Raw genomic sequence first — 171,859 nt, forward strand, 5'->3', positions numbered from 1 at the left:
TGCTCTCCCCGGGGAGCGTTGCACTATTGCCCCCGTCGCCTTGCGGATGGCTGACGGATGCGTCCGGTTGGACGACACCCATCACCGCAAGACTTGGCGCACAGACCCCGGGCGCCAGGACGACACGATTTTGCCGTACGCCGATCACACCGGTCGTGTGCGCGATACTTTCGCTCACGGCTCTCCGCCCTGCGAAAGCTCTTCGCGCCGATGTCACCTGCGTCCACCGCCGCCCGGCCCGCGTTCGTGACGATCGCGATACGCCCCTCTTCCTTGGGCCGGGTTGCCGCGACACATACGTCATTTCCGAATTTCGATAAAGTGGAATATTTTCGCCGCGGTGCGTTGACCCATTGCTGGCGTGTTTTGCCTGACGGGCAACGCAAGGGATTGTGGCCTTGTAGCCCGGATGAAGCGCAGCGTAATCTGGGGCCTTCGTGCTTCGTGACAGGACACCCGGATTACGCTGCGCTCCATCCGGGCTACGGGCCTATGTTGATTTGCGCAATCAGCCACCGCGTTGGTATGGTTCCTGCAAGCACTTCGGCTTCCCTACTCCCTGACAGAACGAGACAATGCCAAGCTCAAGACCCGACCGTATCCGCAAACTCCTCGCCGACCTCGTCGGCTTCGACACCGTCAGTGACCGCACCAACCTGCCCCTGATTGCCCATATCGAGAGCTACCTCGCCGCGTTCAGCGTCAAGGGCGAGCGCATCACCGACGCGACCGGGCAGAAGGCCTCGCTGTGGGTCACGATCGGCCCTGAAGATCGCCCCGGTTTCGTGCTGTCAGGCCATACCGACGTCGTGCCTGTCGTGGGCCAGGACTGGAGCCACGATCCCTTCAGCCTGATCGAGCGCGACGGCAAGCTCTACGGCCGCGGCACCACCGACATGAAGGGTTTTGTCGCAGTGTGCCTTGCCATGGTGCCGGAGATGCTGGAGGCCAAGCTCACAACACCGATTCATCTGGCGATCTCCTATGACGAGGAGATCGGCTGCGTCGGCGTGCGGCCGATGCTCGGCGAGGTCGCGAAAAAACGGATCACACCGCTCGGCGCCTTCATCGGCGAGCCGACCGAGATGAAGGTCATCATCGGGCACAAGGGCAAGCACGGCGTGAGCGCGACGTTTCGCGGGCTCGCCCGCCATTCCTCGATTGCACCCGACGGCGTCAACGCGATCGAATACGCCGCCGAGCTGATCGTCGAGATCCGCCGCCGCGCCGTGGCGCTCGCAGCCGTGCGAGCGACCGACAGCCTCTACGACGTTCCGCATTCGACGCTGCTCACCAGCATCGTGCACGGCGGCGCCGCGCTGAACATCGTGCCCGATACCTGCACGGTGGATTTCGAATGCCGCGGCATCGGCATCACCGAGTCCAGGGAGGTGACGGATGCGATCATCGCATGGGCAAAGGCCGAGCTCGAGCCCGCGATGAAGAAGCAGCATCCGGAGTGCGGCATCGATTTCGAGGAGATCCTCGACTACCCCGCGCTCGACACCGCCGCCGACGCCGCCATCGTCACGCTGGCCAAGAGCCTTGCAGGGCGCAACGACCACGCCAAGGTCGCCTTCGGCACCGAAGCGAGTTTGTTTGCCAGCATGGCCGATATCCCCTCGGTGGTGATCGGCCCCGGCTCGATCGCGCAGGCGCACACGCCTGATGAGTTCGTGGAGATGGCGGAGTTGGAGAAATGCGCGGGGTTTGTGGAGAGACTGATCGCGCATTGTGCGAAGAATTGAAAGCGTAGGGCGCGAATTGCGGGTCTCGTTTCCCGCCTCCTCGTCATTGCGAGGAGCCCTTGCGACGAAGCAATCGAGAATCCCACCGCGGAAACAGTCTGGATTGCTTCGCTGCGCTCGCAATGACGGCGCGCGCGGCGGCCTCCCATGGCCCGCATGAGCCAAACCACATGCGGGGCCGCTATCCGGGGATATCGCTTCGCTCACCCGGGCTATGGTGCCTCCGCTAGCTCAGCGATCCTGCAATGCCAGTCGCACGCCGACGGCGCAGTAGATAATTCCAACCACCTTGCCCTGCCATCTCAAGACGGCCGGATGGCGACGCAAGACATTGCCGAGACGGCCCGCACCAACCGCGAACACGATGGTGCTGAGCAGGCCGAGCAGCACGAAGACGACACCGAGAGTGGCAAGCTGAAGTGCCGCCGCGCCGTGCTCCGGCTTCACGAATTGGGGCAGGAATGCCAGGAAGAACAGCGCGGTCTTGGGATTCAGCACTTCGGTGAGCACGGCCTGCCGGAAGGCACGGCCCGCGCCAATCGCGGGCGCGGCGCCGTTCAACTCGATCGGCGCCTTGTCGAGCATGGCGCGAATGCCGAGATAGATCAGGAACGCCGCGCCGGCATATTTGACGATGCTGAACATCAGCGCAGATGTCGCGATGATCGCCGACAACCCAACGATCGCCATCGCGGTGTGGATCAAGTCACCGGCCGCGATCCCCGCTCCTGTCGCAATGCCGACCTTCGTTCCCGAGCTTGCCGCCCGAGCCATCGTGAGCAACGTCGCCGGACCTGGAATGAACACGAAGCCGAGCACGATGAGGATGTAGGTGATCAGGGTGGTGTGGTCGATCATGCACGGATCTCCCCGGGCGGATTAACGCGGCTTCTCGGTTCAAACACTAGCGTCTCTGGAATACTGGATTGCCCGCCTCGCGGGCAATGACACCGCGCGTTTGGAGACGGCGACGCGCCACAAACAAAAAAGCGCGGCCACAGCGGCCGCGCCTTCGTCATTCCTACACCGCGCCCGCCTTCTGCGCGTATTCCCATGAGGCCTGCGACAGCGGCACGGTGCGTTTGGCGGATTCGAGCGCCTTGGCGTTGGCGGCGGTGCCGTCGCGGACGCGGCCGGCGATGCCTTGCGTGATGCCGGCGAGACGGAACAGATTGTAGGCGAAGTACCAGTTGAGATCAGGCACCGTCATCTTGGTGACGTTGCAATAGATCTGCGCGGCCTCTTCCACGCTCGGAATGTTGAGCGCCTTGAGGTCGGCGCCCTGCAGGCCCGGCATGATCCACTGCATCAACAGGTAGGTGAAGTCGGCCATGGGATCGCCGAGAGTCGACAACTCCCAGTCCAGCACGGCCTGCACGCGCGGTTCCGTCGCGTGGAAAATCATGTTGTCGAGGCGATAGTCGCCATGGACGATCGAGACGCGCGCCTGCTCCGGCACGGTCTTGGGCAGCCATTCGGCGACCTTCTCGAACTCGGGAATGTGCTGCGTTTCCGACGCGCGATATTGCTTGGTCCAGCGGTCGATCTGACGCGCGAAATAATTGCCGGGCTTGCCGAACTCGCCGAGCCCGATCGCAACAGGATCATACATGTGGAGCTTCGCCAGCGTCTCGATCTTGCTGGTGAAGATCTTGCGCCGCGCATCGCCATCCTGGCTCGGCAGCGTCGGATCCCAGAACACCCGGCCCTCCTCCATCGACATGATGTAGAAGGCCGCGCCGATGACGCTGTCGTCCTGGCACAGCGCATAGGCGTGCGCGACCGGGAAACCCTGCTTGCCGAGCGCCGCGATCACGCGATATTCGCGATCGACCGCATGCGCCGACGGCAGCAATTTGCCGAACGGTTTTCGGCGCATCACGTAGGAACGGTTCGGCGTGTTCAGCCGATAGGTCGGATTGGACTGGCCGCCCTTGAACTGGAGCACGACCAGCGGCCCCTGATAGCCTTCGACGTTGTCGCGCATCCAGGCCTCGAGCCGCATCTCGTCGAAGCGATGACGCTCCTCGACCGGCTTGGTGCCCGAGAACTCTTCGTCTTTCCTGACGCCGTCAGCCACGATGACGCTCCCCTCTTCAGTCCTGACCATTTCAGGTCGAGCATGATCCTAATCGGTAACCGCTGACGCACTTGCGTCAAGCGGTCACCGCATCATGCCCTGTCGTTTCTTCAGATCGAGAGCGCCTCCCGGCCCTCCCTCTCAATGATTTGGAGAATTTGCATACTTCCGAACCTCGAGCCTGGCAATGGCGCGATTATGCACCTCGTCCGGACCGTCGGCGAGACGGAGCGTGCGGATGTGAGCGTAGTCCTTGGCAAGGCCCGCCTCGTCCGAGACACCGGCGCCGCCGAAAGCTTGGATCGCCTCGTCGATGATCTTCAGCGCCATGTTGGGCGCTGCGACCTTGATCATGGCGATCTCGGCCTGCGCGGTCTTGTTGCCGACCTTGTCCATCATGTCGGCAGCCTTGAGGCAGAGCAGGCGCGTCATCTCGATGTTGGTGCGGGCATCGCCGATGCGCTGCTCCCACACAGAGTGCTCGACGATCTTCTTGCCGAAGGCGCTGCGCGAGGACAGGCGCTTCACCATCTTCTCCAGCGCCTCCTCGGCCTTGCCGATGGTGCGCATGCAGTGATGGATGCGGCCCGGGCCGAGCCGGCCCTGCGCGATCTCGAAGCCACGGCCTTCGCCGAGCAGGATGTTCTCCTTCGGCACCCTGACGTTCTCCAGCAACACCTGGGCGTGGCCGTGCGGCGCGTCGTCGAAGCCGAACACCGGCAGCATCTTCTCGACCTTGATGCCAGGGGTGTCGAGCGGAACCAGGATCTGCGACTGCTGCTGATGCTTGGCCGCCTTGAAATCGGTCTTGCCCATCAGGATCGCGATCTTGCAGCGGGGATCGCCGACGCCGGACGACCACCATTTGCGGCCATTGATGACGTAATGATCACCATCCTTCTCGATGCGGGTCTCGATGTTGGTCGCATCCGACGAGGCCACCGCAGGTTCCGTCATCAGGAAGGCGGAGCGGATCTCGCCGTCCATCAGCGGACGCAGCCATTTGCGCTTCTGCTCCTTGGAGCCGTAGCGGATGAACACTTCCATGTTGCCGGTATCGGGCGCGGAACAGTTGAACACTTCCGAGGCCCAGGTGATGCGGCCCATCTCTTCCGAGAGCAGTGCGTATTCCAGATTGGTCAGTCCCGCGCCGCGGAATTCGTCGTCCTCATGCTCGGACGGCGGCATGAACATGTTCCAGAGGCCTTCGGCCTTCGCCTTCTTCTTGAGGTCCTCCAGGATCGGGATCACCTTCCAGCGCTCGCCGGCATGATCCTGCTGATCATAGATCGGCACCGCCGGGCGCACGTGCTTGGCCATGAAGGACCGCACGCGGTCGAGCCATTCCTTCTGCTTGGGCGACAGATCGAAATCCATGGGACGCTCCTCGTCTCTCTTCTGCGAAGCTGTTTGCTTCGCGAGCCTGTTTTGCGCCGGACTGTCCTCCCGCTGCGCGCAGCCCGCAAGCGCGCAGCTTGCGGACGCTTCGGAACCGGCTCCGCAAGTTGCGAACGAGTCCCGATTGCGATTGACATCTCCGGCCTTCAAACGATAGTTTCATACAACTGTTTGAATTGCAACTCCCTCGCTCACGACGTCATTCCGGGGCGGCCTGCAGGGCTGAACCCGGAATCTCGAAATGTGGGGCGAGATTCCGGGTTCTCGCTTCGCGAGCCCCGGAATGACGGGATGAAGGTCATGGCCAGCGATCATACGAGATCTGCCATTCTCGCCGCCGCCGAACGGCTCTACGCCGATCGCGGCTTCGGCGACGTGACGCTGCGCGACATCGTCGCGGAGGCGGGTGTCAACCTCGCCGCGGTGAACTATCATTTCGGCTCGAAGGACGAGCTGATCGCGGAATTATTCGTCACCCGCTCGATCGCCACCAACCGCGAGCGCCTGCGCGAATTGAAGGCGGCGGAAGAGCAAGGCGGCGGCCGTGCGCCGATCGAGGTGATCTTGCACGCGCTGGTCGGGCCGACGCTGCGCGGCTGCCTCGGGCCTGAGAACCAGCGCTCGACCGCAGCGCGCTTCATGATCCGCGCCTCGATCGAATCCGTGCCGCCGATCCGCCGCATCAAGAACCGCGAGATCGACCATTTGCGCAAATTCGCAGGCGCGATGCGCCGCGCCCTGCCCGACCGCAGCGACGTCGATATCTACTGGGGCCTCAACTTCGCGCTCGCCATGGCGCACCACACCATCCGCGAGAGCGAAAGGCTGACAAAACTGTCGGAAGGCAAATGCGACCTCGACGACGTCGGGGACGTCGTCGCGCGCGTCGTCAGCGTGGCGACGATGGCGCTGACGGCGGGAAAGGCCGAGACGAAGGCGCCGGCGAGGGTGGCGGCGCGGTAGTCCCTCACATCATCGCGATGCAGTCGATCTCGACGTCGAAGGGGCCGAACCATTCCGGCGTGCAGACGAAGATCCGCGCCGGCGGATCATCAGGGAAATAGCGCGCATAGATGGCGTTGAACGCGGCGAAATGTTTCGTCGAGGTGCAGTAGACGTTGCACTTCATGACGTTGTCGAGCGAGGCGCCGGCCACCTGGAGGCACAGCTTCATCTGCGCCATGATGATCTCGCTCTGCCGCTCGATCGGCATTTGCGCGATCTCGCCCGTCTCCGGGTCGAACGGCGGCAGGCCGGCGACGAAGATCATGTTGCCGGCGCGCGTCACCGGCGAGACCGGCGCGTTGCGGCGGTCGAGAAAGGTCGAGATCGGTTCGACGCGGAGCGCTTCGCGTTTCATGCAGCCACCTTCAGTTCAAGCGAGACCGACGGCTGACTACATTATCCTGCAGCCGGCATGCTTCGCTTCTAATCGAAGTGTGGTTGTCGCGACGGGTTCAGGCCCGCTGCGGCATCTCCTCGGCCTCTTCCTTGGCGAGCAGCAGCAGCATCTCGATGCCCATCTCGCCTTCCTGCGGCGAGCGGATGAACTTGATCTCCTCGGCACTCTGCCGCAGTGCGGCAACGATGGCGACGGCCTGATTGGCGGTGGCCGCCTCGGTCGCCAGAATTGCCTTCTGGTCCTTGGCCTGGAACCCGATCGTGTAGGACATCCATTTCCCTCCCGACATTAGTGGAGAGATCGAAACAGAGTCTGGCACGGAACGGAAGCCTGTGAGACTACGGACCGGAACTATCTGGGGATGGCGCGCAAGCTTCAGGCAAGCCCGAGCATCGCGCGCGCGTCCTCTGCGGCCGCCGCTTTGCTGCGAACCACCCTCTCCCACGAGGGAAGAGGGTAAGAACGCGCGCCGCTCCGCTAGCTTAGATGATCCCCTGCTGCTTCAGCGTCTCGATTTTGCCCGCATCATAGCCGAGCTTGCCGCCGAGGACCTCCTGCGTGTGCTCCCCTAACAGCGGCGGCGCGCGATATTCGGTGATGGGGGTGCCCGAAAGAGTCAGCGCGTTGCGGATCAGCGAGAGCTCCGGTTCGAACTTGTGCTCGGTCTTCACCCGCATGCCGCGCGACTGGACGTGCGGATCGGAAAACACCTGCTCGAAATTGTTGATCGGACCCGAGGGCACGCCGGCCTCCTCCAGCTTCTCCAGCCAGTGGGCCACCGGCTGCTTCAGGAACAGGCCGGCGAAGATCGCCATGATCTCCTTGCCGTGCACGACGCGGTCGTTGTTCTTAAGGAAGCGCGGGTCGCTCGCAAGCTCCGGCTCGCCGAGCACGGCGCAGGTTTTCCGGAACTGGCCGTCATTGCCGACCACCAGCATCAGTTCGCCATCGGTGCAGCGGAACACGCCGGCCGGCATGCCGCCATTGCCCCAAGTGCCGCGGCGCGGCGGCGTCTTGCCGTTGACGAGGTAGATCTGCAGCCAGTGCGACAGCGACGCAATGACGGTGTCGAACAGGCAGACGTCGATATGCTGGCCCTGCCCGTTATTGACGTCACGATGGTAGAGCGCCGAGAGAATCCCGATCGAGGTGTTCATGCCGGTCATGTAGTCGACGATCGACGGGCCGACCTTCATCGGGCCCTCGCCGGGCTCGCCGTCGATATGACCGGTGACGCTCATCAGGCCGCCCATCGCCTGCAGGATGGCGTCATAGCCGGCGCGCGGCGCATACGGTCCGGTCTGGCCGAAGCCGGTCACCGAGCAATAGATGATGCCGGGGTTGATCGCCTTGATCGTCTCGTAGTCGAGGCCGTAGCGCTTGAGATCGCCGACCTTGTAGTTCTCCATGAAGACGTCGACGTCCTTGGCGAGCTCGCGGATGATCGCCTGCCCCTCAGGCTTGGCGATGTTGACGGTGACCGACTTCTTGTTGCGGTTGGCGCAGAGATAGAAGGAATTGTTGTTGTTGGCCTTCCCTTCGGGGTCGCTGAGATAGGGCGGGCCGAAGGCGCGCGCGTCGTCGCCGGTGCCCGGCCGCTCGATCTTGATCACCTCGGCGCCGAGATCGCCCAGCATCTGGGCCGACAAAGGCCCGGCAAGCACGCGCGTGAGGTCAAGGATCTTGATGCCTGAAAGCGGCAGGGCCGACATGTCGATTTCCTCCGGGGAACTGAATCTTAGAGCTGATTTTGGCGCGGCGGCTCCAAGCGGGCCGCGCTCCCCAGCGGATACACTATTTTGGCGCCTTGAGCACTGCACTGGCGGCATGCGGCTATCCGCAGCTCCGGTAGCACGCCAATTCCTGTCCGCAACTTTCCGCGCCGCGAATATTGCCTGATCGGCTCAGGTCGCGGCCGCCGCCACCACCCGCGGCCGCCGCCGGCCGAGCAGGACCAGGATCAACACCGTCGCGCAGGAGCAGACGAAGGTGAGACCGAGCGCGCCGCGGCTGCCGAATTCGGTGAGCAGGCCAACGAGGAGCGGCGGCGAGATCGCGGACGCCAGATTGAGCGGCAGCGCGATCATCGACATCGCCTTGGCGAACTCGGCCTGGTCGTAGAACACGAGCGGGATGGTGGCCCGCGCCACCGCCATCGCGCCGCTGCCGGCGCCATAGAGCAGGATGAAGACCGCGACCGCCCAGGTCGCGCCTTCGCTCAGCATCAGCAGCAGCATCGCGACGGGCAGCGCGGTGCCCGCGACGAGCCCGGTCGTGATCCCGTCCCATCGCCCGCCGCCGAGGAGATCGAGTCCGCGGGCGCTGACCTGGATCACGCCCAGCATCGAGCCGAAGAGGAGCGCCTGCGCCGGCGCCAGCCCCTCCGCCCGCAACAGCTCGATCATGATGGCGCTGATGCCGAAATTGACGAAGGCGTTGAGCGTGATCGCGGCGACGACGAGGCCGAACGTGCTCCTCGGAATCGCAGGCACATCGGCAGACTTGGCCGGCGTGCCGCCATCGTCCTTCACAAGTCTCCGGCGCGGCGCCACGAACGCATAGAGCGGAAGTGACACGAGGATCAGCATGGCCGCGTAAACCAGGCACGTCCCGCGCCAGCCGAGGTGCCCGCTGAGAAACGAGGTCGTCGGCCAGAAGATGCTGCTGGACAGGCCCGTCACCAGCATCAAGGCCCCGATGGCGTTCTTGGCCTGCCGCCCCGCGATCTCGTTCAGCATAATATAGGCGCCGGTCGACAGCGTGGCGCTGCCGGCGATGCCGAGGACGATCCAGGCGGCGAAATAGAGCATCGGCTCATGCGCGAGAGACAGCAGCACGAAGCCCGGCGCGGTGACGACCGTGCCGACCATCATGACGGTCCGCGCGCCATGCCGCGCAAACGATTTGGCGAGCCACGGCGCGCACAGCCCCATCGAGACGTAGAGAACGGATGTCCCCGCGAACACCGCCGGCAGGCTCATGCCGAGATCGGCAGCGAGATCGCGCCCGACGATGGCGGGAAGGCCTATTGTACCCCAGCCAACAAGCTGGGTGATCGCGAGCACCAGCAGGACCCCGATGAGCCTGCTGTCAGATTTCAAGAACCGCATTCCAACCGTTGCCTGCCCGGCAGGCGCCGATCACGCCTGTGACACCTCTCTTAGCCGGAGACTCAGCGTGCGGGAACGCCGGCCGCCGAATGGCAGAAGGCAGCCCGGAGCATGTCAGGAGGAGGCAGTATCCCCTACCGCGCGATCCCAAGCAGGGATCGCGCCTCGGCGGCGGTCGCAACGCGGCGACCGTGGCGCGTGACAGCCTGGCAGGCGATGGTCACGAGCTCCGCATTGCTGGCGGCGAGGCGCGTCTTGTCGATCCTGATATTGTCCTCGAGCCCGGTCCGAACCGCGTCGGCGCCCCGCGCCAGCGCCCAGCCCATGACCTCGGCCTGGTGACGTCCGATCCCGGCCGCGGTCCAGGTCGCATGCGGGATCAGCCGCCTGAGCTCTGCCAGCAGGATGTCGAGGACATGCTCGTCGGCGGGCATCGCGTTCTTGACACCCATGACGAATTGCACGTGCGGGCGTGTGTCCATCAGCCCCGCCTCGATCAGGCGGCGGGCACCATGGATATGAGAAAGATCGAAGATCTCGATCTCCGGCCGGACGCCATTCGTCTGCATGCCGGTGGCGAGGGTCTCGACCAGGGCGGCGCTGTTCTCATAAACGATCGTCGGGAAGTTCACCGATCCCGTGGACAGCGAGGCCATGTCCGGCTTCAGATAGAGCGACGATCCACGCGCCGAGGGATCGCGGCCCCGCCCGCCGGTCGAGAACTGGACGATCATGCCAGGACAATGCTTCCTGATCCCCTCCGCTACCTTCGCGAAACGTTCGGGATCGGACGACGGCGTCTCGTCATCGTTGCGAACGTGGATGTGGGCAAGCGTGGCGCCGGCCTCGAAGGCCTCCTGCGTCGACTCGATCTGTTCGGACGGCAGAATCGGCACCGCCGGATTGTCCTTCTTGCGCGGAACGGAGCCGGTGATAGCGACAGCAACGACGACGGGGTTCATCCTGCAACCTCATGATGATCGCGCTCACGCGCACCAAGTTCGATCAGGCCTGACATAGCGCACGGAGCCCTGCCGCCGCAAACATCAATTGTCGCAGCGGCAAGGCTTCCTCGCGTCCGCGTCAGGTCTGAACTGCGGCCACACCGCTCGCCGCTTCCGCCCGCTGCCGCTCATAGTCGGCTCGGGCGATCGGAACGGCCTTGGGATTGCCGAGATCATCGATGCTGATCCGATAGGTCTCCCGGGCCGAGACGGCCGCCAGCGCCGCGATCACCGTGATGCCGAAGGCGATCGCGCCCACCGTCAAGGGAATGTTGGCCGAGCCGGGAGGCGCTACGATGGCGAACAGGGCTGGAAGCAACGCGGTGATGGTCGTTCCGATGTTCTGCGAGATCGCCATCGCCGACACCCGTGTGCGGGTCGGAAACAGCTCCGGGTAAAAGCTCGGGAAGATCGCGTTATAGCCCTGATAGACGACGCCCCACATCAGGAGCGACAGCAGGATCGCCAGCGGCACGTTCCTAATGCTGATGGCATAGAGATAGCCGAAGGCGAGCAAGCCGGAGAGCAGCGCGCCCACGACGATCGGAGGCTTGCGCCCGACCTTGTCGGAGAGATTGCCGACGAAGGGAATGACGAACACGGCCAGCATGTTTCCGAGGACCGGGATCCACAGATAGACGTCCTTGGCAAAGCCGATGCCGTAGGCCGGCTGCACCGCGTAGGCCGCACCGAAGATGGTCGCAACAACCGGAATGACATTCATCAGCGCCATGCAGATGACCCTGAGCATGTCGGGCCAGTTCAGCTTGATGGCCTGAACGATGGGCGCCCGCGGCGTTTCTCCCCGCTCGCCCTCTCGCGCAAAGGCGGGGGTCTCGTCGACTTCGCGGCGAATGATGTAGCCCGCGACGATGACGAAGAAGCTGAGCAGGAAGGGAATCCGCCAGCCCCAGCTGTTGAAGGCGTCGGTCGGCATATAGGCCGCCAGCGGCAGGAAGACCGCGGCTGCGAGAATTTGTCCAGCCTGTACGCCCTGAAGGGCGAAGCTTGCATAGAAGCCGCGTCGACCGAACGGCGCATGCTCCAGAATCATCGAGCTTGCGCCGGAGATTTCGCCGGCAACGGCAAATCCCTGCACGAGGCGCAGCATGACGAGCAGGATCGGCGCCAGGATGCCGACCTGCTGATAGGTCGGCAGGATCCCCACGGCCATGGTCGAGATGCCCATCAGGAACATGCAGACGATGAGGACGGTCTTGCGGCCATGGGTGTCGCCCCAATGTCCGAGCACGAAGGCGCCGATCGGCCGGGCCACATACCCAACGCCATAGGTCGCCAACGATGCGACGATCGCGACCGTGGGATTGTCCGACGGGAAGAAGATTTGCGGGAAGATCAGCGACGCAGCGGTCGCGTAGATGAAGAAGTCATAATATTCGAGAGCCGACCCGATCCAGCCGCTGGCAGCAGCCTTCCTGGACTGACTCATGTCGTGGATCGCGCGCGTGGTACCCATCACAAAAGTTCCTCCCGATCTGTTCGTTTGTTGGCGTCCCGTTGGCGGGCTTCGCTGGACAATTGGACAGCAATCCCCGGGCGCTCTGCGGAGCTCCGCGAGCGCTTGGCACTGCCGGTCGGTGTCTTGAGTGAGGACGACAGTAGGCTTTCGCCGGGCTAACACAATTACCCAGTTATGCGATAAACCTAACATGATGTTATCAGGGCTAAAGGGCCGGAGCCGGCCGTCCTGCACGCTGACCGACGGCTCGGCATGCCGCCGCGGAATTCATTCCGGCGGATTGAAAGTGCGCACGAAATACACGGGATCCCGGCCCTTCCTGAGGCGATAAAGCTGAGCTGGACGGTTCGGGCCGCGCCGCATCTTTGCGACCGGCTCGATCATGTCAGCCGACAGGATCCGGGTGCGGAAGGCGCTTTTCTCGAGCGGGCGGTCGAGCACGATCTCATAGACGCGCTGCAGATCCGGCAGGGTGAATTCCGGCGGCATCAGATAGGCCGGCAGTGAGGTGTACTCCACCTTGTTGCGCAGGCGCTGGATTGCGGTTGCCAGGATGTCGCCGTGATCGAAGGCGAGCTTGTCCTTGAGCCTTCCGCCTCGAATCGGAAACCACCGCGCATCGTTCGCCAGCACGCCTGCTTCCGCCGGGATCAGCGCGAAATAGGCGTGCGTCGCCGACCAGCCGCGCGGATCGCGCGTCGCGCTTCCCCAGCTTCCGAGTTGCTCCAGATAAGGGCTGGTGACCCCGGTCTTCTCCCTCAGCTTGCGGGCTGCGCAAGCCGCGAGGTCGCGGTCCTTCGTGACGTCCACGAAGCCGCCCGGCAGCGCCAAGCTGAGCGGAAACGGCTCGCCCTCGCCGGCCGGGCGCTGCATCAGCAGCACCTGAAGGCTGTCGTCGAGGATCGTAAAGATCACGACATCGACCGTGGTCAGGGGGCGCGGAAAGTCCAATTCTCCTGACTTTCCAAGGCCCTTGCCAAGGTCCTTGCTCCGCCCCTCACCTGCCATCGCCAATCTCCCCTGTTCGGTCTTGACAGTAGCATAGTTAGTTGTACAGTCCAACTTACTTAGTTGCTCAGACACACTTATTGCAGCCGTTGGAGAAATACATGTTCGGCGTCAGGTTCATCAAGGCCCAGCCCACCACCTATCTGATGAAGTATCGCGCCGGCGCGATCGTCGCCGAGGGTGCTGGTCTTTCCGCGCTCTATTACGCGCCGGTGACCATGCTGGTCGCGGTGCCGATCGGCAGCCGCGACGCCTCGTTCATCTTCGAGCAAACCGCGCGCGACTTTCAGACGCTGACCGTGCAGGGTCAGGTGACTTATCGCGTCAGCGACCCGAAGAAGGCGGCATCGATGCTCGACTTCACCCTGAAGGCTGACGGCAAGACCTATGCGAGCGATGATCCGGAGAAGCTGCCGGAGCGCATTCTCGGCACGGTCGAGGTCCTCGCCCAGCAAGCGGTGAAGGAGCTGACGCTGAGGGACGCATTGCAGGCGTCCGATCGCATCGCCGACATCATCGCGGGCGGATTGAGGGCGCGCGCCGACATCGCCGCTCTCGGTCTCGAAATCCTCGGCGTGTCGATCCGCGGCATCAAGCCGACGCCGGACACCGCAAAGGCGCTGGAGGCACAAGCGCGCGAGGCGATCCTGAAGAACGCAGACGAAGCCATCTTCGCCCGGCGCAACTTCGCCGTCGAGCAGGAGCGCGCCATTCGCGAGAGCGAACTCGACACCGAGATCGCGGTCGAGCAGAAGAAGCGGTCAATTCGCGAGACCCAGATGGATGCCGAGGCGAGCGTTGCAGCAAAGCGCAATGAGCTGCGCGAGGCCGGCATGGCCGCGGACATCGTGCTGGAAGGCAAGCGCAAGGATTTCGTCGGCCTCAACGCCGAGAACACCAGGACGCTGGCCGACGCCGAGGCCTACCGCGTCGGTGCGCTGATGAAGATCTTCGAGGGCGTCGACACCCGCGTGATCCAGGCGCTTGCCGCCGCCGGCATGCAGCCGGGTCAGCTGATCGCGCAAGCCTTCTCCGGCATTGCCGAGAAGGCCGAGAAGATCGGCCAGCTCAACGTCTCGCCGGATCTGCTCAGCCAATTGATGGAGAAGCCGAAGGAGGCCGCCAATGCCCGCCGCCAATGACCGCAAGGTGGTGCTGGTGACGCGCAAGACCAGGCTGGAGGACCTGATCGCGCGCCACCTGACGGCGGCGCAGGCGCGCTTTTATGTCGAGCATCCCGGCGCCGACTTCTCCGACTATGAGTGCGAGCACGAGATCTACCGGGCGCAGCGTCACACGACGCTGCAAGTGCTGGAGCAATGGGGCCGCTATCAGGTCATCGACCGCGGCTTCCTGCCGAACTTCCTCTTCGGGCCTGATGACATCGTGGTCGCGCTCGGCCAGGACGGCGTCGTCGCCAACACGATGAAATATCTCGACGACCATCCGCTGATCGGGCTCAATCCGGATCCCGCGCGCCACGACGGCATCCTCCTGCCGTTTGCGCCGTGCGACCTCGCAAAACTCCTGCCGGAGGTCGCCACTGAGAAGCGCAGCAGCCAGGCGGTGACGATGGCGGAAGCACGGCTCAACGACGGCCAGGTGCTCTACGCCGTCAACGATTTGTTCATCGGCGCCCGCACGCATGTCTCCGCGATCTACGAGCTTGCGACCGGCGGGGCGACGGAACGGCAATCTTCGAGCGGACTGATCGTCTCGACCGGGCTCGGATCGACCGCCTGGTTCAAGAGCATCGTCACCGGCTCGCTGGCCATCGCCGGAAGCCTTGTTGGGCAGCCTCCCCCGCTGACCGGTTACGAGGCCCTGCCCTGGGACGCGCCGGAGCTGCGCTTCGCGGTGCGCGAACCCTTCCCGAGCCGCCATTCGCAGACCAATCTCATCTGCGGCCGGCTCGCTTCCGCGGATCAATTGCGCATCCGCTCGCTGATGGCGGAAAACGGCGTCATCTTCAGCGACGGCGTCGAAGCCGACCGCCTCGACTTCAACGCGGGTGCCGAGGTCACGATCGGGATTGCCGCGCGGCGCGGACGGTTGATCGTCTGATCATGTTAGGCCGCCAAGCCGCCTCACGCGGTGTGGCCGGGATCGACGTGCTTCGGCGTCTTCTTCTCGCGCTGCGGCGTCATCTTGGCCGGATCAGGCGCACCGGGCACGCCGCGGGGACCCAGCTGTTCGCGCTGGATGTCGTCCTCGGAACGGGAAGGCTCGACGCCGTTCGGCTCACGCGGCTTTGTCATCGCGGCCTCCTTCTCGAATGCTGCTTCGTGTTCGGCTCTAGACGCCGAGCGCGTTGCCACCGGCTTCGCGTCCGGGCACGCTGACCTGGACTTCATGTCCCTCACGAAGCGCGAGGGATGCGGCGGCGACCGCCGATTCGAATGCAGCCTCCTTGGTGGCGTATGTATTCTTGACGTCGCCGTCGTGCAGCACGCCCCATTCGTCCTGCACCGGCACGATGGCATATTGAGCAAGGCCCATTGTCCAACTCCTGGCTAGAGTTTCAGAATTTGGCTTTCACCGTCTGTCCGATAACGCGCCGGCGGGCCTATCGTTGCGTCAGCTGCGGATGCGCGGCGGTGACGCGCCACACCGTGTTGCCGCTGTCGTCTGCGACCAGCAAGGCGCCTGATTTGTCGATGGCGACGCCGACGGGCCGGCCGCGCGCCTTGTTGTCGCTGTTGAGGAAGCCGGTCACGACGTCCTGCGCCGGTCCGCTCGGCTTGCCATCCTTGAACGGCACGAACACGACCTTGTAGCCGTTGAGCACCTGCCTGTTCCAGCTGCCATGCTCGCCGACGAAGGCGCCACCACGATAGGCGGCCGGCAGGCTGGAGCCGGTGTTGAAGACCATTCCGAGCGGAGCGACATGCGAGCTCAAGGCATAATCCGGCACGATCGCCTTGGCGACCAGATCCGGCCGCTGCGGCTTAACGCGGGGATCGACATGCTGGCCGTAATAGCTGTAGGGCCAGCCGTAGAAGCCGCCGTCCTTCACCGAGGTCATGTAGTCAGGAACGAGATCGGGACCGAGTTCGTCGCGCTCGTTCACCACCGTCCACAACGCGCCGGTCTGCGGCTCGAAGCTGAGCCCGTTCGGATTGCGCAGGCCGCTTGCGAACACGCGCCACCGGCCGGTGGCACGATCCACCTCGAGGATCGCCGCGCGGTTGTGCTCGGCCTCCATGCCGTTCTCGGTGATGTTGCTGTTGGAGCCGACACCGGCATAGAGTTTCGAGCCGTCGGGGCTCGCGACCAGGCTCTTGGTCCAGTGATGATTGATCGGCCCGCCCGGCAGCGGCGTCAGCACCGTGCCCGGCGCGGTGATCTTCGTGTCGCCTTCCGTGTAGGGATATCTGACGATGGCATCGGCGTTGGCGACGTAGAGGTCATTGCCGACCAGAGCGATGCCAAACGGCGAGTTGAGATGATCGAGAAAGACGCTTTGGGTATCCGGCACGCCGTCGCCATTGCTGTCGCGCAGCAGCGTGATGCGGTTGCCCGGCCCGGTGTCATTGCCGCCCGAGGTCGCCCAGGACTCGATATAGCCCATGACGATCTCCTTGGGCCGCTTGATCCCGGCCCCCTTCGGCGCCTTGGATTCCGCCACCAGCACGTCACCGTTGGGCAGCACGTAGATGAAACGCGGATGCTGCAGGCCGGTCGCGAAAGCCTTGACCTGCAGGCCCTCAGCCACAGTCGGCGTCTCGTCCTTCTTCCAGCCGACGATGCGCGCGATGTGGACCGGCGGCAGCAGATATTGCTTGATGTCGGGCAGTTCAGGGTTGGCGCCGATTTGCGCCTTGGGGTCGCCGCTGCCGTCGTCGCAAGCAGCCAAGAGCAGCAGTGAGGCGCACAGCAGCGCGCGGCCGATCGAGAACGTCATCGCGCAACTCCTACGCCGTGGCGATAGACCATGGCCCAACCAAGCCAGCCGGTGACGGGCAGGATCAGCACGGTGATCACCGAAAGTACGAGCCCCGTCGGCCACACCGAGGTCCAGGCATCGCGGGTGTGGATCAGCAAGTTGACGATGGCCAGGATCAGCGCCACGGCATTGCCGATCAGATGCGGCCAGGCCGGCGTCTGCGCCCGCACCAGGCGGTTGCCGAGGAAATCAATCAGGCCCGCGATCGCCGCTAGCACGCCAAAGACAACGCCGACGAGCAGAAGCCAGGCGGAAAAATCCGCCCACATGATCTCGGCGCTGGCGACATAGGCGATGTCGGTCAAGAGCGCCCCGACAAAGGATGCGATCGGTATCGGCACCAGCATCGGATGAATGGGATGACCCGCGATCTGCGCGGTGGTGCGCACGCGCATGTCGTCTTGCACGGTGGACCTCGTGACTTTCGGCCTGCCCGACCGGCCAACTCACGCGCGGAGTGATGGTTCCTGCAACCGCTCGATGGCACGGACGGATCCGCGGGTCGGCCTGCCGCACCAACTGAACGTCTGCGGCCCAGCCCGAATCGTCGGGGCATGCCCGAGGCCGACTTGCCCGAAGAAGTCGATTTGCCCGGAATCAACGCCGCTCGGGCTCAGATCAGCGGAGGTCCCTGCCGCAAATTCATGTGCCGGTTGACGTCCTTGTAAAGGAGATAGCGAAACCGACCCGGGCCTCCTGCGTAGCACGCTTGCGGACAGAAGGCGCGCAGCCACATATAGTCCCCGGCCTCGACCTCGACCCAGTCCCGATTGAGACGGTAGACGGCCTTGCCCTCGAGCACATATAATCCGTGCTCCATGACGTGCGTCTCTGCAAAGGGGATCGTCGCACCCGGTTCGAACGTGACGATATTGATGTGCATGTCGTGTCGCATATCGGCCGGATCGATGAAGCGCGTGGTAGCCCACCTCCCCTCAGTGCCCGGCATCGATACTGATTCCAAGGAGTCTGCATTGGTCACGATCACCTCGGGCTGGGCCAAACCCGGCACGCGCTGATACAGCTTGCGGATCCAGTGAAGCTGCGCCGGGCTCTGGCCGCGGTTACGAACGCTCCAGGCGCAGCCAGGTGGCAGATAGGCGAAGCCGCCGGGCCTGAGCTCGTGTTCCCTGTCCGCCAATTTGACGACCAATCTGCCACCCACAACGAACAACGCCCCTTCGGCGTCCTTGTCCGGCTCGGGAATTTCACTTCCTCCACCCGGCGCCATGTCCATGAGATAATGCGAAAACGTCTCGGCGAATCCGGAGAGCGGTCGCGCCAGCACCCAGAGCCGCGTGTCGTCCCAGTGCGGCAGGTGGCTGACGACGATATCGCGCTGCACGCCGTTGGGAATAACGGCGTAGGCGTTCGTAAAGACCGCCCGGCCACTCAGAATATCCGTCTGGGGCGGAAGGCCGCCCTGCGGGACGTGATAGGTTTGCGATGACATCACCAAGCCTCGTGGACGTTATCGGGGGTCAACTTGCGGCTCTGCCGAGATCGAGTTGCATGTTCTCGTCCAGCCGATATTCTTCGAGATTGTCACCACCACCCTTTCGATCGACGACGAGGAACGAGCTTGCGTCCTCGAGAACCAGAAGCGGGTGGTGCCAGCAGTTTCGGGCATAATTCACGCCTTGCTTGCCATTGGCCGCAAACGCCCGATAGCTCGATGGCGTGCGCGGATCCGTGCAAACGACGACCAGCCAGTTTCCTCCGCTCAAGGGCATGAACAGCTGGCTTCCAAGCGGATGGCGCTCCATCAGGCGGATGGCGATCGGCGTGGGCCGCGCGGAGGCGACAAACCAGCTGATGTTGATCTGTCCGCCTTCCGCGCCGACATCGATATTGGCGAGTCCGTTGTAGCGCGCCGCATATCCCTGATTGATCGACAGGGGCGTCAACCCTTCCGTTTCGACGACTTCGCCAAACGGAGCGAATGCCTGCCGCGTCAAGGGCTCAATCGGGAGTGTCGTCATCTCAACCAAACGCCTCTGCCTTCAACTCGTCTGCAGGCCCGCGACGGGAGCGGTCGCGCCGGCCGGATCGATCTGCAGAGACTCGCTGGAAGGAACGATCTCGCCATCGAGGATGCGCTGCGCCTTCGCGCGATCGAGGTCGCCCTCCCACGAGGCGACGACGACCGTGGCAACGCAGTTGCCGACATAATTGCCGAGCGCGCGGGCGATGCCGATGAACCAGTCCACCGACAAGATGAGCACCAGCCCTATCGCCGGGATGGCCGGAATGGCAGCCAGCGTCGCCGCGAGGACGACAATGGCCGATCCCGGGACGCCATGAGCCCCCTTGGAGGTGAGCAGCGCGACGCCGAGGATCGCCAGGAGATCGCCCGTGGCGAGCGGCGTGTTCGTCGCTTGTGCAATGAAGACCGCCGCCAAGGTTAGGTAGATCGAGAAGGCATCCAGATTGAACGAGTACCCTGTCGGAATGACCAGACCGACCGTCGAGCGCTTGATCCCGAGCTGTTCGAGCTTGCGCATGGTCTGCGGGAGCACGCTGTCGCCTGCGGCCGTGCCAAGAACGATCATCAGCTCTTCACGCAAATAGACGAGCAGCTTGAACAGGCTGAATCCCGAGAGCCGCATGATCGCTCCGAGCACGACGATCACGAAGAAGAACACCGCCAGATAGAACAGGGCAACGAGCCCCCCAAGCTGCTTGAGCGAACCGATGCCGTACTTGCCGACGGTGAACGCGATCGCACCGAAGACTCCGAGCGGGGCGAGTCGGACGACGAAATTCATCATCTTGAAGATGATCTCGTTCACCCGCTCGACGAATTCGATGACCGGCTTGGCGCGCTCGCCGCACAACGACATGGCGCAACCGAACATGATCGAGACGATCAGGACCTGCAAGACGTCGCCAGTGCTGAAGGCTCCGACGATCGTCGACGGGATGAGCTTCATGAGGAATTCGGAGACGCCCCCGCCGGCGACCTGAGCCGCGGTCTGGCTGAACCCGCTGAGCGCCTTGGCGTCCAGAGTCCTTGGGTCGATGTTCATTCCGGCGCCGGGCTGGAAATAGTAAGCAAGCGCAATGCCGAACACCAAGGCGATGGTGGTGACGATCTCGAAATAGAGAAGCGAGCGAATGCCGACCCTTCCAACCTTCGAGAGGTCGCCGGCCGCCGATATTCCCTGCACCACGACGCAGAACACGATGACGGGCACCAGCATCTTGATGAGCTTAATGAAGCCGTCACCCAGGGGCTTCATCTGCAACGCGGTGTCCGGATAGGCCATGCCGAGAGCAATGCCCGCCGCCAGGGCAACGACCACTTGGAAGAAGAGTGACTTGAAAATCCTGGGCATGGCTTTCCTCGCTCGCTGGGCTTCCTTTGGTCTGGCTTGGTCGGCCTGAGCCTTCGCCATTCTTGTCGTTGGCGGTGACGTGAAATCGCCGCGGATGGAGCCGTTCGGTCGCCGCATTGCGCGAGAAGTCTCCATCGGTCATTCGTTGACCAGCCCCGCGACCAAGTCCAATATATAGAACGACACGATTGATAGGGTTTCGCTATGGATCTGCGCCAGCTCAGGTACTTCATCGCGGTTGCCGAAGAGCGCAGCTTCACCCTCGCCGCCCGGCGGCTGAACCTCTCGCAGCCGCCGCTCAGCCAACATATCCAGGCGCTCGAGGCCGAGCTCGGGACCCAGCTCCTCTACAGGACCAGCCGCAGGGTCGAGCTGACGCAGGCCGGTGAATCCATGCTGGTGCGGGGGCGCGCGATCCTGCAACAGGTCAAAGTCGCCGAAGACGAGGTTCGGTCGATAGGCGCTGGCCTGATCGGAACGCTGGATGTCGGAGCGACCGGCTCCATCCTGCGCGGTCGCCTCGCAGAGCTGCTCGCGGCCTACCGGAAGGTTGCACCGCTGGTGAAGATGACGGTGCATGAGCAGGCGCCGGCGTTCCAGATCGCGGCGCTCCTCAGCCGTACCACCAACATCTGTCTCATTCGCGGTGTCCCCGCCGAACGCGATTTGACCAGCAAGCTGGCATGGCGCGAAGAGGTCGTTCTCGCAGTGCCCCGCACCCATCGGCTGGCGCAACGCAAGCGCATCGCCCTCGGTGACCTGGCCTCCGAGGATCACGTCGTCCTGGATCCGAACAGCTCCGAGTTCGCGCGGTACGTTCAGAAGTGCTGTGTCGACGCCGGCTTTCTCCCGAAGGTATCCCAGCAAGTCGTCGACGCCCAGTCGATCCCAAGCCTGATCGCCGCAGGTTTCGGCGTGGCACTCGTGCCGCAGTCGATTGGGCGGTTCACGACGACCGACATCGTGTTCCGCCCGATCAGGCCCTCACCGCCCACGGCCGATGTGTTTCTGGTGTTCAGGGAGGACGAGACGTCGATGGTGGTGCACAATTTCATCAGGCTCGCTCTTCGATACCTCAACCAGCGAAGAGCCTGAGCCAGGTCCATGTCATCGATTATGTCTGCGATGGTCGTCGACGCAAGCGGTTGCGGCCTATCTGCAAGACGACGACGAGGCGAAGTAAGACGCGCACATTGGCGAAGCGCGAGGTGTCGCGATGAAAAGTCTTCGACACGCTAAGCCGTTGAAAATGTTGGAGCGGGTGAAGGGAATCGAACCCTCGTATTCAGCTTGGAAGGCTGCTGCTCTACCATTGAGCTACACCCGCGTTACGGGCTCCCTAACACGGCCGGGCGGCGGTCTCAACTGTTCAGGAGGTCGCTTTTCGGCGCGTCCTGAGCCCTCGCGAATCGCGCCCGGTTCCTCCGGAGCCGCCGCCCCTTAACAGCGGCAGCAATGCCCCCTATATTGAAATCTTCCGAAACCAACGAAAGGAGGTGATCCAGTGTCTTTTACCAAGCGCTGTCACCTCGCTGGGATCGCCCGCTAAGTTCTAGATAAGGGCTTGGCATCGGGGCGCTCTCAGCCCTGGACCAGCGAGCAAGAAATCGGGCGCGACGGGGCTTCCCCGCCGCGCCTTTTCGTCGGGGAGCGCCGCTCAGGCCGGCGGCTCGCCCGCAAGCACCTCGCGAATCTTCTGCGACAGCTCCGACTTCCGGTAGGGCTTCCTGAGCAGCGCCACGCCGGGATCGAGATGGCCTTCGTGGACGATAGCGTCGTCGGTGTAGCCGGAGGTATAGAGCACCCTTGCTCCCGGCCGCCGGAGCCGGACCGCGCCGGCCAATTCCCGTCCGTTCATGCCGCCGGGCATGATGATATCCGTGAACAGCAGGTCGAATTTGGCGCCCTGGTCGACCAGCGCCAGTGCGGACGCGCCGTCGCCGGCCACCAGCGTGCGATAGCCGAGGCTGCCGAGCCGGGCGATGACATAGCCCTGCACCAGCGGATCGTCCTCGACCACGAGGATCGTTTCGTGTCCGCGTGCCGTGTCGAGCGCCTGGACCGGCGCGGTCCTGGCCGGCGCCTCGCCCTTCGACCGCGGCAGGAACAGCCGCATCACCGTGCCGCGCCCCTCCTCGCTCTCGACGACGACGGTGCCGCCGGTCTGCTTGGCAAAGCCGTAGACCATGCTGAGCCCGAGGCCGGTGCCGCGGCCGACGCCCTTGGTGGTGAAGAACGGCTCGAACACGTGCTCGCGGATGTCGGCGGGGATGCCGTGGCCGGTGTCGGTGACCGCGACCATCACGAAGGCGCCGCGCATCGCATCGCCGTCGCCAGCAGCGTCAGTGTCATCGAGCTCGCAGTTCGCGGTCTCGATCGTGAGCTTGCCGCCGCCCGGCATCGCGTCGCGCGCGTTGACGGCGAGGTTGACGATCGCGGAGGAGAGCTGCGATGGATCGGCCATCGCGGACCAGGCGTCGTCGGCGAGCCGGGTCACGATCTCGATATGGGCGCCGAGGATCGGCCTCAGCAGCTTCGCGGTCTCGATCACGAGGGCGTTGACGTCGATCTCGCGCGGCTCCAGCGGCTGGCGGCGCGCGAAGGTCAGGAGCTGCGAGGTGATCTCCGCGCCGCGCGCGGCCGCATCGTCGATCAGCTGCGCGATCGCGGCGAATTCAGGCTTGTCCGCAAGCCCCTCCTGGATGATCTCGATGGTGCCGGTGATGACCGTGAGCACGTTGTTGAAGTCGTGCGCGACGCCGCCGGTGAGCTGGCCGATCGCATCCATCTTCTGCGACTGGCGCAGCCGCTCCTCGGTCTCGTGCTGCTCGGTGAGGTCGGTCGCGGAGCCGCGATAACCCATGAAGCTTCCGTCGGCGGCGAAGATCGGCTGGCCGTTGACGCTGAAATGATGCATCCGCCCGGTGATGTCGCGGCCGCGATATACGAACTTCCGGAACGGCTCGTGGCGGTCCAGCATCGCCATGTGCGCGCGCCATTTCTCGGGCTCGGCGTCGCTGCCGGACGCGGCATCGGTGCGGCGCTTGCCGATCAGCGCCTTGTTGTCCATGCCAAAGACGCCGGCCCGGTCGGATATGTAGGTGAACCGATGGTCCGGTCCGGTCTCCCAGAACCAGTCGGACGCGGTCTCGGCATAGTCGCGGAAACGCTCTTCACTCGCACGCGCGTCCTCTTCGGCGCGCTGGCGGACCTTGAGGTCGCGCTCGAGATTTGCATTGGCCTCGCGCAGCTCGCCATAGGCCCGCTGGAGGTTCGCGCACATGGCGTTGAAGGCGTCGATCACCTTGTCCAGCTCGTCGGCATCGTAGGGCGGCCGGCGCTCCAGGCGCAAAGGCGGCGGCGGGCGCGCCAGGCTGTATTTGCTGACGAAGTCGGCGATGGCGACCAGATGCCGCGTCACCAGCAGATGGAACATGTAGATGATGAACAGCGAGACGAGGAACGTCTTGGCCGCCTGGCTTGCCAGGATCACCAGCGCGCGGTTCAGCAGATGCTGGTAGACGTCGGTCAGCGTCGCCTCGACGTGGAGCACGCCGATCTTGCGTGCGGTCCCCTGCACGATGGTGTTCAGCGGATAGTCGCGCGTCACGACCGAGCGGGTGCTCGGCTCGCCGATGGCGAGACGGATCGGATTGGGACGGTCGGCAATCTCGCGCACCTCGACGGCGCGGATGTCGGGCAGCCGCAAGATACCGTCGAGCTGGAGCTTGAGCTGGTTCTGGTCGAGATTCCACAGGCTCTCGCCGAGACTGCCGGTGGTGCTGCGGCCGATCTCGTCGAGCCTGGTCTCGATGAGGCCGACCTCGCGATCGTAATCGAGATAGAGCTGGAGCGCGGTCAGCGTCAGCGTCACGACCGAAGAGAACAGCAGCACGGCGGCGAGCAGGCGCGGCCCGACGCCGCTGCGCGACCAGTTGAAGAGCCGGGACAGCAGCGCGGCGAACATCGAAGGCGCGAGCGCGGTGCCGATCAAATCCTGCTTCGCAGCCGCCGGTGCAACTGCGCGGCCGCGATTGGAGTCCTCGTCACCAGCCTTGGCCATGCACCACATCCCCGGAAATGGCGGCACGCTGCGGCCGAGCGGTCGCAGCCTCGAGCATTTCGATCGTCGAGACTTCCCCTTCCCGCGATGCGATCCCGTCGGCCGATTTCCTGTCAACCCCTGGGCGGCTCGAGGTCGGCGGGGTCATATCTTGCGTCCGGCAGCAGGATTGTCGCGCAAGCTATCACTTCGCGTGGTAGAATGACATCGGTGAAAGTCCGGAAGTCGCCTGCACCTCGGGCGGGGAGTGACCGCTATGGCCACGCGCAGGACCGGTCTCCGTAGATCGGGCGGACATCGGAACCCAGCGGTAGCATCGGGCAACGAGGAGGCGCGTCATGTGGCGGATTATCGTCGCCTGCCTGTCACTGCTTGCAAGCAGCCCATCGCCGGCGCAGGAAGTCATCCGCCTGGCGCGCATCGCCGACATCCCCGATCAATATGTCGGCGGCGAGATGCTGCGGGCCGTTTACGCCAGGCTGAACATCAGGCTGGAGTTCGAGGACGTCCCCGGCAAGCGCGCGCTCGCGCTGTCGAGCGCCGGCGCGGTCGACGGCGAGATCCAGCGCATCGGAACGCTCTCGCGCGACTACCCGACGCTGGTCCAGGTCACGCCGGCGATCAACTATATCGAGCCTGCGGTGTTTGCGACGAAACTCCGGTTCGACGTCGCCGGCTGGGATTCGATCAGGGACTACAGCATCGGCATCGTCCGCGGCGTTGGCTCCTCGGAGGCCGGCACGCGCGGCATGGCCCGCGTCACCGCGACCACTGGCCTCGACAACATGGTCAGGATGCTCGATGCTGATCGTTTCGACGTGATGGTCACCGACCTCTTCAGCGGGCTCGCCGCGGTGCGCAAACTCAATCTGCAGGCCAGGATCCACCCGCTCTCGCCGCCGCTCGAGCGCATCCACATCTACCATTATCTGCATGAACGCCATCGCGACCTGGTGCCCGAGGTCGGCAAGGTCATCGCCCAGATGGAGGCGAGCGGCGAATTGGCGGCGCTGCGCGAGGCCCTGGTCAAGCAGGTCTTGAACGCCCTGTAACGGGCCGCCGGCTCAGCCCACGCGAAGCCGCTCGCGCAAGGCGACGGCGGCGATCAGCATGCCGACGCACCAGGCCACGACTGCGCGGTGAGGCTCGCCGCCGAGCAGCACCGTGAAGATGCTCGTCAGCAGGCACGGCACGATGACCTTGCCCGTCCGGCTCGTCAGTGCGAGCAGGAACGGCATTGCCGCGATCGATATTTGCAGGACGTCCATTTGGAAAACGGGCGCGAGGCTTCAGAAGCCGCAAACACCGAGCGCGCGCGGCCGCTTGCCGCGCCGGCTTTCGACGATGCGCTCACCGCCATTCTCGGCCGAGCTGCCGTAATAGCGGTGATGGCCGCTTTGGTCGTGCAGATCGGCCGTCTGAGATTGTCCGGCCCGACGTGCGTCGCAGATGATCTTGATGTGACCCGACATTGCCGCCTCCAGCAGAAATCTTGTTGTTTGTGGTCATCAGTCGCGACCACTTCCGGCGGCGTTCACACGGCAACGCCGCAATCGGGTTTCAGGACGGTTTCGTCGCGGCCTGGCTACGCAATATTTTGTGCTCGAATTCTTGTTTGGGGATTGTCGGCATCGCCTGCGGTGCTACGTCCTTTGGGATCGGTGCAGAAAAACAACGAGGTGACGATGCTGTACGCCATCCTGGCCTACCACGTGGAAGACGAGATCCTGTCCTGGACGCCTGAGCAGGACGCCGCGGTCGTGGCCAAGGTCATCGAGGTTCAGGCCCCCTTGCGCGCCAGCGGGCAGTTCGGGCCGGCCGCCCGTCTGGATGAGACCCGAAAGGCACGCACCTTGCGTGGCCCGGGCGCCGGCATGGTGCTGGACGGTCCGTTTGCCGAGACCAAGGAGCAGCTTCTGGGCTTTCACCTGATGGAATGCGCCACCGAGGAGGAGGCGATCGCAGCGGCAAGGAAACTGCGTGCGGTCAATCCGACCGCGGTCTACGAAATCCGCCCGGTCAAGCTTTACGTGCCGGCCGATGGGTTCGGCGCGACGTCCGGGTGAGGCGCGGCCTCACGCGCCCGGCCCAGTCCGCGCACCGGAGAAGCGCTGGATCGCGAGCCCACCGAAGGCGATGAACCAGACAAAGGGCGCGACGTGCGGGGCGAATGCCGCCACGATCGTGCCCGGAATGAACACCAGGAGCGGAAACAGCGAGGCCATGATCTCGTTGCGCCAGCTGCCAAGGATGGTCCACCACAGCCAGGCATTGAGGCCGGCGATCGCGGTGAGGTGCAGCCCGTAGAGCACCGCAACCGCGCTGCTCATGCCGTAATTGGTGTAGAGGCCATTGGTGACAGGCAGCAGCACGATCGAGAGCAGGAAGAACGGGTTGAGGATCACCGCGCCGCGGCTGCCGACCGGCTGGCGCGCCAGCCGCCGGTGATGGCTGATCCAGAACACCCCGGCGATGATGAAGCTGAGTGCGAAGCCGGCGAGCTTGCCGGAATAGACATGGGCAAGATCGCTCCAGCCGGGCGCGCTGGTGAAGACCGCGGCCTTGGGCAGGTCGTAGGCCAAAAGCGTCATGGCGACACCGAAAATGGTGTTACTGAGCGATTCCAGCCGCCGCATCTCGAACTGGTCGGATTTGAGCTCGGTCATGCCGGGGTGCGCTTTTCGGACTGGAACCTGGGGTCGTCTTTCCCCCTAAATCCTAAACTCGGTCCCGTCCAGCCGCATTGCGATTCGCGACGGGATCGCCGACTCTCGCCCTTTCACCGGGGCGATTCGTGGCGACATATCTGGACACGCTCAATGCGGAGCAGCGCCGCGCCGTCGAGCATGGCGTGGCCGATGGCGCGACCGTGGGCGCTCCCCTGCTGGTGATTGCCGGCGCCGGCTCCGGCAAGACCAACACGCTGGCCCACCGCGTCGCGCATCTGATCGTCGCCGGCGCCGATCCGCGCCGTATCCTCCTGATGACGTTCTCCCGCCGCGCGGCGGCCGAGATGGCCGGCCGGGTCGAGCGCATCGCCCGCAAGGTGCTGGGCGAGAACAACGCCGCGATCATGCGCGATGCGCTGACCTGGGCCGGCACCTTCCACGGCATCGGCGCGCGGCTGCTCCGCGAATATGCCGAGCGGATCGGCGTCGATCCCGCCTTCACCATCCATGACCGCGAGGATTCCGCCGACCTGATGAACCTGGTCCGGCACGAACGCGGCTTGTCGAAGACCGAGAACCGCTTTCCGGCCAAGGGCACGTGCCTGTCGATCTACTCGCGCTGCGTCAATGCCGAGATGGAGATCGAGAAGGTGCTGGGACAGCATTATCCATGGTGCAGCGGCTGGGCCGCCGAGCTGAAGGGCTTGTTCGCAGCTTACGTCGAAGCCAAGCAGGCCCAGCACGTGCTCGATTACGACGATCTCCTGCTCTACTGGTCGCAGATGATGAGCGATGCGCTGATCGCCGAGGAGATCGGCGGCCGCTTCGATCACGTTCTGGTCGACGAATACCAGGACACCAACCGCCTGCAATCCTCGATCCTGTTGGCGCTCAAGCCCGATGGACGCGGCCTCACCGTGGTCGGCGACGACGCCCAGTCGATCTATTCGTTCCGCGCCGCCACCGTGCGCAACATCCTGGACTTTCCGCAGAGCTTCTCGCCCCGCGCCGAGATGATCACGCTCGACCGCAATTACCGCTCGACACAGACCGTGCTGGCGGCGGCCAACGGCGTCATCGGGCTCGCTCGCGAGCGCTTCACCAAGAATTTGTGGACCGACCGCACCGCCTCGCACAAGCCGCAGCTCGTCACCGTGCACGACGAGGCCGACCAGGCGCGCTACATTGTCGAGGAAGTGCTGGCGAACCGCGAGCAAGGCGCGCTGCTCAAGCACCAGGCCGTGCTGTTCCGGACGTCCTCGCATTCCGGCCCACTCGAGATCGAGCTGACCCGTCGCAACATCCCGTTCGTCAAGTTCGGCGGGCTGAAATTCCTCGACGCCGCGCACGTTAAGGACGTGCTGGCACTGCTGCGCTTTGCCGAGAACCCGCGCGACCGCGTCGCCGGTTTCCGCATTTTGCATCTGTTGCCGGGCGTCGGCCCCGCGACCGCGCAGCGCGTGCTCGACCAGATGGCGGAGAGCAGCGATCCGCTGGCCGTACTCGGTCAGCTTCCGGTGCCCGCGCGCACCGGCGCCGACTGGACCGACTTCGTCCGCACCGTCGAGAACCTGCGCTATTCGGAATGGCCGGTCGATCTCGAACGCGTACGGCTCTGGTACGAGCCGCATCTCGATCGGCTCCACGAGGATTCCGAGACCCGCCGCGCCGATCTGATGCAGCTCGAGCAGATCGCAAGCGGCTATGGCTCGCGCGAGAAATTTTTGACCGAGCTCACGCTCGATCCGCCGGATGCGACCAGCGACAAATCCGGCCCGCCGTTGCGCGACGAGGACTATCTGATCCTCTCCACCATCCACTCCGCCAAGGGCCAGGAGTGGAAGTCGGTGTTCGTGCTCAACGTCGTCGACGGCTGCATGCCGTCCGATCTCGGCGCCGGCACCAGCGCCGAGCTCGAAGAGGAGCGACGCCTGCTCTACGTCGCGATGACCCGCGCCAAGGACGATCTGCACCTCGTCGTCCCCCAGCGCTTCTTCGTCCACGGCCAGGCCGCCAAGGGCGACCGCCACGTCTACGCCTCGCGCACCCGCTTCATCCCGGAGCAGCTGGTCTACCTGTTCGAGCGCACCGCCTGGCCGAAGGCCGCAGCAGGTGCGGCCCGCACCGCGGCGCAAGGGCCGAAGATCGACATCGGGGCGCGGATGCGGGGGATGTGGCGGTAGACGCAAGAGGCTCGTGTCGGAACCTGTCAGGATAACTGGAACAACAGAGGTCCGACATGAAAGCCGTCGTCGTCGAGCAATACGCACCGATCGATCAGATCGAACTGAAGGACGTCCCGCCCCCGTCCATGGAACCGGGACAGCTGCGCATCCGCGTGGAAGCTGCCGGGATCGGCTTCGTCGACGGGTTGAAGATCGAGGGACGCTATCAAACCAAAGATCCCCTGCCCTTCATTCCCGGCACGGAGTTCGCGGGCGTGGTGACGGACGCGCCCGGCGCACCCGGCGGCTATCAACCCGGCATGCGCGTGATGGGGATGACGCGCTCGGGCGCGCTTGCCGAGGAGATCGTCATCAGCCCCGAAGCGCTCCATCCCCTGCCAGACGGCGTCGCGGCCGAAGTCGCCGCCTCGTTTCGCGCCAATTATCTGACCGCGCTCTATGCGCTCGGTGCACGCGCCTCGCTCTGCGCAGGCGAACAGCTTCTGGTGCTGGGCGCAGCCGGCGGTACGGGAATTGCGGCCGTCCAGATCGGCAAGCTGCTTGGCGCCCATGTAATCGCAGCAGCATCGACACCGGACAAGCGCGCGTTCGCGCTGGCGTACGGCGCCGACGCTGTGATCGACTACACGCAGACCGGCTGGCGCGACACGCTGAAGGAATTGACGGGAGGACACGGCGCCGACGTGATCTTCGATCCTGTCGGCGGCGAGATTTCAGTTCAGGCATTTCGCTCCATCGCCTGGCGTGGCCGTCATCTCGTGGTCGGTTTTGCCGCCGGTGCGATCCCGGCATTGCCGTTCAATCTGCCGCTGCTGAAGGGCGGCGCCCTGCTCGGTGTCGACCTCGCACAGATCCCGTTGCGCGAGCCCGAGGTGCAGAAGCGCCTGATGTCGCAGTTGACGGGCTGGCTTGCCGACGGCCAGTTGAAGCCCGTGGTCGGTCGCGTCTTCGCGCTGGGCGATTTCCGGGAAGCGTTCAGGACCATGCAGACGCGCGGGGCGCTCGGCAAGATGGTCGTGCGCGTCTCGACATAGGACGCACGAGCGGCGCGAGGGCGTCCGTGACGTGGCGGTAACTATGCGTTCAACCGGTCGAACTGGACTTTGCCCGCCTTCATCACCAGCGGGATGTGCTCGCCCTGGCCGAGCAGGCAAGCGACGTCGCTGAGCGGATTGCCGTCGACCACCAGCAGGTCCGCGATGGACTCGGGGACGATCCGGCCGAGCTTGCCCTCCATGCCGAGCACTTCGGCGCCGATCACCGTGGCGCTGGCGATCACAGCGCGCGGACCGAGGATCTCGGCGCGGATGCGGAATTCGTCGCTCTGGAGGCGCTGCGACGGCCCGAGCAGGTCGCTGCCGAACCCCATCTTCACGCCGGCGTCGCGATAGATCGCGAGCGAACGCAGGCCGGCGTCGCGGACATCGGCGATCTTGGCCACGCTCTCGGGCGGCAGGCCATATTGCGCGCCCTCATTGGCCAGCGCCTCGTAGGTGACGAGCGTCGGCACCACATAGGCGCCCTTCTCGGCCATCAGGCGGGCGGTCGGAGCATCGACCAGATTGCCGTGCTCGATGGTGCGCACGCCGCAGCGAACCGCGCGCTCGATCGCGGCGGCGGTGTAGGCATGGGCGAGCACATAGGTCTGGCGCCCGCGCGCCTCCTCGACGATGGCGCGGATCTCGTCCTCGGAGTAGCCGAAGGCGCCGACCGGATCGGTCGGTGATGCGACGCCGCCGGACGCCATGATCTTGATCTGGTCGGCGCCCATCTGCAGCTCCTCGCGCGCCGCCTTGCGCACGCCGTCGACACCATCGGCGACGCGCGCCAGCGCGCCGACGCGCACGCAACACGGACATGGCGCGTCGCTGGCGAGATAATCCGAGCGCGCCCGCATGTCGCCATGCCCGCCGGTCTGGCTCAGCGCACGGCCGGAGACGAACAGCCGCGGGCCGTCGGTGAGACCGGTGTCGATCGCCTGCTTCAGCGCGTGGCCGGCACCACCGGCGTCGCGGACGGTGGTGAAGCCACGGCGCAGCATGCCGCGCAGCAGCAGCGTCGAGCGCAGCGTCACCAGCACATTCGGCATGTGCACCTGCTGCGCCAGGTTGAGCTCGACCGCGATCGCATGGACATGCAGGTCGATCAGGCCGGGCATCAGCGTCTTGCCCTTCAGGTCGATGGTGCGATCGGCGGTGACCTGAAGCGGCCGGTCCGAGACCTCCTTAATCACATTGTCCGCGACCAGCACGTGATGGCCCTCCAACAAATCCGGCTGAAGCGGATCGAGCAGAGCGGCGTTCTTGAATAGGGTGCTGGGCATGGTCGTTTCCTGTCTGGTCAGGACTGTGTGAGCAGCGCGGGCAACGCGAGCTGGGCGAACGGGAGACACGCGGCGACATCGTCCGCGCCGTACCAGCCCGCTTCATGCAGCAGGTTGAGCGACCCGAGTGTGCGCCCGCGCCAGCGCACGGGCATGTTGAGCACGCTCTCGCAGCCGAGTGAAGCGATCAGCTCGTGATCGGCGAACACATTGCGCAGATCGTCGAGGCTGCGGCCGATATAGGCCTCGCCGCGGTCGAGCACGGCCTCGGTCCATGGTCCCGGCGCGAGGCGCTTACGCCCGCCCGTGGGGTAAGGCCCGGGGAGATTGGAATAGATCCGCGCCGCTTCGCCGGTGTCGTCGTCATAAGTCAGGATCGTAAACAGCTTGTGCCCGATCGCCGATTTCAAGGCGTCGTCCAGCGCGGCGAACAGCGCCTCCGGCTGATCCGCCCTGCCCTGCGCCGCCGCCACGGCGTTGAGCAGCGGATCGGCCCGGCGTGTCGTCTCCCTCATGCGACTTCGCCCGCGGCAATGCCTTCCAGCGAACGACCGCGCGTCGGCACGCCCATCACCACGACGGTGAGCGCTCCGATCAGCAGAACGCTGGTGGTGATCCCGAACACGCCGGCAAAGCCGAAATTGGGATAGAGGTAGCCGACCAGGATCGGCGAGACGATCGCGCCGATGCGGCCGATCGCCGAGGCAAGGCCGGCGCCGGTGGTTCGCACCGGCGTCGGGAACACTTCTGCGGTATAGGCATAGACGCCAGCATAGGTGCCGTTCATGAAGAACGACAGCAGGATTCCCGCGACCATGATGTGCTGGTCGCTCTGCGCGAAGGCGAGTCCGAGCGCGCTGATGCCGCCGAGCACCATGTAAGAGGCAATGGTCGCCTGCCGGCCGATGCGCTCGTTGAACCAGGCGGCGCTGAAATAGCCGGGGATCTGCGCGCAATAGATCGCGATCGAATAGGCGAAGCTCTTGGTGATGCTCATGCCGTTCTGGACCAGCAGGCCGGGGATCCAGACGAAGAAGGAATAATAGCTGAAGGTGATCGCAAGCCACATGATCCAGGTCATGACGGTGATGCGCGCCTGCCGGCCCTCGAGCAGCGCCGCGAAATTGGCGAGCAACGTCCCCCCGGCGACGGGCGGGCTGACTGCATCGACGACCGGCTGCGGCAGCACATGCCCCTGGCGTGCGAAGCCGGCTTCGATCTTGTCCAGCACCGCTTCGGCTTCCTTCGCCCTGCCCCGGCTTTCCAGCCAGCGCGGCGATTCCGGCAGCGCCCTGCGCCACCACAGCAGCATGACGACCGGCACGGCGGTGATCACCAGCACGATGCGCCAGCCGTTCTCATAGGCGGGCACGATGAAGTAGCCGAGCAAGGCGGCCGCGACGAAGCCGAAGGAGAAGAAGCCGGCCAGCGCGCCGGTGAAGCTGCCGCGGAAGCGCCGCGCCACGAACTCGGCGAGATAAGGCGCGATGATCGCGCTCTCGGCGCCGGTGCCCATGCCGGCGACGACGCGGGCGGCGAAGAAGGACGGCCAGCTGTCCACGGCGGCGCTGACGATCGATGCGGCACAATAGAGCGCCAGTGCCGACATCATCACCGCACGGCGACCGATCAGGTCGCCAAGCGTGCCCGCCAGCAACGCGCCGAACAGGAAGCCGATATAGGTGCTGCTACCGAGCACGCCGATCTGCACGCTCGTCAGATTCCAGGCGGTGCGCAGCACCGGCAGGATGAACGCCAGCACGGCCGCGTCCATCGCGTCGAACATGTAGCCGAGCCCGCCCATCAACAGCAGATGGGTGTGGAAGCGTGCGAATGGCAGGCGCTCGATGCGCGCCGAGATCATCGACATGTAAGTCCCCTCTGTCCGGCGGCCCGGCATCCGCAAGTCCCTGGGGGAACCATAGACAAAGAGATATTATCGTCATAATTTATAATCGTGATCCCATACATCACCACGGTGAATGTTCTGTCGTTTCGATCGCTCGACCTCAACCTGCTGAAAGTCTTCGAAGCCCTGATGACCGAGGGCAGCGTCACGCGCGCCGCCAACGCGCTGCTGATGACGCAGCCGGCGGTCAGCAACGCACTGGCGCGGCTGCGCGACGCGCTCGGCGATCCCCTGTTCGTCAGGTCCGGCACCGGCATCCGCCCGACCCAGCGCGCGGTGGTGCTGTGGGAGCCGATCGGCGAGGCGCTCGAAACCGTCCGCGGCGCGCTCGACGAGCAGGTGTTCGATCCGCGCCGCGCGCAGACCGAGTTCAGCTTGTCGATGTCGGATTACGTCGCCTCGCTGGTGATGCCGAATCTCCTCGGCCATTTCGGCAAGGTCGCGCCCAAGGCGCGCGTGCACACCGTCCCCAACACCATTCTGGAGATCGCCGATCAGCTGGAAGACAACAGGGTCGATTGCGTGCTCAGCGTCTACGTCAACGAGGCGCAACAGCCGGCCGCGATCCGCTCGCGCTCGCTGTGGACGGTCGACTACGCCTGCTTCATGCGGCGCGGCCATCCGCTCGCCGCCCAGAAGCGGCTCAGCACGCGCAGCTTCCTCGGCGCAGGCCATGTCGATGTGAGCCTCGCCGGCAAGACCCTGCCGTCCTACGATCTCTTCCTCGCCTCGCGCGGGCTGTCGCGCAATCTGGTCGCGACCGTCAATCACTACAGCGCCGCCTACGAGGTGGTGCGCCAGTCCGACCTGATCGCCGTGCTGCCGAGCGATCTGCGCTCGCAATCCCGGCACGCGCCGTTCCTGCACGCCATGCCGCTGCCGCTCAAGGCGCCGCCGCGCATCGTCAGCCTGTTCTGGCACCAGCGCAATGACACCGTGCCGGCGCAGCGCTGGCTGCGCGAGACCCTGGTCGAGATGTTCACCCGATCCGACTGAGCGTACGGGCGCGGGCCTGGCACGATCCAAAAAGGAAACGGTGGGTTTCTCAAAGCAGCATTGTTGCACCGGCCGCCGCGGCCTAGCTCCACCGCAAACGATCCCCTCCCACAGCGACAAGCGCAAGCTGCGCCCGCAGAGACCTCACCGATGACCGCATCGCTTCAATTCGGACTGGATACCTTTGGCGACGTCACCAGGGACGCCGCAGGCGCAATGCTTCCGCACGCGCAGGTGATCCGCAACGTCGTCGACGAAGCCGTGCTGGCCGACGAGCTCGGTCTCGACTTCATCGGCCTCGGCGAGCACCACCGCGCCGATTTTGCGATCTCCTCGCCGGAGACCGTGCTGGCCGCGATCGCATCGCGCACCAAGCGCATCCATCTCGGCTCGGCCGTGACGGTGTTGTCTTCGGACGATCCCATCCGCGTGTTCCAGCGCTTTGCGACGCTGGACGCGCTCTCCAACGGGCGCGCCGAGGTGATCCTCGGCCGCGGCTCGTTCACCGAATCCTTTCCGCTGTTCGGCTTCGATCTGCGCAAGTACGAAGAGCTGTTCGAGGAGAAGCTGGACCTGTTCGCCGCACTGCTGTCGCAGAAGACGGTGACCTGGGAGGGCAAGCTGCGTCCGCCGCTGCGGGATCAGCTGGTCTATCCCCCGGTCGAGAACGGCACGCTTAAGACCTGGATCGGCGTCGGCGGCAGCCCGCAATCGGTAGTGCGCGCTGCGCATTACGATTTGCCTTTGATGCTCGCGATCATCGGCGGCGATCCCGCGCGCTTTACGCCCTTCGTCGATCTCCATCACCGCGCCGCCAAGGAATTCGGCCGCCCCGCGCAGCCGATCGGCGTGCACTCGCCCGGGTATGTCGCCGAGACGGATGAAGAGGCGCGCGAACAGCTATGGCCCGACTACAAGGCCATGCGCGACCGCATCGGCAAGGAGCGCGGCTGGCCGCCGATGGGCCGCGACGAGTTCGTCAACGAGGTCGAGCACGGCTCGCTCTATGCCGGCTCGCCGGAGACGGTGGCGCGCAAGATCGCCAAGACGGCGAAGACGCTTGGTGTTGAGCGCTTTCAGCTGAAGTATTCGGCGGGGCCCCTGCCGCACGAGAAGCTGATGAAGAGCATCGAGCTTTATGGGCGCAAGGTGGTGCCGATGGTGCGGGAGATGATGGAGTAGCGGCTTGACGCGGCCGCCTACTTCATCAGCCTGAGCCGGCTCGCGCCGACATAGAGCGAGAGCACGGCCGCGTTCGAGACGTTGAGGCTCTTGATCTCGCCCGGCATGTCGAGCCGCGCCACGATGCTGCAGGTCTCGCGGGTCAATTGCCGGAGACCCTTGCCTTCGGCGCCGAGCACCAGCGCGAGCGGCTCGCGCAGCGCGACGTCGCTGAGATCCGCGCTGCCTTCGCTGTCCAGCCCGACGGTCTGGAAGCCGATTTCGTTCAGCGTGGTCAGGGCGCGCGCGAGATTCTGCACGGTCACAACAGGCACCAGCTCCAGCGCGCCGGAGGCGGCCTTGGCCAGCACGCCGGTGGCTTCCGGGCTGTGGCGCGCGGTAGTGACGATCGCCTTCACCGCGAACGCTGCGGCGGAGCGCAGGATCGCGCCGACATTGTGCGGGTCGGTGATCTGGTCGAGCACCAGCACCATGCCTTCTTGCTTCAAGGTCTCGATATCAGGCGAAGGCAGAGGATCGGCTTCCGCAAGCAGGCCCTGATGCACGGCATCGGGCGAGAGCAGACGGTCGATCTCCTGGGGACGGACGATCTCGGGCGTGACGCGTGTCTCGATGTTCTCGTCCGCAAGCCGCTTCGCAGCGTTCTCGGTCAGCGTCAGCTTGCGGATCCGCCGCTCCGGGTTGGCCAGCGCCATGGTGACGGTGTGCCAGCCATAGAGGATGACCGGCCCGTCGGCGTGCGAATCGCGGTCGCGCCAGGCCGGCCGGCCGGCCGATTTCCCGGGTCTGTTGAAGGGCTTAGCCCCGCCGCGGGGGCCCCTGGGGGCGAATTTTTTGTCCTTCATGGGCTCGCTTGTGTCACGGGTCCCTGAATATGGCAATTTGGATGGCTTCGAAGGCGATTTTTAGCTGTTCGCCTCGGTTGACTTTGCCCCACCGGATCGCCCATAACCGCGCCCGGTCGCGCCCCCATCCGGGCTGTCGCGGCCTTCACGTTCCATGGCCGTCTTCGGTCGCCGGCAAGGTCCGGCCCGATTGTGCTGCCGTCGAGCGGGGGAGTGTCCCGAGTGGCAAAGGGAGCTGACTGTAAATCAGCCGCCTCATGGCTTCGCAGGTTCGAGTCCTGCCTCCCCCACCAGCCTTCGCTCGCTTCGCGAGCTTCGGCTCGGCAAGCCAATCCAGAACATCATTTAGCGAAGCGAGCGAAGGCTGCCACGCCGTAGCCGGTAGGCGTAGGCGGGCTGACAAGCCCCGATCGATTCCAATCGCGACCACGCACACATCGCAAAAGCAAAACGCCCGTCCGCATCGTGCGAACGGGCGTCTCGTTAGCTCAACCGATCAGAGATCAGTAATAGCGGCGCAGCACGCGGTGACCGCCGTAGTACGGCGCCGGCGCGTGGCGATGGGCGTAGCCGTAGCGCGGACCATGGCCGTAGTGCACGCGCGGCAGATAGCCGTAGCGCGGGCCGTAGCCGTAGCGATACGGACGGTAGTACGGGCGGTGATAGGGAGCCACGGCGGCGCGATAGCCGTAGCCGTAATTGGCGGGCGCGACGACCGCGTCTTCACGGTAGGTCGGATACGGCGCGAAGGCGCCGGGGCCGGTGTAGGTCGGCCCCTGGTTGACGTAATAATACTGCGTGGTCGGCTCGGCGAGACGCTCGAAGGCGCCATAGCCGTAGCCGGCACCATAGCCGTAGCCGCCGCAACCGGTGTTGCAGCCGGAATAGACCGGCGCGACTGGCTGGCACGGGTTGAAGCCGCACGCCGCGGCGGGTGCCGTGGCGACGAACATCACGGCAGCCGCCGCGACCAGTCCCGAAATCATTTGACGCATTACTCTCTCCTGTTGATTTCTGTTTGTTGGATTTTGACGTTTCTTAACCCGGCGGCTTGCCGGGGACCTGGACATGCGGCCGCGGTCGCGGTGGCCGCGGACGATCGTTGATTTCAGGCGCGAGGATCACCGGCGGCGGATCGACGGGCACGTCCATCTGCGGCGGCAGCGGCGCCGATTGCGCGCCCCAGCTCTGGTAATAGCTCTCGGCGGGCTTGGGCAATTTGCGGTTCGCGGGCGGCTCGACCTCGAGCCGGCCGTAGCCGGGTCGCAGGCCCATCGTCGGATAATAATGGCCGACGTCGGCAGGCTGCCGCTCGGCGATGTAGCGCCCTCCATAGATCGTGGGCTGCACCTGCTGGTTCTTGCCCAGGCCCCAGACACCCTCGACCACGGCATAGGACGCGTCGATGTTGTTGATGATGATCGGCACGCCGGGCCGGCCGGGAACCACGATATCGAAGCCGCTGCCGGCAAACGCCGCCGCGGGCAGACCGATCAGAAAGGCAGCGAGCGCCACAACGCGCATGAGGGGGACCCCGGTTATGCGGCGGCAACCTATCCGATCGCGGCGCAGAGAGGGTTAAGGCCCGCTCACCAAATTCCGGTAAGCCTAATGTGTAAGGATTGCGCGCCACTCAAATGCTGCAAGGCGGACTAGCGAAGCATTAACGGCATGTGGCTTCGCCAAGCGGAACCGCGTCTGCTCACATCGGTTTGACCGCCGCTTGCGAGAAAATCCACCGGTTTCATCGGAACGTCCGGCGCCGCAAGCGTTTAGCCCCCGTCAACAAAATGGGAGCCAACAACCATGACCATCAAACTTCTTGGAGCGACGGCGATTGCGGCGACCATGCTGGCAGGCTCTGCCATGGCGCAGGCTGTCATCAACGAACCCGGCCGCTGCTCGGCGCAATTCCCCAACGCCAATTGCCAGAATCTCGGCCCCGGCAATCCCTACACCGATCGCGGATCGCGCCATCGCCGCGTGGCCTATCGTCAAACCAATTCCTACCGTCAGGCCAATGGCGACTGGAATAATGACTGGAACAGGAGCCGCACCGGCTTCTGGCCGACCGACGTCGCGGCCGGCGTAGCCGGCGCCGCGATCGGCACCGCCGGCGCCATTGCCAGCGCGCCGTTCCGCGCCTGGGACAATTCCTACGCCTACGACAATTCGTGGGACAACCGCGGCTTGGACAATCGTGGCTGGGACACCCGCACCTACGCCCAGCGTAACGGCTTCGTCTGCACGCCCGGCACCTGGTTCAAGGGCGCAGACGGCCGCCGGCACATCTGCCAGTAAGGCGCTCTAAATCGATGCGAGTGATCGGGCGGCCTTCGGGCCGCCTGATTCATGTCTGCGGCGACGACGTTCGGGTTCTGGCACTTTCCGATCAAGTCTGGTATTGCGGCGCGCAACGGGTGGACACCCCGGCCCATGCCGGCCCTGCCCGCGTCGCCGGCTTAGCTCAGCGGTAGAGCAGCGGTTTTGTAAACCGAAGGTCGGGGGTTCAATCCCCTCAGCCGGCACCAGCGTCCGACGCGCAGTTTTCAGCTCGAACGCTTCGGCACGCTGCCGTGCTGGAAATGCTCAGCGCCTGACATCTCCACCCAGCCATGTTTGGACTGCTCGAACACCGATCTGATCGGCGGCGGAAAATCGGGATTTGCGATCGCGCCAACGGCAACGCCGATCATCGCGGGCAGATTCTCGGCTTGCCAATAAACCGTCGAGCCGCAGTCGGGACAAAAATAGCTGCGGACCTTGCCGCCGCTCGCCGCCGTCCGGACGTAGGGCTTTGGCGTCCCTGTAATCGTGACGGTCTCTACTGGATAGAAGGCGCCGACACCGAACGGCGCGCCGGTTCGTCGCTGGCAGTCGAGACAATGACAGGCGACGACGAGCTGCGATGGTCCCGGCAGCGACAGCGAAAGCGCACCGCAGCGGCATCTGGCCTCGATCATCGAATTCTCTCCTCGTTGGTCGGGATGCAAGTTGAAAGGGAGGCCTATGACGAGGTTGACGAAGCAGCCCCGACCTGTGCCCCGGACACAGTGCAGCGCCTCTTCGGCGCTGCGCTGCAGAGCCGGGGCCCGTCGCGCCGCGTTCCTCCGTGCCGCTTTCTGAGTCCCGGCTCAGCGCCGCAACCCTGAAAGCATTGCAGCGCGTCCGGGACACGGCGGCGAAACTCTCACTCCGTCCCCACCTCGAACGCCAGCAGCACGTTGCCGGCGACGCCGCTCCATTGGCCGTAGCCGGAATTGGTGTAGAGCATGCCGCCGGCGATGACCGGCCCGGGGCCGTCGATCGCGCCGCCATGGGCGGGGACGCCGTTCACGGCCGTGAAATCCTGCGCGGTATCGAACTCCCAGAGCAGCTTGCCGTCGGTGGCATAGGCGCGCAGGAAGCCGCTGACGCCGCCGGAGAACACCACGCCCGGGATCAGGCTCACCGCCGCCGAGAGCGCGGGGCTGCATTTGGGGCGGTCGCCGCAGGCGACCGGCGGCACCTCCATCGCGATCTTGCCGCTGGCGAGATCGAGGCCGAACAGGCCGCCGCCTTGCGTGGAATCGAGTTGCCGGGTTCCGTCACGCATGAAACGCACGTCGGAGTTGGCGACATAGATGCGCTCGCCGTCCGCGGCCGAGCCCCACTCGCTGCCGCCGAGCGCTCCGCCCTTTCCTATCCGGGTCTGCCACAGGATCTTGCCGCCGTCGTCGGGATCGAGCGCGTGCACGACGCCGGACTTCTGCGCGATGACGAGCACGCGCCTGCCGTCGCGCAAGGTCACGAGGATCGGCGACTGGCCGAAATCGTGATCGGGTCCGTGATCCTCCGGACAATTGGACTTGTCCGCGGTGAAGCACGCCACGATGAAGGCATCCTTCGGCGTCGCCTGCTGCTTCCAGAGCAGCTTCCCGGTCCCAAGCTCGAACGCGAGGATGGCATCGGCGGTCGCCGCCGGCGGGTTCGAGTATGAATTGCTGGTCGCCACATAGACGGCACCCCGCTTCGCATCGATCGTCGGCGCCGACCAGATCGCGGCGCCGGACGGACCGAACAGCTGCGTGCCCCTGGCATTCTTGCCGGTCGGATGCGGCACTTCCGGAATCGTATAGGCCTGCCAGACCAGCTTGCCGGTCACCGCGTCCAGCGCCACCACGCTGCCGCGGAAGGTGCAGCATTCGTAACTGGCCTGCGAGCCTGCGGCTTCCTCGATCGAGGACACCGGCACGTAGAGCACGCCGGAATGCAGCGTCGGCGCACCGGTGATGCGCGCGGCGGCATGCTCCTCGACCTTCGTCTTCCAGATCAGGGCGCCGGTCAGCGCGTTCACGGCATAGGCGTTGGCGCGCAAATCGCCGAAGAAGATCGCGAACTGGTCGGAGCCCGGAAGCGGCGCAAAGCTGATCGCGGCGCGCACCGCCGCATCGATCGCCAGCGTCCACAGCGTGCAGCCGCTGCGCGCGTCGAGCGCGTGCACCTTGCGATCGGTGCCGCCGATGAACAGCATTCCGCCCACGATGGTCGGCGGCGCAAACGACACCGAGGCGCCGGGGAATGCATAGGCCCATTTCAACCGCAGGCGCGGCACCTGTTCCACCGTCAGCCCCGCCATGTCGGCGGGCTGGAAGCGGCTGTTGTTGGTGTCGACGCCCCATCCGTTCCAGCGCGGACCGTCAAGGGCTTGCGGAAAACCGCTGGCCTGCTGCGTACAACGACCTTCCGCGTCGGGCGCAACGCCGCCGGTCGCGATCTTGCCGGTGACGAAGGACGCGATCGCGCGGCGTTCCGCGTCGCTGCGATCCTTTGCCATCGCCGCCATGCTGCCGGAGGTCAACGCCGCCAGCACATGGTCGAACGACATCGCCTGCATGGCGCCGCGGCCCGGCACGCGGGTCTGCACATCGCCGTCGTGGCATTGCGCGCAATGCGCGGCATAGAGCGCTGCCCCCTCCTGCTGTGCCAGCGCCGGCGCGCTGCACCAGATCAACAACGCGGCCAGGACAGCACATGCTCTCATGGTGGGCTCCGGCAGGTCACCGCGATACGAGATCGCTACACAACCCAAAGTCTATCGCCGGGGCGAGCGCGGACGCAATGGACGTTCTGCTCGCAGCTGTCACACATCCGTGGCCGTGCGGACGCGATCCGGCAACTCATCCAGCCGCCAGAGCCCAAGGCTCTTGTCGCGCCAGCCGCCATCGCCCTCCTCACAGCGCTCGTCGATCAATTCGCGCGGCGCCGGCCAGTCGAACGGCGCCTTCGTCATGTTGAGCGCGCGCCAGTCGCCATCCTCGCAATCGCGGTTTTCCTCCCACTCCGGAAATGTCGTGGCGAGCAGGAATTGCGCGCCGCTCTCGCGAAAGCGGGCGATCACGCGGGCGATGTTCTGAAAACTCAGATGCACCAGGCAGTCCCGGCACAGGATCAGATCGGCGCGCGGCAGTGCATCGCACGTGATATCGGCCACCAGGAATCGGCCGGACAATTCGCCGCGCGCCGCACGCGCGTTGTTGGTCTCGATCAGCGACGGCACAATGTCGATGCCGATATAGTCGAGGTCGAGTTTGACGCGGGCGATCCAGCCGGCATCGCCGCAGGGCGCATCGAGCAGCGAGCGTACGCCGAGCCGCTGCAGCAGCGGAGGAAGCGCCTCCCGGATCGCGGCGGTAGCCGTGTCCTCCGAGCCGAGGCCCGACACCGAGTTCGTGGCACCCCAAAGGTTCGTCCGCTCGATCCGCTCGAACCGCGCGGCGAGATCGAGCCCTGAGAAATTGTCGCGGTCGGCGACGAAGCGTTCGTGGGCGAGCACGGGAGGACGATTGGAGATCATGGGATCGGACTCAAGGTCGAGATTTCGGTGCAAACACGCTATACTCGCGACCGATGCGCTCCACCACCCCGACAGAAAAGGCCAAGATCGCCGCTGGCGCGGTGACGGCCGTCGTCATGACGGCCGTGCTGTTGGTGTTCGTGCTCGCTTGTCTGCTGGCGCTCTAGAACGCGCGACGGGCGGATGCCGGCGGACTTACGCCGTGCGCACCGTCCGCAGGAATTTCCCGACCTCGTCCTTCAGCCGGTTGCTGTCGGTCGCCAGCATCTTGGCGGTCGAGAGCACCTGCGAGGAGGCCGAGCCGGTCTCGGCCGCTCCGCGCTGCACGTCGGTGATGTTCGAGGAGACCTGCTGGGTGCCGTGAGCGGCCTGCTGGACGTTGCGCGAGATCTCCTGGGTCGCGGCGCCCTGCTCCTCGACGGCCGCGGCAATGGTCGAAGACACCTCCGACAGCCGCTCGATGGTCACGGAGATATCGCGGATCGCGTTGACGGATTCCTGGGTCGCGGTCTGGATGCCGGAGATCTGCAGACTGATCTCGCCGGTCGCTTTCGCGGTCTGCTCGGCCAGCGTCTTTACTTCGGACGCGACGACCGCGAAACCGCGGCCGGCCTCGCCGGCACGCGCCGCTTCGATCGTGGCGTTCAGCGCCAAAAGATTGGTCTGGCCGGCAATCGTGTTGATCAGTTCCACGACGTCGCCGATCCGCGTCGCGGCAACCGAGAGCTCGCTGACCCGTTCCGTCGTGGTGCGGGCCTGGGCGACGGCTTCGCCCGCCATCCGCGCGGATTCCTGCACCTGCCGGCTGATCTCGTTGACCGAGGAGGACAGCTCCTCCGTGGCGGTCGCGACCGACTGCACATTGCCGGTAGCTTCGCCGGACGCGACTGCGACGACCGACGTCAGCTCCTGCGCGCGCTGCGCGGTGGTCGCCAGCGTCGAGGACGACGCTTCGAGCTCGGTGGAGGCGGATCCGACCGTCTCGATGATCTCGCCGACGGCGCGTTCAAAGCCGTCCGCGAGGTTGACCATGTCGCGGCGGCGCTGCTCGGCGGCCTGCTTCTCGACTTCGAGCTGCGCGGCCTTGAGGCGCTCGACTTCCAGCGCATTGGTCTTGAACACTTCGACCGTGTTGGCCATGTCGCCGATCTCGTCGCGCCGGTCCTTCTCGGGCACCTCGGTCTTGAGATCGTTGCGGGCAAGCCCCTCCATGGCGAGCTTGAGCCGGGCGATTGGCTGCGACATCGCCTTGAGGCCGATGAACAGCGCGATCGCGATGCCCAGGATCAGGCCGCCGGCGCTGACGCCGATCACGGTCCAGGTCGCGGCGTGAGCGTCGCGGCTGATGGTGTCCTTGCGCTTGGCGACGGCCTGGGCGGTCTCGGTCACGAACTGAGCGATGCGCGCGAGGGCAGCATCCATGACCGGATCACACTCCTTGTGCGCGCGTTCTGCCGCCTTGGCATTCTCTTCCGGGCTGCTCGCCTGCGAGCCGGCCTTCAGCACCGGATCGCAGCTGGCGAACACGGCTTTCAACTGATCGCCGATGCTCTTGACCTGGCTTGCGCGCGATGGATCATCCTGCTCCGCCGCTTCCAGGAACTGACGGATCTCGTCGCGATTTTGGTTCGCGGTCTTGAGGCGGTTGGCGTTGCCCGCCTCGGTCGCCTCGGTGAGGACCGCATACAATGCCGCGTGATAAGTCTCGGCGCGCCGCTGCGCGCGCGTCAGATTGAGGGCAGCAGACTGCGCTGCGGAGAGTTCGGTAAACCCGTCGACGGTTGCGGAAAGCTCTCGCACCCCGAAGCCCGCGACCGCGGCCAGCGCGCAGCCCATCACGGCCACGATCAATGCGACCTTCCACACGATTTTCAGATTGTTCAAAAAGCTCATCGCAGCCGTCCCAATGATTCTTGCTGACGCATAATCTCAGCGTCGTGCATTGGAACCGGCGGGCGTTAAGATTTAATGCAAACTGAAGGCGTCATCTTACGGAAAAATAACCCTTTTGAGCCTCGTCGTAAGCTTCGCGTAAGCTTCGGCCCATTTTCGGTCGCGCGATCCAGCGTGGCCGGCCTGGAACCGAGCCTCGACGTCGGCCGTTGTCGACCTATGCGGATCAGGGAAGAAAACCGAAATATGTTTCTGCTGGCGACCGTGACGCTGTGCTGTGTCGCCGTGGCCGGGACATTGACGTTGTTCGAGCCGATGCTTTCGCCGGCCCCCGAAAAGCGGCTCGCCGAGACAGCCGTGATCGACGTCACCCGGACACCGGTTCAGACACCGGTCCGGGTGGTTGGCGCACCGTTCGAGCCCAACATCAATCCGCGCCAGCGATAGCGCTCACCTCGGCGACGCCTGCGTGCCCTCCTCGGGCCGACCATGCGCACGCGCCAATTCCTCGACGAACGCGATCACCTCCGCCCGCTTGTCGGGCGGCAGCAAAAGGAACGCGCGGATGAGCCTCAGGCCCTCCACTTCGTCCGACCGTTCTTTTCCGGAATCCATCCGACTACTTTCAGGCGACCGGGAAAAATATGCAATCCCTTCTTTACCGCCTTGATTCGGCGCAGCCGCTTTGCTGGAATGGGGCCGGCTGAGGTGGATCATGAAATGGATCGCGGAACGCGACGCGCTGATCGCGCAGACACTGGCCTTCGTCCAATCGGTGACCGGCAGGAAGGATGATGTCCTTCAGCCGGAAGGGACCTCGGTTGCCACGACAGTCGCGGTCGAGAGCGTTGCCGTGGAGGCCGCCGCAGTCGAGATCGAGCTGACGCAAGCTCCGGTACCGCCCCCACCCACTCCTCTGCCGCCACCGCGGGCGATCGGTGATTTCCGCACCGAGATGCAGGCCCGCATCGCCAATTTCCGCAAGCATCAGGAGCGGTTCGAGCGCGAGCGCGAGGAATATTGTGCCGAAACCCTGACCAAATTGCGCGCCGCCATCCACGACGCCTCCGGCCCATCGGCCAAAAAATAAGGCCGCCCTCCGGTCAGAGGGCCTACAGCCAGGACCATACCAGCCAAAGATTGGCCGCGCAGGCGCCGAATAACGCCAGCGTCAGCGGCAGGAGCATGTGCCCGCAGGAGGTCTTCAGGTCGCTGGTCATGCCGGAAAACATCCGCTGATTCCGCCAAACGAGTCCCAAGGATTCTTTTTTTCCCGATTCAGGACTCGTTAAGGACTCAAGTCCCGGCAACCCGGATCACGGCCCCGTGATCGCCAGCCCCCCGGAACCGGCGGCCCATGAGGTCGTTAACGCGGTTTCCGGGAGCGGGAAGAATGCCCTACGCCTTGTTCTGCAACGACGCCCAGATCAGCAAGGCCTATCCGAGCGAAGCTGACGTCTGGAAGCTCGCGTATCGGAGCGGTCTGGTCGTGGATGTCAGCGCCGACGAGGAGCGTCCCGGGCCACGCCGGGTGCTCGACAACGACTACGAGATCAGGCCCTGCCGGGTCGCCCAAGGTGAGGACCCCGCCCAAAACAAGGCCGAGGCCGACCGCCAGTCGACGATGGAGCTCGAGCTGAATCCGTGAGATCTGGCGGGCGGAGGCCGCCAAGCGATCAGGGCGTTGCGGTTGCCAGGGAGGCCTGCTCACCGGCCAGCACCACGCAGGCCTTGCGGCGATGCAGCCCGCGGATCGCGCCGGTGACCTTGAGCACCTTGCCCGACGGGCAGGACGCGTCCTTGACGAAAGCCACCTCGTAAGGTGCCAGCATCAGAGGCTCGGATTTGAGGATTGTCTGTGCAGAGCACGGCAGGCAGACAAAGCACGAGAGCACCACCGCCGACACCAAGATACGCATGTCCGTCGTCCCACCAGCCCGGTAATTCTCATATAACGCTTTCCGGAGCGCGAGTTCCGTAAGCGGCAAAAATTATTTTTGCTTTACCCAAGTCCCATGACGCGCGTGAGAAGGCGCCCGCCGGAATGTTTTCCTGCAAATGACGCGCCAGATGGTTCACGCAAAGCAAACATGGGGCCGGCAGGCAAGAGGCTGACAAACGAAAGGCCGGCGGGAAGCCGGCCTTTGTCAGAGCGATGATCGCGGTGGAGGGTCAGTAGCGCGAGGCTGCCGGACCGCCCCAACCGAAGCGGTAGTTCACACCGACCTTGACGGTATGCTCGTCCTCCCGGCCGCGAACGCCAACGATGTCGGCCGGACCGGAGGTGAAGGTGGTGCTGCCGAAATTGTAGTACTGGTACTCGGCCTTGGCCGACCAGCTCGGCGCGAACATGTATTCGAGGCCGGCGCCGACGGTGTAGCCGTCCTTGCTGTTGCCGGTGGTGGTGAAGCCCTGCGGCACCCCTGCGACATTGACGCCCAGGCCGCCATTGCGCCAGGCGTAACCGCCCTTGGCGTAGAGCAGCGCCGGACCCCAGGTGTAGCCGATACGGCCGGTCACCGACCCGAGCTGGTCGGTGTTGGAGGTCACCTGCGTGCCCAGCGGGAACGTGACGCCGTTGTTGTTGGTCGGCAGCCAGGAATACTGGGCCTCGATACCCACCACCCAATTGGGCGCGAACTGGTAGTCGAAGCCGCCCTGCACGCCGCCGAGGAAGCGGGCGTCGCTGGACTGGAAGCTGCTGTCGCCGGCGAACGCGCCGCCGACATGGCCGCCGATGTAGAAACCGGTCCAGTTATAAATCAGCTGCGGCGGCGTATAGGCCGGGGCCTTGGCGTAGGTGCGCGGCTGCATGTCCGCGGCTGCGGCCGGCGCGGCCAGCGCAAGCAGAGCAGCTGCACCCAGCAAAATCGATTTCATGATCATCCCCGTTCTTTCATTTACGACACTCAGGAAACAACGTGGCGTGAATTGGGTTGCTTCGCGGCGATGCCGGAACGTTGATCGCTCGTGACTGTGACGGAGGGGGCAACAACGCGATTTTGTTCCGTCACGTCGTCCTGCACCGACTATTTTTGTCGTCTGCGCAGGGCCTGCCGTAACAATTTGTCGCGCGGTCAAACCACCCCGTTCAAAGCTCGCCGAAATGTGATCCAGCGGCTCCGGCAGTCATCGTTCTAACACCCGGCGATGAAGGCGGGCTTTGCGCTACCGCGTCATCTTTTCCAGTTCCGGAAAGGGTACGTAAACCGCGCCGGCGCAGAGCTCGCTCGTGCGGTCGACGACGCGGTCCGCCCGTCCGTTGACGAAGATCACAGCGCGCTCCCGCATGGCCTTGTAGCTGCCATCGGTTTCGCGCGGGGTAAAATGCAGACAGCTCACATAGAACTGCCGGCCGCCGACCTCGCGCTGGACCGGCTCGGCCATGCTGGCCTCGCGCACGCCGACCGGGTTGTTCAGATAGGTGCGCATCAGGGCCAGGATGTCGCCGCGGAAATTGTCGGGAAACGGCTGCGGCCCTCCGGCCTGAGTCCCACCGATGATGGTCGGACGATCACCGTCGCTGCCGAAACATGCCGCAAGCGCCAACGGCAATAACAGGACCGATGCCAAGCTCGCCGCACGTTTCGCCAATCGCCCCACAGATCCCGCTCCCGCTCGAACAGACTAAGCGGACGTTCTAGCCGCAAGGTCGTGCAAAGGGAATTCGCGTCACCGGGGCTTTGCGACGCACGCACCGTCCCGCCGCCGGCGTCTTTCGCTTTCGCGCAAGGCGCCGAGACGACGGGCCGGGTCTGAAGTCCTGTCGCGGCGGCGGGGCAATGCTTGGGATGCCGCCGCGAGAGGATCAGTTTAGCTGCGCTTCTCGGTGGCCAGCGGCTTGGTCACGTCAGGCTGCGCCTTCAGCTTCTTCGCCGACAGATGCTTGTGGTGGTGGCGATGGGTGCGCACGGTCTTGTGCTCGTCGGACGTGACCGCGGCGTTGGCATTCAGCGCCTTCGACTTGGTATCCACCTTGGCGTCCGCCTTGACGTCGGCGGGCTTGACGTCGCCGGTCTTGGCATCGGTCTTGGCCTCGACCTTGGCATCGGCCTTGATGCCGGTGTCCGGTTTCGCGGCGGTGGTCGAGGCCTTGGTCTGGCTCTGATCCGCCTTGATTACCGGGGCCGTGGTGGTCTTGCCGGCCTCGGCGGCGAAAGCCGGGGCTGCGATCACGGAAGCGGCGAGCAAGGCTGCGGAAATGGTCTTCAGCATGGTGGTCTCCTCTTGGAAGGATCTTGAGGCGGCGCCCTCTCGCCTACCCTTCGATCGTGGGTGGGAGCCTAGGGGCGGCGCGCTGAACCCTGTCTGAAGCCCCCTGCAGGCTTCCGTTCATCTGGATGACAAGTTTGTCATCCGCGCCCTGGCGATTAGATCGTGCGGAGCGGGAATGTTTTCGCCAGACGGGTGTTCCGGTCTTCGGGCAATCGTGTAGGATCGCCACGTTCCATACGGGAGAATTTAGATGCGCAAACTCTCAATGCTTGTCGTGCCGGGATTGGTCGCCATGTCGCTGGCGGCCGCGCCGGTGCTGTCCAGCGCCTATGCCGCCGGCAGTGACGAGCCCTCGCCGCCGCCAAAGTCGGACTCCTCCTCCAAGAAGGGCAAGAAGAAGAGCTCTTCCGTCAGCGATCCCAAATTCCTCGCCGCCTATCGCACCGCCTATACCGCGATCTACGACAACCACGACTACACCGGCGCGATCGATCAGTTGAAGTCGCTCAAGCGCGACGACGTCGCCGACGTCGCCAACCTGATCGGCTACTCCTATCGCAAGCTCGGCGACTATCAGTCGTCGAAGGTCTATTACGAGCTGGCGCTGAAGGACGATCCGAACCACGTCCGCACCTGGCAGTATTACGGCCTCTGGCAGCTCGAGCAGGGCAACCGCGAACAGGCGCAGTATCATCTGAACAAGATCGCCTCGCTCGCCGGCACCGACAGCTCCGAGTATCGCTCGCTCGCCACGGCGCTCGACAAGCCGACCGGCGCGACGCTCGTCTACTAAGACAATCGCATCTTCAACCTCGCGAACGGGCACAACCTTTCGGTTGTGCCCGTTCGGCTTTCTCGGCTAGCCTCTCGCATCGATTTTCCCAGCAAATTGGTGCGCAATGGACCCGTGGCTGCGATCCGCGATCGACTACATCGGCTCCTGGATCGAATTCCAACTGACGACAATCCAGCAGCCAGGCGTCATCATCGCATTCGCCCATCGCGGCGAGATCGTCGCCGAGCATGCGTTCGGCCTTGCCAATCTCGACACCGGCGAGAAGCTCACCCCGCGCCACCGCTTCCGCATCGCCTCCCATTCCAAGAGCCTCACCTCGGCCGGCATCATGAAGCTGCGCGAGCAGCGCAAGCTCCGGCTCGACGATCCAGTCGGCCAATATGTCGGCGGCCTGCATCCGCGCGTCGCCGAGACGACGATCGCGCAGGTGCTCTCGCACAGCGCGGGGCTGACGCGCGACGGCGCCGATTCCGGACAGTTCATCGACCGCCGTTCCTATCCCAACGCGAAAGAACTGCTCGCGGAATTGAAGCTGCCGACCGCGATCGAGCCCGGCACCCGCTTCAAATATTCCAATCACGGCTTTGGCCTGCTCGGTCTCGTCATCGAAGCGGTGACCAAGCAACCCTACTCAGCCTGGATCAAGCGCGAGATCATCGAGCCTGCGGGCCTGCGCGCGACCGAGCCGGACGCGCCGCTGCCCAAGGACGCATCGTTCGCGCGCGGCCACACGCGAAAGCTGCCGTTCGGCGAGCGATGCGTGATCCCCGGCGACAATCCCGCACAGGCGATGGCGTCCGCCGCAGGCTTCGTCGCAACAGCCGGCGACACCGCCCGTTTCTTCGCGCAGCTCGCGCCCAATGCCAGGAAGAGCGTGCTCTCGGTCGCGAGCCGCCGCGAGATGACGCGGCACCATTGGCGTATCCCGCAGAGCTTCGAGGGCTATTACGGGCTCGGCGTCAACGCCGGCAAGATCGACGGCTGGGACTGGTTCGGCCATGGCGGCGGCTTTCAAGGCTACATCTCCCGGACCTGCGCCATTCCTGCTTGCGAGCTCACGATCAGCATCCTCAGCAACTCCATCGACGGCGGGGCACCGTTCTGGATGGACGGCGCGATGCAGATCTTGCGCGTGTTCAAGACGCGCGGCACGGCCGATCGGCGCCTGCGCGACTGGACCGGCCGCTGGTGGACGATCTGGGGTGCGAGCGACCTCGTGCCGATGGGCAATCGCGTGCTCGTCGCCAATCCGCAATTCATCAATCCGTTCATGGATGCCGCCGAGATCGAGGTCACCGGCCGCGACACCGGCAAGCTCGCCTGGGCTGCCGGCTATTCCAGCCATGGCGAGCCGGTGCGCCGGATCCGCGACAAGCGCGGCAGGATCAGCGAGGTCTGGATCGCCGGCGCCAACCTCAAGCCGGCGAGCGCCGTGGCGAAGGAGATCGCCCGTCGATATAAGCCGCGCAAACGGAGGCCTCTTTAATCGGAGCATGATCCTATCGGAAAACCGCTATACACTTTTCCGGATCATGCTCTACTCCCTGATCAGCGCCTCGACCTCGCTGCGAAACGCCTGCCGCGAGCCGCCTTGCGAATAGAACATGTGGCCGCCGGGATAGACGACGAACTTCACGCGCTGCGTCGCAAAGGCCGGCATCTGATCGAGCACCCGCTTCGTTCCGAAATAGGGCGTGGCAAGGTCGAACAGGCCGTGCGCGACCAGCACGTTCAGTTTCGCGTCGGTGGCGAGGATCTGGCGCAGCTCGGATACCGATTGCGGCGGGTTGATGCCACGGCCGAAATCCCAGTGACCTTCCACACTGCCGTTCAGGACTTCATAGGAGCCGTCGGGCCGCCAGTTGAGCTTGCGCGTGAGCACGTCGACCGCGGCGCTCGTCAGCGGCGCCTGGAGTGCGTCGCCCGAGGGGTCGCCGAACCGCGAGCTGCTCGAATCCGGATAGGGATCGAAGCCGCGCACCGAGGCATCGTAGCGTCCCGTCACCTTGCCGTTCTTGCGGTCGAATTCGCGGCGGAATTCGCCGACGTCGAAACGGCCGGCAAGCCGGCGGCTCACGGCCTGGTCGATGCCGGTGAGCGCGGCGACCTTGTCGGCAAGACGATTGGTGGCCTCCTTGTCCGCCTCGCCCTTGACGAGGTCAGCCAGGAATTCCCCGCGCGCGTAAGCCTCGACGTCGGCGAGATCGGCGCGCTTGACCGGCCCTTTTGCCTCGCGCGCCACCGCCACATAGCTCGGCAGCGTCGCGACATATTGCAGGAGGCTGGTGCCGGTGAACTCGCGGAAATCCAAGAGCGGCGACACCATGATCAGGCCCTTGACGCCGACGCCGTGCTGGAGCTGCAGCTGGCGCACCACCTTCGGCCCGCGAATGCCGCCATAGCTCTCGCCCGCGACGTATTTCGGCGAGGTCAGCCGGTCATGCTTCTCGAGCCAGCGGCGGATCACCAGCGCGATCGCGTTGACGTCGCCGTCGACGGAGTAGAACGATTTTCGTGCGTCCTCGCCGCTCGCAATGAAGCGGCTGTAGCCCGTGCTGACCGGATCGATGAAGACGAGATCGGTGAAATCGAGCCAGGTCTCCGCGTTCGGCTTCACCTCGGGCGAGGCTGACGGCGACAGCGCTTCGCCGTCGAGCGGCAGCCGCCATGGACCGGCCGCGCCGAACTGGAGCCACGCCGAGGACGCGCCGGGCCCGCCATTGAACAGGAACGTGACCGGGCGCGTGGCGCGGTCGGCGCCGTCGAGCTGGTAGGACGTATAGGCGATGTCGGCCAGCGGCTCCCCCTTGCCGTCGAACACCCGGATGGAGCCGGCGGTCGCGGCGAAATTGAGGGTGCGGCCGGGCAGATCCAGAGTCTGCTTCGTGGTCGAATCCGGGGGGAGACGGTGCGGCTCGGCCGCGGACGGCGAGGCCTGCGTCGCGCTTTGCAGATTGGCGGCGCGCCCACCCTTCTGTCCCGCTGGCGATGCCGCCTCGGAGCGCGGCTGCGGCGGATCATCCGCGCGCGCGACACTCGCGAGCACGGCCGCGGACACGGCCAGCGCGAGCCCGGTTCGTCGCAGCGTCGGCAAGATCGTGAACATGATCGTTCTCCCTGCCCGGCTGTCACAGCCGGCGCGCATCGAACTAGCGCGGAATTGCGACGCTTTGCGGGATCAGCGGTCCGATGGGCAAGTAAGGCGCCGGGGCTGGCTCAAATCAACCCGTTTTGTTCTCTGGATCGACAATCGCCCGTTTGCCTTGAGAGGCGGTCATCCTCGACAATGGAGCCCCAGGTCGTATAGACGAGCCCGGCGGAACTTCCTCCAGCCAGCGGCCTGCCCGACAAGCCATGACCAAGCCCCAGCGATACGACCGCATCGCCTTCGTCGCCAGCCCGAGCAGCGAGGCGCAGGCCGCCTTCAGCCAGCTCACCAGGGACTATGGCAATTGCGACCCCAGGGAGGCCGACGTCGTGGTCGCGCTGGGGGGCGACGGGCTGATGCTCCAGACGCTGCACCAGAACATGCGCACGGGAAAGCCGATCTACGGCATGCATCGCGGCACCGTCGGCTTCCTGATGAACGAATATGCGACGCACGATCTGCGCGCGCGGCTCGAGACGGCGCATGAATCCGAGATCAATCCGCTCCTGATGCGTGCAACCGACGTCAACGACCGCGTCCATCTGCACCACGCCATCAACGAGGTCTACCTGTTCCGGCAGACCTCGCAGGCGGCGCGCCTGCGGATCCTGATCGACGAGCGAGAGCGCATGCCCGAGCTGATCGCCGACGGCATCATCGTGGCGACGCCGGCCGGCTCGACGGCCTACAATCTGTCGGCGCAGGGACCGATCCTGCCGATCAACGCCGCCCTTCTGGCACTGACTCCGATCAGCGCCTTCCGCCCGCGCCGCTGGCGCGGCGCCCTGCTACCCAACACCGCCTATGTCGTGATCGAGGTGCTGGAGGACGACAAGCGTCCGGTCGCGGCCGTCGCCGACCATGAGGAGGTCCGCAGGGTCCGGCGCGTCGAGGTCCTGTCCGACAAGAGCATCTCGATGCGCATGCTGTTCGACCCCGGCCACAGCCTGGAAGAACGCATTTTGCGCGAGCAGTTCGGCTACTGAGCCCCTTGCCCCCGCGCGCTGCGGGAGCCCGGTCGCAACCCTTCGTTAACCCTCGCCACGATATGGTTAACGAAGGTTGACCGCTTTGGCCCGGGCGTCATGTTCCGTATCGACTTCAACAAGCTGCGCTTCCTCGTCTGCGACGACAATCCGCACATGCGCCGCATCCTGCGGACGCTGCTGCATTCGTTCGGCGCCCGCGAGGTCTATGAAGCCGAGGACGGCGCCACCGCGCTCGAAATGTACAGCCATTATGTGCCTGACATCGTCATCACCGACTGGGCCATGCCGATCTTCGACGGCCTCGAGCTCGCGCAGATGATCCGGCAGCCGGAGTCCAAGGGCAACCCCTACGCGCCGATCATCATGCTGACCGGCCATTCCGAGAAGCGCCGCGTCACCGTGGCGCGCGATGCCGGCGTCACCGAATTCCTGGCCAAGCCGATCTCGGCCAAGGGGCTCTATCAGCGCATCCTGAACGTGGTCGCCAATCCCCGCCCCTTCATCAAGACCAAGACCTATTTCGGCCCGGACCGGCGCCGCAACACCAATTCCGCCTATATGGGCCCCGAGCGCCGCGTCGGCGAAAAGCACGAGGTGCTCCAGCAGCCCTCGCTGCTCGACAAGGCCCGCTCATCCATCTAGCGCAACGTCTTCAGACGAGGCAGGCATCATGGCGAAGAACAGCGCAAAGGACATCGAGGTCACGGCCTTCGCCACGCATCAGATCATCACGCAGCCCAACCCCCTGCGGAAAGTCTTGCGCCGGGTCGAAGACAAGGACATGGACGATCCGGTCAGCCGCGCAGAGCAGGCGCTCGCGGGCCTGTCCAGCGAGTTCAAGGATTGGATGACGACCGAGGTCAACCGTCTCTCGGCCGCCTATGTCGCCATCCGCAACGACGGATTCACCAAGGAGCGGCGCGACGAGCTGTTCCGCGCCGCGCACGACATCAAGGGCGACGCCGCGACCTTCGGCTATCCGGCCGCGGCCGGAATCGCCGAGAGCCTGTGCCGCGTCATCGAGCACGCGCCTGATCTGGAAAAGGTGCCGGCCGAACTGTTCACGCACCACATCAACGCCATCCTCGCCATCGTGCACGAGAACACCAGGCTCGACAGCATCAGCGTCTCCGCCGAGCTCAGCCGCCGCCTGCGCAAGGTCGCCGACGACTATCTCGCCCACGTCAACCGCGACCGCCCCGAGCATCTCGAGGTGATCCTCGCGCCGAGCATCGCGCCGACGGAGTAAGGGTTCGGCTCTATCACCACGATCAGAATCGTAGGGTGGGTTAGCGTAGCGTAACCCACCACTTCTCTATTTGCGTGGAAAGCAAAGAGGTGGGTTACGCCTGCGAGCTGCGCTTCGCGCAGCCGCAGGGCTAACCCACCCTACGGCATCTCGCTACGCGGCAATCAGATCGCCATACAGCGGATCGATCGCCTCGTCCGCGACCAGCTCGTCGCAAAACAGCCTTGCTTCTTCTCGCGCGGATTCGGTGGCGAAGCGGCGCAGCAGGACCATCAGCGGCTCGGTGACGCCGCGGTCGGTCTCGCAATGGGTGAGCACGCGCTCAACCATGCGCCGGCGCAGCCGCACTGCGCCGTCGTCGCTGTCGACGAATCCTTGCTCGTGGCAGGCATCGAGCGCGACCTGGAACGCCGCGAACGTCGCCTCGGGAAGCCCGGCGCGGCGAAGCAGCGCGTGCAGGCTGTTGCCGCCGCGGTCGTGCAGCAGCGCGGTGACGCGCGCCAGCGGCAGGTCGGCAAGCTCGGCCAGCGCCGCATCGAAGAGGTCGAGATTGCTCGACAACAGCGCGCGCAAGATGAGACCCGCCGTGAGCTGGCCGGTGATGCGCAGGTGTCGCACCAGGCCCTGCATGTCCTCGCCGCGCGAGCGCGATGCGATGTTCATGGTGGAGCGGTCGCGCGCCTCGAGCGCGATGCGTTCGGCGCGATCGGCGCTGAGCCAGTTCCGCGCCACGACGAATTGCGCCAGCGTCTCGGAGAGTTTCGCGACCAGCGCGGCGCGGGTTGCGGACGGCAGATCGTCCAGCACCAGCATCGCCTCGCGGATCGCGGCGAGATGGCCATGACGCTCGACGATGCGGTCCCAGGAGAACGGCGCGAGCTCGGCGTTGGGATTTTCGATCAGCTCCAGCGCGGCCGCCGCGCAGCCGACTTCGGCGATGGCGGCGCAGACCGAGACCGGCAGCGCGATGCGGCGCGCGACCGCGCATTGCACCTCGTCATTACCGGTCGCGACGATGTCGACGAGATCGGCGTCGATCAGCAGCGGGGAATGTTCGAGCACGGGCAGCGCGACGGTCGGCTGGTCTGCCGACAGCGCCCGCACGATCGAGGCCGGCGCATCCGTGCTGCGCGCAAAGGCCTCGGCCATCGCCTGCCGCACCAGGGGCGAGGGATCGTCGAGCTGCATCAGAAGCGCGCCTTCGGCGGCGATGCGGTCGTCGGTCGAAAGGTCTGAGATCAGCCAGGCCCGGGCCAACGCCCGTGTGGCCTCGGCCCGCTCGCCGGCGGGCGCCGTCCTGATCCAATTGATAAACTGCCGAACAATCATGCTGCTTCCGGCTTACACAACAAACGAAAATGGTGACGGCTCGTCACCTGCAACACAAAATAAACCACGACGCTTAACAAAGCGTTCACCATAACTGGCTGGTTTTATTGACGTTTTGTTAAGGGAACAAAGGCGCTCGGCTTGCGTGCCCGGACGCAGCGCAGCGCGAAGTGATGTGCTGCTGAGCCGAGGGCCCACCATGTTCGAGAGCGCTTGCCGCATGGGTCCCGGCTCTGCGCAGCAACGCTACGCGTTGCGGCGCGTCCGGGACGCAGGACGCGACTAGCTCGAGAACGTACCGCTACGATCGCTGAAAAGATCGAGCGGCTGCGGCGGACGCACATCCGGCGTCGCCGATGCAACTGAAGTCGCTGGTGCGACCGAGGTGAACGAGGCGTTGTTGCCCCACAATTTCTGCACCGTGGTCGAGACCGGCTGCGTGGCATCCCCGGGCTGATAGATCGAACGAAACACCGGCGTGGTCGGGGCATTGTCCGCGACCGTCGTCGGCGATGTCGCACTGACCGGCGTCACCGCGCGTGTGTTCGGGAAGGTCTGGAGATAGGCGGCGTTGTCGATAACAGGCGCGGTCGGCTGCACGCCGCTCGCGCTCGCAACCTCGGTGGTCGACGGCGTGCCGCCATAAATTGCCATCGCGCTGCGGGTCGTTTTCGAATTGGCCGCGCTGGCATAGCGCGCGTCCAGCACCGAATAGACTTCGGAGACGCTGCGGGCGCGGCCGTCCCTGGCGTAGAAGATCGAACGATTGGCGGATGCCGCGTTGGGAAACAGCCGCGCACCGACCGCTTGCGGATTGTCCTCGGCATTGGCGATCAGCTTTGCGGCGCCGCCGACGCCCATGAAATGCGCCATGTAGAGTTCGCTGTCGCTCGGCCTGCGCCCGAGCAGGCCCGTCAACTTGAAGCTGTTCGACTGTGTCAGCGCCGCCGCCATGCTGGAGGCGGCCTCGGGATCGTCGCGCAGCTTCATGATTGACCGCTTCATCGCGGGATCGTCGACGGCGTAGCCGCCCGACGTCGTCCTGGAGATCGCGTTGGCAAAATTGCCATAGCCGAGCTGGGGGCCCGCCTCCTTCACCGTGCCGAGCCAGGTCTGGTCGATGAACTGGTAGAGCCCGTGCGCGGATGACGTCGTTGCACCCGCCGTCGGATCGAAATCCGATTCCATCTTGGCGGTGGTCAGCATGTACTGGAAGCTGACGCCGGAGACATTCGAGGCCTGCTTGATCGCGCCGGCGACGCGCGCCCGCGACGGATCGAGAACCGCCGTCTGCGTGGCACTGGAATTGTCGACCGACATGATGAGGTGCCCGCCCCGCGCGGCGTTGAGCAGCGCCGGCAATTCGGCGCCTGTCGTCTCACCGTGGGACAGGTATGGTTAATGCGGGGTTAATTCGGGGATGGCCCCTCTCCGAGTCATTCCGGGGCGCCGCAGCGCGAACTATGGTGCGCCGTTGGCACCTGAGAATCTCGAGATTCCGGGTTCGGCTCTTTGAGCCGCCCCGGAATGACGGAGAGTCATTTCTTGTAGACCGCGTCCGGATCGAACAGCCGCTCCGCATCGGCGAAGACCAGCTTCGCCCCGCCGCCTTCGGCCTCGACCTTGCGGTAGAAGCACGACCTTCGTCCGGTGTGGCAGGCCGCGCCGATCTGCTCCACGCGAATCCAGACTGCGTCCTGGTCGCAATCGGTGCGCATCTCGATCACGCGCTGGGTCTGACCCGAGGTCTCACCTTTTCGCCACAAGGCATTGCGCGAGCGGCTGAAGTACCAGGCCTCGCCGGTCGCGATCGTCTTGCGCAACGCCTCGTCGTTCATGTGCGCGACCATGAGCACGTCACCGGAGGCGACGTCGGTCGCGACGACCGTCACGAGGCCGCTCGCGTCGAAGCGCGGGAGGAAGGACAACCCTTCCTCGATCTCATGGGAGTGAGCAGACATAGCGACCCTCGCCGTTAACTCGCGAGGTCAGCGCTGCAGGCCTCGCACCAGGGACAGGAAACGGGCCTGCTCCGCCGGATTGTCGCGGAACATGCCGGTGAAGCGGCTGGTGAAGGTCGAGGCGCCATGCTTGGCGACGCCGCGCACCGACATGCAGGTATGCTCGGCCTCGATCAGCACCGCGACGCCGCGCGGCTTGAGGACCTCGTCGATCGCAGCCGCGATCTGCGCCGTCAGATGCTCCTGGGTCTGGAGTCTGCGGGCGAAGATGTCGGTGAGGCGGGCGAGCTTGGACAGGCCGACAACACGTTCCACCGGCGTATAGGCGATGTGCGCCTTGCCGTAGAACGGCATCATGTGATGCTCGCATTGCGAGGTGAACTCGATGTCGCGCACCAGGACGAAATCGTCATAGCCGGCGGTCTCGCCGAAGGTGCGGTCGAGCACCTCGGCCGGGCATTGGTGATAGCCCTGATAGAGCTCGTCGAAGGCCTCGACCACGCGGCGCGGCGTGTCGAGCAGGCCCTCGCGCTCGGTGTTCTCGCCGATATAGGCGAGCAGCGTCTTCACCGCCTGTTCGGCCTCGGCACGCGCCGGGCGCGGCTGGTCGGCGCGGACGGCGGCCGCGAGGAATTCGGCAGGGTCAAGCTCGGCCGGGCGGCTCTCGGGCTGCCGGTCGGAGGGCTTATTGGGGCGGATCGATTTGATGGTAGCGTCCATGTCTACTCCGTTCGACGGCCTTGCGGCCGGAGTGTCACCGGCAGACGGGGCGGCATGCCGCCGGACGCCTGAAGAGAACAGTTGAACCCGGCGAAATGGTCCTCACCTCTCCCGTCGGCCGCATGGCTATCGCCACCGCCGCTGGACTGTTTTTCCGCCAGTTCCGACCCTATATAGGACCGTGGACGGCGCCCGCCAAGGCCGATCCGATGCGGAAGTGCTGGACCCCATCACATGCTGAACGACATCTACAACAAGCGGATCATCGAACTGGCCGGGAATATTCCGCGCCTCGGACGGCTGCCGGACCCCGATGCCTCCGCCACCGCCCACTCCAAGCTATGCGGCTCGACCGTGAAGATCGATCTCAAGATGGAGGGCGACAGGGTCACCGACTTCGCTCATGACGTGAAGGCCTGCGCTCTCGGACAAGCCTCCTCATCCATCATGGCAAGTCGCATCGTCGGCTCGACTGCAAGCGAACTCCGTGAGTTACGCGAAACTGTTCGCAAGATGCTGAAGGAGAACGGTGCGCCTCCTGAAGGCAAATGGGAGGAGATCAAGTTCCTCGAGCCGGTCCGCGACTACAAGGCGCGGCACGCCTCGACGCTCCTGACCTTCGATGCGGTGGTCGACGCGATTGGCCAGATCGAAGCCAAGGCCAAGCAGCCAGCTGCGGCGCAGGGCTGAACTGCCCATGTCATTCCGGGGCGTCGCAAAGCGACGAACCCGGAATCACTATCAAGATTTCAGAGCTTACTTCTGCGTCGCCGGAGCCGGCGCGGCCACGCCACCCGTCGGCACCAGGGCTTCCGCCGTCTTGGTCGACTTGGCAGCTTGCGACTGCTCCGGTTCCGCGCCGAACCTCGCCTGCGTCTTCGGCGCAAGCTCCGCCATCGCCGGCGCGGAGATGTCCACATGCGGCAGCACGTCGGCGACGAGGTCGGTCGTCACGAGATTGGTGAGCTTCAGCTCGCCGGCGTCCAGCTCATGCAGGTCTTCCCAGGGCGGCACGCTGAGCGCGAGCGACAGCAAATCGCCGGCTCCGCCCATGTCGAAGGTGTATTTGGCAAGCCGGCCGATGTCGCGTTCCACGATCATCAGGTCCTGCGCGCTGTAGCTCGCCGCCTTCGCATCGTCGGCGCGGTCGCCCATCCAGATCTGATGGACGCGGACATGGGCAGCTTCCGGCACGTAGCGCTTCTTGCCGGCCAGCAGCAGGAACACGCACATGGATTCACAATAGGCCTCCGGCGCAACCGCCGGGCGGGCGGACTGCCCGCCGCGGAGACTTACGCCGACCGTGGTCAGGAGTCCGAGATTGCGGAAGCGTCGGCCGAGGGTGATCGCGTCGTTGACGGAACCGCCGCTGGAATCGAGCACCACGGTGGCGCCGCCGAGCTGCCGTCCGCGGGAAAACTCTTCGAACTCTTTCGGTGTGTCAGCGGTGATGATGCCGACCGCGCTGACCCAGCCGCGGCAGTTCGGCTCGCAGGCAATCCAGTTGAACTTCATCGGGAGCTTGCGCTCTTCGAGAGCAACACCCGCTCGGGCCGATGACCCGAGTGTCGCGACGGCGCCAGCCAGCACGACTCCACAGACGGCGGTTCCCACCAGCAACCAGCCGCGAAGATTAAGGGAGTTCAGAAGTCTCAATCTGGTTCCTTCCCCAAGCCCCTAAGGTCCCCAACAATCCTTGGTAGCGCCCTCTGAGTCCATCATACAGGCGTATGTTTCTACACATGGACGTCACAAAAATGGTATCCGTGGGAATACAGTTCGTCCACAGGTACTTGCTGCACTGCTCCCAAAAAGCACGCAAAATATGGCGTGCAAACAACAGCTTACGGTTCCCTGCGCCGGAACTGTGCAACACCTCGATTAACATCGCAGCAAACCGCACATGAAGCATTCAGCCTGCGAGCATTGTTCCAGTTCGATCGAAGGTGTGCTCCGGCTCCCACGCAGATTCGGCCGTGCGCTGATCTGGCTCTACCGGCACACGCTGTCGCCCCTGGTCGGGTACAATTGCCGGCATCTGCCGACCTGCTCCGTCTATGGCGACGAGGCGATCGAACAGTTCGGGCTCTGGGCCGGCGGCTGGATGACGCTGGCGCGCCTGCTCCGCTGCAATCCGTTCGGCACGTCGGGCATCGACAACGTACCGCTCGCCGCACCGCCAGGCGCACACTGGTATCTGCCATGGCGTTACGGCCGCTGGCGCGGCGTCAATGCATCCTGAGATTGCTGCGATGCTTTGCGCATCGGTGGCCTGAGGGGAACCGCAAGCTTTCTTCCCGCGTTGTTTTGATGCTCCCCCGGGAGGAAATAACAATGCGCTGGAAAATCAGCCCTCATCTTCACTTCAGGCCGTTTCACTTCAGGCTTTCTCACTTCAGGCCTGGGCCCGCCCCCGGCTCCAGGCGGCACCACGACCCCAGAACCTTGGATCTGCTCGCGATCGTCGCCTTGTTGGCGCTCGTGCTTGGCTCCGGCTGGTATCTGGCGACGAGCTTAGCCACCGCGCCGAGCACAACCGCGTTCATCGTGCCGAGCCAGAGCGTGCACTGGTAATTAGCGGAACCAGTAGAAGCGCCCGGGCGGCGGCGGGATCGGCTCGGGCGGCCGCAGCCGTTTCGGACGCGGCGGCTTCGGCGTCGGATCGGCTGACGATGTGGCCTCCCCGCCCGGCGCCGTTTCGGTGCCCGGCACCCTCACCGCCAGCAGCAAATTGGATTCGTGCATCCGCCAGCGGTAGCCGACGCCGAAATCGATCGGCTGGGCCCGCGTGAACAACTCGGAATAGCGCTCCTGGTAGCGGCCGGGGAATTCGTCGATCGGCCCGAGATAGCGGCCGAACGGGAAGAACCGCCATTGCCGCGCGCCGTAGTTCGCAAGCGGAATACCGGAATCGTCCTGAATGATAGTGGCGCTGTTGGCGAGCAGCCAGTCGCGAACGACGGCGAAGTTTCCGGAGTGCATGAGATAGGACGCACTCTTGAGCAGGCTGTTGCCGGGCCCGAGCGTCTCGCAGAATTTCAGGAATCCGGTGTTGCGCGCGCCGGCATTGGAGAGGTCGGTCGAGAAATAATAGAGCGTGCGCGCCTCGCCATCGCTGCCGGCGAAGGTGATGCGAACGCCCCGCGTCGCGTTACGGCCCGGATTGTCGTCGCCGACATGCAAGCCCCCCTTGTCGTCGAGCGCGATCATCTCGACGTTGCGGATGGTCTTGCCGGAGCGCGCCAGGAAAACATAGAGGATCGGCAAGGTGCCGTTGACCTGGTTGGCGTGCAGGTCGACCTTCATCTGCTTGGTGATGAAGAAGGAAAAGCTCAGGATCGAGCCGAGCGAGCGCTCGACATTGTAGAGCGCCGCGCCGACCGCGCCGCGCGGCAGCCGCGTCAAATCGGGCACGGCGCCGACCGGCTCCAGCGCGCCGAGCACGTAGGTGCTGGCCTTGGAATAGAAAGCGTTGGCGTAGAGGAAATCGGGGCCGCTGAACATGTAGAACATGGTCGGCCGGGGCGCGGCGAGATTGACGTCGGCCCAATCGCGGATCTTGGAGAGCTGGCGCTGTTCGAGCTGGGCGAAGGCGCCGTCGAAGAATTTTGCGTGGCGCTGCCAGCCCGGATCCTTCGTGAGCGCCACCAGTGGCGAGTCCGCCGAAGGCTGCATGCCCGCGAGGAAGCGCGCGGTGTCATCGAAGCTCACCTCGGCGGCATGCGCGGACGAGACGGCTGCGGCCAGCAGGGCAAGAGCTGTGGCCACAATTCTGAAGGATCGAAACATGTCTATGCGCGATCGTGTGAATTGCCAACGGCGACCGGCCGCCTGCGGAAAACAGCATAAATCAACAGGCCCGAGAGCATGACGAGCATCCCCGCGAGCGACTGCAGCGGCCGCTCTGTCAACAGGTAGTACATCATGAACGCGGTCACGAGCAGGAAAACCAGCGGCGTGAACGGGTATCCCCAGGCGCGATAGGGCCGCGGCAAATCGGGATCGGTGATGCGCAGCTTGATGACGCCGGCGACCGTGAAGAACGAGCAGAACAACAGTGCGAACTGGATGAAGTCGAGCACCGCCTCGAAGCTGCGCGTGAACAGCAGCAGATTGGCGACGGCGAGCTGAAACAGGATGGCATAGGCCGGCGCGCCGCTGGCCGATCGCTTCGAGAACACGCGCAAGGCGGGAATGTCCTCCCCCATCGTCATCATCACGCGCGGGCCGATCCACATCATCGCGCTGATCGAGGAGATCAGGCCAACGCAGATCATCGCGCCGACGATCCGACCACCGAGGCTGCCGAAGATGGCGCTACCGGCGACGCTGGCGACATCGAGCTGACCGGCAAGCGCACCGACCGGCGTCGAATGGAGAAACACCGCATTCAGCGCGACGTACAGCACGAGCACGATCAGCGTGCCCGCAAGGAGCGCGCGCGGCAGATTTCGCTGCGGCATGTTCATCTCGCCGATGATGTAGGTCGCGGCGTTCCAGCCCGAGAACGAATACATCACGAAGACGAGCCCGATCGCAAACGGCGCGCTGACGATGTGGGCGAGATCGCCCGGCTGCGGCGCGAACGTGATCGGTTGCGGGGCGGCGATGACGAAGCCGGCGACCAGGAAGGCGACGATCAGCGCGACCTTGATGATCGTCGAGATCAGCTGGAAGGTCGAGGAGTGCCTAACGCCGGTCAGTTGCACGAGCGAGACCAGCCATACCACGGCAATGGCGAGCGGGATCGGCGGCAGATCGGGTACGACAGATTTGGCGTATTCGCCGAACGCCATCGCGGCGAGCGCGACCGGCGCTGCGAAGCCCACCGTCGCCGACACCCAGCCGGCGAGAAAGCCGAAGGCGGGATGATAGGCCCGACCGAGGAAATTGTACTCGCCGCTCGAGCGCGGAAACATCGCCCCGAGCTCGCTATAGGCGAACACCCCGCACAGCGCGACGATGCCGCCGACGGTCCACAGCAGCAGGATCGAGAAGCCGGACGGGATGTCCTTGACCTGGAAGCCGAGGCTGGTGAAGACGCCGACCCCGATCATGTCGGCCACGACAATGGCGGTTGCGACCAGAACCGAGACCCCGGTCCCGCTTCCGGTGAGCCGGCCAGTCCAGGGCGCGGTTCCCGCATTTGATGCCGTCATCGGGGTCCTTAGCCTCAGGCGTCGTGCCTCATGGGCGCATCGTGCAGGTTGGCCCAGTCAATTCAAGCAGGGTTAACAAGGGCTAAATGAGGCGACGAAAGCGGGTAATTGAGCACCGCTTATTCCGCCCCCGAGCGATAACGCTGCGCCCACCCCGGGAAATCCCGTTCTTCCCCCCCACAATCAGGACACGATTGCATGGTCCTTTTGAGCGTTCCGGATGTGGGGAAGTTACTCCGGAAGCTTAACGTCACCTAAACGCCGGTCGGCTCAATTGTCTCAATACGCCGATGGACGTGACTTTGGGGTCATGGGTGGATGGTCGGGGCCGTTCCGAAATTGAGAGCTGACATGCGTGCCAACCGGACGACGTCCGGTGCGCGCGGTCGTGCGCTCCGGGCCGGCCTGATCGCAACCTTGGTGCCGCTCTCCCTTACACTGGTTCAATGCGGCAAGGCGCCCAATCCGGCAGCGCTCGCGGCGAACTCGCAGGCCAATGTTCAGGTCGTTGCGAAGACAAATCAGCAAGTCGCGAGCGGCGACACGTTCGAGGATCGCTTCCCCGCCCCGCAATTCGGGGAGCGCTTTCCCTCGGCGAGCGAGAGTTTTCTGCAGCGGCAGATGTCGGACTTCTCGCCGAAGCGCGCCGTGCAGCAACCGCCGCCGGAGCAGGCCCCCTACAAGGTCGCGTCGCTCGAGCCGCAGGTCCCCTACAAGCGTTCGCCCCGCGACGACCTGACGACACTCGTCAGCATGAAATCGTCGGCCTTTCCCTATTTCGGCAACAACCCCGCCTCCGACGCGCCGTTCCTCAACATCGCCAAGGGCGACCGCCGCGGCCATCGCAGCTATTCCGGTCGCGTGTTCTGGCAGGACGAGACCTACAATGACAGCCGCGTGCTGATGCACGTGCCCGAGCATTTCGACGTCCGCAAGCCGGGCGTGATCGTGGTGTTCTTCCACGGCAATGGCGCGACGCTCGAACGCGACGTGCGTGATCGCCAGCTGGTGCCCAAGCAGGTCACCGATTCCGGCGCCAATGCCGTGCTGCTTGCCCCGCAGATGGCGGTCGATGCCGCCGATTCCAGCGCCGGCAAGTTCTGGCAACCGGGCGGCTTCAAGCGCTTCATGGCGGAATCGGCCGACCACCTCGCCCGCGTCACCGGCGATCCCAACAGCGCCCGCGCCTTCGCCAACATGCCGATCGTGATCGTCGGCTACAGCGGCGGCTTCCTGCCGACGGCCTGGAGCCTGGAGGTCGGCGGCATCAGCGACCGCGTCCGCGGCGTCGTGCTGCTCGACGCCGTCTATGGCGAAACGGACAAGTTCGCGTCCTGGATCGAGAGCCATCGTTCCGGCTTCTTCGTCAGCGCCTACACCCGCCACACCGCGCGGCGCGACCGCGAGCTGATGAGCATGCTCCGGCAGAAGGGCATCAGCGTCGCCGAGGACATGGACGGCCCCTTGCGTCCCGGCAGCGTGGTGTTCGTCGAAACCGCCGAAGGCATCACCCATCGCGACTACGTCACCCGCGCCTGGACGCGGGATCCACTCAAGGACGTGCTGGTGAAGATGTCGGCGACGCCGGCGCTGGCGCTGACCCGCGTGGCCGCCACCAGTTCCGGCGCATCGAGCCGATAGGTTTGGATGTTGGTCCAGCCGGTGTCCGGCTGCATTGCCTGCAATTCCCTCAGGCTCTGATCAAAATGTAATGTTGATGGCCGACATCCCCGGGTGCCACCGGATTGCTTCCGCCAGCAAGGCTCATAGTTTGCCGGCCAGTTTGCGATTTGGAATTCGGTGGGGACAGGCAGTGCGTCAGGGATTGTACAAGGTCGACTTCCATACCGTTCATGGAACGGGCTGCGGCGTCGTCTACGTGATGGATGGCAAGATGCGAGGGGGCAATTCCGCTTTCGCCTTCATCGGCACCTATACGGGCGAAGGCGACAGCATCAAGGTCAAGATCTCGACCCAGCGCTACAACGACGACTCCTCCTTCAAAGCGCTGTTCGGCACCGACCGGATCACGCTGGCGCTCGCCGGCCGGGAGGACGGCGACAACGCGGAATTCGAAGGCAACGCGCTGCAGGCGCCGGGCGTTGCCTTCCGGGCCGTGCTGAGCCGGATCAGCGACTGAGCATTAGCTCTTGTCAGTACTAGCTCTTGGGCAGCTTCGGAATGCTCTCGGCAAAGCCGTTGAAGCAGGCCAGCCGCTCGTCCTCTTCCTTGATGAAGCGGCAATCGGCGTAGCCCTTGGCCTTCGCCGGCTTCGGCTTCGGCGCCGGCGCGATCACCGCGTCGTAGCAGTTGAGGCGGTCCTTGGTGCCGTCGTCGAGCTCGAGGCAGGCCTGGAGCCGGGCCGCGATCGACTGCGGCTTGCCCTTCGGCGCTGCGGCCGGCTTGGCCGCCGCCTCTTTGGTCCCTTTGGGCTTGACCTGCACCAAGGGCTTGTCCCCCACCATCGGTGGCTTGTCGGCTTGCGCAAACGCGGAGGCTGAATAGAGCACCGCGGCAACCGCCAGAATCATCCTCATTTCAGTCAACTCTCTTTGGTCCCCATGACCGGCGTTCTAGCGCTCCCGCGCGCGGTTTGCCAAGCACATTGCGTACACGAAGCCGCGGGATTCAGGCCATTGCAGCCGCAGGCCGGGGCCGGGTCAGGACCACCAGGATCAGCGCCAGCACGACGAAACCGACCGCGACGAAGCCGAGCGGATGCAGGAGCTCGCGGGCGAACAGCAGCCCGCCGACGGCGGAGCCGACCGCCTGGCCGATGTAGAGAACGGACGTATTGAGCGCGACGGTCGCCGAGGCCAGCGGCGGCGCGGCCGCGACCAGCCGCACCTGCTGCATCGAATTGGTCGAGGCAAAGCCGAGGCCCCAGATCGCGACTCCGACCGTCATGAAAGCAAGCGTGCCGGCGCCGAGCGCCCAGCCCGTGATGCCCGCAAGCAGCAGGCAGGTGAACAGCAGCGAGGTCCGATAGGGTCCCGAGGTGTCGACGATGCGGGTGGCGATGACGACGCCGAGGAAGCCGCAGACGCCGTAAAGCGCGAACACCATGCCGATCGCATCGGGACCGGCGCCAGTGAGCTTCTTGAGCAGCGGGCCCATGAAGGTGAACACCACGAACTGCCCCGACATTTGCAGCATGGTGATCGCCAGCAGCAGCAGAATCGTCCTGTTGCGGGCGACCTCGCGCCAGGTCTTCAGATCCACCGGCGCGCCCTTCAGGCCTGCCGGCAACCGCAGCATCAACAGGAGGAAACTGATGCAACCGAGCACGCCGATCTCGCCATAGGCCGCGCGCCAGCCGTAGCGGCTGGCAATGAAGGTGATCAGCGGAAGGCCGACGGCGGCAGCCAGCGACCAGCCGAGGAAGATATAGGCGATGGTGCTGCCCCGCCGCTCCACCGGCACGATCAACGCCGCCGTGCCGGCGGCCTGCGGTGTGTAGAGCGCACCGACCGCGAGCATCACGAGACGGATGGCGAGGAGGCTGGTGTAATCGGGTGCAAAGGCCGAGGCGAGATTGCCGAAGGCGAGCACCGCCAGCGTCGTCGTGAGCAGCGTCCGCCGTTCGATGCGGCTCGTCAGCCAGGCCGTCAGCGGCGAGCCGATGCACAGCGTGATCGCGCCGAAGGTGATGAGGAGCCCCGCCGCATGAATGCTGACGTCGAGCCCCGTCGCCAACTCCGGCAGCATGCCCGCCGGGGCCAGCACCGAGCAGCCGGTGACGAGATTGCCGAGCATCAAGGCGGTTGGCGCGAAACGCGGGGCGCGTGCATTTTCCATGCAACTGCATGTAGACCGGCCGCCGGGCCAGTTAAAGGGCCGGTGCGAAATAGTTCGTGCGCGCGCCCGTTTTATGCGCCGATTTTCTTGGAATTGCCGGATTGCGCAGGCCGAATCGCCTGATATATCGCTCGTTCCCGCTTACCTGCGCTCGTTCGCAGGAGTGAGCCTCAGGAGAAAAGCAATGACCGACCAGTCCAAGGACCAGCCGAAGTCCGAATCCGGCTTCCAATATTCCCTCAGCAATCTGAAGCCCGTGACCCCCGCCGCCAAAGTTACCCTCACCTTCCCGGACGGCGCCCAGCGCCAATACGACCAGAGCATCACCGGCCTCGATATCGCCAAGGGCATCTCGCCGTCGCTGGCCAAGCGCACGGTCGCGATGGCGCTCGACGGCGTGGTCGCCGACCTCAACGATCCCATCGAGGCCGACGCCAAGCTCGAGCTGATCAGCCGCGACGATCCGCGCGCGCTCGAATTGATCCGCCACGACTGCGCCCACGTGCTGGCTGAGGCCGTGCAGACGCTGTGGCCGGGCACGCAGGTCACCATCGGTCCCGTGATCGAAAACGGCTTCTATTACGACTTCTTCCGCAACGAGCCGTTCACGCCGGAAGACTTTGCCGCGATCGAGAAGAAGATGCGCGAGATCATCGCGCGCGACAAACCTTTCACCAAGGAAGTCTGGGACCGCGAGAAGACCAAGCAGGTGTTCCGCGACAAGGGCGAGGCCTTCAAGGTCGAGCTGGTCGACGCCATTCCCGGCACCGAGCCGATCAAGATCTACTATCAGGGCGACTGGTTCGATCTGTGCCGCGGCCCCCACATGACCTCGACCGGCAAGGTCGGCAACGCCTTCAAGCTGATGAAGGTGGCCGGCGCCTATTGGCGCGGCGACAGCAACAACCCGATGCTGACCCGCATCTACGGCACCGCCTTCGCCAAGCAGGAGGACCTCGACGCCTACCTGAAGCAGATCGAGGAAGCCGAAAAGCGCGACCATCGCAAGCTCGGACGCGAGCTCGACCTCTTCCACTTCCAGGAGGAAGGTCCGGGCGTCGTGTTCTGGCACGCGAAGGGCTGGACCGTCTTCCAGCAGCTGATCGCCTATATGCGCCGCCGCCTGACCGGCGATTACAGCGAGGTCAACGCGCCGCAGATCCTCGACAAGTCGCTGTGGGAGACCTCGGGCCATTGGGGCTGGTACCGCGAGAACATGTTCGCGGCGCAGTCGGCCGGCGACGAGGCCGAGGACAAGCGCTGGTTTGCGCTCAAGCCGATGAACTGCCCGGGTCACGTGCAGATTTTCAAGCACGGCCTGAAGAGCTACCGCGACCTGCCCTTGCGCCTCGCCGAGTTCGGCGTGGTGCATCGCTATGAGCCCTCCGGCGCCATGCACGGCCTGATGCGCGTGCGCGGTTTCACCCAGGACGACGCGCATATCTTCTGCACCGAGGACCAGCTCGCCGAAGAGTGCCTGAAGATCAACGAGCTCATCCTGTCGACCTATGCCGATTTCGGCTTCACCGGCGATCTCACGGTGAAGCTGTCGACGCGGCCGGACAAGCGCGTCGGCACCGACGAGATGTGGGATCACGCCGAACGCGTGATGGCGACGGTTTTGCGCGAGATCCAGTCGCAGAACAATCACATCAAGACCGAGATCAACCCGGGCGAAGGCGCCTTCTACGGGCCGAAGTTCGAATATGTGCTGCGTGACGCCATCGGCCGCGACTGGCAGTGCGGCACCACGCAGGTCGACTTCAACCTGCCGGAGCGGTTCGGCGCGTTCTACATCGACCATGACGGCGGCAAGAAACCGCCGGTGATGGTGCACCGTGCGATCTGCGGCTCGATGGAGCGCTATATCGGCATCCTGATCGAGCACTATGCCGGCAACTTCCCGCTCTGGCTCTCGCCGGTGCAGGCGGTGGTCACGACCATCACCTCGGAAGGCGACGAGTACGCCAAGGTGGTGATGGAGCAGGCACGCCGCGCCGGGCTTCGGGTCGAGATCGACCTGCGCAACGAAAAAATCAACTACAAGGTCCGCGAGCACTCGCTGGCCAAGATCCCGGCACTGCTCGTGGTCGGCAAGAAGGAGGCCGAAACGCATTCGGTCTCGGTCCGCCGCCTCGGCAGCGACGGCCAGAAGGTGATGACGACCGAGGAGGCGATCGCCGCCCTGGTCGACGAGGCAACCCCGCCGGACGTCAAGCGGGTGCGGGGCGCGGTCTGATCCCTGAAATCGATCTAAACTCGCTTCCGGTTGCGGGCGTGCATGCTTATCTCCGCATGGCACGCCCGACGACCAGTTGAAGAGGATCTCCCAGTGCCCGACGCCATCGAACTTCTGAAGACCCGCCGCTCGGTCAAGCCGCGCGAGATGACCGGGCCTGGCCCCTCCGCGGCCGAGCTCGAGACCATCCTCACCATCGGCGCGCGCGTGCCCGACCATGGCAAGCTCGCGCCCTGGCGCTTCATCGTCTTCGAGGGCGATGCCCGCCAGCGCGCCGGCGAGGTGATCGCGAAGGTGTTTGCCCGGAAGAATCCCGGCGCGCCCGCCGCCGACGTCGAGATTGAGCGCAAGCGCCTCACCGACGCCCCGCTGGTGATCGGCATCGTCAGCTTCACCAGGCCGCATCCGAAGGTGCCGGCGTTCGAGCAGGAATTGTCGGCCGGCGCCAGCGCCATGAACATCGTCACGGCCGCGACCGCGCTCGGCTACGGCGCCTGCTGGCTGACCGGCTGGTTCTCGTTCGATCGCGACGTGCTCGACGGTCTCGGTCTCAAGCCCGACGAAAAGCTCGCCGGCTTCATCCACGTGGGCAAGCCGACCAAGCCGAGCGAAGACCGTCCGCGACCGTTCCTTTCGGAAATCGTGACGCGTTTTTAATCGAAGGCTTGTTGACGCCTCTGGCGTCTTGCGGCTTTGATCCCGGCAAGGGAGGAAGCCCGAATGAGACGCCGTGAATTTCTGGTCGGGGCCGCGCTGCTCGCCGGCACGATGGCGCGAAGCCGGGCCGCCGACATCCCCGCCCCGTCGCCCGACGGGCTCGACCGCATTACGGCGTATTTCAACGACGAGGTGGGAAGCGGCCGGCTGCCGGGCGCGGTGATCCTGGTGCAGCAGCACGGCAAGCCGGTCTATCTGAAGACGTTTGGCGTGCGCGACGTCAGGACCAGTCTTGCGATGACGCCGAACACGATCTTCGCGATCCACTCGATGACCAAGCCGATCACCTGCCTTGGCGCGATGATGCTGATCGACGAGGGCAAGCTCGCGCTCACCGACCCCGTGTCGAAATACGTTCCCCTGTTTGCCGACACCAAGGTCGGCCTCGAAGTCACCCTGCCGGACGGCAAGCTGGAGCTCGATCTCGTGCCGCCGGTCCGCCCCGTCAACATCGAGGATTTGCTGCGGCACACCTCGGGCATCAGCTACGATTATATCGGCGGCAAATGGGTCGAGCAGGCCTACAAGGCCGCCAACATCTTCGAAGGTGCCTTCAACAACCGCGAATTCGCCGACCGCATCGCCAAGCTGCCGCTGGCGCGGCAGCCGGGAACGCTGTGGCGCTACGGCCATTCCACCGACGTGCTCGGCAGCGTCATCGAGATCATCTCGGGCCAGACGCTGTACCAATTCCTGAAACAGCACATCTTCGACCCACTCGGCATGAGCAGCACCAAATTTACGCTGGCGACCGAGGACGAGCTCGCGCGGATGGCGCGGCCGCTGCCGAACGATTTCATCCTGCTCGCCGCCGAGCGTGACCGCCTCGATCATCCCGAATGGCAGTCCGGCGGCGGCGGCCTGCTCTCGACCATCACCGACTATCAGCGCTTCTCGCAGATGCTGCTGAACGGCGGCGAATTCGAGGGCAAGCGCTATCTCAGCCCTGCCGCGTTCAAGGCCATGACGACCGATCACATCGGACCCGGCTCCGGCGTCGGACGCGATTATTTCTATTTCCCGGGCGACGGCTTCGGCTATGGCTATGGCCTTGCGGTGCGGACCGATCCCGGCAACGCCAAACCGCCGCCGCCGGGCTCGCTCGGCGAGTTGAAATGGGACTCAGGGAGCGGCACCTATTTCGGCGTCGATCCCAAGCTCGACATGGTCTACCTCATGATGCAGCAGACCCAGAACGAGCGCAGCCGCATCACACCCGCCTTCAAGGCGCTGGTCTACGACTGCTACCCCGAGGGACTACGCCGCCCGTGAGGCGCGCTGACCGAAATCGGCGAGCAGCTTTGCGATCTCGGCCGCCGGCCGTGCCGCGCTGAACAGAAAGCCCTGCACCTCGTTGCAGCCCTCGGCGCGCAGCCAGTCGAGCTGATCCTCGGTCTCGACGCCCTCCGCGGTCGTGGTGATGTTGAGGCTGCGGCCGAGCCCGGAGATCGCGCGCACGATCGCGCTGCAATCGGGCCGCTGCGCCAGATCCTTGACGAAGGAGCGGTCGATCTTGATCTTGTCGAACGGGAAGCTCCTGAGATAGCTCAGGCTGGAATAGCCGGTGCCGAAATCATCCATGGAGATGCTGACGCCGAGCTCACGGAGCTGGTGCAGGATGGCGAGATTGGCATCGGTCTCGGCCAGGAAGATCGACTCCGTGATTTCGAGCTCGAGCCGCCGCGGCGACAGGCCGGACTGCGCCAGCGCCGAGATCACGATTTGAACCAGGTTGCGGCTGCGGAATTGCGCCGGCGACAGATTGACCGCGACCTTGACGTCGGCAGGCCATTTGACGGCCTCGGCGCAGGCTTCGCGCAAGACCCACTCCCCTAGCTGCGTGATGAGGCCGATATCCTCGGCAACCGGAATGAACTCCGCCGGCGAGATCATGCCCTTGTCCGGATGACGCCAGCGCAGCAGCGACTCGAAGCCGGAGATGCGGTCGGAGGCGATCGACACCAGGGGCTGATAGTGCAGCTCGAACTCGCCATTGGCGAACGCACGGCGCAGATCGAGCTCCATGTCGCGGCGCTTCTGCGCCTGCAGGTCCATCTCGCGCTCGAAGAAATGGTGCACGCCGCCGCCGTCGGACTTCGCCCGGTACAGCGCCATGTCGGCATTGCGCATCAGCTCTTCCGGCGTCGTGCCGTCGCCCGGCGACAGCGCGATGCCGATGCTGGCACCGATCACCATCTCCTGGCCGTCGAGATCATAGGGCGCCTTCAGCATGTCGATCAGCAGGCCAGCGCAGGCGCTGGCCTCGTTCGGCGAGACGTCGGCGGCAAGGATCACCGCGAATTCGTCGCCGCCGAGCCGGGCCGCCAGATTGCCGCCGCGGACAGCAAGGGTCAGGCGTTCGGCGACGTCCTTGAGCAGGCGATCGCCGACGGGATGACCGAAGGAATCGTTGATGTTCTTGAACAGGTCGAGATCGATGTAGAGCACGCCGACTCGTTTTCCCGCCGCCTGCTCGAGCGCCTGCTTCAGGCGCTCCTGGAAATATTCGCGGTTCGGCAGGTCGGTGAGGCCGTCATGGTGGGCCATGTGCGCGATGCGGGCCTCGGCCTTGCGCCGCTCGGTAATGTCGACCACCGCGACCAGATAGCCGTCGCGATCGTCGAAGGCGACGCGGCGGCCGAAGGTGAGCACCTCGATCTCGCTGCCGTCGGCGCGCAAATGCCGCCAGTTGCGCGAGGAGTGGTAGGCCTCGCCGACGCGCTCCAGCGCCTCGGCGTGGCTGTCCCACTCGTCTTCCGGCCAGATCTCGTGCAGCTTCATGCGCAGGAAGGTGGCGCGGCTGTAGCCGTAATGCTGGACCGCGGCGTCGTTGACGCCAAGGAATTCCTTGGTCTGCGCATCGAACACCCACATCGGCATCGGGTTGCTGTCGAACAGCAGGCGGAACGAGGCGTCGCGCCGCTTCAACGCGGTGACATCGGAGATCGTCAGCGATACCACATCGGCGAAGGCCGTTGCGCTGAGCCGGAGGTGACGTCCATCGCTTTCGATCTCGAGCTGCTCGCCGCGGCCGCCCGCGACGGCCTTGAGCAGAAAGTCCATGATCTCGGGCGAGGCCAGCAGCGTGTTGCCCTCGCCGATCCGCCGCCACAACAGGTTTCCGGTCGCGACATTCAGCAGCGCGCTTGCGCTGTTGTTGTGGTGCACGACCTGGAGATCGGACGGCTTGCCGCCGGCATCGCGCAGCGTGGCCAGCGAGATCACCGCATCGTCGGTCGAGGCGAAGATCGCATCCAGCAGATTGTACTGCGTGCCGCGCTCGTTGATATAGGCGCCGACCAGCGTGGCGCCCCAGCGCGAGGCCGTCGGCAGCGCCAGCACATCGTAGGTCCGGACCATGCCGTCGCGCACGCAATGCGCGCTGGCCTGATACGGTCGTCCGTTGGCAAGCGCGCTCGTCGCCGCTTCCGACAGCGCGGTGGCGCAATCCGGCGACAATTCGGCGACGGGGATATCCCAGCGCTCCTCGCCGAGCCATTTCTGCACGTAGCGTCCGCTGCGCGACAGTTCGAGCGTGCCGTCGTTCCTCAATAGCGCGATGTGATCGGCGAGCCGTCCGAGACTGCCGAGCATCACGTCCTCATAGCGCGGCAGCCGATCGCCCGGCTTCAGTGCGGCACGCCATTTGCGCTGAAGCACCGGGATGTCGTCAAACATTTCGGCGGCCGGTTTTCCCGACACTTTCTTCGCGGCATTCATGGCAGTCCCCAACGCACTTTCCCGGCGCATCCAATGCAGCTGCGCTTAACGACATGTAAAAAGGCCGCAGGCGCGGGTTCCATTCGGTCATTATGACAGTTTTAAGTCCGGTGTTGGTTAGTGGGCGTTAGAGACTATGACGGTGATGCGAAGCTCTCGTGTCCCGGACGCGCTGCAGCGTTCTTACGCTGCTGCGCAGAGCCGGGACCCAAAGGCCACGGCACTCGCTGCTACATGGGCCCCGGCTCTGCAGCGCACCGCCGAACCGGACGATGCTTCGCATCGCCGGGAAAGCGCTGCGCTGCGTCCGGGGCACGAGACCGTTGGCGAATGACTGACATGGGATCGCATCCTCGCGGCGCATTCGCCCGAGCTTTGCTTCATCGCCTCACCCTCAATTGAAAGAGGGCGCAGGGAAGGCCGGGTGCCGGCTGGCACCCGCGGTCCACTGTGCGAAACCTGCGTGACAAGAAGTTGCACAGCGGCATACAGGTGTAGCCAGGACATCCGGCCTTCCCTGCGCAGTGGTTTTACGGCTTATGTCGTGCTCTCCCCGGGGAGCGTTGCACTATTGCCCCCGTCGCCTTGCGGATGGCTGACGGATGCGTCCGGTTGGACGACATCCATCACCGCAAGACTTGACGCACAGACCCCGGGCGTCAGGACCACACGATTTTGCCGTACGCGGATCACACCGGTCGTGTGCGCGAGGTCTTCGCTCACGGTTGCCCGCCCTGCGAAGCCCTTCGCGCCGATGCCATCAGCGTCCACCGCCGCCCGGCCCGCGTTCGTGACGATCGCGATACGCCCCTCTTCGTTGGGCCAGGTTGCCGCGACACATACGCGATTTCCGAATTTCGGTAAAGTGGAATATTTTCACCGCCGCGCGTTGACCCAGGGCTCGCGTGTTTTGCCCGCCGGGCAGCGCAAGATCTTGTAGCCCGGATGGAGCGCAGCGCAATCCGGGAGTCCTGCTATGAGGCACAAAGGCCCCGGATTACGCTCTCGCTCCATCCGGGCTACGGAGCCTCAGCCCGCGAGCCGTTCGATCACGATATCGAGCAGCGCGCGCAGACGGGCGAGGCGCCTGAGATCGCGGTGATAACCGACATAGGTGTCGCGGCCGGGCGGCGCCGTTCCGATGTCGAACGCGACCAGACGGCGGTCGCGGTCGCCGAGCGGACGCGGCAGCACGGCAAAGCCGTCACCGCTGGCGCAAAGCTCGGCCTGCACCTGCCTGTTGTTGCTGCGCGAGGCGATTGCCGCATTCGGCAGCGCGCGCTTCAGCCAGACGGCGTCCGGCATGTCGGCGAACTCGGCATTCATCGTCACGACGCGGACAGCGCCGCCGTCGCCGGCGCGCGGCGGCTTACTGCCTTTCTTGCCGTAGAGCGCGTAGGGTATGTGCAGCAGCTTTCTGGAGATCACCTCGGGCTCGCTGAACGGCTTGATGCGGAAGACGAGATCGGCTTCACGCCGCGGCAGGCTGTAGAGCCGCGCATCGGTCAAGAGCTCCACCGTCACCTTGGGGTGACGCTTGCCGAACGCGGCGATCACCGGCGACAGCATCACCGTCCCGAACCAGTCCGACGACGACAGCCGCAACAGGCCGTCGAGCTCCGTCTCCGCGCCGGATACGTGACGCTCCAGTGCGAGTGCCTCGTCCTCGATCCGCTCGGCATGGCGAAGCACGGCAGCGCCCTCGTCGGTCAGCACCAGGCCATCCGCCGTGCGCTGGAACAGGGTCTGACCCAACGAGGTCTCGAGCGCGCGAAGCCGCCGGCCCATCGTCGGCTGGGTCTGGCCGATTTTTCGTGCGGCAGCGCCGAGCGTGCCTTCGCGCGCAATTGCCAGGAAGATGCGCAGATCGCTCCAGTCCATCAGGATTCCCGCCATACAAAAATGTATGACGAGCGTACAGCCTTGTTCCTTCTCATGCAAAATTTCATGGGCATATTGAGCCGATCACGGAGCAAGACGATCATGACGAGACAATCGACAATGCGCGCCGGCGTCCTGGAGACCCACAAGGCTCCCTTGCGCCTCTCAACCATCTCCACGCCCGAGATCGGCCCGCACGACGTGCTGGTGCGGGTGCGCGCGAGCGGGGTCAATCCGCTCGACACCAAGATCCAGGCGGGGGCCGCGGCGCATGCGCGCCATCCGCTGCCGGCGATTCCGGGGATCGATCTCGCCGGCGTGGTCGAACTGGCCGGGCGCGAGGTGACGCGGTTCAGGCCGGGCGACGAGGTCTACGGCATGACCGGTGGTGTCGGCGGGGTACAGGGATCGCTGGCCGAATTCGCCGCGGTCGACGCCGATCTCCTCGCGTTGAAGCCTGTAAATCTCAGCATGCGGGAAGCCGCGGCCCTGCCGCTGATCGTCATCACGGCCTGGGAAGGCCTGATCGACCGGGCGGCGCTGAGGGCGGGCCAGAAGGTATTGATTCATGGCGGTGCGGGCGGCGTCGGTCATGTCGCGGTCCAGATCGCGCGCGCTTTCGGAGCGGAGGTGTTCGCAACCGGCTCGCCGTCGCAGCGCGCCACCATCGAAGGTCGCGCAGCATACCGGCGGCCGCGGCTTCGACATCGTCTACGACACCGTCGGCGGCAAGATGCTCGACGCCTCCTTCGAAGCGGTGCGCCGCTTCGGCCATGTGGTGAGCGCGCTCGGCTGGGGCGCGCATGCGCTTGCGCCGCTGTCATTCCGGGCGGCCACCTATTCCGGTGTGTTCACGTTGCTGCCGCTGCTATCGGGCGAAGGCCGTGTGCATCATGGAGAGATCATGGCGGAAGCCACGCGCCTCGCCGAGGCCGGCAAGCTCGTGCCGCTGCTCGACGCCAGGCGTTTTACGCTGGAAAACGTCGACGACGCCTATGCGCTGATCAGGGATCACGCCGCCAAGGGCAAGCTGGTCGTCGATGTCTGAGGTAAAGCGGTAGCCCGAATAGAGCTGTGCGCGCCGCTAGTCCTCGCTGGACGCGGCGGAGCGGTTGCGCAAGTAGGCCTGCGACAACAGGAAGAACAACGCGCGCTCGCCATGATATTTGGCGGAGGGCCGGGTGCGCTCGAAGCCATCGGCAAAGATCTTGCCGGACTGGTCGCACACCTGCCATCGCCAGCCAAACCGCTTGCGCCTGGTGAGGATCACTTCGAACATGCCGACGAGCTTGGTCCCCTGCTCCTTGCCGGTCTCGCAAAGGCATCAAGCCCCTGCTCCGGCCTCCCCCATTAGACGGATGCCCGACATATAACCCAGCGGAGTGGAAAGAGAATAAAATTGATGATCGGAAATACGTCTCTTGCACCGTTGTGATGAAGACGCGAGGTGTGGGAATAAGCTTTCGCCAGCGGTGTTTTCTTCGGCCCCAGGAGAGCAATCAGCTGGCGCTTGCAGTATTCAAAGCAGAACACAGGGCGCGATGGGGGATGAGCACTTACTCACCAGCCCCCATGACCGACGCGACGGTAACAGGAGATGCACGCTCGTGCGCTCGATGAGAATTTCTACGCCGGCCGTCAGGTCGGTGTCAGGTTGCAGGCGGCACCGCCGCCAGGACCCTAGCGCGCAAAGGCCTTAGCGCGCGACGACTTCGACCTCGCCGTCGACGCCGTTGACGACATTGAATCCGCGCTCGTAGACCTTGCCCTCGTTCTTGGCGATGGCGCGGTATTCTCCTTCGGAGAGCACGACGCGCGGGAAGGCGCCGATCGATTCCTTGATGACGTCGCCGCCCGGGGTCAGCACCGACCAGGCGGTGTTGGCAAGCGCCTCGCCGCCCCTGTCGCTGACCAGCTTGAGGGTGATCACGGCAGCACGGTGGGTGATGGTGACGTCGGTGAGCTTGCTGGCCTGGACGCGGATGTCGGAGCGCACCACCGAATTGGCGTCGCCATAGTTGGAGATGATGTAGTAGGTGCCCTCCGGCAGCAGCACGACGTCGCCGGCGGCGACGTTCGGCACCAAGGAGGCGCGCTCGCCGGATTCGAACTGGCTGCCCTTGTAGATCGCGAACGAGATCTGGTTCTGCGGAATGCGGCTGGTGCCGACCCGGCCCTCGATCCGCAGGCCTCCGGCTGGCAGCACGAAGGACTCGCGGTCGGTCTCGGCCTTCAGGCTGACGGTGCGCACCGCGCTGACGAGGCCGAAGGCGACGTGCACGACGTAATTGCCCGGCGGCAGCACGATGTTGGGCGTGGCGCTGCGGTCCTCGCGGATCAGCTTGAAGGTGCCGTTCTCGTCGGGACGGTCGGCAAACACGCGCCAGACCAGGCCGCTGGTGATCGCCGGAGAATCCTTGCCGTATTTCGCGGTCAGCGACAGCACGCCCTGCCCGGGCACGGCCGCGTTGAGCGGGGCGGCCGGCGGCACGGTCGTGACCGCGGGCGGCGGCATGCTCGGGGTGGTCGGCTGCATCAGGGTCGGCGGCAGGCTCGGGGGGCCTGCGCCCGGCCCGGAGGGCGGCGCCAGGCTGACGGCACCACCGGGGTCTGGTACCGAAGCCGGCGGGACCGGCGGCGGACGATCCGAGAAAAGCTGAGCCTGCGCAGCGTTTTGGCCTGAGGTAACGAGGCACGCGGCAAGGATCAGCGCCGGCAGCAGCCTGCCGCTGCGCCGCCATCCGATGATGCCGTCACCCCCGCGTGTCATGCCCCCTGCTTTTCACCGAAAACGCGGCAAATTCAAGCCTCTGAAACCCCAGGAAATACGGACCCGTGCAGATCGATGGAACCCGATTGACGCCTGCGTGATTACACCAGAGCAACCGTCCCTCGCCATACTCCTGCCCCGTGCCCTTTCCAAAGCGGCATAAACCATGCTTCGCGCCTGATATGGCGAAGCGCAAATGCGGTGCCTAGTCTGACGGTGCAGGCCCCGGCGTAGGAGAGTTTCGGTGCTAGACATCTTGAAGGGGCGTGGCGCGAACGGCTCGAACGGTGAGAAGATTGGCCTTGGCCCCACCCGCCGGCCGGTCATCGGCCTCGCCCTCGGCGGCGGCGCGGCGCGCGGCTTTGCCCATCTCGGAATCCTGAGGACCTTGATCGCCAACGGCATCGTGCCCGACGTCGTGGTCGGCACCTCCATCGGCGCCGTGGTCGGCGGCCTGCATGCGGCCGGCCGGCTCGACACGTTCGAAGAGTGGGGGCGCAGCCTGCAAGGGATGCGCAACATCCTCGGCTATCTCGACATCCGCCTCAACGGCTCCGGCCTGCTCGGCGGTGAGAAGCTGGCGGCCCGCCTCGTGAACGCGGTCGGACAGACCCTGATCGAGGACCTGCCCATCAAGTTCGCAAGCGTCGCGACCGAGGTCCGCACCGGCCACGAGATCTGGCTGACACGCGGCCGCGTCGTCGATGCGATGCGTGCGTCCTACGCCCTGCCCGGCATCTTCTCGCCCGTCCTGATCGGCGACCGCTGGCTGGTCGACGGCGCGCTGGTGAACCCGGTGCCGGTCTCGGCCGCCCGCGCGCTCGGCGCCGAAATCGTCATCGCCGCAAATCTTTCCAGCGACATCTTCACCCATTCCACGACGATCTATTCGCACGGCGCACCGCCCACGCCGGTCGCTCCGGGGGCCGAGGAGCCGACGGCCAAGCGGCGCTTCCCGCGCCTGTTCTCGCCCGAGAGGACGATGAAGCGCGAGTTCTTTGGGGGCAACGGCCGGCCCGGCATCTCCTCGGTGATGGTGGATGCCTTCAACATCATGCAGGACCGCATCACCCGCGCGCGCCTTGCCGGCGATCCTCCGGATCTGCTGATCACGCCGCGGGTCGGCCAGTTCGGCTGGTTCGACTTCCACCGCTCCGAAGACCTGATCGCTCACGGCACCCGCGCCGCGGAGCGTGCGCTGGAGTCGATCCAGGAGGCGATCCATGTGCTGGCGCCGGCGCCCGAAGGCACCGCGCCGAAAGCGGGCGAGCAGACCTGATCAGGCCGTCTTGATGTAGTCGCGCAGGGCTTCCTGCTCGGACTCGTATTCCTGGACCCGGCGCTTGACGATGTCGCCGATCGAGATCAGGCCGACCACCTTGCCGTTGTCGATCACGGGCAGATGGCGGAACTTGCCCGACGTCATCATCTCCATGAGCTCGGCGACCGTGTCGGTCTCCTTGCAGGTCACCACCTTACGGGTCATGACCTGAGCGACCGGCTCCTCCAGCGCGCCGGCGCCGCGCTCGCCGATCACGCGCACGATGTCGCGCTCCGACAGGATGCCTTCCAGCCGGCTCTGGTTCATCACCAGCACCGCGCCGATCTTCTTCTCACCGAGCAGTTTGACCGCGGTAACCAGCTTCGCGTCCGGCTCGACGCTCACGATCTGGTGGCCCTTGGTGTTGAGAATGGAACGTACCGTCATTGTAGCCTCCCTGAATCGGAGCCGCCCGCCTTGTGGCGGTCCGGACTTGTTCGTCGAGTCTTCAACTAACAGTTTAGGCGCCGGTTGCAGGCTCAGGCGCTTTGCGAAGCATCGCCGCTAGCGGCTTGCAGCTTCGGAACATTCTTCCCGCAAATGATGGATGAATTCGGGCCGCGCCGCAAGCGCCGCTTCAAATACGGTCTGAAACGTCCTGTGATGACGCATCCGCAGCATCGTTTCGCACGCGCGGCACGGGATCGAACAGCGCAAACAGCAGCAGGCCGGCGAAGAAGCCGCCGATATGCGCCTGCCAGGCCACGCTCGTGGTTTCGGAATCAATGCCGATCGCACCGACGCCGAAGATGATGTTGACGCCGAACCACACGGCGAGGAAGCCGACCACCCGCCCGTCGCGCAGTGCGCGCGACAGCGGCAGCGCCGGAACCCTTGCGGCGGTATCGGCGTCCGACCGGTTGAATGACAGGAAGCTGCCGCGAACGAAGGCGAAGCGGATTGCGGCTGCCATCGCGCCCGACACCGAGGCCGAGGCGCCGATCATCGGCGCCACCGCATGCTCATGGGTGACGAGATGGGCGAGCGCGCCGGCCGCCGCCGTCACCGCCAGAAACAGGAAGAACCTGACCGCGCCGAACCGCCGCGCCAGCGCGCTGCCGAACGGCAGCAGCCACAGCACGTTGAAGCCGAGATGGGTCAGATTGGCGTGCAGCAGCGAATAGGTGACGAAGGTCCAGACCTTGGCGCCGGCGCCGCCCGGGATCTGCAAGTTCAGCAGCGAGGAATCGTAGCGCTTGGGGATGAAGCCGAAAACATCGATGGTCCAGTTCTCGAGCTCCGGCGGCAGCAGCACCCGCAGATGGATCACCGCCAGCAGGACGATATAGGCGGTCAGCGCCACAGGCAGCGTCAGGACCGGCTCGCGCGGAGCCTCCTCATGGGCGGCCGGCAGGCCGGGCTGAGAATCCTGCGGCGGAGAATCGTGCGGGGAATCCAAGGCAGCTTCGCTTTCAGGCGCGATCGGAACGATCCGTTTGGAGATAGTCGCCTTTGCCGGCCTTGCGCAAGTGCACAAAAGGAAATCGTGCGAGATGGCTCATTTCGATGCCAGACGCGACGCTGGGCCCCGGCTCAGCGGTGCAGCGCTAAGGAGCGCTGCACTGCGTCCGGGGCACGAAGCCAGCCCAGCCCGTGTCCCGGACAAGGTGCGGCACGAAGTGACGCGCCGCAGAGCCGGGACCCAGATTGGCGCAAGCTCGAACCGTGCAATTTTAGGTAGTCCCCATGTTCGGGCTTAGCCTATGCAACCGCCTTCTTCGTCTACATCCTCGCGAGCAAACGAAACGGCACGTTGTATGTCGGCGTCACCAACGACCTCGCCCGCCGGATGACCGCCCACAAGGCCAAGCTCGTGCCCGGGTTTACGAAGCAGTATGAGGTGACCCTGCTCGTCTGGTTCGAAACCTACGAATCGATCCTTGAAGCACGAGCCCGCGAGCATTCGCTGAAACGATGGCGGCGCGCCTGGAAGCTCAAACTGATCGAAGACCTCAATCCGGACTGGCGCGATCTGTCGGACGAACTAAATTCGCTGGCGAACTGACTGGGTCCCGGCTCTGCGCCGCAGCGCTATGCGCTGCAACGCGTCCGGGACACGGAACGCTCGTGTTCCGGACAAGGCGCGCACGAAGTGACGCGACGCAGAGCCGGGACCCAGAAATGCCAGGCACTCGCTGCTGCGTGTACCCCGGCTCTGCAGCGCATCACTGAAGAAGTGCTGCGCTGCGTCCGGGGCACGAAGCCTGATCGCTGAAAAAGGAAAAGGCAGGGCCCTGGGAAGCCCTGCCTGTCCGTGCCGGCCTTCCGGTGCCGGAGGAATGAAGGTGTATCCCCACCCCTCCCCGCGGCCCGTGACCAAACTGTTTGACGCCCTGTGTACAGGCCCCGCCGAGAACCTGGATGAAAGCGGCGAGGCTTGCGACTGCGATCACCATAGCAGCGCCGCACGAGGTGCAAAGGCCATAGTTAATTTAACGTTAACAACGCAAAGACCGCCTTAACGAGGGCGAAAACGCCCTCCCGGCATGGACGCTGCAAATCCCCTCCTGCACAACATCACAAGGGATCGCGGGTGCACTGAAGCGGGACAGCTTTGTCCCTTCGAGGTTGCACCCCGGGATAAGCGTTCAGACATGAAACATCCGTCGAGCCGCGCGTTCTTCGCGTACTGGGACAAGAAGCGCGGCGCCGCACGGGCTCCCGACAGGGCCGACATCGATCCGGCCGCGGTCCGCGGCCTGCTCGGCGACATTTTTGTCCTCTCCTGCGAGCCCAATCTCGGCTTTCCCTTCCGCGTCGCGGGCACGCGCGTCTGCGCACTGGCAGGATGTGACCTCAAGGACCAGAGCTTTGCGGCGCTGTTCACGGCCGCGAGCCGCAGCGAGATCGAGGAGATCACCACCATCGTCGCCGACGAGGCGTTAGGTGCGATCGCCGGCGTCACGGCCGCGCGCGAGGACGGAAGCAAGGCCTATCTCGAGCTGTTGCTGCTGCCCTTCAACGCCCGCCCGCACACGCCCGTGAGCGTAACCGGCGTGCTCGCGCCGTTCGACGACGAATGCGGCGCGCTTTCAACCTTCACCCTCACCTCCTGGCGCTATCTGCACCAGCCAGAGAAGCTGCTGCCGCGCGCGATCCGCAAATTGCAGATCGCACGCGGGCTGATGGTGTATGAGGGGCTGAGATAGTCTCGCGCACGCGAATGGCCGTTTTTGCCGGATCTGCGTCATTCCCGATGTCGGCGCCAAGGGTTAGCTTCCGCCTCGCGTGAAGCAACGAGGTTCGGGTGACATCATCATGACATGGCGCGTTCTGGCGTTGAGCGGCCCCGGCTGCGTGGCGCTGCTGGCGGCAATCGGCGGAACCTGGCTGTTCCTGCTGCCTGGCGCGCCGGCTCAGGGAACCGCGCCTGCAATTTCCAGGGACGAGACCGAAGCGACGCTTGCGGCGCTGAAGCCGCCGAAGCGTAAACGCCCGCTGATCGCCATCGTCGGCATCAACGACATGAGCGAGACGACCGACTACCTGATGCCCTACGGCATTCTCGCGCGCGCCGATGTCGCCGACGTCCTCACATTGGCGACGCAGCCTGGACCCGTCACGCTCTATCCCGCGCTGAAAGTGCAGCCGCATGCGACCATCGCCGAATTCGACGCGGCGCATCCCGATGGCGCCGATTACGTCATCGTGCCCGCAATGAGCCGCGAGGACGATGCCGTGGTGTTGCAATGGATCAGAAGCCAGGCCGGCAAGGGCGCGATCGTCGTCGGCGTCTGCGTCGGCGCCAAGGTCGTTGCCAACACCTGGCTGCTCGACGGCCGGCAGGCCACCACGCACTGGTATTCGGTGCGCGATCTGCAAAAGCATGCCGCAATCCGCTACGTCGCGGACCGCAGGCTGGTGGTCGATCGCGGCGTCGCGACGACGACCGGCATCACCGCGTCCATGCCGATGGCCCTGACCCTGGTCGAGGCCATCGCCGGCCGCGCCAGGGCCGAGGCGGTCGCCCGCGAGATCGGTCTTGCGGAGTGGAATGCGCGCCATCACAGCGCGGCATTCCAGTTCACACGCCCGTTCGCGCTGACGGCAATCGGCAACACGCTCGCATTCTGGAACCGCGAGCAACTCGGACTCGCGCTGACGCCAGGCATCGACGAGGTCTCGCTTGCGCTGGTCGCCGATGCGTGGTCGCGCACCTATCGCTCGCGCGCCCTCACCTTCGCGGCCACGGCAGAGCCGCAGACGAGCCGCGGCGGTCTCCGCATCCTGCCGGACAAGGTCGCGGCCGACTGGCCGGCAAGGCAGACGCCGCCTGATACCGTCGACTTGCCGCCGGCGCGAGCGCTGGACCAGACGCTATCCGCCATCGACGCGCGCTACGGCGCGCGCACGGCCGATTTCGTCGCGATGCAGCTCGAATATCCGAGATAGATGCGCCGTTACGGCGTCGCCAGGTGCCAGGCGCCGTTCAAGAAGCCGTCGCCGGTGACGTCGCCGGGCTTCTGGTCCTTGGCGAAGGTGTAGAGCGGCTTGCCCTTGTAGGCCCACTGCTTCGAGCCGTCGTCGCGGGTGATGATGGTGTAGCCATCGCCCGCTGCATCGCTCGCCTCGGCCTTCAGCACCGGCCAGTTCGTCGCGCATGGACCGTTGCAGGCGGACTTGCCGTCCGCGTCCTTGTCGAAGGTGTAGAGCGTCATGCCCTTGGCATCGGTGAGCACGTTGCCCTTGTCGGACTTGCCGGTCTTGGTCGGCGGTGCGGCGAAGGCAGCGGGAACGATCGCGAGCGAGAGTGCCAGCGTCAGCGCGAGGCGGATCGAGGACGTCATGATATCTCCTGTCATGCAATTGGCTTGCATGGGTAGGACGCCGCGGGAGGCGTCGTATTCCTGAGATGGCGGCAAAGATATTTTTCGCTGCGCGCGCCGATGCTGCGGAATAAACTGGATCGACCGAGACGGAACGACGGAAAGACATGAGCAAGCCGCATTGGCGTCCCGCGCACGCATCCGACCTGCCCGCGATCAGCGCGATCGCGGCGCGGATTCATCCTGCTCTCCCTGAGAGCCCCGAGGTACTCGCGGAGAAGATGCGGCTCTATCCCGAGGGATGCCGCGTGCTGATCACGGGCGACGAGATCGCCGGCTACGGACTTTCGCATCCCTGGAAGCAACACCGGATCCCGCCGCTCGACGGCTTGCTCGCACGACTGCCTGACGATGCGGATTGCCTCTACGTCCACGACGTCGCGGTGCTGCCCGATTTTCGCGGCGGCGTCGTGCGCCCCTATGTTGCCGATGTCGAGCAGCTGGCGCGTGTGTCAGGCATCGCAACGCTCGCACTGGTCTCGGTCTATGCCACGCGGCCGCTGTGGCAACGTCTCGGCTTTCGGCCCGTCACGGCGGACGCGGCACTGCGCGCAAAGCTGGCATCCTATGGCGAAGGCTCGACGTACATGCTGCGCGACCTTACCGCGGCGTAATGTCCGTCGCCGGCCAGCCCGGCTCACGCGGGCGTGAAGCCGCGCCCTCGAACCGGGTCAGGTGGCGCTCCGTCGAAGGTGTGTGCGAGCCGTTCCGGTCTCGCCGAACCGAGGCTGGAGAAGATCCATGAAGCTCACATTGTCGAAGATTGCTTTGATTACATGCGTTGCGGCGAGCGCGTTCGCCGCGACCAGCGCCAACGCGGCGCCACACCGAACCGATGGTTGCCAGTTCGGCTTCTTCGAAAGCTGTGGCATCGTTGCGGAGTCGACGACCCCGGGCCGCGCACGTCGCCCCGTCGCTCGCCTCGCCAACGATACCTCGCCGACCTACATGAAGCAGACTGACCCGCGCTACAGCTCGTCGATGCGCGATGCCGGCGGTGGCGGAGGTGGTGGCGGCGGAGGCGGCGGTGGTGGTGGCGGCGGCCGCTGAACTCACACCCGACTTTTCAGATGATGCCGCCGGTGCAACCCGGCGGCATCATTGTCGTCTGGGCCGAACGGTGCCGGTTCAGCCGCGATGCTTTTTCTTCTTCGGCTTCTTTCCAGGCGCGCCCTTCGCGGGCCACGGCGTGACCGACGGCTCGGCGTGACCCGGCTTGTTCTTGTGCTTCTTCTTGCCGAAGGACGGAGCATCGTCGAATTTCGGCCCACGCTCGCCTTGAGGCTTGCTGCGCGGCTTGAACTCACTCTTGTCGCGCGGACGATCGTCGCGACGCTCACGATGATCGCTGTCGCGGCTCTCGCGCCGGGGCGGGTGTGACCGCTCTTCCGCAGGCGCCTGTTGCTGCGGCGCGCCCGCCATCGGCTCAAGGCGGATATTGTCTTCCTTGTCCGGACGCTTGATCTTGACCGCGAAGGACTCCGCGACCCGCTCCGAAATCTCGAACTCGGTCGTGGTGTCCATGATCTTGATGGCGCCAATATCGCCCTTGTCGATGCCGCCACGACGGCAGATCATCGGCAGCAGCCAGCGCGCTTCCGCATTCTTGCGTCGTCCGATGTTGGCGCGGAACCAGACGCTGGCCTCTCCCATGCCGTGACGCGGCGAGGATTTGCCTGATTTCGATCGCGGCCCCGCAGGGCGATCATCGCCGCGTGAGGTGCGGCTATCGTCGCGCGGCGTGCGAACATTGTTCCGACCGCGATCATCGCGCGGCCGGCCGCTGCGCTCGCCGGGATCGAGGATGTCCTCGGGCGACGGCAGCCGCGCGCGATAAAGCCGCGCCAAGGCTGCTGCGATATCCTCGGCCGACCGCTCGGCCAGCAGCGCCTGGGCCAGCACCAGATCGTCCGCCGTCGTCTCCTCGGTGAACAGCACGTCCTTCATGCGCTCGTGGTCGAGCTTGCGGATTTCGTCCGCCTGCGGCGCCGTGCCCCAGTCCGCGTCGACCCCTGCGAGATTGAGCAGCAGCTCCGCGCGCCGCCGACGGGCGGGCGGCACCAGCAGGACGCTGGTCCCCTTGCGTCCGGCGCGCCCGGTGCGGCCCGAGCGGTGCTGCATCACCTCGGCATCGTTGGGCAGGTCGGCATGAATGACGAGGTCGAGGCTCGGCAGGTCGATGCCGCGGGCGGCAACGTCGGTCGCGACGCAAACGCGCGCGCGGCCGTCACGCAGCGACTGCAACGCCATGGTCCGTTCGTTCTGCGTCAATTCGCCCGACAGAGCGACCACGGAGAAGCCGCGCTCCAGGAGCGCCGCCTGCAAATGCCTGACGTGATCGCGCGTGCTGCAAAACACCAGCGCGCTCGGCGCCTCGTAGAAGCGCAGCACGTTGACGACCGCATGCTCGGCGTCGGCGGGCGCGATCCGGATGGCGCGGTACTCGATATCGGCATGACCGCCTTCGTCGCCGGCGACTTCGATCCGGAACGCCTGCTGCTGGTATTGCTTGGCGAGCGCGACGATGCCGCGCGGAAAGGTCGCCGAGAACAGCAGGGTGCGGCGCGTCTCCGGCGTGGTCTCGAGGATGAACTCCATGTCCTCGCGAAAGCCGAGATTGAGCATCTCGTCCGCCTCGTCGAGGACGACCGCTTTCAATTCCGAGATGTCGAGACGGCCGCGGCGCAAGTGGTCGCACAACCGGCCGGGCGTACCGACGACGATGTGAGCGCCCGCGGCAAGCTCGCGCTGCTCGCGGCGCGGATCCATGCCGCCGACGCAGGAGACGACGCGCGTCTCCGCATGCTGGTAGATCCAGGCGAGCTCACGCTGAACCTGCATCGCGAGCTCGCGGGTCGGCGCCACGATCAAGGCGAGCGGTGCGGCCGCCCGCTCGAACCGCTCGGCATTGCCAAGCAGATCCTTGGCCATGGCAAGGCCATAAGCGAGGGTCTTGCCGGAGCCGGTCTGGGCGGAAACCAGGAGGTCACGGCCGGCGGCTTCGTCCGCGAGCACGGCGAGCTGAACGGGGGTCGGCGAATCGTAGTTCCGCTCGGCCAAAGCGCGGGCGAGCGGCGGGGTCAGGGCCGGAAAAGACACGGGATGGAGAACCTTGGTTAATTCAGGCGCGCAAACGGTGAGCCGAGGGGCCTGAGCTGCATGCGCGGCAAACGGCCCGGCCGCACGCTGATTTGATCTGGGCGCTCTTTACGCCAAGTGCCCGGAAATCACCATGCCTATGATGCATGGCTTCGCGCAGAGAACCGCGCTTAGAGGTTGCGGAGGATTTTTACCGCCACCTCGATCGGTCAATGGATACGGTCTTGCCGCACCGGCCATCCGATACCAAATCGTTTCTCACATGAGAAGCATGGGGGAAACATGGCCGACAAAATATCGCTCGCCGACAAGCTCGCGACCTTTGAGGACCTCTGGTCTCCGCGCACCATCACGACCTTCAATGATTGCGACGTGATGGTGGTGAAGGTGAAGGGTGAGTTCACCTGGCACAAGCACGACGATACCGACGACTTCTTTCTGGTCCTGAAGGGCAATCTGGACATCGAATTGCGGGATCGCACGGTGACGCTCGGTCCCGGCGAGCTCTATGTCGTGCCCAAAGGTGTCGAACATCGCCCGGTGGCGCGCGAGGAGGTTCATCTCCTGCTCATCGAGCCGACCGGCACGCCGAACACCGGCGACAAGGCCACCGCCGCAGCGCGCAAGCTTGCATAGAGGGCAGCGCGCGCGGCCTAATCCCTGGAGGCCGCCAGCCGGCTGAAGCGGCCGGCCAGCCTGGCTCTTGCGTGTGCAGCACTGTCCTTGATTGCGCGGGCCAGCGCTCGGATGGCGCGCCAGGCCTCGGTCGCCTGCAGCCACGCCTTTGCCGCGGCGTATTTTCCGTAAGCCCAGGCAAAGGCGGGAATTCGCATCAGCTTGTCGCGCGTGAGATGAAAGAGGCGCTCGACCAACACCAGCTTGAGCAACTCGCCGACAATGAAGGTCACAACGCTACTGACGAACTGACCGGTCGCGGCGAGATAGGCCGCCACGGGCTTGACCGGCTCCAGAATGATGACGGGCACCGAGAATAAAGCGAGCGAAGGATAAGGCGGTAGCCCCCTGATCCAGGCGCGCAATCGCCTGAATTCGAAATGCCGTCCGATCCAGCGCGCTATTGGCCGCGCCACGGCCATGAAGACCGCGTCCACCACGAAGTAGATGGCAGCCAGCACGTAAGTGACGGGCTTCAGGATTCGCTTCACGATCGCTCTCCTGGGAACTGAAAGCCGCAACCTGGACCTAAGTTTCACCTCGGCGTGAATAACTCGAGGATTTCCGGTGGAACTTTTGAGGCGACGGGCACCGTGACTGGACTAGGACGTGGACTCCGTAGCCTGATCGAGGCGAGCTGAACGAAAGCTGCCTGCCTTGACCTGCTGGCCGACTAGGTCACGCACGATTCAAATTTTGTTCTTTGACCTTGAGGCAGGCAAATCTCCGCCCACTTGGTCGTTGTCACGGTGCGCGGCGATGAACATGGCGACGGCCGACCGGCAATAGGAATCGATTTCGTTGTCGTCCTCTGCTTTCGCCTGATCGAAGCGTGCGATCATCAGGAGATCGGATCCTTTGAAAAGCGCGGCGAACAAGCGGGCGGACCGGAGAGGATCGGGCACGTTCAGAACCGCCTTCGCGTGCAACTGACGCAACAGGGCCTCGATTTCGGCGATGACATGGGCGGGGCCGGCTTCGAAATGGAGCTTGCTTAACGCGTTTTGACTCGTCTTGTCGGCCATGACCATGGCTTCGAGGCTGCGGACGTCCGATCTCAACAGCGTGCGAAGCAGTGATGATCCCACCGCCACGAGCTGATCTTCGACCGAACCGTCGACGCCTTCAAGAAGGGCCTGTGGTGCAAACAACTGATGGCAGCCGGCCGCCATGGCCGCGCCGAACAGCGCCTCCTTGTTCTCGAAGTGCCTGTAGATGCTGAGCTTGGATATCTTCGCTCGCTGGGCGACCTTGTCCAATGTCGTCGCTTGAAAACCCAACTCCACGAAGAGCTCGCGCGCGGCGTCGATGATGGTTTGGCCAAGCGCCTCGTTGACGGGCCGGCCGCGCCGGCCCTGGCTGTTTTCGGTCACGGCAATTCCAGTACTTGACAGTATCCTAATTCTTGAATTAAGATACCATGAAGTATCTGAAATGTGCAAGCCAGAGGCTAGGGTGACTCCTTCGATGCAACGATGAGCCCTGCTGAAGTTGGCTGCGCTTTCCGCCATCGGCCTCGCCCGCGCTCAGGCCACCGCCAAGCCCAACTCGTCTCCCTCCATCCACAACAAGGAGCCCATCACCATGGATGACGTCATCATCATCGGCGGCAGCTTTGCCGGTCTCGCCGGCGCCTTGCAGCTCGGCCGCGCCCGCCGCAAGGTCACCGTTCTCGATACCGGTCTGCCACGCAACCGCTTCGCCGGCCACTCGCATGGACTGCTCGGCCACGATCACAAGCCGCCGCTGGACATCCTGGCGGAGGCGCGGCGGCAGTTGGCGCGTTATCCCGCGATCAAGCTTGTCAGTGCCCGGGCCGACAGCGTCTCCGGCGCCATCGACAATTTCTCTGTCCTTACTGGCGATGGTGAAAGCCTTGCGGCGCGTCGTCTGATCCTGAGCTATGGCGTCGCCGACCAGATGCCTGATGTTCCGGGCTACGCCGAAAGCTGGGGCACGTCCATCGTGCCATGCCCCTATTGCGACGGCTTTGAAGTCGCCGGCCAGCATTGGGGCCTCGTCTGGTCCAGCCCGCAGTCGCACAATCAGGTCAGGCTGTTCCACGATTGGACCGACAAGTTGACGCTCTTCGCCGATGGTCACGACATTCCGCCCGATATCCAGGCCGATCTGGCGCGCCGCAACGTACCTGTCGTCAATGGCCGGATCGTCGAGATCGCCCATCACCAGGGCCATATCGCCACCGTCAATCTCGATACCGGCCGCAATGTCGCGGTCGACATCCTGTTCGCCAATCCGCGCAACAAGCCGTCCGCAAGCCTGCATGAAGCACTGGGCCTTGCCACCGTGGCTACGCCCGCCGGCATCGTCCTCAAGGTCGACGAACGCCGTCAAACCAGCACGCCCGGCATCTACGCCGCCGGCGACCTCACCACGCCCTTCTTGCCCTCGGTCACCCAGGCATCATCGCAGGGCGCGATGGCGGGTATCTTCGCCCAGCAGTCGATGGTGGTTTGAGAGCGCAGATTGGAGATGAGCATGGCGATCGAACCGGACAGCGCGGGTGTGCGCTTCCCTCCGCCCTTCGTCTATCTGGGAGCGCTGCTGTTGGGGCTGGCGGCGGAGCGGTTCGTCACCCAGCGCTCTTTCGGCATCGACGGGCGGTTGCTGGTCGCGACCGGCGCGCTGCTGTTCGTTGCCGGCGCGGCGATGATGCTTGCGGCGGCGGGGCTGTTCCGGCGGTTGGGCACCAACGTTCCGCCGTCGCAGCCAACGACCCTGATCGCAACGACCGGCCCTTATCGGTGGACCCGCAATCCCATGTATCTCGGAATGGCGCTTATCTATGCCGGTCTTGCGATCGGCTTCGACGGGCCGATCGCCTTCGCCTTGCTCCCGTTGGTGCTGATCGCGATCCAGACGCAGGTGATCGCCCGCGAGGAGCGCTATCTCGAAGCGAAGTTCGGCGACGATTACCGCCACTACAAGGCCGAGGTTCGCCGCTGGCTCTGACTATTCCGCCGCTGCCGCCTGCGGGGCCGCCCGTCGGCCAGCTTTCCCAACGGATCGCCGGCGTTACCCGGAGCAGCTTTCAGTATCTGGAAAGTATCCATCCGTCTTGCAGAGCCGTCGGCTATCCAACAACAGGTGGCATCAATGGTCTACAGTCTAATTGTCAAAAAAGAGATCCGCAGGAGCTTCGATCATGTCAACAACCAGCGTTGGGATGATGCTGCAAAGGGCCTAACACCAAACGCGTATCACTGGGTTGCCGGAAATCATGCGTTGGGGGGTGAGCGACATGGAAAGCAATCGGTGAAGCAGTGGTTCGAGCGCATGGGCCGTGTTTCCCGAAGCTTCATATAGATATTGAGCAGGTCGAGGTGACGGGTTGGCCATGGAATACCACAGTGTTCGTCAAGTGGCGGGCCAACGCGAGGCTACTTGACGGCCAAAGCTCGTATGTGAACAGGGGCGTCCACGTCTTCAAGTTGCGATGGGGCAAGGTTTATTCGATTGAGGAATATTTCGACTCGCAGGCTGCAGAACGAAGCCTCGCTATCCAAGCTCGTGCTGGTTTGGATGAAGCTGCGGCTGGCCCAATCGTGAGCTAACGCGGATCACTCGTGTGATGCCGCCATCAGCGCACGGCGCCTTATCACTAGTGGAGGCGGGCTCGCTGGAGACGATGGACTTTGGCATCGGATAGCTTCGTTAAGAACGAACCAGAACAAGGATATGTCATGGCAGAGCACAATGCCGATCAGATCACCAACTGGAAGGGCCAAAGCGGGGAGCGCTGGGTCGTCCACCAGGCCCGGCTCGACGCTAGGCTGGAGGTGTTCGGCCAGGCCGCGATCGAAGCCGCCGCGCCCGCGACGGGCGAGCGCGTGCTGGACGTCGGCTGCGGCGCGGGCGCGTCGAGTCTGGCTCTGGCCGCCCGCGTCGGCGCGGGGGGCCAAGTGCTGGGCGTGGACATATCCGAACCGCTGATCGCCCGAGCGCGCGCGCTCGCGCCACAGGATACGCCGGCCCTGTTCCGGGCGGCCGACGCGAGCAGCGCCGAGCTGCCCGAGGGGGCGTTCGACATCCTGTTCTCGCGTTTCGGGGTGATGTTCTTCGACGATCCGACAGGAGCGTTCGCCCATATGCGCCGCGCGCTCAAGCCGGGCGGGCGGGTCGCATTCGTCTGCTGGCGTGGCATGGCCGAGAACGATTGGGCGCGCCTGCCGATGGGCGCGATCAAAGGCATCGTCCCGCCGACGGCGCTGCCCGATCCCGAAGCGCCCGGCCCATTCTCGTTCGGCGACCGGGGGCGGGTGGCGCGCATCCTGACGGGGGCCGGCTTTAACGATATCGCTATCGCGCCCTTCGATGCTTCCGTCCCGTTTGGCGAGGGCGCGACGCGGGACGCGGCGATCGACGACGCGGTGAAGATGACGTTCGAGGTCGGCCCGCTGTTCGCGCGCGCTTGTTGATCAGCCCGACATCCGCGCCTGCGCCTCGGCCGCGGTTCGTGCCGCCTTCGCGGACTGCCCCGGCGAGCGGTCGGTGATGATCGACGGCGCGACGTGGATCGTCACGGCGCGCAACCCCGCGCAAGCTGATAGCGATTAGCAGGGGGAGACGCCCCTCGCTGGCCTTGATGGCCGCTGCGCTGGCCACCGCCGCGGCCGGTTGTGGTTGCGACCGCGCATTTTGACGCCGAGACCCCGGAGCGGAGCACAGCTGCTTAATGAGTACACGGCCTAGATCTCGGCATAGATCTCCAAGAGATTGCCGTCGGGATCGCGGAAGAACAGCGTGCGATGCCCGAACGACTGGTTGGTCGGCGGCGACACCAGCGCAACGCCCTGCCGAACGAGTTCGTCGGCGCATGCATCGACCTCGGCCGCGGAGACCTTGAATGCCAGTTGCAGCGAGGCACTGCCCGGCGGCGTCGGCGCATCGGCGGCGGTCCGGCTCGGCCGCGCCAGCGCCAGCGTGTTGCCGCCCAAGCCGTACTCGATCCAGTTCAGCGACAGCTCGCGCAGCAGCGGAAAGGCAAGGACGTCCTCATAGAAGCGGCGCATCGCCGCCATGTCGCGCACGAAGATGACGGTGTAGTCGATCCCGCGGATGGCGTTGAAGGCGGAGCGTGGGCGCTGGCGTGGGTCGGGTGTTTGATCGTTTGTCATCGTGGCCATTATTCAAATTCCGGCTCGTAGCCCGCATGAAGCAAAGCGGAATGCGGGGCCGGTGTCCCCGGATTGCGCTGCGCTCCATCCGGGCTACAAGCTCGCAAAACTATCGCAGCAAACCGCCACTGTAGCGCAGCTCATACAACCGCGTGCCATCCTGCCGCGCAATCGTCTCGACGCCGTGGAAACGATCGAGCGCGCCTTCGACCTCGTTGCGGTAGACCATCCCCGCCTGTTCGAACCGGCGCGGTCCGCGGTATGGCTGCTCGACGTTCACCCCCAGCAGCGCGTGACGCAGGAATTTGTAGATCGCGAGGAAAGTCTCCCGATCCCTGATCTCCGCACCGGCGCCACCACCGTAGCTCATCGACCAGATGACGCGGTCGTCCTTCGACACCGTCTCCTGCCCGACGAAAAATCCCATGCCGAAATAGATATCGCGATAGGCATAAGGCGGCGCGCGATGCTCGAGCTGCTTGGAGCCGGCGAGCAGCGGCGCGGCCACCGTCGCGTCGTCGTCGAGGCCGGCATAGGTGCGCCGTTTGGCCTCGACCAGGAACGCCGCGAGATCGTGCGGGATCGATGGCATCTTCTAGTCCACCAGTTCCGGCCACGGCACGATGGTCGACTTCACCGTCTTCATCGCCATGGCGTCCTTCACCGCCTGCGCGACGCCTTCCTCCGTGAACGGATAGATCGTCTGCATCTTCAGCCAGGGATATTTGCCCGCCGTGCGATAGAGCATGTCGACGCCGAGCGGGAGATCATTGGCGGTGAAGCCCCAGGATCCCAGCACGTTGAGGTCCTTGGTGCAGATGCGGTGCCAGGAGGTCTCGATCGAGCCGGCATCGGTGAACTGGCCCATCTCGACATAGGTGCCGCCGTCGCGCAGCATCTCGATGCCTTCGGGGCCTGCGGTGGGGTGTCCCGAGCAGTCCATCACCAGATCAGCACCGAAGCCGCCGACGATCTCGCGCACACGCGCGATGCGCTCCTGCGGCGATTTGATCTCCTCGATGTTCACGGTCGCCTCAGCGCCGAACTCGCGCGCCAGCTTAAGCCGCGGCTCCTCGGGCGCACCGACGCAGATCACGCGCCCTGCCCCCATCTCCTTCGCAGCAGCGACCGCCAAAATGCCGATCGGGCCCGATCCCTGGATCACCACCGTGTCGCCCCAAGAAAAACCACCGGCGCGGCTGGCGCGGTTGAAGGCGCGGATGCAGGAGGTCAGCGGCTCGGACAGCGCCCCTAACCGCAGCGACATGTCGTCGGGCAGCTTGTAGATCTTGGTGCCCGGCAGCATGTCCAGATCGATATAGACATATTCGGCCCAGCCGCCCCACATGTGCGGTGCCTTGTCGAAGCCGAGATAGCGGCCGTAATAGACCGGCGTCAGGCATTTGTTCGCGGTCTGCGGATAATGGATGCAGTAATAGCAATGGCCGCAGGGCATCAGCGGCGGGATCATCACCTTTGATCCGACCTTGAGCGGCTTGCTCATGAAGTCCTCGGTAAACTCCTCGCCGCACTCGACGATGATTCCACCGAGCTCGTGCCCGAGCGTGAACGGCCAGGGCAGCGGCTTCGGCCAATGTCCCTTGAGGATATGCAGATCGGTGCCGCAGACCCCGCATGCGCCCACCTTGATCAGCGCGGCCTTGCGGCCGACCTTCGGCCACGGCACGGTGCGGATGACTGGCTCTGAGCCCGGCCCTGCATGGGTGCAGACGCGAATGGATTCCATGGATATTTCCTCGATGCCCGTCTGTTATGATTGATTGGCGCGGGCTGAGATGAAGCGTATGTGAGATGTGCGCGCGTGCCAAGATGCAGGAATTCGTAGCCCTCATGAGCGAAGCGACATGCGGGATCAGTGGCCCCGGATATCGCTGCGCTCATCCGGGCTACGGCAGCCGCCACACACTCTACCGTCATCCTGAGGTGCGAGACGTGCGGCGCGTAGCGTCGCACGGGGAGCCTCGAAGGATGGGCTACGGGTTGCGGTCCTTGCGGTCCATCCTTCGAGGCCCACCTTGCGATGCGGACGCATCGCAAGGTGAGCACCTCAGGATGACGACGGAGTTCGTGGTGGCGGTGCATGGCAGATGCCCACACATCCAATTGTCTTGAGCCCTCACCCTCGACCGTGTAAGGCCGCAAGCATCCACCCAGGTGCCCCGCTTGAACCCCCTCCCCCAAAATCCCGTGGCTGCGTCCGGCTCGTTCGCGGCGATGAAGTCGGTGCCGTATCGGCTGCAGTTCATCGCCTATGTGCTGGCGATGATGGCCGACAACATCGAGCATGTGATCAGCTATTGGGTGGTGTTCCAGAAATTCCATTCGCCGGCGCTGGCGGGCTTTGCCGTGCTGTCGCACTGGCTGCCGTTCCTGCTGTTCTCGGTCGCCGTCGGCGGGCTTGCCGACCGGTTCGATCCGCGCCGCATCATCCAGTGCGGCATGCTGCTGTTCATCGTGGCATCGAGCGGATGGGGCTTCTTCTTCATCACCGACACGATCCAGATGTGGCACGCGATGCTGCTGCTGGTGATCCATGGCTGCGCCGGCGTGCTGTGGCAGACGCCGAACCAGCTGCTGCTCTACGACCTCGTCGGCCCCGCCGACCTGCCGAGCGCGGTGCGGCTGAACGCGATGGCGCGCTATCTCGGCATCCTGGTCGGGCCTGCCGTCGGCGGAATCATCATGCTGACGCTGGGCACCTCGCACGGCATCATCTTCAACACGCTGTTCTATCTGCCGATGCTGCTCTGGCTGTTCTGGGCGCCGGTGCGCGACAACAGCGTGGCGGTGCGGCGCTTCGCCGTGCGCGGCCTTGCCGACATCGTGCTGACCATCCGCGCCATCGGCACCCAGCCGACCCTGACGGCGATGACCTGGCTCGCCGGCCTCACCTCCTTCATGATCGGCAACGCCTATCACGCCCAGATGCCGGGCTTTGCCGGCGATCTCGGTCATGGCGATCCCGGCGTCTCCTACAGCGTGCTGCTCGCGGCCGATGCGGCCGGCGCGGTGCTCGCCGCTATCGCGCTGGAATCCTGGGGACGGCTCAAGGGCACGCCGCGCACCGCGATCCTGCTGGCCATGCTCTGGAGCGCGGCGCTGCTCGGCTTCGCCACAGTGCGGATCTATCCGGTTGCGATCCTGCTGCTGTTCTGCGCCGGCTTCTTCGAGCTGTCGTTCAACACCATGGCGCAGGCCCTGGTGCAGGTGAATGCCCCGCACGACATTCGCGGCCGCGTCGTCGGCCTTTATAATATGGCGGGGCTCGGGATGCGGGCGTTCAGCGGCATCACCGTCGGGCTGTTTGGCGCGGCGATCGGCATTCACTGGTCGCTCGGGCTGTCCGCCGCGGTGCTGCTGGCGCTGCTGCTCCTGCTGCGGCGGCGGGCGACGAGGCCGGGTTGAGCCCCCGGTGTGGCTTTTCGAACGCATTGTGTCTGTCCGTTACCGCCGCGCCCGATCCTAACGCGGCATTAACCCTATGCACCTTAGGGTCGTCCCGGACTCCGCCCGGGCGGGGGGTCGGGTGTTGAAAATGGCGTTGGCGAACAAAAAATTTCTTCCGGCCGCCGAAGAGCGTCGGCGTTTCCAGCGGGTGAAGGTACACCTGCTCGGCCGCTACATGCTGCCGGACCGCCGCGAATTCCCCTGCCAGGTGATCAACATGTCGCCGGGCGGCCTGGCGCTGCTCGCCCCCGGCATCGGCAATGTCGGCGACCGCGTCGTCGCCTATCTCGACCATATCGGCCGCGTCGAGGGCAAGATCACCCGCATCATCGACAATGGCTTTGCCATGACGATCGGAGCGACGCCCCGAAAGCGCGACAAGCTCGCGGCGCAGCTGACCTGGCTCGCCAACCGCGACATCCTCAATCTGCCGGAGGACCGCCGCCACGACCGTATCGTGCCGCGCAACCCGATCGCGGTGCTGACGCTCGAGGACGGCACCAAGATGACCTGCCGCATCATCGACCTTTCCTTGTCCGGTGCTGCCATTGCCGCGGAGAACCGGCCGCCGCTGAAATCGACCGTCATGCTCGGCCGGGTGCAGGGCCGCGTGGTCCGAAACCTCGAAGACGGCTTCGCGCTGGAGTTCGTCCACGCGCAGCCGATCGAGACACTCGAAGAGAGCGTTACCGCGCGGTAAAGCGCAGGGACGCCAAAACCCCTGTATTTCCAGCCTTGAAGGCGGCCTCCGCAATGCGGACGCCGCCTTTTTCGCGCGTGATCATGGGCCTCGCGCCGGTTAACGCGCGGCCCGTTTGCAGGTTGAAATGGCGGTTCCGCCAGCGTTTCCGCGTTAATCGATAAAACTTGAATCAATTGCAGTTGTTTCAAATTTTATGAGAATTCGATTCAAGTATAGATCGAATTCGCTGCGCCTTTTACTTGTATTCGTCTCGACTTGACTTGGTCGACTTAGCGGCAACTCAAAAGCTCCATGCGAAATGTGGTCCCAACAAGAAACGGGGGCCGCAATGTTTGACTTCAAGGGACAGGGGAAAGGGCTGGCGCTGGCTGCCATGCTCTTCGGGATCAGCGCGGCAGCGCAGGCCGGCGAGAGCCGTCTGCTCTACGCGAGCCTCGGTGACACCACGCGTGCGCCGATCGGCTGGGTCGAGTTCTGCGCGGACAATACCGCTCAGTGCCAGGGCGCGCCGGCACAGCCGCGCGACATCGTGATGTCGCAGGCCGCATGGCGCGACCTCGTCAAGGTCAATCGCTGGGTCAACGAGACCGTCAAGCCTTTGACCGACCAGGAGCACTGGGGCGTGATCGAGAAATGGTCGCTGCCGACCGACGGTTACGGCGACTGCGAAGACTACGTGTTGTTGAAGCGCAAGATGCTGATCGATGCCGGATGGCCGCGCCAGGCCCTGCTGATCACCGTCGTGCGCGACAAGAAGGGCGAAGGACACGCGGTGCTGACGGTGAAGACCGACAAGGGCGAGTTCGTTCTCGACAATCAGAACGAGAACGTCGTTGCCTGGACGGAAACCGGCTACCGCTTCGTCAAGCGCCAGTCGCAGAGTGATCCCAACGTCTGGGTCTCGCTGGGCGATACCAAGCCGGCGGTCTCCACCGCCAGCGCCAGAGATTAAGAACGAGACAAGGAGTTACGCGACCCGGTCACATCCCCACCCCTCCCCGTCCCAGACCGGTTCGCGCGCGCCCAGCCATCCCCCAATGGCTGGGCGCAACTTTTTTGGGTTCGGTGATCAGTCCCGTGAGGACCAAGGCACGCGCGCGGTGGTGAAATCGCGCCAGGTGCCTTGCAAGGCGGGCTTGATACCGATCGATGCACGCGCCTGCCAGCCGGCAATTGCTGCGGCGGCGATGGCGCTGTCGGGCTCGGCTCCGAGCCCGTCGAGCAGCGAAGCCGTGACCGCCATGTCGTTGTAGGCGCCGAGCTCCTCCTGCAAGCCGGCGAGCCTGCGGGCAAATTTCCTCGCGGACTTGCGATCGGCAAACAGCGGCAGCAGGAACTCGCTGAGATAGCGCAGCCGCTTGGTCGCGAGCCGCACCCGGTGCAGCTCTTCCATCGTGAGCGACTTGAACCGGCGGCCGCGCTTGAGCACCTTGCCATACTGCTCGGACAGAATGCGCTGTGCGAAGTTGACGGCGGGCTCGGCGAGCCGGCCGAGATCTTCGGCGGCGACGCCGTTGCGCCAGCCCCGTGTCTCGATCCAGTTGCCGAGGCCGATCAGGAACATGGCGCAGCGGCGATCGTCGAGCGCGTGATGGGCCTTGCGATAGGCGTCGGACTGGCGCCCGGCCGCAGCCCGGCCGAGCGCATCGAAGCCGGCGATTGAAGGGCAAGCCTTCGCGATCGTCGGCAGGGTCTCGCGCTGGAACACATCCCAGTCGCGTGCGGCGGACAGGTCTTGCGCCAGCCAGCGCGCCTCCGAGCGCAGTGCATCGAGATTGCTGAGCGCGCCGACCGAGCGCATCAGGTCGAGCGCCGATCGAATCCGGCGCAGCGAGACACGCAGCTGATGCACGCCTTCCGGATTGCGCCCGTCCTCGGCCGGCGGCAGCGACTGAAGCAGATGCAGGAAGCACGAACGTAGGATCGTCGCGAAGGCTTCGTCGAGTGTCACCGAAGGATCGAGGCGAAGTTTTCGCGGGCGTCGTGCCGATGGCGGCGCGCCCGCGGCAAGATCGAAGCCACGCGCCGACTTGCTGCGGATGGACGGCTTCACCGCGCCATGCTCCGCCAGCCGCAACGCGATCTCGTAGATCGTGCTCGCGCTGCCGCTCTTGAGCTCCAGCTCGATCTCGCTCACCGGCAGCGATCGATCACTCGCGGTGAGCACGCCCTGGTCGAAGGCGATCTCGACCGTGCCGGACGGCAGGTCGATCATCCGCGCGTGGCGATGGACGTCGGCGGTGAAGATAGCTTCGAGCGGCTGCGCTCCGAGATGGCTGCGAAGCTTCTCCGGAATGAACGACATCGCCAGAGCGAGATCGGGCGCAAGCGAGGCTACGCTCGCCTCCCACTCGCCACGGCGCAGCGGATCATCCGCTGTGTCGGTCTTCACGGTCTGCACGAAGCGCGCGCCGCTCTGGCGAACGCGCAGGCTGAGGCCGCTGCGCCGAAGCATCCGATCGGGCGTATCATAGTAGACGGATTTGAGGTGTTTTCGCGTGCCCTTGTTGCGTGCATTCGCCGCGATGACCGGCGCGGCGTTGAAATGCGCCATGCGATCGGCATCGACGAGCAGCTTGAGCTCGATTTCACCGGGGTGCGCGGCAAGGCTCGACCGAGTTGGTTCCGGAGCAGGCGGGGCATCTTGCGATGGCGTCTGATCACTCACAGCGCCCTCGACGATCGCAGGTTCCGCGCCGGGCTCGGCCTGTTCAATCTGCCTGAGGAAGCCGGCGACGACTTGCGTTCTCTTGTTGTCCTTCGGAACAGGATTCCCGTCCGGCGCACTCGGGGTTTTGCGAGCCGGTGTTGGGTCTGATTTCAGCATTTACGATGACATGACAGTTTAATGACAGAGCGACAGCATATAGCCCGTCAGGCCGGCGAGGAATAGTCCCGTTACGTCGCGCTGCGTGATTATCGACACGACGTGCAGACGCAGAAATCCGGCAAGGCTTGTCACAATCCGGCGCGCCATTACGAACTAAATTGCCCGCGAGCGCAGCAAGTGATCGAATTGACGAGCGAATTCGCTGTTCTCGAAACCGAAACGAACGCATCAGCGAGTTTGACTCATGCTAGCCGAGAAATTCTTCCTGGTTCTGGAGACGCTGAGAAGCCATGCCTCCGATGACAGGCCAGGAATTATGACAAGCCCTGGGCGGCCTGCGGCAGTCCCGGAGATCGCGTCCGGGTCGCCGCGCAAAAGGCCGGTTGCGGAGGATCGCCCCTAGGAGCGATCCCGCCACCTCATGTCTGGCAGGCGCGCAGGATGTGATCGACGCGCGCGCTTGTCAGCGTGCGAGGATGTTCTTGTAGACCTTGCCGTCCTTCATGATCACCACAAAATTCTTTGCGGGATTTTCGACGAGCTTGATGTTGTCGAGCGGATTGCCGTCGACCAGCAGGAGATCGGCGAACGCGCCCTCCTCGACCACACCGAGCTTGCCTGGATAGGGATTTCGCGGACCCGACAGGCTCAGCAATTCGGCATTGGCCGACGTCGCCATGGCCAACGCTTCGGCCGATGTGTACCAGCGCGTGAGCGCGGCCAGCATGGCGCCCTGTCGATCCGCCAACGCCTGCGAGAACAGGACGTCGGTGCCGAACGCGGTCTTGATGCCGTACTTCTTCGCGAGCGCATAGACGCGGTCGGTTCCGGCGACCACCTGTCTCATCTTGTCCTGCTCGGCGGGTCCGAGCGCGGCTGCAGCGGAGATATCCAGGAACGGTTGCGTGCTCAACCAGATCCCCTTCTCGGCGATCAGCTTGGCGCTCGCCTCGTCCATGAGATGACCGTGCTCGATGCATCTGACGCCGGCCGCGACCGAGCGCTGGATCGCGACCGATGTATAGGCGTGCGTAGCAACATAGGTGCCCCAATTGTCGGCGGCTTCGACCGCCGCGCGCAGCTCGGGCTCGGTGAAGGTGGAGACGTCGAGTGGGCTGAAGGGCGATGCAACGCCGCCGCCTGCGGTGAGCTTGACCTGCGAGGCCCCTTGCATGAGCTGCTCGCGCGCGCGCACGCGGACCTCGTCCGGACTGTCGGCCACCATGCTGGCGCCGATCCGCTCCATGCGGCTGAGCATGCCGCCGATCGTTCGCGGCAGATCGGAGAGCTGGCGGAAGTCGCCGTGACCGCTGGTGACGGTGATTACGGCGCCGGAGGGATAGATGCGGGGACCTGCGACGAGGTCCTCGTCGATGGCCTGCTTGAGGCCGAAGCTCGGCCCGCCCATGTCGCGCACGGTGGTGAAGCCGCGCATCAGCGTGGCTGTCGCCTCGCTGGCGGCGAGCAGGTTGTTATAGCCGACATCGCCCGCAAGCGCGGCCATCGGCGTCGGGCGCACCAGCATCGCGTGCCAATGCGCGTCGATCAGTCCGGGCATCAGCACGCGGCCGCCGCCGTCGATCACCTGGCCGGCGGCCGCGATGTCCGCGGTCGAAATCTTCTCGATCTTCCGGTTTCTGACCAGGACGTTGGACGCGGCTGAGAGCGCGGCGCTCTTGCCGTCGAATATCCGCACGTTGCGAAGCAGGACGGCGGAGTCCTGCTGGGCCTGTGCAGAGGACGCACTGCCGAGGATCGTTGCAACGGCCGCAAGCAGCGTGGCGATTCCGGACACTCTGGCCGGCATCCTCAAACCCAACATGGCCGGCCTCCGCTGAGGTGCAGGGCAACGCGAGGGGTGATGGCAGGCACGCAACTTCTACGCGCCATTGGACGCCGACGTCTGGCCGCCGTCAACTGGCCACCACAGCGGCAAATATGCAGTCCTGCCATCTGCATTGGCGGGAGGTCGCCGCGGTCGGCTCCAATTTGAATCAAAGAGATATCGCCGTGTGCGAAATCAGGGAACTCGCCCAGCGCGTCCGCGAGGTCCTCACGCCTCACTCGGCGGCTTCAAGATTGGCCGGTTTGTCGATGTCGCCGAGAGGAGACACCGCAGGGCCGTTGAGCGCGGTGCCATCCGGGGCGAATTGCGAACCGTGACACGGGCAATCCCAACATTGCTCGAGCGCATTCCAGTGCACGACGCAGCCGAGATGGGTGCAGCTTGCCGAATGCAGATGCAAATGTCCGTTCCGGTCCCGGCACGCCGCGATCTTCTTCAGGCCGCTGCGAACAAGGCGTCCCTCCCCGGGGCGCAGATGTTCGACGCCCGCGATCTCGCTCGCCGTCAGATACTCCGCGAAATTCTTCAGCGGCGTGATGTTCTCGCTGATGAATTCGCCGAGGTTCTTCTGAATCTTCCGTGCCGGGGCGTAGACCTCCTCCCACGGGCTCGCGCCGGTCATGACGAGATCCGCAATCAGCATGCCCGCTACCAGCCCGTTCGTGATGCCCTGTCCGGAGTCACCGCTGACGATGAAGAGGTGCTCCTCGCCGGGGCTGCGGCCAATGAAGCCGACGAAATCGCTCGGCTCCAGCACCTGACCTGACCATCGGTGAGTGACCTCGCGCAGCGCCGGCAATCGCTCGCGCGCCCAGCGTTCGAGCGCGGCAAGGCGCTGTGCGCCGTCGTCCGCTTCACCGGACTTGTGATCTTCGCCGCCAATGATGACGAGATCCTCGTCCGCGGAGAGCGGTTGGAGCCTGACATAGTGATAGGGATCGAGCGTGTCCCAGTACAGCGCATCCTCCAGCGCGCCGGCCGGGATTTTGGCGGCAAGCGCATAGGTGCGGTAAGGCGCCTGCTTGGTATGGATCGCCACTTGCACATTGACCGGCGAGTTCGTCGCGACGACCACGTCGGCGGCATGGACCTCGTAGCCCGAGGCGGTCGTCACGATCATGTCGCCACGCTCTTGCCGGATGCTTTCGACGCAGGTGTCGGCACAGAGCTCCGCCCCGCGGCGCTGAAGTGCGCCGGCTAGGCCAGCAAGATATCGGGTCGGGTGCAGGCGCGCCTGGCGGGCAAAGCGCAACGAGCGCACCAGACCTCCAGAATGGAATACGGTCGGCTCGGCGCAATCTTCGACGGGGATCCCGAGCTTGCGACAGCAATCCAATTCCTCATCCAGCTCGGACGCGGGCGTTTCGGGCGCCTGCACCCAGTAACCGTCGACACGCCGAAAATCGCAATCGATGTGCTCGTCGCGCTGAATGGCTTGGGCGCGGTCGATTGCGGCTTCGACGCTCTGATAATAGTGCCGCGCACAATCAGGGCCGCGGACCCTGACCAATTCGCCGTAGCCATCGTCGAGCGCCGTCGCCAGATGCGCCGTGGTGCGCGCCGTCATCCCGCTGCCGATACCGCCTCGATCGAGCACGGCGACCGAACGTCCATGGCAGGCCAGTTCATAAGCCACCGACAGCCCCGCTATTCCGGAGCCGATGACAACGACGTCGACGCCCACGGTGCGCGACAGCGCGGGGGCATCCGCGACCGAAACATCCATCCAGAGCGATCGCGTGTACTCGTCCCGTACGTTCATGATGCTGCTCCTTCGAAAAGGACAAACGATGCGGCAGAAAGCGAGTTCCTACCCGCCCCGCGGAGCGCAAACGCCATCGAAAGTCACGGCGTTGATTAGGAACCTTCGTCGCGCTCGCGCTTGAACCGACATGAAAGATCCATCACCCGGGATGCGCAGGGCATTACGTCACGCCCAACTGTACGGCCACTTGCTGGTCCGAAATGACAGGCTGTATTACCCAGGAGGTAACCATCCCATCTGCTCGGTGCAGCTTGCACGGGAGATGGTCAGGTCAGGATGGATGACGAAGCGAGGCGGCGAGTACGAGATCACCCCAGACGGGCAGCTCGCCGCAGAACGCGAACTCAGCCACTGACGCGGGATCGCGGCTCCGGCGCAGATTCCTGGCGCTTTAAGATCGATGCGGATCAGACGCCCAGCACGTCCGCAAGCCGCAGCTCGTCGGCGGCGGGGTCCTTGAGGAACAACTCGTCCTCGATCTCGGTCAGATGCGACAGCATCTGCGCGCGCGCCGCCTGCTTGTCGCGCTTGCGGATCGCGGCGACGATGCCGGCGTGATGATCGGTGCCGCAGGCCGGTGTGTCGTGGCGGCGGTACAGCAGGATGATGAGCGAGGAACGCGCGATCAGCTCCTTGAGGAAGCCGAGATAGATGCTGTGGCCGCTCATCTCGGCGACGAGCTTGTGAAACTCACCGGAAAGCCGAACCGAGGCGCGCGCGTCGCCGCGCAGCTCGGCCTCGCGTTCCTCGGTAAGATGTTGCTGGAGACGATCGAGCCAGGCCGGCGACATCGCGTCGATGGCGTGATCGACGATGGTGGGCTCGATCAGGCGCCGCGCCTCGAACACCTCGCGAGCATCGGCGGGCGTGGGGCGCGCGACGAACGCGCCGCGGTTCTTCTCGATGTTGACGATGCCCTCATGCGCAAGTTGCTGCAGTGCGCTGCGGACCAGCGTGCGGCTCGCGCCGTAGATCTCACCGATCTCGTCCTCGCCGAGCTTCGTGCCCGGCAGCAGGCGATGCTCGAGGATCGCGGCGGTTACGCCCTCCCGGATGCGGCTGACCCGATCGCTCGCATCTGGCGCGTCGGATTTGGGGCGGGACTTGGCGGCCATTGGTTCGAGAGTTGGGCTTGAGGGCTCGGTCGACGACGTTCGCTTCGAATGTTAGTCGACGACCTGTATCCAATCACAGGCGAAACTTTATACAATCTTCGCCTATTTTGTGTGCAAACGACTGCGCAGGCGGCGGGCAGCCCGGATGCACCGGATTCGATCTAACGATCTGACTCCGCTGCACAGTTTTGAGAAATCGGCGGACCGAAGCTGGTTGGCACGGACCTTGCGGAGAGAGGCCGGAAGCACCGCCCCTCCTCGGACACGCCATGGCCACTCCCGCCGCTCTCGAACTGGTCGCCGTCACCAAGCGCTACGACACGACGCTGGCGGTCGACACCGTCAATTTGAAGATCCCGGCCGGCACCTATTGCTGCCTGCTCGGCCCGTCCGGCTGCGGCAAGACCTCGACCCTGCGGATGATCGCGGGCCACGAGGCGGTCAGCGAGGGCGACATCATCCTGGGCAGCCAAAACGTCACCGACCTGCCGCCGGCCGAACGCGGCACCGCGATGATGTTCCAGTCCTACGCGCTGTTTCCGCATCTCAGCGTGATCGACAACGTCGCCTTCGCCCTGAAGATGCGCGGCGTCGACAAGCCGACGCGGCACAAGCGCGCCGGCGAACTGCTCGAGCTGGTCGCGATGAGCCAATATGCGGGCCGTCTCCCGGCCCAGCTCTCCGGCGGCCAGCAGCAGCGCGTTGCGCTCGCCCGCGCGCTGATCACCGAGCCGCAGATCCTCCTGCTCGACGAGCCGCTCTCCGCGCTCGATCCGTTCCTGCGCGTGAAGATGCGCGGTGAATTGAAGCGGCTGCAGCGCGAGCTCGGCATCAGCTTCATCCAAGTCACCCACGGCCAGGAAGAGGCTATGGCGCTCGCCGACCACATCGTGGTGATGAACCACGGCCGGATCGAGCAGCAGGGCACCGCGCGCGACATCTTCCACCATCCCCGCACCGAATTCGTGGCGCGCTTCATCGGCGGCCACAACGTGCTCAGCGACGCCGGCAACCTGATCGCCGTGCGCGCCGATCAGCTCGGCATCGCTCCGTTCACGGACGGTGCGTTCGGCGCGCCGGCGCGGCTGATCCAGACCGAATACCAGGGCTCTTACATCGCCGTCTCGCTCACGCTCGACGACGGCACCGCCCTGTTCTCCCACGTTCCCGAAGCCACCTTCGACGTCCACCCGTTCCGTCCGGGCGATCGCGTGCTGGCCACCTGGGATCCCGCCAAGGCGCAACGCCTGCAATAGCGCCGATCGATCACTGGAATGCGCAACAGAGGAGTGACTGACATGAGCGAGACCATCAGGACAAAGGGCGTCAGCCGCCGCACGCTGCTCAAGGGCACCGCCAGTCTGGCCGGCCTTGCCGCCGGCTCCGGCGCCATCACCGGCTTTCCCTATGTGAAGTCGGCCGAGACCAAGGTGCTGCGCTATCTCGGAACCGCCGTGAACGAGGGCGACGACATCTCCAAGCAGTGCCTGAAGGACACCGGCATCAAGATCGAATACATCACCGCGACCACCGACGATGTCACGAAGCGCGTGATGACCCAGCCGAACTCCTTCGACGTGCTGGACACCGAATATTTCTCGCTGAAGAAGATCGTGCCGTCGGGCAACATCCTTGCGCTCGACGCCAGGAAGATCAAACAGTTCGACAACATCACACCTGTCTTCACCAAGGGCGAGACGCCCGGCGGCAAGAAGATCGGCGGCCAGGGCACCGCGCCCTGGAAGGTGCTCTATCTCGAAGGCAAAGACTCCAAGAAGTTCGCGACCTCGGCGACTGAATTCGTCACGCTGATCCCGACGGTCTACAACGCCGACACGCTGGGCATCCGCCCCGACCTGATCAAGCGCCCGATCGGCTCCTGGTCCGAGCTGCTCAACCCCGAATTCAAGGGCAAGGCCTCGATCCTCAACATCCCCTCGATCGGCATCATGGACGCCGCAATGGTCGTGGAAGCCACCGGCAAGTACAAATATGCCGACAAGGGCAACATGACCAAGGAAGAGATTGATCTCACCATGAAGGTGATGACCGAGGCCAAGAAGGCCGGCCAGTTCCGCGCCTTCTGGAAAGACTTCAACGAGAGCGTCAACCTGATGGCATCAGGGGAAACCGTGATCCAGTCGATGTGGTCGCCGGCAGTCACCAAGGTCCGCTCGATGGGCATTGCCTGCACCTTCCAGCCGCTGAAGGAAGGCTATCGCTCCTGGGCCTCGGGCTTCTGCGTCTCCAAGGGCGTGTCAGGCGCGAAGCTCGAATGGGCTTATGAATTCGTGAACTGGTTCCTGTCCGGCTATGCCGGTGCCTATCTCAATCGTCAGGGCTACTACTCTGCCGTGCTCTCCACCGCGAAGGCACATATGGAGCCCTACGAGTGGGCCTATTGGATGGAAGGCAAGCCGGCCGAGAAGGACATCAAGGCGCCCGACGGCTCGCTGCTCGAGAAGGCCGGCGCCGTGCGTGACGGCGGCTCCTATGAGGACCGCATGGGCGGCGTCGCCTGCTGGAACGCGGTGATGGACGAGAACGACTACATGGTCCGCAAGTGGAATGAGTTCATTGCGGCGTAATGGACATGTCGGAAGAGGTCCTGCAACAGGCGTCCCCGGGCTTGATCCCGGGGTCGGGCACAGCGCGCGCGGCGAAGCCGACGCGCCTGTCGCCCTCCTTCATCTCCTGGCTCCAGGCCGGGCCGATGATGCTGGTGTTTCTGGCCTTCTTCCTCATTCCGCTCGTCTTCGTCGTCATCGTCTCGTTCTGGGACTACAACGAATACCAGTTGCTGCCGGCCTTCTCGGGCCGAGGTTACACCGACACGTTCGAAGGCTGCATCGCGCAGCTGCCCGACCTCTGCACGATCGGCAAGACCTATCTGAAGACGCTGAAATTGTGCTTCCTGGTCTGGGCGATCACGTTGTTCATCGGCTTCTGGGTCGCCTATTTCCTCGCCTTCCATGTCAAGTCCAAGACCTGGCAGATGGGATTGTCGCTGCTCTGCACGATCCCGTTCTGGACCTCCAACGTGATCCGCATGATCGCCTGGATTCCGCTGCTCGGGCGCAACGGCCTCGTCAATTCCGGCCTCGTCAAGACCGGCCTGATCAACCAGCCGCTGGAATGGCTGCTGTTCTCCGAATTCTCGGTGGTGCTGGCGCTGGTGCACCTCTTCACCTTCTTCATGGTGGTGCCGATCTTCAATTCGATGATCCGCATCGATAAGTCGCTGATCGAAGCCGCCTACGATGCCGGCGCGACCGGCTTCCAGACGCTCGTCAACGTCATCATCCCGCTGGCAAAGCCGGGCATCGTGATCGGCTCGATCTTCGTCATCACCATCGTGATGGGCGACTTCATCACCATCGGCGTGATGGGCGGCCAGCAGATCGCAGCTGCCGGCAAGATCATCGAGACGCGGGTGAACGCGCTGCAATTCCCGGCCGCCGCGGCCAACGCCGTGATCCTGCTCGCGATCACCTTCCTGATCATCACCATGATGTCGCGCATCGTCGACATCAAGAAGGAGCTCTAGAGCATGAAGGAAGGACGCCCGCGCTCTTTCTACGTGCTCGCGATCTTCTTCGCGGCCTATGTGCTGTTTCTCTATGGGCCGATGATCGCGATCTACGTGCTGTCGTTCCAGGGGCCGCAGGGCGGCCTCACCTTCCCGATGAATGGCGTGTCGACCTTCTGGATCGCAAAACTGTTCCAGGGCACCGGCATCGTCGATCTCGGCGCGGCCTTCCGCCGCTCGCTGCTGCTCGGCGTGATCGTGATGATCGTCACCGTCGTGCTGTCGGTCGCTGCCGGCATGGCCTTCCGCAGGAAGTTCAGGGCGCAGAGCATTCTGTTCTATTCGGCGATCGCGAGCCTGATCGTGCCTTCGATCATCACCTCGCTCGGCATCTCACTTGAGTTTCGCATCATCGACGATCTGATCAAGGCGCATTGGAACGAGAATTTCGAGACCTCGATGGGCCTGCTCACATCGGGTCTCGGCGCACACCTGACCTGGACGTTGCCGTTCGGTCTTCTGATCATGTTCGCGATCTTCAACCGCTTCGATCCCCGCCTCGAGGAAGCCGCGCGCGATCTCGGGGCGACGCCGTGGCAGACGTTCCGCCATGTCGTGCTGCCGATCATCCTGCCTTCCGTGATCGGCATCGGCCTGTTCGGCTTCACGCTGTCCTGGGACGAGCTCGCCCGCTCCAGCCAGGCGATCGGGGCGGTGAATACGCTGCCGCTCGATCTGCAGGGCCTGACCACCACGGTGACGAATCCCGACATCTACGCGCTCGGCACAGTGATCTCGGCTGTCTCGTTCACGGTGATCACGCTTGCGCTCGGCACCATCCACATGCTCAACAAGCGGCAGGCGGCCAAGGGTTCGGACGCCGGTAAAGGGCTCGTCTGATCCGATGCGGCTGCACGTCGTCAATCCCAACACCACTGTTACCATGACGGCGAAGATCGCCGCTGCAGCGCGCAGCGTCGCCCTGCCCGGCACGGTGATCGACGCGCGGCAGCCGACGATGGGCCCGGTCTCGATCGAGGGATTTTACGACGAAGCCTTCGCCGTGCCCGGCATGCTCGGCTGCATCCGCGAGGCCGACCGCGATGGTGCGGAGGCCCACATCATCGCCTGCTTCGACGACACCGGCTTGGATGCCGCGCGCGCCGTCGCGAAGGCGCCGGTGATCGGCATTGGAGAGGCTGGCTTCCACCTGGCGAGCCTGATTGCCGCGCGCTTTGCCGTGGTGACGACGCTCGGTGTCTCCATCGTGCCGATCGAACATAATCTGCGGAAATACGGCCTCGCTGATCGCTGCGCCCGCGTACGCGCCGCCGAGGTTCCGGTGCTCGCGCTCGAGGAGCGCAACACGGACGCGCTCGCAAAGATCTCCACGGAGATCACGGCCGCGATCCGTGACGACCGGGCGGAAGCCATCGTGCTCGGCTGCGCCGGCATGGCCGATCTCGCCGCTGAGCTCGCCACTACCCACGGCCTGCCCGTGATCGACGGCGTCGCTGCAGGCGTGACGCTGGCGGAATCACTGGTGCGGCTGGGCCTGAAGACCTCCCGGCTCGGACCCTATGCGGCCCCGCGATCCAAGATCTATTCCGGGCCGTTTGCGCCGTTTCAACCTTGATTCTCACAGCAGGGCGGAACCGTGGAGGCCGCAAGGCCCGCTGATTCCTGGTTTTTTGGCCCTTAGCCTCTTTTTGGTCCCATTCCTTGCGGAAACGTAACACTTTCGGGACGCCCCCGGCGACCTCTGGTTGCCGGTCTTCGCCACTCACCAAGTTTCAATTTGGGTTTTGTCAGCGATGATCGATCTCGCCCAGGACACACCGTCGAACCCCCTGTTTCGCCTTGGCGCCCAGCCCATCGCGCTGACCGCCGCTGCGCTCCTGCTCCTGATCGCGGGGGTGACCTCGATCGCGATCTGGCGGGCCTATACCGGCGCCGCTCCTGAAGCCGACCGGGTGGTGGCATCGCGGCAGCTCCAGGCCCGCACGGCCCAGGCCTCCGAGCAGCTGGTCGAGAAGACCAAGGGGCTGGAGGCGACGCAGCAGGAATCGATCGACCAGCTGCAGGTCGTGCAGGACCAGCTCCAGACGATGAAGCGGCTGATGGCGGCGCAGCAGGCCGACACCAAGCGCCTGTCCGAACAGGTCGCATCGCTGAACGAGTCCATCGACGGCCTGCGGCAGTCGTTTGCCAGCGCACGGGCGACCGAGGTTGAAACGCCCTCGGTTACCCGCAGGAAACCAGCGCGGCACCGTGTCCACGCCAGTGCGCGAAAGCGCTCGCGCGGCTGAGCGTCCGCCACGCGGTGGAACTTTTATTTTCGCGACTTGTGAACTGGATCACATTCAGCCGTATGATTCCGCGCGATGGTCGCCCTTACCGGATGGCGTGAGCCGATTTCAATGTCCGGGGCTGGCAAGGTCGTTGACGGTATACTGCGTCAACGGCCTTGTTTTTTTGTGGGACGCTATTCGCAGACGTCCACGCGGCGGATGCGCCAGCCCGCCGGCGTCATGACGCGCTTGCGCGCGACGTAGCAGCCGCCATAACCATCGTTGTAGTCGCCGTAGCCGGTACTATAATAGGTGGGACCGCCGTAATAGGGGTAGCCGTAGCCGTAATAGCCGCCGTAGTAGCCGGCGCCGGCGATGCCTGCCCCGATCGCGACACCTGGCCAGAAGCCGCCGCCATGCCAATGGCCGCCATGGCCCCAGCCACCACCGCCATGACCCCAGCCACCATGGCCGCCGCCATGCCCAAATCCCCCTGCGTGGGCCACCTGCGGCGCCGACAGCCCGACCGCCGCGACGGCCAGCGCCGCCATCATCATCTTGCGTAACATCACTCGATCCTCCGCGTGGACACGCTCCACGCTTCAAAGCGGATCAAGCTAACGTCACTTGGGCATTCGGGACAGCCAGGCTGTCTCACTTCCGCGCGACCATCAGCAGCCGCGGCAGATGCTCTTGAGCTTCTTGTCGAGCATCCGATTCTCGGCATTGACGGTGGCGTCGGCGCTGCCGCCTGTGCCGCTGCCGGTCGTAACTCCGGAGCCCGGGCCGGATGACTGAGCCGTACCCAGGCTGTTGGTGCCGGGCGGTGGAGCCGGTGAGTTGGCGACGCCTCCGCTCGATCCGACGGAGCCTCCAGTCGATCCCGCAGCGCCTCCGGTCGATCCGGCAGAACCGCCGCTCGCCTGCGCGAACGCGACGGCCGGCATCGCCGCAAGGGCGAAGATCACCATCATGGTCTTGATTGAGACGGTTGCAGGCGATGCGGCCATGAGACTTCTCCTTTACCGGTCAACCGCCGCGGCGAAGGCCGGTTCCGGAACAAATGCCGTCACATCAGCTTGAAAGCGAGGAGGCTCAATCACGATGACCGATCGCGATCCTTTTGCAGAAGGCGAACGCGCCGCGCGCGACAACATTCCGGCTGAGGCCAATCCCTACACCGACGGCAGCGACGAGCACGCGCTATGGGCTGCCGGCCACGAGAGGGTTGCAGGCGCGATCGAAGCGCGCGAATCCGAGGGAAGCTGAGCCTCAACCGATCCGCTTCAGGCCCTTTTTGAAGCGCGGACCATTGGCGACATAGAACCTCGCCGCGCTCCCCATTCGCTGCACCTGGGCGTCGTCGAGCGTGCGGATCACGCGCGCCGGTGAGCCGATGACGAGGGAACGTTCGGGAAATTCCTTGCCCTCGGTGATGACGGAACCGGCTCCGACGATGCTGTTGCGACCGATCTTCGCCCCGTTCATCACGATCGAGCCCATGCCGATCAGCGCGCCCTCCTCGATGGTGCAGCCATGAAGGATGACATTGTGGCCGACGGTGCAGTTGTTCCCGATGATCAGCGGAAAGCCGAGATCGGTGTGGCAGGTCGAGCCGTCCTGCACGTTGGCACCCTCGCCGATCTCGATCCATTCATTGTCGCCGCGCAGCACCGCGCCGAACCAGACGCTCGCGCCCGGCTTCAGGCGCACGCGGCCGATCACGGTGGCGGTCTCGGCGATGAAATAATTGCCGTCGGCGGGAAGGTCGGGCGCCTGCCCGTCGAGCTCGTAGATCGCCATGGAGGTCTCCTGTCGCGTTGACCACTGGCATAGCCAAACGGCAGCCGCGACGCAAAGGCCTCGCGCCGGCAGCGCTCAAAGCGCGGGCGTCAGCCCAGAACGCCGGCCGCGCGCAACGTCATCAGGAAGAAGGTGCCGCTCATCATGCTCCAGAAGCCGGCGATGAGGGTCGCCATCATCACGAACTCGGCGCGGCGGCTTTCCACCCGCATGCCGCGCAGCGTGTTGCGCATGATGATGAAGGGCGCGGCGAACACCAGGAACGGCACCGCCGCGAAGGTCTTCGGCGCCACGCCGTCCTGCAACAGGCCGAAGCCGGCGGGCCGCTGCGCGAGCGCCTGGTATCCGTTCACGAGCGCGCCCGCGAGCGCGAAGCCAATGCAGATCGAGAAGAAGGTGTTGAAAGCTTCAGGTGTCATCGGAACGGTCCGCCCTTACGCAACGCCGAGCATTCCTGTGACAAATGGAGCCGGTTAACGCTACATTATCCTTAAGGGAAGGTTAACGCCGCTGTCCCTTGCACGCAGGGCCGCCCCCGCCCCCCGCGGCCGGGAACGCTGCGCGAAATCGCCGCCGCATGGCATATTCGCCGCTGATTCGTCGGCTACCGGCCGATGTCCGGCTCGACCTCGCGCAAGCTCATGACGGTGTTTTCGGCAGTTCCCCATAGGTCCCCCCGCACGCGCACCTGGGCGCATGCCGTCCCGATCGTGCTCGGCGGCATTGCTGCGGTCTGCGCGGTCGCGCTCGTCGCCTATCTGTTGTGGCCGACCTGGGGCACCCGCGGCGCGAACGCCCCCGACAAGCTGCCGGTAAGCGTCGGCGGCACGCTGTTCAACCTGCCGGTGACGGCGATCCGCATGAAGATCCAGCGGCACTCCGGGCCGCAGGAGCGCATCGATCTCGACTTCCTCTATCCCTCTCTCGAGCCGCCCGGCGCGCCGAAGCACGTCACCGCCGACACGGTGGAAGCGGCAGTGCAATCGATCGACCGCATCTTCCTGTCGATCACAGCCCACCACGATGCGCTTTCGCCCGAGCAGCGAACGGCCACGATCTATCCGCGCTATCTCGACCAGGCCGCAGCGACGCCCGCGGACGGCCTGACGATGCGGATGTTCCGGACTGAGACCCCTTACGGCAGCGAAGACTTCTATTCGGCTGCAAGCCCCGCGCTGACCGCGCGCTGCACCCGCGATGCGGCCACCCCGGGCATGTGCCTGTCCGAGCGCCGCGTCGGCGGCGCCGACCTCACCTTCCGCTTTCCGCGCAGCTGGCTGTCCCAGTGGCGCGACGCGGCGGACGCAATGGACAGGCTGACGGCGCAGCTGCGCGGGCCGAAGGGGTGAGCCGCGAGATCGGCTTGCAGTCAACCCCTCACCGAACAAAATCTCGAAAAACAACCCCATGCACAGTAGCCAAGTCACGGCCGCACTTCGTATTTTTAGATATTCGTCTTTTCCGAATTAAAAGCTTGACCCATCGGGCAAAACCCGTGGGGATCTCAAGGCCACATCATCCATACTTGATGCGGGCAGGCTCAATCCTGCCCCTTCCGCGCCCGATAAAGGCTCGGCGTCGTGCCGACCGCCTTGCGGAAGGCGCGGTTGAAATTGGCCTGCGAGGAAAATCCCGCGGCAAAGGCGATATCGACCAGCGGGCGATCGCTGGTCGACAGGAGCCGCTTGGCGAGATCGAGGCGCTGACGGCTGACATATTCGTGCGGTGCAGCTCCGGTCGCCGCCTTGAAGCTGCGGGAGAAATGCGCCGGGCTCATGCAGGCCACCGATGCGAGATCCTTCACGGTGAACTCGCGCTCGACGGATGCGTCGATGAATTCCGTGACACGCGACAGGCGCCTCGCATCGAGCGGTTTCTGCACGGCACAGGATTGCTTCAGCCGGACTGAACTGGCGGCGTAGCTGTGCACCAGATGGGCGGACAAGGCCCGCCCCAGGCTTTCGATCAAAAGGCGGCCTGTGGAGGTCTCCTGCGCGAGCTCCGCGAGAATGCGGTCCGCGACGTGCTCGATGAACATGTCCCGATCGATCGTCTCGTAACGGATGGACATGCCCGAGGGATCGATGTCGAGATCCCTGAGCATGGTGTCGTCGAACGGCTTGCCCGGAAGAAAGAGATGCAGGCATTCCTGCATCTGGTTCTCCACGCGGATGAAGTCTTCGCGGATGCCGGCCGGGCAGAGCCAGACGGTGCCTCTCCTGCCGAAGGTGCGCTGCCGCATGCCGGCGCCTTCGCGGTCGACGACCGAACTGCCGCGCAGCAAGATCGCGATCTCGGTGTCGCGCGGCAATTGCGGAGGGAGATCGCCCGGCTCATGACTCCATCGCTCGGCCAGGAGATGCCCCCACCGCCGGTCGTTGGACGTCTGGAGCATTCTGCCGGTCACATATTTATCGACAGAGTTGCCAAGCATACCCATCGGAAATCTCCGCCAGATCACGCGATGTATGGGTAGAGAGGTATTGCCGGTTCCAGCAATTAGCATGCCAGACAACCGGCAGGGCGTCCACCGGCCGAGAGCAGTCCGGGACAACAACACCGCACGTTTTGAAAAGCCAAGGCGGGCCCGGCCGCCGCATTCTTCGGACCGTCTTGAATCAGGAAGCGGAGAGATCCATGGCGAGGTCCACGGTCATAGGCGCATGCCCCCACGACTGCCCCGATACCTGCTCCATCCTGACCACGGTCGAGGACGGCAAGGCGATTGCCGTCCGCGGCAATCCCGATCACCCGTTCACGCGCGGACGGCTCTGCGTCAAGGTCAACAATTACGAGGAGCGCGTCTACAGCGACAAGCGCATCCTCCATCCGCTGAAACGGGTCGGCCCGAAGGGCTCCCGGCAATTCCAGCGGATCTCCTGGGACGAAGCCATCGACACCATCGCATCGCGCTGGACCTCCGTGATCGCCGAGCACGGCGCGCAGGCGATCCTGCCCTACAGCTATCTGGGCACGCAGGGCATCATCAACGGGCTGAATGTCGGAGATCCCCTCTTCAACAAGCTGGGTGCGACAGTGCTGGAGCGCACGTTCTGCGACTCCGCCTCGTGCACAGCGTACATGATGACGATCGGGCACACGCCCGGCGTCGACCCCGAAAGCTTCGTGCACTCGAAATACATCATCCTGTGGGCCTGCAACACGCTGAGCACGAACTCGCATCACTGGCCGTTCATCGAGCAGGCAAAAAAGGCCGGCGCCAAGCTCGTCGTGATCGATCCCGTCCGCACCCGCACCGCGCGCCTCGCCGACTGGCATATTCCGATCCGGCCCGGCACTGATGCCGCGCTCGCGCTGGCGATGATCCACGTCATCATCAAGGAGAACCTTGTCGATCGCGACTACGTCAACAAATACACCGTTGGCTATGAGGAGCTGGCCGAGCGGGCCGCGACCTACACCCCCGAATTTGCCGCGCAGGAAACTGGCATTCCCGTCGACGACATCCTCAAGCTGGCCAGAGAATTTGCGACCACACCGCCCGCCGTCGTACGCATCGGCGTCGCGGTCGAGCGGCATGCCGGCGGCGGTCAGACCGTGCGTGCGATCACCTGCCTTCCGGGGCTGATCGGCGCCTGGAAGCATGTCGGTGGCGGCCTGCTCCAGCTGCCAATCTGGGCCTTCCCGGTCAGATGGGACGTGCTGATGCGGCCCGATCTGCAGCCAGAGACAATGCGCGTGCTCAATTCCTGGCGGCTTGGAGCTGCGCTGACCGGCGAGCTCGGCTTCGACCCACCGGTCAAGGCGCTGTTCGTCTACAACGCCAACCCGATGGCGATGGTGAGCGAACAGGCCAAGCTCGAAAAAGGGCTCGAACGCGAGGATCTCTTCACCGTCGTCAGCGAGCACTTCCTGACCGACACCGCCAGATATGCCGACATCGTTTTGCCCGCAACCACGCAGCTCGAGCAGAAGGACATCATGTTCTCCTGGGGGCACCTTTACCTCTCCTACAACAACCAGGCGATCGCGCCGCTCGGCGAAGCCGTCTCCAACACCGAGCTGTTCCGCCGCCTGGCGCGCGCAATGGGCATCACCGACCCCACTTTCTTCCGGACCGACGACGAAATCATCGAAGCTTCGCTCGACTGGAGCAGCCCGGTTCTCGAAGGCATCACGCTCGACGGCGTCAAGACCAAGGGCTATGCGCGCCTCAACATGCCGGCGCCCGCCGACTGGGCGCCGCATCGCGAGGGCAATTTCCCGACCGCCTCCGGCAAGTGCGAGTTCAAATCGACGATCGCGGGCGGCGGCAACTTCGTGGTGCCGCTGTTCCGCCAGGGCTACAACGGCGACCAGGATGCCACGCCCGTCGATCCCCTGCCCCACTACATCCCGCCGAACGAGAACCCGCGCACGGCGCCGGTGCTCGCGACGCGCTACCCGCTCAGCCTGATCTCGCCGAAGAGCCACGCCTTCTTGAACTCGAATTACGGCAATCTTCCCGCGCAAACCGCCCAGGCCGGCGAAGAACAGGCGGTGCTTCTCAATCCCGATGATGCCGCACAGCGCGGGATCGTCGCCGGCGCGCCCATTCGCGTGTTCAACGATCGGGGCTCATTCGAAGCCTTTGCGACCGTTTCGTCCGACATCATGCCTGGAGTCGTGGTGGCGCCGTCCGGTTACTGGCAGCGGTCCAATCGCAAGGGCGCGACGGTCCACGTTCTGACGCCGCCGGCCTTCGCCGACCTCGGCCGGGCCCCGACATTCTCCGACATCCTCGTCCAAGTCAGCGGGGCGTGACGATGACTTATGTGGTCACCGACAATTGCCGGGGGTGCCGATACACCGAATGCGTCACGGTGTGTCCCGTCGAGTGTTTTCACCTCGATGAGTCCATGACCTATATCGATCCGGAAAACTGCATCGACTGCGGCGGCTGCGCGCCGGCCTGCCCGGTCGGTGCGATCGAGCCCGACTATCGCCTCGCAGCCGACAAGAAATTCTGGATCGACGTCAACCGCAAGCGCGCCGCCGAAACTCCCGTCATCAGCGCGCGCCTGGTGCCTCTGCCGGGCGCCGACGAACGCCGCCTGGCGCTCGGCCGATGACGGGCGGGACGCGCGTCGCCGTCGTCGGCAGCGGACCGAGCGGCTTCTACACGGCCGAGGCCCTCTTGCGTTCCGGTACATCTGTGACGGTTGACATGTTCGAACGGCTCCCGGTGCCGTACGGGCTGGTGCGGTTCGGCGTGGCGCCCGACCACCCGAAGCTCAAGCAGGTGACGGCAGCGTTCGACCGCATCGCCGCCGTGCCCGGCTTTCGCTTCATCGGCGGTGTCACGGTCGGAGACGATGTCACGGTCGACGAGCTGCGTGAGGCCTATGACGCCGTCGTGTTGGCAACGGGCGCCGAACTGAGCCGGCCGCTGGGCATTCCGGGCGAAGCTCTGCCCGGGAGCCACAGCGCCGGCGATTTCGTCGCGTGGTACAACGGACACCCCGATTTCGCCGATCTCAGCTTCAATCTCGACCATGAGGCGGCAATCATCATCGGTCACGGCAATGTCGCACTCGACGTCGCACGCATTCTCGCCAAGTCCGCCGACGAGCTGCGACAGACCGATATCGCGCGCCACGCGCTCGAGGTGCTGGCGGCGAGCCGGATTCGCGAGATCTCCATCGTCGGCCGCGGCGGACCGGTGCAGGCCAAATTCAGCGCCAAGGAATTGCGCGATTTCCTCGAATTGAGGTCATGCGACACGCTCGTCGACGACCGCGATGTCATGCCGAAGGACTTTGAAGCGCAGCATCCCGCAGATCCGGAGCTGGTCGAGAAGCTATCGCTGCTGCGCGGATTTTCGCAGCAGACCGCGACCAGGCCGCGCCGCTGTGTCTTTCGATTTGGCTTCTCGCCCTTCGCGATCCACGGACGAGACCGGGTGGAGACCCTCTCGGTGACGCACCGGTCCGGCGCCGTCGAGGACATCGCCGGCGGCCTCGTGTTCGGCAGCGTCGGCCGCAGGACGGCGCCCGTCACCGGCGTGCCCTACGACACACATCGCGGCGTTCATGCCAATGCCAATGGACGTGTCACGAACGGGCATTGCGTGATCGAGGGCCTCTATGCCTGCGGATGGAGCAAGCGCGGTCCGAACGGCACGATCGGCACCAATCGCGGCTGCGGCATCGCCACGGCAGAGGCCGTGCTGGCGGATCTTGCGCATCGGCGAGCGCGCCCGGACACGCCGGATGCGCTGCTGGCACGCGTCGTTGGCCGCGTCACCCGCGTCGTGAGCTATCCGGACTGGATGGTGATCGATACTGCCGAGAAATCCAGGGGAGCCCTGCTCGGCAAGCCGCGGGAAAAATTCGTCACAATCCCCGACATGCTCGCAGCGGTGGGCGCGTAACCCCGGAACCGATCGCGTCACCGGACCGCGCTAAAGCGCGATGCGATCAGGGTGAATCGTCATCGCGCTTTAGGTTGTTGTTTAAGCATGATCTTTTCGGAAAACCGCGGCGCACTTTTCCGGACCACGCTCGCATCTATTCCTGATCGACGAGATCGTCCTCGAGGATCGCCATCTGGAACTGGAACGAGCGATCGTCGTCCTCGTCGTCGACGAAGAGCACGCCGATGAATTCCTCGCCGATATAGACTTCGGCGGAATCGTCCTTCTTCGGCCGCGGCACGACGCGGATCTTGGGATTGCCGAATACGCGCTTCAAATACGCATCTAACTTTCTGACTTCTTTGACGTCCACGGCAAGTCTCCGATCGAAAATGGTCGGCGGGTTTTAGGACGAGACGCGACGAACCGCCAGCATGAATTGCCAAAGAATTTGGGGACCGAAAGGGCCGAAAATCCGGCCCTTTTCGCCTTCAAAGCCAGGTCTTAAGCCCCAAGTCTCAAAGCCCCTTCTCAGAGTCCCATGGCGTTGATCATCTGATCCATGGTGCGCGACGGTTCGGCGCACCCGGCCTCGCCGACGACCTTGGCAGGCACGCCCGCGACGGTGACGTTGTGCGGCACGGGCTTGACCACGACCGAGCCGGCGGCGATGCGGGCGCAATGGCCGATCTCGATGTTGCCGAGGATCTTTGCGCCGGCGCCGATCAGCACGCCATGGCGGATCTTCGGATGACGGTCCTCGTTCTCCTTGCCGGTGCCGCCGAGCGTGACGCCGTGCAGGATCGAGACGTCGTCCTCGATCACCGCCGTCTCACCGCAGACGAAGCCGGTGGCGTGGTCGAGGAAGATGCCGCGGCCGATGCGCGCGGCGGGATTGATGTCGGTCTGGAACACCGCGGAGGCGCGGCTCTGCAGGTAATACGCAAAATCCTTGCGGCCCTTCAGCCAGAGCCAGTGCGCCAGGCGATGGGTCTGGATGGCGTGAAAGCCCTTGAAGTAGAGCAAGGGATCGATGAAGCGCGAGGTCGCGGGATCGCGATCGTAGACGGCCACGAGATCGGCGCGGAAGGCGTTGCCGAGATCAGGATCGTCGCGTAGCGCCTCGCCATAGGTCTGGCGCACGAGGTCGCCCGACAGTGCGGAGTGATCGAGCCGGTCGGCGACGCGGTGGATCACCGAATCTTCCAGGCGGCTGTGATGCAGCACCGTCGAATAGATGAAAGTCGCAAGCTCGGGCTCGCGACGGACGATGTCCTCCGCTTCGCCCCGGATCCGGTCCCAGATCGGATCGAGCGATGCGAGCTTTCCTCCCGGATTGACCTGATGCACTGCCATGGATTTGCTCTTTGGAATTTGCTCTTTCGAGTGGGCTCGTTTTGCCGGCTTTATAGCATAGTCTAAGCGACGAAGTCCTGACCGGCTTGCCTGAGAGTGAACAGCGCCTTGCCCCGCGAAGGCATGCCAAGACGTTGAAACACAACAGTTTCTTCGAAGCCCCCAAGCGGCAAGGTCGGCTCAAAGTGGTCAGAGTTTTGCCAAATTCAAGTCGGGCGGCGTCAAACTATTGGTGAATTCTCTCCCGACCGTTATTGCGAGCATGGTTCGGGGCGAGGACGGGGAACAAATTTGAGCATCACCACCGATCAATTGCGCGCGCGCGCCGCGGGCACGCTTTGGCTGCGTCTGGCGGCGGTGGCCCTGCCCCTCCTGATGATCGCGCCGGCATTCTGGAACGGCTACCCGCTGTTGCAATGGGATACCGGCGGCTATCTGGCGCGCTGGTACGAGGGCTATCTCGTCCCCAGCCGCTCCACGGTGTTCGGCCTCTACCTGCACTACGGCGAAAGTTTTGGTTTCTGGATCAACCTCGCGGTCCAGTCGCTGGCGACGCTGTGGCTGCTGCAGCTCACCCTGCGCGTGCTCTCGATGATGCAGACCTTCCGCTTCGTCGCGATCAGCCTTGGCCTGATCCTGTCGACCGCGCTGCCCTGGCTTGCGAGCATGCTGCTCACCGACATCTTTGCAGGACTCTCGATCCTGTCGCTGTTCCTGCTGGTCGTCGGCGCAAGCCGAATCTCGGCGCTCGAGAAAATCTCGCTGTTCGTCTTCACCGCCTTTGCCGCCGCCACCCACAGCGCCACGCTCGGCGTGCTGCTCGGTCTTTGCGTCGCGGGCTGGATGGCACGGCCGTTTCTCAAAGAGCGCCTTCCGCTGGCCGGATTGGCGCAGGCCAGCCTCACCATCGTTGCGGGCGGCCTGATGCTGGTCTCGGCGAATTATGCACTGTCCGGCAAGCTGGCCTGGACGCCCGGCGGTTACGGCGTCGCCTTCGGCCGCATGATGCAGGACGGCATCGTCGCGCGTTACCTCAACGACCATTGCCCCCGCGAACGCTACAAGCTGTGTCCGTATCGCAATGAGCTGCCGGCGACGGCAGATGAGTTCCTGTGGGGCAAGAGCATGTTCAACACGCTCGGCCGCTTCGAAGGCATGAACGAGGAAATGGGCTACATCGTCGTGCAGTCGCTCAAAGATTATCCGGCCTGGCAGGCCGGCGCGGCGCTGCGGGCGATGGGCCAGCAATTGCTGCATGTCGCGACCGGCGAAGGCACCAATGGCTGGATCCCGCACACCCGTGGCATCATCGAGCGCTACGTCCCCGCGCAGGCCGCGCCGATGCGCGCCGCGCGACAGCAGAATTGGCAGCTCGACTTCACCGCCATCAACTGGCTGCACGTGCCGGTGGCGCTGGCCTCGATGCTGGCGCTGGTCGCGCTGCTCGGCCATGCGCTTGCGAACCGCCGGCTCGACGAGCTGACGCTGCTGGCGGCGACCGTGACGCTAGCGCTGCTCGGCAACGCCTTCATCTGCGCCGTCATCTCAGGCCCGCACGACCGCTACGGCGCCCGGATGGCGTGGGTCGCCACCTTCGTGGTGCTGACGGCGCTGGCGCGCCGTTTTGGCGACGACATCAAAGCGCGATGAGATTGGGGTGATGCATCCCCCGTCGGACGCAGGCGGCTTGCGGTCTCACGAATATTTGGCCAATCATGCTTGCCGCTTGGTCCAAGCCGTGAGCTTGGCGGCACTTCACAGAGCCCCGTGGAATAGTCACGCATGGACTTCGAAAAGGCGGCAGCACTTGCAGAAGCCTGGGTGGACATTCTTTGCGAGGGACAGGCACACATTATGCGTGAAGCCACCATTGCGAAACCCTACGGGTGGATATTTTTCTATCAATCCAAGCAGTACCTAGATGCCGACGACGGTTCAGCAGTGCTTGTCGGTAACGCGCCGCTCATCGTGGACAGAAATACGGGTGAGTTACGTGTAACAGGCACAGCAAGGCCGCTGGAGCACTATTTGGCGGAGTACGAGAAAACACTCCCTCCTGCATCGCTTCAACGCACACCACAGCCTCCCACTTGGTAGCCGGCGCCAACGGCTAGAGCATCGGGGCGAATGCCGCCTGTTGGGCCCTTTGCTAACCCCCGGCCCGCTTCGAGCTGAGGTCCGATAAGCACCCCTCCAGGATGCCAAAAGGTCATCGAGCGGCTGGCGCCGGAATTCCCGCCTGTTCCCGAGGAACAAAATTTAATTTATTTAATTTATTTAATATGATTTAATTGCCTACCCTCCGGAGAAACTGCAATGCCAGACCAGGACGACGACCGACGGGAGTTCTTGAAGACCTGCGGGAAGTTCGCCGCCGTGACGCCGCCGACCATCACCCTTTTGCTATCAACGTCCCTCACGTCCAACGCGATTGCACAGTCTGGCGCGAGGGCGGTCCACCGCCATCAGCACCATGGCAACAATGGCTGGGGCAACGGCGGCCGCGATGGCAGCCCCAACGGGAAGGACGATGGAGGCCGCTGAGCCGACGCGCGACCTCCGGAAGGAGACACAATGCAGCCCAGGCGCCGCGACGTAGATTGGCACTTCGCCTCCACGATCGTCTCGTTGATATGGCTAGCGATCTTGGCTGCCGCGCTTATAGCGGTGCTCCTCCGAGCCCAATCCTGAACGCACAGGCCGAAGGTCTCGGGAAAGCGAGGATCGCGGGTGCCGGAACTATAAATGCCCGATCGCGCGGAAGGACCGAGAGTCTGGAGAGGCATCAGCTCGCATCCCATTGCCCGCGGACTGGTGCCTTTCCTATCGCACGTCAGTTTGCAGGTCCGCAGGTATGCACCGCTACCTGGCCAGCGGCGTTGAACTTCAAGACCGCGCTGACCAGGCCTTCGGGCACAACGTAGGAGATCAGCGCTCCCTCTTCGGCCTGCTGTAAGTTGTCGAGCTTCGACGCAGGATATTGGATCATCCGATCGACCCAATACGCGCGATGACCTTCGGGCCCTGTAATGGTCTTCATGCAACCGCAGCCGCAGACGATGACCGCATCTTCAGCGTACATCCGCAAGATGGTGTCGATATCGCCGGCGCGGTAGGCGTCTAACCAATCGACCGCCGCTGCCATCGCGTCAAAGGACATACAAGCACCTCCATGCCAAAATCGAGATTGGCCGGCGTACCAGCGGCGTACCAGCTAAGTCTCGCTTTCGTGAATTTTGGTGTCCTCGCTAGGTTAGGACCATATGCTGAAAGTCATAGCCCAACGGTGGAACGGTTGGGCGGGTATCCCTGGTTCGCGCCGACCTGAAAGGAGCGGACAGCCCTTTGGGATGGAACATTTCAGGATAGTTGGGCAACAACCTCGTCGTCTCAGACGACATGGCCTCAGCCGCGGCGGGACAGAAAATCGAGCACGCCGTTCTTGTAGACCTTGTCCCCGACCGCGCGCATGTGGTCACGGTTCGGAATGTCGAGCACTTCGGAGCCGGGGATGATGGCACCGAGCGCGCTGGCACTTCCTGCGACGTCGTCGGTCGAGCCGACCGCGATCAGCACCGGCAAGTCGATGCGCGCGGCTTCGTCGCGGGTCATGAGGTCGCGCGTACCGCGCAGGCAGGCGGCGAGCGCACGGTGATCGGAGCGAGTCTGGTCGGCGAACGCACGGAAGGTGCGGCCGACGGGATCGGTGACGTCATCCAGCGAGGGCGCCTCCAGCGCCTTGGCGACGTTCTCGCCGGGGCCGGTGCCTTCGATCAGCCCGCCGATGCCGATGCCGCCGAGGATCGCCGAGCGCAAGCGCTGCGGTTCGTTGAGGGAGAGCCACGCCGCCATCCGTCCGCCCATCGAATAACCCATGATGTCGGCCTGCGGGATGGCGAGATGATCCATCAGCGCAAGCACGTCACCGGCCATGGTCGGGATCGAATACTGCGCGGGCTCGTAGAGCTTTGCGCTTTCGCCATGGCCGCGATTGTCGAGCGCAATCACGCGGCGGCCGTTCTTGCGCAGCTCCGAGACCCAGGTCGGATAGACCCAGTTCACGTTCTTGCTCGAGGCAAAGCCGTGCACCAGGATGATCGGATCGCCCTCGCCTTCATCGAGATAGGCAATTTCAACGGCGCCGTTGTGAAAGCTCGGCATCAGCAGTTCCGCGGGTCTGGAGGGGAATGGTTGATCTTAGAGCACGATCCGGCAAAGCGTGCAGCGGTTTTCGGGCAACATCATGCTCAAACAATAGCCTGAAGCGCCGCGCGCCTCAGGCCGTGACGACCGCGTTGGCCAGAGCAGCTTCTGCGGCGATCTGGGCACGGCGAAGCCGCCGCGCCCGTTTGCGATCGCACCAGGCCTGGGTCAGACGCTCGGTGGTCGCCTTGATGGAGGAGAGAAGGCCGAACAGCGTCAGCGCCGCACTGAGCAGCCAGAGCGCCAGATTGAACGCGCCGCCGATCAGCAGCAGCGCGCCCCGACCCAAAAGCTTCATGATCGCGCGCGTCTTGCTGCCTTGCGCTTCGGCAAGCCGCGCCGCGCGCGCGACGTCCTTGGGACCTTCGGCGATGCGCAGCGTGTCCATCGCCCCGCGCGTGCCGGTCTTCTCGGCGACGCGGGTGACGTCCTTGCCGAGCCGGACCAGCGCACCGGCCTTCTCGGCCCGGAACGCGGCCTTGATCGCGCTGACGGTCTCGCCCGGCCGCAGCACCGAGCCTGATACCACCGCATTCCGCAGCGCCGGCGTGTCGACGACCTCGCGCGCGGAACGGCCGGCCCAGACCGCGAGCCCCTCGCCGAGCCGCCCGACTTTGCGCGCGTCCTTCACCAGCGTCAGTCCGGCCCGCACCGGCGCCGCGCCACCGACGGACACGTAGGTCGCCGCCGTCACCGCAAGTCCGGCCGCCGCAAGCCCGAGCACGAACCGGTCGGTGTCCTCGCCCATCGCAAGATGCTTGCCCTCGCGCACCACGTCCCTGATGTCGCCGATCACGAAGAGATCGCCCGCCACCGTCCCGGAGAGGCTCGCGACATCGTCGGCATTGCCGGTGACGAGGCCGGTGGCGAAACGTTTGGCGAAATGCGAGGTGGAACCTTGGGCTTTGACCGCGTCACTGACGCGGCTCAGGAGGTCGTCGGGCAGCGCGATGTTGCGGTCACGCGCCAGCGCGACGAAACTGTCGGCGAGATCGGCATCACCAGCGGCGAGCGCGGCCTCGATATTGTCCTGAACCAGGCGATCGTTCTGCCGCAGCATTTGATCGAGCTTGAGCTCGGAGAGCGCGGCCGGGTCATCCTTGGCGGCGAGGATCGCGCCGGCCTCACGGGCGTGCGGCGCTACCTGCGCGAGCATGAAGCCGCACGCGGCGATACCGATCAACGCTGTGGTGATTCGCAGCCGCTTCATGTGGAAAAGCCCGGAAGTCCCTGGGATCCCTTGCGCCGGTCGATTCGTCTTTCGGCGCAAATTCGCTCGTCCACAGACATAGTATGCCAAAATTGCGACACAACGTCCCCGACGAAAGAAGGGCTTCTCTCAGGCCTTAAGATTGTGTCGAATTTGCATTGAGCAAATGAGCATGGGGCAATTGCGAACCTTTCGGTTCCGCTGGACTAGCAATCATCCACACCCGCCAGTATGGTCCGCGGCGCCTTAAAGATGCCGCGTCAGTTCGTGATTGTGTCTGCCGCCATTGCCACTCCAGGATGAGTTACGATGTCCGACCATGTCGTCCCGCACTTCCATAACGATGCCGGTGTCCCCGTCATCGAGATCGGCTCGCAAGAGTTCATGTGCGTTGGCGCCAATCCTCCGTTCGACCATCCGCACGTCTTCCTCGACCTCGGCAACGACAACGAGATCATCTGCCCGTACTGCTCGACGCTGTACCGCTTCGCGGCCGATCTGAAGGCGGGCGAAGCCCGCCCGCCGGAATGCGTCCTGAAGGACAAGGTGGCCTGACCGCTTCCATCGGTCAGGGGTGGCGCTCTCCCGCACGATTGTCATCGCCGGTGCCGGCATCGGTGGACTGACGGCCGCGCTGGCGCTGGCGGCCCGCGGCTTCCGCATCGTCGTGCTGGAAAAGGCCGAGCGGCTCGAGGAAGTCGGCGCCGGCCTGCAACTCTCCCCCAATGCCAGCCGCGTGCTGGTCGAGCTCGGCCTCACTGAGCGCCTCAAGCTGCGCGCCGTCACCCCGGAAGCGGTCTCGATCATGAGCGCGCGGGCCGGCGGCGAGCTGCTGCGGATGCCGCTCGGCGAGGCAGCGTCCGCGCGGGCCGGCGCCCCCTATTGGGTGGTGCACCGCGCCGACCTGCAATCCGCGCTGGCCGGTGCTGTCGCCGACCATCCCGACATCGACCTCAAGCTGGGCGCGACCTTCGAAGACGTCGCGCCTCATGCCAAGGGGCTGACGGTGGTCCATCGCAGCGGCACGATCCGCCGCAGCGATGTCGCCAGCGCGCTGATCGGCGCCGACGGCATCTGGTCGACGGTCCGCCAGCATCTGTTTCCCGAGGTGCAGCCGCGCTTCTCCGGGCTGATCGCCTGGCGCGGCACGCTGGATGCCACGCAACTGCCAAAGGACTACACCGCGCGCCGGGTGCAGCTGTGGATGGGGCCGAATGCCCATCTCGTCGCCTATCCGATCGCGGGCGGACGCCAGATCAACGTGGTCGCTGTGTTGCCGGGCACCTGGAACAGGCCGGGCTGGAGCACGCCCGGCGATCCGCTGGAAGTGATGGACGCCTTCGCCGCGCCGCGCTGGCCGGCCTCGGCGCGAATGATGCTGGCCACGGTCGACAGCTGGCGGAAATGGGCGCTGTTCGGCGTGCCCGACGGCTGCCCCTGGAGCAAAGGTCCGGTGGCGCTGCTCGGCGATGCCGTGCATGCGATGCTGCCTTTTGCAGCCCAGGGCGCCGGCATGGCGATCGAGGATGCCGCGGTGCTCGCCCGGCATCTGAGCTTTGAAGCCGCCGAGAGCATGGCGGGCATCAGTGCTGCGCTGACGCAATACGGCCGTGCCCGTCAGGCGCGGGTGCGGCGGGTGCAGCGGACCGCGCGGCAGCAGGGCCGCATCTATCATCTCGGCGGGCCGCTTGCGGCCGCACGCGATCTTGCGATCCGCGCGCTCGGCCCGGACCGCATGCTGGCGCGGCAGGACTGGATCTACGGCTGGCGGCCCTGATGCGAAGCGACGCCGGCGCCGCGCCTCAGCGGGACGCTTTCCCGGACTTCGAAGCAGGCTTGCCGGCGGCCGCGGGCGACAATTGCGTGGCAGGCGGAGTCGCCTCCGGCGGCGTTTCCCGGCACTTGTTGCGGCGCCAGGCGTCATCGGCCATTTGCGCCGACCCGCGCACGGCGACATAGTCGTTGCGATAGGCGAGCTCGGACACTACGGCGCCCCCGGTCCCGGTCTCGGCCTTCTCCATCAGCGCCCGCAAATCGTCAGTGCGCTTGGCGAGCGACTTACGCTCCGCCTCCAGCTGCTTGCAGTCGTACAATTCGTATTTGGCGGGATCGGCAAAGGCCGGCGCGACCGTCTCGCTCATGCCCGCGCAGCCGGACAGCGCGGCACCGGCGGCAAGCAGCGCGAGGAGCGCGCCGAAGCCGCGCGGCGAAGTGGAAAACGAAGCAGCCATGCCGGATGAATAGTCCCCTTGGATTGAGAATGCCTAAAGCAACAACAGATGTCCGGATTGAGGCTTTGCCTTGTGCGCCCGGCTCGCTTAAGGAAGAACCGTCCCTCCGGGCTCGCAACGCGCCAATTCCAGACGGCCAGGATGGACTTAAGTGTTTGATCTCGTTGGATCAAGCGGGCATGGCGGAATTGGTAGACGCAAGGGACTTAAAATCCCTCGGTGCGCAAGCGCTGTGCCGGTTCGACCCCGGCTGCCCGCACCACGAGATTTGACGCCACCCGCGTCTGCCATTGACGAAGGCGGTCTGCCCTCCGCTTCAGCTGAGCGATCATCTGGTGAACTCTCGATCTGCCCAACAGCTCTGTTGCGCGGATTCAGCATCGCCCTCGTCCGAGTCCGAGCAGCCTTCACCGAAAGCAGGCGGATCGATGATCGAGGCGAAATTTCAGCGCATCGAGCGCGCGTCGCAGCACATCATGTTCCTGTGGCAAGAGCCGTCAACTTTAAGGCGATTGTGCTGCACATGTCCTTGAGAAATGCGGCGCTCGCTGCTAACCCGGGCGAGAACAAGGCACAGGCTCCATGGCTCAAACCTCCTTTCCCGCCCAGTCCACGACGGAAGGCCTGAAAGTCGGGGCCGATACGTATTCGAGCGCGATCGCCGACGCGCAGAATTACATGAACTGGGTTATCGACCAGTTCCGTCCCTACCTGAAGGGTGCGATCCTCGAGGTCGGGTTCGGCCATGGGCTCTACAGCAGAGTGCTCGGCGAGCTGGGCGATTATTGCGGCGTGGACCACGACCGCGAAAGCGTCGAACGTGCCGCCAAGGCGATGCCCGATCGCAAGTTCGCCATCTGCGACATTCTGGTCCGCGATCAGCTGAGTTCCCTGTTTCCCCAAGGCGTCGATGCGGTCTTCACCATCAACGTTCTCGAGCACATCGAGGATGACGCCACTGCGGTTGCCAATTTGGTCCAGGTGCTCAAGCCCGGCGGCCATCTCCTGATCAGCGTTCCCGCCCTGATGCTGCTCTACAACGATCTCGATCGTCTGGCCGGACACTGCCGCCGCTACACCACGGCACGCCTCGCCAAGCTGCTCGCCGATCAACCGGTCGAGCTGGTCCGGCTGAATTACTTCAATCCGATCGGCGGGCTCGGGTGGCTTGCCAATCGCCTGAAGCGGCATCAGTCGCTGAACGATTCCGCCGTCAACGGGCAGATCGCCCTGTTCGACAAATATGCCGTGCCGCTGTCGCGGGCGCTCGATCCGCTCTCGCGAAGCTTCTTTGGGCAATCCGTCACCTGCATTGCACGCCGCTTATGATTTCAGTCGTCATTCCTGCGCTCAACGAGCGCAACGGCATTGTTGAAACCATTGATCGAGCCAAGGCGGCTCTCGACGGCGCTCAGCTCACTCCCTACGAGATCATCATCGTCGACGATGGCTCGGCCGACGGCACCGGAGAGCTTGCCGAACAGGCCGGTGCAAAGGTGCTCAGGCATCCCCATAACATCGGCTATGGCCGCTCGCTGAAGGATGGAATTCGCGCTGCGTCCTACGACACGATCGTCATCAGCGACGCGGATGGCTCCTACCCGATGGAGACGATCCCGGCGCTGGTCGCGCGCTTCAACCAGGGGTTCGACATGGTCGTCGGCGCCCGGACCGGGCCCAACTACCGCGAGTCGAGGCTGAAATCGCCGCTACGCGCAATCCTCAAGGCGATCGTCGAATTCACCGCCAACCGCGATATCCCCGACATCAATTCCGGCCTGCGCGTGTTCGGCAGGCAGGTCGCGATCTCCTATTTCGAGCATGTCAGCGACCTCTTCAGCTTCACGACGTCGCTGACGCTCGCCTACATGATGAACGCGAAGTTCGTCGACTACATCGACATCGACTACAAGGAGCGCATCGGCCGCTCCAAGGTGAACTTGTTCCGCGACTCCATTCGCACCCTGCAATACGTCCTGGAGGCCTGCACCTACTACAATCCGCTGAAGATCTTCGTGCTGCTGGCGATGATGTGCATGGCGCTCGCGCTGGTCTCGCTGATCGGCGGGATCATCCTGCAGGTCGTCAGCGCCTTCGTGCTGGGCGTCGGCGCGATCCTGCTCAGCATTCTCGTCGTCGCCATGGGACTGCTCGCGGTGCTGCTGAAGCAGATCATGAATCAGCGACCATGACCTCCCGCGGCAAGGGAACGCGATGTGCGGCATAGCGGGCATCTTTCATCGTGACGGTCGGCCCGCCGACGGTCGCGCGGTTGCGGCGATGTCGGCAGCACTGGTCCATCGCGGGCCGGACGGCGAGAGCACCTGGCTGGACGGCCCCGTCGGCCTCGCCCACCGCCGGCTCGCCATCCGCGATCTCTCCGATGCCGGACGCCAGCCGATGCTCGATGCCTCGGAGCGCATCGTCGTCACCTACAACGGAGAGATCTACAACGATCACGAGCTGCGCAGCGAGCTCGAGCAATCGTTCGGCGTCCGCTTTCGCAGCACCTGCGACACCGAGATCCTCCCTTACGCCTATCTCGCCTGGGGTGAGGCGATGTTCGAACGCCTGGAGGGCTTTTTCGCGATCGGCCTGTGGGATCGGCAGGAGCGCCGCCTGATCCTGGCGCGCGACGGCATCGGGATCAAGCCGCTGTATTATTCCGAAAACGGCAGCCGCGTCCTGTTCGCAAGCGAGATCAAGGGACTTACGGCGAGCGGAGACCTCGCCGCGCGGATCGATCCCGTGGCCCTGCATACCTATCTCGCCGCAGGCCATCCAGGGACGCGACAGAGCCTGTACCAGGACATCAAGCAGCTCCCGCCCGGCACGATGATCGGATTCACCCAGCGCGAGCGAACCGAGCGACGCTTCTGGCGGCCGGTGCGTGCGCCCGTGATCCGCGACCTCGACGAAGCCGTTGTCCGGCTGCAATCGACGATCGAGACCGTGGTCAAGAGCCAGATGGTGAGCGACGTGCCGCTCGCCGTGCTGCAGAGCGGCGGCATCGACAGTTCGCTGATCAGCCTGACGCTCGGCCGGCTTGGCTTGAAGCCGCCGCTGTTCACGGCGGGCTTCACCGAGAAGAGCCATGACGAAACCGCGGTGGCGCAGCAGATCGCCACCGCCGCCGGCCTGTCGCTCAACGTCATCGACGGGGAAGCGGGCGAGGATGCCGAGGCGGCGCTGCGGGCGGTGGTCTATCATTTCGACGGCCAATGCGCCGACACGGGCGCGCTCGGCTTCTATCATCTGGCCGGTGCGGTCCGCCGGCATTCCACGGTGGTTCTGTCCGGCGATGGCGGCGACGAGTTCTTCGCCGGATATGAGACCTATGCCGCGACCATGATGGCGGAGCGCGCGCGCCACGTCGTTCCGCGCGGCCTTGCCAGCCTGACCGGACGCCTCGCCTATGCGTCGGTGCGCGGCAACGAGAAGCGGCTTCCGGCGGCGGCGCAACTCGCCCGCTTCGCACTCGGGTTGGGCGAAGCCGGCAACAGCCCGCATCTGCAATGGCGGCGGCTCGTTCCCCGCTTTCTCGCCGAGAGGATCTATGACCGCGCCATGGCCGACCTTGCATCGGCCGATCCGTTCGCGGAATACGCCGAATATTATTCGGAGCCGCATGACAACGTGCTGGATCGGGCGCTGATCGCCGACCAGCGCTTCCATCTGCAAAGCGTCCTCACCAAGGTCGATGCCATGAGCATGGCGCATGGTCTCGAAGTGCGCGTGCCGATCCTCGATCGACGGGTCATGGACCTCGCCGGCAGCCTCGATGTCTCGCTGCTCAATCCCTGGCCCAAGGGCGCACCGAAATATGTGCTGCGCAAACTCGCTGAGCGCCTGGGCATGCCGGGAGAGGCCGCATGGTCGCGCAAGCGCGGCTTCAACGTGCCGATCGCGCAACTGATGCGGCGCGGTGGGCTGCGGCCGATCTGCGACCGGGTGCTCGACAGGGAGGCCGACGTTTTTGCGCCCTTCCTGAAACCGGAGGCGATCAGGCTGCTGTGGACTGCGCATCGCGAGGCCAGGAGCGACAATGCGTTCGCGCTGTGGCCGATCCTGACGCTGGGCATCTGGTTGACGGGGCTTGCGACCCCCTCGCCGCGCCGAGCGTAGGGAGCGGGCGCATGCCGGACCTGAAGGACCAGACGATCAACGATTTCGGCGAGCAATGGACCGCGTTCCGCGAAAACCCCGCCTATTACGGCTCGGCGGACCTGCTTGCCGATCTGTTCGGTCCGTTGCTTTCCCTCGACGAGGTCAAGGGCAAGCGGATCGCCGATATCGGGAGCGGCACGGGACGCATCGTCAATATGCTGCTCGATGCCGAGGCGGATCGTGTCGTCGCGGTCGAACCCTCCGATGCCATGCTGGTCCTGAAGGACAACACGGCGGCCCGCGCGGAGCGCATCGACTATTTGCAGGCGCCCGGTGACCGCTTGCCGCCCGATCTCGGGCTCGACTATGTGGTTTCGATGGGGGTGCTGCATCACATCCCCGAACCGGCGCCGGTGGTTCGCGCGGCCTACGATTCGTTGCGCCCCGGCGGACGCTGTATCGTCTGGCTCTACGGCTACGAAGGCAACGAGACCTATCTGTCGCTCGCAATCCCGCTGCGCAAGCTCACCGTGCTGCTGCCGCACCGGCTGCTGGTGGTGCTGTCGCATGGTCTGGAATGGGCGCTGACGGCCTATATCGGGCTGTGCCGGATATTGCCGCTACCGATGCGGTCCTACATGCGTTCGGTGCTGGCGAAGTTTCCGCGCAGCGTTCGCCGCTTGACCATCTACGACCAGCTCAATCCCGCCTACGCGAAATACTACACGCGCGCCGAGGCGGAGGCGCTGCTGTCGGATGGCGGATTCGGGGATGTCAGGCTCTACCACCGCCACGGCTATAGCTGGACCGTGTCCGGCACCCGGCCCGCTTGACGGACGTCCAGCAGCAGGACCCAGAAGAACATCAGCGCGCTGAAGAGCTGGATAGAATTGTCCTCGGGGGAACTCCCCGTCACGAAGATCAATGAGGGCATCAGGAGCCCGACGGTGAGCGCGGCGGCCAGTGCCCTGGCCGGAAGATCGACCAGCAGGATCGCGGCATAGAGCGCGAGCTCGAAGAAGGCATATTCCTTGAGGCGCGGCGAGCTGAGATAGAGCGCAAACATGGCCAGCACCGTGATGCGCATGGCGGCACGGGGGTGATCCATCAGCCAGCGATCCAGTCGCACAAGAAGCGAATCTCCCTCGTGCGCCGGCCGGCTCCCGATCAAGCGCAGGACGGACAGGGCGAACGGCACGAGCACCAGCGCGGTCACGGCGAGTGCATAGGTTGCGAAGATCGCCGGCTTGCTATCGATCAGGCCCACATGCCCCATCAGATCCCGCGCCAGCAGCAGCAGGGACGGATTGCTCTCGAACAGCTCGACGAGGTGCTGGTCCGGAATCTTTCCGGCCACCGCAAGCTGCCAGCTCGCGAACAGGTCGGGGTATGCCAGCCGCGATATCAGGAACGGCAAGGCGAAGCTGAACACAGCCATCGCGATCAGCATCAGCTTGCGGCCTCGCGGCAGCGGCAGGAAGTACAGCGCGGCCAGCACGGGAAAGAACACCAGCTTGAACGACATCACGAGGCCGAGCAGCGCGGCGCCGGCGAGGCGCGACGGAAAGCTGCGGTCCTCTGCCTCTCCGGATACGGACGGAGAAAGCAGGAGCCTCAGCGCGACCGCGGTCAGCACGCCGCTCAGGATCGCGAAATTGCCCGACGCCTGCACCCATTCGAAACCGACGAATGCGCCGAGCGCGCAGAGCACCCTGAGCCCAACGTCGCGGGCGCTCGGGCGTGCTGGGCCAAGACCGGGCAAGAGGAGGCCGCAGAGCACGGCGAGCACGGGAAAGATAGTTTTGTAGTGAGCGACCAGAATGCCGTCCGCGCAGAAGGGGCGAAAGGCCGCCAGCGTCACCGGTAGATAGGGGTAAGAGAGCTTGGTGCCCTTCAGGTTCTTGACGAAGTAGGGATCGAGTCCGCCGGCATAGGCATCCACCGCCGCGCAATTGACGCGGGTGTCCCAGCCATATTTCACATCAAGCCCGACGTCGCTGGCGAGATTGCCGAACACCAGAAGCGCGGTCAGTGCGATCAGGCAGGCAAGCCAGAGGTTACGCCTCGAAGCCATGTCGGCTGAAGGCTGCAACCATCGTGCTGTACCGGTGACATCAGACACAATCGGATACCTTGTTTGGCCTGGTTCTCTCGGCACCAGCGCGGCGCCTGATCGATCGGCCGCCACAGTGGACAGGAGGCGTTTCCGTTTCATCCCGCCGGACCCGACCTGCCCCGCTCGGCGCCGATCTTTAGGGAGGGATGGTGAATCACTGGTTTCCGGGCCATAGCGGGACCCGCGGTCGGCTCACGCGGGGGGTTCCCCTCACCAATTCTTGTCCGCCCCTCCTCCGCCTGCCAGCCATCCCGAAACATGGGTTGTGCAACGCAGCATGGGCGATGGATAAAGTCGCTCAATTTCAGAGGTGAGCTTCTTGTCTGACGTCAATGCCGACGATTGGGTGTCCGCGGGACACCGCCCGATGGGATTTCCAGAATTTGTCATCGTGATCGCGTCCATCATGGCGCTGAATCCGCTTGCGATGGACATGATGCTGCCCGCACTGCCCAATATCGGGACAGCCTTCAACATTCCCGTCGCCAACCATCTGCAGCTGGTGCTGTCGACCTTCCTGATCGGTTTCGGCGCCGGCCAGTTCGTGATGGGTCCCCTGTCGGACCGCTTCGGCCGCCGGCCGGTGCTGCTCGGCGGCATGGCGGTCTATGCGGTGGCGAGCGTGCTGGCGGTCGCGGCGCCCTCGTTCGAGACGCTGCTGCTGGCGCGCGCGCTGCAGGGGCTCGGCACCTCGGCCACGCGCGTGATCGCGACCTCGATCGTGCGCGACTGCTATGTCGGCCGCCGCATGGCGAGCGTGATGTCGCTTGCCATGATGGTGTTCATCGCGGTGCCCGTGATTGCTCCCTCGTTCGGACAGGCGGTGCTGCTGGTGACGGCGTGGCGCGGCATCTTCGTCGTGCTGATGCTGTACGGCCTGCTCGCGCTGGCCTGGTGCGTGCTGCGGCTGCCTGAAACCCTGCCTGAATCCGGGCGCCGGTCGCTGGCGCCTGCCGACGTGCTCTCTGCGTTCCGGCAGACCGTGACCAATCGCCAGACCATCGGCTATGCCACGGCCGCCGGCAGCGTCATCGGGGCGCTCTTTGCCTTTGTCTTCTGCGCCCAGCAGGTCTTCACCGGCATCTATCACCTCGGCCATTACTTCCCACTCGCCTTCGCCGCGATTGCAGCCGGCACGGCCGTCGCCGGCTTCCTCAATGCAAGGCTGGTCGGGCGGCTCGGCATGCGCGTGATCTCGCATGGCGCGCTGACGCTCTACACAATCGTCGCCGCCGTGATGCTGCTGACAGAAATTCTCGGCATCCTGCCGCTTGCCCTTTTCATGGTGCTCTCGGCTCTGATGATGTTCTCGTTCGGCATGATGGTTGCCAACTTCACTGCGCTCGCGATGGAGCCGCAGGGCCACATCGCCGGCACCGCCTCCTCGCTCTACGGCTCGATCACGACGCTGATCGGAATCGTGGTCGGCATGGCGATCGGACAGAGCTTCGACGGCACGCTGCTGCCGTTCTCGATCGGATTCTTCCTGTCGACGCTCGCTGCGCTCGCGATCGTGCTGATGGTGGAAAAGGGCCGGCTGTTCAAGCCGCATCATCGTCCCGCTTAAGGAACTTCCCGATCGCCTCGATGTTGTCCTGCAGCAATTCGAGAGGTCATATTCAATGGAACCGGAACACCGGGAAGATCGCCGCGACGTCGAACAGCGGAAGACGGAACGTTTGGAGCCGAGCGCAGAGCAGGCCACGTTGACGACGCCTTTGGCGAGCGAGGGCCTCGAGCAGGTCCGCGACAGTCATTGCTGAGCGCAGAGGCTATTCCGAACCGCGCCTGCTGGCGCTGAAATCATCCGCAGCGCTCTTGGGTATCATCCGCATTCCCCGGGGCCGCACGATCAGAGCAACCACCTCCCGCGAGAGACCGGGCCGCCCCCACAGGGTGGCCCGCACGGTGAACTCGCGCCTGACGAAGTGCCCGGTCTGCGAGGACGCCCACGCCATCCACCGGGTGCAAGATTCCTGGTCGCGGAAACACAGCGCGGCCCAGCCGCGGTCGAGCGACATCTTGCGCGGCAAGCCCAATGCCTGTTCGTACTCGAAGGGCGCCGCATGACGTGGATGGTCCGGGCTGTAGAACGCGGTGGCGAAGGCCAGCGAACCATCACCACTCACCGCGCTCAGCGGCACGCCGGTCTGCTCGCGCCACTCGCGCGTCAGTTCACTGGCCGCCTGGGCGTAAAGATTCCGGCCCTCCTCATACCCGTGATCATTGCGATCGACGGCATGGATCGGCGCGGCGATCAGGACGGCCGCGAGCGCGACGCCGGCCACGATCACGGTGAGGTTGACCGTGTAGAATCGCTCGATCGGGTAGCTCGTCCCGCAGACCACGAGAACGGTGAAGAGGAACAGTCCCTGCAACGCCCATAGCGACGGCAGATCGGTGCCCATCGCGAGCGACGTCACCACCGGCAGCGCGATCGTGCCCATCGCGACGTAGAACAAAAGCCGCAGGCCCGGGCCCATTGCCGCGAAGTCCGCCGGAAACCGCTTCAAGCGCGTTCCTGCGACGAGCACCCAGAACACGGCCGACATGCTCATCGCCGCCGCTAGCCCCAGCAGAAAGTTTCTCGCCTCGCCGAGTGAGGTCGCAGCGTTGCCGTTTGCGTGCGCCAGCGCGTAGGTGAAGGTCGACGCGCCCGTTGTCGCAAGCCAATAGATGTGAGGTGACAGCGCCGCGAGCCCGACGACGACCGAGATCCAGGGCGAAGCGGAGGTGAAATAAGCACGCCGCGCCGGGTGCGCGAGCGCGGCAAACGCGAAGCTCGTGATGAGAAAGATCGAATAATATTTGCCGACCATCGCCAGCGCCGTCGTACATCCCATTGCGACCGCCCACAGCGGGGCGCGCGTCTCGAATGCGCGCAGGAAGCACCAGGTCGCCAGCGGCCAGACCGCCAGCAGCACCGAATTGGCATTGAAGCGCTGGGCATGGAATTGATAGACCGGCGTCAGCATCAGCAGCAAAAGCACCAGGATGCGCTTGTGCCCGGTCACGAATTGCCGCGCGATCCGGTCGACGAAGATCAGCGCAAGCCCGGCATTGGCCATCGCCATCAATTGCAACGACCAGTCGCTGAGCGGGAAGACAGAGGTCCAGCTGGCGGCAATCCAGCCGGTCAAGGGCGGATGCTTGTGATAGCCCCAGGCGAAATGCTGCCCCAGCATCCAGGCCTCGAGCGTATCAGGGTGCAGGCCGCCGCCGGCATAGGCGATCGCCAGATAGAGCGTCCAGATCGCGACGAAACAGCCGATGAGGAGCGGAACGGCCCAGCCCGCCTCGACGCCATCGAGCCAATGCAGGAAAGGCCGCCGCCAACGCGCCGGCGCGCGATCGGACCGTTCGGCCATCGCCTGGAATGCAAAATCGATCGGCACGGGAATCAGATTGAGGAGGGAAAATGACGCGTAAGGACGACGCATCTATTTCAAGATTGAAACAAATAGCAATGACCTGAAACTGGAAAGGTTAAAAGCCGCAGCGCTTTTCCACCGGCGCAAGACCGCAAAAAGACGACGGCGCCGCTGATGACAGCGGCGCCGCGTGGTGAAGACGACGAAGGCTACGTGAATTCGCCTCCCCTTACTCCGACTTGTCGACGTTCCAGAACAGCGGCGTCGCCGGGCCGTCGAGCACGCCGGTCAGCGATTTACGCCAGCCGCTCGGCAGCAGGTACTGCCCCAGCGGGATGTAGATCACCTGCTCATAGGCTTCCTTCTGGATGTCGGCGGCGATCTTCTTCTGCTCGTCGATCGACGGCGCGCGGACGAACGCGTCCTTGAGCTGCTCGATCTTGGCGCTTTCCGCCCAGCCGAACCAGCCGCCCTTCTTGCCCTGGCCGCCGATCGAGAGATTGGCGATCGGGTTGGAGACGTCGGCCGCGACCCAGTTGGTGAAGAACATGTTCCAGCCACCCTCCTTCGGCGGCTTCTGACTGGCACGGCGGCTCACCACCGTCTGCCAATCGGTCGCTTGCAGGTCGACCTTGAAGCCGGCTTCGCGCAACAGCTGGGCCGCGACGATGGGCTGGGCCTTGAGCGTGGTGACGTCGCCGGGCGCCATCACCACGACCGGGGTGCCGTCATAGCCTGACTCGGCGAGGGCCTTCTTGGCCTCCGCCATGCCATTGCCTTTCACCAGGGTCTCGGCGCCGACCTCGGTCGCGAACGGCGTATCGCAAACGAAGAACGCGCCGCAGATCTTCTGGTACTTGGCATTGCCGACCAGCGCGTCGAGAACGTCCTTCTGGTTCATCGCCAGAAGAGCGGCACGTCGCACCTTCACGTTGTCGAACGGCGGATAGAGGAAGTTCATCCGGCCGAGCGTCTGAAAGCCGAACTTGTTCGAGACCTCGATCGTGATCTCCTTGTTCGCCTCCAGCACCGGCAGCATGTCGTAGGGCAGGTTTTCCATGAAGTCGATGTCGCCCGACTGCAGCGCGTTCACGGCGGTCTGCGAGTCCGGCATGGTGATCCATTCGACGCGGTCGACCTTCGCCACCTTGCCGCCGGAGGTCCAGCTCGCCGGCTCCTTGCGCGGCACGTAGTCGGTGTTCTTGACGTAGACCGCCTTCACGCCGGGCTGGAATTCCGATGCCACGAACTTGAAGGGGCCCGAGCCGATCTGCTCGGGGATCTGCTTGTCCGGCGGCGTCTCGGCGAGGCGCTTCGGCATCATGAAGGCGACGCGCGAGGACGGCTTGCCGATGGAATCGAGCACGAGGCCGTAGGGCTCCTTCAGCTTCAGCGTGATGGTCTTGGCGTCGGTCGCCTCGATGCTCGCGGTGAAGTCCAGGAGCTTCTGGCCCATGCCGTCGACCGCGGCCCAGCGCTTCAGCGAGGCGACGCAATCTTCCGCCGTCACCGGCGCACCGTCATGCCACTTCAGGCCGTCGCGCAGCGTGAAGGTGTAGGTGAGCTTGTCGTCGGAGATCTTCCAGTCCGCCATCTGCGGCTGGATCTTGAAGCTCGAATCGGGAGCCACCAGCGTGTCGTAGACCATGTAGCCATGGTCACGCGTGATGTAGGCCGTGGTGAAGATCGGATCGATGATGCGCAGATCCGAATGCATCACCGCCGTAATGGTCTTGCCGGCTGCAAGCACTGGCGAGGCAAGCGCCGTCGAAAGCGCAACGACAGACAGCGCAAGTTTGGAGGCAAACGCGCGAGGCCTCCGGCGCATGAAGTGGAACATAAAAAGTTTCTCCTGACGTGAAACTGTTCAAAGGCAGGTTATTGGTTAAGCATGCGGCTCGTTCCCTAGGCGAACTAACCTCATGCAATGCCTTTATCTTTCGAGACTTGCAGACAGTGCCGAGCGCGTCAATCCGGTTTCGCTGCAAGCCGTGGCGGCGCGGGCACGGGCTCCACAAGGATCGGTTTGGCTCTACAACATTCTCCACTCGTCCTGCCCCGCACCAATGCAATGGGCATTCCATCTTTCGAAGCTTGAGAGACATTGAGATGAATCCAGCCAATCTTCCTTTCGATTCCGAGGCGATGCTCCAGGGTCTGCGCGGCTGGGTCGAATGCGAAAGCCCGACCTGGGACGCTGGTGCCGTGAATCGCATGTTCGATATCGCAGCGCGGGATATGGCGATCATGGGTGCGACGATCGAGCGCATCGCCGGCCGGCAAGGTTTCGGCGGCGTGATCCGCGCGCGGTTTCCGCATCCGAAACAGGGCGAGCCCGGCATCCTGATCGCCGGCCATATGGATACCGTCCACCCGGTCGGTACCATCGAGAAGCTGAAATGGCGGCGCGAGGGCAACCGGTGCTACGGCCCCGGCATCTACGACATGAAGGGCGGCAACTACCTCTCGCTGGAAGCGATCCGGCAACTGGCGCGTGCATCGTTCACCACGCCGCTGCCGATCACCGTGCTGTTCACGCCGGACGAGGAAGTCGGCACGCCCTCGACGCGCGACATCATCGAGGCGGAAGCCGCGCGCAACAAATATGTGCTGGTGCCGGAGCCCGGCCGCGCCGACAACGGCGTCACCACCGGACGTTACGCCATCGCGCGCTTCAATCTCGAGGCGACGGGCCGGCCGAGCCACGCCGGCGCGACGCTGTCGGCGGGACGCTCGGCGATCCGCGAGATGGCGCGGCAGATTCTCGCCATCGACGCGATGACGACGGAGGATTGCACCTTCTCGGTCGGCGTCGTGCATGGCGGGCAATGGGTCAATTGCGTTGCCACGACCGCCACCGGCGAGGCGCTCTCCATGGCCAAGCGGCAGGCCGATCTCGATCGCGGCGTCGAGCGGATGCTGGCGCTGTCGGGCACGGCCAACGATGTCGCCTTCAAGGTGACGCGCGGGGTGACGCGTCCGGTGTGGGAGCCGGATGCCGGCACCATGGCGTTGTATGAGAAGGCGCGCGGCATCGCCAAGTCGCTTGGCGCCGAACTGCCGCATGCGAGCTCCGGCGGCGGCTCCGATGGCAACTTCACCGGTGCGATGGGAATCCCGACGCTCGACGGCCTGGGCGTGCGCGGAGCCAATGGCCACACGTTAGAGGAGTATATCGAAGTCGAGAGTCTCGTTGAGCGCGGCCGGCTGATGGCCGGGCTGCTTGCGACGCTGGAGTGACCGGATTGGATTGGCGCCGCGATATTTCGTCTGGCGGGCACGCTCGGCTGGCCCCCTTGAAGAGGGGTCGCCAAAACGGCTGACCGCACTGCAAAAACTGTGGCCCTGATGGCACGGGAATTGCTGAAATGTTAGGCTGGTGGCAGAACAGGCTGTGACCGCTGCCGCCGATTTACTCTAATCTGACGGATCCAACTTGCTCGGATATCTCCTTCGCCGAATCTTCGCCGCCGTGCCCGTGATGGGTGTCGTCGCGCTGTTCGTCTTCCTCCTGCTCCGCCTCACCCCCGGCGATCCCGCCGCGATCCTCGCCGGCGACAATGCAACGCCGGAGCGGCTCGAGCGCATCCGCACCTCGCTCGGCCTCAACGAGCCCTTGATCGTGCAGTTCATCACCTGGGTGAACAAGCTGCTGCACGGCGATCTCGGGACCTCGCTGATCTCCAATCTGCCTGTGATGAAGATGATCGGCCAGCGCGTCGAGCCGTCGATCTCGATCGCGCTGTGCACCATCATCCTCGCCGTGATCGTGGCGGTTCCCCTTGGCGTGATCGCCGCGTGGAAGCACGGCACCTGGATCGACCGTTTCGTGATGGGGCTTTCCGTGCTCGGCTTCTCGGTGCCGGTGTTCGTGGTCGGCTATATTCTGATCCAGGTCTTCGCGATCGAACTGCGGTGGGTGCCGGTGCAGGGCTTCCGCAGCATCTTTAACGGCTTCGGACCGTTCTTCGAGCGCATGATCCTGCCGACCTGCGCGCTCTCCTTCATCTACATCGCGCTGATCGCGCGCATGACGCGCGCGGCGATGCTCGACGTGCTCGGCGAGGACTATGTGCGCACCGCGCGCGCCAAGGGCATCAACGAGGTGGCCGTGATGATGCGCCATGCGCTGCGCAACGCCGCCGTGCCCGTGATCACCGTGATCGGCACCGGCTTTGCGCTGCTGATCTCCGGCGTCGTCGTCACCGAGAGCGTGTTCAACATTCCCGGCATCGGCCGCCTCACCGTGGATGCGGTGCTGGCGCGCGACTATCCGGTGATCCAGGCGATGATCCTGCTGACGTCGCTGATCTATGTCGTCGTCAACCTTCTCATCGACGTCGCCTACACCCTGCTCGATCCCCGGATCCGGTACTGAGGCAAGGACAAGAATTAATGTCGGTCGATACCCTTCCCCAGTCGTCCATTCCGATCACGTCGCCGCTGCGGCCGCGCTTCGGCTTTCTCACCTCGACGCCGATCATCGCCACGGCGACGGTCCTGCTCGCGCTGATCATCCTGGTCTCGATCCTGGCGCCGCTGATCGCGCCGCATGATCCGATCCAGCTCGCGCCATCGCAACGGCTCAAGCCGTCTTCCGCGCAATTTCTGCTCGGCACCGATGCCTATGGCCGTGACCTGTTGTCGCGCGTCGTCTATGGCGGCCGCATCTCGCTGCTGATCGGCATCGGCTCGGCGATCCTGTCGATCGTCATCGGCCTTGCGATCGGCCTCGTCTCCGGCTTCTTCAAGCTGGTCGATGCCGTGCTGATGCGGGTCATGGACGGCCTGATGGCGATGCCGAGCATCCTGCTCGCGATCGCCGTGGTGTCGCTGTCCGGTGCCAGCCTCTGGACCGTGCTGATCGCGATCACGATCCCCGAGATTCCGCGCGTGGCGCGCCTGGTACGCTCCGTCGTGCTGTCGGCGCGCGAGGAGCCTTATGTCGAGGCGGCGATCTCGGTCGGCTCGTCGCTGCCCAAGATCATGTGGCGGCATCTGATGCCGAACACGGTGGCGCCGCTGATCGTCCAGGGCACCTATATCTGCGCGAGCGCCATCCTCACCGAGGCGATCCTCTCCTTCCTCGGCGCCGGCATCTCGCCGGAGACGCCGACCTGGGGCAACATCATGGCCGAGGGCCGCCAGTACTTCCAGATCAAGCCGTCGCTGATCTTCTGGCCGGGCCTTCTGCTCTCGATCGCCATCCTCAGCATCAATCTGATCGGCGACGCCGCCCGCGACGCACTCGATCCGCGCATGAAGCAGCGGGAAGGCAAGTGATGACCAACACCGTCCTCGACATCAACAACCTCGTCGTCTCCGTCGGCAAGAAGCCGGGCGGGCCAAAGATCATCGACGACATCTCGATCCAGGTCCGCGAGCGCGAGACGCTGTGCCTCGTCGGCGAAAGCGGCTCGGGCAAGTCGGTGACCTCGCTCACCACGATGGGCCTGCTGCCGAAGGGCACGCTGGTTCCGACCAGCGGCAGCATCAAGCTGGTCGGCGAAGAGCTGCTCACCGCGACCGACCGCCGCTTGCGCCAGCTGCGGGCCACGCAGATGGCGATGATCTTCCAGGAGCCGATGACCGCGCTCAATCCGGTGGTGCCGGTCGGCCGCCAGATCGACGAGGTGCTGCGCGCGCACACCAAGCTCGACGCCAAGGCGCGCAAGAAGCGCATCCTCGACATGATGGAGCAGGTCCACCTGCCCCAGGTCGAGCGCATCTTCGCCTCCTACCCGCACCGCCTTTCCGGCGGCCAGCGCCAGCGCATCATGATCGCAATGGCACTGGTGCTGGAGCCGAAGCTCTTGATCGCGGACGAGCCGACGACCGCGCTCGACGTCACCACGCAGAAGCAGATTTTGTCCCTGATCCGCGAGCTGCAGCGCGATCACGGCACGGCCGTGCTGTTCATCACCCACGACATGGGCGTGGTCGCCGAGATCGCCGACCGCGTCGCGGTGATGCGGCAGGGCCGGCTGGTCGAGACCGGCCCGCTCGAGACCGTGCTGCGCAATCCGACCATGGAATACACCCGCAATCTGCTCGCCTCGGTGCCGAGCCTGGTGCCGCGGCCGCCGCGCGAGGAGAGCCGCGAGCCGGTGGTGCTGGAGGCCAACGACCTCAGCAAGGTCTACAAGGAGCGCGCCTTCTTCGGCAAAGGCCGCGAAGTCGTCGCCGCCGACAAGGTGACGCTGACCCTGCGCAAGGGCCGCACGCTCGGCATCGTCGGCGAAAGCGGCTCCGGCAAGTCGACGGTGGCGCGCTGCATCGTGCGCCTGATCGATCCGACCTCCGGCGGCGTGCGCCTCGCCGGCCGCGAGATCGCCGGCATCTCGCGTCGCCTGCTGCAGCCGCACCGGCAGAAGATCCAGATCGTGTTCCAGGATCCCTATCGCTCGCTGAACCCGCGCGTCACCGTCGGCGAGAGCATCGCCGAGGGCCCGATCAATTACGGCGTCGCGCATCCCGATGCGATGAAACGCGCCCGCGAACTGCTCGAGCTCGTCGACCTGCCCCCTGATGCGGTATCGCGCTATCCGCACCAGTTCTCCGGCGGCCAGCGCCAGCGCATCGCCATTGCGCGCGCGCTGGCGCTCGATCCGGACGTGCTGGTCGCGGACGAAGCAGTCTCCGCGCTCGACGTCTCGGTGCAGGCACAGGTGCTGGAACTCTTCGACGAGATCCAGAAGCGTCTCGGCATCGCCATCCTGTTCATCACCCACGATTTGCGCGTCGCAGCGCAAATCTGCGACGAGGTCGTGGTGATGCAGCACGGCCGCGTCGTCGAGCAGGGCCCGGCTGCCGAGGTGCTGACGCATCCGAAGGAGGCCTACACCAAGGCGCTGCTGGACGCCGCTCCCGGCCGCGACTGGGACTTTGCGAACTTCCGGCCGGTGGCGGAAGGTGTGGCGGCCAGCCTGTAGCAACATCCTCCGGTGTCGTCCCTGCGAAAGCAGGGACCCATACCGCGGAATCCAGCGACCGCGCGTGGTGCTAATCCCGAACGACCGATCTTCGCCAAACTCCTCCCTGGGGTTATGGGTCCCTGCGTTCGCAGGGACGACACCGCGAGTGTGGTCGGCAGAGCCACTCACAACACCCACCGCACCCGCAGCATTCCCAAAACAGCTTGACCCTATGCGCGGCGCGAGTGCGTCCCACCTTGCTCTCGCCGCAGGGCCAAGGCTAACGTCGCGCCCTCTTGATTGATTGGACTGAACTGAATGACACGCATCGCCGTCGGCGGCTTCCTGCACGAGACCAACACCTTCGCTCCCACCAAGGCGACCTTCGCCGACTTCCAGCATGGCGGCGGCTGGCCGGCAATGACTGAAGGCGCCGACGTGCTGAAGGTGATGCGGCGCATCAATGTCGGCCTTGCCGGCTTCGTCGACAGCGCCGAGGCCAACGGCTGGGAACTCATTCCGACGATTGCCTGCGGTGCAAGCCCGTCAGCGCATGTCACCAAGGATGCTTTCGAGCGCATCGTGAAGGTGATGGTCGACGGCATCAAAGCTGCCGGCCCGCTCGATGCGGTCTATCTCGACCTGCACGGCGCGATGGTGACCGAGCATCTCGACGACGGCGAAGGCGAGATTCTGGCGCGCGTGCGCCGCGTCATCGGCAAGGATGTGCCACTGGTCACCAGCCTCGATCTCCATGCCAACGTCACGCCCGAGATGATGGAACATGCCGACGCGCTGATCGCCTACCGCACCTATCCGCATGTCGACATGGCCGAGACCGGCCGCGCCTCTGCGCGGCATCTGGCGCTGCTGCTGAAGACGAAGCAGCGCTTTGCCAAATCGTTCCGACAATTGCCGTTCCTGATCCCGATCAGCTGGCAATGCACCAACGACCAGCCGACCAAAGGCATCTACGAACAGCTCGCCGCGCTGGAGAGCGATGCGGTTCCGACGCTGTCTTTCGCGCCGGGCTTTCCCGCCGCCGATTTCCGCGATTGCGGGCCGAGCGTGTTCGCCTATGGCAGGACGCAAGCCGATGCCGACCGTGCCGCCGATGCGGTCGTCAAGCTGATCGAAGGCCACGAAGACGATTTCGACGGCAAGATCTGGTCGCCCGACGACGGCGTGCGCCACGCCATGGAGCTTTCGAAGAGCGCGAGCAAGCCGATCATCATCGCCGACACCCAGGACAATCCCGGTGCCGGCGGCGATTCCGACACGACAGGCATGCTGCGCGCGCTGGTGCGCAACAGAGCGAGCGCCGCGACCGGGGCGATCTACGATCCGGTCTCGGCCAAGGCCGCGCATGACGCCGGCGTCGGTGCCACCGTGACGCTGTCGCTCGGCGGCAAGTCGGGCATCCCCGGCGACGAGCCCTACACCGAGACCTTCGTCGTCGAGAGACTGTCCGACGGCCGCTTCATCGCGCCCGGCCCTTACTATGGCGGCCGCGAGATGGAGATGGGTCCTTCCGCTTGCCTGCGCATCGGCGACGTCCGCGTCGTCGTCTCCTCGCACAAGGCGCAGCTCGCCGACCAGGCGATGTACCGCTATGTCGGCATCGAGCCGACTGAGGAGAAGATTCTGGTCAACAAGAGCTCGGTGCACTTCCGCGCCGATTTCGAGCCGATCGCGGAAAAGCTGATGATCTGCGCCGCGCCCGGCGCGATGCCGGCCGACACCGCCACCCTGCCCTGGACGCGCCTGCGGCCGGGCATTCGCATCAAGCCGAACGGCCCCGTTTTCTCGCCCCCCTCACGCTAACTGGACAGAACCCATGCCCACGATCGATCGCATCGACGGTTACGCCGACGAGCTCACCGCCATCCGCCGCGACCTGCACGCCCATCCCGAGATCGGCTTCGAGGAAGTGCGCACCTCCGGCATCGTCGCCGACAAGCTGAAGAGCTGGGGGATCGAGGTGCATCGCGGTCTCGGCGGCACCGGCGTGATCGGCGTCATCAAGGGCAAGGGTTCGGGCAGCAAGCGCATTGGCCTCCGCGCCGACATGGACGCGCTGCCGATGGAAGAGAACACCAATCTAAAGTGGAGCTCGAAAATCCCCGGCCGCTTCCACGGCTGCGGCCATGACGGCCACACCACCATGCTGCTCGGCACCGCGCGCTACCTCGCCGAGACCAGGAACTTCGACGGCACCGTGCATCTGATCTTCCAGCCGGCCGAGGAAGGCCTCGGCGGCGCCCGCGCGATGATCAAGGACGGCCTGTTCGAGAAGTTTCCGTGCGACGAGCTGTACGGCCTGCACAACGCGCCCGACCTCAACCACGGCGAGATCGCGATCCTGCCGGGCCCGGCGATGGCCAGTGCCGACTTCTTCGACCTGCGCATCACCGGCTATGGCGCGCATGGCGCGATGCCCGAGCGCTCCAAGGACGCGGTGATCATCGCGACCACGCTGGCGCAGGCGATCCAGACCATCGTCAGCCGCAACGTCGAGCCGCTGCAGGCTGCGGTGGTGTCGATCACCCAGATCCACGCGGGCTCCGCCTACAACGTCATTCCCGGCGACGCGCATCTTTGCGGCACCATCCGCACCTTCTCGAAGGAAGTCCGCACCTTGGTCAGCGAACGCATCCGCACGATCTGCGCCGGCATCGCAAGCGCCTATCAGTGCGTGATCGACGTCGACATCCGCGACACCTTCGGCGTGCTGGTCAACCAGGTCGAGCAGTCCAAGGTGGTCGAAGACGTCGCGCGCACCATCGTCGACCCCGCCAACGTGATCACCCGCGCCCAGCCCAAGATGGGCAGCGAGGATTTCGCCGACATGCTGGAGACGATTCCCGGCGCCTATTTCTGGGTCGGCCATGATGGCAACGTGCCCGTGCACAATCCCGGCTTCGTGCTCGACGACAAGATCCTGCCGATCGGCGCCAGCATGTTCGCCCGCATCATCGAAACGCGCATGCCGGTGGGCTAGCAATGCATAAAAAGAGCGTCGAAGATGCCGTCACCTCGCTGCACGATCTGTCCGCGGTCGACCTGATCGCGGGCTATCGCGCCAAGCAGTTCTCGCCGAGCGAGGTGCTGGAGGATTTGCTCACGCATGTCGCTGCGTGGGAGCCGCATCTGAAAGCGCTCTATGCATTCGATCCCGAGGGCGCGCGCGAGGCCGCGAAGGCCTCGACCGCGCGCTGGACCGGCGGCGAGCCGTCGGGCGCGCTCGACGGCGTGCCTGTTACGGTGAAGGACAACATCGCGACCAAGGGCGTGCCGGTGCCGCTGGGCGCCGCAAGCGTCAAACTGGTGCCGGCCGAGAAGGATGCCCCGCCCGCCGCGCGCCTGCGCGAGGCCGGCGCAGTCATCTTCGCCAAGACCACCATGCCCGATTACGGCATGCTGTCCTCCGGACTCTCCAGTTTTCACGCACTCGCGCGTAACCCCTGGGACCTGTCCAAGAATCCCGGCGGCTCCAGCGCGGGCGCAGGCGCGGCTGCCGCGGCCGGCTATGGTCCGCTGCATCTCGGCACCGATATCGGCGGCTCGGTTCGCCTGCCCGCGGGCTGGTGCGGCCTCGTCGGCCTAAAGCCGAGCTTCGGCCGCGTGCCGATCGACCCCACCTATGTCGGGCGCGTCGCCGGCCCCATGACCCGCACGGTCGACGATTGCGCGCTGATGATGAGCGTGATCGCAAAACCCGACCGGCGCGACGGCATGAGCCTGCCCGCCGAGCCGCTGAACTGGAAGGGAGCAGAGAAGTCTCCGCGCAAACTCCGCATCGGGTTGATGCTCGATCCCGGCTGCGGCCTGGCGCTGGAGAAACCGGTGCGCGAGGTCGCGGTGAAGGCGGCGAAAGCGTTCGAATCCGCAGGCAGCGTCGTGACCGAAATCGACGGCATCCTCACCCGCGAGATGCTCGATGGTCTCGACAACTTTTGGCGCGCGCGAATGTGGGATGATCTGGCGAAGCTGACCCCGGCCGAACAGGCCAAGGTGCTGCCTTATATCTTCAAATGGGGCGAGTCCGGCGCCAAGCTCTCGGGCATCGATGTCATCCGCGGCTTCAACCAGACCATGGCGATCCGGGCCGCGGCTTCAAAGCTGTTCTGCGAGCTTGATTACGTGATCTCGCCGACCGCGCCGAACGTGAACTATCCGGCGGAGTGGGCCTCGCCGACCAACGACCCCATGAAACCGTTCGAGCACATCGCCTATACCGTACCGTGGAATATGTCGGAGAATCCCGCCATCTCCCTCAATGGCGGCTTCGACGCCAAGGGTTTTCCCATCGGCGTGCAGATCGTCGGCCGCCGCTTCGACGACATCGGCGTGCTCGGCATGGCCAAGGCTTTTGAGGGCCTGCGGGGGGCGCAGAAGCCCTGGCCGAAGCCGCCGGCGAAGTAAGACGTTCTCGTCATTCCGGGAAGCGCGCCCTTTAAGCGCAAGCCCGGAAGTTTTTGGACAGGCAGCATGCGGAGCCTCTTGCTTACCCTCCCCTGGAGGGGGAGGGTCGGCTCACGTTGAGCGCAGCGAAATGTGAGACGGGGTGGGGTGACGGTCTCTCCGCGTCCAGCAGTGCCCGAGAGGAGAGATCACCCCACCCCGCTCGCGCTACGCGCGATCGACCCTCCCCCTCCAGGGGAGGGTAAAGAAAACTCAAGCCCTGTGCCATCTGCGCAGCGAAAGAACAAAGGAAGGAAACCACCATGGCGTATGAGACGATCAAATACGAGGTCGCCGAGCAGATCCTCACCATCACGCTGAACCGGCCCGACAAGCTCAACGCCTTCAACGCGCAGATGCAAGGAGAGCTGATCGACGCGTTCGATGCCGCCGACAAGGACGACAACGTCCGCGCCATCATCGTGACGGGCGCCGGCCGCGGTTTTTGCGCGGGCGCGGATCTGTCGTCGGGAGCGGACACGTTCGACCGCGACGCGCGGCGCGGGCCAGTGAAGCGCTTCGCCGACGGCAAGGTCGACTACAGCGATCCGCAGGTGCGCGATGGCGGCGGCCAGGTGACCTTGCGCATCTTCAAGTGCCTGAAGCCGGTCATCGCCGCCGTGAACGGCCCCGCGGTCGGCATCGGCGTCACCATGCAGCTCGCGATGGACATCCGCATCGCTTCGGACGCCGCGCGCTTCGGCTTCGTGTTCTCCCAGCGCGGCATCGTGCCGGAGGCGGCCTCGAGCTGGTTCCTGCCGCGTATCGTCGGCATCTCGCAGGCGCTGGAATGGTGCTATTCGGGCCGCGTCTTCCCGGCCCAGGAAGCCCTCGCCGGCCGTCTCGTCAGCAAGGTCGTCGCCCCCGATGATCTCGTGCCGGCCGCCCGCGCGCTCGCCAAGGAATTCGCGGCGAAGACCGCGCCGGTATCGGTCGCACTGATCCGCCAGATGATGTGGCGCATGATGGGCGCCGACGATCCGATGGAAGCCCACAAGGTCGACAGCCGCGGCATCTACACCCGCGGCCGCTCCGACGATGTCAAGGAAGGCGTGGTGTCGTTCCTGGAAAAGCGCCCCGCGCAGTTCAAGAACAAGGTGTCCAGCGACATGCCGGACTATTTCCCGTGGTGGACGGAGCGGGAGTATAAGTGACGCGAAGCGTCATCCCGGGGCGATGCGAAGCATCGAACTATGGTGCGCACTTGCGCACCTGAGGATCTCGAGATTCTTTGGTGCGCAATTGCGCACCAGAGTTCGCCCTTCGGGGCGCCATAACGACGGGTGGAGGTCACTCCATCATCAGCGCAACGCGCCCGATCGCCTTGCGGTCGATCAAGAGCCGCATCGCCTTCGCATAATCTTGCAGTGGCAGGCGGTGTGAAACGTTGGGGCGCAGCTTGCCCTCCTCCGCCCATTGCAGCAGCGCCTTCAGGCGCACTTGCCCCAGCGCAGGGTTTTTCCGTACCGCTTCGCCGGCCCTCACGCCGAGCACGCTGGCGCCCTTGATCAGCAGGAGATTGGTCTTGGCCGAGCCGATGCCGCCGGTGAAGCCGATCACGAGGAGCCGCGCGCCCCAGGCGATGCAGCGCATCGAGTCTTCGAAAACCTGGCCGCCGACGGGATCGAACACGACGTCCGCGCCGCGACCGTCGGTGATGCGTTTGACGGCGTCGCGAAACGGCTTGCGGTCATAGCGGATAAGATGATCGGCGCCGCGCGATTTCGCAATGGCGAGCTTCTCGTCGCTGGACGCGGTCGCGATCACGGTCGCGCCCAGCATCTTGCCGATCTCGACGGCGGCCAGTCCCGTGCCGCCGCCGGCGCCATGCACCAGCAGCACCTCCCCCGGCTCGACCCGGCCGCGATCGATCAGCGCATGATAGGCCGTGCCATGGCCGGCAAGATAAGTGGCAGCCTCGGCGTAGTCGAATGTCGACGGCATCGGGGTGAGCTGCGACGGCGTGACGATGGCTTCGTCGGTGAATGCGCCGTGCCGCATCTTCACGATGACCTTCTCGCCAACAGAAACACCCTTCGCCTCCGCACCCACTTCGGTCACATCGCCGGCCGCTTCCATGCCGGGCGTGAACGGCAGCTCCGGCTTGAGCTGATATTGGCCGGCGGCCATCAGCACATCGGGAAAGTTCAGCCCGGCGGCCCGGATCGCAACGCGCACCTCGCCTGGCTTCAGAGCGCGCGACGGAAACTCTTCCAGCCGCAAGGTTTCGGGCTCGCCGAGCGCGTGGCAGACGACGGCGCGCACCATCAGGCCGCACTCGCCTTGCTGCGCAACAGCGCCTCGCGGATCAGCGGCAGGCGGTCATTGCCGAAATACATGTCGGTCTTGCCGACGAAGATCGTCGGCGAGCCGAAGCCGCCGCGGGCGACGACCTCTTCAGTATTCGCCTTGAGCTGATCCTTGATTTCCTGCTCCGAGATTCCGGCGAAGAATTTTTTCTCGTCGACGCCGACCTTCGTGCAGATGTCGGCAAGCACCGCGTCCTGCGAGATATCCTTGTCCTCACCCCAATAGGCCTCGAACAATGCGGTCGCGAACGGCACCATGTCCTTGCCGAGCCAGATGCAGCCGCGCATCGCCTTGACGCTGTTCACCGGAAACACCGTCGGCGGCATCTTGATCGCAAGGCCAGCCGACCGCGACCAGTCCTGAAGGTCCTTCTTCATGTAGCGCGCCTTCAGCGGCACCGGCGTCTCGCGCTGCGCGTAGACGCTCGGATTGACCGTGTTGAAGATGCCGCCGACCAGGATCGGTCGCCAGACGATCTCGGCGCCGAGTTCCCTGGCAAGCGCCTGGATGTTGTGGAAGGCGAGATAGGTCCAGGGACTGGAACAGTCGAAGAAGAATTCGATCATGGCGTTTCCTTTGTGACGGACCTCATCCTGGGGAGGCCACGTAGCGGCCGTCTCGAAGGATGGCCACGGGTGACAGTCGGGCCTTCATGGTTCGAGACGCGCCTACGGCGCTCCTCACCATGAGGGACAGGCCTACTTCCTTCCCAACACTTCCTTCGCACGCTGGCCGAACATGATCTTGCGTGATTCCTCGTCGAACGGCTCTTTCACGAATTTTCCGATCGCAAGCCCCGCCTGCACCTGCGGCCTGGCGCGGACCTCGGCATACCAGCGTTTGACGTTGGGGAAGTCGTCGAGCGTAAAGCCCTGCGCCTTGTGGGTCATGGTCCAGGGGAAGCAGGCGATGTCGGCAATGGAATAGTCGCCCGCGACATAGGCGCCGGTCTTCTCCAATTGCCGGTCGAGCACGCCGTAAAGCCGGGCCGCCTCGTCGCGGTAGCGCTCGATCGCATAGGGGATCTTCTCGCCCGCATAGAGCGCAAAATGCCCGTGCTGGCCGAGCATCGGCCCGAGGCCGGCCATCTGCCACATCACCCACTGGATGGTGGTGGAACGCCCGCGCAAGTCAGTGGGCAAGAAACGGCCGGTCTTTTCCGCGAGATAAATCAGAATGGCGCCGGTCTCGAACACCGAGAACGGCCCGCCGCCGTCGGCGGGTGCGTGATCGACGATCGCGGGGATGCGGTTGTTCGGGGAGATCGCCAGAAACTCGGGGCTGAACTGCTCGCCGGCGCGGATGTTGACGGGCTTCACCGTATAGGGAAGCCCGAGCTCTTCCAGCATGATCGAGATTTTCCAGCCGTTCGGCGTCGGCGCGTAATGGAGATCGATCATGACCTTTCCCTCGGCATCCTTTCGCCTTCCCTGTCGATGCCGCCAGCTAAATAACGACTTTTGTTGTTCTGTACGTCGACGTTAGGACATGGCAGGAAGGGGCGCAACACAACCTGCCGGGAGGGCCGCCATGCTGTTTCCAACCACGATCGCCGGCTCCTTGCCGAAGCCGGAATGGCTTGCCGAACCCAACATGCTCTGGGCGCCCTGGAAGTCGCAGGGCGACGAGTTGCTCCGCGCCAAGCGCGACGCGACATTGATCTGGCTGAAGATCCAGGAGGACGCCGGCATCGACATCCTCACCGAGGGCGAGCAGGCCCGGCAGCATTTCGTGCACGGTTTTCTGGAGAAGATCGAAGGTATCGATTTCGCGCACAAGGTCGAGATGGGCATCCGCAAGGACCGCTACAAGGCGATGGTGCCGCAGGTGGTCGCCCCGCTCCGGCTCAAGGGCCGCGTCCATGCCTTCGAGGCGCGCGCGGCGCGCACGCACACGAAGAGGAAGCTGAAGTTCACCCTGCCCGGCCCGATGACCATCATCGACACCATTGCCGATCGCTACTATGGCGATCGCGTCAAGATGGCGTTTGCCTTTGCTGAGCTGCTCAACGAGGAAGCCCGGGCGCTGCAGGCCGACGGCGTCGATCTCGTGCAGTTCGACGAGCCCGCCTTCAACGTCTACATGGACGAGGTCAACGACTGGGGCATCAAGGCGCTGGAGCGCGCTGCGCAGGGCCTCACCTGCGCCACCGCCGTGCACATCTGCTACGGCTACGGCATCAAGGCCAACACCGACTGGAAGGAAACGTTAGGCAGCCAATGGCGGCAATATGAGCAGATCTTTCCGGCGATCGATGCGAGCCCGATCCAGCAGGTCGCGATCGAATGCCGCAATTCGAAAGTGCCGCTCGATCTGCTGGAGCTGCTCAAGAACAAGATCGTGCAGGCCGGCGTGATCGACGTTGCCAGCGACACCGTGGAGACCGCAGAGGATGTCGTGCAGGTGATCGACGCGGTGGCGAAATTCGTGCCCAAGAGCAACATCATCGCCACCACCAATTGCGGCATGGCACCGATGCGGCGCGAGATCGCCGAAGCCAAGCTGATGGCGCTCGGCGCCGGCGCCGCGCTAGCGCGCGAGAAGCTCGGGTGACGGTTGGGATCCGCAGGCCGCCCTGCTAGTCCAGCGCGGTCGGATGCAGCGCCGGTTGATATCCGGCGCTCAGCGCACGCAGCGTGGACGGGGGCGTCAGCAGCATCGGGCTCCCCAGCTCGTGCTCGGCGCGGGCATAGCCCGCTGGCGACCACTGCAGCGTCCTTCCCTTCATCACCAGAAAGCTCTCCTCGCCCCGTTGAACCATCGCGCCGTCGGGCAGATCTGCCAGCGGCACCGGCAGCGCGTGCAAGCGCTTGCGGCCGCCATCGAGACGCTCCAGGTGGAGCTGGGCATCCATCGCCTTCGCACTCACCTTGCTCACGCCATTCCCCTTCTCCCACGCCGCGCGAAAGCGGTTGGCATCCTCGCGCCGGCAGAAGAAGCAAGGACGATGGCCGGCGGCAAAGGCGGTGGCCTCGTCGAGAAAGAACAGTTCGGTCCAGCTCCGCCGCGCCATCACCGGCCGGCGCCAGCCGCGGAATTCACACAGGCATGTAATCCACGCCGGCGACGACCAGCGCTTGTTCAGCAGCGTCTTGGTCGCGGGATCATGGATGATGCCGCGATTGCCTGTGAACAGGCCACGATGCGGTGTGGCGATGATGGCGCCGGTAGGCAGGACGCGGTTTTGGAGAGGGCGAGTAGCGAATGGCGAATTGCGAGTGGAGGGGCTGCTATTCGCCATTCGCTACTCGCCATTCGCCTTTGATCACGCCGCGCCGTCGCGCAGCGGCGGGTGGTAGGACAGCGCGGTGTCCCAGGGGAAGAAGATCCAGGTATCCTGCGAGACTTCCGTGATGAAGGTGTCGACCAGCGGGCGTCCCATCGGCTTGGCGTAGACGGTGGCGAAATGTGCATCCGGCAGCATCTCGCGGACTAGCTTGCCGGTCTTGCCGGTGTCGACGAGGTCGTCGACGATCAACAGCCCCTTGCCGGTGCCGCCGCCAAGCTTCATGGCCTGTTCCGAAATGCCTTTGAGGACCTGGAGCTCGCCCTGCTTGTCGTGGTCGTAGCTTGCGATGCAGACCGTGTCGATCACGCGCACGCCGAGCTCGCGCGCCACGATCGCGGCCGGCACCAGGCCGCCGCGGGTGATCGCGATGACGGCGTGGAACGGGCCGACTTCGTTGAGCCGCCAGGTCAGCGCCCGGCAGTCGCGGTGGAACTGGTCCCACGAGACCGGGAAGGCCCTGCCCGCCCGCTCCTGTGCGCTCAGTTCCGGTGCTTCACCAGCCATTGTCGTCTCCTGCTTCGCCTGCCGGCAAATTCCCTGCTAACGGGTGATGTTGAATCCTGCCAGCATTTCCTTCACCGCGCCCATGGCTGCTGCGAGCTTGTCCGCATCGCGCGAGCGCACCACGAGGTTCGTATTCGGCTTCTGCTCTTCGTCCATGAAGGGGTAGCTGCCGATGATGGTGTCGGGATGGGCGGCGGCGATCGCGCGCAAGGGGCTGCCGATGTCGCCTTCCCGCGCGTTGGCGCGGACCGATTCGGAGAGCATGCGCACGCCCGATTTCAGCTTGGGCGAGACGATGTCCATCATCGCCTGCATGATCGAGGGCACGCCGGCCATCACGATGACATTGCCGATCTTGAAGCCGGGCGCAAGAATGGTGGCGCTCTGGATCAGCTCGGCACCGTCGGGGATGCGGGCCATGCGCAGGCGAGCCTCGTTGAGGTCCTGCTCGCTCCAGCGCTCCTTGAAACGGGCGACCACCTCCGGATGGTGGTCGATGCCGACGCCGAACGCCTTGGCGACGCTGTCGGCCGTGATGTCGTCATGGGTCGGCCCGATGCCACCGGTGGTGAAGACGTAGGTGTAGCGATGCCGCAGTGCATCCAAGGCAGCGATGATGTCGGGCTCGTCATCGGAGACGACCCGGACCTCTTTCAAATCGATGCCGATATTAGTCAGGTATTCGGCGATGAAACCGATATTCTTGTCCTTGGTCCGGCCGGACAGGATTTCGTCCCCAATGACCAGAATGCCCGCCGTGACGATCTCGCTCATAACTTAAGTCCCTCACCTGTGGCGCCGACTTTGCCGAGGTAACGCGTTGAAGTCACGCGGTTTTGCTGTCGAAATAAGCAGTCCTCAGCCATTTTTTCAGGCAAGCCGCCGGCCATCCCCGACAAATGCTGCCAGTCCATGCTTATCGCGCTGGCCCAGCCCTTGCTACCACATGAAAGTCATGCACTCTTGCCGCATGGTCAGGACGTTGCGGCTTCACCAGGGCCTGGCGACCTGTCCATTGGCGCAACGCCTTGCGGAGAACAGTCGGCATCTATGGCAGTCGCGTTTGATGAAATGAATATTCCCGGCGGGGACCTTCGCCCCGCCTACCAGGAGCTGGCGCGCTGGCTCAAGGAGACGCCTCCCGAGGCGCTTGAATATCGCCGCCAGGAGGCCGAGCTGCTATTCCGCCGCATCGGCATCACCTTCGCGGTCTATGGCGAGGCCGAATCCACCGAGCGCCTGATCCCCTTCGACGTGATCCCGCGGATCATGTCGGGCAAGGAGTGGGCACTGCTGGAGAAGGGCCTGAAGCAGCGCGTGCGCGCGCTCAACATGTTCCTGCGCGACATCTATCACGGCCGTGACATCCTGCGCGCCGAGATCGTGCCCGACGATCTGATCTTCCAGAACCCGGTGTTCCGGCCCGAGATGAACGGCCAGCAGGTGCCGCACGATGTCTATGTGCACATCGCCGGCATCGACATCGTCCGGGTCGATGCCAACGACTTCATCGTGCTCGAGGACAATGCGCGGACGCCCTCCGGCGTGTCCTACATGCTGGAAAACCGCGAAATCATGATGCGGTTGTTTCCGGATCTGTTCGCCCGCCACAAGGTGGCGCCGGTCGAGCGCTATCCGGACGAGCTGCTCTCGGCACTCCGCTCCGTCGCGCCGCTGAGCGCCTCGGGCGAGCCGACCGTCGCCCTGCTCACCCCCGGCGTCTACAACTCGGCCTATTACGAGCACTCCTTCCTCGCCGACAAGCTCGGCATCGAACTGGTGGAGGGGCGCGACCTCATCGTCAAGAACAACGAAGTGTTCATGCGGACGACCGAGGGCGTGAAGCGTGTCGACGTGATCTATCGCCGCGTCGACGACGACTTCCTCGATCCCCTCACCTTCCGTCCCGATTCCGCGCTCGGCGTGCCCGGGCTGATGTCGGCCTATGCGGCCGGCAACATCACGCTCGCCAACGCCGTCGGCACCGGCATCGCCGACGACAAGGCGATCTACTCCTACATGCCGGACATCGTGAAATTCTATCTCGGCGAGGAGCCGATCCTGAAGAACGTGCCGACCTGGCGCTGCCGCGAGCCGAAGGACCTCGCCTATGTGCTGGATCATTTGAGCGAGCTCGTCGTCAAGGAGGTGCACGGCTCCGGCGGCTACGGCATGCTGATCGGCCCCGCCGCGACCAAGGCAACGATCGAAGCGTTCCGCGAGAAGCTCAAGCGCGAGCCCGAAGGCTTCATCGCGCAGCCGACGCTGGCGCTGTCGACCTGCCCGACCTGCACGGCGTCAGGCCTTGCCCCGCGCCACGTCGATTTGCGCCCCTTCGTGCTCACCGGCAGCAAGAGCACCACCATCGTGCCGGGCGGGCTGACACGCGTCGCGCTGAAGGAAGGCTCCCTGGTGGTGAATTCGAGCCAGGGCGGCGGCACCAAAGACACCTGGATCCTGGACGAGTAGTCAGATGCTGTCGCGTACCGCCGAAAACCTCTACTGGCTCGCCCGCTACGTCGAACGGGCCGAGTATCTCGCGCGCACCATCGATGCGACGCTGCGCGTCACCGCGCTTCCCGCCGCCTATATCGGCAAGACCAATGAATGGGACTCGGCGCTGCTCACCGCCGGCGTCGCCGCCAGCTTCTATCAGACCTACGAGGAAGCCAACGAGCACAACGTCGTCGATTACCTCTCGTTCTCCGTGGACAATCCATCCTCGATCAGGAACTGCATCGAGGCGGCGCGGCTGAACTCGCGCTCGGTCCGCACCGCGCTGACCAGCGAGATGTGGGACACGATCAACTCGGCCTGGATCGAGCTTCAGGCGGTCTGGAGCAAGGGCACCTCGACGCGCGAGGACCTCGCCAAATTCCTGCGCTTCGTGCAGGAGACCTCACTGCGCTTCGACGGCTCGGCGTACCGGACCATGCTGCGCAACGACGCCTACTGGTTCTCGCGGATGGGCGTGCATCTGGAGCGCGCCGATAACACCGCGCGCATTCTCGACGTGAAGTATCACGTGCTGCTGCCCGAGGAGGAGCATGTCGGCGGCCCGCTCGATTTCTATCAGTGGAGCTCGATCCTTCGCTCGGTCTCGGCGCTGACGGCCTATCACTGGGTCTATCGCGAGACGCTGAAGCCGTGGCTGATCGCGGATCTACTCATCCTCAACGACACGCTGCCGCGCTCCCTGGCCAGCTGCTACGGCAATCTCGTGCGCAACCTCGACCAGATCGGCGTCGCCTATGGCCGCCAGGGCCCGGCCCAGCGCCACGCCCGCGGCATCCGCAACCGGCTGGAACACAGCAATATGAACGACATTTTCCAGCATGGCGTGCATGAATTCATTCAAGAATTCATCACGGATAATTCCAGGCTGGGCGAAATCATCACGAAGCAGTATTTGATCTAGTCAGGACTGAAACTCTCACCCTTCGTCATTCCGGGGCGATGCGAAGCATCGAACCCGGAATCTCGAGATTCCGGGTCTGGCGCTTCGCGCCATCCCGGAATGACCGATCTAGAAACACCATGCGCCTGCGAATCCTGCACACCACGACCTATCGCTACGAGCCGGCGGCCACCAGCGTGATCCAGATCCTGCGCATGACGCCCGGCAGCCATGACGGACAGTATGTGGCGGAATGGCAGATCGACGTCTCCACCGACACCAAGCTCGACACCCACGAGGACGCCTTCGGCAACGTCACCCATGTGCTGTCCTGCGGGCCCGTCGGCGACATCAAGATCACCGCGGAAGGCCTGATCGAGACCCACGACACCGGCGGCGTGCTGCGCGGCGCCGACGAGCGCTTTCCGGCCGGCATGTTCTTGCGCGCCACCGACCTCACCTCGGTTAATCCGGCGATGATGGCGGTTGCGCGCCAGTTGCGCAGCGAGGCCGAAAGCGACACGCTCGGCTTCCTGCATACGCTGATGACCGAGATCGGTGATCACATGACCTTCGACGAGGACCCGACCAACAGCGGAACCTCGGCGGCGGAGGCGTTCACACTCAAGCGCGGGGTCTGCCAGGACTACGCGCACATCTTCATCGCCTGCGCCCGCTCCGGCGGCGTGCCGGCGCGCTTCGTCTCCGGCCACTTCCTGCGCGCGGACGGCACGGTGCATCAGGACGCCGGCCATGCCTGGGCTGAAGCCTACGTTCCCGATCTCGGCTGGGTCGGATTCGATCCCGCAAACAGCATCTGCGCCACCGACGCTCATGTCCGCGTCGCGATCGGGCTCGACTATCTCGGCGCAGCCCCGGTGCGCGGCACCCGCTATGGCGGCGGCGCTGAGACGCTGGCCGTGGCCGTTAAGGTCGAGCAGGCCGGCCGCGGCGGGCCGTCGCAATCACAATCCCAGCGGCAGAGCTAGGCGCAGCCGTCCGAACGAATGGGTCGTGCTACACTCGCGGGGATCGAAGCTGCCCCCCCGCGAGGTACCAATGGCCACTGTCAGACTGCTTTCGGATGATGAACTTTCCAGCGAAGCGCGCGCCGTCTTCGACGATATCCGCAAGGTGCGAAAGTCGGACTTCGTCAATAATTTCTGGCGCGCGCTGGCGCATGATCCGAAGACGCTGCGGAGGACGTGGGAGAGCATCAAGGAGGTGATGGCTCCCGGCGCGCTCGATCCCAAGGTCAAGGAAATGCTCTATGTCGCGGTTTCGATCGCGCATGGCTGCAGCTACTGCATTCACTCCCACACCGCCGCTGCGCGGGCCAAGGGCATGACGGAGGCCGAATATGCCGAGATGCTCGCCATCGTCGGCATGGCCGCGGAGACCAACCGGCTGGTCACGGCGCTCGGCGTACCCGTCGACGAGGCGTTTCTCGTCGATGCGGCGGATTGAGCGACAGCTAGCTGCGGCTCCCGGGAATGACGACCTTCCCATGGGAATCGGGGGTTGGACCGGCCGGCGAAATTGGCTAGTAATTCCGCGCAAACGCGTTCGGGGACTGGAAATGACCTATTGTTGCGGAATCCTGGTTCGGGACGGTCTGGTGATGATCGCCGACACCCGCACCAATGCCGGCCTCGACAACGTCTCGACCTTCCGCAAGCTGCACATCTTCTCAAAGCCCGGCGAGCGCATCATGGCGATCGCCAGCGCCGGCAACCTCGCCATCAGCCAGTCTGTGCTGTCCACGCTGACCGAAGGCCTGGAGGACCCCAACACGGGCGAGGTCGAGACGCTGATGAACGCGCCGACCATGTTCCAGGCTGCCCAGCGGATCGGCCGGGCGATCCGCGCGGTGCATGCGACCGAAGGGCCGGCGCTGAGATCCGAGGACGTCTCGTTCGACGTCTCGTTCCTGTTCGGCGGCCAGATCAAGGGCGCGCGCATGCGCCTGTTCATGGTCTACACCGCCGGCAATTTCATCGAGTGCACTACCGATACGCCGTACTTGCAGATCGGCGAGCACAAATACGGCAAGCCCGTGCTCGACCGCGCCATGCATTACGACGTCGAGCTCTACGAGGCGCTGAAGACCGGCCTGATCTCGATGGATTCGACCATGCGTTCGAACCTCGGCGTCGGCCTGCCGATCGACGTGCTGGTGGTGCGCGCCGATGCCTGCGAAGCCGATCTCAACCATCGCATCGAGGCGGGCGAGCCCTACTTCCACGATCTGCGCTCGCGCTGGTCCGCGGCGCTGCGCGCGGCGCACCAGAACATTCCGCGGCCGCCCTACAAGAACGAAAAAGAACCCAAAACCTGACACATGAGAAAAGGCAGGAAACAATGAGCGAAGCAAAGAAGATCGCAGTGGTGACCGGCGCCGGCACCGGTGTCGGACGCGCCGCGTCGCTGGCATTGATGAACACCGGCTTCACCGTGGTGCTGGTCGGGCGCCGACTCGACATGCTCGAGGAGACCGCAAAGCTCGGTCCCGCAGGCAAAAGCCTGTGCGTCACCGCCGACATGACCAAGCCGGATTCCATCGCCGCACTGTTCGACAAGGTGAAGGCGACCTATGGCCGGCTCGACGTGCTCTTCAACAATGCCGGCATGGGCGCCCCCGCCGTCAACTTCGAGGACCTCGGCCTCGAGCAGTGGCAGGCGGTGGTGAACACCAACCTCACCGGCCCGTTCCTGTGCACCCAGCACGCCTTCCGCATCATGAAGGACCAGACCCCGCGCGGCGGCCGCATCATCAACAACGGCTCGATCTCGGCGCATGCGCCGCGCCCGTTCTCGGCGGCCTACACCTCGACCAAGCACGCCATCACCGGCCTGACCAAGGCCAGCAATCTCGATGGCCGCATGTACGACATCGCCGTCGGCCAGGTCGACATCGGCAACGCCGCGACCCCGATGACCGACCGCATGGTCAACGGCCCCGGCGTGCTGCAGCCGGACGGCACCACCAAGCACGAGCCGCGCATGGATGCGAAAGCGGTCGGCGATGCCGTGGCCTACATGGCCGGCCTGCCGCTCGATGCCAACGTGCTGACCATGACTGTCATGGCGACCAAGATGCCCTTCGTCGGACGGGGCTGAACTCAAAATTGCGAAAACAACCCCATGCACAGTAGGGATCCCATTGATTCCGCTGTGCTTTGTCCGCGACTCTCGCTGGGCAATCCAAGGCCCTGGCCTCGTGCCCCGGACGCAGCGCGGCATGCAATGACGCGCTGCTGAGCCGGGGCCCATGCCTCCGCAATCTCGGTCCTGGCGCTGGGTCCCGGCTCTGCGCCGCACCGCCGGCGCGTTGCGGCTTGTCCGGGACACAAGACTGTCCCTACTCCAAACTCTCCACCTTCCGCAGGCTCGGAAACAGCTTCATCCAGAGCAGCGCCACCGCAACCGTGGCGACGCCGCCGAGCACGGCGGCCGGCATGGCGCCGAGCAGCGCGGCGGCCACACCGCTTTCGAACTGGCCGAGCTGGTTCGAAGCGTTGATGAAGAGGAAGTTGACCGCGCCGACCCGGCCGCGCATCTCGTCGGGCGTGGACAGCTGCACCAGCGAGAAGCGGATCACGACGCTGATCGTGTCGGCGGCACCGAGCACGGCGAGCGCGAGCACCGACAGCCACATCCAGGAGGACAGCGCGAACACGATGGTGGCGAGGCCGAACACGATCACGGCCTGGAACATGCGCAGTCCCACGTGCCTCGATATGGCGTGGCGCGCCAGCACCATGGTCATCAGGAGCGCACCGACCGCCGGCGCGGCACGGAGCATGCCGAGCCCGACCGGCCCGGTCTGCAGGATGTCGCGGGCATAGATCGGCAGCAGCGCGGTGACGCCGCCGAACAGCACCGCGAACAGGTCGAGCGAGATGGTGCCGAGGATCGCCGGATTGCTGCGAATGAAGCGGACCCCGGCAAAGATGTTGTCCGAGTCCATCCCCTCCTTCGCGATCGCCTGCGGACGCGGCCGGATGAAGCCGGTCAGGATCATGCCGAAGATCCAGAACAGCACCATCATGGCATAGGCCAGATGCGGGGCGACCGCATAGGCGAGGCCGCCGAGCGCCGGCCCGGTGATGGTCGCGACCTGCGCCGCGCCGCTGGAGACGGCGGTGGCGCGCTGAAGCGAGCCCTGCGGCGCGATCAGCGGCAGCAGCGCCCCCGTGGTTGGGCTCTCGAACGCGCCGGCAATGCCGAGCACGAAGGTCGCGATGAAGATCTGGACCTCGCCGACCGCGCCGAGATAGGTGATGATTGCGAGATAGAGCGCGGTCGCAGCTTCAACGAGTTGGCAGAGCTGGACCACGCGCTTGCGCTCATAGCGATCGGCGGCGTGGCCGGCAACGAACACCAGGAGCGCCGTGGGCAGGAACTGCACGAGGCCGACCATGCCGAGGTCGAAGGCCGAGCCGGTGAGATCGTAGATCTGCCAGCCGATCGCGACCGCCGCGATCTGGCTGGAAAAGCGCGACAGGCTGCGCGAGAGCAGGAAGAACAGGAACGCACGGTGGGCGAGAAGCGCGCGGGCGCTGACCGGCGGATGTCCGGATATTGGCTGCTCTGGCATCGCCTTTTGGGTCACCCTCGGACCGCTCTCCCCCTCACTGTCGAAGGCCCCCGCGTGGCCGAGGCGGACCCGCTTGTCAACAGTGCGACGCGCCCCGCATCTTGCGGCATTGCCTTTGCAGCGCCGGCGCGGCCATAATCATTGAGGGTTTGGGGACATCATGCTGCGCTTGCAATCGGCACTCGGCATTTTCGCATTGCTGTTGATCGCCTTCGCGTTGGCGGAGAATCGACGCGCCGTGTCGCTGCGGCAGGCGGCGATCGGCCTCGTCGCCACCTTCGTCACCGCGATCGTGCTCCTGAAGCTGCCGGTCGTCGCGCACGCCTTCGGCGCCATCAATGACGCGGTCGGTGCGATCTCGGCTGCCTCGCGCGCCGGCTCCGCCTTCGTGTTCGGCTATGTCGGCGGCGGCGCCCTGCCCTTCGACGTCAAGGTGCCTGGCGCCGATTTCATCCTGGCGTTCCAGGCGCTGCCGATCGTGCTGGTGATGAGCGTGCTGACGACGCTGCTATTCTACTGGCGCGTGCTGCCGCCGATCGTGCGCGGCATGGCCTTGCTGCTGGAGCGGACGCTGGGCGTCGGCGGCGCGGTAGGCCTCTCGACCGCCGCCAATATCTTTCTCGGCATGGTCGAGGCGCCGCTGTTCGTGCGGCCGTATCTGAAGCAGATGACCCGCAGCGAATTGTTCCTGGTGATGACCGGCGGTATGGCGGGCATCGCCGGCACGGTGCTGGTGCTCTATGCGACGCTCCTTGCTCCTCTCATTCCCGACGCGGCCGCGCACTTCGTCATCGCCTCCGTGCTGGGCGCGCCGGCCGCGATCCTCGTCAGCCTGATCATGGTGCCTGAAACCTCCGACACGCGTACCGGCGGCACGCTCGAAGATCCGGAGATGGAAGTCTCCAGCACGATGGATGCGATCGTGAAAGGCACCAGCGGGGGGATCGAGCTGCTGATCAACATCGTCGCCATGCTGCTTGTGCTGGTGGCGTTGGTCTATCTCGTCAACGCCATGCTCGGCCTGCTGCCGAATGTTGGCGGCGCCGCGATCTCGTTACAGCGCCTGCTCGGTCTCGTGATGGCGCCGGTGTGCTGGCTGATGGGATTGCCATGGGACCAGGCGATCACCGCCGGCAGCCTGATGGGCACCAAGACCGTGCTCAACGAATTGATCGCCTATGTCGACTTCTCGAAGCTGCCGGGCGATACGCTCGACCCGCGCTCGCGCCTGATCATGCTGTACGCAATGTGCGGCTTCGCCAACTTCGCCAGCCTCGGCATCATGATCGGCGGCTTGGGCGTAATGGCGCCGGAGCGGCGCGAGGAGATCAACGCGCTCGGGCTGAAGTCGATCGTATCGGGGACGCTGACGACCTGCTTGATGGGCGCGGTCGTGGGGGTCATCACGTGACCCGTGGCGATGCCGTAGCCCGGTCAACTGCACAATTTCGACTTCTGCAAGATGCGACGCACCTCGGCCAGCTTGGCACGGCAGGGCTCGACCGCCATGGCCTTCGCATCGCTGGTTCGTCCCTGCGCCCACAGTAACACCGCCATCAAGCCCTGCGCCCCGGAGCGCACCGGCCCACCCGCCACATCTGAAGCGGCGAGCGACAGGGCGGTTCGCGCCTCCGTCTCGGCGGCACTGAGGTTCGCTTGTTCCAGGAAGAAGACCGCACGGAACACGTGGGCCCGCGCATCTTTTGGGTAGCGGGTGACGAGATCGAACGACCGGCTGACCATCTCGTCAGCCTTCGCCGGCACTTCCGACGCGCGGATATAATGCACGGCATCGGCCATGTAGGACGAATAATGGACGGCGGCGAAGCCGGCGCAGATCAGCGATCCAAGGGATGCTGCGAGCAACGTCATGCCCGCGCTCCGCGGCAGGCTGTCATAGGACCAGAAGGCGAGCCACGGCGTGATCGCAAGCGCGGCGCCGGCCACCGCACCACCTGCATGGGCATAATAGTTGACATTGCCCGAGGCTCCGAAGGCCAGCGGCAGCAATGCGGGCACGCCGAAGAAGAGCGACGTCTTCAGTCTCGATATGGTTTGATCGGCGTCCGCTTCGGGATCGAAGCTCGCGACGAACAGTGCGGCGATGAGCCCGGTAATGGCGCCGGACGCGCCGACGCCCACCGTGCCGGGGCCATTGCCCAGCAGAGAGCCGACCTCACCCGCCACTGCACTGGCGACGAAGATCAGCGCAAACCAGCCACGGCCGATCAGAGACTCCAGCCTGACGCCAACGATGAACAACCCAACGCAGTTGCTGATGAGGTGCCACCCGCTGCCGTGCAGCAGCGGCGCAAGGCCAATCCTCCACCATTCTCCTCGTCCGACAACGAGATCGTAACCGGAGGCGCCCTGAGCGATCAGCGAGCGGACATCGAGGTCACCGTCCCGCGCAACGTCGATGGCCAGACTGCGTTGCAGGGCGAAGATCAGGAGCAGACCGAAAATCAGGCCAATGGTGAGGAAAGGGATATCGGCCAAAAGCTTGTTGTCGCTAAATAGCGTCCCCTCACTAGGCAAGGGCCGAGCGGGATCGCGCACGATCTCCCGAATAGTCGGCGCGGCGACGGGTTGAAACGACGCTCTTGAGGGTGGCGGCGCGACGCCACGTCGGCCAAAGGTGTTGGTCGCCATGAAAGCAATCCTGCGTTTTCACAGCTTTGAGTTGACGGGAGAGGTGTTTTCGACTGGTTAGCGCCCGCCCTGCGGGACAGCTGAAACCATCCGACTGGTAATTGCGCGGTTTCTCAGATCGTGTGCTTTTTAACGATCGTGACGGGAACGCTGACGACGTGTTTGATGGGCGGTGGTGGGGCCTGGAGTAGCGACGGTCCTGTAGCCCGGATGGAGCGCAGCGCAATCCGGGAAGGTCTGCGTCGTCGCGGGCAGCGGCCCCGGATTACGCTTCGCTCCATCCGGGCTACGAACCTTCATCGTAATGACGAAGGAGAGAGATTGGCCTACGCCTTCAACTCCACCGTCTTGAACTCCGCCGGCAGGATCACCTCCAGCAGTTCGACGTCGTCCGAATAATCCAGGATCATGTGCTTGATCTTCGGCGGCTGGGTCCAGGCGCTGCCTTCTTTCATCAACGTCTCGCCCTGCCCGTCCATATAGGTCTTCACCCAGCCCTTGAGCACGTAGACCATCTGGAAGTCGACGTCGTGAAAATGCAGTTTCGACACCTCAGCCGGATCGCAAGGACCTTGCAGCCGGATCACGTGCGCTTGCGCGAGGCCGTGGCTTGCGTCGGCGATGCCGAGGTCGCGGTATTTCGCGTAAGCGCGCAGGCCATCGGCCTTGAAGTCTTCTTCGCGGTGATGGCTGATCGCGATGCGCTGCCTGGGGCGTGCGGGCTTCTTCGGCGCGGCAGTGCGGGCCTTCGCCTTCACCGCCTTGCGCGCAGAGGATCGCGCCGCCGCCTTGGCGCTGCTCCGCTTCTTCACTGCGGTCTTCGTTGCGGGTCTTGATGCCTTTTGCTTGGCCATTGTCTGCCTCCCTGATCTGAGTCGTGCCCGCCGGACGGGTACAACCCGAAGGACAGATTATCCAGTCCTGGATGAGGCGGCAATTGCCGAGCGCAAGGCTGGCGGCTCGATGACCCGATCGGTCGTAGCTTGTCCCAGGCTGTCGTGGCGAGCGGCCGTCGTCTCGTATTCGTTCTCTCGCTGAATTAATCTCGAAGAGAGATTCTGGGGGAATGAATTCATGGGCAGCAGCGTAGGTCAGCGTGCATTTCAAAATGCCCGGCTGCAGAAACGGCAAAAAGCCGAGGTGCTGCCGTTGCTCGGGCACGCGCTCCAGCTACACAAGATGGGGCTTCTCGCCGAGGCCCAGGCTGCCTATCGGCAAATCCTGCAGCTCGCGCCCAACCAGTTCATGGCGCTGCACATGCTCGGCGCTTTGGAGTCTGATGCCAAAAACTTTCAGCAAGCCGAAATCCTGCTGAGCCGAGCGGTCGCCGTGGATCCGCAATCTGCCGAAGCTCATATGAGGCTGGGCGTCGCGCTCAACGGGCTCCGGCGTCACGACGAGGCCTGCGCGAGCTATCGAAAGGCCCTCGCCTTGCGGCCCAACCACGCCGCAACCCTCTCCAATCTCGGCAACGCGAGCGTGGCCCTCGATCTTCACGAGGAGGCGCTTCACAGCTACGACAAGGCGATCGCACTCAACGCAAGCCTTGCTGAAGCCCACAACGGCCGGGGTTGGGCGCTGTGCCGTCAACGCAATTATGACGAGGCCATCGCAAGCTTGAACCGCGCGCTGTCGATCAAGCCCGACTATGCCGCGGCGCTGGCAAACCGTGCCACTGCTTTACGGGAACTTCAGCGATTTGACGAAGCCCTGGCAGATGGCAATCAGGCAATTGCGCTGGCACCCGACGACGCGAATGGGTGGCTCGCGCGCGCCAGTGTCCTGCTCCAGATCCAGCAGATTGCCCAGGCATCCCACGACTGCGAGCAGGCGCTCGCAATCGATCCCAATTCCATTCAAGCTCACCTGGTGCTGGGCCTTTGCCTCGCCGGACTTGGCCGGGTCGACGAAGCCCTCGCCAGTTTCGACAGGGCCCTCGACATCCAGCCTGACCTGCAGAGCGCGATCTCCAACAAGATATTCACGCTCGATTTTGCAGGGGACGCCACCGTCGAACGGCATCAGCAGGCGCGCGAGGTGTGGTGGGAGCGTGTCGGCGCGAAAATCGCTTCAGGCGCGGCGGGCCCGCATGACAACAACCGCGATCCGGACCGCCGTCTGGTGCTCGGCTATGTCTCGTCGGATTTCAACGCCCATTCGGCCGCGTTGATTTTCAAGCCGGTCCTCCAACACCATGACCGGGCACAGTTCGAGGTCGTGTGCTACGCTTGCTCGTCGAAAGTGGATGCGACGACCGGCGAATTTCAGGGGATCGCCGATCGCTGGCGCGACGCCTCGCAATGGACCGAAGATCGCCTCGCCGCCGAGATCCGCGCCGACGGCGTCGACATCCTGATCGACCTGTCCGGCCATACCAGAGGAAACCGCCTCGGCGTGTTTGCGCGCAAGCCGGCACCGATCCAGGTGCATGGCTGGGGCCACGGCACGGGCACCGGGCTGCCGACGATCGACTATCTGTTCTCGGACCCGGTCGCGATTCCCCTCGAGGTTCGGCATCTGTTTGCAGAGACCGTTGTCGACCTGCCCTGCTTCGTGACGCTGGCGTCGCTGCCGACCGAGATTCCGCGGGCATCAACGCCGGCGATCTCGAACGGGTTCGTCACGTTCGGCGTCTTCAACCGCGTCAGCAAGATTTCGGACGAGGCTGCGCAAGTCTGGTCCAGGATTCTCGAGCGGGTGCCGGGGTCGCGACTGCTGGTCAAGGATGTTGCGCTGGACGACCAGCTGGTCCGCGAAAACTTGCTGGCGCGGTTCGCGGCTTGCGGGTTGCCGGCCGAACGCGTCGATATGCTCGGCGCCACCTCGCGAAGCGAACATCTGGCATCGTTCAATCGCGTCGATATCTGCCTCGACCCGTTCCCGCAAAATGGCGGCGTCAGCACATGGGAAGCCTTGCAGATGGGCGTGCCGGTGGTGGCGAAGCTTGGCAATAGCCTGCCCAGCCGTGCTGCCGGCTCCATCCTCACCGCACTTGGCTTGCCGGACTGGGTCACGGACAGCCATGAGGCGTATATCGAAATCGCAACGAGCCGAGGTTCTGAGATCAGCGAGCTCGACAGGTTGCGCCGCGAGCTACCCGACAAGATCCGGGCCGCAGCCGCCAGCAACCCCGTCTCATACGGGCGAGCGGTCGACGAGGCCTATCGCGCGATGTGGAGACGCTATTGCAGCGACGGCGCCTGATTGCCCCTCAGGCGATCCCGGGAATAGTGCGTTCGTCCGACGAGCTGCAACGGAGAGCGTGCCCACCTTCCGCGCGCGATCATGGAGAGATGGTGGGCACGGCGCTTAAGCGCCTTTGCCCACCCTACGAGACCGATGTTCGCCTCAATGCAGCCGGAACACGCCATCCACGGCGCGCAGCTCCGCCGGCTTGATCAGCTTGGAGTGCGCGACGGTGACCGAATGGAGGGGACCGTCGAGCTTTTCCTGCCAGAAGACCAGGAAATCCTTCAGCGCCGGGAATTTCGGAAACATGTCGTAGTTCTGCCAGACGTAGGTCTGGAGCAGCGAGGGATGATCCGGCATCCGGTAGAGGATTTGTGCCGTCGTCAGCCCGTAACCTAAAAGCTGTTTCCGAAAGTCCTCGGAAACGCCCCCACTCCGCACGCCCATGCCAACCTCCTTTGCAGGAGCGCATTCAAGGGGCGGCCTGGTCGGTGTGCGCCTTACGAGCCACCCGGTACTGATGCGCTCACATGAGAGAAATGTGACGCAAACTGACAACCCATCTCAAGCCCAAAAGTTTAACAAGCTGTTGAAATTCAATGCGTTAGCAGCAGAGGCGGCACCGTGCTAATACGGGCCCGGCCTCGGTTAACGATGGAAAAGAGATTCTGGCAGTCCGCGCTTCCGGGTGCTGATTTTTCTGCTAGAAGCCCTTGCTCCCGCAAAATTCCTGTCCTATTTCAGCTTCGCCCGTGCTAGCACTCGCGGGCATCGACTGCTAACATCCATTGAAACATCAATCTGAGCAAATGCTTAGGAGGACTGCATGAAATTCCGTCCGCTTCACGACCGCGTCGTGGTCAAGCGCATCGACGCAGAAGAGAAGACCGCTGGCGGCATCATCATTCCCGACACGGCCAAGGAAAAGCCCTCGCAGGGCGAAGTCGTCGCCGTCGGCCCAGGTGGCCGCGACGAAGCCGGCAAGCTGATCCCGATCGACCTGAAGGTCGGCGACCGCGTGCTGTTCGGCAAGTGGTCCGGCACTGAAGTCAAGATCGACAGCCAAGATCTGCTGATCATGAAGGAAAGCGACATCATGGGCGTTCTCGACGTCCCCGCTTCCAAGAAGAAGGCGGCCTAAGAGCCTCTCTTTCCCTCCAGTCAAACATTATCCAAGGAAAATTCCAGATGGCAGCCAAAGAAGTCAAATTCTCGGTTGAAGCGCGCGACAAGATGCTGCGCGGCGTCGACGTTCTCGCCAACGCGGTGAAGGTCACGCTCGGCCCGAAGGGCCGCAACGTCGTGCTCGACAAGTCGTTCGGCGCTCCCCGCATCACCAAGGACGGCGTCACCGTCGCCAAGGAGATCGAGCTCGAGGACAAGTTCGAGAACATGGGCGCGCAGATGGTGCGCGAAGTCGCCTCCAAGTCCGCTGACGCGGCCGGCGACGGCACCACCACCGCCACCGTGCTGGCCCAGGCGATCGTGAAGGAAGGCGCCAAGTCGGTCGCCGCCGGCATGAACCCGATGGACCTGAAGCGCGGTATCGACCTCGCGGTCGAAGCCGTGGTTGCGGACCTCCAGAAGAACTCCAAGAAGGTCACCTCGAACGACGAGATCGCCCAGGTCGGCACCATCTCGGCGAACGGCGACCAGGAGATCGGCAAGTTCCTCTCCGACGCCATGAAGAAGGTCGGCAACGAGGGTGTCATCACCGTCGAGGAAGCCAAGTCGCTCGAGACCGAGCTCGACGTCGTCGAGGGCATGCAGTTCGACCGTGGCTACATCTCGCCCTACTTCGTCACCAACGCCGACAAGATGCGCGTTGAGATGGACGACGCCTACATCCTCATCAACGAGAAGAAGCTCTCCTCGCTGAACGAGCTGCTGCCGCTGCTCGAGGCTGTGGTGCAGACCGGCAAGCCGCTGGTGATCGTCGCCGAGGACGTCGAAGGCGAAGCCCTCGCGACCCTGGTCGTGAACCGCCTGCGCGGCGGCCTGAAGGTCGCGGCCGTCAAGGCTCCGGGCTTCGGCGATCGCCGCAAGGCCATGCTGCAGGACATCGCGATCCTGAC

Annotated in this window: 167 protein-coding genes, 4 tRNA genes and 2 pseudogenes; 85 read left to right on the forward strand and 88 right to left on the reverse strand. The window is 64.7% G+C overall.

The window, feature by feature from the left end; translation table 11 throughout:
* Positions 1-575 precede the first annotated feature (575 nt).
* Positions 576-1,748: an acetylornithine deacetylase gene (argE, locus tag RAD04_RS30785; protein ID WP_461626806.1), complete on the forward strand. Its 1,173-nt coding sequence runs from the start codon at positions 576-578 to the stop codon at positions 1,746-1,748.
* A gap of 231 nt (positions 1,749-1,979) precedes the next feature.
* Here argE and RAD04_RS30790 read toward each other — a convergent pair whose 3' ends face one another.
* From RAD04_RS30790 to RAD04_RS30800, 3 genes are all read right to left on the reverse strand, one after another.
* Complete coding sequence (locus RAD04_RS30790) at positions 1,980-2,606, reverse strand: LysE family translocator (protein WP_461626807.1); 627 nt, start codon at positions 2,604-2,606, stop codon at positions 1,980-1,982.
* Between the two features lie 163 nt (positions 2,607-2,769).
* Positions 2,770-3,828: a phosphotransferase family protein gene (locus tag RAD04_RS30795; protein WP_461626808.1), complete on the reverse strand. Its 1,059-nt coding sequence runs from the start codon at positions 3,826-3,828 to the stop codon at positions 2,770-2,772.
* Positions 3,829-3,969: 141 nt separating this feature from the next.
* On the reverse strand, positions 3,970-5,205 hold the full coding sequence (locus RAD04_RS30800) for an acyl-CoA dehydrogenase family protein (protein ID WP_461626809.1): 1,236 nt from the start codon (positions 5,203-5,205) through the stop codon (positions 3,970-3,972).
* Positions 5,206-5,526: 321 nt separating this feature from the next.
* Here RAD04_RS30800 and RAD04_RS30805 point away from each other — a divergent pair, with 321 nt between their 5' ends.
* Complete coding sequence (locus tag RAD04_RS30805; protein ID WP_461626810.1) at positions 5,527-6,189, forward strand: TetR/AcrR family transcriptional regulator; 663 nt, start codon at positions 5,527-5,529, stop codon at positions 6,187-6,189.
* A 4-nt stretch (positions 6,190-6,193) separates the two neighbouring features.
* Here the strand turns inward: RAD04_RS30805 and RAD04_RS30810 are convergent, their stop codons facing one another.
* The 7 genes from RAD04_RS30810 to RAD04_RS30840 form a co-directional block, all read right to left on the reverse strand.
* Positions 6,194-6,586 carry a RidA family protein gene (locus RAD04_RS30810; protein WP_461626811.1) on the reverse strand — a complete coding sequence of 131 codons (393 nt, stop codon included), beginning with the start codon at positions 6,584-6,586 and terminating at the stop codon, positions 6,194-6,196.
* Positions 6,587-6,683: 97 nt separating this feature from the next.
* The gene (locus RAD04_RS30815; protein ID WP_018322217.1) at positions 6,684-6,899 is read right to left on the reverse strand and encodes a hypothetical protein; all 216 of its coding nucleotides are present in this window, start codon (positions 6,897-6,899) and stop codon (positions 6,684-6,686) included.
* A 211-nt stretch (positions 6,900-7,110) separates the two neighbouring features.
* On the reverse strand, positions 7,111-8,340 hold the full coding sequence (locus RAD04_RS30820; protein WP_461626812.1) for a CaiB/BaiF CoA transferase family protein: 1,230 nt from the start codon (positions 8,338-8,340) through the stop codon (positions 7,111-7,113).
* A 192-nt stretch (positions 8,341-8,532) separates the two neighbouring features.
* Positions 8,533-9,738, reverse strand: coding sequence for an MFS transporter (locus tag RAD04_RS30825; protein WP_461626813.1), 1,206 nt, complete (start codon positions 9,736-9,738; stop codon positions 8,533-8,535).
* 134 nt (positions 9,739-9,872) lie between these two features.
* A complete protein-coding gene (locus tag RAD04_RS30830; protein WP_461626814.1) occupies positions 9,873-10,700 on the reverse strand; it encodes a beta-keto acid cleavage family enzyme in 828 nt (275 codons plus the stop codon).
* A 121-nt stretch (positions 10,701-10,821) separates the two neighbouring features.
* On the reverse strand, positions 10,822-12,219 hold the full coding sequence (locus RAD04_RS30835) for an MFS transporter (RefSeq protein ID WP_461626815.1): 1,398 nt from the start codon (positions 12,217-12,219) through the stop codon (positions 10,822-10,824).
* Positions 12,220-12,489: 270 nt separating this feature from the next.
* Positions 12,490-13,230 carry an NUDIX hydrolase gene (locus tag RAD04_RS30840; RefSeq protein ID WP_461626816.1) on the reverse strand — a complete coding sequence of 247 codons (741 nt, stop codon included), beginning with the start codon at positions 13,228-13,230 and terminating at the stop codon, positions 12,490-12,492.
* A gap of 101 nt (positions 13,231-13,331) precedes the next feature.
* Here RAD04_RS30840 and RAD04_RS30845 point away from each other — a divergent pair, with 101 nt between their 5' ends.
* Both RAD04_RS30845 and RAD04_RS30850 read left to right on the forward strand, forming a co-directional pair.
* Positions 13,332-14,372, forward strand: coding sequence for an SPFH domain-containing protein (locus RAD04_RS30845; protein ID WP_183259022.1), 1,041 nt, complete (start codon positions 13,332-13,334; stop codon positions 14,370-14,372).
* Complete coding sequence (locus RAD04_RS30850) at positions 14,356-15,294, forward strand: diacylglycerol kinase catalytic domain-containing protein (RefSeq protein ID WP_461626817.1); 939 nt, start codon at positions 14,356-14,358, stop codon at positions 15,292-15,294. The genes RAD04_RS30845 and RAD04_RS30850 overlap by 17 nt, the downstream gene beginning before the upstream one ends.
* Before the next feature lie 23 nt (positions 15,295-15,317).
* On the opposite strand, the gene RAD04_RS30855 is transcribed toward RAD04_RS30850, so the two are convergent.
* From RAD04_RS30855 to RAD04_RS30885, 7 genes are all read right to left on the reverse strand, one after another.
* Complete coding sequence (locus tag RAD04_RS30855) at positions 15,318-15,488, reverse strand: hypothetical protein (protein WP_192859617.1); 171 nt, start codon at positions 15,486-15,488, stop codon at positions 15,318-15,320.
* 37 nt (positions 15,489-15,525) lie between these two features.
* On the reverse strand, positions 15,526-15,729 hold the full coding sequence (locus RAD04_RS30860) for a hypothetical protein (RefSeq protein ID WP_091957567.1): 204 nt from the start codon (positions 15,727-15,729) through the stop codon (positions 15,526-15,528).
* A 67-nt stretch (positions 15,730-15,796) separates the two neighbouring features.
* Positions 15,797-17,134, reverse strand: coding sequence for a PQQ-dependent sugar dehydrogenase (locus tag RAD04_RS30865; RefSeq protein ID WP_461626818.1), 1,338 nt, complete (start codon positions 17,132-17,134; stop codon positions 15,797-15,799).
* Positions 17,131-17,571, reverse strand: a complete 441-nt coding sequence (locus tag RAD04_RS30870) for a DUF2231 domain-containing protein (protein ID WP_461626926.1) — start codon at positions 17,569-17,571, stop codon at positions 17,131-17,133. The genes RAD04_RS30865 and RAD04_RS30870 overlap by 4 nt, the downstream gene beginning before the upstream one ends.
* A gap of 218 nt (positions 17,572-17,789) precedes the next feature.
* A complete protein-coding gene (locus RAD04_RS30875; protein WP_461626819.1) occupies positions 17,790-18,629 on the reverse strand; it encodes a bifunctional allantoicase/(S)-ureidoglycine aminohydrolase in 840 nt (279 codons plus the stop codon).
* Positions 18,630-18,657: 28 nt separating this feature from the next.
* The gene (locus RAD04_RS30880; protein ID WP_461626927.1) at positions 18,658-19,158 is read right to left on the reverse strand and encodes an ureidoglycolate lyase; all 501 of its coding nucleotides are present in this window, start codon (positions 19,156-19,158) and stop codon (positions 18,658-18,660) included.
* A 21-nt stretch (positions 19,159-19,179) separates the two neighbouring features.
* Positions 19,180-20,514 (reverse strand): C4-dicarboxylate transporter DctA, encoded by a 1,335-nt coding sequence (locus tag RAD04_RS30885; protein WP_461626820.1) that lies wholly within the window; start codon positions 20,512-20,514, stop codon positions 19,180-19,182.
* Positions 20,515-20,718: 204 nt separating this feature from the next.
* On the opposite strand from RAD04_RS30885, the gene RAD04_RS30890 reads away from it, so the two are divergent.
* Complete coding sequence (locus tag RAD04_RS30890) at positions 20,719-21,609, forward strand: LysR substrate-binding domain-containing protein (protein ID WP_461626821.1); 891 nt, start codon at positions 20,719-20,721, stop codon at positions 21,607-21,609.
* 158 nt (positions 21,610-21,767) lie between these two features.
* Here the strand turns inward: RAD04_RS30890 and RAD04_RS30895 are convergent.
* A tRNA-Gly gene (locus RAD04_RS30895) sits at positions 21,768-21,841 on the reverse strand.
* Positions 21,842-22,171: 330 nt separating this feature from the next.
* Positions 22,172-24,577: an ATP-binding protein gene (locus tag RAD04_RS30900; RefSeq protein WP_461626822.1), complete on the reverse strand. Its 2,406-nt coding sequence runs from the start codon at positions 24,575-24,577 to the stop codon at positions 22,172-22,174.
* A 338-nt stretch (positions 24,578-24,915) separates the two neighbouring features.
* On the opposite strand from RAD04_RS30900, the gene RAD04_RS30905 reads away from it, so the two are divergent.
* On the forward strand, positions 24,916-25,629 hold the full coding sequence (locus RAD04_RS30905; RefSeq protein WP_461626823.1) for a substrate-binding periplasmic protein: 714 nt from the start codon (positions 24,916-24,918) through the stop codon (positions 25,627-25,629).
* Positions 25,630-25,641: 12 nt separating this feature from the next.
* Here the strand turns inward: RAD04_RS30905 and RAD04_RS30910 are convergent, their stop codons facing one another.
* Both RAD04_RS30910 and RAD04_RS30915 read right to left on the reverse strand, forming a co-directional pair.
* The gene (locus RAD04_RS30910; RefSeq protein WP_461626824.1) at positions 25,642-25,845 is read right to left on the reverse strand and encodes a hypothetical protein; all 204 of its coding nucleotides are present in this window, start codon (positions 25,843-25,845) and stop codon (positions 25,642-25,644) included.
* A 21-nt stretch (positions 25,846-25,866) separates the two neighbouring features.
* Positions 25,867-26,049 (reverse strand): hypothetical protein, encoded by a 183-nt coding sequence (locus RAD04_RS30915; RefSeq protein WP_038950498.1) that lies wholly within the window; start codon positions 26,047-26,049, stop codon positions 25,867-25,869.
* A gap of 213 nt (positions 26,050-26,262) precedes the next feature.
* On the opposite strand from RAD04_RS30915, the gene RAD04_RS30920 reads away from it, so the two are divergent.
* Positions 26,263-26,643, forward strand: coding sequence for a YciI family protein (locus tag RAD04_RS30920; protein WP_026202701.1), 381 nt, complete (start codon positions 26,263-26,265; stop codon positions 26,641-26,643).
* 9 nt (positions 26,644-26,652) lie between these two features.
* Here RAD04_RS30920 and RAD04_RS30925 read toward each other — a convergent pair whose 3' ends face one another.
* Positions 26,653-27,243: a TMEM175 family protein gene (locus RAD04_RS30925; RefSeq protein WP_461626825.1), complete on the reverse strand. Its 591-nt coding sequence runs from the start codon at positions 27,241-27,243 to the stop codon at positions 26,653-26,655.
* A 128-nt stretch (positions 27,244-27,371) separates the two neighbouring features.
* On the opposite strand from RAD04_RS30925, the gene RAD04_RS30930 reads away from it, so the two are divergent.
* Complete coding sequence (locus RAD04_RS30930; protein WP_461626826.1) at positions 27,372-29,429, forward strand: ATP-dependent helicase; 2,058 nt, start codon at positions 27,372-27,374, stop codon at positions 29,427-29,429.
* Between the two features lie 56 nt (positions 29,430-29,485).
* A complete protein-coding gene (locus RAD04_RS30935) occupies positions 29,486-30,466 on the forward strand; it encodes an NADPH:quinone oxidoreductase family protein (protein WP_461626827.1) in 981 nt (326 codons plus the stop codon).
* A gap of 41 nt (positions 30,467-30,507) precedes the next feature.
* On the opposite strand, the gene RAD04_RS30940 is transcribed toward RAD04_RS30935, so the two are convergent.
* The 3 genes from RAD04_RS30940 to RAD04_RS30950 are packed head-to-tail and all read right to left on the reverse strand — an operon-like array spanning position 30,508 to position 33,625.
* The gene (locus tag RAD04_RS30940; RefSeq protein WP_461626828.1) at positions 30,508-31,755 is read right to left on the reverse strand and encodes a metal-dependent hydrolase family protein; all 1,248 of its coding nucleotides are present in this window, start codon (positions 31,753-31,755) and stop codon (positions 30,508-30,510) included.
* A 17-nt stretch (positions 31,756-31,772) separates the two neighbouring features.
* Positions 31,773-32,270 (reverse strand): GAF domain-containing protein, encoded by a 498-nt coding sequence (locus RAD04_RS30945; RefSeq protein ID WP_461626829.1) that lies wholly within the window; start codon positions 32,268-32,270, stop codon positions 31,773-31,775.
* The gene (locus RAD04_RS30950; protein WP_461626830.1) at positions 32,267-33,625 is read right to left on the reverse strand and encodes an MFS transporter; all 1,359 of its coding nucleotides are present in this window, start codon (positions 33,623-33,625) and stop codon (positions 32,267-32,269) included. The genes RAD04_RS30945 and RAD04_RS30950 overlap by 4 nt, the downstream gene beginning before the upstream one ends.
* Positions 33,626-33,712: 87 nt before the next feature.
* On the opposite strand from RAD04_RS30950, the gene RAD04_RS30955 reads away from it, so the two are divergent.
* Positions 33,713-34,660, forward strand: a complete 948-nt coding sequence (locus RAD04_RS30955; RefSeq protein ID WP_256379470.1) for a LysR family transcriptional regulator — start codon at positions 33,713-33,715, stop codon at positions 34,658-34,660.
* Positions 34,661-34,810: 150 nt separating this feature from the next.
* Positions 34,811-35,842, forward strand: coding sequence for an LLM class flavin-dependent oxidoreductase (locus tag RAD04_RS30960; protein WP_461626831.1), 1,032 nt, complete (start codon positions 34,811-34,813; stop codon positions 35,840-35,842).
* Positions 35,843-35,859: 17 nt separating this feature from the next.
* Here the strand turns inward: RAD04_RS30960 and rlmB are convergent, their stop codons facing one another.
* Complete coding sequence (gene rlmB, locus RAD04_RS30965) at positions 35,860-36,687, reverse strand: 23S rRNA (guanosine(2251)-2'-O)-methyltransferase RlmB (protein WP_461626832.1); 828 nt, start codon at positions 36,685-36,687, stop codon at positions 35,860-35,862.
* Positions 36,688-36,894: 207 nt separating this feature from the next.
* On the opposite strand from rlmB, the gene RAD04_RS30970 reads away from it, so the two are divergent.
* Positions 36,895-36,980, forward strand: a tRNA-Tyr gene (locus RAD04_RS30970).
* Positions 36,981-37,190: 210 nt separating this feature from the next.
* On the opposite strand, the gene RAD04_RS30975 is transcribed toward RAD04_RS30970, so the two are convergent.
* On the reverse strand, positions 37,191-37,682 hold the full coding sequence (locus RAD04_RS30975; protein ID WP_461626833.1) for a hypothetical protein: 492 nt from the start codon (positions 37,680-37,682) through the stop codon (positions 37,191-37,193).
* Between the two features lie 43 nt (positions 37,683-37,725).
* Complete coding sequence (locus RAD04_RS30980) at positions 37,726-38,211, reverse strand: hypothetical protein (protein ID WP_461626834.1); 486 nt, start codon at positions 38,209-38,211, stop codon at positions 37,726-37,728.
* A gap of 282 nt (positions 38,212-38,493) precedes the next feature.
* Here RAD04_RS30980 and RAD04_RS30985 point away from each other — a divergent pair, with 282 nt between their 5' ends.
* Complete coding sequence (locus tag RAD04_RS30985) at positions 38,494-38,988, forward strand: hypothetical protein (RefSeq protein ID WP_461626835.1); 495 nt, start codon at positions 38,494-38,496, stop codon at positions 38,986-38,988.
* 155 nt (positions 38,989-39,143) lie between these two features.
* Positions 39,144-39,218: transfer RNA gene (locus tag RAD04_RS30990), tRNA-Thr, on the forward strand.
* Positions 39,219-39,236: 18 nt separating this feature from the next.
* Here RAD04_RS30990 and RAD04_RS30995 read toward each other — a convergent pair.
* The 4 genes from RAD04_RS30995 to RAD04_RS31010 form a co-directional block, all read right to left on the reverse strand.
* A complete protein-coding gene (locus tag RAD04_RS30995) occupies positions 39,237-39,650 on the reverse strand; it encodes a GFA family protein (protein ID WP_461626836.1) in 414 nt (137 codons plus the stop codon).
* A 227-nt stretch (positions 39,651-39,877) separates the two neighbouring features.
* On the reverse strand, positions 39,878-41,710 hold the full coding sequence (locus RAD04_RS31000; RefSeq protein WP_461626837.1) for an outer membrane protein assembly factor BamB family protein: 1,833 nt from the start codon (positions 41,708-41,710) through the stop codon (positions 39,878-39,880).
* 99 nt (positions 41,711-41,809) lie between these two features.
* Positions 41,810-42,523 (reverse strand): class I SAM-dependent methyltransferase, encoded by a 714-nt coding sequence (locus RAD04_RS31005; protein WP_461626838.1) that lies wholly within the window; start codon positions 42,521-42,523, stop codon positions 41,810-41,812.
* A 195-nt stretch (positions 42,524-42,718) separates the two neighbouring features.
* On the reverse strand, positions 42,719-44,416 hold the full coding sequence (locus RAD04_RS31010) for a methyl-accepting chemotaxis protein (RefSeq protein ID WP_461626839.1): 1,698 nt from the start codon (positions 44,414-44,416) through the stop codon (positions 42,719-42,721).
* A gap of 246 nt (positions 44,417-44,662) precedes the next feature.
* Between RAD04_RS31010 and RAD04_RS31015 the strand changes: the two genes are divergently transcribed.
* Complete coding sequence (locus RAD04_RS31015) at positions 44,663-44,863, forward strand: hypothetical protein (RefSeq protein ID WP_461626840.1); 201 nt, start codon at positions 44,663-44,665, stop codon at positions 44,861-44,863.
* Between the two features lie 3 nt (positions 44,864-44,866).
* On the opposite strand, the gene RAD04_RS31020 is transcribed toward RAD04_RS31015, so the two are convergent.
* Positions 44,867-45,133, reverse strand: coding sequence for a hypothetical protein (locus RAD04_RS31020; protein ID WP_461626841.1), 267 nt, complete (start codon positions 45,131-45,133; stop codon positions 44,867-44,869).
* Here RAD04_RS31020 and RAD04_RS31025 point away from each other — a divergent pair.
* Positions 45,132-45,506: a hypothetical protein gene (locus RAD04_RS31025; protein WP_461626842.1), complete on the forward strand. Its 375-nt coding sequence runs from the start codon at positions 45,132-45,134 to the stop codon at positions 45,504-45,506. The genes RAD04_RS31020 and RAD04_RS31025 overlap by 2 nt on opposite strands.
* A gap of 303 nt (positions 45,507-45,809) precedes the next feature.
* Positions 45,810-46,064 (forward strand): hypothetical protein, encoded by a 255-nt coding sequence (locus RAD04_RS31030; RefSeq protein WP_461626843.1) that lies wholly within the window; start codon positions 45,810-45,812, stop codon positions 46,062-46,064.
* A gap of 28 nt (positions 46,065-46,092) precedes the next feature.
* Here the strand turns inward: RAD04_RS31030 and RAD04_RS31035 are convergent, their stop codons facing one another.
* The 4 genes from RAD04_RS31035 to RAD04_RS31050 form a co-directional block, all read right to left on the reverse strand.
* Positions 46,093-46,335, reverse strand: coding sequence for a DUF6719 family protein (locus tag RAD04_RS31035; RefSeq protein WP_091957651.1), 243 nt, complete (start codon positions 46,333-46,335; stop codon positions 46,093-46,095).
* 253 nt (positions 46,336-46,588) lie between these two features.
* Positions 46,589-47,296, reverse strand: a complete 708-nt coding sequence (locus RAD04_RS31040) for an outer membrane protein (protein ID WP_028141092.1) — start codon at positions 47,294-47,296, stop codon at positions 46,589-46,591.
* A 288-nt stretch (positions 47,297-47,584) separates the two neighbouring features.
* Positions 47,585-48,019 carry a hypothetical protein gene (locus RAD04_RS31045; RefSeq protein ID WP_179879913.1) on the reverse strand — a complete coding sequence of 145 codons (435 nt, stop codon included), beginning with the start codon at positions 48,017-48,019 and terminating at the stop codon, positions 47,585-47,587.
* A 210-nt stretch (positions 48,020-48,229) separates the two neighbouring features.
* Entirely contained in the window at positions 48,230-48,631 is a 402-nt protein-coding gene (locus tag RAD04_RS31050) for a His-rich protein BRANT (RefSeq protein ID WP_461626844.1), read from the reverse strand.
* Positions 48,632-48,881: 250 nt separating this feature from the next.
* Here RAD04_RS31050 and RAD04_RS31055 point away from each other — a divergent pair, with 250 nt between their 5' ends.
* A complete protein-coding gene (locus RAD04_RS31055) occupies positions 48,882-49,424 on the forward strand; it encodes a tetratricopeptide repeat protein (protein WP_028141095.1) in 543 nt (180 codons plus the stop codon).
* A 106-nt stretch (positions 49,425-49,530) separates the two neighbouring features.
* On the forward strand, positions 49,531-50,913 hold the full coding sequence (locus RAD04_RS31060) for a serine hydrolase domain-containing protein (protein WP_461626845.1): 1,383 nt from the start codon (positions 49,531-49,533) through the stop codon (positions 50,911-50,913).
* A 51-nt stretch (positions 50,914-50,964) separates the two neighbouring features.
* On the opposite strand, the gene RAD04_RS31065 is transcribed toward RAD04_RS31060, so the two are convergent.
* A complete protein-coding gene (locus tag RAD04_RS31065; RefSeq protein ID WP_461626846.1) occupies positions 50,965-52,533 on the reverse strand; it encodes a S10 family peptidase in 1,569 nt (522 codons plus the stop codon).
* Between the two features lie 248 nt (positions 52,534-52,781).
* Here RAD04_RS31065 and RAD04_RS31070 point away from each other — a divergent pair, with 248 nt between their 5' ends.
* The 3 genes from RAD04_RS31070 to RAD04_RS31080 all read left to right on the forward strand — a co-directional run bounded on the left by RAD04_RS31070 (position 52,782) and on the right by RAD04_RS31080 (position 54,813).
* Positions 52,782-53,561, forward strand: coding sequence for an NAD kinase (locus RAD04_RS31070; protein ID WP_271594181.1), 780 nt, complete (start codon positions 52,782-52,784; stop codon positions 53,559-53,561).
* A 99-nt stretch (positions 53,562-53,660) separates the two neighbouring features.
* Positions 53,661-54,206 (forward strand): response regulator, encoded by a 546-nt coding sequence (locus RAD04_RS31075; protein ID WP_008549760.1) that lies wholly within the window; start codon positions 53,661-53,663, stop codon positions 54,204-54,206.
* 28 nt (positions 54,207-54,234) lie between these two features.
* A complete protein-coding gene (locus RAD04_RS31080) occupies positions 54,235-54,813 on the forward strand; it encodes an Hpt domain-containing protein (protein ID WP_461626847.1) in 579 nt (192 codons plus the stop codon).
* A gap of 153 nt (positions 54,814-54,966) precedes the next feature.
* Here RAD04_RS31080 and RAD04_RS31085 read toward each other — a convergent pair whose 3' ends face one another.
* The 4 genes from RAD04_RS31085 to folE all read right to left on the reverse strand — a co-directional run bounded on the left by RAD04_RS31085 (position 54,967) and on the right by folE (position 58,823).
* On the reverse strand, positions 54,967-56,142 hold the full coding sequence (locus tag RAD04_RS31085; protein ID WP_461626848.1) for a DUF2336 domain-containing protein: 1,176 nt from the start codon (positions 56,140-56,142) through the stop codon (positions 54,967-54,969).
* A 282-nt stretch (positions 56,143-56,424) separates the two neighbouring features.
* Positions 56,425-57,504, reverse strand: a complete 1,080-nt coding sequence (locus RAD04_RS31090; RefSeq protein WP_461626849.1) for a lytic transglycosylase domain-containing protein — start codon at positions 57,502-57,504, stop codon at positions 56,425-56,427.
* A 176-nt stretch (positions 57,505-57,680) separates the two neighbouring features.
* Entirely contained in the window at positions 57,681-58,103 is a 423-nt protein-coding gene (hisI, locus tag RAD04_RS31095; protein WP_461617983.1) for a phosphoribosyl-AMP cyclohydrolase, read from the reverse strand.
* Positions 58,104-58,130: 27 nt separating this feature from the next.
* Positions 58,131-58,823 (reverse strand): GTP cyclohydrolase I FolE, encoded by a 693-nt coding sequence (gene folE, locus RAD04_RS31100; RefSeq protein WP_461617982.1) that lies wholly within the window; start codon positions 58,821-58,823, stop codon positions 58,131-58,133.
* Positions 58,824-59,057: 234 nt separating this feature from the next.
* Between folE and RAD04_RS31105 the strand changes: the two genes are divergently transcribed.
* Positions 59,058-59,513, forward strand: coding sequence for an iron-sulfur cluster assembly scaffold protein (locus RAD04_RS31105; protein ID WP_028141104.1), 456 nt, complete (start codon positions 59,058-59,060; stop codon positions 59,511-59,513).
* A 66-nt stretch (positions 59,514-59,579) separates the two neighbouring features.
* Here RAD04_RS31105 and RAD04_RS31110 read toward each other — a convergent pair whose 3' ends face one another.
* The gene (locus RAD04_RS31110) at positions 59,580-60,479 is read right to left on the reverse strand and encodes a COG3904 family protein (RefSeq protein WP_165637401.1); all 900 of its coding nucleotides are present in this window, start codon (positions 60,477-60,479) and stop codon (positions 59,580-59,582) included.
* Between the two features lie 247 nt (positions 60,480-60,726).
* Between RAD04_RS31110 and yidD the strand changes: the two genes are divergently transcribed.
* The gene (yidD, locus tag RAD04_RS31115) at positions 60,727-61,065 is read left to right on the forward strand and encodes a membrane protein insertion efficiency factor YidD (protein ID WP_461626850.1); all 339 of its coding nucleotides are present in this window, start codon (positions 60,727-60,729) and stop codon (positions 61,063-61,065) included.
* A gap of 92 nt (positions 61,066-61,157) precedes the next feature.
* A complete protein-coding gene (locus RAD04_RS31120; protein ID WP_461626851.1) occupies positions 61,158-61,397 on the forward strand; it encodes a hypothetical protein in 240 nt (79 codons plus the stop codon).
* On the opposite strand, the gene RAD04_RS31125 is transcribed toward RAD04_RS31120, so the two are convergent.
* Both RAD04_RS31125 and RAD04_RS31130 read right to left on the reverse strand, forming a co-directional pair.
* On the reverse strand, positions 61,398-62,612 hold the full coding sequence (locus tag RAD04_RS31125) for a hypothetical protein (protein ID WP_461626852.1): 1,215 nt from the start codon (positions 62,610-62,612) through the stop codon (positions 61,398-61,400).
* 2 nt (positions 62,613-62,614) lie between these two features.
* Positions 62,615-63,982 (reverse strand): APC family permease, encoded by a 1,368-nt coding sequence (locus tag RAD04_RS31130; protein WP_461626853.1) that lies wholly within the window; start codon positions 63,980-63,982, stop codon positions 62,615-62,617.
* Positions 63,983-64,333: 351 nt separating this feature from the next.
* Between RAD04_RS31130 and RAD04_RS31135 the strand changes: the two genes are divergently transcribed.
* Together RAD04_RS31135 and RAD04_RS31140 are read left to right on the forward strand one after the other, a co-directional pair.
* Positions 64,334-65,623: an alpha/beta hydrolase gene (locus tag RAD04_RS31135; RefSeq protein ID WP_461626854.1), complete on the forward strand. Its 1,290-nt coding sequence runs from the start codon at positions 64,334-64,336 to the stop codon at positions 65,621-65,623.
* A 172-nt stretch (positions 65,624-65,795) separates the two neighbouring features.
* Entirely contained in the window at positions 65,796-66,122 is a 327-nt protein-coding gene (locus RAD04_RS31140; RefSeq protein WP_461626855.1) for a hypothetical protein, read from the forward strand.
* A gap of 19 nt (positions 66,123-66,141) precedes the next feature.
* On the opposite strand, the gene RAD04_RS31145 is transcribed toward RAD04_RS31140, so the two are convergent.
* Both RAD04_RS31145 and RAD04_RS31150 read right to left on the reverse strand, forming a co-directional pair.
* Entirely contained in the window at positions 66,142-66,519 is a 378-nt protein-coding gene (locus RAD04_RS31145) for a hypothetical protein (RefSeq protein ID WP_461617977.1), read from the reverse strand.
* Positions 66,520-66,610: 91 nt separating this feature from the next.
* Complete coding sequence (locus RAD04_RS31150; RefSeq protein WP_461626856.1) at positions 66,611-67,780, reverse strand: MFS transporter; 1,170 nt, start codon at positions 67,778-67,780, stop codon at positions 66,611-66,613.
* A 184-nt stretch (positions 67,781-67,964) separates the two neighbouring features.
* Here RAD04_RS31150 and thrS point away from each other — a divergent pair, with 184 nt between their 5' ends.
* The 3 genes from thrS (at position 67,965) to RAD04_RS31165 (ending at position 72,008) form a co-directional block, all read left to right on the forward strand.
* Positions 67,965-70,019, forward strand: coding sequence for a threonine--tRNA ligase (thrS, locus tag RAD04_RS31155; protein ID WP_201759664.1), 2,055 nt, complete (start codon positions 67,965-67,967; stop codon positions 70,017-70,019).
* 93 nt (positions 70,020-70,112) lie between these two features.
* A complete protein-coding gene (locus tag RAD04_RS31160) occupies positions 70,113-70,676 on the forward strand; it encodes a nitroreductase family protein (protein WP_461626857.1) in 564 nt (187 codons plus the stop codon).
* Positions 70,677-70,739: 63 nt separating this feature from the next.
* The gene (locus tag RAD04_RS31165) at positions 70,740-72,008 is read left to right on the forward strand and encodes a serine hydrolase domain-containing protein (RefSeq protein WP_461626858.1); all 1,269 of its coding nucleotides are present in this window, start codon (positions 70,740-70,742) and stop codon (positions 72,006-72,008) included.
* On the opposite strand, the gene RAD04_RS31170 is transcribed toward RAD04_RS31165, so the two are convergent.
* The gene (locus RAD04_RS31170) at positions 71,994-74,456 is read right to left on the reverse strand and encodes a putative bifunctional diguanylate cyclase/phosphodiesterase (RefSeq protein ID WP_461626859.1); all 2,463 of its coding nucleotides are present in this window, start codon (positions 74,454-74,456) and stop codon (positions 71,994-71,996) included. The genes RAD04_RS31165 and RAD04_RS31170 overlap by 15 nt on opposite strands.
* Positions 74,457-75,485: 1,029 nt before the next feature.
* Positions 75,486-76,337, reverse strand: coding sequence for a LysR family transcriptional regulator (locus RAD04_RS31175; protein WP_461626860.1), 852 nt, complete (start codon positions 76,335-76,337; stop codon positions 75,486-75,488).
* Between the two features lie 120 nt (positions 76,338-76,457).
* Here RAD04_RS31175 and RAD04_RS31180 point away from each other — a divergent pair.
* Positions 76,458-77,385: pseudogene (locus RAD04_RS31180) on the forward strand (zinc-dependent alcohol dehydrogenase family protein).
* Between the two features lie 36 nt (positions 77,386-77,421).
* Here RAD04_RS31180 and RAD04_RS31185 read toward each other — a convergent pair.
* Together RAD04_RS31185 and RAD04_RS31190 are read right to left on the reverse strand one after the other, a co-directional pair.
* Positions 77,422-77,616, reverse strand: a complete 195-nt coding sequence (locus RAD04_RS31185) for a hypothetical protein (RefSeq protein WP_018322145.1) — start codon at positions 77,614-77,616, stop codon at positions 77,422-77,424.
* Between the two features lie 417 nt (positions 77,617-78,033).
* Positions 78,034-79,107 (reverse strand): hypothetical protein, encoded by a 1,074-nt coding sequence (locus RAD04_RS31190; RefSeq protein ID WP_028141122.1) that lies wholly within the window; start codon positions 79,105-79,107, stop codon positions 78,034-78,036.
* Between the two features lie 244 nt (positions 79,108-79,351).
* Here RAD04_RS31190 and RAD04_RS31195 point away from each other — a divergent pair, with 244 nt between their 5' ends.
* On the forward strand, positions 79,352-80,386 hold the full coding sequence (locus RAD04_RS31195) for a patatin-like phospholipase family protein (protein WP_461626861.1): 1,035 nt from the start codon (positions 79,352-79,354) through the stop codon (positions 80,384-80,386).
* On the opposite strand, the gene RAD04_RS31200 is transcribed toward RAD04_RS31195, so the two are convergent.
* On the reverse strand, positions 80,387-80,815 hold the full coding sequence (locus tag RAD04_RS31200; protein ID WP_461626862.1) for a CBS domain-containing protein: 429 nt from the start codon (positions 80,813-80,815) through the stop codon (positions 80,387-80,389).
* A gap of 190 nt (positions 80,816-81,005) precedes the next feature.
* The gene (locus tag RAD04_RS31205) at positions 81,006-81,827 is read right to left on the reverse strand and encodes a rhomboid family intramembrane serine protease (protein WP_338306384.1); all 822 of its coding nucleotides are present in this window, start codon (positions 81,825-81,827) and stop codon (positions 81,006-81,008) included.
* 327 nt (positions 81,828-82,154) lie between these two features.
* Between RAD04_RS31205 and RAD04_RS31210 the strand changes: the two genes are divergently transcribed.
* From RAD04_RS31210 to RAD04_RS31220, 3 genes are all read left to right on the forward strand, one after another.
* Positions 82,155-82,433: a GIY-YIG nuclease family protein gene (locus tag RAD04_RS31210; RefSeq protein ID WP_461626928.1), complete on the forward strand. Its 279-nt coding sequence runs from the start codon at positions 82,155-82,157 to the stop codon at positions 82,431-82,433.
* A gap of 589 nt (positions 82,434-83,022) precedes the next feature.
* Complete coding sequence (locus RAD04_RS31215) at positions 83,023-83,577, forward strand: PAS domain-containing protein (protein ID WP_183258986.1); 555 nt, start codon at positions 83,023-83,025, stop codon at positions 83,575-83,577.
* A 109-nt stretch (positions 83,578-83,686) separates the two neighbouring features.
* Complete coding sequence (locus tag RAD04_RS31220) at positions 83,687-84,820, forward strand: DJ-1/PfpI family protein (protein WP_461626863.1); 1,134 nt, start codon at positions 83,687-83,689, stop codon at positions 84,818-84,820.
* Positions 84,821-84,828: 8 nt separating this feature from the next.
* Here the strand turns inward: RAD04_RS31220 and RAD04_RS31225 are convergent, their stop codons facing one another.
* On the reverse strand, positions 84,829-85,215 hold the full coding sequence (locus RAD04_RS31225; protein WP_461626864.1) for a COG4315 family predicted lipoprotein: 387 nt from the start codon (positions 85,213-85,215) through the stop codon (positions 84,829-84,831).
* A gap of 146 nt (positions 85,216-85,361) precedes the next feature.
* Between RAD04_RS31225 and RAD04_RS31230 the strand changes: the two genes are divergently transcribed.
* Both RAD04_RS31230 and RAD04_RS31235 read left to right on the forward strand, forming a co-directional pair.
* On the forward strand, positions 85,362-85,868 hold the full coding sequence (locus RAD04_RS31230) for a GNAT family N-acetyltransferase (protein ID WP_461626865.1): 507 nt from the start codon (positions 85,362-85,364) through the stop codon (positions 85,866-85,868).
* Positions 85,869-85,995: 127 nt separating this feature from the next.
* Positions 85,996-86,304: a hypothetical protein gene (locus tag RAD04_RS31235; protein WP_461626866.1), complete on the forward strand. Its 309-nt coding sequence runs from the start codon at positions 85,996-85,998 to the stop codon at positions 86,302-86,304.
* 78 nt (positions 86,305-86,382) lie between these two features.
* Here RAD04_RS31235 and RAD04_RS31240 read toward each other — a convergent pair whose 3' ends face one another.
* Entirely contained in the window at positions 86,383-88,353 is a 1,971-nt protein-coding gene (locus RAD04_RS31240; RefSeq protein WP_461626867.1) for a DEAD/DEAH box helicase, read from the reverse strand.
* Between the two features lie 282 nt (positions 88,354-88,635).
* On the opposite strand from RAD04_RS31240, the gene RAD04_RS31245 reads away from it, so the two are divergent.
* Positions 88,636-88,989 carry a cupin domain-containing protein gene (locus RAD04_RS31245; protein ID WP_104465839.1) on the forward strand — a complete coding sequence of 118 codons (354 nt, stop codon included), beginning with the start codon at positions 88,636-88,638 and terminating at the stop codon, positions 88,987-88,989.
* Between the two features lie 17 nt (positions 88,990-89,006).
* Here the strand turns inward: RAD04_RS31245 and RAD04_RS31250 are convergent, their stop codons facing one another.
* Together RAD04_RS31250 and RAD04_RS31255 are read right to left on the reverse strand one after the other, a co-directional pair.
* Positions 89,007-89,519, reverse strand: coding sequence for a hypothetical protein (locus RAD04_RS31250; RefSeq protein ID WP_461626868.1), 513 nt, complete (start codon positions 89,517-89,519; stop codon positions 89,007-89,009).
* Positions 89,520-89,717: 198 nt separating this feature from the next.
* Positions 89,718-90,401 (reverse strand): TetR/AcrR family transcriptional regulator, encoded by a 684-nt coding sequence (locus RAD04_RS31255; protein WP_461626869.1) that lies wholly within the window; start codon positions 90,399-90,401, stop codon positions 89,718-89,720.
* 211 nt (positions 90,402-90,612) lie between these two features.
* On the opposite strand from RAD04_RS31255, the gene RAD04_RS31260 reads away from it, so the two are divergent.
* From RAD04_RS31260 to RAD04_RS31270, 3 genes and pseudogenes are all read left to right on the forward strand, one after another.
* The gene (locus tag RAD04_RS31260) at positions 90,613-91,506 is read left to right on the forward strand and encodes an NAD(P)/FAD-dependent oxidoreductase (protein WP_461626929.1); all 894 of its coding nucleotides are present in this window, start codon (positions 90,613-90,615) and stop codon (positions 91,504-91,506) included.
* A 21-nt stretch (positions 91,507-91,527) separates the two neighbouring features.
* Positions 91,528-92,001 carry a methyltransferase family protein gene (locus RAD04_RS31265; RefSeq protein WP_461626870.1) on the forward strand — a complete coding sequence of 158 codons (474 nt, stop codon included), beginning with the start codon at positions 91,528-91,530 and terminating at the stop codon, positions 91,999-92,001.
* A 731-nt stretch (positions 92,002-92,732) separates the two neighbouring features.
* Positions 92,733-93,606 (forward strand): annotated as a pseudogene (locus tag RAD04_RS31270) (class I SAM-dependent methyltransferase).
* 131 nt (positions 93,607-93,737) lie between these two features.
* On the opposite strand, the gene RAD04_RS31275 reads toward RAD04_RS31270, so the two are convergent.
* From RAD04_RS31275 to RAD04_RS31285, 3 genes are all read right to left on the reverse strand, one after another.
* Entirely contained in the window at positions 93,738-94,166 is a 429-nt protein-coding gene (locus RAD04_RS31275; RefSeq protein WP_461626930.1) for a VOC family protein, read from the reverse strand.
* Between the two features lie 109 nt (positions 94,167-94,275).
* Positions 94,276-94,758: a DUF5680 domain-containing protein gene (locus tag RAD04_RS31280; protein ID WP_461626871.1), complete on the reverse strand. Its 483-nt coding sequence runs from the start codon at positions 94,756-94,758 to the stop codon at positions 94,276-94,278.
* 3 nt (positions 94,759-94,761) lie between these two features.
* On the reverse strand, positions 94,762-95,913 hold the full coding sequence (locus RAD04_RS31285; RefSeq protein WP_461626872.1) for a zinc-binding dehydrogenase: 1,152 nt from the start codon (positions 95,911-95,913) through the stop codon (positions 94,762-94,764).
* 437 nt (positions 95,914-96,350) lie between these two features.
* On the opposite strand from RAD04_RS31285, the gene RAD04_RS31290 reads away from it, so the two are divergent.
* From RAD04_RS31290 to RAD04_RS31300, 3 genes are all read left to right on the forward strand, one after another.
* Positions 96,351-97,592 (forward strand): MFS transporter, encoded by a 1,242-nt coding sequence (locus RAD04_RS31290; protein WP_461626873.1) that lies wholly within the window; start codon positions 96,351-96,353, stop codon positions 97,590-97,592.
* Positions 97,593-97,722: 130 nt separating this feature from the next.
* Positions 97,723-98,334 carry a PilZ domain-containing protein gene (locus RAD04_RS31295; RefSeq protein ID WP_026202686.1) on the forward strand — a complete coding sequence of 204 codons (612 nt, stop codon included), beginning with the start codon at positions 97,723-97,725 and terminating at the stop codon, positions 98,332-98,334.
* 331 nt (positions 98,335-98,665) lie between these two features.
* A complete protein-coding gene (locus RAD04_RS31300) occupies positions 98,666-99,289 on the forward strand; it encodes a transglutaminase-like cysteine peptidase (RefSeq protein WP_461617946.1) in 624 nt (207 codons plus the stop codon).
* Positions 99,290-99,406: 117 nt separating this feature from the next.
* Here the strand turns inward: RAD04_RS31300 and RAD04_RS31305 are convergent, their stop codons facing one another.
* From RAD04_RS31305 to RAD04_RS31320, 4 genes are all read right to left on the reverse strand, one after another.
* Positions 99,407-101,164, reverse strand: a complete 1,758-nt coding sequence (locus RAD04_RS31305; RefSeq protein ID WP_461626874.1) for a CYTH and CHAD domain-containing protein — start codon at positions 101,162-101,164, stop codon at positions 99,407-99,409.
* 466 nt (positions 101,165-101,630) lie between these two features.
* Entirely contained in the window at positions 101,631-102,989 is a 1,359-nt protein-coding gene (locus RAD04_RS31310; protein WP_461626875.1) for a metal-dependent hydrolase family protein, read from the reverse strand.
* Between the two features lie 238 nt (positions 102,990-103,227).
* On the reverse strand, positions 103,228-104,775 hold the full coding sequence (locus RAD04_RS31315; RefSeq protein ID WP_461626876.1) for an FAD-dependent oxidoreductase: 1,548 nt from the start codon (positions 104,773-104,775) through the stop codon (positions 103,228-103,230).
* 410 nt (positions 104,776-105,185) lie between these two features.
* Positions 105,186-105,893 carry a GntR family transcriptional regulator gene (locus RAD04_RS31320; RefSeq protein ID WP_461626877.1) on the reverse strand — a complete coding sequence of 236 codons (708 nt, stop codon included), beginning with the start codon at positions 105,891-105,893 and terminating at the stop codon, positions 105,186-105,188.
* Positions 105,894-106,162: 269 nt separating this feature from the next.
* On the opposite strand from RAD04_RS31320, the gene RAD04_RS31325 reads away from it, so the two are divergent.
* The 6 genes from RAD04_RS31325 (at position 106,163) to RAD04_RS31350 (ending at position 111,731) form a co-directional block, all read left to right on the forward strand.
* A complete protein-coding gene (locus RAD04_RS31325) occupies positions 106,163-107,149 on the forward strand; it encodes an ABC transporter ATP-binding protein (RefSeq protein WP_461626878.1) in 987 nt (328 codons plus the stop codon).
* Positions 107,150-107,191: 42 nt separating this feature from the next.
* Positions 107,192-108,481: an ABC transporter substrate-binding protein gene (locus RAD04_RS31330; RefSeq protein ID WP_201759936.1), complete on the forward strand. Its 1,290-nt coding sequence runs from the start codon at positions 107,192-107,194 to the stop codon at positions 108,479-108,481.
* On the forward strand, positions 108,481-109,440 hold the full coding sequence (locus RAD04_RS31335) for an ABC transporter permease (protein WP_461626879.1): 960 nt from the start codon (positions 108,481-108,483) through the stop codon (positions 109,438-109,440). The genes RAD04_RS31330 and RAD04_RS31335 overlap by 1 nt, the downstream gene beginning before the upstream one ends.
* A 3-nt stretch (positions 109,441-109,443) precedes the next feature.
* Positions 109,444-110,322, forward strand: coding sequence for an ABC transporter permease (locus RAD04_RS31340; RefSeq protein ID WP_091966290.1), 879 nt, complete (start codon positions 109,444-109,446; stop codon positions 110,320-110,322).
* Between the two features lie 4 nt (positions 110,323-110,326).
* Positions 110,327-111,058 (forward strand): aspartate/glutamate racemase family protein, encoded by a 732-nt coding sequence (locus RAD04_RS31345; protein WP_461626880.1) that lies wholly within the window; start codon positions 110,327-110,329, stop codon positions 111,056-111,058.
* Positions 111,059-111,236: 178 nt separating this feature from the next.
* Positions 111,237-111,731 (forward strand): hypothetical protein, encoded by a 495-nt coding sequence (locus tag RAD04_RS31350; RefSeq protein ID WP_461626881.1) that lies wholly within the window; start codon positions 111,237-111,239, stop codon positions 111,729-111,731.
* 176 nt (positions 111,732-111,907) lie between these two features.
* Here RAD04_RS31350 and RAD04_RS31355 read toward each other — a convergent pair whose 3' ends face one another.
* Positions 111,908-112,282, reverse strand: coding sequence for a hypothetical protein (locus RAD04_RS31355; protein ID WP_461626882.1), 375 nt, complete (start codon positions 112,280-112,282; stop codon positions 111,908-111,910).
* Positions 112,283-112,384: 102 nt separating this feature from the next.
* Entirely contained in the window at positions 112,385-112,723 is a 339-nt protein-coding gene (locus RAD04_RS31360) for a hypothetical protein (RefSeq protein ID WP_461626883.1), read from the reverse strand.
* Positions 112,724-112,817: 94 nt separating this feature from the next.
* On the opposite strand from RAD04_RS31360, the gene RAD04_RS31365 reads away from it, so the two are divergent.
* Positions 112,818-112,982 (forward strand): hypothetical protein, encoded by a 165-nt coding sequence (locus tag RAD04_RS31365; protein ID WP_461626884.1) that lies wholly within the window; start codon positions 112,818-112,820, stop codon positions 112,980-112,982.
* A 3-nt stretch (positions 112,983-112,985) separates the two neighbouring features.
* Here the strand turns inward: RAD04_RS31365 and RAD04_RS31370 are convergent, their stop codons facing one another.
* Together RAD04_RS31370 and RAD04_RS31375 are read right to left on the reverse strand one after the other, a co-directional pair.
* The gene (locus tag RAD04_RS31370; RefSeq protein WP_461626885.1) at positions 112,986-113,516 is read right to left on the reverse strand and encodes a gamma carbonic anhydrase family protein; all 531 of its coding nucleotides are present in this window, start codon (positions 113,514-113,516) and stop codon (positions 112,986-112,988) included.
* Between the two features lie 89 nt (positions 113,517-113,605).
* The gene (locus RAD04_RS31375) at positions 113,606-113,935 is read right to left on the reverse strand and encodes a DUF6949 family protein (RefSeq protein WP_018322105.1); all 330 of its coding nucleotides are present in this window, start codon (positions 113,933-113,935) and stop codon (positions 113,606-113,608) included.
* A 222-nt stretch (positions 113,936-114,157) separates the two neighbouring features.
* Between RAD04_RS31375 and RAD04_RS31380 the strand changes: the two genes are divergently transcribed.
* Complete coding sequence (locus RAD04_RS31380; RefSeq protein WP_461626931.1) at positions 114,158-114,865, forward strand: hypothetical protein; 708 nt, start codon at positions 114,158-114,160, stop codon at positions 114,863-114,865.
* A gap of 191 nt (positions 114,866-115,056) precedes the next feature.
* Here RAD04_RS31380 and RAD04_RS31385 read toward each other — a convergent pair whose 3' ends face one another.
* On the reverse strand, positions 115,057-115,956 hold the full coding sequence (locus RAD04_RS31385) for a helix-turn-helix domain-containing protein (RefSeq protein ID WP_461626886.1): 900 nt from the start codon (positions 115,954-115,956) through the stop codon (positions 115,057-115,059).
* A gap of 197 nt (positions 115,957-116,153) precedes the next feature.
* On the opposite strand from RAD04_RS31385, the gene RAD04_RS31390 reads away from it, so the two are divergent.
* From RAD04_RS31390 to RAD04_RS31400, 3 genes are read left to right on the forward strand one after another with little or no spacing between them, the layout of a single operon-like run.
* The gene (locus RAD04_RS31390) at positions 116,154-118,280 is read left to right on the forward strand and encodes a molybdopterin-containing oxidoreductase family protein (RefSeq protein WP_461626887.1); all 2,127 of its coding nucleotides are present in this window, start codon (positions 116,154-116,156) and stop codon (positions 118,278-118,280) included.
* A gap of 2 nt (positions 118,281-118,282) precedes the next feature.
* Positions 118,283-118,588, forward strand: coding sequence for a ferredoxin family protein (locus RAD04_RS31395; RefSeq protein ID WP_026202677.1), 306 nt, complete (start codon positions 118,283-118,285; stop codon positions 118,586-118,588).
* Positions 118,585-119,889 carry an FAD-dependent oxidoreductase gene (locus RAD04_RS31400; RefSeq protein ID WP_461626888.1) on the forward strand — a complete coding sequence of 435 codons (1,305 nt, stop codon included), beginning with the start codon at positions 118,585-118,587 and terminating at the stop codon, positions 119,887-119,889. The genes RAD04_RS31395 and RAD04_RS31400 overlap by 4 nt, the downstream gene beginning before the upstream one ends.
* 136 nt (positions 119,890-120,025) lie before the next feature.
* Here the strand turns inward: RAD04_RS31400 and RAD04_RS31405 are convergent, their stop codons facing one another.
* Together RAD04_RS31405 and cysE are read right to left on the reverse strand one after the other, a co-directional pair.
* Positions 120,026-120,244, reverse strand: a complete 219-nt coding sequence (locus tag RAD04_RS31405) for a DUF3126 family protein (protein WP_007602550.1) — start codon at positions 120,242-120,244, stop codon at positions 120,026-120,028.
* A 158-nt stretch (positions 120,245-120,402) separates the two neighbouring features.
* Positions 120,403-121,227, reverse strand: a complete 825-nt coding sequence (gene cysE, locus RAD04_RS31410; protein ID WP_018322099.1) for a serine O-acetyltransferase — start codon at positions 121,225-121,227, stop codon at positions 120,403-120,405.
* 291 nt (positions 121,228-121,518) lie between these two features.
* Here cysE and RAD04_RS31415 point away from each other — a divergent pair, with 291 nt between their 5' ends.
* The 3 genes from RAD04_RS31415 to RAD04_RS31425 all read left to right on the forward strand — a co-directional run bounded on the left by RAD04_RS31415 (position 121,519) and on the right by RAD04_RS31425 (position 123,771).
* Positions 121,519-122,877 carry a hypothetical protein gene (locus RAD04_RS31415; RefSeq protein WP_461626889.1) on the forward strand — a complete coding sequence of 453 codons (1,359 nt, stop codon included), beginning with the start codon at positions 121,519-121,521 and terminating at the stop codon, positions 122,875-122,877.
* 132 nt (positions 122,878-123,009) lie between these two features.
* Positions 123,010-123,324, forward strand: a complete 315-nt coding sequence (locus RAD04_RS31420) for a YrhB domain-containing protein (protein ID WP_461626890.1) — start codon at positions 123,010-123,012, stop codon at positions 123,322-123,324.
* Between the two features lie 219 nt (positions 123,325-123,543).
* Positions 123,544-123,771: a hypothetical protein gene (locus RAD04_RS31425; protein WP_461626891.1), complete on the forward strand. Its 228-nt coding sequence runs from the start codon at positions 123,544-123,546 to the stop codon at positions 123,769-123,771.
* 289 nt (positions 123,772-124,060) lie between these two features.
* Here RAD04_RS31425 and RAD04_RS31430 read toward each other — a convergent pair whose 3' ends face one another.
* The 3 genes from RAD04_RS31430 to RAD04_RS31440 form a co-directional block, all read right to left on the reverse strand.
* Positions 124,061-124,387 carry a nuclear transport factor 2 family protein gene (locus RAD04_RS31430; protein ID WP_461626892.1) on the reverse strand — a complete coding sequence of 109 codons (327 nt, stop codon included), beginning with the start codon at positions 124,385-124,387 and terminating at the stop codon, positions 124,061-124,063.
* Positions 124,388-124,632: 245 nt separating this feature from the next.
* Positions 124,633-125,388, reverse strand: coding sequence for an alpha/beta fold hydrolase (locus RAD04_RS31435; RefSeq protein ID WP_091966279.1), 756 nt, complete (start codon positions 125,386-125,388; stop codon positions 124,633-124,635).
* 115 nt (positions 125,389-125,503) lie between these two features.
* Positions 125,504-126,640 (reverse strand): hypothetical protein, encoded by a 1,137-nt coding sequence (locus RAD04_RS31440; protein WP_461626893.1) that lies wholly within the window; start codon positions 126,638-126,640, stop codon positions 125,504-125,506.
* A 309-nt stretch (positions 126,641-126,949) separates the two neighbouring features.
* Between RAD04_RS31440 and RAD04_RS31445 the strand changes: the two genes are divergently transcribed.
* Both RAD04_RS31445 and RAD04_RS31450 read left to right on the forward strand, forming a co-directional pair.
* Positions 126,950-127,195 (forward strand): zinc-finger domain-containing protein, encoded by a 246-nt coding sequence (locus RAD04_RS31445; protein ID WP_007602543.1) that lies wholly within the window; start codon positions 126,950-126,952, stop codon positions 127,193-127,195.
* 19 nt (positions 127,196-127,214) lie between these two features.
* Positions 127,215-128,417, forward strand: coding sequence for an FAD-dependent monooxygenase (locus RAD04_RS31450; RefSeq protein ID WP_461626894.1), 1,203 nt, complete (start codon positions 127,215-127,217; stop codon positions 128,415-128,417).
* Between the two features lie 25 nt (positions 128,418-128,442).
* Here the strand turns inward: RAD04_RS31450 and RAD04_RS31455 are convergent, their stop codons facing one another.
* Entirely contained in the window at positions 128,443-128,871 is a 429-nt protein-coding gene (locus tag RAD04_RS31455; RefSeq protein ID WP_461626895.1) for a twin-arginine translocation pathway signal, read from the reverse strand.
* Positions 128,872-129,044: 173 nt separating this feature from the next.
* Here RAD04_RS31455 and RAD04_RS31460 point away from each other — a divergent pair.
* From RAD04_RS31460 to RAD04_RS31480, 5 genes are all read left to right on the forward strand, one after another.
* Positions 129,045-129,133: transfer RNA gene (locus RAD04_RS31460), tRNA-Leu, on the forward strand.
* A 320-nt stretch (positions 129,134-129,453) separates the two neighbouring features.
* Entirely contained in the window at positions 129,454-130,200 is a 747-nt protein-coding gene (locus tag RAD04_RS31465; protein ID WP_461626896.1) for a class I SAM-dependent methyltransferase, read from the forward strand.
* A complete protein-coding gene (locus RAD04_RS31470; RefSeq protein ID WP_461626897.1) occupies positions 130,197-131,063 on the forward strand; it encodes a glycosyltransferase family 2 protein in 867 nt (288 codons plus the stop codon). The genes RAD04_RS31465 and RAD04_RS31470 overlap by 4 nt, the downstream gene beginning before the upstream one ends.
* A 22-nt stretch (positions 131,064-131,085) precedes the next feature.
* Positions 131,086-132,996, forward strand: coding sequence for an asparagine synthase (glutamine-hydrolyzing) (gene asnB, locus RAD04_RS31475; protein WP_461626898.1), 1,911 nt, complete (start codon positions 131,086-131,088; stop codon positions 132,994-132,996).
* Between the two features lie 11 nt (positions 132,997-133,007).
* Positions 133,008-133,811 (forward strand): class I SAM-dependent methyltransferase, encoded by an 804-nt coding sequence (locus tag RAD04_RS31480; protein WP_461626899.1) that lies wholly within the window; start codon positions 133,008-133,010, stop codon positions 133,809-133,811.
* Here the strand turns inward: RAD04_RS31480 and RAD04_RS31485 are convergent.
* A complete protein-coding gene (locus tag RAD04_RS31485) occupies positions 133,775-135,052 on the reverse strand; it encodes a hypothetical protein (protein WP_461626900.1) in 1,278 nt (425 codons plus the stop codon). The two genes, RAD04_RS31480 and RAD04_RS31485, sit on opposite strands and share 37 nt — an antisense overlap.
* A 361-nt stretch (positions 135,053-135,413) precedes the next feature.
* Here RAD04_RS31485 and RAD04_RS31490 point away from each other — a divergent pair, with 361 nt between their 5' ends.
* Positions 135,414-136,661, forward strand: a complete 1,248-nt coding sequence (locus RAD04_RS31490; protein WP_461626901.1) for a multidrug effflux MFS transporter — start codon at positions 135,414-135,416, stop codon at positions 136,659-136,661.
* Positions 136,662-136,866: 205 nt separating this feature from the next.
* On the opposite strand, the gene RAD04_RS31495 is transcribed toward RAD04_RS31490, so the two are convergent.
* Together RAD04_RS31495 and RAD04_RS31500 are read right to left on the reverse strand one after the other, a co-directional pair.
* The gene (locus tag RAD04_RS31495; RefSeq protein WP_461626902.1) at positions 136,867-138,534 is read right to left on the reverse strand and encodes a glycosyltransferase family 39 protein; all 1,668 of its coding nucleotides are present in this window, start codon (positions 138,532-138,534) and stop codon (positions 136,867-136,869) included.
* Positions 138,535-138,694: 160 nt separating this feature from the next.
* Positions 138,695-140,305, reverse strand: a complete 1,611-nt coding sequence (locus RAD04_RS31500) for an ABC transporter substrate-binding protein (RefSeq protein ID WP_461626903.1) — start codon at positions 140,303-140,305, stop codon at positions 138,695-138,697.
* 269 nt (positions 140,306-140,574) lie between these two features.
* Between RAD04_RS31500 and RAD04_RS31505 the strand changes: the two genes are divergently transcribed.
* The 8 genes from RAD04_RS31505 to RAD04_RS31540 all read left to right on the forward strand — a co-directional run bounded on the left by RAD04_RS31505 (position 140,575) and on the right by RAD04_RS31540 (position 150,997).
* Positions 140,575-141,705: a M20/M25/M40 family metallo-hydrolase gene (locus RAD04_RS31505; RefSeq protein WP_461626904.1), complete on the forward strand. Its 1,131-nt coding sequence runs from the start codon at positions 140,575-140,577 to the stop codon at positions 141,703-141,705.
* A 196-nt stretch (positions 141,706-141,901) separates the two neighbouring features.
* On the forward strand, positions 141,902-142,843 hold the full coding sequence (locus RAD04_RS31510; RefSeq protein ID WP_177237227.1) for an ABC transporter permease: 942 nt from the start codon (positions 141,902-141,904) through the stop codon (positions 142,841-142,843).
* A gap of 17 nt (positions 142,844-142,860) precedes the next feature.
* A complete protein-coding gene (locus RAD04_RS31515) occupies positions 142,861-143,748 on the forward strand; it encodes an ABC transporter permease (RefSeq protein WP_018322083.1) in 888 nt (295 codons plus the stop codon).
* A complete protein-coding gene (locus RAD04_RS31520) occupies positions 143,748-145,397 on the forward strand; it encodes an ABC transporter ATP-binding protein (RefSeq protein WP_461626905.1) in 1,650 nt (549 codons plus the stop codon). Before RAD04_RS31515 ends, RAD04_RS31520 begins: the two co-directional genes overlap by 1 nt.
* Before the next feature lie 300 nt (positions 145,398-145,697).
* Positions 145,698-147,203 (forward strand): M81 family metallopeptidase, encoded by a 1,506-nt coding sequence (locus RAD04_RS31525; protein ID WP_461626906.1) that lies wholly within the window; start codon positions 145,698-145,700, stop codon positions 147,201-147,203.
* A gap of 13 nt (positions 147,204-147,216) precedes the next feature.
* A complete protein-coding gene (locus RAD04_RS31530) occupies positions 147,217-148,380 on the forward strand; it encodes a M20 aminoacylase family protein (protein ID WP_461626907.1) in 1,164 nt (387 codons plus the stop codon).
* A gap of 2 nt (positions 148,381-148,382) precedes the next feature.
* Positions 148,383-149,804 carry an amidase gene (locus tag RAD04_RS31535; protein ID WP_461626908.1) on the forward strand — a complete coding sequence of 474 codons (1,422 nt, stop codon included), beginning with the start codon at positions 148,383-148,385 and terminating at the stop codon, positions 149,802-149,804.
* A gap of 302 nt (positions 149,805-150,106) precedes the next feature.
* Positions 150,107-150,997, forward strand: coding sequence for a crotonase/enoyl-CoA hydratase family protein (locus RAD04_RS31540; protein ID WP_461626909.1), 891 nt, complete (start codon positions 150,107-150,109; stop codon positions 150,995-150,997).
* Positions 150,998-151,133: 136 nt separating this feature from the next.
* Here RAD04_RS31540 and RAD04_RS31545 read toward each other — a convergent pair whose 3' ends face one another.
* From RAD04_RS31545 to RAD04_RS31555, 3 genes are all read right to left on the reverse strand, one after another.
* On the reverse strand, positions 151,134-152,111 hold the full coding sequence (locus RAD04_RS31545; protein WP_461626910.1) for an NADPH:quinone oxidoreductase family protein: 978 nt from the start codon (positions 152,109-152,111) through the stop codon (positions 151,134-151,136).
* Complete coding sequence (locus tag RAD04_RS31550; RefSeq protein WP_461626911.1) at positions 152,111-152,719, reverse strand: DsbA family protein; 609 nt, start codon at positions 152,717-152,719, stop codon at positions 152,111-152,113. Before RAD04_RS31550 ends, RAD04_RS31545 begins: the two co-directional genes overlap by 1 nt.
* 132 nt (positions 152,720-152,851) lie before the next feature.
* On the reverse strand, positions 152,852-153,553 hold the full coding sequence (locus RAD04_RS31555; RefSeq protein ID WP_461626912.1) for a glutathione S-transferase N-terminal domain-containing protein: 702 nt from the start codon (positions 153,551-153,553) through the stop codon (positions 152,852-152,854).
* 130 nt (positions 153,554-153,683) lie between these two features.
* Between RAD04_RS31555 and RAD04_RS31560 the strand changes: the two genes are divergently transcribed.
* Positions 153,684-154,706, forward strand: coding sequence for a methionine synthase (locus RAD04_RS31560; RefSeq protein ID WP_461626913.1), 1,023 nt, complete (start codon positions 153,684-153,686; stop codon positions 154,704-154,706).
* A gap of 25 nt (positions 154,707-154,731) precedes the next feature.
* On the opposite strand, the gene RAD04_RS31565 is transcribed toward RAD04_RS31560, so the two are convergent.
* From RAD04_RS31565 to RAD04_RS31575, 3 genes are read right to left on the reverse strand one after another with little or no spacing between them, the layout of a single operon-like run.
* The gene (locus tag RAD04_RS31565; protein WP_461626914.1) at positions 154,732-155,394 is read right to left on the reverse strand and encodes a hypothetical protein; all 663 of its coding nucleotides are present in this window, start codon (positions 155,392-155,394) and stop codon (positions 154,732-154,734) included.
* A gap of 24 nt (positions 155,395-155,418) precedes the next feature.
* Positions 155,419-155,946, reverse strand: a complete 528-nt coding sequence (gene gpt / locus RAD04_RS31570; RefSeq protein WP_461626915.1) for a xanthine phosphoribosyltransferase — start codon at positions 155,944-155,946, stop codon at positions 155,419-155,421.
* Positions 155,947-155,982: 36 nt separating this feature from the next.
* Positions 155,983-156,720, reverse strand: a complete 738-nt coding sequence (locus RAD04_RS31575; RefSeq protein WP_461626916.1) for a competence/damage-inducible protein A — start codon at positions 156,718-156,720, stop codon at positions 155,983-155,985.
* Positions 156,721-156,996: 276 nt separating this feature from the next.
* Here RAD04_RS31575 and RAD04_RS31580 point away from each other — a divergent pair, with 276 nt between their 5' ends.
* From RAD04_RS31580 to RAD04_RS31605, 6 genes are all read left to right on the forward strand, one after another.
* Complete coding sequence (locus RAD04_RS31580; protein WP_038949939.1) at positions 156,997-158,415, forward strand: circularly permuted type 2 ATP-grasp protein; 1,419 nt, start codon at positions 156,997-156,999, stop codon at positions 158,413-158,415.
* Positions 158,416-158,419: 4 nt separating this feature from the next.
* Complete coding sequence (locus RAD04_RS31585; protein ID WP_028141191.1) at positions 158,420-159,364, forward strand: alpha-E domain-containing protein; 945 nt, start codon at positions 158,420-158,422, stop codon at positions 159,362-159,364.
* A 119-nt stretch (positions 159,365-159,483) separates the two neighbouring features.
* The gene (locus RAD04_RS31590) at positions 159,484-160,332 is read left to right on the forward strand and encodes a transglutaminase family protein (protein WP_461626917.1); all 849 of its coding nucleotides are present in this window, start codon (positions 159,484-159,486) and stop codon (positions 160,330-160,332) included.
* A 70-nt stretch (positions 160,333-160,402) separates the two neighbouring features.
* A complete protein-coding gene (locus RAD04_RS31595) occupies positions 160,403-160,810 on the forward strand; it encodes a carboxymuconolactone decarboxylase family protein (RefSeq protein WP_461626918.1) in 408 nt (135 codons plus the stop codon).
* A 112-nt stretch (positions 160,811-160,922) separates the two neighbouring features.
* Complete coding sequence (locus tag RAD04_RS31600; RefSeq protein ID WP_091966256.1) at positions 160,923-161,681, forward strand: proteasome-type protease; 759 nt, start codon at positions 160,923-160,925, stop codon at positions 161,679-161,681.
* A gap of 23 nt (positions 161,682-161,704) precedes the next feature.
* Positions 161,705-162,463, forward strand: coding sequence for an SDR family oxidoreductase (locus tag RAD04_RS31605; RefSeq protein WP_028141195.1), 759 nt, complete (start codon positions 161,705-161,707; stop codon positions 162,461-162,463).
* Positions 162,464-162,704: 241 nt separating this feature from the next.
* On the opposite strand, the gene RAD04_RS31610 is transcribed toward RAD04_RS31605, so the two are convergent.
* Entirely contained in the window at positions 162,705-163,943 is a 1,239-nt protein-coding gene (locus tag RAD04_RS31610; RefSeq protein ID WP_461626919.1) for an MFS transporter, read from the reverse strand.
* Between the two features lie 160 nt (positions 163,944-164,103).
* Here RAD04_RS31610 and RAD04_RS31615 point away from each other — a divergent pair, with 160 nt between their 5' ends.
* Entirely contained in the window at positions 164,104-165,354 is a 1,251-nt protein-coding gene (locus RAD04_RS31615) for a NupC/NupG family nucleoside CNT transporter (RefSeq protein WP_461626920.1), read from the forward strand.
* A 23-nt stretch (positions 165,355-165,377) separates the two neighbouring features.
* Here RAD04_RS31615 and RAD04_RS31620 read toward each other — a convergent pair whose 3' ends face one another.
* The gene (locus RAD04_RS31620; protein WP_461626921.1) at positions 165,378-166,595 is read right to left on the reverse strand and encodes a rhomboid family intramembrane serine protease; all 1,218 of its coding nucleotides are present in this window, start codon (positions 166,593-166,595) and stop codon (positions 165,378-165,380) included.
* 326 nt (positions 166,596-166,921) lie between these two features.
* Complete coding sequence (locus RAD04_RS31625; protein WP_461626922.1) at positions 166,922-167,449, reverse strand: cupin domain-containing protein; 528 nt, start codon at positions 167,447-167,449, stop codon at positions 166,922-166,924.
* 220 nt (positions 167,450-167,669) lie between these two features.
* Between RAD04_RS31625 and RAD04_RS31630 the strand changes: the two genes are divergently transcribed.
* Positions 167,670-169,799, forward strand: a complete 2,130-nt coding sequence (locus RAD04_RS31630; RefSeq protein WP_461626923.1) for an O-linked N-acetylglucosamine transferase, SPINDLY family protein — start codon at positions 167,670-167,672, stop codon at positions 169,797-169,799.
* 144 nt (positions 169,800-169,943) lie between these two features.
* Here the strand turns inward: RAD04_RS31630 and RAD04_RS31635 are convergent, their stop codons facing one another.
* Positions 169,944-170,231 carry an usg protein gene (locus RAD04_RS31635; RefSeq protein ID WP_461626924.1) on the reverse strand — a complete coding sequence of 96 codons (288 nt, stop codon included), beginning with the start codon at positions 170,229-170,231 and terminating at the stop codon, positions 169,944-169,946.
* Between the two features lie 379 nt (positions 170,232-170,610).
* On the opposite strand from RAD04_RS31635, the gene RAD04_RS31640 reads away from it, so the two are divergent.
* Together RAD04_RS31640 and groEL are read left to right on the forward strand one after the other, a co-directional pair.
* Positions 170,611-170,925: a co-chaperone GroES gene (locus RAD04_RS31640; RefSeq protein WP_018322058.1), complete on the forward strand. Its 315-nt coding sequence runs from the start codon at positions 170,611-170,613 to the stop codon at positions 170,923-170,925.
* 47 nt (positions 170,926-170,972) lie between these two features.
* Positions 170,973-171,859, forward strand: an 887-nt coding sequence (groEL, locus tag RAD04_RS31645) for a chaperonin GroEL (protein WP_461626925.1), incomplete at its 3' end; no start/stop codon positions are given.

The organism is Bradyrhizobium sp. 25ACV (genome assembly GCF_054863005.1).

What these genes read in the sequence shown, in the direction of transcription:
- argE (WP_461626806.1), top strand. Translation starts at nt 576, where the DNA reads ATGCCAAGCTCAAGACCCGACCGTATCCGCAAACTCCTCGCCGACCTC.
- RAD04_RS30790 (WP_461626807.1), bottom strand. Translation starts at nt 2,606, where the DNA reads ATGATCGACCACACCACCCTGATCACCTACATCCTCATCGTGCTCGGC.
- RAD04_RS30800 (WP_461626809.1), bottom strand. Translation starts at nt 5,205, where the DNA reads ATGGATTTCGATCTGTCGCCCAAGCAGAAGGAATGGCTCGACCGCGTG.
- RAD04_RS30805 (WP_461626810.1), top strand. Translation starts at nt 5,527, where the DNA reads ATGGCCAGCGATCATACGAGATCTGCCATTCTCGCCGCCGCCGAACGG.
- RAD04_RS30810 (WP_461626811.1), bottom strand. Translation starts at nt 6,586, where the DNA reads ATGAAACGCGAAGCGCTCCGCGTCGAACCGATCTCGACCTTTCTCGAC.
- RAD04_RS30815 (WP_018322217.1), bottom strand. Translation starts at nt 6,899, where the DNA reads ATGTCCTACACGATCGGGTTCCAGGCCAAGGACCAGAAGGCAATTCTG.
- RAD04_RS30820 (WP_461626812.1), bottom strand. Translation starts at nt 8,340, where the DNA reads ATGTCGGCCCTGCCGCTTTCAGGCATCAAGATCCTTGACCTCACGCGC.
- RAD04_RS30825 (WP_461626813.1), bottom strand. Translation starts at nt 9,738, where the DNA reads ATGCGGTTCTTGAAATCTGACAGCAGGCTCATCGGGGTCCTGCTGGTG.
- RAD04_RS30830 (WP_461626814.1), bottom strand. Translation starts at nt 10,700, where the DNA reads ATGAACCCCGTCGTCGTTGCTGTCGCTATCACCGGCTCCGTTCCGCGC.
- RAD04_RS30835 (WP_461626815.1), bottom strand. Translation starts at nt 12,219, where the DNA reads ATGGGTACCACGCGCGCGATCCACGACATGAGTCAGTCCAGGAAGGCT.
- RAD04_RS30840 (WP_461626816.1), bottom strand. Translation starts at nt 13,230, where the DNA reads ATGGCAGGTGAGGGGCGGAGCAAGGACCTTGGCAAGGGCCTTGGAAAG.
- RAD04_RS30845 (WP_183259022.1), top strand. Translation starts at nt 13,332, where the DNA reads ATGTTCGGCGTCAGGTTCATCAAGGCCCAGCCCACCACCTATCTGATG.
- RAD04_RS30850 (WP_461626817.1), top strand. Translation starts at nt 14,356, where the DNA reads ATGCCCGCCGCCAATGACCGCAAGGTGGTGCTGGTGACGCGCAAGACC.
- RAD04_RS30855 (WP_192859617.1), bottom strand. Translation starts at nt 15,488, where the DNA reads ATGACAAAGCCGCGTGAGCCGAACGGCGTCGAGCCTTCCCGTTCCGAG.
- RAD04_RS30860 (WP_091957567.1), bottom strand. Translation starts at nt 15,729, where the DNA reads ATGGGCCTTGCTCAATATGCCATCGTGCCGGTGCAGGACGAATGGGGC.
- RAD04_RS30865 (WP_461626818.1), bottom strand. Translation starts at nt 17,134, where the DNA reads ATGACGTTCTCGATCGGCCGCGCGCTGCTGTGCGCCTCACTGCTGCTC.
- RAD04_RS30870 (WP_461626926.1), bottom strand. Translation starts at nt 17,571, where the DNA reads ATGCGCGTGCGCACCACCGCGCAGATCGCGGGTCATCCCATTCATCCG.
- RAD04_RS30875 (WP_461626819.1), bottom strand. Translation starts at nt 18,629, where the DNA reads ATGTCATCGCAAACCTATCACGTCCCGCAGGGCGGCCTTCCGCCCCAG.
- RAD04_RS30880 (WP_461626927.1), bottom strand. Translation starts at nt 19,158, where the DNA reads ATGACGACACTCCCGATTGAGCCCTTGACGCGGCAGGCATTCGCTCCG.
- RAD04_RS30885 (WP_461626820.1), bottom strand. Translation starts at nt 20,514, where the DNA reads ATGCCCAGGATTTTCAAGTCACTCTTCTTCCAAGTGGTCGTTGCCCTG.
- RAD04_RS30890 (WP_461626821.1), top strand. Translation starts at nt 20,719, where the DNA reads ATGGATCTGCGCCAGCTCAGGTACTTCATCGCGGTTGCCGAAGAGCGC.
- RAD04_RS30900 (WP_461626822.1), bottom strand. Translation starts at nt 24,577, where the DNA reads ATGGCCAAGGCTGGTGACGAGGACTCCAATCGCGGCCGCGCAGTTGCA.
- RAD04_RS30905 (WP_461626823.1), top strand. Translation starts at nt 24,916, where the DNA reads ATGTGGCGGATTATCGTCGCCTGCCTGTCACTGCTTGCAAGCAGCCCA.
- RAD04_RS30910 (WP_461626824.1), bottom strand. Translation starts at nt 25,845, where the DNA reads ATGGACGTCCTGCAAATATCGATCGCGGCAATGCCGTTCCTGCTCGCA.
- RAD04_RS30915 (WP_038950498.1), bottom strand. Translation starts at nt 26,049, where the DNA reads ATGTCGGGTCACATCAAGATCATCTGCGACGCACGTCGGGCCGGACAA.
- RAD04_RS30920 (WP_026202701.1), top strand. Translation starts at nt 26,263, where the DNA reads ATGCTGTACGCCATCCTGGCCTACCACGTGGAAGACGAGATCCTGTCC.
- RAD04_RS30925 (WP_461626825.1), bottom strand. Translation starts at nt 27,243, where the DNA reads ATGACCGAGCTCAAATCCGACCAGTTCGAGATGCGGCGGCTGGAATCG.
- RAD04_RS30935 (WP_461626827.1), top strand. Translation starts at nt 29,486, where the DNA reads ATGAAAGCCGTCGTCGTCGAGCAATACGCACCGATCGATCAGATCGAA.
- RAD04_RS30940 (WP_461626828.1), bottom strand. Translation starts at nt 31,755, where the DNA reads ATGCCCAGCACCCTATTCAAGAACGCCGCTCTGCTCGATCCGCTTCAG.
- RAD04_RS30945 (WP_461626829.1), bottom strand. Translation starts at nt 32,270, where the DNA reads ATGAGGGAGACGACACGCCGGGCCGATCCGCTGCTCAACGCCGTGGCG.
- RAD04_RS30950 (WP_461626830.1), bottom strand. Translation starts at nt 33,625, where the DNA reads ATGTCGATGATCTCGGCGCGCATCGAGCGCCTGCCATTCGCACGCTTC.
- RAD04_RS30960 (WP_461626831.1), top strand. Translation starts at nt 34,811, where the DNA reads ATGACCGCATCGCTTCAATTCGGACTGGATACCTTTGGCGACGTCACC.
- rlmB (WP_461626832.1), bottom strand. Translation starts at nt 36,687, where the DNA reads ATGAAGGACAAAAAATTCGCCCCCAGGGGCCCCCGCGGCGGGGCTAAG.
- RAD04_RS30975 (WP_461626833.1), bottom strand. Translation starts at nt 37,682, where the DNA reads ATGCGTCAAATGATTTCGGGACTGGTCGCGGCGGCTGCCGTGATGTTC.
- RAD04_RS30980 (WP_461626834.1), bottom strand. Translation starts at nt 38,211, where the DNA reads ATGCGCGTTGTGGCGCTCGCTGCCTTTCTGATCGGTCTGCCCGCGGCG.
- RAD04_RS30985 (WP_461626835.1), top strand. Translation starts at nt 38,494, where the DNA reads ATGACCATCAAACTTCTTGGAGCGACGGCGATTGCGGCGACCATGCTG.
- RAD04_RS30995 (WP_461626836.1), bottom strand. Translation starts at nt 39,650, where the DNA reads ATGATCGAGGCCAGATGCCGCTGCGGTGCGCTTTCGCTGTCGCTGCCG.
- RAD04_RS31000 (WP_461626837.1), bottom strand. Translation starts at nt 41,710, where the DNA reads ATGAGAGCATGTGCTGTCCTGGCCGCGTTGTTGATCTGGTGCAGCGCG.
- RAD04_RS31005 (WP_461626838.1), bottom strand. Translation starts at nt 42,523, where the DNA reads ATGATCTCCAATCGTCCTCCCGTGCTCGCCCACGAACGCTTCGTCGCC.
- RAD04_RS31010 (WP_461626839.1), bottom strand. Translation starts at nt 44,416, where the DNA reads ATGAGCTTTTTGAACAATCTGAAAATCGTGTGGAAGGTCGCATTGATC.
- RAD04_RS31015 (WP_461626840.1), top strand. Translation starts at nt 44,663, where the DNA reads ATGTTTCTGCTGGCGACCGTGACGCTGTGCTGTGTCGCCGTGGCCGGG.
- RAD04_RS31025 (WP_461626842.1), top strand. Translation starts at nt 45,132, where the DNA reads ATGAAATGGATCGCGGAACGCGACGCGCTGATCGCGCAGACACTGGCC.
- RAD04_RS31020 (WP_461626841.1), bottom strand. Translation starts at nt 45,133, where the DNA reads ATGATCCACCTCAGCCGGCCCCATTCCAGCAAAGCGGCTGCGCCGAAT.
- RAD04_RS31030 (WP_461626843.1), top strand. Translation starts at nt 45,810, where the DNA reads ATGCCCTACGCCTTGTTCTGCAACGACGCCCAGATCAGCAAGGCCTAT.
- RAD04_RS31035 (WP_091957651.1), bottom strand. Translation starts at nt 46,335, where the DNA reads ATGCGTATCTTGGTGTCGGCGGTGGTGCTCTCGTGCTTTGTCTGCCTG.
- RAD04_RS31040 (WP_028141092.1), bottom strand. Translation starts at nt 47,296, where the DNA reads ATGAAATCGATTTTGCTGGGTGCAGCTGCTCTGCTTGCGCTGGCCGCG.
- RAD04_RS31050 (WP_461626844.1), bottom strand. Translation starts at nt 48,631, where the DNA reads ATGCTGAAGACCATTTCCGCAGCCTTGCTCGCCGCTTCCGTGATCGCA.
- RAD04_RS31055 (WP_028141095.1), top strand. Translation starts at nt 48,882, where the DNA reads ATGCGCAAACTCTCAATGCTTGTCGTGCCGGGATTGGTCGCCATGTCG.
- RAD04_RS31060 (WP_461626845.1), top strand. Translation starts at nt 49,531, where the DNA reads ATGGACCCGTGGCTGCGATCCGCGATCGACTACATCGGCTCCTGGATC.
- RAD04_RS31065 (WP_461626846.1), bottom strand. Translation starts at nt 52,533, where the DNA reads ATGTTCACGATCTTGCCGACGCTGCGACGAACCGGGCTCGCGCTGGCC.
- RAD04_RS31070 (WP_271594181.1), top strand. Translation starts at nt 52,782, where the DNA reads ATGACCAAGCCCCAGCGATACGACCGCATCGCCTTCGTCGCCAGCCCG.
- RAD04_RS31075 (WP_008549760.1), top strand. Translation starts at nt 53,661, where the DNA reads ATGTTCCGTATCGACTTCAACAAGCTGCGCTTCCTCGTCTGCGACGAC.
- RAD04_RS31080 (WP_461626847.1), top strand. Translation starts at nt 54,235, where the DNA reads ATGGCGAAGAACAGCGCAAAGGACATCGAGGTCACGGCCTTCGCCACG.
- RAD04_RS31085 (WP_461626848.1), bottom strand. Translation starts at nt 56,142, where the DNA reads ATGATTGTTCGGCAGTTTATCAATTGGATCAGGACGGCGCCCGCCGGC.
- hisI (WP_461617983.1), bottom strand. Translation starts at nt 58,103, where the DNA reads ATGTCTGCTCACTCCCATGAGATCGAGGAAGGGTTGTCCTTCCTCCCG.
- folE (WP_461617982.1), bottom strand. Translation starts at nt 58,823, where the DNA reads ATGGACGCTACCATCAAATCGATCCGCCCCAATAAGCCCTCCGACCGG.
- RAD04_RS31105 (WP_028141104.1), top strand. Translation starts at nt 59,058, where the DNA reads ATGCTGAACGACATCTACAACAAGCGGATCATCGAACTGGCCGGGAAT.
- yidD (WP_461626850.1), top strand. Translation starts at nt 60,727, where the DNA reads ATGAAGCATTCAGCCTGCGAGCATTGTTCCAGTTCGATCGAAGGTGTG.
- RAD04_RS31120 (WP_461626851.1), top strand. Translation starts at nt 61,158, where the DNA reads ATGCGCTGGAAAATCAGCCCTCATCTTCACTTCAGGCCGTTTCACTTC.
- RAD04_RS31125 (WP_461626852.1), bottom strand. Translation starts at nt 62,612, where the DNA reads ATGTTTCGATCCTTCAGAATTGTGGCCACAGCTCTTGCCCTGCTGGCC.
- RAD04_RS31130 (WP_461626853.1), bottom strand. Translation starts at nt 63,982, where the DNA reads ATGACGGCATCAAATGCGGGAACCGCGCCCTGGACTGGCCGGCTCACC.
- RAD04_RS31135 (WP_461626854.1), top strand. Translation starts at nt 64,334, where the DNA reads ATGCGTGCCAACCGGACGACGTCCGGTGCGCGCGGTCGTGCGCTCCGG.
- RAD04_RS31145 (WP_461617977.1), bottom strand. Translation starts at nt 66,519, where the DNA reads ATGAGGATGATTCTGGCGGTTGCCGCGGTGCTCTATTCAGCCTCCGCG.
- RAD04_RS31150 (WP_461626856.1), bottom strand. Translation starts at nt 67,780, where the DNA reads ATGGAAAATGCACGCGCCCCGCGTTTCGCGCCAACCGCCTTGATGCTC.
- thrS (WP_201759664.1), top strand. Translation starts at nt 67,965, where the DNA reads ATGACCGACCAGTCCAAGGACCAGCCGAAGTCCGAATCCGGCTTCCAA.
- RAD04_RS31165 (WP_461626858.1), top strand. Translation starts at nt 70,740, where the DNA reads ATGAGACGCCGTGAATTTCTGGTCGGGGCCGCGCTGCTCGCCGGCACG.
- RAD04_RS31170 (WP_461626859.1), bottom strand. Translation starts at nt 74,456, where the DNA reads ATGAATGCCGCGAAGAAAGTGTCGGGAAAACCGGCCGCCGAAATGTTT.
- RAD04_RS31175 (WP_461626860.1), bottom strand. Translation starts at nt 76,337, where the DNA reads ATGGACTGGAGCGATCTGCGCATCTTCCTGGCAATTGCGCGCGAAGGC.
- RAD04_RS31185 (WP_018322145.1), bottom strand. Translation starts at nt 77,616, where the DNA reads ATGTTCGAAGTGATCCTCACCAGGCGCAAGCGGTTTGGCTGGCGATGG.
- RAD04_RS31190 (WP_028141122.1), bottom strand. Translation starts at nt 79,107, where the DNA reads ATGACACGCGGGGGTGACGGCATCATCGGATGGCGGCGCAGCGGCAGG.
- RAD04_RS31200 (WP_461626862.1), bottom strand. Translation starts at nt 80,815, where the DNA reads ATGACGGTACGTTCCATTCTCAACACCAAGGGCCACCAGATCGTGAGC.
- RAD04_RS31215 (WP_183258986.1), top strand. Translation starts at nt 83,023, where the DNA reads ATGAAACATCCGTCGAGCCGCGCGTTCTTCGCGTACTGGGACAAGAAG.
- RAD04_RS31220 (WP_461626863.1), top strand. Translation starts at nt 83,687, where the DNA reads ATGACATGGCGCGTTCTGGCGTTGAGCGGCCCCGGCTGCGTGGCGCTG.
- RAD04_RS31225 (WP_461626864.1), bottom strand. Translation starts at nt 85,215, where the DNA reads ATGACGTCCTCGATCCGCCTCGCGCTGACGCTGGCACTCTCGCTCGCG.
- RAD04_RS31230 (WP_461626865.1), top strand. Translation starts at nt 85,362, where the DNA reads ATGAGCAAGCCGCATTGGCGTCCCGCGCACGCATCCGACCTGCCCGCG.
- RAD04_RS31235 (WP_461626866.1), top strand. Translation starts at nt 85,996, where the DNA reads ATGAAGCTCACATTGTCGAAGATTGCTTTGATTACATGCGTTGCGGCG.
- RAD04_RS31245 (WP_104465839.1), top strand. Translation starts at nt 88,636, where the DNA reads ATGGCCGACAAAATATCGCTCGCCGACAAGCTCGCGACCTTTGAGGAC.
- RAD04_RS31260 (WP_461626929.1), top strand. Translation starts at nt 90,613, where the DNA reads ATGGATGACGTCATCATCATCGGCGGCAGCTTTGCCGGTCTCGCCGGC.
- RAD04_RS31265 (WP_461626870.1), top strand. Translation starts at nt 91,528, where the DNA reads ATGGCGATCGAACCGGACAGCGCGGGTGTGCGCTTCCCTCCGCCCTTC.
- RAD04_RS31275 (WP_461626930.1), bottom strand. Translation starts at nt 94,166, where the DNA reads ATGACAAACGATCAAACACCCGACCCACGCCAGCGCCCACGCTCCGCC.
- RAD04_RS31280 (WP_461626871.1), bottom strand. Translation starts at nt 94,758, where the DNA reads ATGCCATCGATCCCGCACGATCTCGCGGCGTTCCTGGTCGAGGCCAAA.
- RAD04_RS31285 (WP_461626872.1), bottom strand. Translation starts at nt 95,913, where the DNA reads ATGGAATCCATTCGCGTCTGCACCCATGCAGGGCCGGGCTCAGAGCCA.
- RAD04_RS31295 (WP_026202686.1), top strand. Translation starts at nt 97,723, where the DNA reads ATGGCGTTGGCGAACAAAAAATTTCTTCCGGCCGCCGAAGAGCGTCGG.
- RAD04_RS31300 (WP_461617946.1), top strand. Translation starts at nt 98,666, where the DNA reads ATGTTTGACTTCAAGGGACAGGGGAAAGGGCTGGCGCTGGCTGCCATG.
- RAD04_RS31305 (WP_461626874.1), bottom strand. Translation starts at nt 101,164, where the DNA reads ATGCTGAAATCAGACCCAACACCGGCTCGCAAAACCCCGAGTGCGCCG.
- RAD04_RS31310 (WP_461626875.1), bottom strand. Translation starts at nt 102,989, where the DNA reads ATGTTGGGTTTGAGGATGCCGGCCAGAGTGTCCGGAATCGCCACGCTG.
- RAD04_RS31315 (WP_461626876.1), bottom strand. Translation starts at nt 104,775, where the DNA reads ATGAACGTACGGGACGAGTACACGCGATCGCTCTGGATGGATGTTTCG.
- RAD04_RS31320 (WP_461626877.1), bottom strand. Translation starts at nt 105,893, where the DNA reads ATGGCCGCCAAGTCCCGCCCCAAATCCGACGCGCCAGATGCGAGCGAT.
- RAD04_RS31325 (WP_461626878.1), top strand. Translation starts at nt 106,163, where the DNA reads ATGGCCACTCCCGCCGCTCTCGAACTGGTCGCCGTCACCAAGCGCTAC.
- RAD04_RS31330 (WP_201759936.1), top strand. Translation starts at nt 107,192, where the DNA reads ATGAGCGAGACCATCAGGACAAAGGGCGTCAGCCGCCGCACGCTGCTC.
- RAD04_RS31335 (WP_461626879.1), top strand. Translation starts at nt 108,481, where the DNA reads ATGGACATGTCGGAAGAGGTCCTGCAACAGGCGTCCCCGGGCTTGATC.
- RAD04_RS31340 (WP_091966290.1), top strand. Translation starts at nt 109,444, where the DNA reads ATGAAGGAAGGACGCCCGCGCTCTTTCTACGTGCTCGCGATCTTCTTC.
- RAD04_RS31345 (WP_461626880.1), top strand. Translation starts at nt 110,327, where the DNA reads ATGCGGCTGCACGTCGTCAATCCCAACACCACTGTTACCATGACGGCG.
- RAD04_RS31350 (WP_461626881.1), top strand. Translation starts at nt 111,237, where the DNA reads ATGATCGATCTCGCCCAGGACACACCGTCGAACCCCCTGTTTCGCCTT.
- RAD04_RS31355 (WP_461626882.1), bottom strand. Translation starts at nt 112,282, where the DNA reads ATGTTACGCAAGATGATGATGGCGGCGCTGGCCGTCGCGGCGGTCGGG.
- RAD04_RS31360 (WP_461626883.1), bottom strand. Translation starts at nt 112,723, where the DNA reads ATGGCCGCATCGCCTGCAACCGTCTCAATCAAGACCATGATGGTGATC.
- RAD04_RS31365 (WP_461626884.1), top strand. Translation starts at nt 112,818, where the DNA reads ATGACCGATCGCGATCCTTTTGCAGAAGGCGAACGCGCCGCGCGCGAC.
- RAD04_RS31370 (WP_461626885.1), bottom strand. Translation starts at nt 113,516, where the DNA reads ATGGCGATCTACGAGCTCGACGGGCAGGCGCCCGACCTTCCCGCCGAC.
- RAD04_RS31375 (WP_018322105.1), bottom strand. Translation starts at nt 113,935, where the DNA reads ATGACACCTGAAGCTTTCAACACCTTCTTCTCGATCTGCATTGGCTTC.
- RAD04_RS31380 (WP_461626931.1), top strand. Translation starts at nt 114,158, where the DNA reads ATGACGGTGTTTTCGGCAGTTCCCCATAGGTCCCCCCGCACGCGCACC.
- RAD04_RS31385 (WP_461626886.1), bottom strand. Translation starts at nt 115,956, where the DNA reads ATGGGTATGCTTGGCAACTCTGTCGATAAATATGTGACCGGCAGAATG.
- RAD04_RS31390 (WP_461626887.1), top strand. Translation starts at nt 116,154, where the DNA reads ATGGCGAGGTCCACGGTCATAGGCGCATGCCCCCACGACTGCCCCGAT.
- RAD04_RS31395 (WP_026202677.1), top strand. Translation starts at nt 118,283, where the DNA reads ATGACTTATGTGGTCACCGACAATTGCCGGGGGTGCCGATACACCGAA.
- RAD04_RS31400 (WP_461626888.1), top strand. Translation starts at nt 118,585, where the DNA reads ATGACGGGCGGGACGCGCGTCGCCGTCGTCGGCAGCGGACCGAGCGGC.
- cysE (WP_018322099.1), bottom strand. Translation starts at nt 121,227, where the DNA reads ATGGCAGTGCATCAGGTCAATCCGGGAGGAAAGCTCGCATCGCTCGAT.
- RAD04_RS31420 (WP_461626890.1), top strand. Translation starts at nt 123,010, where the DNA reads ATGGACTTCGAAAAGGCGGCAGCACTTGCAGAAGCCTGGGTGGACATT.
- RAD04_RS31425 (WP_461626891.1), top strand. Translation starts at nt 123,544, where the DNA reads ATGCCAGACCAGGACGACGACCGACGGGAGTTCTTGAAGACCTGCGGG.
- RAD04_RS31430 (WP_461626892.1), bottom strand. Translation starts at nt 124,387, where the DNA reads ATGTCCTTTGACGCGATGGCAGCGGCGGTCGATTGGTTAGACGCCTAC.
- RAD04_RS31435 (WP_091966279.1), bottom strand. Translation starts at nt 125,388, where the DNA reads ATGCCGAGCTTTCACAACGGCGCCGTTGAAATTGCCTATCTCGATGAA.
- RAD04_RS31440 (WP_461626893.1), bottom strand. Translation starts at nt 126,640, where the DNA reads ATGAAGCGGCTGCGAATCACCACAGCGTTGATCGGTATCGCCGCGTGC.
- RAD04_RS31445 (WP_007602543.1), top strand. Translation starts at nt 126,950, where the DNA reads ATGTCCGACCATGTCGTCCCGCACTTCCATAACGATGCCGGTGTCCCC.
- RAD04_RS31455 (WP_461626895.1), bottom strand. Translation starts at nt 128,871, where the DNA reads ATGGCTGCTTCGTTTTCCACTTCGCCGCGCGGCTTCGGCGCGCTCCTC.
- RAD04_RS31465 (WP_461626896.1), top strand. Translation starts at nt 129,454, where the DNA reads ATGGCTCAAACCTCCTTTCCCGCCCAGTCCACGACGGAAGGCCTGAAA.
- RAD04_RS31470 (WP_461626897.1), top strand. Translation starts at nt 130,197, where the DNA reads ATGATTTCAGTCGTCATTCCTGCGCTCAACGAGCGCAACGGCATTGTT.
- asnB (WP_461626898.1), top strand. Translation starts at nt 131,086, where the DNA reads ATGTGCGGCATAGCGGGCATCTTTCATCGTGACGGTCGGCCCGCCGAC.
- RAD04_RS31480 (WP_461626899.1), top strand. Translation starts at nt 133,008, where the DNA reads ATGCCGGACCTGAAGGACCAGACGATCAACGATTTCGGCGAGCAATGG.
- RAD04_RS31485 (WP_461626900.1), bottom strand. Translation starts at nt 135,052, where the DNA reads ATGGCTTCGAGGCGTAACCTCTGGCTTGCCTGCCTGATCGCACTGACC.
- RAD04_RS31495 (WP_461626902.1), bottom strand. Translation starts at nt 138,534, where the DNA reads ATGCGTCGTCCTTACGCGTCATTTTCCCTCCTCAATCTGATTCCCGTG.
- RAD04_RS31500 (WP_461626903.1), bottom strand. Translation starts at nt 140,305, where the DNA reads ATGTTCCACTTCATGCGCCGGAGGCCTCGCGCGTTTGCCTCCAAACTT.
- RAD04_RS31505 (WP_461626904.1), top strand. Translation starts at nt 140,575, where the DNA reads ATGAATCCAGCCAATCTTCCTTTCGATTCCGAGGCGATGCTCCAGGGT.
- RAD04_RS31515 (WP_018322083.1), top strand. Translation starts at nt 142,861, where the DNA reads ATGTCGGTCGATACCCTTCCCCAGTCGTCCATTCCGATCACGTCGCCG.
- RAD04_RS31520 (WP_461626905.1), top strand. Translation starts at nt 143,748, where the DNA reads ATGACCAACACCGTCCTCGACATCAACAACCTCGTCGTCTCCGTCGGC.
- RAD04_RS31525 (WP_461626906.1), top strand. Translation starts at nt 145,698, where the DNA reads ATGACACGCATCGCCGTCGGCGGCTTCCTGCACGAGACCAACACCTTC.
- RAD04_RS31530 (WP_461626907.1), top strand. Translation starts at nt 147,217, where the DNA reads ATGCCCACGATCGATCGCATCGACGGTTACGCCGACGAGCTCACCGCC.
- RAD04_RS31535 (WP_461626908.1), top strand. Translation starts at nt 148,383, where the DNA reads ATGCATAAAAAGAGCGTCGAAGATGCCGTCACCTCGCTGCACGATCTG.
- RAD04_RS31540 (WP_461626909.1), top strand. Translation starts at nt 150,107, where the DNA reads ATGGCGTATGAGACGATCAAATACGAGGTCGCCGAGCAGATCCTCACC.
- RAD04_RS31545 (WP_461626910.1), bottom strand. Translation starts at nt 152,111, where the DNA reads ATGGTGCGCGCCGTCGTCTGCCACGCGCTCGGCGAGCCCGAAACCTTG.
- RAD04_RS31550 (WP_461626911.1), bottom strand. Translation starts at nt 152,719, where the DNA reads ATGATCGAATTCTTCTTCGACTGTTCCAGTCCCTGGACCTATCTCGCC.
- RAD04_RS31555 (WP_461626912.1), bottom strand. Translation starts at nt 153,553, where the DNA reads ATGATCGATCTCCATTACGCGCCGACGCCGAACGGCTGGAAAATCTCG.
- RAD04_RS31560 (WP_461626913.1), top strand. Translation starts at nt 153,684, where the DNA reads ATGCTGTTTCCAACCACGATCGCCGGCTCCTTGCCGAAGCCGGAATGG.
- RAD04_RS31565 (WP_461626914.1), bottom strand. Translation starts at nt 155,394, where the DNA reads ATGGCGAATAGCAGCCCCTCCACTCGCAATTCGCCATTCGCTACTCGC.
- gpt (WP_461626915.1), bottom strand. Translation starts at nt 155,946, where the DNA reads ATGGCTGGTGAAGCACCGGAACTGAGCGCACAGGAGCGGGCGGGCAGG.
- RAD04_RS31575 (WP_461626916.1), bottom strand. Translation starts at nt 156,720, where the DNA reads ATGAGCGAGATCGTCACGGCGGGCATTCTGGTCATTGGGGACGAAATC.
- RAD04_RS31580 (WP_038949939.1), top strand. Translation starts at nt 156,997, where the DNA reads ATGGCAGTCGCGTTTGATGAAATGAATATTCCCGGCGGGGACCTTCGC.
- RAD04_RS31585 (WP_028141191.1), top strand. Translation starts at nt 158,420, where the DNA reads ATGCTGTCGCGTACCGCCGAAAACCTCTACTGGCTCGCCCGCTACGTC.
- RAD04_RS31590 (WP_461626917.1), top strand. Translation starts at nt 159,484, where the DNA reads ATGCGCCTGCGAATCCTGCACACCACGACCTATCGCTACGAGCCGGCG.
- RAD04_RS31595 (WP_461626918.1), top strand. Translation starts at nt 160,403, where the DNA reads ATGGCCACTGTCAGACTGCTTTCGGATGATGAACTTTCCAGCGAAGCG.
- RAD04_RS31600 (WP_091966256.1), top strand. Translation starts at nt 160,923, where the DNA reads ATGACCTATTGTTGCGGAATCCTGGTTCGGGACGGTCTGGTGATGATC.
- RAD04_RS31605 (WP_028141195.1), top strand. Translation starts at nt 161,705, where the DNA reads ATGAGCGAAGCAAAGAAGATCGCAGTGGTGACCGGCGCCGGCACCGGT.
- RAD04_RS31610 (WP_461626919.1), bottom strand. Translation starts at nt 163,943, where the DNA reads ATGCCAGAGCAGCCAATATCCGGACATCCGCCGGTCAGCGCCCGCGCG.
- RAD04_RS31615 (WP_461626920.1), top strand. Translation starts at nt 164,104, where the DNA reads ATGCTGCGCTTGCAATCGGCACTCGGCATTTTCGCATTGCTGTTGATC.
- RAD04_RS31620 (WP_461626921.1), bottom strand. Translation starts at nt 166,595, where the DNA reads ATGGCGACCAACACCTTTGGCCGACGTGGCGTCGCGCCGCCACCCTCA.
- RAD04_RS31625 (WP_461626922.1), bottom strand. Translation starts at nt 167,449, where the DNA reads ATGGCCAAGCAAAAGGCATCAAGACCCGCAACGAAGACCGCAGTGAAG.
- RAD04_RS31630 (WP_461626923.1), top strand. Translation starts at nt 167,670, where the DNA reads ATGGGCAGCAGCGTAGGTCAGCGTGCATTTCAAAATGCCCGGCTGCAG.
- RAD04_RS31635 (WP_461626924.1), bottom strand. Translation starts at nt 170,231, where the DNA reads ATGGGCGTGCGGAGTGGGGGCGTTTCCGAGGACTTTCGGAAACAGCTT.
- RAD04_RS31640 (WP_018322058.1), top strand. Translation starts at nt 170,611, where the DNA reads ATGAAATTCCGTCCGCTTCACGACCGCGTCGTGGTCAAGCGCATCGAC.